Consider the following 230686-nt stretch of genomic DNA (forward strand, 5'->3'; position numbering starts at 1 on the left):
GTCCCCGGTTTAGACCACGCGGTATGCGCTTCAATACTCCGCCGAACCACCCAGGGAATCGGTGCGAAGAACCTTCCTCCCGGATCAGTCTTAAGATAAGTTCTTATCCCTAAATAAATTTCCTAAATAATTAACAAACAAATCTATGAAAACAATCATTTTTCGATTTCTTGCCGTCGTGGTAGCTTTTGCTGGTGCAGCAGCTACTGTCAGTGCCGTCGCCCCGGGACAAGCTCACATTAGATATATAGCTCCTGGCGAAACAGAAACAACTTGCTCAACAGTAAACTTCCAATGTACACCCGCAGGACAATTTGCTTGTCAGGTAAGCGTTGTCGTTGGGTCAAATCCGCCTGTCAACGTCCCCGGTTTAGACCACGCGGTATGCGCTTCAATACTCCGCCGAACCACCCAGGGAATCGGTGCGAAGAACCTTCCTCCCGGATCAGTCTTAAGATAGGTTACTGATAAATTAGTGGATCTTTGATTATAGGGGTAGTAAAACTAATATCACTACCCCTATACATACTCATCCTAGAAAACTCCCTGAACCTCATACTACGTATAATCTAATTCATAATGATATCATCCGAACTAAGAGAAAAAATTATCGGTTCACTCAGATTCAATCGCTGTACGATCCTCACTATGTCCGACTGAGTTATCGAATCAATTATTAACGGGTAAGATAAAACTGTTCGTAAATCTCTTCCATCAAGACTCATTTCGGATAAGTAATCAACCCAAAACGTCGGATCTTTCATCCGACTAACAACTTCAGAAAGAATTTGACTTTTCGACGAAATAAATATACCATTCTGTGTATCAACAGATTGCAACTTAACGAGTTCATTCTTGACAGCATTAATCGCCTGATTAGCATACCCAGACACACAATCGAACGACACACCCAACAAATAGTTGTAGTTCGGAATATACCTATGCCTAACTGTAAAAGCATTTACGGTGTATGATAAGGCATCAACTGACCGTAATCTGTCCGACGCTACCCGCAGCAATACGCGCTCTAAAATTTCCATAGCAAAGTCACTTACAATTGTCGGTTCGCTAACTGATGGAAACCCGACCATTATTTTGGAGACACCACCAAATTTCCCTTTAAATATAAAACTATTTAATTCCTGCCGTTGATTGGCTCTGTTTTCGCTAGGACCACTATTGTGAATATTATTCTCTTCGAACCGAGGTATAGTCCCAACATATTTCAATATGATAGGAACAATAGAAACCGAATCAAATTTTCCACATATAATGACTGTGAGTTTTCCACTATTTTGAAAATTCCTTTTGAATAAAACTAACATTCTCTTCATATCAGCCATTTCTAACATTCGCTCAGTCGTTACAAAATCGCCAGAGAATTGAAATGCTTTAAGTATGGAATTCTGAAAAATTTGAAGAGTATCAGACTCATTCCTTACTTTCTCAATTTCCCGCCTCTTCCTCTCCTTCCAATCTTCGAACGCATTGGGATCAATCTTCGGTGAATTAAAGGTTAAGTTAACCCCTTGCAACATTGTTTCAAGTTCCTCGTAATCAGACCTTCCCGAAATCACAAATCTATCGGGCTCAACTGAATGTCCAAATCTGATGTCCTTTTTCTTAAGGAATGCTCTCCAGTTTGAACTATTATATGGGCCCAAACCACTATTCGAAACAACATCATCACCAAAAAAGAACGATACCGAATCCATTTCACTCCCCTGATTAAACTGTATCGGCCCAATCACCTTAATGAATACCTTATCCGTCTCCCGCAACATAGGTTTCAATATCACATTAACTCCATTGGACAATTTCAATGTTGATACGCGAGTAGAATCATCATATGACTTACGTAAAACGCGAACACCAGCAGTATCAATGCTGGATACATACTTGCCGTTCATCAGCGGAATAGAAGCGTGGTTACTTGTATCTTTAGGCATCACAAAAGGCGTTTTTTTTGCCGATTTAGACGCAATAATCCACCTCTTCGCCTCCGACCTTTGCACCATCTTCGGATATTTCTTGTCATCAACAAAAAAACCTACCACTCTATTGTTATTTAAATCAATACTGCTAAAATAGATATTAACATCGTCGACAGTCGTTGATTCGAAAATACGGCTATAAAACCTACGTTTCACCGCCGGTGAAACCATCTCGCTTCCAGTTTCAAAATTATCCTCATAGTCACGGACAAATGATTCTATCGACCCTATATCACTCAAAAAGTCATTCTTTATCTTATTTTTTGCCGCAACCAATTCGCTCTCAGAAAATCCGTCACGCTGAGCGCGATGCATTTCTCCTAAACAGCTAACAAACTTCTCCTTCAGATCCCTGCTACCTTGAGACCTGATATCCACCATTAGTCCAGCCAAAGGACGTCCATAATTAAACAAACGGTTCCTAAAACCAAAAATAAAATCAAGGCTACTCCGTTTCGTTAAATCATTTTTCATTCTAGTTTGAAGCAAATCAGCGATTAGCTGATTTAATACTAAATACTCAAAATCATCATATCGTCTTATGGAGCGCGAGCGCATTTTAAATAAAATCGTACAATGCCCCGCTTCCTTTTCCTCATCAGAGGGAAATATTTCAATGCTGTTACCACCAGAAAGAATAGCTGCCTTTTGGGGGCCAGAATCCCTCACTTTCTCACGGCCTGGGATTGTACCAAAAACATCTTTAACTTTACTACTAATAATCCCGGGGTCCAGATCACCAACGATAATTATAGCTTCCAAATCTGGACGATACCACGTATCACGAAATTTGATTAACGCACCTCTCTCAATTTTATCGCCGTTAGCCTGCTTATCCTGCAAAATCCTGCCACTATGATTACCGTCCCCGATGGCGTTAGCGATGAAATCTAATGAACTCCCGAGCGACATTCTCCCCATTCCCCGCTCCTGAGATACAATCCTCTTTTCGCGTTCGACATTGATAGAATCCAAATTGATCACGCCGCTGGCCCACTCTTGAATGAGTTCTAAACAGAAATCTACTAAACCAGGATCACTGCCGGGAATCGTGAAAATATATTCGGTCTTACCATAATCGGTGACTGCATTATAATCTACCCCCAGCAAAAGGCCACGACCTTCAAGCTCTTTTCTAAGTTGTGGATATCTACTTGTTGATCTTGCTGCCAAATGCTCCAATATATGAGCTGCCTCAAGTTGATTGGGTTCTTCTTGCTCAAATCCAGCTCTAACGATAAATCGAATCTCAATTTTCTTCTGCAGGCTATCAACCTTTCGAACATAGTAGCAGAAACCGTTATCAAGTTTACCGTACTCTAGTAACGAATCTCTAGGTAACAGCACATCACTCGAGGGAACAAACCCCTGGGACCTACACGGCAGCAAACCTAAGTTGAAGAACAAACATATTACAACAAAAACGAAACCACATATTTTTTCCGACATACAAATTCAATCTGTTTTCAATCATATAAAAGAAGCTCACCAAAGCGCCATCACCACCGGTCAATACCCAGGGTTTTGCCGGACTAACCTAGGATTCCTCAAAAATTCGCTATCCGGAATTGGATACAGTTTATCGTCCTTCGTAAACAATTCCTTTTCTTGAGATAAAACTTCCTCGGCCTTATTTCGTCTTTTTAAATCAAACCACCGATGTCCCCACTCAGTGACTAGCTCTATCCTGCGTTCGTTATCGATGTAACTCAAAACCTCCAATTTTGACACCGAATGTACATCCAACAGACCAGCGCGGCGCCGAATTGCATTAATATCAGACAATGCCCCTGCATCACCTTCGAGCTTATCCTGCATAGCTCTTGCTTCAGCTCGAATAAGATATTGTTCTGCCAATCTCAACACCATCGAATACTCAGCTAGGGGTTCCGACGATTTGTCTTGCTTATACTTACAAGGGTAGAAAATTGTATCGCCCTCGACAACTAGGGTATCAATCCATCTATTGATACGCATGTCTCCCGGTTCGGTGGACGACATAAACCCGTCGTTTATTACATTATAGTATGCTACATTATCAGGCGAAAATACACTAGCCTCATTTGTTGATCCATTATTCCCGTCAGAAATGGGCCTCAACTGCCATATCGACTCCGAGCTATTTTTTAAAAAGACCTCATCCACCGCAACTTCAAGATTATACATCTCACTGTTTTGTATGACGTTAGTGGACATCTCCTCCGCCATAGACCAATTATTCAAATACAAATAGACACGCGCAGAAAGTGCAAATGCAGAAAATCTATTCGGTCTTATTCGTTCATTCGATAGGGCTGCATATTCTGAAGAAAGTAACTCTCCTGCTTTAGCTAAATCGGACAAAATCTGATCATAAACTTCCGAGACATCAGTTCTGCCAATAGCTGAGTTGACTTTGTAATCCGTTGAGAGAGTCAATGGAATATCTCCAAACAGATTAATCAAATAAAAGTTACAAAATGCTCGAATAAAAAACACCTCTCCCAGTAACTGACTTTTGACTGACTCCGATAACTCGTCTGAATGCTGAATTCCTTCAATCACAGTATTCGCTTGGTAAATTGCTTTATACAGAGAGACCCAAAGATATTTCACATAAACATTATTGGGCTTTACCTCTGTCTCCTCGAATTCCACGCTATACATATCATACTTAGGATTATTCACCAGTTCATCCGAAGATAGCCCCGATAAACTAGATATGCTATATTCACTACCGCTTGAGAAAGCCAGTACCGATAGCATATCACTGTATATACCAAGAACTACCGCAGTTGCCGTTACATCGTCTGCGAAAACGACCGAGCTCTCTATTTTCGATTTTGGAGGATCAACATCCAAAAAGCCAGAACAAGAAGTAATCAAAAAAAAGGCAAATGGAAATAAAACTTTCATAAGTTAATTATCTATAGGATGTATTCATTTATTTACTTTGAAAATCAAAAGCTGGCCTGAAGCCCATAAGTAATCATTCTCAGTTGGGGAAGAGATCTCGCGCCAGTTTCGGGATCTAAGCCTATAAAATTCGTAATTGTCCATAGGTTCTGTCCTTGAACAAATACGTTAAGCTGTTTCATATTTAACTTATCAAGTAGCGTACTAGGTAACTTATAGGTAACAGACATTGTCTTAAGCCTAATAAAGGAAGCGTCTACGGTATTGTAGTTACTGGACCGAACTTGGGTATATTCATTATACAAAGTAAAGTCTGTTGAGAACTTTGCAATATCTGTTATATCGCCATCATTTTCCCAACGATTCATGACCTCAATCGGTTGATTTCCGATAAACATACCAGGGTAATCATTATATATGCTTGTACCATTTCGTTTGCAATACTGAAACAAAAGAGACAATTCAAACTGGCCATACCGAATAGTATTTACAACACCACCGTAATATTTATCCACAAGCGCACTTCCAAATCGGCCGTCATCAACGTAGTTAATTGCACCGTCTCCACTTAAGTCATCAATAACGTGTTGCCCGGTCTGAGGATTGACTCCACTCCATACATACTGATACTGGATTGCAAGCGGCTCCCCAACCTTATAAGTTTTAGAATAAGGAGAATCTTCTATACCGGGAAAAGAGATGAGTTCATTTTTGGGAACCGTAAGATTAATAGATGTAGTCCAATCAAACCTCTTCGATCTTATATTTTGGCTTTGCAAAACAAATTCCAAACCGCGATTCTCAACTGTCGCATTAAAATTAGTCAATATAAAATCAAACCCTGTTGTCGTCGGCAACTGATAATTCACAAGTTGATTCGAAGACCTGTTTTTGTAGTAGGTCGCCAGAACAGAAAATCTATCATCTAACAATCGAATTTCTAAAGAGCTCTCTAGTTTGGCGGTAACTTCCCACTTAAAGTCCCTATTGAAGAGGCCGTTTGGTGTTAAAGTGGTAGAATTTTGATATCTTGAGTCGCCGATCCGAAATAGGTTGTAATATTGGTAATCCCCTATCTGATCATTGCCAGTTTTTCCATAGCTAATTCGGAGTTTACCTAGACTCAGAAATTTGAGTTTATCTCTCAAAAACGATTCATTTGAAAATATCCAGGCTGCGCCTACTGCACCAAAATTACCAAATTGGTTACCTGGACCAAATCGTGAAGAACCGTCTCTTCTACCTGTAAAATTTACAAAATATTTATCATCATAATTATATCCAAGTCGCGCAAATGATGCCATATATCTATATTGGTTATTATCATCCGCCGAATACGTATATGATCGCGCACCTCTCAGTGTATTTAGTAAGACATCTGAGGCGTAGCCCGTGGCATTTACAGCTACCCACCTCGTATCATTTCCTTGAAAAGTACCGCCCACCAGCGCATCAAAAGAGTGATACCCCAGTCGCTTAGAATAATTTAACTGTGGCTCGATTATCCAAGACGTCCTTCTATTATCGCTAAACATAGCTGATCCCGTGGAGTTGGCCCCTCTGTTAATCGGCGGTATAGTAACTATTGGCGTTCTTATAATTTCATCACCATTTGTATCTGTATATCCAAGGCTTGCACTTAAATCTAATCCATTCACAATCCTGTATTTAAGGTTTGCGTTGGCAACTAGTGTGCTAAGCTTAGATTCATTTACTTTCAATAGCTCAACCATTGGATTTGTAAATGAAGCGAGCTTAAATGTGCCATAGTCAATAATTTCCCAGTTTAAGCTACCGTCATCGTTGTATAGTCTGGGTGCCACAGGCGACAGTGATAACGCGCTTTCTACAATTCTTGAAAGATTGGCAATCGTATTATTATTAACTCCATAGTTTACAGCGAAATCAACCGAAAGTCGACCTTCAGTTGGACGGTAGTTAAAATTAAAGCTTGCACTTGCTCGGCTAAAGCGAAGGTCGTCTGACATAAATGATGTTTCGTCATGATATGCGCCACCAATCCGAAAAGAAGCTATCCCACCTAATCCAGAGGAGATGCTCCCTTGAAAATCACTTATCTTCGCTGATCCTGATAACAACTCATCCTGCCAGTCAGTATATCTTGTGGTATCCCACTGCGTCATATCATAATCAAATTGGCCTGGCGTTGCATTTGCATTTCGAAAGGCTTCACGACGCATTTCTAGATATTGCTGATGATTTAGAAGATCAACTTTATTTGAAATCCTCCCAACACCTCCGTAAGCGCCGATATCGACACTCAAGTGATCCGAGCTTCTTCCTTTTTTTGTAGTGACCAATATAACACCATTCGCTCCCCTAGACCCGTAAATAGCCGTCGCGTCTGCATCTTTTAAAACTTCTATACTTTCAATGTTATCGGGATTCAAATTAGACAGTGGATCTATACCCATTGCATAAAGGCCCGATTGCGATTGCAAGGGACTTGAATCAACTATAACCCCATCAATCACATACAAGGGATATCCTCCATCAGACCGAAGGCTATTCTCACCCCTGATTCGAATCCTTGGAGCAGCTCCCGGAGCTCCATTCTGTGGGTTTACCTCTAGACCCGCTACCCGCCCCTGCAAAGAAAGCAAAGGGCTAGTAACAGGCTGTCTCTCTATATCTTTAGATAATATCTTGACGATGTTGGACGTTGTTGTCCTTTCTTGTGTTTTATAGTACCCGCCAACTTCGACCATGTCTAGTGTCCTGGCGTCTTCTTCGAGAATTTGATCTATTGTTGTCCTGTTGCCAATCAATATTTCAACTGTTTTATACCCAATAAATGAAAAAATAAGCCAATCATTAGAACCTGCGTCTATAGTATAGATACCATCCACATCAGTCGTTGTCCCGTTTGTTGTGCCGCGAATTACCACGTTCACACCGGCCATCGGATTTCCCAAAATATCTTTCACGACGCCAGTAACTGTTGATATGCCTTTATTGGATTTTCCTTTTAGCTTAAAAACTGATATCGTTCTATTTGATCTCAAATATCCTAAATCGCTTTCACCTATTGCAACATCAAGAACTTCTCGTACGCTTTTAGTTCCTGGTGATATGCTAATGTCATTAAATCGATCCACCACGTCGGGAGAAAAGACAAATAAAAAACTTGTCTGTCTTTCGATCTGCGCGAAAATCAACCGCAATGAAATATGTTGAGCCTCGATGCTCACGTAGGTATTTTCGATCGTTTGGCTATGTACTGACTCAGCCTTCAGCAGATGAAGAGCCAGGGTAACGATTAACATCAGGCATGCCGTTGATACGCGCATAATTTTTCTTAAGTGTGGGATTCGAGCAAAAGCGTTGACAAGCCTTATGCCATCTTCCCAAGTTCGGGTAAAGTTTCTCATAGAGTAGTTGGATAGATTATTAGGTAGGTCTTTGGTTATGATCGCTGGATACAAGCTGCAACTTGTATCCAGCTAAGGGTTAACCCGAAGGGACGTAAGAAGTGTTTCGATTGTAAGCCATAGTGATAGTTAGGTTTAAGTCTAAAGGCTACGCCTTGCTGCTGGAAGCGATCAATCCTTCAACCCTCTGCAGGCGCTCTCCGAGCACTGCAGTACCGTTTAGAATTCGCACTAGATCGTTTGCAAAGGATGCGTCCATGTTTTAGCAGAGAAATAAGGTTGGACAATTGAACACAGTAGACGCATAAGTTTCTAAGCACGACGCGACCGGTATATCTACTGGCAACAGAGTGCTGGAGTTGGTTTCACAGGTTTTTTCGATTGGGTACAGAAGTGTTTAAAATTCTGCAGTCCACCTGCTTGTATACAAGAGACGCGGAGACGTATAAAGTATAAGAAAAGTTTCCCGATCCGACTTAAAAAAGAAAGATTCTATGGCAGGGCTATGTATCTGGCTTTTATTGGGTTAGGTGTTTATCCATGTTAAATGTCTCCTTTGTCGTAACACAACGACAACATTAACGGGGCGATTCTTAACAAATAGGATAAACACCATTAGCCCCGTCATCACCTTATCGAACGTATATAACAGTTTATATATCTAAACATGCCCAAAGTTAAGGGCATGCGGTCCGATAGGCACAAGGGTCCGCTTCGCCTGCACAATAAAAAATCTCCACCTTCCGCGCACATCCGCCCGCCAGCCTCCAGGTAGTATTTTTTAATGGCAGCCCTTGCACCTATCTCCCCGATCCCTTTAAGCATGGCCATGTTTAAATATATATTTCGTGTCCGCGTCGGTGGCTGGTGGCTGTCGGCGGGCGTCTTGCTTCTTTGGCGTGTTGCGCCGTTTAAAGTGGTCATCGTTCGTTCTTCCTTCCGGGAGGTTTCCATTCGGGTCCTTTGGCTCCGTTTCGCAGTTTCAGAGCTACCTTTTTAGCAGGCTTTCTAGCGCTCTTAGCTCCGTCTCGGGGCTAAGAGCCAGTGCCGATCTTACGATAGTCCCGATCCCCATCGGGGGTTGGGTCCCTCAGAATCTGACACGAACACTCCGCAAGAATCGGGTGGTGATCCGAGACCTTATCATAGACCTTTACAAAAAAAATCATCCACATGGGAAAGTTAACCAATAAAACAGCATTCATCACCGGCGGCACCAGCGGCATCGGACTCGCTACCGCACAAGATTTCATCAACGAAGGCGCACGCGTCATCATCACCGGCAGGCACTCCGAAACACTAAACCAAACCGTAGCGTCGCTCGGTCCTAACGCCTTTAGCATTGCCTGCGACAATGGTAAGATGTCCGACATACTGCAACTCCCGGAACGCATCAAAGCTATAACGCCCGCGCTGGATATCGTCTTCGCCAACGCCGGCTACGGCCGGTTTGCTCCGGTCGGCGGGGTCACCGAAGCCATGTTCGACGAGCTTTTCAACGTGCTGGTAAAAGGCACCTTCTTCACCGTACAACAACTGTTACCGCTACTACGCGAAGGCAGCTCGATCATCTTCAACACGTCTGTCGTAACCGCATACGGCAGCCAAAACGCGAGCATCTACTCCGCTGCAAAAGCCGCTGTACAATCACTCACAAAAAACCTGGCCGCAGACCTGACGGCACAAAAGATTCGCGTGAATTCCGTTAGCCCGGGGTATACAGAAACAGATATATTTAACAAAACGGGCTTTACGGCGGAACAGATCACGGGGGCGAAAGACTATATAACGCCGCTCCTACCGTACAAACGTTTTGGAACAGCAATGGAAGTTGCCAAGGCAGTCTCGTTTTTAGCCAGCGATGATGCGTCGTATATACACGGTGCCGAGATCGTCGTAGACGGTGGCTACTCTGTTATTCGTTAAACAATTTCAATACAGTGTCCCGAGGGTGGCGTCAAGATGCCAGTTTCACCTGGGCTCCTGCCTTCCTGGTTTCAGGCTTGAACCAGGGATGTTCTACTCCTATTAAAGCGTAGATCATCCGTGGTTCATCCGTGGAACATCTATGGAGGAACCCTGTGGCAGACTCGAAGGATCCCCGGCGAAGCATGCCCTTTTTTCGTCCTGGCTTCGACCCGCCTCGCAACTCCTCACCCCTCCTGGGGACACCCAAATTCCATTTTTTCAAACAAACGAAATTTGATTCAAAACCACCTGTCAAAACTGATCCAACAGGTGATTAACACGTGATTACCAAAAACCGCCACCGGCCGTTTCCCAATTGTTCGTATCTTTAACCCTGGCGATAATCTAACCTATGCAACGTTATGCAACCCGCTACTCCGTTATGCGGATCGTGGCACTCTTGTCATTGATTTCATTCCACGCTTTCTCTCAGGGCGACCAGGACCTTCGATTTATTGAAAACAAGGGCCAATGGGATAAAAAACATGATTTTCAAGCCCGGGTGCCGGGCGGACGCCTCGGCGTCTCGGCTACAGGCTTTTCCATTCTCCTCCTCGATATGGAAGAGCTGGAACACCGCCACCTGGAAAGCCATGGCAAAATCGAGGAATCCAGCGGGCATGGAACCGATGCCCCCATCGACGGCCATTATTTTCAAATCAACCTCCTGGGCTCCAACCCGAACACGAAACCCATTGCCGAAACCCCGCTCGAGGGCTACGACAACTACTTCCTGGGCGCCGATTCCCGCCAGTGGGTCCGCAAAGCGATGGCCTACGCCACTGTGCTGTACCCCGACGTCTACCCGGGCATCGATTTTCGCGTGTCGTCCCTGGGTACAAACCTCAAATACGACTTTATCGTCAGACCGGGCGCCGATCCGTCGCAGATCAGGCTGCAGTACGACGGCACCTTCGGCGTGGAGCAAGAAGAAGATGCCCTGGTGATCAAAACGGCCGTAGGATCACTCACCGAAGAGAAACCCTATTGTTACCAGGCCAACGGTAAGGCCAATGAAACCGTACCCAGCGCCTACACGCTGAACAACGACATCGTTTCCTTCCGTTTCCCGGCCGACTACGACGCATCTCGCACCCTGGTGATCGACCCGCTGCTGATTTTCTCCACGTACTCCGGCTCCACCGCCGACAACTGGGGCAGCACCGCCACCCCCGGCGAGCATGGTACGCTCTATTCCGCCGGCATTACGCGTGTACTCAATGGAGTAGGATTCTTTCCGGCCACGACCGGAGCCTACCAGACCACCAACAAGGGTGGGTTCGACATGGCCATCATTAAGTATGATTCGGCCGGGACGAAGTTTCTGTATGCCACCCACCTGGGCGGCTCCGGCAACGACTCGCCGCAAAGCCTCGTCGTCGACGAAGTCTCCGGTGATTTGCTGGTGCTGGGCATCTCCAGCTCGGACAACTTCCCCACCAGCGCCGGCGGCTACGACAAAACATTCAACTTCGGCACCGAGGTGCTCAACGGCGTCCTCAATACACGCGATAAGTGGGACATCGTCATCACCCGCTTCTCCCCCGACGGAACCCAGCTGATCGGGTCGACGTTCCTGGGCGGCACCGACAACGACGGACTGAACATCTCCAAAGCCCGTGGCGGCCCGCTGGTGGTAAACTATGGCGACGAAATGCGCGGCGACATCATGACCGATGCGGCCGGAAATGTATACATCGCCTCCGTGACCAGCTCCAGCGACTTTCCCGTCCCCGGCGGCTTCGACCAATCGTACAACGGCGGCCTCAGCGACGGCGTGGTGACCAAGCTGGCGCCCGACCTGTCGTCCATCCTCTGGTCCACGTACATCGGTGGCGCCGGCACCGACGCCGCCTATTCCCTCAAATTCGACAAAGCCAAAAACATCGTACTCGGCGGCGGCACGAGCAGTGCCGACTTCCCCGCCACGCCCGGCGCCTATCAAGCCACCTTCAACGGTATCGTCGACGGCTGGATCGCCCGGCTGTCAGCCGATGGCAGCAATCTGATGCAGGCCACCTTTACCGGCACGACGTCCTTCGACCAGGTATATTTCGTCGACCTCAACGAAGAGGGCGACGTTTTTTGCTACGGCCAGACCGCCGGCCACATGCCGGTAACCGCCAACGTGTTTAACAACCCCAACAGCGGCCAGTTCTTACAGCGGTTTTCACCGGACCTCAGTACACGCAAGTTCTCGACGATATTCGGATCGGCATCGCCCAGCGGGCTCGTGATCCCGAACATCTCGCCGACCGCGTTCCTGGTAAACGCCTGCGACAACATCTACATGGCCGGTTGGGGCGGTGATATTAATTCCACCGCGGGCTATTGGCAAAGTAATACCAACGGTATGACCGTCACACCGGATGCGCAGCAACCGGCCACCACCGGCTCGGATTTCTATTTCATCGTGCTGAACGGCGACGCCACGGAGCTGGTATACTCCACATACCTCGGTGGCACATCGTCAAAAACACACGTCGACGGAGGCACCTCCCGCTTCGACAAACACGGCATCGTCTACCATGCCGTGTGCTCGGGATGTACTTCCGGCAACAGTGCCGGACCCCGGCCCACCTCCGACTTCCCCACGACGCTGAATGCCAAGTCGCGGGTAAACCGCAGTAATAACTGTAACAACGCCGCCTTCAAATTCGACCTGTCCACGCTGCGCGCGAACTTCGACACCAACAACCTGGACCTGACCATGCCCGGGTATAACAACGTCTGCTTCCCGGAACAGATCCTGTTCCAGAACCTCAGCACGGGCGGTAAAACCTTCATCTGGGATTTTGACGACGGCACCATCGTGACCCGACAAAAAAACGAGCCCCGGAATGTCATACACCAGTTCAACGAAGAAGGCGACTACCATGTCAAGCTGAAGATCAACGACCTCAGCACCTGCGCCCAGTCGGACTCGATCACTAAAGTCATCCATTATTTCAAACCCAACATCTTCGTAGGCGACGACGGCAAGGTGTGTACCGGGCAGAGCTTTCAGCTCACGGCCAGCGGCGGCGAGACCTATACCTGGACGAGTGAGGACGGAACGTTCACCTCCGACGCCCCCTCCCCCGTGGTCACACCGGCCAATGCCATGACATACTACGTCACGGTAGTCGACGACGACGGCTGTACAAAAAGCGATACGGTATACGTCAACCTGATCCCGTATGTATACGCCCGCTTCGAAACGTATGACGTGAACCTCGATCATCCCGGCTACAACGAGATTTGCGCTCCGGATGTCATACAGCTAAAAAACCTGAGCGAGAACGGCAAGCACTTTGTGTGGACCTTTAACGACGGCACCGTGCCCCTCGCGACCGATGACATGGCTCCGTTCGTGCACGGGTTCGAGCGGCCCGGCACCTACAACATCAAACTGAAAGCGGTCAACGAGAACACCTGTAACAAAGCCGATTCCATCATAAAAACCATCCGCTACTACCGCGAGCAGATCGAGGTCGGCCCCGGCGGGGAAATCTGCGAAGGCACAACGTTCCGACTCACGGCATCCGGCGGCAATGTATATACCTGGACTGCCGCCGACGGCACGTTTACTTCGCCCGGCGCCTCCCCCACCGTGCAACCGAAACAGAGCACGCGATATTACCTTACCGCGACCGACCCCCACGGCTGCGTGGGGAAAGATACCGTGGACGTATTCGTGGAAGACCGCGTGACCTTACACTGGGAGCATCAGCTCCTGGCCAACTGCGTGGGACGCCCCTCACTGTCCGTCGAGAACCTGACACCACCGGCCGAGGATGTGGCGTTTCTCTTCGACTTTGGCGACGGCTTCCAATCGGCCGACACGAAGATCAATCACGTATACGAAAACGACGGCGTGTATACCATCAAACTGAGTGCCCGGAAGAAAATCTGCTATGCCGAAGAGACAGTGCAGTTCCCGTTCTACTCCCTCCGCATCCCCAACATGTTTACGCCCGAAGGCTCGCCCGGCTACAACGACCGGTTCGAGATCGGCTTTGGCGGCGACATGCTCGATCCCGCCGGCATCGGCCTCCCGGTACACCTCTCCGTATTCGACCGATGGGGTCGGAAAGTATTTGAGTCGTCGGACTATAAAAACGATTGGGACGGACACAACGTGGTCGGCGGCGTGTATTTCATCCACGTCCAGGTCGGTGATATGGCGTCGTGTAAAAACTGGTTGCACATAATGAAATAAGCACATGCGCAGACGAATCCTCTTACTCGTAGTCTTGAGCATTTCCCTGGCAGGACACAGCCAGGCGCAACGCAATGCACGCACCGTGACCACGGCCATCGGCACACCGGATACAGGCGCCGACAACCTCTATTATACCAACCCGCAGGAGCCACCCCGCGCCATCGAATTTAAGAAAGGCACCGTGACCGCGGCGCAGTTCCTGGCCGGCATCCACCGGTACCTGGGCGTTCCCGCCGACTTCACATTCGCGGAAGCAGAATCCAACACCGACAAGCTCGGCATGCGGCACCACCTGCTGCAACAATACTACAAAGGCATGGCTGTCGAAGGCATGGACTACCGCGTGCATGAAAGGGATGGCTTCGCCGTCTCCGCTAACGGTAAGGCCGTACGGAACATGGCCCTGAATACACACACGACACTCAGCGAAGAGCAGGCCTACCGGCTCGCGGTACAACAGCTGCAGGCCGGCGCCCCCACGCCGCAGCCTGGACGAAAGCTGATTGTATCCAAAGGCTTCACGTTCGCCCCGGAAAGCTTTGCCGTCGCCTTTCAATTCGACCTCGACGTATCGCTCGTGGAACGGTGGCGCGTTTCGATCGACGCCCGCACCGGCGAGATCATCAACAGGGTAAGCCTGGTCAACACCTGTGGACACGAAGAGCCGCCGGCGCCGCCGTATCTCCTCGGCACCGGCCTGACGAACTATAACGGCAACCAGACCATTCGCATCGAACAAACGGCCAGTGGCACACGGCTGGTGGGACAGACCGCGCACGGCGGCCTGCTCGGTACCTACGACCACCGCAATCAGTCCGTCACGCCCCTCCTATACGGCTTTCCCGCCTCAGTCTCTGATGTCACGTCTACCAGCACCAATTATACGGGCTCGACCCGGTTGAAGGCCGCCGTGTCCGTACAGTGGGCCGCCGAGCAAGCGTTTGAATATTACTTTCAACGGCATGGCCGCAACAGCTTCGACAACCGCGGCGGCAAGATCACCTCTTACGTGCACGTGGACGTGGGGTTGGACAACGCCTTTTGGAACGGCAAGCTCCTGGCCTTTGGCGACGGCAGCCGCTACAACACCCTGGTGGAGCTGGACGTCGTGAGCCACGAGCTGACCCACGGTGTAACGCAGTATGAAGCGGCCCTTCAATACGCTAACGAGCCCGGCGCCCTCAACGAATCGTTCTCCGACATCATGGCCAAGGCGGTAGAGTTCCACAGCCTCGGTGCAACCGCCACCTGGCAAATGGGCGCGCACCTGACCGGCGGTGGCCTGCGCGATTTCAGCAATCCCAACATCAAAAACCAACCCGACACCTACCAGGGCGATTTGTGGTATACCGGTACCGGCGACAACGGCGGTGTACACTATAACTCCGGTGTACAAAACTTTTGGTTTTACCTGTTATGCAACGGCGGCAGCGGCGTAAACGATCACGACTCCGCGTACGCCGTAAACGCCATCGGCATGGACGCCGCCGTCAACATCAGCTACCGGAACCTGACCGAATACCTGGGCCCCTTGTCCGATTACCTCGACAGCCGCCTCGGCTCCATGCTGGCAACGGCTGATCTATACGGTAAAAATTCCGCCACGTACCGGGAAGTAGACAAGGCCTGGGACGCCGTGGGCGTCATCGACGAGCCCACCGTCACCAGCCTCGAGCCCTACGACATCACCGCCACCACCGCGAAGATTCGGGGCGCCCTGATTCCCCGCGGCGACACCGTCCGCTATTATTTTGAGTACGGCAAAACCCCGGCGCTCGGCGGCACATCGTCGGAGTATACTTATACCGACAAGGTGCAAGGCATTGTCACCGGCCTGCAGCCCTCGACCAAATACTATGTCCGGATGGTTGTCACCAACGAGCATGGAAGGTCGTATTCTACCGTCACCAATTTTACGACGATCGCGCCGGCACCGCTGGTAAAGATTCTCGAGACGTTGGACGTCACCGAAACAACGGCCACGCTGTACGGTCAGGTAAACCCCAACAGCCTGCCCACGTCGTTTTATTTTGAATACGGACCCACAACGGCCCTGGGCATGACCACACCGGTATACCCCGCCGGAGACACAACGGAGTTCATCAACGTTTCCGCCGGTGTCACCGGACTGACATCCCGCACAACCTATTATTACCGGATGGTTGCCGTCAATGGGTATTCCACCGCCACAACGGGGTCGGTACGCTTTTTCACCGCGGCAAAACCGGTTGTCAGCGCATTCACGCCCGTCACCGCGCCCATCGGCGCTACCGTAACAATCACCGGCCGCAACTTTAACACAACACCCGGAAACACCCAGGTGAGCTTTGGCGCCACCCGCGCCGAGATCCTGACAGCCGGCGCTACGCAACTGGAAGTGAAGGTTCCCGCCGGGGCATCCCTCGGGCCCATCGCCGTCCTGGATCTCCAGTCCGGCCTGGCCACCGAATCGGTACGCGAATTTGTCCCGACGTTCACCGGCAGCTTTTCTACGGGCAATCTGCAACTGGCCGTCGGCTTTAATGACTTAAGCATGTATCGCCCCATCGTACAGGACCTGGACGGCGACCACCGTCCCGACATCATCGGCGGCACCAGCCAGGGCTTCAGAATATTTCAAAATGTACACCAGGGAGGTGACATCACCCCCGCATCCTTTTTGCGCACCACGACAACCGTATCCGATTTCACCAGCATCTACCTCTACGTAGCGGACCTGGACGGCAACGGTCTGGCGGATGTCGTGGGCGAGTATCAAAACGGTCTGCGCATCTACCCCAACCGATCCGTGCCGGGCTATATATTTCTGGGGGAGCCCCTCGACGTACCCATCGGAAATTTTTACCACCTGGCGCTGCGTGACTTCGACGGCGACGGACGCATCGACATCACCTACACGCACTACGCGGCGGGAAGCTATCGGTTAACGGTCCTACGCAATCAGAATCCCACCGGATCGCTCGTGGCGGAAAACTTCCGCCCCCTCTACAGCATGCCCCTCCCCTATGAGCCGTACACGATCGCCACGCCGGACCTCAACAACGACGGCGCCCCCGAGCTGCTGATCGGGTCAACCGACCAAAGCGTGCTGTGGATGCTCCGCAATGACAGCCGTCCGGGAACATTTGCCTTCAGCCAAATCATCACGACAGACCCGGCCCGCGGCAGGTTTGCCCGGTATACCGCCAGCGACCTGAATGCCGACGGCTGGAAAGATGTGGTACTCTATACCTCCAATCTGGAGGGCAAGGTGGCCGTGTGGGAGAACAAAGGCACCACGCCCCCGATCACCCTCGCGCCCCCGGTACCCCTACTGGATAACTATGCCGAAGATGACCTCCAACCGGGTGACCTCGACGGCGACGGCAAGCCGGACCTCCTGGTCGGCACCGACAAACGCGAGCTCCGGTTACTGCGAAACAAAAGCGCAGCCGGCAGTCCCTTTTCAGATACGTCCTTTGAACAACTGGGCCCCTGGGGCACGGTGATCCGCGAGTCCGAAACCGTCGAGCAAAGACTCGCCATCAACGACCTCAACGGCGACGGCCGGCCGGAAGTCATTAATTCCCTGGCCTACTATTACGGTCCGCACGACGGCTACATCTTCGAGATCTGGCAGAACGACACGGATCCCTGCCTGGATCCCACGCTGGTAAAGATGGAGGTAACAAACACCACCGCGAAGATCCTGCTGCCCGCCAATACCACCTTCGATCAGTACGAAATAGAGTACAGCCCCCGCGCCAACGATTGGTACGAGGTATACTCCACCACGATCAATAATCTGTCCCCCGGGTACCCGTACCGGTTCCGCTTCCGGGCCACCTGCGGCGTCGGCTATACCGCCTATCACTATATAGATTTTACCACGGACTGCCTCGACCCGAACAACGTTAGCCTGGCCACCATCGGCGTCAACCAGGTCACGCTGCAAGCGCCGGATCTCAGGCAGTATGAAGTGGAGTACTCGCTCGCCGGCAAAAACGCATGGATAACGCTTCCCGATTATTACAATACCATCTATTCGCTGAAAGCCGGCACACACTACGACCTGCGTGTCCGGGGACGCTGCACTGTGCCCGGCCCATACCGCACCCTGCAATTCACCACCCTTTGTCCTTCGCTCACGGCCCTTGCCGTCACCGACATCACCTTCAACAGCGCGACGATCACCGGCCTCAGCAATTACGCGAGCGAAGCCACGGTAGAATACAGCGCCGACAATCTCCGCTGGACACCCGTCGGCGGGAACTTGTTTCTGTACCCGCTCGTTCCCGGGACACACTACTCCGTGCGGGCCAAACTGAACTGCACCGACATGGCCTCTGACTTTATTACCAAAGAATTCACCACCCCCTGTCCCGAAGTATTCTCCCTCTCCGCCAACGCCATTACACCCTTTGGCGCCGGGATCAGTTGGTACGATCCCTCTAACGCGGACCACTACACTGTACGGTATACCCTTTCAACAGGCGCGACAACCACCACAGAAACACGCGAGCCATACATCTACCTGGAAGGCTTCGCCCCGGGCACCCGCGTGACCGTAGATGTGGCGCCGCCTTGTATTGCCACGCCCACCTACACTACAATAACGTTTAACACACTCTGTTATACCCCCGACCGCATAACCGCCAACGACGTCACCCACACCTCTGTCGAGCTCTCGTGGACAGCTGATTTCTCCACCGTCCCGTACATCGTCGATTATGCTATTGTCGGAACCAACGCCTGGCAGACCATCCACACCGAAGAAGCGCACATCACACTCCCCGACCTGCGCCCCGGCGGCAACTATGAAGTCCGCGTTCGCATCCACTGCCTGGATCAACCGGCAAACTATGCGCATACCTACATCCAAACACCGCTCTACGAAAAAACAGTATACTTCCCGAACCCGACCGATGGCAACGTCACGATCCACCCCGCTAAAAATCTGATCGGCAACCATTTCATTCTTTGCGATAATCTGGGCAGAATCATCGCCAGCGGCGCATTGCCGGACTACACGATCGATTTGTCAACCTTCTCGCCGGGCATGTACCTGTTAAAGATCGAAGGCGAAGAGCCGATGAAGATCAATAAACTTTAATAGCCCTTTCTGGTTCGAGTCTTCCGACCGAAGGGAGGGCGACTCGGACCCAGTATGGTGACAGTCTGCAGACTGTCGGCATCCAGCGCAGCGCCGATGCCACCCCCGGTCACCACAAAGCCACACTACCATCGCTTAAACCAAAATAATGTTTCCCCAAAATTTATACTTCTCCGCCAAAGTAGGCTCTTAGTTATAGACCCATTTATAGTTCTTTTAAACAAATAGCACATCTTTTATTATACCTTACTACAGCAACCGTCTCTTAAGTAAAGAGAGACGCCTGGGTAGAAAGCTTATTGTTCAGCAGGTATATCACGCGATTCTCCATTTCATCGACAAGTCTAATCTACTTAACCATGAGAAGCGGAAACGGGGATGTGCCGGGCATCGGTAAAAGCTGGCGTGTGAAGGGATGGGTAAAACGAGTTATCGCAACAATACTTTTAGTTACAAACCTGTTGACCAATTCGGTCTTTTTTCTTCCGTCGGTCAGCGACCGCACGGTCATGCATGGCTATTCACTTTTTACATTGCCTGATGGAACGGACGGCGTCGTACTCGCCGGAAGCACCGTAAGCTTCACACCCGACTTCGACAAATTATACCGCGAAGCGACAATGACCGGCGACGGTTTTTTTCGTGTGCACTCCACGGATAAGATGTTCGTACTGCATTGTGAAGGCGGCCTGGTCATTCGCACACACGCCAGTACGTTTCAGGTGAGGTCTGTGCCGGGCGATCAGGGAAAGATGCGCGTGCTCGTGGGAAGCGAGAGCGTGGAGATTACGGATCTTTCCGGAAGATCCCTCGGCTATTTCGGCGCGGCGGAAGAAGCGATTATCGATTTGGAAACAAAAGATATCACGCGAAAACAATACGACGAGATCTTCATAAGCGACCTCAACATACGGCCCATCTTGCGCGTTGAGCGCATGACGCTGGCCGACGCCGCAACCAAGCTCGAAGACCACTTCAATGTCGACATCCAGGTAGACCGCGCAATTCGCGGCTATCTGATCGACGCTACCTTTGCCGCCGACATCACCATTTCCGAAGCCCTCGAGGCCATCAGGCTCTCCAACCGCGACAAAAAAGTAGTGTACAAAATCACCTCCGATGGCGACGGTAAGATCCGGCGGGTGACCATCAGTCGTTAGTCATCAACTATTTTTTTCGTATGCCACCGGCATCGTCTTTTCACTTTGGGCCAACACGCGCGTTACATCGGTAACATTGCCGGTAAACGGCCCCGACGCCTCCATCTTTAAGCTGGCCATCGCCGCGGCAAACTCGCCCGCATCCTGTAACGACGCGCCACGAATACGCTGACACAAGTATCCCGCCATGTAGGTATCTCCGCAACCCGTGGCATCCACCACGGCCCGCGGGACGTAGGCCGGTACATCATAGAATGTGTTATCGTGATACAGAATAGAGCCCTGGCTGCCGAGCGTGATAATAACTTCCGAGACACCCCAGTCGGCCAACATCCGTGCGCCGACCCGCGGATCGGACTGCCCGGTCAGTACTTCCATTTCATGCTCGTTGGCTTTCAACATACTGATATACGGCAAGGCTTCAATTTTGTCCTCCCAGTCAATGGGAATCACCTGCTGATCTTCCACCTTCCGCAGAAACCCCTGCACATCCAGCGACACCTTGCCCTGCTTCGACAACGCGCGAATCAGCTCGGTCGACATATCGTGTGCCAGCAGCGGGCCGAGATGATACACGCGCGCAGGTATGGCGAGCACCGGTTCGACCGCAAACGGATCCGCTACCCGCAACACGCGCTGCGTGCGATGATCCATGTTGCCGGTATATTTATTCTCAAAATAAACGGTATGCGCGCTGGGCAACACCGTCACCGCGATCCCCTGCACCCGCAGCGTGTCTACATACGACAGTTCGGACTTGCCCACGGCCGTTATCAGCTGAAACGTTGCCTCCAGCGTGCGGATAGCATTGGCAAAATAAAAGGCCGTGCCCCCCGCCATGTGTAGCTCGGTTTGCGGTGTAATGACCTTATCGAGCGTTATGTGCCCGATGCAGCAGATATCGTACATAGTCCTGAAAGATGATAAACGCTGCAAAAGTAAAAGAAAGGTTGTCGCCCGCAATACCGGCAACAACCTTCCAGATACGAGTGCACGGAACCTGGCCGCTGTATCGTTTGCGAGCGTTACTTCACACCCGCGGCGAGCATAATATGCGGGCTCAACGCCAGCAGATCCGGGTCAGCCTCCGTGCGCCGCACCAGCTCCAGCAACCGTTGCCGCTTCTCCGGATGCGCCCAGCTCTCAAAGTACCGCTGGTCCAGCCAGGCAATGCCCTCGACCGCCACAACCTCCTCCACCGTAAACCCCGCCATCTCAAACTCTTCCCGTAACCCGGCTGGCCGGTGAAAGAACGACCGCGGCAGCACTCCCGGCATGCCGGGGGGCGGATAATGCTCGCCGTTTGCCAGCGACTGCAAACACATCCGAAAAACATCCGGATCATGGATCATCCCGGTCTGCAAGGCAGCCAGCACCGAGGCCGCATGGGTAATAGCAAACCCCAACACGACTCCCCCAACGCGAAGCACCCGCTGGGCTTCATATAAAGCCCGCTGGCGGTCTTCCGCATCCTGGAGATGGTAGAGTGGCCCATGCAGCATGACGACGTCCACAGCGCCTTTGGGCAGCGGCAGCCGCCGGGCCTCGCCCAGTACACAAGCGAAGGTACGCCTGGCGTGGGCGGCCTTCCGGCGGGCGAGGTCAACGTGGCGTGGTACGGGGTCGATCAACGTGACGGCATGCCCCAGGGACGACAGCCAGCGGGCATAGTGGCCGGTCCCCCCGCCCACATCGGCAATGCGACAGGGATAATCAGGCAGGTGCCGGGCGATGAGGGCTTTATTGCGTTCAAGCTCCAGCGGACCCAGGCCTACCTGGAGGCGGGTGTCTTCGGAGCTTTGAGTATAAAAATCGAGAATAGCGTTGTCGATGAGCGACATGTTCGTTCAGTAAAAATATACATAGATTTTTAAGGCTCGCAGCGGAAAGGCCGCGAGAAAAAGGGCCGTTGCTGAGATGCCGCAACGACCTGCCTACGCCGAAGCTATGGCAGGCACAGGTATATTTTTACTAAGCTCTGTTGATGGAACCAAGGTAGGGAAAATTTGACAGACTTCTAGCCACCTGAAGGCACACAAAATAATAAAGACAACAAAACTAAAACATCATACTATATCCTCTCCCAAGGGATATTTTAGAACTACTGACACCCTCTTCCATAAAACTCCAGCACACCATTTTTCTGCTGCCGATGCTCCAGCTGCGGAAGCAGCTTCTCCAGCGTATTCACAACGTGCTCCAGCTTCACCTGGTCATCCTGGAACATCGCCGTTACATCACAGTTGTTCACACTTGCGGCGACCGCAATTTTTGTCTGAAAGCGTGCTTCCATCAACTGCGCAGCGCTGTCAAGGGTAATCCCGTCAAACACCAGCATATCGTCCGTCCAACGCAGGGCATAGGCGGGATCGATCGTGGTCACCATCGCACGATGCGTGCGCGTGTCGACAATGAGCTGCTGCCCCGCCGTGATCTCACCATGTACATATTGATCGCTGCTCACGCGCACGCGGCCGCGCGTAACGGTCACGACAACAACGGGCTGCCCGGTAAAGGCCTCCACGTTAAAGGCTGTGCCGAGCACCTGGAGGGTCACCCCTTGTGTGTATATGACGAACGGATGCGCTGCATCGTGCGCGATATCGAAATATGCCTCCCCTTCCAGGACCACCTCGCGTGCATACCCTTGCGTAAAGCTCGGGCTGTAGCACAGGCGGCTTTGATTGTTGAGGGTGACCGCGCTGTGGTCGGGCAATCGTAAAAATTGTTTGTCTTCAAAGACTTCGGCGCCAACGGCGCATTGCCGGCTGATCGGTGCCGGCGCGGTACCCAAAGGCCAGAGATTGAACAGCCACGAAGCCAGCATCAATAAGCCGGCCACCGCCGCAGCGATCATAAGACCCTGCGCGCGGTTGATCGGCAATGGTTGGGGCTCCATAATATTGTTCCAGACACGTTCGCGGCGTTTGGCCGCACGGCGTGCTTCCAGCGGTGTCAAAGGTTGAATGTGGGGATCGTCCAGCCTGGCCATGATCTCGCGGTAAAAGGCCTCGCCGATAATCTCGTCGTCCGGGCGGATCTCGTCCGGGTCGCCAACCGACAGGATGCTATAAAGTTGGTCGCGTTCGGCGGCGGTACTGTTTTCGGGAAAACGATCGACAATTTCCTCGGTCAGCGTGCGCGCTTCCTTCATGCGGTCCCACACGCGCTCACGCGCAAGAATAGCCTGGCGCTCTTCTGCGCGGGGTATAGCGCCTTGCGGATTTTCGATGCGGTGCCGCGCCTCACGGTATAGCTCCGCGCCCATGGCCTGGTCGGCCGAGCCGGAGGCCAGCAAGATATATACCCGATCGCGCTCGGCGGGCGTGGCAGTGTCGTCCAGGAAACGACGCACCAGGTCTTCCATCGATATATTTTCCATAAACGCAGGACTTCTCCAGGTGCCCTGTAAACCTCGTTTTTTGCTTACAATGCGGTCGTTATAAATTTCTGATGCAGATCAGAAACACCTCTACACCCAACGATCAGGGATATGATCCTGTAGTGCACACCGTTCGGCCTCAGCCTGTTCTTCATCAATAACCCAGGCAAAATGTAACTATTTTCCGACATTTCAAACGTAGTATATATATAAATATCCGGGAAATGTAGCGGCATTCCCTGTTAACGGATAGGATACCGGATCGCGCGTATGCGCAACATTAATATTGACGGCAACCGCTGTGCAATACCACCACTTTGCGGGCAGCATCGTACGTATAACCTTTTTTCTGCACGTTGGTGGTATACAATTTCATGACCGCCGTCAATACCGCATCCAGATCATCGGACGGGTAAAATGCCGCCGTAAACGGTTCACATTGTTTCAACGACTCCTGCTCAAATTGAACATCCACCGAAAACCGCTCCTCGAGCATGCGTGCCGCAGCTTCCATCTTCATATTCTTAAACACTACCAGGTGCTGCCGCCAGATGGCCGAGTTATGGTCGATCGCCTGTTTACGGGCCTTCTTGGTCTCCATGTTAATGATCAGCGCCTCGCCCGGCGCCACCTTGCCATACGATTTCCCCTCCGCAACATGGCGTACTTCCACCAGTCCGCGTGTCACCGCAACTTCCGCCTCGCGATGGTCGCGGAACGTGCGCACGTTAAACGACGTGCCCAGCACGTGCGTGGAAATGGTCGCAGTCTGTACGACAAAGGGATGCGCCGGATCGTGCTGAACATCAAAGAACGCTTCGCCGTCGAGCTTCACCACACGCTCTTTTTTACCAAAGTCGGCCGCATTGAATTGCAGCTCGCTTCCCGGTTTGAGCACCACAATGCTGCCGTCGGGCAGGAAGATCGGCTGCTTACCCTGGTAAACCTTCAGGGCGGTAAGGACCGAGCCGGGAAGGACATCGGTATGACTCGATTTGCGGAAGGCCCAGCTGCCGACCACCAGCAGGGTAACGATACAGGCCGCGGCCACCTGCAGGTGCCACGGCTCGATCCAACGCCGTTTGGCCCGGGGCTGAATGATCTTTTTATAGACGCGCCTGCGGACGCTGTCACCGCGGCGGCGTTCGGCGGCCGGAATATAGTGGGATGTCGGGTCGTCGAAATAGCCCATAAAGCGGCGATCGAGCTCGATGCGCAAAAGCTCCTCGACGTTTCCGGTGTTGGTACGCAGCATGGTCAAAATCTCTTCACGCTCTTCGCGCCTGAGGTTATTGTCCAAAAAGCGACGTACCAGGTCTAATGTTGCTGCCTCCTCTGTTTCCATTGCTTACAGGGCGTTGCGGGGGAGCCCTGCCCCAGGTTTTACGATCAGATAACTCCTTTCAGTATGCGAATCCCTCGAAAAAGCGCACGATCAACACAACCGAACCCACCAATCCATTATGGTTCTTTGATAGAGACACTCGTACGAAGGGCTGGTATAAGAAGAATAGGGTGGTATTTTGGGGGACTTCCGGCCAACGGCTGGTTTTGCCCTATCAATGCCCAAACCCTATAAGTATAGTAACCTAAATCTATACTTTCCGCCGGCCATTTTCAAGTCTTATACTATTTTCCGAAAGGCACCTGCTCATGGATGCCTGAACAAAGCCTGGCCTTTTCGCATTCTCAAATGGCCTTTTGTTGTGCGGAAATACCCCGGTTTTAGCAAAATGCTCCCGCGAACGTAAACTTTCGTCAACATTCAGGAAACAATACACTGTATCTTCACCGTATGGTTAGCCCTGCCGCAGGCGGCGGCAGCAAAGCGAAGCCTACCGGTGATACTCGTACAACCGGATGAAAATAGTTGGTTAGAAGTCCCTTATGATTGATCGTAACTACAATGTGGCTTTACTTCCTAACCAACCAGCAGGCAAACGCAGGGGTCCGTACGACAGGAGCGATGTGCTCTGAATGTACTCGTTGAAATTTAGAATAACTGCTTCACGAATACGGATCCCCTTTTGCTTGCTTCAGCCGTTACGGGTCATTGGGCTAAATAGACAACCAAAACGCCATCCTACTATGAAGAAGAACGCCATGCTCCCGACCGTCGCGTTTGCGATCGCCATCGCCGGTAGCCTTTATGCCTCGACTTTACCCAACATCACAGGCTATGCGCGCAAGCCCGACGGCTCGATCCTGGAAGTCTCGATCACCGACGAATGTCGCTTAAACGAACCAGTCTGGTGTGTGGCGTTCGTAGGAGGCAATGCATATCAGTACATCTATCGCACCTATTCCGCTGCCGTGGCGCAAGACGCTACCCAGCAACTGAAGCACCATTGAATTCATTAACCCCTACCCTTTAGATATATCCCTTAACCTAAACTAACCCCTGCTCGGCCGTCCTTCCCGTAATCGGGAGGGGCGGCTTGCAGGCCGGGGTTACCGGCCGACTCGTCCCGGCATGTGTTGCAGGGTATTGCCACAGCTTCGTCCGGCGATCTTTACTTTTTTAATATTGCCCTGTTCATTAAGAGCGTGAAAACATGCGATAGTATAAGTCATCAACACCCGGTCACAGAGTCCGTCGCAAAAACAATACGCGCACCATTCCGGGCATCGATAATTCCCACACAGCCGTCTACCTCCTCTCTGATAAATCGCTCGCCGCCATCGCCAAACCGCGATTTAAGGCGTTCGAAAAAATAGTCTGTAAAGACGCCCAGCGGCACCGGACAAACCGCACCTGTCGTCCAGGTGAGCTCAACGATCCGCGCGCCGTTTTCCTCCTGGTCTGTATCGTGCCCGGTCTCCATGTTTACCAACGCCACGCCGATATTCAGCCCATCCTCCTCCAGCACATCCGCAAAGTCATGAATAGCCTCTTCCGACGAGGCCATCGCCTTAATTTGATAGGATTCCATATGTGAAAAGATTACAGGAACAGACGTCTTCAACTACCGAAGACAGTCCCGGGGAACTACAAGCCAGACAGAGCCTGCAGCGCTGCTACTCTCCTATAAGAGCGTAAGGCGATGCGTTGGTACAAGTAAAATAATACATTTCTCGACGAATGTATACCCGCACCGCAAAATGCTCCCGCAAACGTAAAATTTTGTTGGTTTTGGGGAAGGATACAGCGGTATATTTCCTTCATATATAAACCTAAACCCCGTTTCCTATGAAAAATCTTATGCTCGTGACCACCGCATTTCTGTTTTCCATCCTTTTGATCGCACACCAGATGCAATCCGCACCCGTTCCGCCTCCCCGCTATGCGCATAATCCCACAACAGGAGCATGCCAGGAAGTATCCGCACCAGGTTGCAACCCGTCAGGCGCGGTGCGCTGCACGGTACTCCTGGACGGAGTCTCAGCACTCGTTTATAGTCCTCTGACGGAAACGCGGTGCGCATTAGCCTTGTACAAGAATTAATTCGCAGGTATCGCCTGCAACGACTTATCAGGTAACCCTTTCACTATGAAAAATCTCATGTTAGTAATGCTCGCCCTTGTCATTTCAGTTGCCTCGGTGCTGTATACACAGTCGCATCCGCTTCCTCCGCCGCATTTTTATGGATATGATCCTGACACGCTTAAATGCACCAAGGGTGACATCGAAGGCACGTGTGGCGATGGAACAGCGGTGCGGTGTACCGTCACGATCGATGAATACTTCGGAATCCCAGCATTCGACCATAAGGTTGGTAGTAATGTCTGTATGTACCCTTCCTTCCGGGCCTCAAATTAATAGTAAAAAGCCTGACCTTCCGATCAGGCTTTTTTTTGCCCTCTCCTATATTAATTTCCCCAATCCTAAATAGGTTTTCACTGAATTTTCCACAAAATACATTCGATTTTGTCCGTTTAAAGGAAAAAATGCTCCCGATAAGCTAAAAGATTGTCAACATTGGGGAAACTCTTATAACCAACTTTGTTTACCCTTGGAGCCCGAACCAGGGTATGTTTAAATAAACCTGTTACACATTAAACCCCCTGATAATTATGAAACTATCTAATCTCCTGATTGTCTCATCGGCCTTTTCACTGGCTATCGCCGGAACGGCCATGAATTATGCGCAAAAAGACGAAGTCCTTCTTCGCATTGTAGCGACAGATCCCGACAGCATATGCCGGGTCTTCCCGGAAACGATCGAAGACAACTGCGCCCTGTTGAACACCGGCCCTCAGTGCTCGGTGTGGTACGAAGAAGACGGAACAGCCGACGTCTTGCTGGCATATATTACTCCGTTGGCATTGCCACTTTGTGCGCTGCCGTTACGAACACGGAATTAAAAATTTGCTATCTTCACCAGGCCTATGAATCGTTACAAATTAATAGACCTCGCGGTTTTTCTGTTGATCATTCTATTTACCTATGCAGCGCTCAGTAAGCTGCTGGAGTACGACAAGTTTACCGTCCAACTGTCGCAATCTCCGCTGCTGACGGCGTTTGCCGGTACCGTGGCCTGGGCCATTCCGGCGTTAGAGATCGTACTGGCGGTGCTGGTATCTATACCACGCATGCGTCTGTACGGTCTTTATGGCTCGTATACCCTCATGGTTATTTTTACGGCCTATATTGTTGCCATTACCCGGTTCAGCGACTATGTACCCTGCTCGTGCGGGGGCGTATTACAAAAGCTCGGCTGGACTGAACACCTCATCTTTAACCTGTTCTTTGTTGCACTCTGTGGCATCGCCATTGTGTTACAGGTGCACAAAGAGCACAATCCTTCACCCGTCGCAACCTAAGGCCACAGGCCCTTTGTACGTTATCAAAACAGACCCGACGGACAAGCCGAAAACCGTAAACAGAGTAGGCGATTATTTACCTAACTTCTTACCTGTATGAAAAAGTCATCCTTTTTATTGCCTGCCGCCGGCTTTACGATCGCCGTCGGTTGTGCACTCGCACCGCGGCCCATGCCTGCTCCTTTTTATGGCATCGATCCCGATACGAAAGCCTGCACGCTCGGTGCCATCGAAGGCACGTGTAATACCGGAACAGCGGTGCGGTGTACGGTGACAATCGGTTCAAATTTTGGCATTCCGGCATTTGACAACAAGAGTGGTACCATGTGTACCACCCCGGTGTTCCGACCCGGCTCCGTGCCCCCACCACCCGACACGCTTACCCTAAAATAACGCATGGGATATAGTTTTTCTGCTCCGCCCCTGAGGCGGGTGTACCGTACCCTGGTAGTCCTGACGCTGGGCGGCATGTTCAGCGTCTGGATTCTCTACCTCATTGCAAACCAGGTGAACCACCGTGACAACGGTTTTGTCCGCTTGTTTCCACCGCACCCGGTTTTGCCGACTTCGCATGTACTTCCATTGCAGTATAACTCCTATTACCTGGCGGGACACGCCGGCGATACCCTATACCTGGGCAACATCACCGCCCCCTTTCACGTGGTGGCGGTGCACCAGAACCTGGTCGACACCCAATACGTGCGCATCCGCTTACGCTATCCCCTGGAACGGCTCAAACGCTTAACACTCTCAATCGACTCTCCTTATTTTTATCTCATGGATGGCATTGCCCCCTCGCTGTTTCGCGGATACATAGGTCAATGGGAAGCAACCAAGTTTATGTATGACAGTACATACTTCACCGAAGCAGTACCCGTCGGCCCTTCCTCCTTGATTGTACGGGCGGTGATGGCCAATCGCGAGTATGCGTTGGGGCGGCAGAGTGCCACCCTGCCCCACATTCGCTTCGACACCACTATTTTGCAAAAGCAAATCGATGGACTGTTCTGTACCGATGGCATACTTCAGTATGATCGCCGCCAACACGGTTTGTTATACCTCTACCATTACCGGAACGAATACATTCGCTTTGACACCAACCTGCATGTATTGGAGCGCGGACGCACCATCGATACCACGTCACGCGCACAGATCAAGGTTGGTTCCTACTCAAAAGGATCTACCATTACCATGGCAGCACCACCGGTAATGGTCAACTACGAGAGCTCCGTCGCAGGAAAGTATTTATTCGTACGCTCAGGGCTGCGGGCCAGCAATGAAACCGAAGAGATGTTTCGGGATGCGTTCGTGATCGACGTATACGATCTCACGCTGGAACCCCGTGAACGCTACAAGTTCAGTTTCTACCTGTATAACCATGGCACGGAAAAACTCAAGTCGTTTCGGGTATATGGCCGCACGCTGTATGCGCTGTATGACCACTATCTGACATCGTATACTTTTAACGACCGGTATTTTCCGCCCGGTCATTAATGACCAGCACGTCTACAATTCGGTCGGCCAATTGTAGCGACAGGCCGTGCGGCGCCAGCGCGTGCCGTAAGGCGTCGATGTCATACACATTGACCGTGAGGTTAATCCCACCGATACGTCGGCGATAATTCGTCTCGTCTACAAAGGGATACGACAGGATTCCATAACGCGTCATCTCTTCTAAATATTCGATTACGTCGGTAACGGTCACTCTGTTCACCTGAAAGTCAGCATCGGTTATATTCAGCGTATGTCCACCCTCGGTATAGCGCAACCGGGTGGTGTCGGTCACGGTCAGCACCAGGCAACTCCTCACCCGTTTTTCCCAGTGTGTCTGCCAGGGAAACTGCCCCTGCAAGTCATGCCGCATGCGGGCCTGCAATTCGGCCAACGTGGTCGGACGGCCCGAGACCAGCTCATAACAATGATAGGACGCTGTATCTCCATGCGGAAAAGGTCCCCCCTGAATATATACTGAATCACGGCTAGCGAGCTTTACCCGGCTTGCCGGTATAAACCGGAGATGGCCATACCGGCCGTACACCTGGCTATACGCGTAACGGTATAATTCACGCGGAGGAAAATTTACCACGCGCATAAAATATCCCATCTCCGGTATCGCAAAAGCATCCATAGAGGATTGGGTGCCACGGCGATACGCGGAAAACGTGCTTTGCCAAAGCACCCGGTCATCCGGCGCCTCGACGATAGCATCGGTTTGGCGCTCGTATATCTCTTTTTGAGGCATGTTGTTTTTACCAGCCAGCATCGCTTCAATATTGGAGGCGTTGAGTTGACTACCTTCTGTAATCGATCGGACGACGCCGGCGGCATCTACCCACACAATGTGCGGTACTGTCGACACATCAAACAGCTTCAATAGTGCCCGGTCTTGACATACGGTCGGAATGGTGAGATCGACAATGCCCGCGCTTCGTCTCTTCTCTATCAACGGTCGCACGACCGATTCGTTCTGCCAGGGGTTCACCAGCAGGATCTGTATTTTTCCGGCAAACTGCTCTTGCAGATGCTCGAGCTTGGGCCAGGATTCCACACAGGATGTGCAACCAATACTCCAGAAATCCAGCAGCAATAGCTTACCCCGGAAGTCTGACGCACGGGCTGTCGTGGTAGGGTGATTGATTACGTGAATGAATGTATACTCGGGGAGTTTATCGCCGACCTTCACGGGTATACCAGCCCGCACCGGCGTCAAAATGCAAGCGATCATGCAAAGGGTACACAGCAGATACGCGCCTCGCTGTCTCATAATCAGTTAGTATATCCTTCATTCTGCGGCTCCAGCTTACGGTTTTTTCGAATCTCCCCTTCCGGCACCGGATAGAGGACGTCTGTTGCATCCCACGTCTTGCCTTCGATGCCGCTGAGGACAGCGCCCGCCGCTCCGGTGCGAATCAGGTCGAACCAACGATGCCCTTCGGTAAATAGCTCGACACGACGCTCCTGCGCGACACGCTCCAGCACCAGGTCTTGCGTCCACGCAATGCCCAGATCTGCCAGGCGTGGTAATCCGGCGCGTACACGGATCACGTCCAGATCGGCGATGGCCCCGTCGAAGTCACCCAGATGTGCCCGCGCTTCCGCGCGGATCAGGTATTGCTCCGCCAGTCGGAATTCGATGTGATATTCAAGTCCTCCCCCCTCTTCCACTTTCGTATACAGATACCGGTATTTATAAGGGTAATAAATCATATCCGTGCCATCGAGTGTTGTTATGCCGATCCATTGCGTACGGACATCATCGGGTTCCATCGCTTCTAACACGGTGGGCCGGAGGTAAACGTCGTTCAGTGTCTGGAACACCTGCGCTTCCCAGGTGCCGGCGAACGTACTGATTAAAATCTGTTTTACCTGCCAGATCGCTTCGCGACTGTCGTAGTTAAAGACCGCGTCGGGCGCGGGTAGCTCGAATAACTCCGCACGCGCGATTACGCTGTCGGCTTCCCTTGCCGCCTGACTCCACCGGTTGCGGTATAAGGCCATCCGTGCGCACAGCGCATGCGCCGCCGAGGTTGTGGGCAGAGTACGTTCTTCTTCGTAAGACGTCTCAAAATCTCGCGGTAACAATCTTGACGCCTGCTCCAGATCCCATTCAATCAACGCATAGATGGAATCGACCGGTTCCCGTTGTAGCGTGAGATTCACACGATAGTCTGTGCTGGTTACTTTCGGCAAGTCTCCAAAGAGGTTGACCAGGTAAAAGTAGCACAGGGCGCGTACAAAGTGGGCCTGTCCCTGCAACGAGCGACGTACGGGAGCACTCACCCCTTCGCTGTTCGCCAGGCCTTCCAACACATCATTGGCCTGGTAAATAAACTTATATCCCGGCTGCCATAGATAGTTCAACAGGTAAAATTCCCCGGCAGATAGCTGATTTTCTTCAAACCCGCCATAAGAATAAAGGGCCGAATTCGTAAACTCATCGGCCGAGAGTCCCGTCAGCATCTGTATACCGGCGCTGTTAAAGTAGGGAAGCTCGGTCATCTTGGCATAGATGCCGACCACAGACGCGGTAGCCGTGGCGTCGTCCCGGTAGACCGAAGGGCCGGTAACTTCTGTCTTAGGTGTATCTACATCCACAAAGTCGGCACATGCCGTAGCCAACAGGACCGGCAACACCAGAACCAGCAGATTATATCCGGTGCGGCGAAAGGATAACGATGTATCTGTATTCATAGCGTTGTATTAAAAAGTAACCTGTATACCCGCAGCGACCGATCGCAACGGCGGCAATGATAGGGGCTGTGCATTTTCCGGATCGTACCCGATATAGTCGGTAAAGGTTAGTAAGTTCTGACCCTGTACATACAACCGCAGCTTTTGCAGGTGCAGCCGGTGCAAGAACGCATCGGTAAAATTATAGGACAGCGAGGCCGTCTTTAATCGGATAAACGAGCCGTCTACCACGATGCCATCCGACCCTGTACGATAGGTGATCCATGGGTTTCCACCGGAAGCATTTTGAGAAAATCGTTGGACGTCGGTAACATCGCCATCCTGACGCCAGCGCCCCATGACCTCTGTAGGCTGGTTGGATGAACGACCTCCCGCCAGACCAGGCCAGGACCGCATATACGAAAACGCGGTCTGATCGACAAACTGCACTAGAAAATCAAGGCGGAAGGCACCGTATGTAATCGTATTCTGTATACCTCCAAAACAGCGTACGCCAAGATCGCGGGTTAACTGCAGGTCTTCGGAATCATACGATCCGCTGTCATCCCTGTCGTCAAATGTATACAAGCCTGTTGCCGGATCGACACCTGTCGAATGGAAACGTTTTATGAGTCCCATGGACTTTCCGGTCACGTAGGTGTCGGCATATTCTGAGTTTGCCAGGTCATCGTACTGCACCAGCCGCGATCGTGGGAAGGATACATTCACCGATGCAGACCAGTTGAGCTTGTCGTTCGCCACGGGAACGGCATTGACCAATAACTCCAAACCCGAGTTTTGTACGACTGCCGGCTGATTGTCCACAATAGAGGAGAACCCGGTATAATCCGGAAGGTTCCTGCCCACCAGCTGCTCAGACGTGCGGTTTCGATACACGGCAGCATCGACCATCAGCCGGTTATTCCAAACCCCGACGTTCAGCCCTACTTCAAGCTTGACGGTCTTTGGCCACGAATACCGCGGATTATACAGACGTACGGGATAGATCGAGGCTTGACTCGGATATTGGTAGTCGGTAGGTTTGGACGTAGACAAAAACTGATAATCTCCAATCTGATCACTTCCCGATGTGCCCGCGCTGGCACGAATCTTTCCAAACGACAGCCAGGGCAAGCTGTTGCCAATGAAGGACTCTTGTGTGAAGATCCAGCCAGCCCCTACCGCGGCGAACGTCGAAAGCTGATTGTCGGGCCCGAACCGGCTGGAAGCATCGCGCCGGGCGGTCAGGTTGATAATATACCGCTTGTCCCAGTTCACATTTAACCGCCCAAACAGGGCGTTGTATTTATACTGTGCGTACACGGGTTCCTGCACGGTCACCTCCCCCGCGAGGTTAAGATTTTCCAGCCAGGCATCGCTCTCGAAACCCTCCGCGACCAGCGTGGTGCTCTCCTTGAGAGATCGTAGGAACGTGGTACCCACAAATGCCTTCACTTCGGCTTTACGCCAATGCGTCAAATACTCCACCTGCGGCTCGGCCAGCCACGTCGTGACTTGCGGCCGCGCCGTAGCGGTGGAACCCGTGCGAAATTGTAGGGACGTATTTTGGCTTGCAATGGGTATGACCGAAACCTGGCGCATGTCCACGTAAGTATACCCAACATCGGTCTTGATCGACAATCCTTTCACTACCTCATACCCCACGCCTACGCGGGTGACAAGGGTGTTGGCATCGCTCTCAAAAGACTGTAATAACTGCGCGTAGGGATTGCCCCAGGTGGCCCCCGGCTGCCAGTTCAGGTCACCTTCGGCGGTATAAATTGGCGGCGCAATCGGTACGAGTGAGATAGCATCGAGCGTCAGATCACTGGCCGGTTGCTTATTGTTGTCACGGGTATAATTCGCCGACAACTCCAACCGTAACTTGTCATTGTTGGATTTATGCGTGAGGGTAAACAAGGCAGCACCCCGCGTGTAACCCAGATCAAAACCTTTCGGAAATACGCTGCCTTCGCGGTAGTACGTACCACCGAAGAGGAAACGCGTGCGCTTTTCACCGCCGCTAATCGTCAGGCTGGCATTGGTGACACGGGCCCGGCCGCCGATGAGCTCTTTCTGCCAGTCTGTATACCGTGTTGTATCCCACCGCATCAAGTCGCGGGCATTCGTGGGCGTCATGGTCACGCCATCGTTTTTAAAGGCTTCCCGCCGCATGGTTAAATACTGCTGCGTGTTAAGCAGGTCCATCTTATGCGGCACTTCGTTAAACCCGGTATACACGTTCATATCTACCCGCGTATCCCCGGTCGCTCCCCGCCGCGTGGTAATCAGCACCACGCCATTCGCCCCAAGGGCACCGTATATTGCAGTGGCATCGGCATCCTTCAACACGTCGATGCGCTCGATGGCATTGGGATTAATCGTGGCCAACGGGCTGGCATCCACTCCCAGAATGTTCCCGCTTACCCAAGCTGACGAATATGATGTCGAAGGAAAAGGCACGCCATCAATAATATACAACGGCGTATTGTATTCATCGCGTAAATTATTCCTTCCCCGCACGGCGATATTATATCCTGAGCCAGGAATACCCGACACCTGCTGTATGTATACGCCGGCCATACGGCCCTGCATCGCCTGCAAAGGATTGTAAATCGTTTGTCCCTGAATATCTTTTTCCGTCATGCTGGAAATATTCCCCACCGACTCCTTTTTATCCACTTTATAATATCCGGCGTTGATGGATACGGCCTCGAGCTGCGTCGGCTCGAGCTCCACATCAAACTTCGTCGTATTGTCTACTTTGATCTCCCGCGGCAACAGCGATGTAAACGAGAATACCAACACGTCGTCACTCAGGGCGTCAAGCTCGAACTGCCCGTTTTTATCCGTTTGGGTCACGCGGTCTGTACCTTTTACCAGCACATTCACCATCTCCAACGGCTCATGGGTTCCCCGCTCCGTAACACGTCCCCGCACCTTCAACAGCACCGGCTTCTTAAACACAATAATATTCCGGTTACTCTCCGTAAAATCCAGGTACGTTCCCACCAACACACTATCCAACGCCTGCGCCACGGTAAACCGCCCCTCCGGCACCTGTACATCCTTATATACATCCACCAACCCGGGTTGGTACACAAACAGCAAGCCCGTCTTCTGCTGGATCTGCCGGAAGGCCTGGGCCAGTGGCATCTTGCGTGCTGTCAGTGTAACATAGGTGGTTTGAAGTGCATCCTGCCCGTGTACGGTGACCGTGGCGGTCATCAGCGTACACCAGGTAAGGGCTGTAACAACAGTAAAGAAGCGCATAGGGGTAATAGCGTTTTTTACCACCTGGCGATACGCCAGGTGCAGGTACCGTAACTCAGGAAAAAATTGCAGTGGCTGGATGGATTACGGCTGCAACCGCAAAAAAAACACTAAAAAAGTAGAACAGGCTAACGGCAACTGCCATCTTCCAGCGTTACTTTCCGGCCGTCATCACTGACCTGATAACGCATGCCATACGCTTGCGCTACCGCGCCAATGACATCTTCCAGCGGCGCCGCGTCCGAGAAGGTGGCAGTAAGCGGACAGTCTTTCAACGACTGCCGCTGCAACACGACTTCGACACCGTAAACATCATGGATATCGCGCAACACTTCTTCGAGACGGGTGTCTTCAAAGGTCAAAAACCGCTTGCGCCAATCTTCGGTCTGGTCGAGGTTGGCTTCCTGCACGAGAAATTCGTGGGTATCGAGCGCGATGGAGATCTGCTCGTGCGGGCGCACCAGACTGTATACTTCTTCTTCACTGCCGACCTGCACCAGGCCGCGCATGACCGTAACCTTCACGTTGTTTGCACCGGGATACGCGCGTACATTAAAGGCGGTGCCCAGCACTTTCACGGTAATGCCGTTCGCATGAATGATAAACGGCTTCTTGGGGTCGTGGTGTACATCGAAATAGGCCTCCCCGCGCAGGGTCACTTCGCGGTGGTCATCACCAAAAGTATGGGCCACCTGCAGCTCCGTGCCTTTGTTTAAGGTCACGGCGGTCTTGTCGGACAGCCGTACAAAATGTTTACCGGTATACAACGTAAAGTCGGCTGCGGGCTTCTCCGTCTCCGAAGGTGCCGGCCCGGTGGTACGCCCGGCGATCCGATCGCTGTCGCTGTGCTGGGTCAGCCACCAAAAGGCGACCACGGCGATCAGCGCCGCGACGGTGGCCGCGACCAGGTAAATACGTTTAAATTCGGGTTGGGGCCGGAAGTGGATGATCTCTTCGATAATATCATTGTCACCCTGGGGGGTCGGTTGGGCATGCATCACCGGCATACGTCCCTCCAGGATCTCCTCGGGACCGCGGCGGGCACGGGCTTCTGTCACTTCGCCGGGGGCGACGCCGCTCGTGCTATAGAGACCAAAAGGGTTATCCAGATTCTTGCGCTGCAAGCGATAGAGCTCCTTCTGCATGATCTCATCGATCACATCGGTTTCCAATAACCGGTTAACTTCATCGCGCTCCCGGGCAGTGGCGGTACCTTCCAGAAAGCGTTTAACCAACTCGTGTAATCTCTTCTGCATAAGACGCAGACTTATATTGCGGGAGTCTGCAGCCGTGTTTTATATCATACAATTCCAATCACCTGTCACCTAATCATATCACGCACGCGCACATTCCTGACAGTCAAATGAACCGATACATCGATCCATAGATAAGACCCCGGCGGGGTATACTGGTATAAGAAATTTAAGAAAAAATTCGGTCTTTTTGCAAACGTCTGTTAAATCTCGGGAAAACCATGATAAAAAATCACTTCGATAGTATATTTTACCAACTTTATACAGCAAATTAGTTACAGAAAACGTAACAATCTTGAGTTTTAAGGAAATATATCTTTACTCAAGATCACATTATGACGGCATAACGACCGGTTTCTGCTTCTTTGCCGTTTTCTTCGAAAAAAGCGCTTTAAACCAATTCCGCTTGGGTGCCGGCGGCGGGGTCTCCTTGTGCAGCGTGCGCCACCCGCTCAATTCAAACAATACCGCCGCATCGCGCGACGCCCACACCGGGGTCTCGAGATTGCGGTAGAAAGTATAGATAAAGTTGTGGCCTTTGCGCTGCACGGTATCCTGCCCCTTGCGGGTATATAAAATCACGTGGTCGTTCTGCTTTACATCGCACGGTTGAAACCAATGGGTTTGCATCACCTGGTTGGAAATATATTTCTCGTGGCGGTAATTCGAATCGGATACCAGGAAATACATCAGGTTGCAATCCTCCAGCACGGTAAACTCGATCCGCTCGGTTTCCAGCCCGGAGTCTGCGATATAATCCATCTTCATTTTCATAAGCAAAGCCCGTTATACAGTCCTATAGATTTTATGATTCCAATGCTTCCCGCAGCGACTCCACGTAGCCGATGTCCAGTCGTTGAAAGGCTGCCGCCGGATGATCCCGGAAAAGTGCCTCCTTGCCCAGCCCGGCCGCCGTCCGGAACGCCGCGTACACAGGCAACAGCTTGCGGTGGCGCGTCACGCCATACGTCAACATGGTTGCCTTCCACGTCAAAAAATACCATTCCATCGAAGGCTGGTGGTAGACCATCAGCTTGCGTTTGTCAAAAACGACGGTGGTCACTTGCCCTTCCCGGACCTGGTCCATCTCGACCACTTTCTGGAAGATTATCTGAAACACCATCAGGGGAATATACGTCGACATCGCCCGCACCACCACCGTGTCGGGATGCCCGGCGACCGTGCAGATGTCGGCCTGCGGGTAACGGCGTACAATCGTCAATGAATATCCGTCTACTTGCTCGTACATGACTCTAAAACCTTCTAAAGTTAACGTTTTTTTCCTTCGATGTTGGGTAACAGCCCGGTCACGATACCGATCAACGGCAGAAAGGCACAGAGCTGAAACACATAACCAATGCTGGTCAGGTCGGCCAGCCGGCCCAGCACCGCCGAGCCCAGTCCGCCCATGCCGAACGCAAAGCCAAAGAACAGCCCCGCAATCATGCCCACCTTGCCCGGCATTAGCTCCTGCGCATACACCAGGATGGCCGAAAAAGCCGAGGCAATGATAAACCCGATGATCACCGACAGCACCACCGTCCAGACCAGCGGCACATACGGCAACGCCAGCGTAAAAGGCGCCGCCCCCAGGATCGAGATCCAGATGATATACTTCCGCCCGAAGCGGTCGCCCAGCGGGCCGCCCAGCAACGTTCCCGCCGCCACGGCCGCCAGGAATATAAACAGGTACACCTGCGACTGTTGCACCGGGAGCTTGAACTTATCGATCAGAAAGAACGTGAAATAGTTGGTCATGCTGGCCATGTAGAAATACTTCGAAAAGATCAGCACCAGCAAAATGCCGATGGCGAAGAACACCTGGCGCCGCGTGAATCCCGGACGCAAATCGCCCACCGCGGCCGCCGCCTTCTTGGCCCGCAGGAAGAGGTGCCCCTTGTACCAGTCCCCTATTTTCCAGAGGATCACCATCGCCAGCAATGCCGCCACCGAAAACCACAACACGTGCACCTGCCCGTGCGGCACCACGATCAGCGCCGCCAGCAGAGGCCCCAGGGCACTGCCGGCATTGCCACCCAGCTGAAACACCGACTGCGCCAGTCCACGCCGTCCACCGGACGCCAAATGCGCCACCCGCGAAGATTCGGGGTGAAACACCGACGACCCCATGCCGATCAGCGCCACCGACACCAGCACCCAGCCAAAACTGGACGCAAATGCCAGGGCTACCAACCCGATCAGGGTAAAGCCCATACCGACCGACAGCGAATAAGGTCGCGGCGTGCGATCCGTATAAAAGCCCACAAACGGCTGCAACAGCGACGCCGTAAGCTGGAACGTAAGCGTAATCAAACCGATTTGAGTAAACGACAGGTGGAAGCTGTCCTTGATCAGCGGGTACACCGCCGGAATCACGGCCTGCATCATGTCGTTGAGCAGGTGTGAAAAGCTAATCGTAAAAAGAATCGAAAAAACCGTCTTTTGGGCCGCCTCCGCACTACCTGTCGGATTCGCCGCTGTAGAAATCTCTGCCATCCGTTCCATACCGGGGGCAAAAATACACGTTTCGGCGGGTTAGCCCTCCATTTCCGATTCTTCCTTTTTTACCAGAATCCGCTCTTTTTTCAGGTCAATCCGGATTATGGCGTACAGGCTCATATAGATGTTGGCGATCCAGACCAGGGCAAAGCCGGCCAGGATATAGCCGCGCCAGTCGGGCAGCAACAGGTGGAAGCGGGTGAAGAACAGGGCGCCGATAGTCACATAGTGGCTAAAGCAGTACTCGCAGGTGAAAAGGTAGAAGAACTTCCGGGTTACGAGCATCCGGCTTTCCTTGCTGCGCCGCACGCAATATTCGTGCGGTTCGTGAAAGATCTCCTCGTGGGTAACGGTCCAGGCCACACAGGCGATGGGCAGTGGGAGGACAAAAAGCCAGATGAGCTGGGTGTATAGATCCATGGAGCCAGGTTTTTCAAGCTGTGTGGGGTAAAAAACTCTGCCTGGCCATCCTAAAAAATAAAGGCTGTCTGTTTCCAGGCAGCCTTTATTAGATCGACATCAAGTTCTTATGTCAACGTTTCAGGACACGTTATTTAATATAACCGTCGTTTTGATCGAGGTTCGGGTTCAGTGTTCGCTGGCGTTGCGGCACGGCAAAGAGTTCACGCGTGATGGCCGTCGGCGCGTGATCCCACCAGGATGCAGTGGTGAATTTACCAAAACGGATCAGGTCCTGACGGCGGAAGCCTTCGAAGATAAACTCGCGGCCTCTTTCGGCCAGAAGCTCGTCCAGGGTCAGCGTGGCGATGGTATACGCATGGGTCGGCCAGGTATCATCGGTGAACGCACGTTTCTTACACGTGTTGATCAGATCGACAGCGTCCTGGTTGGCGATGTTTCCGTTCTTACGCATCAACGCCTCTGCTTTTGCAAAATAGATCCAGGTAAGGCGGTATACATTCCAATCTGTACTGTTATAGAATGGATTACCATTAGCAGCACTGACTGTTGGCGCCACGCCCAGTTTGTATTTATTGAAACGAACGCCACTATTCTCTTCACCGTTCAGCATGTTAGAGACCAAATTTTCAGGATCTGTTCCATTCGCCTCGGCCTCTTTGTTTTTGCGAATGTTATCGACGAAAACAAGCGGTTGGTTGGCATACTCGTAACGGCCCTGTACAGGCGTATCGGTGGTACCATACTTGTATTGAGGACCTTCCAGCAACCATTCGGTTTTACGAAGGTCGTCATCATTGTATGTAGTATATACTCCCGGAACGAGCACTACGCCGTCGTTACCATCGCGGGTTCCACCATAAATGGCTTTTTGATCAAAATAAAAGAAGTCGGCGGGGAATGGCGGCGCATTATTGGACGTTTGCGTGTTGTATGTAATGGCAAACAACACTTCCTTCGACTTATGATTGTCGGGCTTGAATTGATCCGTGATGTTGGGATCAAGCTCCATCGCACCGTTCTGACCACCGGCGGCACTGCTGATAAGCTTATCGGCCGCCGCGATACAATCGTCCCAACGCGGGGTACCCGTCCATTTTTCTGCATTGAGATACAATTCTACTAACATAGCATAGCCCCCGGCTTGCGACATCCGGCCTGCCATGGCCGCGGACAGCGGTGGAACGTTATTGATGTTATCCAGGATCTCCTTTTCGATGTAAGCGAAAACCTCGGCGCGTGAACGCGTTTTAGGGCTGACTTCGCCTATGCTGGCAGGAATCGGCACATTACCCCACAAGTCCATGATCTTGAGATAGTGAAGCGCACGCAGCAGTTTAAGCTCGCCGATAAAGGCGGCTTTTTCCGCTTCGGTGATGCCCATCTGCTCGATGCTTCTCTTCTCGAGATTGTCAATGGGGTCGGTGCATAGACCCAGGCCCCACCACATTAAACGCCAGGGCCCCCAAACCACGTCATCATCTTCCGTCCACGTGTGGTAGTGCAGGCGAACCCATTGAAAACCATCCTGACCGTGAATACCTTTTACGGGCCAGGCCAACTGATCCGCCGAAAGCTCGGATACACGCCACCAGCCTACCTGCCCGGAGGAGGTAATCCACGCGGAGGCATGGGTATAGGGGCGCAACACGGCAGACAACACTTCATTTTTATTGCCATAGAATTCGTCTGTGACAATCGTATCGTACATGTTCTCTTCGAGATCGGTGCAGGCATTGGCACTTATTACGAGCAGCGCCAATACATAGTATTTGAAATATTTCTTCATTGCGTTTGTCCTTTTAGAATCCGACATTAAGACCTACCATAAACGAGCGTGTGCTGGGGTACGGGCCGCGGCCGTCAACGCCCGGGGCAACACCGGTGTCTTGCACAAAGTCAGGATCATTGCCTTTGTATTTGGTCATGATGGCCAGGTTCTGGCCTGCTACATATACACGCAGGCTACGGATGTAGTTGGACGACTGGAGATCAAATTTATAGCCGAGGGCTACTTCATCCAGTTTGAAGAAGTTACCGTTTTCAAGATAATAGTCAGAATACTGGTAGGTATCATTCAGCTGAGCATGCTCTTCAAATGCGCTATTCAACAAATTACCCCCTGTGAACGCTTTTGTACCATAGCTCATTTCCATGGTATTGAGGATTTGATAGTCGAAGCGGCCACGCATGAACACGCGCAGGTCGAATCGCTTGTAGATAAAGGTGTTCGTCCACGACAGGTAATATTTCGGAATGCCATTACCGATAATAGCGTAGTCAGATTGATTCGGATCAGCTGAATTGGCAATGTCTGCTGCACGCGCTACGCTGCCGTCGCGTTTATAGAACAACCACTTACCATCTTCTGTAAAGCCGGCGAAGCGCTTGCCGTAGAACGCACCGATGGCACCGCCCTCGAATGTACGGATGGCGTCGCCCAACGCACCGGCACCGCCAATCGGAGCAAAGGTTCGGAAGTTAACTTTATAGATATCATCGGAGAATTTCTGCATTTTATTTGACGCATGGCTGGCCGCAAGATCCATTTTCCACTGGAAATTCGCCTTACTCATCACCGTACCGCTTAAGGTCAACTCGATACCATTCGTGGCAATGGTACCCACGTTGGCATTGATCACGTCCGTAATATAGGCTGGCAGCTGGGAGTTATAGCTCCCGATCAGGTCTACTGTGCGACGGTTGTACACATCGATCATACCGGTTAACCTGTTGTTGAACAGGGCGAAATCCAGACCAAAGTTCCATTCTTGTTTCTTCTCCCAGCGCAAGTTGGGGTTGGGATTGCGACTGGGTCCATAGGTTTGTCTCCACACGCCGTCCGGATATCCATAGTTATTACCGGTAGAGAGCGTAACCTTCGAAGCATAGTTCGCAAAGCCGGCATTACCGGTTACACCATACCCTACGCGCAATTTCAAGTCATCCAAGAATCCAAAATCCTGCATGAATTCTTCGCGGCTGATGTTCCAGCCTACCGAGGCAGCGGGGAAGTTACCCCATTTGTTATTCGCGCCGAAACGTGACGAACCCTCGCGGCGCAGGATAAATTGCGCCATGTATTTATCATTAAACGCGTAGTTTACGCGGCCGAAGAATGCAATGAGCGTGTTATCGTTTTTTAAGCTGCTCATCAAAGCCTTGCCCAGGGCGTTCGCGCTACCATTGACGAGGGAGTTGTCTTCCCAACGGTCATTGATGAATCCGGCGTTCTCGGCCTTAAAACCCTCATTGACTTCGTAACGCCAGCTGTACCCGCCTAACAGCGTAACGTTGTGATGCGTAGCAAACTTACGCGTATAATCGATCGTAGGTTCGAATGCATACTTAATAGACTGCTCGGTGTTTTTCTGAGCATAACCACCATTCCGCCATTCTGCCGTGCCGTTCTCTACTGAGTATTCAGAAGCGCGCAATCTGTAAATACCGTCAATCCAATAATTGCGTTGTACCGCGCCAAACAAAGATCCTTTTAATCCAGGGATGGGCTCGATGCTGATTTTACCATCGATTGACGTGGTTTGCTGTTGACGATCAGAAGTTTCCTGCTCCAGACGGGCAAGCTCATTGGTATTGGTGGGTTCGAAATACCACGTGCCATCGTCATTTTTATACCGGCTTGTCGGGTTGCGTACCAACACACTTTCCCAACCACCGCCGGTAATCTGGGTATCCACATTACCACCGCCGAGCAGGTTGGCTTCGTTAAAATTTGTAGCCAGGTTGATGGACGCTAACAGTTTACCGTCAAACGCCTTTTGGTTGAGATTGAATCGCAAGCCATATTGTTCGCGGCTGTTTTCGCGGGCAATACCTTGAAGATCCTGATACGTAAGACTCGCGCGATAGTTTGTATTTTCGGTACCACCCGAAAGTGCCAGGTTGTGATATTGCGACAGGTTATCCTGATTGACAATCTCGTCAAAGCCATCCACCGAAAATCCAAAATCGGTGGGTGTTCCGGGAAGCTCGTTGGCCGCCAATCTTGCGCGGTACTGACCGGCCGTCATAAAATCAGGCCTGCGTTGAACATATTCTCTTCGGAAGTAAGTAGCATAGTCGATGGTCGCCGCCCCTGCTTTTCCTTTTTTAGTCGTTACTAATATTACACCGCCGTTGGCTTGCGTGCCATAGATCGCGGCGGCCGAACCGTCTTTTAAAACATCGATCGACTCGATATCGTCCTGCTGTAACAGATCGAGGTTGCCACCGGGTATACCATCGATGATGACGAGGGGTGCTCTGGATCCGTCGATGGACGTTACACCACGAATGGAAAGCGATACGGAACTGTTGGGATTCGAGCCCTGCACACGGGTTACCGTAAGGCCCGCTACTTTACCTTGTACAAGATCCATCGCGTTACGGGCGCCGGTCTGGCGAAATTGATCTGCCTTTACCGTGGCAACAGACGAGGTTATCTCAGCGCGCTTTTGCGTGCCATACCCTACCACCACGATTTCACTCAGCGACGTGATATCGGGCTGCATTTGTACTTCAATCGTCGTACGGTTCATGATCGGCACTTCCTGGGTGGAATAGCCGATGAATGAAAACACCAGCGTACCATTGCCATCGGGCGCCTCGAGGGTATACCGCCCGGCCGCGTCGGTCACCACGCCGATGGTGGTGCCTTTGACAACCACGTTCACACCCGGCATGTCTTCGCCGAGCTCGGAAAAAACGCGGCCTGTAATGCTAAATACGTTTGATGTCACCGTCGCGCCGTCGGCCTGCCGCAGGTCGGCTGCATGATCGGCATGGCGGGAATGATCTTGAGATGCTGCCTGGTTACGCGAGAGGCGATCCTGAACTTCCGGTGTGATGTTCGAGTTCGCTTTTTCGAGAATAACATAGATGTTATCTACTTTCTTGTAAGTCAGTCCAACAGGCGTAAGAATGCTTTCCAGAATTTCTTCGATGGTGGCGCCTTCCGTGACAGAGGCGTTCACCACAACGAGTTGGATATCCTTACTGTTGAACATGAAGTAAATGCCACGCTTGTCGCGTAATTCCTGCATTACCTTCTTAAGCGGTTTGTAGACCGCCTTCTTCGCTTTCTCTCCGTGCAGGGTCTGCGACGCAGAGGCATAAACTTCTTGTGCTTGCACCAGGCTGAAACAGCCCGTAGCGACAAACGCAAGGAGCAAACTTAAAAGTAGAGCTCTTTTCATTTAGGTTTAGGGGGGTTAAAGGTTTATTTACTCAATCAAAATCCGGTCTCGTCGTCGGATAAACTTCCGGTCGAATACGGTCGATAAGGCGCTCAACAGCGTCTCCAGATTGTTCGTGGGAACAACGCCGGTGATCTCCACGTCCGCCAGCGGTTGATTTTTGATCTCAACCTGCAGGCCATACGTTTCCCGTATGCGAACGGCAATCTCCTCGAGTGTGAGTCCGTCCAGTATCCATACATGATCTTTCCACGCGCTATATACCTTGGGGTTTACGGTTTCGTGCCGAAGCTCCTTGCTTCCGGAAACTTCCACCTTATCACCAGGTTTCATCGCGATATATTGATCATCTACAGCTAATTCGATTCTTCCTTCGTTGAGCACGACGGTTGTTTTATCCCGTTGCGACACGGTAAACTCAGTACCGACTACGTTAACATCCAGGGAACTGGTGTGTACGGTAAATTTGTACCGGCGCGATACGTCGGCCGGATTCGTTTTTTTACGAACCTCAAAATAGGCCTCGCCGCGGAGCCACACTTCGCGGTCGCTGTCCCAATCGTCGCTAAGCTCGAGTCTGGAATTGGCGTTCAGCACCACGAGCGATCCGTCGGGCAATTCGATTTGGCTAGTCTCACCATACTGCGTTTCGTACACCACCGGACCGTGTAAGAAGATATAGGCAGGTATCGCGATGACCAGTACCAGCGCCGACACGATGCCGGCTCTGCGCAACCAACGAACAGAGGAGTACGTACGCCGGGGCAATTCTCTGGCGGGCGCCGGTACAGGAGGTCTGTCAACGGTTTGAGCATTGCTGGCCTTGATACGCTCCCATACATCCTGGGCCATGGCGTGCGCTTCCGGTGCCATGTTGAAATCGATTTCTTGCACCAGGGCGCGTGCTTCTTCTACGACCTGTCGTTTATGGGGATGGTCGTTGAGCCATGTTGCCCAATGCTGTGCCTGTTGCGGGCTGGAATTCTTTACCCACTGCACAAAATCCTTATCGGCAGCAAAATCTTCCACCGAATAGTTTTCGTAATTCATGTCAGGCGTAGGACGGTTCTCGTTCATGGTTTCATGTTGTTAAAGGGTGATGGATTAGTTTTTTACCAGGCGCTTTAAAGAAATTTTTAAAATAGTTATCCTGCCCGGGCCTATAGCGGTCAGGATAAGCGCTTTAAACTCGACAATAATGGAGCACGTCGCCAGGATGGGAATAGATTTATTTCCCAGATTGGTCTAAAAATCTCAGAAAAGAAAAAAGTTTTATGAAAGTGGAGTCTATTCGAGAAAAATCGGCAAACGGTGTGTTTCCGTACTGCCCAGTTCCCTGCGCAGGGTCTGTATGGCGGTATGGATCTGATTATAGACCGTGCGTATACTTAACGACATGATGGCGGCTATCTCCTCATACTCTAACTTACTGAAATACAACAAATAGATTGCTTCCTTTTGCCTGGGCGGGAGATTTTCAATAGCCTCTGCCAACCGGCGGTTTTTCGCGATGCTGGTTTCGGCTTCGATCATATTGACTTCCTGGGAGGCGGTCGCAAGCTCATCATGATGGTAACTATCCGCCACCGCGCGCGATTCCTGGGCAGCCTTGCTTTGCTTCTCCAGCACCTCGATGACACGCCTGCGCAATGACTTGAACAAGTAATACTTAATAGCATTGGTGTCACCCAGCGTTGCGCGATGCTGGAATACGTAAACAAAAAGATCGTGAACACAGTCTTCTACCAGCTGGCGGTTTCGCACGATGTGAAGACCGTAGCTGAATAGCTCGCGTGCATGGCGATTATAGATGAATTCGTAAGCATGGTCGTCCCCTCCTTTAAAGGCTCTCCATATTTCACGATCCGTGCTCGACGAGTAAATATTCATAGAATAATGAAAGCCGGGCTTACTTTCTGTGTGTCAAAAACAACACTTATTCTAGCAATATATACAAAACAATGAATCTGTCAAGTAATCGTCCGCATCAACTTGTTATTTCAGGCTCACCTGCACAACAAGTTTCTCAACCCTGAAATCTTTCGGCGAACAATTCATCTCTTCGGCCAGCATCCAACATGAATCAACCAAAAAAAGTGTGAGCACGACGAAAAAGAATACCCGTATCGCGCTCACACGGTGCACGATATTATGCGGGTATACAACAAAGTTGCTCGAGCGCCCGTACCGCCTGATCGATGTCTTCCACGGTGTTGAAGCGGCTAAACGAAAACCGTACGGAAGCACCTTTACAGGAAGGATACAACGCCTTTAACACGTGCGACCCTCCTGGCTCTCCGCTCGAGCACGCGCTGCCCCCGGATGCCGAGATTCCCTGTTGATCGAGATTAAACAGCAGTTGCCCGCTCTCATCACACTCCGGCAAACAAACATTCAGAATAGTATATAAGCTCCGCTTCAAATCTTCCGAGTCTCCATGAAAGCTCACACCCGGAATCGCTTCGCGTAGTTGCGCGGTCATACGCAACTTCAATGCGCGGATATGGCGTGCATGTGCATCCATGTCGCGGTACGCCAGCTCCAGCGCTTTGGCCATGCCTACGACGCCATATACATTCTCCGTACCCCCACGCATGTTGCGTTCCTGGGCGCCGCCGTGAATGAACGGCTCGATACGTTTCTTCTTCCGCACAAACATAAAGCCCACGCCTTTCGGCCCATGAAACTTATGCGCGCCGGCGGTCATGCCGTCTACTTTTAAGCGGCTCAGGTCGTGGCGAAGGTGACCAACCGTCTGGACAGTATCCGAATGAAACCATGCGTTATAGTAATGACAAAGCTCCCCTGCCCGCTCGATGTCCAGCAGGTTACCGATCTCGTTATTTGCATGCATCAGCGACACCACGGCATGCGGATTTTCTTTCAGCAACGTTTCGAGATCGTCCAGATTGATATGCCCTTTCTCGTCGAGCGTAACATGATGCAGCTTAAACCAGCCCTGACGCGCCAGCACTTCCAACGTATGGCTTACTGCATGATGCTCGATCGGCGAGGTGATAACATGCTGCACGCCGTGCACCTGGATCGCACCGCGCAGCAAAGCATTGTCGGCCTCGGTACCACCGGAGGTAAAGACGATCTCGCCGGGCTCGGCGTTAAGCAGCGATGCGATCTGCTGACGCGCGGACTCCAGCGCGGCACGCGTTTTACGGCCATGGCTGTGGGTAGACGAAGGGTTGCCGAAGTCATTCAGCATATAGGGCTTCATGGCCTCGAATACCTCGGGGTCGAGCGGCGTGGTGGCCGCGTTATCCAAATAGATCATAGACAGTTTTTTGGGTTAATGAGCAGGTTAAATTTACACGCGGCACAGCAACGCAACCGGCGTCGTCAGAAACTTTATTTTATCGCGCTATATAGTTTGGTATTAAACCGGGTAAAGAAATTTTCGTCTCTCGCATAGTATTAGATCAAATTTTATGCGGCAATTTTTTGCGACGTTAGCATACCGGATTAATCGTGTATCCAACACGTTTGCGGCCACAGGTGTTGCCGCTTAATAACTGTACCCCGCCATTCAATAATCGCTTTTCACATTTTTCTGCGGGATACCGACCATTGCGCCGTAGCTGGCCTTTGATCGAATTGTGTTCTCTTTTCTCAACCAAAAAAACACACTATGAAGTTTTCTTTTACAAAATTGACCTGCGCAGCATTTCTCCTGCTCGCGGGAATTACAGCTGGAGCCCAGGATAAAGTATCGCTGGGCACGGTATCCGCATTGAAGAAATCGTTGGTGCCTGGCGCCGGCCAGCGGGGCGCGGCTTCGCTGCAGGCGGCCCTGCCTGGCCGTGCAGGGGTGCAGCTCAACATCAACCACCGCAGCCAGCAGACCAGCGACGACATCATGCTCATCGGAAGCATTCAGGATCAACAGAACAGCACGTTTTTCCTGCACATCCAAAACAACACCTTGCGCGGGAACATCATCCTGAAAGATCAGCGTGTAGCCTACGAGTACATTTCCGATGCCGCCGGCAATGCTTACCTGCAAGCCAAGGACATCGACAAAGTATTGTGCCTCGACTATACGCGTCCCACAAAACCGGAAGCCCGTGCCGCAGCCAGTGAGCCCGGTCCGGTAGCAATGGCGTTGAACAACTTACAAAGCCTGCCCGGCGCCAACGCCGTGGTATTCCTCGACTTCGATGGTTACAACATGCCGGCCGGCACCGGCTGGAACAACGGTAATCCCATCAACGCCGCTGCGTCGGGCATGTCCGATGCGGCTGTACAAGAAACCTGGGAAGTGATCAGCGAAGATTTCCGTCCTTACAACATCAACATTACCACCAGCGAAACGGTCTACAACTCGTACGCGGTAAACCGTCGCCAGCGTTGCGTCTTCACACCGACAAACACCGCCGCTCCCGGCGCCGGTGGCGTGGCCTTCGTGGGTGGCTTCGGCTACCAGGACTGGCCATGCTGGGTATTTGTGCTCAGCGGCAAAGGTGGCGGTGAAGCCGGTGCACACGAGATCGGCCACACCGTAGGCCTCGGCCACGACGGCCGCACCAACCCCAGCGAGGGCTACTTCGCCGGCCACGGCGACTGGGCTCCGATCATGGGCGTAGGCTACTACGAGCCGATCACCCAATGGAGCAAAGGCGAATACAACGCTGCCAACAACAAGGAAGACGACCTGACCGTCATGACGCGCTTCATCCAATTCCGCAACGATGACCACGGCAACGCCTCCAATGCGGCTACCGCATTGGCCGCCGACGCAGCCGGCACCCTGTCCGCACGCACCGGCCTGATCGAGCGCACCGCCGACGTCGACTTCTTCTCGTTCAACACCGGCACAGGCTCCATATCCCTGGACATCAACACCGTATCACGTCACGGCGACCTGGACGTACTCGTACGCCTCTACGAAGGTGCCTCGGGTGCACAGATCGGCACCTTCAACGGCACGGGGCTGAACACACACCTCGACGCTAACCTCACGGCGGGCGTATACTATATTTCCGTAGACGGCACCGGCGCGGGCGACCCCGCCACCAACGGCTACTCCGACTACGCCTCCCTGGGCAGCTATACCATCACCGGTCGCATTGTACCATCTACCGGTACCAACGGTGTGGCCACCTTCTATAAAGATTGTAACTACGGCGGCTATGCGGTATCCCTGCCCGAAGGCAACTACCTCGTAACAGACCTCCAAGCCCGCGGCATTGTGAACGACGACATCTCGTCGCTGCGTGTACAAGCCGGCTACCAGGTAACCTTGTATCTGGATAACAACTACACCGGCACGACGGTCGTGAAGACAGCCGATGACGCCTGTCTCGTAGACGACAACTTCAACGACCTGGCCAGCTCCGTTCGCATTGCACGCACCGCCGGTGCCAGCACCGTGATCGAAGCCGAAAGCTTTACGTCTATGTCGGGCGTTACCAACGAGGCTTGCTCGGAAGGCGGCCAGAGCGTAGGGTACATCGAAACGGGTGACTGGATGGCCTACAGCGGCGTCTCCTTCCCTACCGCCGGCACCTATACCATCGAGTATCGTGTCGCCAGCGAGTCGACCGGAGGACAACTTTCCGTGGATATCAATGCGGGCGCCACGGTATTGGGCTACCGCGACATCCCCGCCACCGGCGGCTGGCAGAACTGGACTACCGTATCACACACGGTAACCGCACCGGCAGGCACCTATAGCCTGGGTCTCTACGCACAAAGCGGCGGCTGGAACATCAACTGGATCCGTATCACGCGCACGGGTGCCGCGGCGACAACCTTTGCCACCACCACCCCGTCGGGCACCTCCGCTGCCCGGGAGCTATCCTCCGTGCAGGTATACCCCAACCCGGTACGCAACGTCCTGACCGTAACGGCATGGGACGGTGGTGACCAGGGCAAGGCCCGCATCGTAGACCAAAACGGTAAAACGACTGAGCTGCAGCTCCAGAACAATTCCGCCGACGTATCGGCGCTGAAGCCGGGCCTGTACATCCTCCAGCTCCAAAACGGCGCAAAACGCGAAGTGAAGAAGTTCATCAAAGAATAACCCTGCCTGCCGGCAGGCCCAAACCCTAACACACAGTGTGAGTGTGAGCGCGAGAGCGAAGAAAACCAGTGTGCTCGTGTTCGCTCTCACGCTCACACTGGTTTAGCCGCCCTTCTTGTATCCTGGCTCCCTTCGATTGCTCCCTCATTCGACGCCAGGACGCAAGAGGGCGTTCGCTCTCACTCCACACTCACACTGATTTGTGCAATCCGTCATTCTGCCAGGAAAACATACCTCATCCCTACGCCCGACCGGAAAACGCCTGTTTTCAGCCCTATCTTTCCCGGCATGAACCAACCGTCTAAAATTGCTTTCTTCTGGGTGCTTATTGGCATGTGTTACGTGCTGCACGGATATTATGAACTAACCGCCATCCGCTATGGTGTCCCGATCCTGTTGCCTGGCCATACTGCCGGGGGCATACCGCTCAATCTGCATGTCATGCGCATCGTGCTGGAAATTGGGTCGCTGTTGATTGGTACGCTTACGGTGCTGAGCTTCAACCGGCCGTTTCAGTGGTTTTCGTTTGTGTGGGCAATGTTCCTGTGCCTGTTAAACGGCGCCCACCTGGCGATGACCGTGGCCCGCAACTACACCGACTACACCCAGCTTGCCCTCCTGACCTTCATCTTCTTCGTCAACGTGCTGCTTGTGCTGGAGCTACGTGTCTCGAAAGGTCAACCGTAGGCCGTAGGGTCAGGCGTTTACCACAAATCCTCCCACCGGTAAAACTGAAACGTTTTATCATCACTCATCGCCACAAACATGCCCCGCGGAAATCCCGGCAACCCCACGCTGGTCACATCACTGCCATCGCTTTCCACGGTAGACGTGTTTACGATCCGCAGCAATGGATGCTCGTGTGGACTGGAGGCTGTGCCTTCGCGTGGAAAAATCTGAAACCGACGTGCTTGCTGATCCGACACGAGAATATATCCCTTGCCATCGGCTTGCTTATAGATCGAGATACCTTCGTGATTGTCGGCAAAGCCGGTGGTTGCAAAGAGCGCCAGCTCGCGCGTGGTACTGTCGGGATGCGCGTAATACTTGCGTATTCCGACGCCTTCGTCCGAACAGTATAGATAGCCCAATTCATTGTCGACGGCGATAGACTCAATCTCATTCTTCCCGCTATAAACCCCAACCTTTCGCACCAGCGTACCGGTTACTACACCCTGCCCGTTGTCTCCCAACCGGTATTGCCAAAGATACGTACCATTGGTCGGGCCGGTCTTGCGGCCTACGATCGCGTAGATCGCGCCCGTGGTGGGGTCGGTATAGAGCGCAATGCCCATTGGCGCGCGCAGGGAATCGCCGTCAAAGACCGGAATGCCGCCACCATCGATGGCCTGCATGGCGGGTACGCTGAAGACGCGAATCGAGTTGGTGTTGCGCTCCGTGCAAACGGCGATGTCCGTCTTTTGGCCCGCCACGGTTAAGCCGTAGGCTACGTCGACATTGTTCGGCCTGCGGATGTCGTGAACAGTCTTGCCCGGCACCTCGTGGCCTTGCAGGTCAAATACATACAGGGCACCGTCGCCCGTGTCGCCGCCTTTGTCCGTGCCGATGACCAGGCTTTGTGCAGGGTCGGCGGGATTGATCCAAATGGCCGGGTCGTCGCTGTCGTGCCGCACGGAGTCCGAGGCAAAGACGGGCTTTACCACGGCCAGGGTATCGGCTCCAGCGGGAGTGAATGCCTTCCTGGGCTGGCACGCCAGCCCAAGAAAACAGATGTATAGGATTAGGTATGGTGTATTATGGCGCATACAGGCTTAGTCTTTCTCAAACATAAAAGTTACGCCGTTAGCATCGCGGAAGAGTTCTTCACCCTCGGCAAAGTTATCTTCATCCACCAGCGTAAAGAAACGGATCGAGAGTGTCTCGCCTTCGTCATCGAGCGCGTATTCGGCTTCTGCCAGGAAGTCCAGCTCATCCGCTACCAAACCGTTATCACCGAGGATGGGATGGCTGCCTTCAAATTCCAGCGCACCGTCTTCAGCATCATACTCGGCTTCGATCTCGATCACGTTGTTTTCAGTCTCGGTCTCCGATTCGCCGTCTTCACAGGTAGTAACCTCTTCAGTCTCTGCCAGCTCCAGCACAAACTTCATTTCTTCAAACTCAAATTCGGCGGTGACCTTACCCGTGATGTCCTCAAACGAAAGCGCTTCCAGGTCCGGATTTACCGGACCGAACATGGCCTTAAACTGCTCAAACGCTTCTTCCGAGCTGATCTCCAGTTCCCATTCACCTGCAACGTCGTTGTCCAGCACCTCATATTCGAATGCACGCGGCGAACCAAGCAATACCGCCTCCGTGGTCTTCAAATTCGAAAACACCACCGTAAAACCACCTTCGGTATCCTCCGCGCCCGGCAAGGTCAACACCACCTCAAACGACTCGGGCACAGTGCCCAGATCAGCGTCCGGTGCGATCGTGATCGTACCGCTCAGGCCATCGGCCGAGGCCGTAAACGCCAGCTCCCGCGCATAGGTGCAGTCGTCGAGCGCTACTTCGTATACCACTTTGTCTATCGCTACGACACCTTCCATCGTACCCGCCAGGTCTTCGATGGTGTAGTCCAAGGTTATCGTGGTGGACGGCAGCGTTGTGCCGGGCAGGTAGTCGGCGAACTTGATCTCGATGTCGTAGTCTTCGGCATCGGCCAGGTCGGCGCCTTCTTCGGCGTCGAGCACGAGCTGCAGCGGGAAGTTGTCATCGTGTGGAGTTTCTTCGAGCGAGTTGTCTACACACCCAGGAATCAGGGTGAGTGTGAGTGCGAAGAGCGAAGCGTGGATAGTATGTTTTTTCATAGTCAATGGCATTGTGGGGTTAAAGGTCGAATTTCACACCGGCGCGTGTCCACCACGAGTAAAACTCACGTTGGATGTAGTGCGATTCGTTGCCCTGGTATACTTCGAACGGTTGATTCGTCAGGTTGAGGAACTCCGCAAAGAAGCGGATGCGCGGAGTGATGGTCACTGTCGCCGTCGCATCGAGCTGCAGGCGATCTTTTACATACAGGTCTTCGCTGGCATCGCCGCCGATCTCACTAATATACTCACCATTGAAGTTCCCCGACAGGCGCACGTTCACGCGGCCCAGCGCATACGCCAGCGACAGGTTGCCCATGTGACGCGCCTGTCCCGGCAAACGGATTTCCTCTTTGTCCTCCGGATTCTCACGCGACTGAATCCGGGCGTTCGACGAGGTCATGGTATAATTCGCGTATACGCTCAACCCTTTCAAAACGCCCGGCAGGAACGTGAGGTTCTGCTGGTACGCCACTTCAAAGCCGAAGAGATCAGCGCTTTCGCCATTCTGCGCTTGCGTCAGGCGGATCATTTCCCCTTGCGAGCCCGGGTATACATTCGAGTCAAAGTTACGGCTGAAGATAAAGTCGCCGAGCTTCTTATAGAACACGCCACCCGACAGGATCCCCACCGTACCGAAGTATTTCTCCGCCAACACGTCTACGTTTGTCGCCGACACCGGCTTCAGTTTCGAATTGCCGATGGTGCCTTCCCCCTCATTGATATTGATCTCTTGCGCCGGAACGATGTCACTGAAATTCGGACGCGCATAGCTGCGCGTAATCGCGGCACGCAGGTTCAGGTCTTCGTTCAGCTTATACTTCACGTGCAGCTGCGGCAGCAGGAAGCCATAATTACGACCGCCCTTTTCCGGAAGGATCTCTTCTTCGTTTATGACATTGAACGACGTATACGACACATCCGTATACTCATACCGCACACCACCCAACAACATCAGCTTGTCGCGTTGAATACGCGTCATCACATACCCGGCATATACATCTTCGCTGGCCGTATACGCTTCGGCAGCTTCCGTCGCCAGCTTGTCGTCTACCGACAGCTCGAAGTCCTGGCGGTTGTTGTTAAAGAAACGCACAAACTTTTCGGAATCCGCGTGCGGATTCATGTTATAGCGACCATCCAGAAACTTCTTATTATAGTCGCCACCCGAATATTGATCGAGCGTCAGATCGTTCGCCCCCGTGTAGCCAAAGACATTTTCCGTGATCTCATACGACTTCTCTTTCAAACGCACCTTCCCGCCAAACTTGAGCAAACCATCGCTCTCGCCAGCCTTGTAGGGCACACCGACGTTAAACTTCGCCGTCTTATTGCGATCCTTCGCATAGGTATTGCCCATCGTTACTTCGTCAAACGCGTAACGCGTGTTGTCGAGGTAAGCGTTGGTGCGCTGTGCGTTCGGTTGATCGTTGAGCGTGATCGTCGGAAAATCGGGGTCGCTGTCAAAGTCGATCGACAGTTGATCGACCTCGCTCACACTGCCCACTTCAATGTCGAACGGAGTGTCCTGAATGGCTTCGGAGAACGACGCTTCGTAGTCGAGGTTAAAGCCGGTAAAGGTATGTTTGGCGCCCAGGTTGTAACTGACGACGTATTGCTTTTCAAGGCGATCTTTCGTCAGGCGCTCGATGGCGTTGTCTTCAAACGGCGAATCATCCGCGTTCGGCACAAAGATATAGCGGCCGCGGACCTCGCGATCGGTAAACCGGTTGTACAACGTGCGGAAGTACAGGCTGTGTTGTTCGTTCACGTTGTAATCGATCGTGCTGCTCAGACCCGTACGCGTGCGTGACAAAGCATAGTCCCGCAGCTCGAGGTCGTTGCCGTCGCGCTCCCAGTCCTCCGAGCCCCGCTCGGTGGCGTAATAACTGCCGTTGAGCATGACGCCCAGCTTGTTGCCCAGGAAGCGGCGGCTCAGCTCCAGCGAACCCTGAAAATTCGTCTTCCCGCTGATGTTGTTATACCCCGCCAGCGCCGACGAACTGATATTCAATTCCTCCGACTGCGCCGTACGCGTCACCAGGTTTACCGAACCACCGATGGCGTCGCCGTCCATGTCGGGCGTGATCGCTTTGCTGACTTCAATCGACGCCAGCTGATCGGCCGGCACGGCATCCAGCGCTACATACCGCACACCCGCTTCCGGCGAGGGAATCTGCTCACCGTTAATACTGATGTTGGTAAACTGCGGGGCCAGGCCCCGCACGAGCACGTAGCGCCCTTCGCCCTGGTCGCGTTCGATGTTCACGGCGGGAACACGCTGCAACGCTTCGGCTACGTTCGGGTCTGGAAAACGGCCGATCTGGTCGGCGCTCACGACGTTGCGAATGTTGTCGGCGGTTTTCTGCTGGTTCAACGCACGTTGCTGACCTTGCAATACACCCGTGATGGTCACAAACTGCAGTTGCGTAATATCGCTCACCATCTTAAAGTTTAGCTCGATGGCGCCATCCTCTGGTACCGTGACCATCTCCGAATACGTGCGATAACCAATGTAGGTCACTTCCACTTCTGCCTCGCCCGCCGGCACACGCAACATAAACTCGCCATTCACATCGGTGGTCGTACCGTTGCTGGTACCCTTTTGATATACAGTCGCGCCGGGCAGCACCGTTTTCAACTGGTCATCGAGCACGCGGCCACGCACCACACCCACGCGGGCAGCACGGGGTAACGCGATCGGCGCGGCCTTCACCAGCAATTGCTCGTCGAGCTGTTTGATCTGAAGGTTTGCCTGCGCCGCGACTACCTCGAGCAACACGCCGAGGTTTTGATACGGCCCGTGCAACGTCAGCCGTCGCGCCAGGTCGATTCGGCGGCTGCTATAGGTGAAGGTAAAATCGGTACGGTCCTCGATGATTGTAAAAAGCTCCTTCAACGAAGTGTTCTGGACGTCCACCTGGATCCGAACCTGGTAAATGTCCTGCGCCGCAGCCGCGCCGGCGGGCAGCGCATGCAGCGTAAGCCACGACAACAGAAGCCCGGCCAATACCGGTCGCCACCCGCGGGAAGCCGCGTGTCGTAGTGCTTGTAAATGTGTAGCCATTGTTTTTTTGGTTAGGTATATAAGATTATTCACAGCCTTTTCCGGTTAAGGTTACTATATTGTTACGCAGGGTATATTGAATGCCGATCGAGTAGGCCATAGCCTTCAGTACTTTTTCCAGCGGTTGATTCGTGTAGCGTCCTGTGATGACACAGCGCCGCAGCGCGACATTTTCCAATACCACACGCACGCCATAGGCCGCCTGCAATTTCTTCGCGGCCTCTTCCAGCGACAAGTCTTCAAAGACCAGCACCCGCTGCATCCACGCGAGCTCAGCCACAAGATCTGCTTTGCCTTCGCGGGCGGTATGGTGGCGTATATCATAGACGAGCTGATCGTCTGGCAACAGGATATGCCCCTCATTACCATGGCGCACGTGTACCTTTCCCGTTGCCACACTCACGGTAATGGCATCTGCCCGGCTGCGCACATTGAACGACGTGCCCAGTACTTGCGTGGTGAGCGCGCCGGTGTGGATCATAAAGGGATGCGCCTCGTCGCGGGCGACCGAAAAGAATGCTTCTCCTTCCAGGTATACTTCACGTGTGGCGCTGGTAAAGGTAGCGGGATAGCGCAGGAGCGAGTTTGCGTTTAAGGTCACGACCGTGCCGTCGGCCAATGTAACGGCCTGCTGCCCGCCCGTCGTGCTGCTAACACGATAAGCAACTTCCCCGGGCTGTGGCGCGGAACGGAATGTATAGAAATAGATGCCTAAACCGGCGGCAATGAACAGCGCCAGCGACGCCGCGAGCTTCCACCACGTGAGCGATACGGTGCGCGCTTCGGCAGGCTCGGTCCGTGCCTGGTCGTAGGCATCAATGCGCCGATTGAGCTTCTCCAGCGCCGGAGAAAGATGGAAGGCTTTATTATACGGAAGCTTCTGCTCCCACGCCGTCACCCATTCGTGAAACAACTGTTGGTGCCGTTCGTCGGCAGCGACCCAATCAAACAGAGCTTCCTGTTCGGCGGGTGTGGCCTCGCGCGACAGGTATCGGATAATAAGGTGTTCGGGTACTGAACTTTCCATAGGCATAGTGGGTCGATACTATACTCTGGAAGAGTGGGTTTTACGGGCCACCCCACTATGTCGGGATATTATGAAAACATTAAGGGTTTGTTACCAACAATGGCATCTGGCGCAAGTCTTCCGACCGAAGGGAGGGCGTTCCGATAGCTATCGGAATGTGCCTGCACCTGGTGCCAGTCTTCAGACTGGCGTGGAGGGAACGTCGTGACCTGGGCGACCATACTACAACAGCGAAAACGCAGTAACAAAATCCATCGCTACAAAGAAGAGTGCCAACCCATATTGCCGGATAGCCGTGCGCAGCAAGCTCAGCGCTTTAACCAACTGGTTCTCCACCGTTTTTTCGGATATGCTCAGGATCTCGCCGATCTCGCGATAGGTCAGGGCTTCCATGCGGCTCATGAGAAAGATCTGGCGGCAACGGGGGGGCAGCGTATCCACGGCGGCATCGATGTGCTGGCGCAGCTCGTGGTAGGCCAGTGTGGTTTCGGGATCGCGGACGTCGGGCAAGGTTTCGGCCAGGCGCGCGTCGTCGACATCTTCGAATTCCGGTGTGCGGGCGCGCAGGGTCGCAAGGGCCGCATGGCGCACGGATGTATAGAGGTACGCCTTCAGATTTTTTTCAATGGAGAGCTGGTGACGGCTGCGCCACAGGGTAAAGAATACGTCGGAGACGGCTTCTTCCGCTTCGTCGGTGCGACGCAGGTAGGTAAAGGCAAAACCACAAAGCTTCTGGTAATATTGCGCAAAAAGCGCGTTTAACGCTACACGATCATCGGCTCGGATGCGTTGAAAAAGCGCAATATCGTGATCGGGGGATTGCACAGGCGGGTGAGCGCAAAGGTCACATCCCATCGTACCGTCAACAAGCTCAGCGTATTATGAAATCATCAATTTTTTTCGGGCGTGCTAGCCCTATCTTGTTATTTTTGTGTCATGTCGCTTTTTACCGCTTCCCTCAACTCCGGCAGTAACGGAAACTGCTACTACGTAGGCAATGCGGAGGAAGCTGTGCTGATCGACGCCGGCATCTCCTGCCGCGAAGTGGAGCGCCGCATGACACGCCTGGGCCTGACGATGCGCAGCGTAAAAGCGATCTTTATCTCACACGAGCATTCCGACCACATCAACGGCGTACACAAACTGTCGGCCCGCTATCGCCTGCCCGTGTACGTCACGCCGCGCACGTGCCGGGAAGGCCGCCTCACGCTGTCCGAAGATTGTGTTCAAACTTTCCAGGCCTTCACCCCCATCACCATCGGCAACCTTTCCATCACGGCCTTTCCGAAGCTGCACGATGCCTGTGATCCGCATAGCTTTATCGTGCGGTGCGGCGAAGTGACCGTCGGCGTCTTTACCGACCTGGGATTGCCCTGCGAACACCTCATTCATTATTTCCAGCAATGCCACGCCGCATTCCTGGAAGCCAACTACGACGAAGAAATGCTGGAGCGCGGACGGTATCCGTTTTTTCTAAAGAACCGCATCCGCGGCGGCCTCGGCCACCTCTCCAATACACAAGCACTGAAGTTGTTTACGGAATACCGGCCACCGTTTATGAGCCACTTGTTTTTATCGCACTTATCCAAAGACAATAACCGCCCCGAGCTCGTACACGACCTCTTTCGCCGCGAAGCAGGGGCTACGGAAATTGTCGTGGCTTCGCGTTACGTCGAGACGCCGGTATATCACATTACCAGTACCGCGACACATGCGGCAACCCTGGCAGGCCCGCCCCGGGCAGGTTCAAACTATACTGTAAACAATTCACCGTTCGTGGCGCGGATACCAGCGCCGCCCGCTAAACCGAATCAGCTGTCGCTTTTCTGACATTTTTCCTTCAAACGATGCGAGGACATGGTGAGCGCATTCTCTTGCTAAGACGTTTTGCGATAGTTTACGATGGCCCACACGTTTAGTATCAGGGCGAAGGTGGCCACGATGGCGGCGGCAGGAAGTACATCCTGTGCCGTGCTGCCTTTGAGGATGATCATGCGCATGACGGCAATGAGGTGTGTCACGGGGCTGGCATACGCCACGGCCCGGGCCCACGTGGGCATGCTGTCGAGCGGGGTGAAAAGGCCACCCAGGAGAATAAAGATCATCATGAAAAAGAATGTGATGAGCATGGCTTGTTGCTGTGTCTCGCAATAGGTGGAGATGAGCAGGCCCAAGCCGAGGATGGCCAGGAGGTATAGCGTTACGAATCCGTAAAGCAGCGGTATGCTGCCCATCGGCACAATGCCGTATACCACGCGCGCGACCAGTAGGCCCAGCGTAAAAACCACGTTGCCCAGCACCCAGAAGGGTAACAGCTTGCCCAGGATAAAATAATGCTTTTTGATCGGTGACACGTTGATCTGCTCGATGGTGCCTACCTCCTTCTCCTGGACGATGTTCAGCGCGGATAAAAAGCCGCCGATCATGGTCACCAGCACGGCCAGTATGCCCGGCACCATAAATACGCGGTAGTTGAGAAAGGGGTTATACCAATACACGGGTGCCACTTTCACGATGGGGGCTGCCGGAAAACGCCCCGGCTGGATCCATTGTACACGGATGGCGTTGTTATAGGTTTGCAGAATCGTCGTGATATAGGCAGCGCCCAGGCCCGCTTTGACGCCATTGATGGCGTTAACGGCGAGCGACAGGGTTTGCTGCCCGTCGCGCACCAACGCCCGCCCGAAGTGCGGCGGAATCGTCAACACCACATCCGCACGATCGGCTTCCAGGAGCGCCTGCGCGTCGCGATACGACGCGGTATACCCCGTGAGCCGAAAATACCCGGAAGCCGTCAGCTGCTGCGCGAGGCGTTGTGCCTCCGGGGATCGGTCGTTGTCGACTATACAGAGGTTTATATTCTTCACCTCATAGTCTGCCGCCAGCGGCAGCACGATTAACTGAATGAGGGGCATGACAAGGACCACCGCCAGGATGGTACGATTGCGGAAGATCTGTTTAAACTCCTTCTGGAGTAAGAAAAATAACATACTCATGCTAAGCGAATGTTAAAGCGTTTGACACTGATGATCAACCAGCCGGCGGTCATGCCGGCCAGGATAAGCGTTTCTTTCCACACAGCGGCAAATCCGAGGCCTTTGATCATGATCGACTTCACGATGATATAATACCATTTTGCGGGTACGAGGTTCGAGATCACCTGCAGTGGCACCGGCATATTCTCGATCGGAAACATAAACCCGCTAAACAGAATGGTCGGCAGCAACATGCCCATCAGCGAGATCAACATGGCTACCTGCTGCGAGCTCGTCTGCACCGATATAAATATACCAAGCGACAAACACGTCGTGATAAACAAAACACTCTCTGCCAGGAGCAAGAACAAATTGCCCTGTACCGGCACGCCGAGCGCCCACGTACTCAGCATCAGAATAGATCCCACGTTGACCAGTGACAACAACAAGTATGGTACCGCCTTCGCCACGATCACCAGCACCGGCCGGAACGGCGATACCAACAGCACTTCCAGCGTACCCGTTTCTTTCTCCCGCACAATCGAGACCGCCGTCATCATGACGCAAACCAGCATCAGCACCAGTGCCATGACACCCGGCACGTAATTCGGCGCACCTTCCAGCTGCGGGTTATACAACATGCGCGTTTCGACGCGAATACCGTACGGAGGCGCCTGGACCCCGCGTTGCTCCGAGGCGTGGTCGTAGACGATGGCCGACACATATTGCGTCAGCGTGTTGGCGGTATTAGGATCGGACGCATCGGCTATGATTTGTACGGTCGCCTCCTGTCCGTGTTGCCACCGCTCGTAAAACCTGGCAGGAAAGACCACAGCCACCTTGACGTCGCCGCGCCGGAAAGCAGCTTCCAGTGCTTTCGGCGACAACGCCACCTGGTCTACCTCGAAATACCGGCTGGCGTCTAACCGCGCGATCAGCGCCGTCGTGGCGACATCGCGACCGTGGTCGACGACCACCAGCCGGGCATTCTTTACTTCATTGCTCAGCGCAAAACCAAAAATCAGGATCTGCATGACAGGCATGCCAAACAGGATCAACAACGTGCGGCGGTCGCGCAGCACGTGTATAAATTCTTTCCGGATAAAAAGTGCCAGTTGTTGCATGACAATAGTAGGTTGTGTTATTCCCCCCGTTGCGCACCGCGCGCCAGGGTATAAAAGACGTCGTCCATCGAGGCCGCCCCGTACAGTTCCTTGAGTCGGCGGGGCGTATCGAGCGCGGCGAGCCGCCCATCCACCATGATCGAAACACGGTTACAATACTCCGCTTCGTCCATGTAGTGGGTCGTGACAAACACTGTGATGCCCTGGGCGGCCGCGTGGTACAACAAGTCCCAGAACTGCCGCCGGGTAAACGGATCGACGCCCCCGGTAGGCTCGTCCAGGAATACGATCTTCGGATCGTGTAAGATCGCCACCGAAAAGGCCAGCTTCTGTTTCCATCCCAACGGCAGCGACCCGACATGTTTACCCGCCACATCGTGCAATCCCAGCCGTGTGAGCAACTGCTCCCGCTTCTCGCGCAACACAGGATTGCGCAGCCCATAGATGCCGCCAAAGAACGTGATGTTCTCTGCCACCGTCAGGTTTTCGTACAGCGAAAACTTCTGACTCATATACCCGATGTTTTGTTTGACGTCCTCCGGATGTGTGGCCACGTCAAATCCTGCTACCTGTGCATGCCCCGACGAAGGTGTGGACAACCCACAGAGCATCCGCATGGCCGTCGTCTTGCCCGCCCCATTCGCCCCGAGAAAACCAAAGATCTCTCCGCGCGCCACGTCGAACGTAATCGCGTCGGTCGCCACAAAGTCGCCAAAACGTTTCGTCAGCTTATCGGCTTGTATGATCGGTTGCGCCATATTAGTTTCGCTTCATCAGGTCCATAAAACAATCTTCGATGGTTGCGTCCGTCGCTTGCACTATAGCCTCCGGTAAGCCTGCGTCGCGGAGATACGCTTGTAACACGCCTTCCCCCAGCGTAGTCGTACCCGCGGCATGAGCCCATTCGCCAAAAGCATAACTACTGACAACGTCCGGGTGACCGGCAAGCCTTTGTAGCAACGCCGGCATCGGCGCGCCGCCGACGGCGTAGAGCGGGTGCGGATAGCCCGCACGTAAACCCTGCGGTGTGTCGACCGACAGGATGTGCCCTTGTTGGATCAGGGCGATCCGGTCGCAACGGGCCGCTTCGTCCATATAGGGCGTCGACACCAGGATGGTAATTCCCTCCGATCGCAACCGTCCCAGCATATCCCAAAACTCCTTGCGCGATACCGGGTCGACCCCTGTCGTCGGCTCGTCCAGGAAAAGCACCGTGGGCCGGTGGATCAACGCGCAGCACAACGCGAGCTTCTGTTTCATCCCCCCCGACAGTTTACCGGCACGCCGGTCCTTAAAGGGCTTGATCTGTTCGTACAGATCGCGGATCAACGAATAATTATCCGACACCCGGGCATTAAACACGCTTGCAAAGAAATGCAGGTTCTCTTCGACGGTCAGGTCTGTATACAACGAGAACTTCCCGGGCATATACCCCACCGTACTGCGTATCTTTTGGTACTCCCGCACAATGTCTAACCCGCCGACAGTGGCATGCCCCGCATCCGGCAACAGGAGTGTGATCAGAATGCGGAACAGTGTCGTCTTCCCCGCACCGTCGGGGCCAATCAACCCGAACAGCTCCCCGGCGCCTACCGAGAATGAAATCCCGTCTACCGCAGGCGACTGTCCTTTGCCATAGGCTTTGGTAATATTCTCTACGCAGATCGCGTCCATGACTACAAGGTTACTTCACCGTACATGCCGATCTTGAGATACCCGTCGTTCTTCACACGGATCTTCACCGCGTAGACCAGGTTGGCGCGTTCCGTTTTGGTCTGGATCGTCTTGGGGGTAAACTCTGCCTGATCGCTGATCCACGTCACCACGCCCGGGTACGTGCGCGTCGCGCCATCCGCCGCATCGACCGCGACGGTTACCGGCTGCTGCAGGCGAAGGGCCGTCAGTTGGTCGCCCGTAATATAGGCACGCAGCGTAAGCGTCGAGAGATCGGCAATCTTGTACAACGGCTTTCCGGCCGCCGCCATTTCGTGTGGCTCGGCATACGTTGTCAATACAGTACCTTTCACGGCGTTTACAATCCGGCAGCGCGCCAGCTGCTCTTCCACCTGCTGTACCTGCACGATCAGCGGCGCGGTCTGTGCGGCCAGGCTGGCATTCGTGATCCCCAGCGTGGACTGCTGCGCCTCCAACTGCCGGCGCAATACTTCGGCTTGCGCAGCCGCATCGTCGTATTGTTTCGGCGTCGCCGCGCCGGCCTGCACGAGTGATGCCAGCCGCTGCTGCTCGCGCTCGGCGTGCCGCAGCTGTTCCCGCGCGGCCGCCAGCTGGCGGGCTACATCGGGGCGATTGGCCAACACCGATTGTACCTGCGCCTCGAGCTGTCGCTTCTTCAGGTATACTTGCACGCTGTCGATAACACCGACCAGCTCACCGGCCTGCAACGTATCCCCCTCGTCAGGTTTAAATAGTAGTAGCGTACCCGTTGCTTCGGCCGAAACAATAGTCTCCACAGCCTCGAATGTTCCCGAGGCATCGTACGACGGTCCGCTACGCCGGCAAGCGCCCAATGCGACGAGGACAAGTAAACAATAAGCAAAGTGTTTCATGACAGTAGTTGTAATTATGGTCTTCCGGTAGTGGTTTGTAATACATAGTGCGCCATCAACCCCTGCATGGCATGAAGGTTACGGGCCTGACGCGCCTGATCTTCGGCGTGTACCTCGCGCAGGTAGTCGTGTGCGTCCATCACGCCGTTGGCCAATTGCGCGGCGGCGGTTTCTTTCACCGACGTACGCAGGGCGATGATCGCATCGTCGGTTTCCAACAACGCCGCATATTTTTGCACATCCGCACGTTGTCGAGCCTGCGTAACGCGCGTTTGTAACAAAAAGGTCTCTTCTTGTACGGTCAACTGCTTTCGTGCTATACCGAGTAAGGCAGCATCGTTACGGGCGGTATACCAGCCGCTGAGCTGCCATTGCAGGCGTACCCCGCCGAGATAATAGCCGCGAACCTCGTTGCTCAGCATGTTTAACGCCGGGCGGCCCAGTCCGCCTTGAAAGAATAGACTTACTCTTGGCCGGTTCCGTACGGCCAATGACTTTTCCTGTACGTCGAATACGGCAGTTTGCAACCGAAACTGTTGTAGCTCGGGACGGTATAGATCACCTCCCGAAGCGGTTGGCACCGGCGGTTCGACGAATACAGTCTGGGCTGCGATCGGCTGGCCGATGAACAAGGCGAGCATGGCAATGTAGCCATCACGCGTAGCGCGCAGCTCCACGGATTGCTGGCCGGCTTGTAGCAGCTCGGATCGTAGCACATCTACCTGGCTGCGTAACGCAGTGCCCAGGCGGACGGCGGCTTCCAGCTTGTCGAGTGCGGCCTGAATATCTTGTTGCCGCAACGCGTTTTGTACCTGTTGACGGTCGACGATCAGGATGCCGAAAAATAGTGGATTGATCCGCTCTTCGAGGGCATAGAGGGAAACTTCTACGCCTTGCTGGTCGACGCGGGTTTGTGTTTGGGTTAATGTACGTTGTTGGTGGATGGTGCCGCCGTCGTAGAGTGTTTGTTGGACTTCGCCGTAAAGTTTGTACTGATCTTTTGATAATACGGGAACGTCCTGGCCGGGGACGTTGATGGGTACTTGCGTGACTTCGGATTGGTACGTGGCCTGGCCGTAAAGCGCGAATTGAGGTAAGTAGCCGCGGGCGGCGTTTTCCAATGTATAGGTGGCGCTTTGTTGAAGTAATGCCTGCTGTTGCGCCTGGGGGGCGTGCCGGCGGGCGAGGGTGTAGCATTGTTGTAACGTGAGGCTGTCACCACTCGCGCCAGGTTTCGCCAGTAGCGGGACGCTTGTGAAAGTCAGCATCCATAGAGACAAATACAAAGTAAAACGCATAATAGTATTTGTTTTAAATATTCGATTTAATCATTTGATTAACTGTAGGGTAAAAAATTTTAGCGTATGGATAAGATCGCTTCTGCCCATTTGGGAATTAGCTTTCTCCGTTCTTCCATCAGGGCTTCGAACTCTTTCTGGCTCAGGCCGGCGCCGTGTTGGAAGACAGGGCGTCCGATGAAGGGAAAGAGGGTCATGCCCAGTATATTCATTATAAAATGAATCGGATGTATGTTCTTTTTTCGTTCGCGTAGTTGTTGCACCAGCGCCGACTCACGCAACAGCTTGGCCACTCCCAGTTTGCGCGCAAACTCCTCCGGCTGGTATCGCAGTTCACCCAGCACAAACAAAGGAAGGTCCGGGTTGTTCGTCAGCATGTCCAGATAGGTATGTACGATGCGTTCCATTTTCTCTTGCAGTGTCGTGTCCGGGTCGTTTATGACCGGAGCGATGATGCCGAATAACGCCTGTACTTTCTCCATCATCACGATCTCGAAAAGCTTCTCTTTGCTACGGAAGTAGTAATTCAGCAACGCCAGGTTCAGGCCGGCGGCTTCAGCGATGTCGCGCGTACGCGTGGCGGCATACCCCTTCTTTGTAAAAACCTCCCGGGCTGCTTCTTTTATCTTTTCTTCGGTCGATAGGTCTTTGGCTTCCGGATTCTCCTGCTTCTTTTTTGCCATCATGCACGTATGAGTACGGGGCAAAGATGGTGGATGTTTCAGATTTAGTCAAGTTTTTTAATCATTTGATTAAAATCACCGGATTCGCACGCCTGTTCGCCCCGCAATCACACTCACACTGTTTCCTGGAGCCATGCCTGGGCTTCCGCCAAAGAATCGAAGATGCGGATTTGGACACTGGTTTGTTGGACGCGATACGATATGGACTCGACCGCCAAGGCATTGAAGTAGCTGCTGGGGCGCACCAGGGCAATGGCGCGAAAGCCGCGTTCGATGGCGCGGGGAAGGAAGTTGAACTTGACGTAGTTTTGGTCTTCCTGGCCAATCAGCGTCATGCTTTTTATATCGGCTAATACTTTATGGGCGCGGTGCTCCACCAGTAGTTTCAGCATGTATTCGGTGCCTTCGCGGAACTGGGCGCTGGTGGCGTAGCCATTCCAATCCATACGGATGTGCCTTTGTTCGGCATCGTAGTATATGTTATAAACAGGAGTCGGAGCGGTGGCAGCCATGATGAGCGGGTTAACATCGCGAAGTTCCGAAAAAGAAGGCATGATACAACCGTCCGCATAAAAAAAGTGAGCCGGCATTGGACCGGCTCACTTCGTATTGATTACAGGTGTAAGGGTTGCTTACGGCTGTACTTTGATGTCGATTTGGATGTAGCCGTCGCTGCCATTGGTGCCGCTTACTTCATCCACGTGGATCAGTCCTTTTTTACCGTACTGGGTCATGAAGGCAACTACATCGCCAGCCTCCAGGAACGATATGCTCTGGCTTGAGCCGGTGGTAACCGAGAGGCCCGCCAGATCAGAAGACGCATCCACCGCCGCAAATGCAGCAGCGTCCATGTCAGTTTCAGCGAAGTAAGCTTTGTTAAGCTCGTCGGCAGTTGTGCCCGCTTTTTCTGGAATGTTTACCACGTTTGTGAGATAAGCAGACGTCGATGTGAGCGTAGCGTGCTTGTCCTCACCCATGAGGTATACATAACCAAAATCCCAGTAAGAAACGAATTCTACACCCTGGCTGATCTTGTAGATTTTGCCATCCAGCGCCGACACGAATGTGTTAGACGTACCGTCCAACAGCGGGGCGGCCAGTTTCAAATTGCTATAGCTCTTTACTTCAGCTGCTTCATTTTGGCCGCCGTATACCAGTGTAATGGTAGAAGGGCCAACAGCCTTACGTTGCTCTACGTCGCGGAAGTCACCGTTGCCGGTAGTTGTCCAGAACTTGTATACTACGGTACCCGCTGTGATCCCGGAAGGTACAGGAAGCTCAAACTGGAATTCGAAATCCTTGTCGTTCTTGCCGGTAAGGTCAATCGAACCGTCTGCTTTGGTATCAACCTTCTCCTTCGTTACATATATTTCCTCACCTTGACCGCCCACGTTTTCTGTGATGTACAAACGCTTCATGCTTTTGTCTGTAGAGGTAAAATGTACTTTTGCCAAAATAGATCCCTGGCTGGAAGTCACATTAACATTCTCATTTGTTTCAGCAGGAGCATCCAGCACTACATCGAAGTCTGCGTTAGGGTCTACCGTAATCTCATCATTGTCATCGCAAGCAGTGGCTAACATTCCAACCACTGTCAGGGAGAGCAGCACTCTCCGGTAACTGTCGAATCTTCTCATACCTTTTCGTCTATTGTGTTTAAAAAAAAATATTCAACCGGGCGATATAGCCCGGCCGTGGAAAATTACAAAAACCACGCCACACCACACAAGCCTGGAATGGCACATGAGGTGAGGATAAAGCACTACGGATTGCTGATTTTCAGAACCATTTAATTTTCGTTACACCATCTTTTTAAAAAGTACATTCTAACACGAGTCAGGTTGGATATTTTCGATTTGCATATTGATGGATTTGCTACAACACTCACGCCCAACAACTTGCAGCATCCACGCACCATTTGTTTTTATACAAGGCATTACAGGTACTGGTTTCCCCGGAGGGCCTGACGGAAAATGGCTGTATGATTCAGCCGTTTAACGATTTTTCCGTCGGAACTTGCCACAAAAAAGTACACCCGGGTGCAGCCCGGGTGTACTATGATAAAATATAAAAATATTTTATGGGGTTACCTTCGAAAACTGTAGCACAACGCTTGCCCTGTCTGTTGTGAGCTGTGGATTGATGCCTACCTTCATCAGGAAGTCGCCCGTGTACACGGCATCAGGGTTTACGGGGGACGTTGTACCCGGCAGCAGGTTGATCTCCCGTACGGTGTACCGCGCGGCCGGATCCAGTCCCCTCAGCTTCACAGGCAAGGGGCTTCCTTCACCGTATCGGTTGTTTACCAGGTAGTTAAACATAACACCGGTGGCGCGTGTAGCGTCCACGTACACCAGGGAAGCAAAGCTCCCCTGACGCGGGTCTGCCAGGCGATACAAGTCACCCTGCCAAATGACTTGCTTCAGATCATGGTAGTGGCGCAAGGCCTGCTGACAGAAGGTCAGCTCCTGCTCCTTCAACTCGCCGACAACAATGTCAAAGCCGAGCTTGCCCATCATGGCGACATCGACTTTAAACTTCAGCGGCTGTTTCCCCCACGCCGTCACGTGGTTTGACGTTGCCATCGCCGGGTAGAAATGTGAATACTCCCATTGCATAAAGATCCGCTCCAGCGGGTCCGTATTGTCGCTCGGCCAAAACTCTGTAAAGTATTGGAGCGCAGCATAGTCGACACGACCACCACCACCCGAGCACAACATCATCGGTACCTTCGGATACTTCTGGCGGATCTTCGCCAGCACATTATAGAGCCCGCGCACATACTCGATGTACAGGTGTGACTGTTGATTCTTCAGGTGCGCTGAATAAGCATTGAATATGACCGCATTGCAATCCCATTTAATATAAGCCAGCGACGGGTTTTCGGTAAACAGGTTGTCGACCACCTGGAAGACAAATTGTTGCACCGCAGGATTGCTCAGGTCCAGTACCAACTGATTACGGAAGTAATGTTCCTCCCGCGCGGGTTGACGAATGACCCATTCCGGGTGCTTCTCATAGAGCTCACTTTTGGGGTTCACCATTTCGGGCTCGATCCAGATGCCAAACTTCACATCGTTGTTCGCGGCTTCTTTCACGAGTGAGCTGATGCCGTTGGGCAGCTTGGTGCGGTTCACGCCCCAGTCACCAAGACCTGCCGTGTCACCATTGCGGGGATATTTGTTCGCGAACCAGCCATCGTCGAGCAGGAACAGGTCCACGCCCAAACGCTTGGTATCTTTCAGCAGCCCAAACAGTTTCTGCTCGTTAAAATCAAAATAGGTGGCCTCCCAGTTGTTGAGCAACGTAAGGCGTGTGCCATGTCCATCGAGCAGCTTATAATTCCGCGCCCAGGTATGCAGCTTGCGGCTGGCGTCCCCTTTACCATGATGCGACAGCAGAAAGACAAATGCCGGCGTGGCAAATGTCTCCCGGGGCTTCAAAGTATAGGCCGACGCAAAGTTGTTCATCCCGGCCACGATGCGCAGGTTATCCTGGTAGTCCAGCTCGAGATCGATGCGGAAATTTCCGCTCCACTCCATCGCACCGTACAATACTGTACCTTCTTCTTCCGTCGCCGGCTTGCCCGGATATATCATAAACACCGACGGCTGGAACAGGTTGGCGCGCGTGCCGAGCTTGGAGTCGAGTGTTTTGATACCATGCGTGATGCGGGACGTCTCCGGCTGCATTTCCTTGGCCCAGTCGCCGTGGTAATGTGTCAGCCAGAACTCGGATGCTTTCAGGTGCAGGTTCGCGGACGCAAACTTGTTCAGTACGACCGGGCCTTTTTCCTGGTGACTGATCTCGCTCCACTGTTCGATGACATCTTCCTGGGTATATACTTTGTAAAACAGCTTCACCGTAAACGGATATACCGGGTCTTGCAAAGTGACCGTGTACAACGCCACCTGGGGCGCTACTTCCTGTTTTGTATGCGTGACGTAGCGCAGGTCGAGCGACGTGTTGCCGTCGGCATGAGTAACGGCAATGGCAGGCTCGGCGAGATTACGCGATCCCGCAGGTGTATAGGCCGAAGCCAGGACACCGGTATACTCGGCGGTCTGGCGATAGGCCTGCGGCACTTGCGCATAGCCTGCCGCGTCGGCGAGCTTCTCGCCGTAGTACAGGATCTGCAGGTTCTTCTTGTCGTCGGCCTGCAACACCAACGCGGTATTGCGGGTCTCCATTGGAATGGTTTGGCCGGTGGCCTGCATACCGGGGTATGCCGTGCAGGCCCAGGCAGCCATGAGCCAGGCAGCGAGGGTCTTGCGTGTACAGGTTGTTATCATGCGAACTAGTTATAAGTAAATCTACCGGTCAGTGCTTTTTTACGGGCACCTCGCGTATGACCCCGTTTACGCGCGCGCGGGTCATCCCTCCCATCGGCGCGCGGACGGTAAACGCCGTTACTTTCCCGTCTTTCCAGGTGATGTCGACGGTATAATTACCGCGTGCCTTCAACCCTTTGACCGTACCGCCTTGCTTCCATACGTCCGGCAGCGCGGGCAGTAAGTCAATAAAGCCATCGTGGCTTTGGATCAGCATCTCGGCGATGCCGGCGGTGGCCCCGAAGTTACCATCGATCTGGAACGGTGGGCCGGCCGACAACAGGTTGGGATACACGCCCCCACCCGCGCCGTAGTTGATATGGGTTTGTACCGTAGGCTTGAGTATCTCCGACAATAATTTATACGAGCGGTTGCCATCTTGCAGGCGCGCCCAGAATAAGAGCTTATAGGCGATCGTCCAGCTGGGTCCGTCGTCACCACGCACGTCTAGCGTTTTACGGGCGGCGTCTGCGAGCGCGGGAGTAGCCGTCGGCGTGATCAGCGATGCCGGATACAGGCCATAGAGGTGTGATATGTGGCGGTGGGTCGGCTCGGTCTCTTTATATTCTTGTAACCACTCCATGATGCGCCCATCGGACGCAATACGCCCGGCGGGCGGCACGTTGGCGAGCTTCTCTTCCAGCTGCTTCCGAAATTCGGCATCGACGTTTAGCGTCTTTGTCGCCGTGATCACATTTGTAAAGAGCTCGCGCACGATCTGGTTATCGATGGTCGGGCCCATGCAAATGCTGGCATGCTTACCATTGGGCAGGTAGAATGTATTTTCCGGCGACACCGACGGCGCCGTCACCAGCCAACCCGTTGTCGGGTCGTGCATCAGCACGCTGCTGTAGAACTGCGCCGATCCTTTTAAGATCGGATAGATACTTTGGAGGTATTGGCGGTCACCCGTAAAGGCGTAGTGCTCCCACAGGTTATTACACAGCCAGCCGGAACCGGCGTTGGCCGCACCCCACGAAGCGCTTTCGCCCGGCTCGGTAAAGCCCCACACGTTAGTGATGACGTGTGCCACCCAACCCTCGGCCTGGTAGTATGCTTTCGCGGTGCGTTGTCCCGGTTCCACCAGTCCCCGCACCAGCTCCGCCAGCGGCAAGTTCAGTTCGGACAGGTTTACTACCTCTACCGGCCAGTGGTTCATTTGTACGTTCACATCGAGGTGATAGTCGCCGTTCCAGGGCGTGCGGATATCTTTCGCCCAGAGGCCTTGCAGGTTCGGTGGCAGCAGGCCCACGCGCGTGCTGCAAATCGTGAGGTAACGACCGAACTGGAAAAACAATACCGGCAGCCCGTTGTCAGCCGTACGATCCTTTAAGAAATTCTCCAGGCGAACGTCGGTGGTCGCCGTGCTTTGCGGACCATCGAGGGCAAACGTGACACGGTTATAAAGCGCCTGATAGGCCACAATATGTTTTTTCTTTTGCTGTATATACGGACGCTTGGCCGCGGTCTCCAACTGTTGCTGTACACGCCATTCAAAGCCCGTATCGTGAAAATCCGTACCCGCAGAGATAAACAGTGTGATTTCCGAAGCTCCTTCGATGCTCAAACCATTTCCCACTGCGCGTTGCTTCCCGCCTTTCGCCACGGCCTTTACCAGCGCTTTATAGCGCATGCCTTTGCCGTCGGTGCCATTGTCGAGCTGACCGGTCATCTGCAGTGTAGAAGCGTCCAGCGTCGTTGTTGCAGACCGTTCCGCACGGTTCAGACCAATCGTACACGACAACTGTCCAGGCTTACTCGCCGTCAGGTGTACCACGGCGACGTCGTCGCCAAAGCTGGTGAAATATTCGCGGGTATAGGTCACACCGTTGACCTGGAACGAGCAGTTGGCCACAGCATCTTGCAGCGACAACTGGCGGGTATAGGCCTGCGGTTGCGCCGAGGCCCCGGCCGTTGTACCATACTGGAACTTCAGCACCAGGTCACCCAACGTCTGAAAACAACCGAAGGGCTCGGCGCCCGAGCCTTTGCCGGTACACACGAAGTCGCTGTTGACGAGTGCTTGCGCTTCGTCATTGCGTCCGGCGAGAATGAGGCGCCGGATCTCGGGCAGCTGTTTATGCGCCTGGTAGTTGTTGGCATCCTGGGGTGCGCCGGACCACAGGGTGATGTCGTTCAATACGATCTTCTCTTCGGCCACGCCGCCGTCGGGCGTCATGCCCAGCCGCCCGTTGCCGAGGGGCAGAGTTTCCTCCCACTGGCGGGCCGGTTTGTCAAACCACAGGCGCAGGGGCGCTTGTTGCCCGAACGTTGTGATGTGGAGTGTCAATGCCAACAGGGTCGGCAAGAAAAGTCGCAAGAACATGGACAGGACAGTTTGTTTTGTACGAATAATAGGCGCTGGAATGATAATTCTACTCATTTCGGTTATGCAAATGTTTGCGGAAATCTGGAACATACAGAAAGACAACGTTTTACGTTATTTACGCCAGAAGGTCAACTCACTCATATTGCTGTAGTAGCTGTCGTTGGTCGTAACATGGAGCACCCGGATGCGGATATACCGTACCGGAGGAGCTCCCTCCAGCAAATCGACCTTGAAAGGAGCCTTGCCATCATCGTTACGGGTCACCTCTCTCAATAAGGTCCATCCTTTGGCTATTGCTTCATCCTTCCACCCCGGATCGTTCCCCGGCAGGGTTGTTTCGGCATCGGTCAGATCGTCAATTCCCCACACTTCGAAACGGTCGGGATTATTGCAGCAATCACGACCGGTTTCTTCCAGTTGCGCGAGGTTTTCAAAAACCTGTCCAAGGTCGAATGTGAAGTGATGTGGAATGGCGGAATTGCCATCGCTATGGTAGATGTTGGGGTAACCCTGCGGTCCCACGCTACCATCCCACAGCTTGCTCACACTCGTGCCACTTTCATAGACATTCACATCGTTGGGCAAATGTACCTCGCTAAACAACGCCTTGTTCAACGGCGTGAGAATGGGCGGGAATGTATCGTAACGCGTGACGTAAAAGGTGTCGATGGCATTGCTTACGGGAATGTATGACGATCGGTAGCGAACGACCGTGCCCGGTTGGTAACCGTCTAACGTCACGGCGGTACCTTCACCCTGCAGCGACTGTTCGACGCGTACACCCGCCTGGTTGGTATACTCTACCACCGTTGCGACGTGAATTGTATCGCCTTGTACAAAATGCAATGTTGGGATATTGTTTCCGTCCATGGTATAGGCTTGGCCATCCGGCCGCCGGTTAAACAGGCTGGCCGCATACACCGGCCCGTAGGCACGGGCGTTCTCTACTTCCAGGGGAACGGACTTGTGTCCCTTCGCATCATACGCGTGAACGGTAAAGTTGTATACATACTCCTGAAGTCCTGGAATGGATACGGTCATGGTATCTGCCGGATCGTGGCTGCTGGCCTCTACTTCGAGTGAGTCGCGGTGATTATTCCAATAAACCATATACTTCACAATACTGGGATCGGGGCTCGGCTGCCACGCCAGCGCCAGGCGCTGATTACCGGGGCGGTAAAAGACGTTGATCGGCACCCCGGGGTATACAATTTCGCCGTCGTGCAGGAAGGACTCATAGTCCGTATCGAGCGACTCACAGGCCGCCAGACCGGCTACCAGCACTATGATAAAGATTTTTATACGTGTCGTCATAATAGTAGTCTTCTAATCTTCAGGTATTATTCAGGTTTACCAAAGAGGGTAATTTCCATGGCGTGCGCAAAGTCACCGTTTGACCACGTTTCCGAAACGGCGAGGCGTACGAATTTCACGGGCTGACTGTTAATGGGCACGTTGAAGTTTATACCCGCCAGCACAAAGGCGGCATCCTGTGCATTTGTCGCGCCGGGTGGCAGGCCTGACGGCGGCTCGGGAAACTTATAATTCGCGAGGTTCACCCAGTCCCCCACAACTGTCCCTATTTCAGAGGTAAGCGGTAACACAGCGTCTTGCGGCGAGCTCACCGATGATCCCCACAGCGTAAACGTACGGGGGTTGCCGTGACTATACGTAAACTCCGCGGTACGTTCGTAGAGGACAAAGCGGCTTAACTGAAAATTACCGCCCAATCCAAATGTGCAGACGATGGGCAGCGGCCCGCCAGGCGCAGTGTGCCATCCAGCGGAGTATGCGTCCACCTTGTTGTCCCATAAATACGGAAGATCCCAGCCGTAGGCAATCTCGTTATCGCTGGGCAGTTTGTACGCAAAAAACTGTTGTTTGTCAAGTACCTGCTCGAACAGCGGTGTGAGCTCCTGCCGCAATGTATCGGACACGTTACCAAACTCATCTGTTATATAGACACCGAAGGAACGTGGTATATCGCGAAAGCCGCGGACGGAATGATTAATCGAGTCGGTAGCGGTATACAGTTGGTCCACGATCTCCTGTTGTTGTGTGACCGAGTCATAGGTAATGACCACAATGCCGACCGTTTCCTCCAATGGATTCCTGGCGATAATGTTCAAACCACCGAAATCGGGCGAGATCTCGAGTGTAGGACGTATCATGAGATAGGGTGGCGTATCCGGATGCACTTTTACGACGACAGGGTCGGACTTTACATTGGCGCGGCTTACGGCCCACAGGGTCACGTCGTAGTCCTGACTTTGCGCAAAGCCACGTACAGTGACCGTGTCGGAGTAATAGCTCGACTTGACCTGGCGTGTTTTTACGTCGTTGATCTTATACTCCGCCTGCACGTAGAGCAGGTTTTCAGAGGTTGGCAATGTATAGGTGATGTGTGCGCCGCCGTGGAAGTTATGCACTTCCACGTTCGAGACCGGCAGCGGTTTTGACGTGTCGGTCGATACCGGGTCTACGTAACGGCCGCCTTCCTCGCAGGCTGTCAGCAGCGCCAGGAACAGGACCGGCAGCAAGAATATAAAATAAACATTCTGTTTCATAAGCATGATGTTACCAGTAAGGATTTTGAACCAGGTTGGGGTTAACCACCAGGGCGTTTTGTTTGATCGGCCATAAGTAGTCACGCAGGCCAAAGTTGGGAATGATCACGGTGGTCGGCTGATAATACCGTGACGGTTCTTCTTCGTACACGCTCCATCCCTGCATGGGCCGGCTCAGCACTTGTTGCAGCTCTTTCCAGCGCCGGAGATCCCACCCGCTCTGGGCTTCAAAACACAGCTCGATGCGTCGTTCCTGGTGAATGATCTGACGCAAGCCATCCTGATTTTGATATTTGTTGGGATGGGTGGAATGCGCTGACCACGCAGCCTCCACAGTCGGCAGTCCGGCCCGCAGGCGTACGGCATTGAGATAGGTATATACTTCTTCGCCCGGGCCGTTGACCTCATTCAGGGCTTCTGCATACAATAAATACAATCCGGCGAGCCGCATCATAGGCAACCGGAAATGCACGGGCTGAAAGCCGTCATCGTATACCGACAGATAGTGCACCAGTTTCTTCGGCCAGTAGCCTGTGATGTTAATGGTATTGCGATCTTTCGGTCCGGCGAGGCCCGATACACCCCGCGCCTGCACGTAGAACGATTTATCCGGATCCAACTGGCCGTTGCCATACCAGATGCCACCGTCAAACGCCAGGCTGGCATAGAAGCGTGGCTCCCGTCCAAAGTGTCCCCGGATTGTTTGATATCCTTGCTGGATGTAGTAACGTGTGTCGGGACCACCACTCTGTATGTCGTACCGGTTGGCGTAATCCCAATTCTTATCTTCCTGAATGGGCACACCATGTTCGGTATAAAACAGGTCGGTTGTCGACAGCGGCACGGCAAAGGTCGAGGGGTTCGAGAATATGTTGACGGCAGCCAATTTGGTCATCCGTGGAGTAGCATAGCCCTGGTGGTCAAACGTGGGGTTAAGTGCCCAGATGAGCTCCGAATTCAAATCCCAACGCTCGGTCACAGCATTCTGGATGGTCAGCACCTGGCGCAAGGCCTCGGGCAGGTTGGAAATGTTGGCTGGCTGAATAAAGGTATATAACCGTAGGCCCTGTTCTTCACACGCCTGAATCGCCTCGCGGCAGGCGTCTGCCGCCCGCGCCCATTTACCGGCATCGTACGCTTGCGGGAATAGTACCACGCCATCCTTGTCTTTATAGTCGGCGTAGTCAGGGTTGCCATTAAACAACGGGCTGGCCGCTGTCATCAATACTTCCGCCTTCACCGAGAGCGCGATGAGGCGTGTGGCACGCCCCAGTTCACGTGCCTGGTTTGTAATGACCGGTGGCAGATCTACCGCAGCCTCGTCTAACAACCGCACGATATAGTGGAAGACCGAGTCCAGGGGCTCACGCTTCACGCGCACGTCTTCCACTTCTGCCGAGATAGGAATATTTTTATCGACAATCGGCACGGGACCATACTTGCGCACCAGCAAATAATGATAGTATGCTTTCAGGAACTTTACCTCGGCAATCCACCGCGTCTTTTCGGCGGGCGACAGATCGATCGGCTGATCGATTCCTTCCAGCATGGTATTGCAGATGCGGATGGAGCGGAACATACTATAATTTCCGTTCTCGCCGTCCCAGCTGTTTAGCCCGGGTGATCCTGCATTCTGCGTACCGCGGATCAGGTTAAACCCGGTCTCGTTGATGGGATGCTGCGACAAGTTGTTGGGATAGATAATCTCTGACGACGTCGTAAAGCCTGCGTTGGTCACGTTGTCCGCGCCGCGTTGCAGGTACGCATAACACGAGAAGAGATAGTTCTCGGCTTCGTTCCGGTTGTGAAAAGCATATTCCAGTGTTCCGACGTTCTCAGGCGTCACGTCGAGGTAATCGGAGCACGACACACCCAACAGCAGCGCTGCGAGCGTACAAATAAAGGCTGTTAATCGTTTCATAGGGATGATGCGATCAGATATTGATGTTAATACCCGCGTTGTATACTTTTTGGATCGGGTAGTTGAAGCCCTGACCTGCTTGCTCCGGATCCCACATTTTGAACTTGCTAAAGGTGAGCAGATTCAGGCCACTGAAGTAGATGCGACAGTTGGAGAGCTTATAGCGATTGACAAGCTGGCGGGGAAGCGTATAGCCCACTTCGACTGATTTTAATCGCATGAAGCTACCATCACGCATCCACCACGTACTGTTCTGCAAATTGTTCTCGATCTCTTGTGTCGTCGTACCCAGGCGCGGATATAGTGCGTACAGATCCTGATTTTCTTCCGACCAATGGCTGTCGGCCCACGCCGTCAGCAATTGGGTGTTGCCGCCAATGTAGGGATCTGGGCTTGGAATGAACGGGCTCGTGCGTCTGGGATCAACAAAGAACGAAACACGGGCCTGGCCCTGAAAGAAGGCTGATAAATCGAAGTTGTGATACCCCGCAGAAAAACCAAAACCATATACCACCTGGGGTGTCGTCGGGAAACCGATGAAGGTTTGGTCTGCACCGTCGATGATCCCGTCGTTGTTGAGGTCGCGGTATTTAATATCACCTCCTTTTGGTGCAATACCATTGGTGGAGAAGATCTGCGACGGCGAGTTGGCCGCCTCCTTATCATCGACAAAAAGACGCTCGGCAATGTACCCGTACTCGCGGTTGATCGGCTGCCCCTTGCGGTAGCGGTAGGCCTCTTCATATTGAGGCTCCTCGTAGTTTACGTACTTATTTTGCGCATATGTGAGGTTGGCGCGCGCACTCAGGAATCCGTTGCCGGCAAAGTTTTTCTTGTAATCGAGCGACAGGTCCAGTCCGCGTGAACGCGCGGTACCGATGTTGGCGCTGGGCCAGGCATCATCCAGTACTTCCAGGCCCATGGTGCTGGGAATATCCGAACGCCGCATCAGGATGTTATACCGGTATTGATTATATACCTCGGCGATGACGGTCAGGTTTTGCAGAAATGTCGCTTCGAGCGCTACGTTTACCTGGCGGGAAGTCTCCCACGTTACATCGGGATTCTCGTAGTTGCGAATAAAGACACCGTCGCGTTGATAGCCATTGTTGAGACCAAACTGCGCGTAGTTACCACCCCCGTTCAGGTTGACGTCTGACAGGTAAAAGAACCGTTGGTTACCAATCGCATCGTTCCCCACCAGGCCATAGCTGGCGCGCAACTTGAGGTAGCTGACGATGTTCGTGGCGTCTTGAAAAAATTCTTCTCCCGAGATCACCCAACCCGCCCCGATAGTCGGGAAAAAGCCAAACCGATGATCGGACGAGAAGCGCTCAGACCCGTTGTAGCCAAAGTTAAATTCCGCGAAGTAGCGGGTCTTATACGAATAGGTGGCACGTCCCGCCAACGTCAGGTTGCGATACGGCAACGAATATTGCAGGCTGGGCTGCTTCGTCTTCGGATCGATGGCATTGGAGTTGAGGTTCTGCTGCCGCGTGCCAATCAGCAAGCCGTTGAGGGTGTGGTCACCCAGCGTTTTGGTGTAGTCCAACGCACCCTGGAAATAGATATAGGTGCTGAGGTCCGGACGGCCGGGACTGTAATTCAGGTATTCGGTGGCAACGTTGTTGCCGGTAGGGTTCGGGTTCAACCACAACAGGTTGTAGTCTCCGGAAGCTTTATCATACGTCGCGATATTATAATAAAATGGCGAATAGGCCATCTGCGAATCGAAGTACGAATAGCGGTTGGTGCTGAACATGCCGCGGAAAGACAGCCCCTCTGTTATAAAATCAAAGTCCTGATGGACCTCCAGCTGTGCCGACATGCGCGACTCGGACGAGTTCTTGTGCCCGCGCAACATGGCCGCGTACGGATTATTATAGTCGATGTTGTTGTTATTCCCCGAGCGCGAAATGTTTCCAAACAAAATGTGTTTCGCATTGCGATTGGCTTCATCCGGCTCGTAGTATGCCGGGAACAATACCGGGCTGGTGTGCACGGCATAATTATACAAGTCCGTTGAGAATGAGCCGTCGGCGGAAAGCGGTCCGTTGTATTCGTTAAAGTTTCCGGACAGGCGCACAATCAGCTCCGTCGTCTTGGTTACATCGATGTTGATGTTGGAGCGTAATTGAAAATTCTGGAATTTGATATTGTTGTCGGCATTGTTGCGGGTGTCCTGCTGTAGAATGCCGTGGTCGACGTTATACGACGTACCGATATAATACCGGGCTACACCACCACCACCGCTGACGCTGAGGTTGGCGCGTTGTGTCGACGTGCGTTTTTTAAACAGCAGGTTGAGCCAGTCTACGGCGGGGTATACATACGGATTGCTGCCGGGAGCACCGCGCAGGGTCGCCTGGGTATTGATAATCTTGTTGTGATCGAACTCCGGGCTTTGCAGCGGGTTGCGCGTGGTCACTCCTTCGTTATACAAATTCATATAGGTGATCGGGTCGGCCAGTGCCAGCGTGCGGGCTGACTGCGAGAATGAATTCTCCAACCGGAAATTGATCTTGGCGGTGCCTTCTTTCCCTTGCTTGGTCGTGACGAGGATCACACCGTTCGCACCGCGTGCACCATACAAGGCCGTGGCGCTGGCGTCTTTTAGTATAGAGAAGCTCGCGATGTCATCTACCTGCAAGCGCGCCAGGTCGGAGGACGTGAGCTCTACGTTGTCAATCAGAATAAGCGGATTCTGGCGATAGCCGAAAGTGGTTACGCCGCGAATAAAGAAGGTGGCGTTGTCCTGGCCCGGTTGGCCGCTACGCTGATAGGCAATAACACCCGCAATCTGTCCCGCCATGGCGGTGGTCAGGTTGCTGGACGGAATCTTGAGCTCCGACGGCTGCACGCTCGTCACCGAGCCTACTACGGCTTCCTTTCGTTGCTTTTCACCGTAGGCGACAACAACCACTTCCGTGAGACTCGAGATGTCGGGCTCGATAACGACGTTCAGTGACTGGCGTGTGCCCACTACTTCTTCCCGTACTTTGTAGCCTACAAACGAGAACACCAGCACACTGTTGGCATCCGGCACCGCAAGGGTGAAGGCACCGTCAGCGTTCGTGGTAGTTCCTTCCGTCGTGCCTTTGATGACGACGTTCACACCGGGCATCGTCTCGCCCGATTCATCGCGCACGACCCCTTTGACCGTTAGGGTCTGCCCCACCCCCGGCAGGCTCGTCAGCAGCCACAACGCCGCTAAAAAGCCCAGTTTACAGTAGAATCTATTCATATGGTATTAGGTTAAGATTTGATCGGATTACCGTTCCCGCAACCGATTTCTTAACAATAATAACACGATTAGGGCTTATGTCCTAATTGTAGGACGGACTTTATTAATCAATGCTTTTCGGTTTTAGGACGACAATCCTACCGGTTAAAAAAAGAGCGGATGAATGGATCAATGAATTTTCTCTATTTTGCGTCATCCTCACGTTAGGGACACGTACTATTCAGTTATGACAACCAAAGAAAAGATAATCTCCAAAGCGATCGACCTCTATAACGAGCAGGGTTTTGCGAACATCACCAGCCGCGATATCGCCAAGGAATTGAAGATCAGTCACGGCAACCTCGAATATCATTATCAGAATAAAGAAACGTTGCTTGCGGCCATATATATGTGTATGAAGGACGAAGTGTCTTCTTACTTTGCCGAAATTGACCAGTCACAGGACCCCTTTGTACAATTCGATACGTACCTGCGCCGGCTGGAGCCCTTTCAGACGAAGTATCTGTTTTTTAACCTGGACGTGTTGGAGATCTCGCGTAAGTATCCGGCGATTAAAGAAAAATTGGATGCGACTATTCTTTTGCGGAAGGAGCAGATGACTCACTTCTTTAATCTCTTTGACGAAAGTGGATATTTGCAGCCAGAGCCGAGTAAGGAGTATTATACCCGACTGCAGCACAAGATCCGGGTGTTGATTACATTTTGGGTATCACAGGAAGCGGTGCTGCAGAATTTTCACCCGGGGCAACATATTTCAATGACGATATCGATTTGGGATTTGCTGCTGCCTCACCTTACCGAAAAAGGCAAGCGACAATATAAAAATGTATCGCAGGCGTTGACGCCTGTTTTGAAATAGAAACGGCTGAGCGGCACCAGTTCTACACCACGCTGGCATACCCGCGGTACACTGTTACGCTCAATGGTCCGACGGTAATAGACTCCGTCGACAACGCTGCCACAGGCGCCCGCACGCTCTCCTCGGCTGCATCCTGCCACTCCGGGTCGTTTGAGTCCAGGAGCTTTCGCCATGCGCTTCCTTCGCCGGGCATGTATATCGTGGCCGGCTGGGGTGAAAAGTTAAGCATGCATAGCCACGACATATTCTGCCCCACTCCCCCTATATATAAGGCGATACCGGCTTTGCCGAAGGTTATTACTTGCATGTTGCCGCGTATGAAACTGCGGGCGGTGATGCACTGACGCCGTAAGGCAAGCAACGCTTTATGCCAGCCGAGCATGATGGCATGTAGGCCTTCGTTGCGTTGATGCCACTGTAATACCGAATGGCGGAAGGTATCTTCCGCGGCAGGGTCTTCGGGTTCTCCACCTGCTAAAAAACGGCCGAGCTCTTCTTTTCGTCCGCGTCGGACGGCCTGTATCAGTGCGGGGTCGCTAAAGCTTACAAAATAGTGGAACGGTGTTTCGTCGGCATACTCTTCGCCCATAAACAACATCGGGATATAAGGCGCGAGCAGGATGGCCGCCGCCGCGAGCTTCAGGCGGCTAAAGTCCAGCAGTACGCTCAGGCGCTCGCCGTGCACGCGATTACCTACCTGGTCGTGGTTCATCGTAAACACGACAAAACGATTGCCCGGTATACCCGCAGACGACGCACCATACCGCCGCTTGCGAAAGGCTACGTAATCGCCCGTCAGGACAAATCCCTCGGCATATGCTTTTGCCAGCGGTGCGATGCCACCGCTATAATCTTCGTAGCGTATTTTGCCTTCGTCGTGTAATAGTGCATAGAGCGCGTGGTGAAAGTCGTCTAGCCACTGGCCGTCAAAGCCATACCCACCGGCGGCCGGTGACGTTACTACCTTAGGATTGTTCAGGTCACTTTCGGCCACGAGGTGCAACGGCCTACCGATCTGTTGTGACAGGTTCTTCACCTCACGGTGCAACGCTTGCCATAGATGATCAGCATTCGTATCAAATACCATATGAATAGCATCAAGCCGCAGGCCGTCGAGATGAAAGTGCCGGAACCAATACGCGGCATTGTTGATAAAAAAGTCGCGGACGCCGTCGGACCATGCCTGATCGAAATTGACTGCGGCCCCCCAGGGCACCTGGTGTGCGTTGGTAAAATACGGCGCGTACGCACGGAAGTAATTACCTTCGGGCCCCACGTGATTATATACTACATCGAGAAAGACCGCGATGCCGCGCTGGTGACAAGCATTCACCAGACGTTTTAATCCTTCGGGCCCTCCATACGAATGTTGTACGGCATACGGAAATACACCGTCATATCCCCAGTTTCGTGCCCCAGGAAACTGTGCCAGGGGCATCAGCTGCAACGCATTGATCCCCACTTCAGCCAACGCCTCAAGTCGTGGAATGATGGCATCGAATGTTCCCTCGGGCGTAAAAGTACCGACGTGCAGCTCATACAACACCAATGCTTCCAGGGGCCACCCGCGCCAGTCTTTATCGTCCCACACAAACGCATCGTGATCCACTACCGCCGATGCGCCATGAACGTCGTCCGGCTGGTGGTGCGACGCAACGTCCGGTACATCCGCCCCGCCATCGGGCCGAAAGAAATAACGCGTGCCGGGCATAACATCGGGTACCGTAATGTGAAAGTATCCGGTTATATCCCGCTCCATTTCCACTTCCCGTTCCCCGGGTGCCACGAGGTGCAGCACCATGCGTTTCTTTTCGGGTGCCCAAACAGTGAACCGGCAACGGCCTTGTGCGTACTCCGCGCCCGGTAGAGGTGTCATCATAACAGCATTACGAGTCTAATTTTACTACAATGCCCTCGTCACCTTCCAGCGGCATTAACGCTTCAAGGTCGCGATCGTCGGCCCCCACGACCGTGGATAAGACCACGGTGCCTTTTAGCCCACGCTCGCCGGCGCGGAAGAGCGCCGTGCGGTGTGTCAGGTTTAACACGATCAGGAACCGCTTGCCGCCGATCTCTTCGCGGATATACGATATCAGCTGATGGTCCCCATACACAGGGGTATAATTTCCTATGGTAAAGGCCCGCTCCGCATGGCGTAATTGCAATAACCGGCGATATAAAGAAAGCATCGACCCTGGGTCGTTGCGCTGCAGGGCAACATTGCGTTGCCCGGCGTGGCGCTCAAGGGGTAACCAGGGGCGCACCGCGGAGAATCCGGCATGGACCATCGCGTCCCACTGCATGGGTGTGCGCGCCGGGTCGCGGCTTAGATTTTTGTCGGGCATGTTTAATCCCTGTGGATCCTGGATCTGATTCCACGGTATGGGTACATCGCGCATACCGATCTCGTCGCCATAGTACAACGTTGGCGTGCCCCGTAGCGTCAACAGTAACATCGCCGCGACGCGGGCCTGGTCGGAGCCGATACGGCTGGCGATGCGCGGTTGGTCGTGGTTGCTCAACACCCAGTTCGGCCACCCCTCCAGGGGCAATGCCCCCTCGTATTCGTTTATCGCGGCCGCTATCGTGGCCGCATTCCAGGGTAGCGTGATCAGTTGAAAATTGAACGGCAGGTGCGCACCGGTGTTATCTACGCCATAATAGGTCACCAGTTTGTGAATCGGCAGGTATATCTCGCCGATCATCACCCGCTCGGTATACCGATCCAACAGCGCCCGCATGCGCCGCACGAGGTCGTGCACTTCTGGTTGATCCGTAGAGTACACCGGCAACAATTGATCGTAGGTACCCATATGAGGCTTGTAGTCCGGATTGGGTGGATTGTCTCGCCATTGTCCGTCTTTGATCATGTGCCACATGACATCCACCCGGAAACCATCCACACCGCGGTCGAGCCAGAACTGCATAACTTTTAGCATTGCCTCCTGCACCTCGGGATTGCGCCAATTCAAATCCGGCTGCTCCTTCAGAAATGCATGATAATAATATTGCTGTGTGACTTCATCCCACTCCCATGCCGGACCACCAAAGGCCGCCAGCCAATTGTTCGGTACGCTGCCGTCTTCTTTCGCATCGCGCCACAAATACCAGTTGCGTTTTGGATTATCCTTTGACGAACGTGATTCGAGAAACCACGGATGTTTATCGGAGGTATGGTTGGGCACCAGGTCGAGGATGAGCTTCAGGCCGCGCGCGTGTATGTCTGCCAGCAAGGCATCAAAGTCTGCCAGGGTGCCGAAGAGTGGATGGATATCGGTGTAATCAGAAATGTCGTAGCCGAAGTCTGCCATCGGCGAGGGATAGATCGGCGAAATCCATACGGCTTTCACGCCGAGCCATTGCAGATAATCCAGGCGCTGTTGTATGCCGCGGAGGTCGCCAACGCCGTCGCCGTTGGCATCTTGAAAGGAACGGGGGTATAGTTGGTAGATTACACCGCTTTTCCACCAGAGTGGTGTTTGTGTGGGAGCTTCTTTCATGGTTTTCCAGTGGGGAAAAAAGTATGCCGCTGGCGATGTTTCTCTACAGGTGGCTGCGGTGCAGTTTTTGTATCCATCTTTCTACAACCCGACCTGTATGAAAGAAATCATTTCCCGCATTAATCAATACCTTTTGCTCGCTATTTTAACGACCATCGTACTGTTCTATGGCAAAGTAGTGCTGGTTCCCGTACTGTTTGCGGCGTTGCTCGCCATGTTAATGGCGCCTGTCTGTCGCTGGCTCGATTCCAAAGGGCTGTCGCGTCCACTCTCTACCGCGGTGTGCATTCTGATCCTGCTCGTGTCGCTGCTGGCGGTTCTGGGTGTTGTGGCCGCGGAGATCTCGACGTTTGTGGGCGAGTCGGAGGCAATTGAGAAAAAAGCAAATGAGCTGTTGGCAAACCTGCAGGGCTTTATCGAGGAGACTTTTGGTGTCGCGCCGGAAAAGCAAATGACAGTGGTGAAGGAGCAGGTAAAGAATATGGGCAAGTCGGCAGGATCTTTTGCCGGGGCATTTATCGGCGGTATTACCGGTACCATTGCCGGGTTGCTGATCACGCTGGTGTTCACCTTTCTTTTTCTGTTCAACAAAGAACGGTACGAGTCCTTTTTCCTGAAGCTATATAAAGACGAAGAGCCGGCTAAAGTAAAGACGATCGTTAACAAGATTACAACCGTCGCACAGAAATATCTTACGGGGCGCGTGATGTCCATCCTGACACTGGCTACACTTTACTCCATCGGCCTGTTGATCGTCGGTATTAAAAATGCGATACTGTTAGCCGGTATCGCAGCGTTGCTGACCGTGGTACCATATGTAGGCTCGGTGCTTGGCGGGCTGTTTCCGTTTATGATAGCGCTGGTAACGGAAGATTCTGTGCAGCCTGCTCTGATGGTAGTCGTCGTGATTGTAGCGATCCAGACCATTGATAACTATTTTATCGAGCCGAACATGGTAGGTGGTGAGGTGAACCTGAGTGCATTTGCGTCCATTCTGGCGATTCTGGTAGGTGGTCTTGTCTGGGGTGTGGCGGGAATGGTGCTGTTTATTCCGATGGTTGGGATTATTAAGATTGTGTGTGATCATGTGGAACCGTTGAAACCCGTCGGCTATGTGCTGGGAGATCCGGATGGGAATAAACCTTCAAAAGTGAAGGAGTGGGTACGGGAGAAGCTGCATTTGACGAAAAAGAAGCGTGGGTAGTCAAAACAGTGTGAGTGTGAGCGTGAGAGCGAAGAAAAACAGCGCGAGTATGTTCGCTCCCGCTCTCACACTCACGCTGTTTTACAGGTAGGTACCCGACACCTGAATACTGAATTATCTCTATTTTCGCCCGTTCACCTAAGTCAACCGACTATGTTAAATGCTGTTTTCTCACGTCGCGCCATCGCGGCTGTATGGTTATTGCTGACAAGCCTTTCGTCTGCCGGGGCTCAGCAGATTTTTTATGCTACGGCGCTTAAAACTGAGCATCTTCAAAATCCTATTGGGCTGGATGCAGCGGCGCCGCGGTTTTCGTGGCGGTTGGAGGATGCGCGGCCGGGTGCACGGCAAACGGCGTATCGCATCCTGGTCGACACGGACTCGGTGGCCGTGGCCAGTGGGCGGGGTACTGTGTGGAATTCTGATTGGACGGCTTCGGACGAAACGCTCGTGACCTTCGGTGGATCTGCGTTGAAACCCTTTACCCGGTATTACTGGCGTGTAGACCTGGCGGATTACCGCAAGAAGCGTACTGTTACCGGTAGCATCGCGCACTTTGAGACGGGGATGATGCGCCAGCAGAACTGGAAGGGAACATGGATCACCGATGTCGACGACATCGCATTGAAACCGGCGCCTTATTTCCGGCGGGTGTTTCAGGCCTCTAAGAAAATTGTATCCGCCAGGGTATACGTTGCGGCGGCGGGGCTTTTTGAGGTCTACGTCAACGGGCAAAAGGTGGGCAATCACCGGCTCGACCCAATGTATACACGCTTCGATAAACGCAACCTGTATGTGACGCATGATGTGACAGCCCTGTTGCAGTCCGGTGCAAATGCCGTCGGCGTGCTGCTGGGGAACGGTTGGTATAATCACCAGTCGACTGCCGTGTGGGATTTTCATAAGGCACACTGGCGCGCGCGTCCTGCTTTTTGTCTCGACCTGCGCGTTACTTATGCCGACGGTACGACGGACACCATCAGCTCGGACACTACCTGGAAAACGTCGCTTAGCCCGGTCGTTTTCAACAGCATCTATACAGCCGAGCATTACGACGCACGCCGCGAGCAACCCGGCTGGAGCACGGTCCGCTTTGACGATGCGGCCTGGGCCAACGCGATTGCACGCAAGGCTCCGTCGAACAACGTTGTCGCACAGGTGCTCCACCCTATCCGGAACGTGGAGGAGCTTGCGGCAGCGTATATGCGCAAGCTGAATGACACCACTTATGTGTTCGACCTGGGGCGCAACATTGCCGGTGTCAGCAAACTTACCGTAACGGGGCCGGCGGGTACAGTGGTGCGGCTCAAGCACGGTGAACGTCTCTATGCCAACGGGCATGTCGATCTTTCCAACATCGATGTGCATTATCGCCCAAAAGATAATTCCGATCCGTTTCAGACGGACATCGTCATTCTGAGCGGCAAACCGGATGAAACATTTATGCCCCACTTCAACTACAAAGGTTTTCAATATGTGGAGGTGACAAGCTCCGTACCGCTGACGCTGAACGTGAAAAGCCTGGTGGGTTATTTTATGCACAGCGACGTACCCAGCGTCGGCAGCCTGACAACCTCGGAGCCGCTGGTGAACACGATGCTGCAAGCTACCAACAACTCTTATCTGTCGAACCTCTTCGGCTATCCCACGGACTGCCCGCAACGGGAAAAGAACGGCTGGACAGGTGACGCCCAGATCGCTATCGAAACGGGCCTGTATAGCTTCGACGGCTTTACCGTATACGAGAAGTGGCTCGCAGATCACCGCGACGAGCAACGGGCTAACGGGGTACTCCCGTCGATCATTCCCACGGACGGCTGGGGATATGAATGGGGCAACGGTCCCGACTGGACCAGTACGATTGCGATCATTCCCTGGAATTTATACCTGTTCTACGGCGACAGCAAGCCGCTGGCCGATTGTTACCCCAACATCAAGCGCTATGTCGATCACATCGACAGCATCAGCCCTACGGGACTGACAACATGGGGACTCGGCGACTGGGTGCCGGTAAAATCGAAGGCTCCGGTCGAGCTGACGTCTACCTGCTATTATTATGCAGACGCGGTGATCCTGGCGAAGGCTGCCCGGTTGTTCGGGCACGCGGATGATCATGCAAAGTATACTGCGCTGGCGGGAAAGATCCGCGATGCGTTCAACGCAAAATATCTGAATCGCCAAACAGGTATTTATGGCAGTGGCTTGCAAACCGAGCTGAGTGCTCCTCTTTTCTGGGGCTTAGTGCCCGACGCTATAAAGCCTATGGTGGCGGCGAAGCTGGCCAAACGCGTCGAGGCGGATGGCTTTCACCTGGACGTGGGGCTGCTCGGACAAAAGGCTATTCTGAATGCCTTAAGTGAAAACGGCTACCCCGAAGTTGCCTATAAAGTTGCCGCGCAAAGGACGTATCCTTCGTGGGGCTGGTGGGTCGTCAACGGTGCCACTACGCTGTACGAGAATTGGAATATTCAGGCAGCCAATGACATTTCGCTCAATCATATCATGTTTGGGGAGATTGGTGCGTGGTTGTATAAATCGCTGGGCGGTATAAAACCAGACCCCGCGAAACCGGGGTTCAGGCATGTATTGTTACAGCCGCATCCAGTGCCAGAGCTTACGCAGGCAGATGTGACGCATACAGGGCCGCAGGGCATGATCCGGTCGCATTGGTGGCGTGAAGCGGGGACACTGCATTATACTGTTGTTGTGCCGGCGAATGCCACGGCGACGATTACACTGCCGGTGGTGGCGGGGTTGCGGGTCTACCGGGGGAAGAAGGTGGTTGCCACAAAAGAGGTGACAGTTGAGGCGGGAACACATTTGTTTGAGTGGCGGTAAAATGCGATACGCGTATTTGTGACGCGATTCGTATATTTAACGTATGCTACGGTCCCCCCTCGCCCGATGCGCTTCGCTGTGTTTGTTCTTCGTGCTTACGGGCATGGGGGGCTCTACGACGTACGGGCAGTTGCCGGCGATTACGTTTGAGACAATCTCGTCGAAGGACGGATTGCCGGGGAATACAGTGCTGTCGGCAGTACGGGATAAGGCGGGGTTTATGTGGTTTGGGACGCGGCAGCATGTGGTACGATATGATGGCGCGTCGTTCAAAAGCCTTACCGATCCGGAGACCAGTTTTGTGACCGGGCTTGCCGCCGATGCCAACAATGACGTTTGGCTGTCGTCTGACCGGAATGGCCTTTGCGTGATTCGCCACGATACACAGGCACTGGAGTGTTTTCCGCAAACACCGCAGCCTACTGACCTGGAGACTACCGGTTACTTTTTTCTCGATCGTCACCGCCAGGGTTGGTATAGCGACCGCGATGGGGTAAACCGCATCGACCTGGCTACGGGTAAACGCTTTCATTATCCCTTGCGCAAAACCACCTATGTGTGGATGAAGGCGGTGTTTACCGAGGACACCGATGGTAATCTCTGGGTGGTAGGCCGTGACAACGGCTTGTTCCGTTTTGACCGCGAGCGTGATACACTGCAATGCGTGCTGGGTGCCGATTGCACCCAGGGCCCGGGGGAAGAGCCGATGCTGTTCGCCACCGCCTGTGCCGGCGCGGACGCAACCGTGTGGCTCGGCTCCTACAATTATGGCCTGATACGCTACGACACCCGTCGCCATACCTGGCATCAATACGCTACCGGCCGCCGCAGCAACCAGGTGAATAGCCTCGCCCTCGGCAATGACGAGAACGGCCACCCCATCGTGTGGGTCGGCGATAACCAGGGACTGGGTGTCTTCCGTCCCGAGCAAGAGAAATTTTATTTCTTTCCGGATCTGCTACCCAATGTATATGAGGTGAACTTCATCTACCGCGACCCTGAAAACGGCATCGTGTGGACATGTACGTCAGAAGGTATTATCAAATACAACCCCGAGAGCAACCTCATCCGCACCCTCCTGCTGCCAACGGGACTGGTCTCTTTTCCCGTGATGGTGAACACGGTTGTGACCGATTTGCAAGACAGTACCCTCGTATACCTGGGGCTTTCACACACGGGCATGGTCCGCTGGAACCGGCGACGAAACGAGTTCACCCTGATTCGCTATCCGAATGAGTCTGCCGACACCCGCTGGATGATCGCCCGGGAAGATGGCACGCTCTGGATCGGCACCAATTGCTGGAATTATGTACGGCCGGGCATCCTGGTCTACGATACGCACCGCGAAAAATTTGTCACCCCCCCACTGAGCCAGCAGGCCAACCGTTATTACTCCGTGCCGTTTTTTATGTATGGGCAATTTGATGCCCGGGACCGCCTGTGGGTTGGCAACTCAGACGAAGGTGTGCACGGTGTCGACGACGGTACGCTTCGGGAGATCACGCCCTGGGATACCGCCCGGCAGCGTGCGTTGCTGCACAATAACAACCTCATCAACGACATGCGTGTTGGCCCCGACGGCCGCCTCTGGTTGGGCACTATGCGCGGTGTATACTATGGCGACACGGCGACCCAGACCTTTGTACACGCCGATCCCGTGGGTACGGCGACACGCATACACGACCTTTCCGTCAACACCCTGTTGCACGACCGGCAAGGCAACCTGTGGGCTGCGCGCTGGGGCAGCCTGACCTGTATGAACCCCGCGGGGGAACTGATGATGGTGCTGACGACCCGCGATGGATTTGTCGACCGTCAAATCCAGGGTCTTGCGGAAGATGATGCTGGCAATATCTGGGCTGGCAACTATGAAGGTTTATACTGCTATCACGCGGCGTCGGGGAATCTCAAACGCTTCACCCTGAACGATGGATTGATCAACAACAACACGCTGGGACGCATATTCACAAACCTCCGCGGTAACGAGCTCTATATCGGTCAGCAGAATGGCATAAACGTGATCGACGTCGACCGTTTGTTCCGCCCAACGGCGGAAGCCACCGTCGGCATCAGCAGTTTCAAGGTCCACGAGCAGGAACGTACGATCGATCCTCGAAAGGTCATTCAGCTCTCGCCCGAAGACAATGCCTTCAGCATCGATTTCATTGCCCTGAACTATCGCAAAAAACACGACAACGTTTACGCGTACTACCTGGAGGGGTTTGAAAAAGACTGGAACCACAGCGGTTCGCAGCACCGGGCCTACTATACCAACCTCAGCCCTGGACGCTATACCTTACACCTCAAGGCCGGCGACGCCCTGGGGCATTGGAGTACGGAGGCGGCGATCGTTCAGCTCGAAGTGCTGCCCGCCTACTACGAAACAGCCTGGTTTCGCACGTTGGTATTCCTGGCGATCTGTGGTTTGCTGTATGCGTTGTACCGGTATCGGATCAACCAGCTGCTCCGCCTGCAGCATGTACGCAACCGCATCTCGGCCGACTTGCACGATGAACTCGGCTCGTCGCTCAGCGGTATCAGCATCATGGGTGCGCTCGCGAAAAAAGACCTGCCGGAGACACATCCTTCGGCCTCCTTTGTCGACCGTATGGTGGAAGAAGTACAGCAGATCAGCAGCTCACTGGACGACATCGTCTGGAACATCAGTCCCCGCAACGACGCGCTGTCCAGCCTGGTGGCGCGTATGACGCGCTATGCCTCCGAGCTGTTCGAGGCGCGGCAAATACACTACACCATCACCGTGCCGGAGCATTTTGAGCACCTTCGCCTGTCAATGGAGCAGCGGCGCAATTTCTACCTGATCTTCAAAGAGTCGGTCAACAACCTGATCAAGTACGCGCAATGCCAGCATGCCACCGTGCACATCGCCGTGGAGCGAAGAAAGCTCTGCCTGACCATTGCCGATGATGGCGTGGGTTTTGATCCGGGTGCTCCGCACGGCCGGAATGGCTTGCTCAACCTGCGCCAACGGGCGAATAGTCTAAAAGGTACACTTCAAATCTTCTCCACCCGCGGAAAGGGCACTTCGTTACAGCTGGAGTTTCCGATCGGCTGATCTAAACCAGTGCGAGGGTAAAGAAGAAGAACTACCCAAAGGGGTTATTGTAAACCTGGCGCCAACGTTTTTGCTTTGTTCTATAAAAGGTGTGACAACCTTCTGCTATTTCCCTGAACGCCACGACTAAACCGGTATATGCAATTGATCCGCGTTTCTATTTACGAAGACAATGCCAAGCTGCGCGACCTGCTCGAGCTGCTCATTACGAATGCCGAAGGGTTTGTGCTGGTGGGCTCTCATCCCGATTGCCGGTCGGTCGAAAGCGAGATTCGCCCGGATGCGCCCGATGTCGTGATCATGGATATCGACATGCCCGGCCGCAGTGGTTTGGAAGGTGTGCGCATTGTCAAGGAATCCAATGTCAACATTCGCGTCATCATGCACACCGTCTTCGACGACGACGACAAGCTGTTTACCTGTCTTAGTAACGGTGCCGACGGATACCTGCTGAAGAAAGATTCGTCGGCGCAGCTCGTCCGGGCGATCAAGGAGGTGTATGATGGGGGCGCGCCGATGTCGCCGGGGATTGCGCACCGGGTGTTACAGGCATTCCGTCAGCCAAAGGCTACGGCGAAAAAAGAGTATAATATTACGGATCGCGAGCAGCAGGTGCTGGAATTGCTGTCGCGGGGGTTTTCCTATCGGATGATCGGGCTGGAGATCAGCATTTCGCCGGAGACAGTGAAGAAACATCTTAAGAATATCTATCAGAAACTGCATGTGCAGTGTGGGCCGGAGGCGGTGGCAAAGGCTATTCGTGAGCGGATTATTTGAGCACTGCACGGTTACAGTTCAATCCTTAGATACTCGTATAGTGCAGAGCTGGCGCAAGTTTAAGCGCCAAATTTCACTCCCGCTCTCACACGCACACTGTTTCCTACCCAAAGGGGTTATTGTCTGATGCCTGCCAAACGTTTTGTTTTGTGTTACCAAAACAACATTCCGAAGATTGAAACTGTGTATGAAAAAATTCCCTCGTAAAAAGATTCTCTCTCTTTTAGGACATGCTTGCACCCTGGCCGTCTTGTTGACGGTCGTCGGCTGCGGCAGTGATGATGACACCGACAACGGTGGTGACAACAACGATGACCCGAAGGCAACGTTTTATGTCGATGGTACGACACTGAAAGATCCCTGTGGCGACGCGGTGATCTTGCGGGGCGTGAACAAAATGAGCGTGTTCGATGAAGCGGATCCGAACGGAGACACGTACTTGCCGGAAATTGCTAAGTCGAACAGCAACTGTGTCCGCATTGTTTGGCAGGCTACCTATAGCAATGGGCAGGCGGCGCAGATCTCCCAGCTCGAGACGTTGATCCAAAAGTGCATGGCGTTGAAGATGATCCCGATGGTTGAAATGCACGACGCTACGTGCAATCTGGGCGGCCTGTCCGCCGTAGTCGATTATTGGACGCGTGCCGAGATGGTCACGCTGGTACAAAAATATGAGCATGCCCTGCTGGTCAATATCGCCAACGAAGCGGGCGACTACGCGGTGACCACCGCGCCGTTTGTGGCCGCCTATAAAACAGCGATTACGCGTCTGCGCGACGCGGGCATCCGCACACCGCTCTTTATCGACGCGCCGGATTGCGGCAAGAACCTGGAAGTGCTGATACCCGCGGCGGCAACGCTGCAAGCCCATGACCCCGACCACAACCTGATGTTCTCGGTGCACACGTATTGGTCAAAACTCGCGGTGTCCAACGTACAGCCTACCTTCATTAAGGACCAGCTGGATGCGGCCGCGGCGGCCAACGTGCCGCTCATCATCGGCGAGCTTTGTGCCTTCGGTGGCTGGGCGGGCAACGACTCGCCCGACTATGCTGCCTGCGGCGACGAAGGCGCCGTGGACTATAAGACTGTATTGCAAGAGGCATCCCGTCACAACATGGGCTACCTCGTGTGGGAATGGGGACCCGGTAACGGTTACTATAATTATGATCCGCCGGTGCTTTGTCCGGGGATGGACATGACCACGAATGGTACGTATCAATCCATTGTCAACATCGCGGCCGGCGATGCCACAAAGGGATGGATCCGCGACGTCGTCATCGACCATGCGAATGGGCTTCGCAAGAGCGCCACCAAGACGGCGTATATCGAAGGCGGTTTCTCCTGCGATTAACACGCTCTTCAAAAAGACTCAACCTCTCCCCCATGCTGTTTGTATCAATATTATCCGGCCACCGGCCGGACAGGGTATGGCTTTGCCTTTTCGCGCTGCTGATGGCTGCCCAGTCAGGTCAGACACAGGATCTCGCCCAGCTCGACCAGGTCAAGCCGTTCGACATCCAGGGCAACATCGAGGCCCGCGCTGTATTCTACGATGCTAACGGCATCCCTGCGCGCTACTTACCCTTCAACTATTTAATTTCCGGCACGCCGGTGCTGTCGGTATATTCTGTACAGATACCGGTATACTTCAGCTTTAGTCGTCAGCAAAGCTCGTTTACGCAACCCTTCAACCAATTTGGTCTCAGCCCCCAGTATAAATGGATTACGGTGCACGGTGGCTATCGCAACCTGCACTACTCGCCGTTTACCCTCGCGGGCCACACCTTCCTGGGCGGTGGTGTGGACTTGCGTCCGGGAAAGTGGCGGTTCAGCGGTATGTACGGCCGCTTTAACAAGGCCACGGTGCTGGATACGCTGCAAGGAGTATACATCGAAAACTTTTCTTACAAACGCACCGGTTATGCAGCGCGCGTCGGCTATGGTACGGATGCCAGTTATTTCGACCTGATCGCGTTGCATGCGCAGGATGAACCCGGCAGCGCCCCGGTGGAGCGCACGGCCCTGTTCGACTCGCTCAAGATCACGCCCGCCGAAAACTGGGTGACGGGCTACCAGACACGCCTGACTTTCCTGCAAGGGAAGCTCATCTTCGAGAGCGACGGAGCGGTCAGCATCTACACGGCAGACCAGCGCCTGCCGGCGATCGAAGACAGTACGCTGCGGGACGATCTTTCGTTCGTTGAGCGTTTTGTCCATGTGAACTATAGCACCGAAATCTATAGTGCCTTCCAGGCGAGCCTGGCCTACCGCGTCAAGCGTATGGGGGTTAAACTTCAATATCGCCGCATCGACCCGGGCTATCGCTCGATGGGCGCATACTTTCTCAACAACGATCTTGAAAACTGGACGGTCAACCCTACTCTTACGCTCTGGCAAGGCAGGATCCGGTTTGTCGGTAGCCTGGGCTTTCAGCGGGACAACCTACAGGACAAAAAACGGGCAACGTCGCACCGCGTGATCGGCGCGGCGAACCTTACGGCCGACCTGACCGAACGGTGGGGTATCGACCTCTCGTATACCAATTTCAGTAACACCCAACGCGCCGGCACCGTACGTTTCGCCGACTCCCTGCGAGTAGCCCAGTCTACGCAGAACCTGTCGATATCACCGCGTTATATGAAGCTTACGGCGCTGCATAGCCATTCGGTCTTGCTGTCGTTTAACCTCAATACATTTCGTGAGCTGAACGACCAGCGTACCCTGGAAGGCACCGGTAACGACATTACCACGCAGACCTACTTTGCCACATATCAGCTGGGCTTCACGGCCGCGCGTGCATCGCTCTTTCTCACCGCCAACTATGCCCGCCTGGGCAACGATCAGCTACAAGACCGCAACAGCGGGCTGACCCTTGGCGCATCAAAGCCCTTTGCGGCGGGCAAGGTCGTCCTGACCGGTTCCACGGGGTATATACTCAGTGACCGCAACGGCGAGCAGGGTTACATGCTGAACGAGTCCTTGCAAGTGCGGTATACTCTCCATCCCAAACACAGCGTGCAGGCCATGGTCGTTTTCCTCGGCAATTATCCCGACCAGGTCTCGGAGATCCAACGGCGGTTCACCGAGCTGCGCGCAGAAATAGGCTACAACTTTAACTTCTGATCATGAAATCGCTCCCTGTTCTTATGCTCTCGTGCTTTCTCGCCCTGTTCGCCACGCTGCCGGGGCGGGCACAAAGTCCCCTGCGTATTCAGGTACAGGTAGCCAAACCGTACCCCAACAAGATCAACGACTTTCAAAGCAACCCTAACCAGGTGGTGATCGTCATTACCAACGCGTCGCGTGTGTCGTATGACATTCAGTTATTGGGCTCGGTGACGGGCGACAATAATATTGCGGTGCGCACAGCGGCCGGCTATCGCAGTGCCCGCCCCATTACAGTGGCGCCGATGGGCATGACGCGTGTTACCGCGGAGGAAGTCGGCGAGCTCTTCAACCCCAACCACCTGGTCTTTGCGGGCATCACCCGCGAGGCGGCCATCCGCATGAATGGATTGCCCGAAGGTATATACCAGGTATGCGCCCACGCCATCGACTATACCACACGCACACCCCTGTCGGAAGAAGAGCCCCTGGGTTGCAGCAATTTGTTTATGGTTTCCAACCTGGAGCCACCGGTAATTATCCGGCCGTTCGCCGACGACTCACTGCGCGCGTATAGCCCGCAGAACATGGTCTTTAGCTGGTCGTTGCCACCGGGGGCACCCCCGACCACGCAGTATACCGTGCGACTGGTCGAAGTTCCCGACATGCACCGGAATCCCTTCGACGTCATGCGGTCGTCGCGTCAGCCCTATTATGAAACTACGGTGACGGGTGCGCCGACATTACTCTACGGACCTGCCGAGCCGCCACTTACGCCCGGCAGGCGCTATGCTTTGATGGTCACGGCGATCGATCCCTTTACAAATGTTGTATTTCGAAACGGCGGACGCAGCGAGGTCGTCGCCTTTACATACGGCACGCCTGCACGCCGTAATACCACCGGTAGCACGCTGGTCCGGGCCACGACCACGATTCCCCTGGCGATCCCCCGCACGACAATCAAGGGCAAGATCAACTGGTACTTTAAAGCAACGGAGGAAAAACAGTCACCCCTGGTAAGCGCCGTGGTCGTCAATCACTTTGTGGAAACATCGTTGATCAACGCCATGCTCGACCCTTCCGCCGGCACAAGCAGTACAACCCAGTTAAACCAGGTTATGCATATGACGGCTATTACCAACGCGCCGGTGACGCCCACGACGCCGGCCAACACACCGCAACAAAATACAACCTACCGTCCGACCCAACCCCTGGTTGCCACGCCGCGCAGCACCATCAGCAACGCGCAGGCGGCCGCCGTCGGCATCTATGGCGGCGGTACGGTCAACACGGTTACATCCACCCCCTTAAGCGCCGCGGCCAGCCTGGTGGATCGTGTCGCCGATCTGGTGGAAATAGGAAATAACCCCTACCCGCTCCAACGTGTACCTGTCAAAGTCTATGCCGTCCATCCCTCTGGCGGAGAGTCACTGCTGACATCGACCGTAACGGACGGGGAAGGGGTTTTTAACGTCTCGTTTATCAATACTGCCTTTTACAATCCCGCCCTGGGCGACAAAATAAAGGTATATATCAACCACCCCGATTTCCTGCTGCAGCGAAACGTACTGTCGTTGCCGCGGCCCGACTCGGTGGGCCACTTCGACCTCGGCACGCTGTCGGCCCTCGCGCGCACATTTCGGTTTAAGCCTCATGTGGTCGACGAAGAAGGGCAACCGGTGTCCGCCGCCGTCGTGGAAGTATACCGCCCCTCGTCGTATTATTGGCAGGAGCCTAACCACCGTAAAGAAGGCAACGGTGGCGGCGATGGCGCCCTCGTCAACGGACAGCTGTGTACAAAGGTGGCGTCTATTCGCTCAGGCAGCGCCGGCCCCCGATTATTTTATAGCGACGATCCCCTGGACCGCTATATAGTCAAGGTGGTGCATTCGAAGCTATACCCCCTCGTCACCACACTACAAGTCACTGCCGACGGCAGCGCACGCGAGTCCATTCTCACGATTGAGAAAACATTCACGGCCAATACACGCATGCCCACGCTGAAAGGACAAGTGGCCAAACGTCTGCAGCCCGTGGTCGATGTGAAAGGTGCCATTGTTACCGTATACTTTAACGACGACGCGGTGTTTGGCAAGAACCCCGGCAATACAGTAGAAAGCCTCGGTAATCACCTACTCCAGGGTACAGTCATGAGCGCCTTGCCAAAACCCGCTTCAAACCTCCAAACGACCCAGCCTGTAAACAGCGTGAGTGCAAAGAGTGAAAGCGGAATTAAAGTGGCTGGCAATGCGAATCTCCTGGCACCGGCGTCCACCACGAGTAGTACGATAGCATTGCAAAGTTATGTGGGCAGCACCGCGACTAGTGTAGCAGCGGCCACACAGCTTGGCAAAAGCAGGTCCACCACCACGGATTCCTCCGGCAATTTCCTGTTTACCGAGCTGCCCATCAGCCAAACGCCCACCCGCATCACGATCCGCATACCTGGATCGGAGCGCGTATACGAGTACACCGCACTCATCAATGTGAAAGGACAGGAAATCGACATGGGCAAAATCCTGTTAGACATGAAAGTATTGACACTGGCCGGTGTGGTGAAAGATGAGCAGCAACAACCGGTCGCGCGACCGGTCCTGCGGTGGGCGTCCGGCGGTTCGCCGTTCGAGGGCGATGCGCAGGGGCGCTTTGTCACGACCAATACAGAAGGCACCGACACACTCGTCATTACCAAACTTGGATTTGAGACAAAACGTGTTCCGGTGAAGTTAACGGAAACAACGGCCTCCACTGGAAATAGTAGTCAACCGTCCGCTTCCGCGGTGATTCAATCGGTCGGTCAATGGCCGCGCGTGGTAACACAGCTACCTTCGCTGGTTCCCGTGACGGCGCAGGCACCGGCCTTCACGTCCCAGGGGCTCGGACTGTATGCGGTACACACGGCCAACCTCCCGCTGACCAGCCCGACAGAGAAAAAGGGCTCGTCGAAAAAGAAAGTCAACGCCGCCAACGCGATGATACAAGCGGATCTGGCATTCGCTCCCTTATATTCTTCGCTGTTTACCGCCGAGCAGATTCCGTCCAATGCTGTCGACCTGGGGACCATCATTGTACGAAAAAAAATCGGCCGCCTGCGGGTAAAGGTTGTTAAAGATGCTGACAAGACACCGGTATTGGGTGCGCGCATCACCATCGTCGACACACCCCTGACCGGACAAACCGATGCCCAGGGAACGTGGTATTCGGAAGTACCGGGCGGTGACATTGTGGTCGAGGTCAGCGGCCCGGCGGGTAGCGCGCTCGTTACGACGCAGAAACAAGTAACACCCCATGACACCGAAGTGACGGTATTGGAAGTCGCCTTAAAAAGCGGCGTCACCATTCGGGGTACCGTGACGGCGGCGGGGCAACCCGTGGGGGAAGCCGCGGTGCGCGTCGATGGATTCGATTATTTGCACGCTACGACGGCTACCAATGGCCACTATACCCTGGTTGTTCCGGCGGGTGATTATACTTTACAGGTTACCAAAACCGGATATGTCGGTGCAGAAAAGCAGCAAACGTTCAGCGGTACGCAGGCTACCGTAGACTTCGTGCTAACCAGGCCCTCGTTTGATATCAGTACGCTCCTCGGCTTCCCGGTAGAAATCGAACGACTCGAAGGTACGGGTAACACCCGCACGTTGTCGGGTGCTTTTATCAACCTGCCGGGCAACGCGCTGTTCCAGGTAAAACCCGGCATGCGCATTCCGTTCGACGACGTTGTCATGTCTATTGCCGGCGGTGTCGCCGTGCCCCAGGGGGGACAGGTGAACCTGTCGGTTACCAGCCTGGAGGCAAAAGCTTTCGGTTATCTCCCCGTTCGGATCAAGAATGGCGAGGCCGCCCTGGCGATTCGCCAGGTTCCGGGTCAACCTACACAAGGTCAACTGGTCGGTATACCGGAGATCGACTACGGTAAGTTTATGCCGATCCCCCTGGGGCTCACGCTGCCAGCGGGCGCTAAACATACTTTGGGTACAACGCCGACTGTAATCTTACAGTCGGGCAATGCACTGCCCGTACCGGATGCGTTGGACATCTCGTTCGCGAGTGGCCAGTCCGTCGAGCTCTATGCCTTTGCCTGCACGTTGGGGACCCCCGGATGCCAGGTAAAAGCCGACGGTTTGCATTTGCAAGGCGAGCTTAGTTTATCCGGTGTGCCGTTGCTCAACAACAGCAAGTTCAAGATCCGGGAGCTCCTGATCGGTACAGATGGCTCGGTACGCACCGTCACGGCGGATATAGGGGATGGTCTCAACTTCAGCCTCGCCGGATGGGCTGCGGGTATACAAGCTTTGTCGATCAATGAAAATGGACTCAAGCTTACCGGTGATCTTACCGTGCGTGTGCCGGCATCGACACCGTCGAAGATCGGGTTTAACAATCTTACCATCAGCAAAACGGCGCTCTATGGTGGCGACTTCTCGCTGCCTGCAGCGGGGCTTGACATCTTCGGCATCGTGCAGATGAAGCCCGGGAGCCGGCCGTTGTCCTTTGGACGCATCGGCAACACCAGCGTGCACTTCATCGGTGGCTCGGGCGAGTTCCGGCTGCCGAAGTTTATCGACAAGACGCTTTCCGTCGAGTTCTTCCAGATCCAAACCGATGGCAACTTCCAGGCCGTTGTGCCGACGAACTTCAATGTGCCCCTGCTGGGCGTGGCGGACATCTCGGTGCGCAGCATCGGTTTTAATACCAAAGGCAGTATCGGTATTGACGTGATGGGTGATTTTAACCTGCATGCCATTCCGTTCTTCCAGGCTTCGGTGGGAGGTGTACATTTTGGTCCCAACGGATCGGTATCAATCGATGAGCTGGGGGTGGGCTTTGATTTAGTAGGTATTGCCCGGCTCAATGCCCGCGCGCGTTTTATCGACCAGCCGGAACGCAAAGGCTTTGAAGGCAGCGGCAATATTAAGCTCACCGGTCTGCCGCTCGAGCTCGGCCTCGGGTTTAAGTACTACAAATTGCCCAACGGCATTGAAGTAGGTGGATTGCTTCGCGCGGGTGTGATGATCCCGGTGGGGGCTGTTACCATTACTCAGGTCGAGGGTGAGTTCTCGCTCAATACCCAGGATAAAAAGTGGATGGGCCGGCTCGGCGGCGCTGTTAGTATTGGCGGTATGAACGCTGTGCTGGCGATCAAGCCGCTCTCCATTACAGTCGAGAACGGCCCGGTGTTTAAGCTCGACGGTGGTTTGGCGGTGCTCGATCAAACCATCGCCACGGCCCACGGCATTCTCGACTTTCCACGGTCGTACTTCAGCTTTACGTTTGAGCAGAATCTGGATTTCCTGCCGGAGCTCTTTACCGTGGGCGGCGGCGGCGCGTTTGTTGTCTCCACAGCGCAGAACAACACGTACTGGCTAATGGGCGTACACTATCACGCCAGCATGCTGGGCGGCCTGGTACGCGGCAATGCCAACATTACCGCCGGCTGGGGAATGAATGTCGACGCCCACCCCGAGCACCGCGACTATACCAGCTTTATCGATCGGAATTACCTCGACAACGGTGCCCTGAAAGGCATCCATGTAGCCACGTATGCGGGCATCAACTTCGACACCGGTGAACGTGGCTTTGCCGGCGTGGCTTCAGGCCGCGCCTGGTATAACAACTACGGCGCTGTGAACCTGGACATGGGCTTTGGTCGCGGACGCTATGGCTTCCGCGTGGCGGCCGGGTGGGAAGCCGGTGCGTACCTGAAGATCGCCGACATCAACATCGCAGGTCTCGAGGCGGGTATAAACGGTGAGCTGAAGGGCTTCTACGACTACCCCGCCCGTTACCTGTCGTTCGAAGGCTCGCTGCGGGCCAAGCTCATTGCGTGGATCGGTGCATGCGACCAGCAGTGCTCGAACAAGATCTGCTGGGGTGGCTGCTTCAACGCGTGCATCTTCGGATGTGAGCTCTGCCCGATCCCCGTCGGCGGCAAGCTCTGTCTTCGGCCGGGCGTAAACGCACGCTATAATTCTGCAGACGGGTTCGGATTGTCCATTGACTTCTAATGCTTACGCTCATGAAACGCATGTATTGTTTATCACTTTTATTGATGCTGGTTGTCGTTGGCGCGTCGGCCCAGGAGGCTACCCTGCCTGTGCGATACTCCTTCCGCGACGGCACCTATCTATACTTTGCCGACCGTGCGCTCGGACCCGATGCGCCGTATGAAAAGATCACCGCGGTACGCATCAGCCGCAACAGCGGCAAAGGCCCTGCGCGGCTCGTGACGGTAGGCCGCCCCACTTCGGCCAGCGCCTTCCGGCAGATATGCGGCGAATCGGCCTGGTCGCAGCTGAAGCTGATCAAAACCCTGCGCGACGACAACGCCGCCTGGGAGTATATACGTGCCCATGTCCTATTGAGCGATTATGGCACACTGTCGTTCGACATGGCCTTCCGTCAGGCGATGGGCAGCGCATACCTGGATAAGGAAGCGGCGGGTCTTGCCGCCGGGAAATCGTGGACTTACCAGGCCGAGCTGCTCGACGCGACAGGACTCGTAGTCAAAACCGTTACGGGCACGATTGCCGGTGGACAAACGCCGCTTGCTATAGGCCGCGCACACCGGCACCGTACGTTTGCCACAGACTCGGCGGTTTCAGCCCAGTGGTATATTTTGCCCGGCAAGCCTTACACCGGATTGCTGATGGCCGATGTATACCGGCAAGACGCCGGCAAGGGTCCCTATAAAAAACTGGCGTCTCCCCTGTTTGCCGTCGCGAAGGGCGACTCCATGCTATTTTACGTGCATGAATCGGTACGACCCGGTGCGCTGTACCGGTATTACATTCGGCCTACGGACGACCTGGGCAATGCCGCGCAGCCCTCCGATACCATCAGCTTGCTGGCCGTGGACTTTGCCAGCCTGCCTTTACTGCGCAACGTGCAGGCGCGTGACACGGCAAACGGCATTGCCTTGCAATGGGCTCCGATCGGCGACCTGCCCTACGTGGTCGGCGTGGAGATCCAACGATCGCGCGATGCACGGGGTGACTACGTCGTGATCGACACCGTGGAAGCGTCCCGTCATACATACTTCGACAAACAGGTGTTTCCGGATATTCCTTATTACTATCGCTTCCGCACGTTGGCGCTCAAAGGCCGCGAACGCAACGCGGGCTATACCGGCTACGCTACGGCCTCCGTGAAAAACACCAATCGAAATCCTGATCCCCCGTACGGCTTGCGTGGCACGCTGGTCAAAGGTAAGGTACACTTGCGTTGGCAGCCCGTGCCCGATACCGATGTCTACGGCTACTATGTTTACCGCAGCGTTTCGGGGAGTGACCGGCTCGAAGTCCTCTCGAACGGATTACAAACAACCGAATATACAGACACGTCGTCCATTGGAGGACGCACCCAATACGTCTATGGCGTGAAGGCCGTGAACCGGAACAGTCTCGAAAGCGACTTCTCCAACCTGGTCACGATGCGCCAAAGTGTGCTGCAGCTGCCGCAGGAACCTGCCGGGGTCAACGCGTGGTTGAACAACCGCACGGTGGTACTGGACTGGCCTTCGGCGGCCCGCGCAGATTATGCCGTTGCCGGCTATACGGTATACCGCCGCGAAGCACAGCCTGCCAACACGTTTGATAGGCGTCAGTCGGCCGCTGCACAGGCGGTTGCGCTCAAGTTTGTGTTGCTGAACCGCGCATTGCTGACCACCACACATTTTGAAGATGCCGGCGTACAGCCCGCCAAGACCTATGAGTATGCGATCGCTTCGGTCGACGCATTTGGCGCGGAAAGTACCTTCTCCCCTTTTGCACGCATTGCAACTACGGTACCGGTACGCGTCGTATCGACGTGTACCGTACGCAAAGTGACCGCGGGCGTCGAGGTCGCCTGGGAGCCATCGTTCACCACCGGTGCGGCGACGGTCACGATCTATCGAAAAAAGGCGGGCGAGGTCTCGTATCAAAAGACCGCGAGCGTGGCCCGACAGGTCACCTCCTATGTCGACAAGACCACCCGGAAAGGCACCTTATACAGCTATGTTATCAGCGCCGAAGTCGGCGTACAAACACTTGCCCGCAGTGAAGAAAAAAACATCCGCTACTAACATGCAACGTTTACACCGAGCTCCGCTCGTGGCGATCGCCACCGTCTTGCGCACACTTCCGTTTCTCGCCTTGTATGCGCTGGCGGGCTGTGCCGAAGATTATACCGGCCGCGATGGCAATGGGATCGTGATCGATAGCATCCGGCCCACCGAGGGATATCCGGGCACGGTCTTCCGGCTCTATGGCCGTGGCTTCTCCCCCATTGCCGACAGCAACCATGTGTTTATCAACGGCACAGCGGCATCAGTAGGCGATCCCGCTTCGCTGTCGACGCTGTTGGTAACCGTGCCGTATGAGGCTACAACGGGTACTGTAATGATCAAGGCCGCGGGCCTGCGCGGCAGCGGTCCGGCCTTTACCGTATTGGATATACCGCGCATCGATCTGGCGGATACCTATACGGAAGGAAAAACATTAACCATAATCGGTGACCATTTTGCTACCGACATACGTCTGCTCGAAGTATACTTCAACGGCGAAAAGATGAGCATCTACAACGCGGGCAAGACCAACGACGGCAGGCAGTACCTGGAGACACCATACCCGCCCTCTGGTGGTGACAATCCTATTTCCATTGTCGTTGTCTCGGAAGGGATCAAGAGCTTGCCATATACATACACTGTCAAGCCTCAGCTAAACGAACTGGAGTATTTTAACAATATCGACGGTAACACATATGTATCCACAACCATCTCGCTGTACGGTCAATATTTCGGTCTCGATGCGCCGGGCAACGAGATTCAGTTAGCCGACGGCTCCGGGCCGTTTACCGGCGACATGAAGATTGTCAGGTGGTCGCCGTACAGAATCGATCTTGAAGCGGTCGCGACGAATAGCGCCTTTTCCACGATTGCGGTGGTTGTTCACGGCGTTACCTCGGATACGCTATTCTTCCGTTATTAAAACGCGTGAATGCTATAGATCTGCAGGAAGCCTTCGGCATCGTAACGATTATATACGAGGCGGTCGCCGCGGTGATTCCACAGGGCACCCCCTACGGGAGCCTGAGCGTCGTGGGTGCGTGCGGTGAGGCGGCGGGGGGTGCCACCGGTGGCATCGGTTACCCAGACGCTGTTGTCGGCCAGAAACGAGACCCAACGGCCATCGGGGCTTATGTTGCATTGTCCCTGGATGGAATACGCTAACCAGGTCAGCGGAACGATGTTCCCGCCAGCGGTCGGGACGCGGTATAGTTGTACGAGGTCGGCATCGTCCTTCATAAGGAAATAGATCTCTGCGCCATCGGGGGACGTACGCAGCCGGAAGCGAGGCCCCTGTAGCCCGGGATGTTTCCGTTGGCCGGTGTATGTTACGCGGCGCTGACGCACGCCACGCGGCACCTGGGGGCGTACCTGCCCGGTGCCGGCCAGTGGCAGACCATTTTCCTGCAGGGTGACGTCGTCCGGGAGATCGGCTACAAAGACTTCCGTTACAACTGTCCCCTCTTCGCTACGCACATTACCCTGAAAAGCGATTGCGCGTGTGTGATGTTGACCGGCATCATCCAGGTATCCATCCTGTCCGATCCAGCATTCGTCAAACGCTTTCCCAATGTCGTCGCTTCCCGGACGTTGATGCTCGGTTACGGTAGCCACGACCACAGTAAAATATTCGCCGGCAAAGCTCTCACAGTCCGTCACCGGCACCGCTACGTGCTGTCCGGGCGCCATGACGCCGACGGTACGAAGGTCTTGCCCCACCAATACGTCGTTATAGGTAAAGCTGATCCAGGCGCCGTCGCCACTCCACGTATGGGCATGGGTACCGCCACGCAAGGCACCCGCGACAAAAGGTTCCTGTACAACACGCGCCTCGGCGTGACGGATCACACGGTCAGTATGGGGGTTTAACAGCGCGCCAAAGCGACGGGTCATGCTATAGGGCCTGGACGCATCGGCATTCTCCAGGCCATGAATAAAGATGATCTCGTCGCGGCGCGGATTCCAGGCCACGGCGCCCACACCGGGTCCATGCAACGTTTGCTGTGCGGTGGTATAAAGACGTACTACTTCGCCGGTGGTGACGTTTACCATTTCGATGCCTTCCGTCCGGCCGATGTGGGTATCATCGTTGCGGGTATCGTATACAACCCGCTGGTCGTCGGGAGAAAAAACCTGGGTCGCGTTTAACGTATGACCGTATTTACCGGACGTTAGCTGTTGTTCGGGCATAGGAGTATTCGGCCGCAAGCTATCAAAATTTAATAAAACGATTCAGCGCAAGGTAGCTTAGCGCCGTTCGTCGACCGGTGGTATTTTGTTTATCAATGTATTAAGTTTTCCGGCGGATTTTTGAAGGTCGAAGGCATCGTACAATGTACCGGTCGCCGTAAAGGCCTCGTACGAAAGCACATCGCCTTCGATGTGAATAACCTGGAACAACTGCGTGTTGGCGGCGCGTCGTTCCATCCAGGGGTTGTCGGAGAGGCCGTACATCTTGGGGCCACTGACCGACACGACATACATCGTACCCGACGAGCGGTCATTATAGGTCGTGCCCGTCGGTACATTGCCTACCCGGCCGCGTCCATAGGAATGATCGTGTCCCTGCAACACCAGGTCGACGTGGTGTTTGTCCAGCAGTGGCTTGAGGCGTTCGCGGAGCTTTTCATGGTCGCGGCCTTCTGCCGTCGAGAACACGGGATAGTGCAAGGTCACCACAGTCCACTTGCGCGGGTCGTTTGTCAATACCGAGTCCAACCACTCCAACTGACGCTTGTGGCGGCCCAGTGGGTGCTCGATCTGTATGGCGTCCAGCGAAATCACTTTCAGGTCGGAATAGTTGACGGCATAGCATGTCTCCTGTACCCCTCGCGGACCGTTTTGCGGCAGGTTGAACTGCGGCCGCCACTGCGGCGACAACTTGCCGTGGTTATATTCATGATTGCCCGGTGTGGCCAGGCTGGGCACCATGGCGTGCAGAAAGTTACCGGCATAAAACCATTCGCCCCATTCTGCATCGTTGTCATAATTGTGAATGAGGTCCCCGGCGTGCAACATAAAATCTACCTGGGGTGCGGTTTTGAAGGCCTCCCGAATCACGCGCGACCACATGGACTTGATCTCGTTCTGCGCGTCGCCGAAGTATAGGAACGACAACTTTTTGTGCTGCATGTCGGGGAGCCGCAGCTGGTACCATTCACTCCACGCATCCATGTTGCCCACGCGGTATACATATTGCTGCCCGGGAGTCAGCCCTTCGACCTGCCCAGAGAAATAGTGGGCGATCACTTTTAGTCCGTCGTCTTGCCTGACTTTTAGGAACTCGCGTTGGGCGGCGACGCGGTTCACTTGTTTGGTGTACTCGGGGCCATCGGTCGCCACCGTCCATTCGAGGGTGCCGGCGGTCATGGTGGTGTCGGTGCGCCAATTGACGGCGAAGGAGGTTTCAGGGGAGTCCGTGATGTTTAGTATGACGCGGTCGGGTGTACGCGTGGGCAGCTGGGGTTTGGCGGGTTGGGATAGCACCAGGGGCGAGCTTGCGACCAGGCTTAGGAATAGAAAAAATCGTAGGGTGGCGATCATGTTACAATATAGTGTTTTGGAGGTTTGTGGCAATTTCGCAAGTGCGGGGACGTTTTAGGCGCCGGCAACGGTACCGGGCGGTAGGAACTGCATGTAATATTTAGGGATAAATCGCGCCGTCATACACCGGCGATTTGCCTTACCTTTCCGACGTTTTTTATTCAACCTGCATGAAGACCGTTAAATTTTTGGGTTTGCTGATGGTGTTGTCTGTTGTCAGCGTTTCGCTGTCGGCACAGGATACATTGAAGCACAGACGCCGTAGTTTTCAGAACCTTTTTACCGACGCGGATAAGCCCACGTCGGGTGAGTATATGTTGCGCATCGGCGAGGTTCACCAGGCGCTGCATGGCCTGGAGAACGAAATTCCCCTACGACCCGACGTGCTGATGTTGGAAGGCAAACTGCGGGAGTGCGACACGGCGCTCGTGCTGGTGGAGCATAACCTGGAGAAATACAGCGCGGCGCTAAACCTGCGCAACCTGCAGATGTTCAGCGTGCTGCTGCAAAATGTGCAGCACGACCTCGCACGCTACAGTACGCGCATCCAGGCAGCGGATACGACCCTGCAAGGGTTGCGCAAAGAATTGCGAACCCTGCGCCGCGATTCGCTGCTGCGCCAGTTATACAAAGACTCTGTCAACCGCAAGCTGTTGCTGCCCCACCTGCGTGAGCTACGCACTGCCTGGCGCGCAACGGACAGCCTGCTGCAATACAACCTCAACATCGTCAACACGCTCAAGACCAGTGTATCCGAAAAGTCGATCCGGGCGGACGATCTTTTTAACCAGATCGAAGAGCGGCTCACCCGCTCGGGTATACAGGCCTTTAGCAAAGAGTATAATTTTTTGTGGGAGCCCGCGCCCACCGTCACCACCGAGTTCAAGGAAGAGCTCGACAATTCGTACCGGTCCGGCCGGAAGGCATTGGATTTTTACTTCCGGGATTCGTCGGGGCAGCGCGCCCTCATGTGGCTGCTGGGCATCGCTTTCTATCTCTGGGTGTTGGCAAACCTGCGCACGCTTAAGCGCAATAACAAACGCGAGACCCTGGCGGCCTACGGCGTAACCTATCTTACCACGCAACCCCTGGCGGCCTCACTGGCAGTGATGCTCAGCCTCGCGCCGCTGTTCGATCTGAATGCACCGGCGGCGTATGTCGAGGGCGTCCAGTTCCTGTTAATGGTCGTCGTTACCCTCGTACTACGCAAGCACTGGCCGCGTTCCTTGTTTCACTACTGGCTGGCAGCCATCGTGCTCTTCTTGCTATTCTCGTTTACAAACCTCATCCTGTCGCCCGGCACGCTGCAGCGTTGCTGGATGATCGGCCTCAACATCGCAGCCATTGCCTTCGGGGTCCTGTTCCGTTCACGGGTGCCGGAGCACATCCAGCTGCGCCGCTTTATACGCGTCGTGATCGTTCTCTTTATCGTGCTCAACGCACTGGCCATCGTTTTCAACGTCTTTGGCCGATTCTCGCTGGCGCGCATCCTGGGTACGGCCGGAATCTTTGCCCTCACACAGGTGATGGGACTCTCTGTGTTGGTGAAGACGATCATCGAATCCATTCTGCTGCAAATCCAGACGATCCGGGTGAAAGAGAATATCGAGCAGCCGTTCGAGCCGCAGGGTATCATCAGCGACTTCCGGAAACCGATGATCGTTGTTGCGCTCTTAATGTGGCTAACGGTGTTGAGCATCAACCTCAACATCTTTGATCCGCTCTTCAATGCGTTCCACGGTGTCGTGAATGAACCGCATAAAATCGGCAGCACATCGTTTACACTGAGCAGCGTCGGATTGTTCTTTGCTATCATCTGGCTGGCGCACCTCATACAACGTTACCTGGGCTACTTCTTTGGCGACACTGGCGACCACGACTTTGGCGATAGCCCCGCGAACCGGTCTAAGCTGGTGGTGACGCGATTGGTGTTGTTGGGCGCGGGCTACTTGCTGGCGATCGCTGCTTCCGGCCTTCCGATTGATAAGATCACGATTGTGCTCGGTGCTTTGGGTGTTGGTATTGGTTTAGGCTTGCAGAATATTGTTAACAACTTTGTGTCGGGCATCATTCTTATCTTTGACCGGCCATTGAAGATTGGTGACTCGATCGAGGTTGGGAGTAAGTCCGGGCGGGTGAAAGAGATTGGGTTGCGGTCGAGTACGTTGTTTACGGCGGATGGCGCCGAGGTGATCATTCCCAATGGAGATATGCTGTCGCAGCAGATCACGAACTGGACGCTCAGTAACAACCATAGACGGATCGAGTTAAAGGCAACCGTGGAGACGACGGAGAGCAAGGATGCGGTTATAGCGGAGGTAGCCGCGATTGTCAAGTCGGGTGCGTATATACTGAAGAAGCGCGAACCGGTGGTATTGGTGGAAGGAATTTCGGACAAGGAGATTAAGCTACTTATTCGATTCTGGTGTGATGACGTGTTTAAAGCGGATCTCGCGGAGAGTGAAGTAAAGTATCTGCTTTATAGTAAGTTTAAGGAGAGGGGGATTGTTGTGAAGTAGTGGCAGAAAAGCGGTTTAGGCCCCGACCGGCGTCTGGCGCAAGAGTTAGCACCGAGCGTTAGCGGAGGTGCGGCTCTTGTGCCTTAAACTGTTGCCAGTCTTCAGACTGGCGGGCAGTCCCCGATTACCATTCTGCTCGCATCACCTTCATAAAAAGCCTGTACACAAAACACGAATGTTTCGCGCACAGGCAGGATGCATCGACGAGGGCTCCGTCGCGCTATTGGTAAATTATAAATCTCTTATAGAATATTATTGTCGTTGTTTGGACGCGGAGGATGGCTATGCCTTGCGGGCTCGTGGGGATATCGATGCGTATGGCGTCTACGTCAGTGGCCCAGCGGCTGTCGATTCGGCGGCCGGTTAAATCGTATACTTGTACAGATGCTATTTCTTGTGATCGTATGCCCGAAAGGTATATGCGGTTCTGGTGTGTGGGGTTGGGGTATACGGTGAATTGATTGCCTGGGTCTTCGGAAAGGCCGGTTATGACTGCGCTATTCCAGCGGGTGGGAAGCATTGCAATTTCTTCGGGGTCCAGGGCGGCGTGGTAAAGGCGTACTTCGTCGAGCGTGCCTTGTAGAAAGTACTCACGTTCTTCTGTGGACTTCTGGCCGAATGTCAGAGCTTTGCCGGTGGTTTGGATCAGGCCGGTGTGTGCCAGGAACGTATCGAGTGTGCCGTCGGTGTAGAGCTCCAGGGAATAGCCGGTGTACAGGGCAGTGACATGATAGAACTTGTTTAGGCTGATGGGAAATGAGCTATCGAGGTCGCGGGTGCCGGCGGCTGTGCGGACGGTCCAGCGAATGCGGCGGTCGGGGGTGATGGAGAGTTTCCAGCGTTCTTCCCAGCTTCCGTGTGAGAGAATGAAGGATTCCTGCCCTACTGCGTCGATCTTTATCCAGCATGCAATCGAAATAACATCCTGTACGTTTAGGGACGCGCGGTTTGATACGGAGATGATGTCGTCACCGGAGGCAAAGTGGTAGGCGCTGGCGGCGCTGCCGCGGGCATCCGCAGTGGGTGTTGTGCCGGATGCTTCTCCGTGGTAGGCATTGCCGCTATAGTCTTGTGCGTCGTCGTCCAGCGGGTAATAGGCAAGAGGGGTTGTCGGACCATTGCGGATGACTTTGACCAACACGGGATAAGTAGCGGATTTTGTCAGGTCGTAGCGATTGGATACAGTGCACGTGAGGGTATAAATGCCTTCGGTCGGTGGCAGGCTCCACACCAACAGGGAGTCGTTGGGCTGGGCCGTGCCCGCGGGTATGTCCCAGGTGTAGTGTAATTTTTCGGTACCCGCTTGTGTTACCCGGCAAATGATGCGGGCATCCTCACCCCCTTCGTAATATCGTTTGTCTGCGACAAATGCTTCGATGACGGGTATAGTAGGTACATGTTCGTATACCTGTACGATCACGCTATCCTTTACAGTCTTCCCGTCTTGCGTAATCGATAATACGATCTTATAACTACCTTCTTCGTCGGGCGATGTCCAGGTAAAAGTTCCTGCGGAAGTACTTACCTGCTCGTCGTTTACAAACCACTGCCACGATGCACCATTTCCGATGGGATTTTCTAACGTAACGTATACCGGAACCGCCTTATTAAAGCCTACTTTATCTTCGGCAACGGCCAATGACTTAATTTGCAGTGAGGGTGTGTAGTCATAACCATAGTGATAATCCACCACGACCTCGCCGGCAAATAATTTGCCGGCGCGCGCGGCCGTTACGGTGCCGGCCGGAAGGTAGGTGAGTAACACCGCCTCATTGGCCGGTATTGATATCGTTGTATTCCCGGTTGCGTCGTGAACGACGACTGCTTCACGGATCGCGTCGTATACGTCGTAGTGACCGCTGCCGAGTGCCAGTGTTACGGCGCGGGAATTCTGGTGTGGATTAAAAAGCAGGTAGGACGAAAATGGGTGGCTATGGGTAAAGTCAGTCTTGTTCAAGTCGAGTGCCAGGATGCCTTCGACGTCCGTGAGGGCCACCACCGATGCCAGATAGCCTACGTGTGAAGAACCGTAGAGCCCCAGGTTGGTCTGTGCCCAGCCATTGCGTTTGGCATCGCCGGTGCCGTACAGGGCAGTGCCCTGCCAGTTCTCTTTAAGCGCCTCGTAGGCAATGACCGACTGTGGGTCATGGGTATTGCTCCAGGTATAATCGTCTTGTTGATTGGCGGGAAGGTAGGCGGGATACAGCAGCCGGCTGGCGTTGGCCAGGTTCAGAACCCATTTGCCAATGGCCCGGGCGTAGCGTTTATCGTAACGCGTGAGCGGCACCAGGGCTGCAGCCTGCTGATAGCCGTTCATGAGAAAGGCATAGTCGTTGCCCTGGTCGTTGGCTTCGCCGATCAGGCCCGAGACGTCCTGTCCATTCCATTTGCCCACGATCGTGCCCCACCCCCGCAGCGGGCCGCGGTCAAAACACCAGGTCAACATTTTGCCGAGATCGTATGAAGCGCCCTCGCTGGCGTTGATCTCCGCGGCCGCCTGTACGCCATACGGCAGTTGCAGCTCGTAGGAAGGATTTGACGAAAGGTTTGCCAGAAAGTCCAGTGCCTGGCGGGCGCCGTGTAGATATCGCTTGTCCTGCGTGGTTTGATACGCATGGTATAAAAGCCAGGCGATGGCACCTGCGGCTTCCGGTTCTTTTACACCCTCGGTGTTACCACGGCCTTCCGCCAGGTACCAGCCGCGGTAGTTCATGTGTGGTACCGTCCACGGCGCAGCCTTGCCGCCCATCTGTTGTACGGCCTCCAGCCAGCGGTCGGCGATGCGGGTATACTGCTCGGCAAAGCCGGGTGTGTTGGGATATAGCGTATAGAGCTGGTAAAAGAATACGTTGGGCATCAGGTCGTACCACCAGTCGTTGCCGCTCAGGCCGGAGTAACTATTGAGGTATACATCCTGGCCATTCCGCGTATTGTAAAAATCTTTGATCTTTTCTACCCAGTTGATGCCATCCTGGTGCGCCTTGTCGATACCGACGAGTGATGCGCCGACCACGGCGGGCAGGATGTTGATGGCTTCCGCCTGTCCATTGTTGTTCGTACCAACATAAGTATCCAGCAAGATCGGTTGGAGCGCGGGATAGTTCACACCGGCGGGCGCAAAGCCAACCAGGGGCAAATGTGTACCGGTTTTGGTTTGTGAGAATACGAAGGCGTCATACTGACGGGCAACATCTTTCCAGTCGCGCATGACATAGGGCGCAGGCAGGTTGGGCATTTGCTCTACCCGGGATACAGCTAGCTGTCCCGTTTGGCCGGCTGCGCCGCGGGCCAGTAACGCGAAAGCGAAAAGAAAAAAGAGACTGCGGATCAGGACAGTATGCATACGCGGTATCGGTCTATAGATTCAAAAAAAGGCGTGCAGCCTTCCGGCTGCACGCTGCACACCAAACTTACCTTACCTATGGTTTCTCGCGATTGTAAATGCTTTCGATCTGCGGACCTGACAGTGCGGTTTTGTAGATGCGCACCTCATCGAGGTAGCCACGGAAATAACCACCCCACTCCACCGGAATGATGTGATCTTCGTCATAGTTTTCGTCCGTCGCGGCATACTTGTCGGTCGGGAAGTCTTGTCCGATGACCAGGTTGTACGGTTCACCGGCAATTGATTTGGCATCACCGGGCGTGTTGTTCCATTCTTTGATCTTTACACCGTCTACGTAAAAGATCATGTTACCGTCGCCGAAGGTGGCGGCCACGTGGTGCCACTCGTTAATCGGCAGGTTTTGCTCGGAGTCACGATCGTATATATCGGTGGCGGTTGACACGGTCATGAACGGACGGTTAGCCTCTTGCAATTGGAATTTATACCCGAGCCATGAGTGAAGGCCCAGAAAGCGGTTGCCTGCGTTGATCTCGTCGGCGTTAAGCCACAAGGCAATGGTCAATTTCTTGGGATTCAAGGCTGTGTTATAGGGTACCTCGATGTTAGCCCCCTCGTTGAAATGGACGGCTTTTTTTGCATTACCATACCGGTCTTCCGCCCACTCCGGGAAACCTGCGCCTTTCGTGACGGGCCCCGTCTTAAAGGTGCCGTTAAAGTTGTGGCCGCTTTCATCGCCTGCGGTTGTACCGGTGCCCTCGTCAAACGACCAGTGCCCTACCAGGTCCTCGGCGGCTACCGGCAGAATCACTTTGCCGCGATACGTGTCCATTGCCTGGTGCAACGACACAGTAGCGTTGGCCACTTGTGTGGCTGTAGACGCCGTGTTATCATATACGCCTTGCGCGGCGTCAATCGCATCTTGCAGCGCATCTTTTGAGCCATTGGTATATTGGCCGTCTTGTACACCTTCTTCGGTGCTGCTCAGGAGGTCTTCGGCGATGTTAATGGAGTCGGCCAGAATAGCCTTCTTTGCCATTACATCCGCATTGTTTCCGTCGCCGCTGTCATCGTCCGAGCACGAGCTGACGGCAAATCCTGCAACGACCGCTGCAGCGATAAGAAACGCAAAGGGTTTTCTTAATAGTGTCCTCATAGTTGTTCTGTAATTTATTTTGTATTAGGAATATATTTTAGTCATAAGGCCGTATTGGTGTCCCGTTCCGACTGGGGGATCGGGAAGTACCGGTGTGTCGCGTAGGAGAAGCCGGTGCCGTCCAGCGCGGCTTCCGCGACAAACCTGCCGTAGCGCATGAGGTCGAAGTAGCGGTGGAATTCAAAGCCCAGCTCTACCCGGCGCTCGTGCTGAATGGCTTCGCGCACGGCCTGCTGGCCGGTGGCCGTTACGTCAGGCAACAGCCCGTCGGGAATGGCGCCATAGCCAGGCAGGCCCACATCATACAGGTAGCTTTCGCGTGCGCGCTTGCGCACGGCGTTCAGCGGATCCAAGGCCTCGGTCGGACGCGAAAGCTCGTTAAGCGCTTCGGCCTTCATCAGAAGAATGTCTGCATAGCGCAGGTATACATAGTTCAGCCCGGCATCCCCCACGAGGTTCTGCGCAATGGACTGGCGGTGTTTGCGCACCAGGTACCCGGTGGCGGACCATTCCGGGTCAAAGGTTTCACCCAATACCCACGGATGCCCCTCCCGCCCCACCGTATAGTCCAGCCGTGGATCGGCCACATCGGCTTCGGTGCGCTCAAACGCGTTGACAAATCCCGGCATGGGAACATTAAAGCCGTAACCATTACCGGGCAACTCGGCAAACCATTGGTTGAGGTGGCTGCCCAGCTTGGGCGTTTGCAGGCTGAGGTGTTGCAGCTCGAACAGCGACTCGCTGTTGTTTTGCGTGGAATCGAGAAAATTGTTCTTATAGACCGGCTGCAGGCTGTACAGTCCCAATGCATCTACCTGATCAATAGCATCCAGTGTTGCCTGCCATTCCCCGCGGTACAGGTGTACTTTCGCCAGCATGCCATAGGCGGCACCCTTTGTGGCACGGCCTACATTGGCACCGATATACTTATCGTCCAGTACCGGCACGGCCTCTTCCAGGTCTTTGACGATCTGCGTATATACCACATCGACGGAAGACAACGGTTTGTTGATCTCGTCGCTGTTGATCGGCGGCATGAGCTTGAGGGGAATCTCACCAAAGACATTGACCAGGTTGAAATAGAAATAAGCGCGTAGGAATTTTGCCTCCCCCAGTACACGGTTTCGCAGGTCAACGTCCATGTCGATGTTGTTGCCGTAGTATAACAGGTAGTTCGCCCGGGAGATGCCTTCGTAATAATGTTTCCAAAACTTCTCGAGGTAGCTGTTGTTGCGCTGGTAGGTGAAGTCGTCGACGTATTGAATGTCAGTCTGGTCGCCTGCCTGTCCGCCTTTGGCGGCATCGTCGGAGGCAACGTCACCAAACACCCAAAGGTCGTTGTTGGTGGAGACAAATGAGGCGACGTTGTAGATGGCGTTCACGGCCAGCAACGCGTGCGCTTCTGTTTTGTAGAAGGTTGCATTGGAGTATGTGCCCTGCAGCTGTTCGTCCAGAAAATCAGAGCAGGCAGTCGGCAGCAGCGCTGCCACGGTGAGGAAAATGATATATACTCGTTTCATAGGATACAGCGGTTAGAATGAAAGTTTGACACCGAGGTTATAGGAACGTGCCGAGGGATAGGTGCCCCAGTCCATACCGGCCGAGCTGTCGCCCTGGCCTTTGGCGTTGTCGCTCGTGGTCATTTCAGGATCGAGCCCCTGGTAGCCGGTAAAGGTGAGCAGGTTCGTACCCGAGACATAGATGCGCACGGACGATAAGCCAATCTTGCCCGCCACGGCGGCCGGCACCGTATAGCCCAGCTGCAGATTCTTCAACCGTGTATACGAGCCGTCTTCCAGGAATCGGTCGGAGAAAACCGACGCGTTGTTTCCGGACGCATCCCACGACGCCCGCGGGTATTCATTCGTAGAGCCGGGCCCCGTCCAGCGATGATCGACGTACCGCTGTGTCACATTGAAGGCGCGATAGAACCCTTCGATATCGCGATTCAATACCGAATAGATCTTTTGGCCGTAGGCGCCCTGGAAGAACAGCGAGAAATCCCATTGTTTGTAGTTAAGCGCTACGTTGAGGCCCGCTGTTACTTGGGGGATCGCGCTGCCGGCATGACGACGATCATCCGGATCAATGGTATTGCTGCCATCCTGGTCCTTATACATGACGTCGCCTGGCTGGATGGTTGCTCCCTGGTAGGCGTGAGTAAAGATCTGGGTCTTGTCCTGGAAGATGCCTTCCGTTTGGTAGAGATAGAAAGACCCCACGGAGTGCCCCACTTCGTTGTAGATCAAATAGTCAGACCCGATCTGTCCGCGGCGGATGGGCGGATCCATGGCCAGGATCTCATTGTATAACGTGGCCGCATTGGCCGAGATACTATAGTGCAGGCCGCCCACAGAATTACGATAGCTCACCGCCAATTCGAAGCCGCGATTCAAAATCTTACCATTGTTGACGACCGGCGCCGACGCCGTGCCGGCAGAAGAGGCAATGGGCTGTGACACCAGCAGGTCAGATGTGATTTTGCGGAAGTAGTCCAGCGACACCGCCAGTTCACCTTCCCAGATCTCTACATCTACCCCGGCGTTGAGCTGCTCGCTCGCCTCCCACTTCACGCCACTGTTGCCCAGTACGGATGTGGCATAGCCATTTTGGTATACATTGCCAAAGGGATAATTATAGCCCGACGTAATCATGTCGGTAAAGGGATAGTCGTTGATCTCCTGGTTGCCTACTTTGCCATAGCTCACGCGCCACAGCAAGCGATCGATCAGGTCGCTGTTTTCCAGAAAAGACTCTTTGTCCATACGCCAGCCAAGCGAGCCTGCATAGAAATTGCCCCAGCGGTTATCGGGACCGAAGCGCGAGGAGCCGTCACGACGGAGCGTCACACTCGCGAGGTACTTGTCTGCATAGTCATAGTTTACCTTGCCAAAAAATGATTGCAGCGCGCTGCCGGTTTGCCCTTCACTGTTCACCCGTTGGCCGAGACCGTTGCCCAGGTATACCAGGTTAGAATTCTGGTCGGGAAAGTCTTTCTCGCTGGCATTGAGGTAATAGTTATCGCGCTTGATCGACTCGGCGCCCAACAGAATGCTGAGGTTATGTATACCGAGGGTGCGTGAATACGTCAGGAAGTTGCTATAGGTCATCGTCTGATTGCGCTGATCGGATACCGACAGCTGGTTGATCCCGTTGATGCGGTCGCCGGTGCCCCACGTACGGTCGAAGCGCCGTTGGTTCTGCTTGCTATAGTCGACGCCGACGTTCGAGGTAAACTTCAGATCTTTCAGCAGGTCGATCTCTACAAAGAACTTTCCGAAGAGGCGATTGATGAGGCGCTCGTTATTGTTATAGGCCACCATGCCCACGGGGTTGTAGCCGTCGCCAAAGAACTGAAAGTCGTCAGGCTTGTCGACAAAGTCGCCGTTTGCATCATAGATCGAAATGGCCGGTGTGCGGAAGAAGGCATAGCGGATGACGCTACCACCATTACCGCCGGCACCATCGCCCGAGCTGCCAATGATATCAGTCTTCTCTTTAGACAGATTTATGTTCACCCCTGTACGCAGCCAGGACTTCACCTCGGTATTCAGGTTGATGCGGCCGGAAATGCGGTCATAGTCGCTTCCTTTAATGATGCCCTCCTGGCCGAAGTAGTTGCCGGATAGGAAGTAGCTTGTCTTTCCATCTTTGCCCGAAGCGGAAATGCTGTGCGACTGGATTACGCCTTTGCGCATGATGGCATCGACCTGGTCTACATCCGGCAAGGTCGCGACCATTTCCTCCGGTATCAGCTTCCGGAAGAAGAGCGGGTTTGTTTTGGTGGCGTTGTCGTTGGTAGCCGCCTCGTTGTACAGGGTGACGTAATCACGTGTGTTGGCCATGTCGATCAGGCGGCTGGGCTCCTGGAAGCCCACCTGGCTACTGACCTGGATGCGGGCATCTTTAGACGTTCCGGCTTTGGTGGTAATGATCACCACCCCGTTGGTGGCACGCGACCCATATACGGACGCAGCGCCGGCATCTTTCAGTACCGAGATGTTTTCGACATCTTGAGACGACAACGCACTGATGTCCATTGTCGGTACACCGTCTACGATATACAGCGGCGAATTGCTGCTATTGATCGAGCCGGTACCCCGAATGCGTACAGACACGCCTTCGCCGGGCGCGCCGGTATTCTGCGAAACCACAACGCCGGGCGCACGTCCCTGCAAGGCTTGGTCTATCCCGGGTACCGGCAGCCTGCCGATCAGATCGCCGGCAACTGTATTTACGGCGCCGGTGATCTTCTGGCGTTCTTCGACCATATAGCCCGTCACGACCACTTCCGAAAGCGTCCTCGTGTCGTCGGCCAGGACCACCTCGAATTGTGTGCGGCTGCCGATAACCACTTCGTTGGTGGCATATCCCACGAGTGAGAACACCAGTGTAGAATCTTGCAGCCCTGCCGGTAACGCTATTACAAACGCGCCCGTGGCGTCGGTAAAGGTGCCGGTGCTGGTACCGCGTATATAGACACTGACACCGGCCAGTGACTCATTTTGTTCGCTCCGCACTGTTCCGCGAAGGGTCGTCTGCGCGTAGCTACAGACTATACCCGTAAACGTTGCCAGAAAAAGTAACCAATATTTATTCCGCATAAAAGTAAAGAGTAAGCATGGGTTAAGGTTGTTGAAGATCGGGGGCCGCGTACGCGACAGGCTGTTTGCCCACCGAGTATACACTTCCCTCCTGCTGTACTTTGCTACCCGCTGGCAGGACCACAATGAGCCGGGCGGCTTTCGGTGGTATAGCAAAGGTTTGGTCTGCCTGTATATTGGCCGCCAGCACCTGTTGTGTCAGCGCGTCATACAGGTCTACCGCTTCGCGTTTGTCGTAATAAAACACGACGTCTTTTGCCGAGTCGTACGGATTGTAGTACAGGTATGTGGGATAGCCCTCTTGTTGGTAAAAATCCGTAGCGTTGCAATCCAATTGTAAAATACCATCCACGTTCGTTTTGCGGATGATGGCGCCGTAGATGCCCACCTGCGCGGAGCTATACAGGCTCAGCATCGATACCTCAGGCTGTCCTTTTATCCACTTGGGACCGTCGCCGAGTGCTACGGGCTGTACACCTTTGAGGCGCTCGTTGCCATAGTCGTCGGCTTTGCGAATGCCTTCGTAGGCAATGACATTTTTTGATATATCTTTTTGGCCGGGCAGCCACTGGTGGGCGTCGTCGATCTCGTACGGATAGCACAGGCGCGCGGCGTTGGCGGTGTTGAGCATCCATTTGCCGATGGCGGTGGCATAGCGGCTGTCATACTTTGTCAGCGGCACCAACGGCCAGGCCATGGCAAAGGAGTTCATCAGGAACGCATAACCGCCGCCATCGATGATATTTCCTTGCAATCCGTGCACATCATAGTTCCCCCAACGTTCGGCCACGACACCCCAGCCTTTTCGACCGTTGTCGGCTGTACAACCGTCGAAAGTCCAGTCGAGTATTTTGCCGACGTCATACTGCGTGCCGTGCTCGGCATTGAGCCTGGCCGCAACGTAGGCCCCAAACGGCATAAAAATTTCGTAGAAGCGGCTCTCGGGCAGCTTCACCAGCGCGTCCATGGCCGACTTCGCGCCTGCCAGGTAGCGCGGGTCTCCGAACTTTTGATAGGCACAGTATAGTACATAGGCATGGCCCGCGGCAGCGTCCTGCTGGTACGGTATATGATTGCGCATGCCCGTCATCTTTGCATAGTCGAAGTACGAGTAGTCATAGTTGCCATGCAGGACAGAGTCGGCCTTGTAAAATTGTTCGGCAATGATGTGTTGCAGGCTGTCCGCGCGGGGTACGTTGGGAAACTGGTCACACACGGCATAGTACAGCACGTTGGGAAATACATCGTACCACCAATCGCGGCCGTATCCCCCACCCAGCATGGCCACGGCGGGGTTGGTATTGTTCATCATGATGTTCCAGCCGTTGTCGTTGTTAAAGTAGGCCTGCAACATTCGCACATAGTTCGTACCGTCTTGCTTTGTCTTATCGATCCCCACCAGGCCGGCGCCGAGAATGGCGCCCATAGTGTTGAGGGCCTCGTGAAACTCGGCGTTACCACGGGGGCCCTGGCGTACGTCGCCGATCACGGTAAACATGCCAAAGGCCGTCTGATGCAGGTTGTGGCGCGCGCTGTCGATCCAGATAAAGGGCAGATGCGGGCCTTGCAGCGTACGGTTAAAAACGTACTGGTCGAAGTTATGAGCCTTCTCGTACCAGTTCAGCATTTTATAGGGCTCCGGGCGGTCGGGCATGGCGGCAATGCGCGCCACGGACTGTTGCGGAACAGGTGTATGCCTGGGGCCGCACGCAGCCAGAAGCAGGGTAATAGCAAAAAGCAGGGTATAACGGATCATTTGTCTAAACGATTACATTCACGAATTATATGGCGCGCCACCGGTATGGAGGCCAGCTGCATGACGGCGATGACGATGAGCGAGTATTTCAGTGCAAATTCTTCGGAGACGTACGCCGCCAGCACGATGAACAGCCCCAGGCCGAAGAGACGCCCCAGGAAAAGACCGAACTCATGATTAAAAATGTAGGCAAACTCGTTGCGCCCTTCGATCTTCGACACGACGTCGATGACGCGCATCTGGATGGGGAAATAGGCGATGTCGTGCAACGGCTGAAACAATACCTTGCACAGCACAAAGACGATCACACCCAGGGCGGAGAAGAGCAGGCCGTTGGTCAGTGTACCCACGAAAAATATGGCCAGCCCGATGGTCAGTATCAGGATGCGATGTTTTGGACTGGTAAAGCGACCGAGGAAATACAGCATAAACGCTGTCACCACACCGCTGACAGCCTGCACAGTGCCGAGCGAGCCTTCGTTGCCGACGAGCCGCATGACCAGGATAGCGGGTGCTGTGACCAGGTACCCTTGTACCAGGCCCTTCAGGCTCGCGAGGCCCAGCATCTTCTTCCAAAGCAGGTGAAAGCGAAAGTATAAAAAGCGCGGCTGCGTCGGGGTGCGAAATTTCTCCCGCTGAATGACGGCGCTGGAAAGGATCGTGAGCATAAATACCACGATCGTTACAACCTGGTAGGCGCGGGTCATGTCACCATGGAACCAGGCTGCACTTTCGGCGTGAGCAATGTATGCGCCGACAGCAAGGGGTACCAGGATGAAAGTGAGCGTGTAAAAGAACGTCTCCAGTCCATAGTAATAATTACGGTTGCCATCATTCGTCGTGGCGAGCGCGAGGTAGTCGCGGTTGGCCCAGAAGAAACCGAAGGAGCAGCCCATCAGGATTCCGGCCACGCCTACGCCGGCGGGCGACAGGTTTTCCAGCGTCATCATGACAAGCATCGACAATCCGCTTAGCAACATGCCGAAGCTGTACAGGTAGGCGATCTTTACGCGGCTCAACAGAAAGCCGTTGACGAGAAAGGTGAGCGGGATGCCGGCGTATACCGTGAGCTGGTACAACGCCACGATAGTGGGGTCGTTGGAGCTCCGCATGATATAGGCGCCGACAAAGATCTCGATGACCGGCAGCACAAAGGCATAGATCATGTTGGTCACCAGCAGCACGCGCATGTCACGGGGCATGCTGAGGAAGAACCGATATTCGTTGCCGGGGTGCCGGATCAGCTCTATCAGGCTTACGCGGCGTTGTACCGGCGCCGCGACGCCGGGCAGCGCTATCTCAGAGGATATTTTTTCCATGATAAGTCGTTTGTTTTAGCGTGTCCAGAATCTCGCTTATCGACAGCGTGGCACCGCAGATCACTTCATCGCTGGCGCCATAGTATAAATAGAGGGTATCGCCTTCCACGTGGTGGCCATTGGTAAATACCACATTGCCAAAGAAGCCTGTGCGCTCATAGGGGGCCGTCGGCTCCACCAGCGGCTGTTCACTTCGGGCCAGCACGCGCGAGGGATCTTCCAGGTCCAGCAGCAGTGCCCCCAGGCAATAGCGATGCTCGCTGTTGGCACCATGGTATATTTCCAGCCAACCATCTTCGGTTTTGATCGGCGCGGCGCCCGCGCCTACCCGCGCACTATCCCACAGGCTCGGACGAGTTGTGGCAATACACCGGTGGTTGCCCCAGTGAATGAGATCGGGCGACTCTGCCAGCCAGATATAATTGCCGCCAAGTTGCGGACTGCTGGGGCGGTGCAGGGCGTAATACTTGTCGCCGATCTTGTCTTCGAAAATGGCGCAGTCTTTATTGTGCGGCGGGAAGATCATACCCCGCCGGTCGAAGTGTTTCCAGTCCTGTGTCTGCATCAGACCAACCCCTACGCCCACCGAAGAGACTTCGGTATAGGTAAGATGATAGGTCTGGCCGATGCGCGTTACACGACAGTCTTCAATGCCATACGCTTCCAGGGGGCCTTCGCCGAAGATCGGCGCATAGCCTTCGGGCTCGTAGAACCGCACGCCGTCGTCGCTGCACATCAGGCGCAGATGTGACAGTGTAGTGAGATAGTCCTTGCCCTGGTAGTGAATGACACGGGGGTCTGAAAAATCCAGCGCCGGGTCAGCCTTGTCGAACGTGCGGATTTCGATACGCCCTTCTGCATTGTACACCGGGAAGCTCACTTTGCCCAATTCTTGTACAGGCATTTCCGCCACCCGCAACAACAGCCATAATTTGCCTTCGTACGTAAATACGCCGGGATTAAGCAGGCATTCTATCTTCATTCCCGCCATGCTGGGTTTCAGGTCCTGGGGGCGGAGCAACGGATTTTGTGAAAGTCTCTTCGCGATGTCCATCTTCTGCACGTGTTATGGTTGGTCGCTCCCGATCCGCGGATGCAGGAAACGTTTGCAAATGTTCCCAGAAATCGTGTGCAGGGCGTCCACTATCTTTTTTATTCCGTACGTCAGGTTGGAAAAAAAGCGTGTTCCGAGAACCGGGTGGACAAAAAAGTACCGGGTGGACAACTTTGTCCGGTTTGTGATCGCGGGATTGCTTAGGTTTGTTTGCAAACGATTGATCGACGAGGGATCGCGGATTATGATCAAGTACCTGGCTTTTGCATTTCTCTCGCTGGCCGCGGCGACCGGCTATGCCAACCCCTGGCCCTACCAGCACATCGATAAGCGCGATGGTCTTTCCAACAGCGCCATCACCTCTATTTATATGGACCGGAACGATTACGTCTGGTTCGGCACCTGGGATGGCCTAAACCGCTACGACGGCACCACCATTAAGATCTACAAGCCCGATTCCTTTAATAAGGGCACGATCAGTAACAATATTGTCCGGGATTTCCTGGAGGACAAGGACGGAAACCTGTGGGTGGTTACGCACAAGGGCATTAATAAGTACAACGCTGATACCGATACCTTCGAATCCTATCAAACCAGCCTGAACGGGTTGCCCTTTCAGGAATACAGCCTGCGCGCGTGCTTGGGTCCCGATTCGGCAGTGTGGACGACTTTTATCGGCCAGGGCATCAGCCGGTATAACGCCGCGCAAAATACCTTTGTGCCGGTAGCCTTCCGTGATATCGACACCGCGTGGTTGAAAAATGTTGCGGGCATGGGCAGCCATCAGGGGCTACTGTATTTACTGGGTACCGATGGGAAACTCATCTGTACGCTTAACAACAAACCTGTCTTTACGAAAACGCTGGCGGCTTCCGGCGCGATTCGCTTGCACCGCTTCTTCCGTCTGCACAATACATTTTACCTCGGGTTGTCTACACGCGAAGGTGGCGTATTCCTGATCAATCTGTCTGACCTGGCGAGCGAACCGCGCGCGCTGCCACTTTCGGCTTTTCCTGTTTCGTCCATTTCCGAAAACAAAGACCATACGGCAGTGTGGATCGGCACAGAGGCAGGTGATGTTTACCGCGTCACGGCCTCTCCTACCGGTGACTTTACCACCGAGAATATGGCGGCCTACTTTTCGCAGTTTGCACAAGCCCAGCGCAAGATCCTGACGATTACAGAAACGCGCCAGGATCTTCTCTGGATCGGGACGGACGGCGACGGTCTGTTCAAGTTTCTGACGCGCAACAATCCCTTCCGGTCTATTGTAGCCGGCCCCGCCGGTAGTGGCAATCTTTCCAACAGTATTGTGCGCTCGGTATTTCACGATACCGACGGCACGTTGTATGTCGGCACACGCAGTGGTGGGCTCAACATCCTTCGTCCCGACCAAAAAGAAACGACCGTGTTGAACACGGCACGCGGGCTCAGCAACAACACGGTATTGTCGTTGCGCAAGGATCGCACTGGTAACCTATGGATTGGCACGGACGGCGAGGGCATCGACATGCTGGAAAAACGCACCGGCCGCATTCGCCATTTTCCGCGGGACTTCGAGAACAACACCGGGCTGACCTTTGGCAACGTCTACGCTATCTGCATCGACGCGTACGGTGCGCTTTGGCTCGGCACCAGTGGCCACGGCGTCATCCAACTCGTCGTTACTGCCACCGCACGGGGCACCTACCGGCTGGAGTCGCACCGCCAGATCACCTATGGCAACGCCGCGAACGACGAGGCTACCATCAATAGCAATGTCGTGTATACCGTCGTGGAGGAAACGCCCAATATTCTGTGGTTTGGTACGCGGGGGGCCGGTGTATACCGGTATAATTCCCTGGCGGATAAAATCGAGGAGCATATTCATACCGGTTCGGGTACCCCCAATCGCCTGAGCAACGACGACGTGCTGAGCCTCTTCCTGGGCAGCAAAGAAGAGCTGTGGATTGGCACCAGCGGTGGCCTGAACCGCATTTCGTTACACCGCCGCCCGTATCACAACCTGCACTACACACAGCACGACGGCTTGCCGAGCAATACCATCCACGGCATCCAGGAAGATTATAGTGGTGCGATCTGGCTGTCGACCAATAATGGCCTGGTGTTATTCGACCCTGTGCGGGGCTCGTTCAAAAGCTTCGATGCCAACGACGGACTGCAAAACCATGAGTATACGGACGGCGCTTCCTTCCACGCTCCGGGCGCGGATGCGCTTTACTTCGGAGGCATCAACGGACTGGACATCATCCAACCCGCGCGCCTGGATACGATCCGGTATTTCCCCCGCCTGACGTTGGCCGAGTTCCTGCTCCGCAACGTACCGGTTATGCCCGGTGACAGCAATGCCGTGCTGCGCAAACACATTGACCACACTGCCGCCATCGACCTCGATTACGACCAAAACTTTCTGAGCTTTCATTTCACCACGTTGGACTACTGGAACAAACAACGCACCCAGTATAAATACCGGCTGGAAAACTTCGACAAGGACTGGAACCTCATTCACCAACAGTCTGTCATCAACCTGACCAACATTCCGCCCGGACAGTATACCCTCGTGATCAATTACACCAACGAGAACGGTGTGTGGAGTCCAGCGCCCAGGAGCATCGCCATTACCATTGCGCCACCGTTCTGGAAAACCAACTGGGCATATGCAGTATATTTCCTGCTGCTCGTCGGCGTACAGGCGGGCATTGTATTGTATATCCGCCGGCGTGCCCGGGAGAAACGCGCCGCCGCCATGCACCATTTCCGCCTGCAGCAGGAGAAGGAGCTTAACGACTACAAGCTTCGGTTCTTTACGAACATTGCGCACGAGTTCCGCACGCCGCTTACGCTGATATTCGGGCCGGTGATTACGCTGATTAAAAAGGCATCGTCCGTCCAGGAGAAGAACCAGCTGAATACGATCTACAACAACTCCCTGCGGTTACAAAAGCTCATCGACGAGCTGATTCAATTCCGGAAGATCGAAAGCGGTAAGGAAAAAGTTAATGTCGCCCCGGTAGAGCTGGTGGCGTTCACGCAGGAGATCGTGGCTTCATTTGACCAGCACGCGCTAGACCACGATGTGAACCTGGAATTTATACCGGCAGCCGAAGCGATTCATGGTTGGATCGATGCGCGCAAGCTGGAGAAGATCCTGATCAACCTGGTCTCAAACGCTATTAAATACAACGTTAAGGGTGGCGCGGTGACGGTTCGCCTACGCGAACATGACGGGCAGGCTCAGTTTGTTGTGGAGGATTCCGGCATCGGCATTGCACGGGATACACAAGAGAAAATATTTGATGCGTTTTATCAGAATCCGGACGCCGTGAACGTCGATCCGGGCATCTCCAAGAGTACAGGCATTGGCCTGTCGCTCACCCGCAGCCTGGTGCAGATTCACCAGGGACAGCTCTTGCTTCGCTCTCAACCCGGCAAGGGCTCTGTGTTTACGATCACGCTGCCCATTGCACGGGAGGCCTACCAGGTGCCCGACGACAACAACATTTTCCTGCCGGTAACGAACCTGGCCGAGACGGTGTCGCAGGAGTTTGGCTATCGCCCCGTAGAAGCAACACGGGAGCCACAGGAGCCTGACACCGAAGCTCGCCCCTACTCTATCCTGGTCGTGGACGACAACCCGCAGATCGTGATCCTGCTGCAAAACATTCTCGCAGATAAATATCATGTGCTGACGGCGACGCAAGGCCGCGAGGCATTGCATTTACTGGAGGAAGAGAAAGTGGACCTCGTCATAAGCGATGTGCTGATGTCGGAGATGGATGGACTGGCACTTTGCCGCAACATCAAGGATAATATTCAAACGTCGCACATTCCGGTTATACTCTTAACAGCGAAGGGTGAGATCGAGGACCGCATTGAAGGGTTGCAGGTAGGTGCCGACTCATATATACCGAAACCGTTCCATCCGGAGCATTTGTTTATTCGGATTGAGAAATTGATCAAGACACGCGAGCAGGCGCGGAAGCGGTTTGCGAATTTAGCAGAAGTAGAATTAGGGCAGTTGTCAACGGGGATCAGTGAGAAGGATGATGAGTTCTTTGGAAAGATTACCGCATGTATTCAGCGGCATTTGAATGATCCGGAGCTTACGGCAGATGTTATGTCGGAAGAGATTGGGATGAGTAAGGCTTCGCTTTATAAGAAAGTAAAAGCACTGACGAGTCAGACGCCGCATGGGCTGATTAAACAGTATCGGTTGCGAAGGGCGGCAGATCTATTGAAAGACGGAACGATGAGTGTTTCAGAGGTTATTTATGAGACGGGGTTTAATAGCCGGTCTTATTTCTATAAGTCGTTTAACGAGATGTTTCATTGTCATCCGAAGGATTTTGGGAGGACGCGCGAATCAGGGTGAATGTGAACCCGATAGCCATCGGGTGTGAGAGCGAAGATAAAAACAGTGTGAGTGTGTTCGCTTTCGCTCTCACACTGTTTTAAGACCTGCTCCTGTGCGGGTCAATGCACGAGGAGCAGGAATGCACTTAATCCTCAACCTAACGTGTTCGAGGTTCTTAGTTTGTCAGAATGCCGGAGAAGGAGAACTCGGGGTGCTCCTGGCTGAAGAAGCCGCCAGTGAGGGCCTCCGTGCCGCCGACAAATTCTGCTTTAAAACTATCACCATTGATATATACAAAGATGTTGCTCATGGTCGCTGCAAGCGCCTTTGCGTTGTCGTCGACGGCCGTGCCGGGGCCAAACGTGTAAACGCCTTCGCCCGACAAAGTATAATGGTAGTTATACTGGGCCGTAAACAAGGTGTTGCTTTGGACGACGCGCACGACCAGGTACATGGTATTGGTATTTATATCGAACGCTACGAACATATCGTAGAGCTCGATGGGAACCTCCCAGGTTTGCAGCTCGGCCGCAGCCGCCTGATACAATTCCGTAAAGAGTGGCGACTGCCCCTTTATCGGTTTGTTGACGGATCCATAGGGCACCAGCACAGCGAAAAAGTCAGCACCCAGTACGTCCTGGATCGGAATGGCGGGACGGAAGAAATAGAGGTCAGGGTTTTGAATGATGGGGACGGACGTGCCTCCAATCGTTACGTAGTATCGTTTGCCGGAGGCATCCCATAACAGCTCCTGAATCGTTTGACCATAGGCATGGATCGGCGTGTTTAATAATATGCCCTGCATGGATACGGAGTACGATAGCGGTGTTACTTCTACCTTCGTGCCGTCGTCGGAGATATATTGCGCGGTGAGCTTTTTCTCGTCGGCGTTCAGGGCAAAAGTGATGGTGCGTCCACCGGAGAGTGTCAGTTGCAAGCCGTCGCCGCTGAGGCCGTACGCCAGGATGTCTTTGATCCGGCCTCCGAGTACCAGGTCCTGCTCTTCGGCGGTGGCTTGTACCAGGGTCATGTGCGAGCCGCGTTGAAGGCCTTCCAGCAGGATGCTGTCGGCGGTGGCGCGGGCAAAGGCAAACTCGAAGTCTGACAGACGTCCTTCGCCGTCGAACCCGCCGTTTACTTCACCTTTCGGGTCCGCAGGCAGGTGAATGTAGGAATATGTCGGAAAGCTCAGGGTGGCCGTTTGCAGGGCCTTCAGCTCCCACGTGGCGGACTGTATGGTGCCGGCCGTGTTGGCGTTGAAGTCGGACAGCATGTTTACCCGGCCATCGGCGGCGAAGTCGAGGTAATAGAAGTATTCAATGCCCGAGCCCGTGATCAGCGACGCCTTCCAGCCATAGGGTGCATCCTGCAGCTGGGTGTTGTATTCGTCGAGTACTTTCTGCAAGCGTGTTTCGGCGGTCTCGCTAAAGACACGGTCGTAGTCCTTCTCGCAGGAGAAGAGCGTTACTGCCGATACCAGCAACACCAGCGTATATTTTTTTAATGTTTTCATGTTCATACGTTTCGGCTACAGGTTAAGGTTTTAATACACCGAGGCAATAGCTGTTCGGCGCGTAGACCGGATACAACGCTGCGTAGCGATAACCGGAGCAGGTCGTCGCCCAATCGAAGAAGAAAGGGCCGATAAAGTAACCCGGTATATAGACGGCGCCATATTTCTCCACCAGCTCACGGGCGGCATCGTCCATGGCGGGCATGCCCAGTCCATATTCGCCGACGGCATCGTCCACAGGATCCTCGTGCAGCTCGTATACAAAGTTGGCGGTCTTGTATTCGCGTACTTCCGAGTCGGTGGTGTAGTAATACAACGTCAACATAATTTGATTGGCTTCCAGGAAGGTCAGGCGGAAGTTGTAGTCCAGCGCCAGGTCGTAGCGATGTAAAATGTCGTTATCAGCCGCATAACGGTTGGTGATCTCGGCCGACTCGATCATAGTCATCAGGTCCACGGTAAATGTTCCATACTGCTTGCCATAACCCCATACGTCCAATAAGGCGGGCGGCTGTTCGCCTCCAGGGTTACCGTTTTCGGGTGCAATGGCGGTGATGGCGGCCTGCACTTTTGTTTGCAGCTCGTAGAAGTCGATCTTAAACGCTTTCTGGAAGTACTCTACCACCAGCTTCTCCTTGCGGCGAAGCGCTTCGTATGATGCAGCGGTGGTTTCGCAGCTGAGGATGTTCTCGTAGGCGTCGCGGCCCTCGATGAGCATCATAGAGGTCATCTCGGCGAAGTCCTCGTCGGGCGAAGCCATGGCGTAACTGGTAATAAACCCTGCTGCACGGGCGTCTGCCAGTGGCACAGTGTTCCAGGCCGCCGTGTAGGCACCGGGTGTTACTACCTTAAACTCAGGCTGGAAGGAGACGTTCTGGTTCAGGATGTGTGTAAACTCGTGCTCGATGGTGTGCATCATCTGCTTTACTTCGAAGGCGTCGGTCTTCACAAAGTCGTTGATGACGTAGAGCACTACTTTGCGGCCACCTTCGGCCGTACCCAGTGTAATGGTACCGTCGAAGTTATACCGGGCGCTGCCCACCAATACAAATTGCTTGGGGCAAAGTTTCTTGATGAAGTTGGCCCCGGCAATATCCACGAAGGGTTCGATCCACACCTGGTCGACTACGTCCATTACCTCCTGCACTTTGTTTTCGCGCGGGGGCACCAGCGTTTTATAGATGTCGGATTCGGAGGCATCCCATTTGTATTTTACTTCAATGTTGTACGGCCCCGTGAAGGTGTCGAACAGCCAGTTGTCGAGGGCGGTCTTATCGGACGGGTCGCCGTCCACCAGCTCAGGCTCGCGGAGCTCGTCGTTGTAGGGATCGTTACAGGACACTGCTGTGAGCAGGGCCACGATCATCGGAAGCATAAATTTTGTATAGCGCATATACATAAAGTCTGTCATGAATAATGATTAGCGGGCATTGGGGCTGAGGCCTCCGGTTGTTACCGCCTCGCGCGGCAACTGCAGCACACGGCGTGGGTCGTTGGCTTTCAGCTCCAGGACTTTCCCATCGTTGGTTCTATGTGTTACCGGCAGGTTGTGGCGCACGATGTCAAACCAGCGCATGCCTTCGTGCAGGAATTCTACCCGGCGGAATGCGAGGATTGCCATGATGACGGCCTCCTGATTGCTTTTGGCATAGCCATAGTAATAGTCGGCGATCCACTCCGGCAACATCTGGTAGCGCGGGCTGTAGTCCACAATGCGGGTGCTGGCCCATATGTCGAGCTCCTGAACAGCGGTGCCCAGGTTCTTTTGCATGGCATACGCCTCCGCCCGGTTGAACAGTACTTCTTCGGCCGTAAACAACGGCATGATGGTATACACATAACCGGTATTCGCATTGACACCGACCTGCACAAAATGCTCGCGGAATTTATTGACAAAGTATACACCGAATGAGCGATAGAACACAGAGTACGAATACTCACCGCCGGCGGGGTTTTCATTGAAGATCTCCTGGTAGCGCGGCGCGCCCGTGGCATAGCGTAGTGTAGAGAACGAGCGTGTCCAGTCCGACAGCGTCTCGCACAGCAAGATGTTGGAGGTCTCGGTGGCTTTTGTATAATTGATCAACAGCTCGGTAGCCGAATAGCTTTTATAAACGGTATTCCACGGACGCAGGTAGTTGCGGATCTCCGCCGCCGGGATGGCCGCATCGGCGTGCTCAATCACCTTTGCATAGTTGCGTTTGAAGAGGTAAAAACGCGAAGCAAATGCGTGCGCTGCCATTTGTGTGAAATGGTACTTCACGACACCGGTCGCGCTCTCACCTTTGGTGTACGCTTTGTCGTCGATCAGCGGCAGACCTTCGGTCAGGTCTTGCTCAATCATGTCGTATACATACTGGACGGTCTTGCGCTCGTAGTTTTTAAACGATTGCTTTTCCGGATCGGTGACATACGGAATACCGGGATCAGCCGCGGCGGTGTTCGGGTTATACGTTTTGGCAAACAGCGTCACGATCATAAAGTGCGAGTATGCACGGGCAACGAGCGCTTCGCCTCTTTGTGCCGCGTATAACTCGGGGGTACCGCTGTTGTTGATAAATTCCAATGCGTGGTTGGCAGCAGCAATAGCTTTGTAGCAGCCGTTCCAGTAGTCTTCCGGCGTGTCTTGATCCGTAGAGGTACCGTCGCGCCAGAAGTATGGATCGGCGTTGCGCGGATCTTGCGGTGCCGCCGGATTGTCTTCGACGTTGTCGGACATGGCTTCGCAGAACATGGCGTAGTTTGTTTCGGGATAGGCTGTTACCAGCAGCTCGGCCAGTTTCTCCTGCGAATCGAGCGTGGCCCGGTTGTCGGGCGACTCGGACAGAAAGTCACCACAGCCGCCCAGCGAGAACAGAGTGAGTGTGAGAGCGAGAGCGCTAGCAGGATTCGCAACCCGCGATGTGGCCCACCTGGTGCGGATCATCTCTCCTATTGATCTATATTTCATGATGTTCATGGCAAGGATTTAAAAACTCAATTTGACAGAGGCTGTAATCTGTTTGGCTACCGGCATGGCTACACCGCCCGAGCCAAAGAACTCGGGGTCTTGTCCATACAGGTCGCGGTCGGCATAAAGCAACCAGAGGTTGGTGCCGGTGAGCGTCAGCGACGCCGTCTCAAAGCCGGTGCCGTTCAGCATGCGCGACGGCAGGTTGTAGCCCAGCGATACAGTGCGCAGGCGTACGAATGAGCCGTCGGCAACGCGGGCTGTAGAGTAGTTGTAGCTGTTGTAGGGATAGATCGAACCGAGCGAACCGAGTGTGATCCCATCGGGTATAGACGGGATATCGGTGTAACGCTCGTCGCCGCGCATCACCCAACGGTCAAGGAACTCGCGAGGCATGGCATCCAGGTCGCTGTATGAGCTCTGGAAGGCCGGATTCAGGCGGATCTTGTTTCCTGCCTGGTAGGTCAGGAAGACATTCAGCGTAAAGTTTTTGTATCGTACGGTATTCGACCAGCCACCGGTTATCGTTGGATCTACCGATCCTTCATACTTCAGGTATTGGGTCGCGAGGCTCTGCATGTATACATCCGGACTCACCTGGCCGTCGTGGTTGATAAACAACGGAACGCCGGTTTTGGGATCCAGCCCCTGGAAGTCGATGGAGAAAAGGCCCCGTACCGGGTAACCCTCCACGGCACCGCCGTCGGGGAATACCATGTCGATGATGCGTGGCTGGTTTTTTAGATTGGTAATCTCGCTCTTGTTGTGGCTGAAGATAAACGACGTGGACCAGTTTACATTGCCGCGTACATATACCGGTGCCCCGATCGAGAGGTCTATCCCATGTGACTTCATGTCGGCATAGTTCACGGCCTTATAGGCTTCACCACCCACACCCGGCGTCTTGATGATGTCGATCAGGTCGAAGTGATTACGGCGGTAGTAGTCAAGCGTGACAGTGTATTTGTTCAGGAAGCCGGTGTTAACGCCAACGTTCAGCTCGTATTGTTTCTCCCACGTCAGGTCGGAGTTTTCGAGTCCTTCGATGATGATCTGTGACTCGTTCTCGTCGAGCGACGGACGCGGTGTTGTGCCACTCCGGTATACCACCGACGAGTTGGTGGCGTTGCCCGCGTTGGCGGTCAGGCCGTAGCCGGCACGCAACGTAAGGAAGTCTACATACCGGATGTTCTCCATGAAGCGCTCGCTGTCGATGTTCCAGGCGCCGCTCACGTTCCAGGTCGGCAGCCAGCGTGCCGTGGTCGATTCACCCAGGCGGTTCGAGCCGTCCATCCGGCCCGTGGCATTGAGGATGTATTTGCCTTTATAGGCGTAGTTGCCCGAAGCATAGAAGCTGGCGTACCGGTCGTGCGTGTTGTTCATACCGAAGTAACTGAAGTTGCCCTCCAGCAGCTGCTTGATGATACGGTAGTCTGTGAAGGCTACGCCGCCTTTGCTGAACTGATAGCCATAGCCGTTGTTAAAGGCGTTCTGGCGATCTACCTGGCGTACTTCCTGGCCGGCCACGGCGTGGATGACGTGGTCGGTGTTAAGGGTATAATTCCAGCTAAGCTGGTTCTTGAAGTAATAGCTTACCATCTGGTCGTCGGTGCGGTTGTAGAAACCACCTTCGGGCAGTACGATGACTGGGTCGGCATTGGGGAAGTCGGGATTATAGTACAAGAACTTGTTTCCCTGTTTTACGACCTGTGAGTTGGCCGCGCGGTACGCTTCCGCCATGTTCGATCCTTCGGATACGTTGTGCTCGGTGCTGGTGCGCACCTGGCGGTAGGCGCCGATGAAGTCGTACTTGAGGTTGGACAGGATGGCATAGCTGGCTTCGCCCTGCAGCTTGAGGTCAAGCTGGTTGAGATTGATGTAGTTGTTGTCGATCTCGTTCAGGATGTTAAAGGGCGCGTAATTGCGGGTGAAGTACTCGCGTTTGCCCGTTTCATCAAAGGCGGTCAGCGTACGGCTGGTGTTAAGCGCATAGCTGAAGGGGTTGATGTCAAAGTCGCGGTTAAAGCTGCCTTGCACGGCGTTGGTCTGGCGCGCGATCGTGCCGGGCACACGCTGATCGCGTACGGCGCCGGCGGCCAGGATGCCGAGGCTGAGCTTGTCCGAAATCTTGAAAGTACCGCGGGCGTTGATGGTATAACGCTTCACGTTGTCGGCCACCGTCCAGCCATTGTCGTTGTAAAAGCTGGAGGAAACATACAGCTGCGACGTCTCTGTACCGGAGGATACCCCCACGGAGTGCTCTTGTACAAACGAGTTCTTAAACAGCAGGTCGAACCAATCAGTGTTGGCCATGGCATACCGGCGCAGGAATGCGTTACGTGCCTCCGGTGTGTTGGGCAGCGCCCACGTGCCATCATCTTCGTTGAAGTCGGTATTGATCAGGTCGTACATCTTGCGGAACACCCCACCGTTCGCACCACGCGATGCGTCGGAGTGGTTGAGCAGACCCTTGCGGTCGAGCTCGCGGTATACCGCCATCTGGTCGGACGAGTTCAGGATGTTGTAGGAATCGTACGTAGGCTTGAGGTAGGTCGAGAAGTTGCCGGTATAGGTTACCACGGGTTTGCCGACACGGCCTTTCTTTGTTTTGATAACAATGACACCATCTTTTGCCCGTGCGCCGTACAACGCTGTGGCCGATGCATCTTTCAGAATGGTAAAGCTTTCGATGTCGTCGCTGTTGAGGCCGGCAACAGATGAACCTATGAGTGTATTGGGGTCACCGGTCGTTAACTGATCGGCAGAGACATTCACCACGTCTTCCAGCACAACGCCATCGACTACCCACAGGGGTTTGTTGTCGCCGGTAATGGAGGTTGCTCCCCGCACGCGAATCTTCGGCGCGGCACCAAAGGTACCCGACACGTTTTGTACGGATACACCCGCTGCCTTTCCCTGCAGCATGCGGCTCACGTCGGTGGCACCATCGGTCTTCACGTCGTTCGCGGACAAATTCACCACCGAGCCTGTGAACAACCGCTTATCTACTTCCTGATAGCCGGTAGAGACGACCGTTACTTCGTTCAGGTGCGTGATATCCTCCTCTAACGTAATGTCGATCGCGGAGCGGTTTGACGCGGGTACTTCCATGGGCTTATAGCCAATGAACGAGAACACCAGGATAGCGTCGGGCGCAGCCTGGAGCTGATACTTGCCATCGACGTCGGTGATGGTGCCCACCGTTGTTCCTTTGACGGAAACGCTCACGCCGGGCAGTCCTTGTTTGTCGGCGCCGATGACACGGCCTTTGATGGGCGTGCCTTGTACGAGCGGGTGACTATATACGGCTGCCTGTGTGCCTTGGGGCAGTGCGATGGACAATAGCCCAAACACAAATGTTCCCCGCACGGCACCCCGGGCCAGACGCAATAAAGCCTGCCCACATGCTGTTTTTTTCATGTTGTAAAAAGATTTGATACTGGCGTAATGGGTACTTCCCCTGCTCGTGGCAGGGGAAGCGGTTAATGTTTACAGAATAAGATATGACGATCAGTCAGCCTTCAGTACAAAGATCCAGGGACCTTCAGCCGAACCCTTCTTCGCATTGTCTTCGTCGCACGTGGCGCAGGTAAACGTCAGCGTCAGCGTGCTGCCATCGAGCGTGTAGGCTACGTTGACACCGTCGTCGCGTACGAGTGTTTTAGACGCATCGCTGCCGAAGGTCCAGGTACCGCTGGTGGCCCAGGGCCTCAGGGCCGGCTGAGTTCCCGCCACGGTATAGGTATACGGTCCTTTCGGGTTGTCGGCACGGAACTCGCCGCCAAGGGTAATCGTAAAGTCGGGGTTCTGGAACTCCACCGTGCGGTTGTCGCTTTGTGTGACGCTCTCGACCGTCCACGTGTGCGTGAGCAGCGCGAGTTTTTCCTTTTCGACCGAGCCGGCATCGCCGGAGTCATCGCTGCCGCAGGCACCCAGGACGATGGCCGCAGCGAGTAGGATTAGAAAATATAGACTATGAAAAGACTTCATGTTGTTTCGTTTGAGGTTAGGAATTATTGACGTGCTACACGGGTCTTCACCGAGCTGCCATCTTTGAGCTTTACGTCAATGATGTATACACCAGCCGGGCTGGATGTCAGGTCAAGCAAACCGTCTGTCGGCAATGAAGCCGCTTGCTGTACGACAATACCTTGTGCGTTGTAGACCTTGATCTGTGCTACTGCCTGCGGGTGTACGCCGTGTAAACTTATTCGCCCGGTGGTCGGGTTCGGGTATACACGGACGCTGCCGGCCAGCTCACCCGGTTCGATGCCCGTGATGGCGGTCGAGTATGGATCGGATGTGCGTGTACATTCGGTCGGGTTGGTGATCTCCACCCTGAGTGTATGATTGCCCGGCACCAGCGCATTTTTATAGATGAAAGCCTGCTGACCTTCCGGGATCTCGTATTGCTCGTCGTCTACAAACCAGTGGATGTCATAGATCTCGCCGGCAAAACCTTCGACGCCGGGCAGGTAGGCCGTGTCCGTTTCGATCACAAAGGGACTCGGCATCATGCGGATGCGTGCCGGGGTGCCGGAGTTATAGCCGACGGTCGGACACTCTTCCGGGAAACCGGTGACATTGTATCCACCCGGTTCTTTTACCCAGATGGTGTCATTATCGGAATTGGGTATCAGCTCGCCATCTTTAAACCATTCGTAGTGTACCCAGTTATCGCCCGGAAATGCGTTGGCCAGCCATACGGAGTCGCCTTCGGCGCAAAACTCGCCGTTGCCCTGCTCAGCCACGGCGGGTGAGCTGTGGACATAGGTATCTATCAGCAGCGGCACGGAATAGCCCACGCAGCCGTTCTCCCCCACGACACGGGCGGTGAGCCAGTTCAGCTCGGGCAGAAAGGTATAGTTGTTTGTGCTTTCCCCTTCTACCTCTTCACCCAAAGCATAATTACCGCCGCCATCATAGCGACCTTTGAACCACTTATAGCCGCTGTAACCTTCGGGAGCGCTGACGGTTATATCCGAAATTCCGCAGAACACCACATCCGCGATGGAGTCGTACGGTGCGAGCACCCAGCGACTAGGCCTGACAGCGGGCTCTATTGTCAGCACGGGGTTGACGGTGGGCTTGATCTGCAGCGGCTCGCTGGTGGCCTTTGCACCCGAGGGACAAGACTCGTGGTTGGCCTTCACCTGGTAGGTCGTGAATTTGCCCACCTGCGTGGTCATGCCCGAACCCGATCCCGACAAAGGTATATATACCACGTGCTGGCCGGTCGGTCCCGAGTTCACGACTGTCTTTTCAAACCATTGAATGTTCTTCCAGCCGCTGCCGGAAATCGACAGGGTTGCTTTTTCGCCTTCGCAGAGGGTGCTGTGGTCGGTCTCAATATAGAGCGGGCGTGAAGCGTTGTCGCGGATTTCCATCGGGAACGACTCGACGATCAGATCGTCGGCGCAGGCAATGGGGTGTGCACGCAATACATAGTTGCCGGCAGTGTTAACGGTGATACGCTGGCTCGTCCGGCCACTCAACGCACGGTATACACCGTTGGTCAGCGTGTACCACTGAAAGCGGTCGTGGGTCTCGCTCATATCTTCCGTAGGGAAGATGTCCTGGGTCTGCGCGCCGCAGAGATATTCCAGGGCGTCGTTGCTTACCGACAGTGAAAACTGCTGACCGGCGTACGACTGCAGGTATACTTGTGTCTGCGACTCGCAGCCCTGGATCTCGTCTTCAGCCTTTACTGTAATTTGCATTTCGCCTTCGAACACAAAGCTGTAGGTAAAGCTTTCGTCGGGCGCAACGATCTCAGGCTCGTGACCAAACACCTGCGTGGTCCAGGTATATTTGTAGCCATTATCCGACAGTGTCAGCGACAGCTCCTCGCCGGGGCAATGTGAAGAAAAGTTGGATACACCAAACAATTCGGGGCGTTGAGGCTCGTAGAAGAATATATCCACCGGGTCGGCCGCGCGCCAGATCTCTGGCCACTCGGGTACCGATGCCTCCACGCCATATAGGTTGGTCTCGCTCACATGGTTCTCAGCCGTTCCTTCAAACCACACCTCGCCGTCGCGCAACCATCTGTAGCCGGCATACTTATCTTCTACCGACAGTTTAACGACGTTGCCCTTGCAGACAACGCCATGCTCATTCTCTTGTTCATCGGCATTGCTTGTGAGTACAGGTTTTGCAAAGATCGCTGTACTTGCAGCGCGCGCGGAAGACTGCACAGCACAGCCCGCCTGTACGGCGCGCACGGCATAGTATGTTTTTGTAGTATTGACCGTCACCTGGTGGGTGCGGTTTGTGGCCGCCCCAATGGGGGTCAGCGCTGCCTCACTGGCGCCGCTCAGCCACTGGTATGACGTCAGGCCTTCGGTGGCCGACATGGTGAGCTTGTTGGCGGAGCCCAGCACGCCCGTGAGGGCCACACCGGCTTCGCGCACGCGCAAAGTGTTGGAGAAAACGAGGTTGCCGTTCTTCGGCACTTCTACTTTGTATTGTCCGGGTTCGGCAGCATCGTATGTTGCGCCGGTGGCCCCTGGAATGGCTTCGCCGTCAAGATACCATTGGTAGCTGGTGTACGATCCTGTGATCTGCAATCGTTCTCTGTTGGCCGCTTCAGGACATACCCAACCGTCGGTCGAGGTAATGGTCACACCGGAAGCGATGTCGAAACGGTAGACCGGCGTGTATTGCCAGTAGATAAAACCACTGCCACCACCGGTGCTCATGCCGGCCCATACATAAACAGGCCCGTTGATCTGGATCTTAAAATTGTAGGTTCCGTCGCCGTTGGAGGTGAAGTTGTAATGTGACTGCCAGGCAGGATTGGGGCCGGGCGTCCATCCCCCGGCTTCGGGATCTTCGGCAAACGTGAAAAATCTGTGCGGCGCTGAGCCCTCGTGCTCCGACCATCGCAAGGTCACCTCGGTACCGGCGGCTACCTCGTAGGGCTCGTCCAGGCCGGTCGGCGACACAATGGAAAGGTTCGGCTGGGCCTGTAGCAACGATAAGCACGAGATGCTTACCAGGACCATCAGTAGAAGTTTCTTCATTAGGTTTTCGGTTAAAGTGATAAACTGATTTGACTTAGGCTCTTGGCCAAATGTACCCCATGATCCCCCAAACCGGTGGAAAACGACCGTGACAAAGAGTGACACGCACGATAAAAAACAATAAATGGGAGGTATTTGCGGGGGTTTTGTGAAGAAAAAGCGGTTTGGGGCGTGACGGGGGTAATTTTCTACCGTGTCTGTTTGAAAAACGAAATTGGCTTGGCGTTACGCTGCGGGAGTGGCGCAAACGTTGTATGTTATTTCTCGATCGAGGCTAAAGGATGTGTTGTGGGGTGGCTGGAACGGCAAATTTTCGTTGGTGGGATTGTTCGCTCTCAGACCCCGATGGCTATCGGGTCACACTCGCTCTGTCTTTTTGTAGCGGCTGAGGAGCGTTTTGATGTCTTCTTCTTTTTCGAGGTTTAGCTTTTCGCGCAGGCGTTGTTTCTTTTTTCTGACCGATTCCGGTGAGATGTTAAAAATCTGGGCGATCTCCTTGGAGTTCAGGTCTATTAATAGATAGGCGCTGAGGCGGAGGTCGTTGGCGGACAGATCCGGGTAGGCCTCCTGAAGCTGGTGGAAGAATTGGGGGTGGACTTCCTGGAAATGAAGCTTGAAGGCCTCCCATTCCTGGTCGCTGTTGTCATTGCCGCGGATGATCTTTTTGGCCTTGTCGAGCTGGCTTTTTGCGGTGGGGTTGTCTTTTAACTCGATCGTGGCCAGCAGTTTGTGGATGGACGCAAAGGTTTCGTTCTTATTAACAAGGTGTAGTGCTTTGGAGGCAAGCTCGCGGTCCTTGAAGGTTAATTCCTGACGCAGGCGTTCTTGTTCAAGGGCGTTGAGGCGCTCGGTGGCGATCATGTCGCGTTCCAGTTGATCGCGCTCTACGCGGTTCTTTTCGAGGGTGAGGCGGTCTACCTCCTGTTCCTTTTGTAGAATTACATTGCGTTGCTGGAGGTTGACGTACTTTGTGCGTAAAACGGAAATGACAAGCAGGCCGATGACAATGCCGATGAGCGTTACGCCGATCCAGAACTGACGCTGCCGGCTGGCTTCCTCTTGTAACAATTCTACCGCAGTCTCCATTTTGCCATACTCATATTTCATCTGAGCCTCGGATGTCCACTTGACTGTCTTCTCTTCCGACAAGGTGTCTTTCCAGGCAAGGGTGAGGTTGGAGAAGTAAAGCGCGCGTTCCATGTTACCCCGCACTGTGTAAATTTTTGAGAGCCACCGATAGCTGTCGATGATGTTCTCGGTGTCTTTCATGCGCTCGAAGCCTTCGATGCTTCTGGCTACATAGTCGGCGGCGGAGTCGTATTGGCCAAAGTGGTAAAATGTTCTGCCGAGTGACAGCAGGTAGCCCGCCTGGTAGTATTGATTGCGAATGCCCACGGACATTTCGTGTGCCTGGCGGTATCGCAGCAGGGCGCTGTCATAGTTTTTGGCGGAGTAGGCAATATCGCCGATGTTGTTGACAGTAACCGCTACGTTGGCCGTGTCACGGTCCTCGCGGAATAAACGCTCGGCCTTATGCAGGTTCTGCAGGGCACCGCGGTCGTCGCCCAGCTTGTGCATTTCGGTGCCGAGGTTGAGCATGTTCAGGGCGATGCGGTGGCGGTTGCCCTGCTTTTCGCTGATGGCCAGTGCTATCTTATAATAGTTAATGGCTTGCTGGGTGGCGTCGTTCGTAGAATATACAACGCCGATGTTGTTGTAGATGGTGTTGAGAATTTCCTCGCGCTTGTATTGCTGGGCAAGCTCCAACGATTGAAAGAGGTAACGAAGCGCTTCGTCGTGTTCGTTGTACTTCAGGTACAGAATGCCCATGTTAATGAGGGCCTGGATTTGTTTGAGCTCATCGCGGCGTTCGCGCGCGAGGATTTCCAGTTCCACCAGTTCGGCGTGAGCGGTTTCGAACTTGAGTTCTTCTGTTTTTCGTATGGCATCGATCAGCAGCGAGTCGAGGTTCACGTCCGCAGAAGCCTGGTCGGCCGAAGGCGTACAACGAACCAGGGAAACGCACAGCCCGAGCACGGCCAGTACACGTCCGAGGTACAAACGGTTGCAGTTCATTCCTGTCATGTGATGATACGCATCACAAACGTTTTATATCAGTACGTAGGGTGGCTCCGGGAATGTGTAGAGGGCAACAGTGCCGCAAGTTAATCAGTTTTTTGCCGATCATATCAAAGATTTCAGAGAACTACGCATCTTTGCGCCCGATTTAAACGTACCACTTTGGCAAGACCCCTCGCGCCCTGTGGCGATAACAAATTAAACGCCGCGAAAAACGGCAAGAAAGAGAACTGTGTATGCGATATTTTTATGCTGGGGCCTTGGCACTCCTGTTTGCCGGGTGCGACCTCTTTGAGTACCATCCCTACGAAGTCAGAATCCCTGACAGTGACACGAATCTGAATGCCAAAGCCATCGCACGGATTCAGCAAACAACCCCTGCTACGGATACGCTCACCCTTATTTTAATGGGCGACACGCAACGTTTTTACGACGAGGTTGAAGACTTCGTGTCGAGCGCAAACAAACAGAAGGCCGACTTCGTGATGCTCGATGGCGACATTACCGACTTCGGCGTACGCGATGAGTTCGAGTGGATACACGACATCATGCGCAAGCTCAACAAACCGTACCTGGCGGTAATCGGCAACCACGACCTGTCGGGCAACGGTGAGAAAGTGTATAAGAAAATGTACGGCCCACTCAACGACTCGTTCTTGTACCGCGACTTCAAGTTTATTCTATTAAATACCAACTCGCGCGAGTACGCCTTTGACGGCAACGTTCCCGACCTGGACTGGTTGCAAAAGCAGTTGGCGGGCGACGACTTCCAACGCGCCGTGGTAATTTCACACGTGCCACCCTTTGATAGCGACTTTGATAAAACGCTGGCGGCCAAATACAACGAAACACTCTACAGCTCGGGCAAGGTGAACTTATCGCTGCACGGTCATCTGCACGCCTTCCGCGACACGACGTACAACGAGGGAAATATTCGCTATTTGGTCTCGACCAGCATGAACGAGCGGATGTACCTGATGGTAAAACTTTGGGATGATCAGGTGGAGTTTAAAAAGATATTCTATTAATGATGCGCCACCTATCTATAGTTCTTTTTGCCGCGTTCGTCCTGGCGGCCGGGGCGTCAGCTTCTGCGCAAGACAGCACGCAGCAGTCTACACGTAAATGGTATGCACCCGATGTGGCCGTAGCCCAGTATGCAGGTAGTATCGGGTTTGTTTCGGTGGGTGCGGGGTATTCCGTCTTTCACGATAAAGCATATGTCGACCTGCTCTTTGGGTATGTGCTGCCTTCACAGGCTGGTGGCGAAAGCCTGCAAACGCTGACGCTGAAATTTACAGCGGCGCCGTGGAAGGTTCGCCTTGACGAGCGAACGGAATTGCGACCGTTGACCATCGGTACGTTCTTTAATTACACTATGGGGCGGCAGTACTCGTCGGATTTGCCGGGCTGGTATCCGAGTGGATATTACTGGTGGAGCGAGGCCGTGCGGGTGAATATTTTTATTGGTGGAAATATTAGTCGCACAACGCCGCGGTGGAAGAATGTGAAAAGGGCGGCGCTATACTATGAGCTGGGAACGAACGAGATCAAGTTTGTGAGCTATGTGCAGAATACGGAGCATCTCAACATTTGGCAGATTTTGCATGCCGGCATTGGAGTCCGGGCGCACTTTTGAACGGGAGTGTGACAGCGAATACGAATGATTCTCTTCGCTCTCACACCCGTTAGCTATCGGGTTCACACTCACGCTGTTTTCCGCATGGCCATGTAGTAGACCGGGATTCCCAGAAGGATTACGATTAGGCCGGGTAGCGTATATTGGCTTTCGAATATCAGGAGTAGTATGGCCAATGCGGAAGCTACAAGGATGTATAGTGCCGGTAAGACCGGGTAGCCAAAGGCTTTGTAGGGACGGGGCATGTCAGGACGACGTTTGCGCAGGATGTAGATGCCCAGGATAGTCAATACGTAAAAGATCAATACGCCGAAGATTACCAGTGCCAATAAATCGTTGTATTTGCCGGTGAGGCAGAGTAGCGAGGCCCACGTGCACTGCATCCAGAGGCTATTGGCGGGTACACTGGCTTTGTTAAGGACGCCGGCTTTCTTGAAGAAGAGCTGGTCGGTGGCCATGGTATAAAATACACGGGCCCCCGACAGGATCAGGCCGTTGTTACATCCAAAGGTTGAGATCATGATCATGATGGCGATAACGGTCGTGCCGCTTGCGCCGAAGATATATTCGGCGGCGACCACCCCTACCCGATCGCTCTTGGCAAAGGCTATTTCCGGTAACGGAATCACAGCCAGGTACATAAGGTTAGTAAGAACATAAATAACGGTCACGATAAGCGTGCCCAGCAGCAGGCTAAGGCCGATGTTGCGTTGAGGATTTTTGACTTCACCGGCGATCGACGTGATGGAGTGCCACGAGTCGCTGGAGAACAGGGCACCTTTCATGGCCACAGCCATGGCGCCAAAGAAAGCAAGGCCGGTAAGGGCAGTCGTGACAATCTCGTCCGTGTTACCGATCGACAAAGAATGCAGCGACCAGGCATTTTGCCAGTTCGCATTCCACACGGCGCTGTCCGCTCCCCATACAAAGCCACACACAATTAACCCCGCCAGCGACAGAATCTTGACAATGGTCAGAAATGTCTGCAGAAAAGCGCCTTCTTTTACACCCCGGCTATTAATCCAGGTCAATAATACAATGACCCCGATCGCCACCAACTGAGAGGCTTTTAACTGAAAGTCGCCGGCGGTGAAGAGTATGTTCTCCTCCCCTACGGCGGGCAGCAGGTAGGCGGTGAACTTGGCGAAGGCTACGCCAACGGCTGCGATAGTGCCTGTATGGATAATGGTAAAGAATGTCCATCCGTATAAGAAGCCAATGAGGGGTCCGTAGGCTTCGCGCAGGTATACATACATGCCGCCGGCGCGGGGAAACATGGCCGACAGCTCGCCATAGCTCACGGCGGCAATCACGGTAATCACACCCGTGAGCACCCACATGCCGATCAGGTAGCCGGCGCCGCCGACACTGCGTGCAATCTCTGAGCTAACAATAAAAATACCTGAGCCGATCATCGACCCGGCCACAATCATCGTGGCATCCAACAACCCCAGGCGGGGCTTGAACTCCTGTTTTGTTTCTTCCATACGGTTAGGTTCGGTAAACCAGATACACCAATACGCGCCCACGGCGGAGGTACCGGCATTTCCATCCCTAATAATAAGCATGGTTCATGGCTCAACCAAATACCGGCTCGGAAAACGCCGTATTCGGTACTTTTACTATATTAACCCCATGATCAGACTGTATTATATCCTTGGCCTGCTGTTGCTGTTTTCATGCGGCAAAAAAGAGGGCGAAGTCATTACGTCCGCCAACGTGCGGGACGTGTTAACCCGCTATGGAAAAGAACACCCCGAGACGGAAGTTCTTATCGAAACCAAGTATGGCAACATGCGCCTGCGGCTGTATGAGGATACGCCCCTGCACCGTGCCAACTTCATCAAGCTGATCAAAGAAGGATATTACGAGGATGCCGATTTTTATCGCATTGTCTACGAATTTATGATCCAGGGCGGCGACCTGAAGAAGAACCTGGGCTACCGCATTCCGTCGGAATTCAACCCGAAGTATATCCACAAGAAGGGTGCATTGTCGATGGCGCGGGTGGACGAAAACAACCCCAACCTGGAGTCGTCGGCGGCCGAATTTTTTATCGTGCACGGAGGCCGTTACTTGCCCGAGGATGTTGACATGGAGGCCCGCAACCTGGGGCTTACCCTCACACCGCAGCAGAAAGAAACCTATGCCGCCAACGGCGGTTACATGACGCTGGACATGAAGTACACGGTGTTTGGGGAGCTGATCGAAGGCATCGAAGTGGTGGACAAGATTGCGACCGAAAAAGTGTACAGCACGGATAAGCCGCTGCGCGAGATTCCTTTCAAGATTAGCGTGGTCCGTTAGACAATGCAAAGATTCTAAGAGAAAAACAATAATCGGGTGAGTGTGTCGTTGGCACATGCGCCCAATGACCGGATTTCGGTTTTATCGACCCTGTGTAGCGTTAAACGACTGAATTTACGGCTTAAAAAAAATGTGCTAGTAAAAAAAACGTGAGTGTCGTAAGTTGCACCACGATCACGACAACTGAAAAGACCACTTATGAAAAATTTTGTAGCCCTGGTAGTGTGCCTGCTGGCCTTGCAGTATGCTTTCGCGCAGGACACCCCTGCCACCACCGAACAAACGACGCCGGCCACCACACCGGCTCAAACCACGCCACCACCTGCCACCACGGCCACCCCCACGGTTACCAAACCCCGCCAGGCCCCCGTGGCCGAACCGACCATCGATGAAGACGGCCCCATTACGCTGCGCGAGCGCTTCGCGATCATGAAAACCAAATCGCAAAACTACCGCGAGTATAAGGTGATCAAAGAAAGTGTTCTGGATGGTGTGTGGAAGATCATTCGCGACTCGATCTCCGCAAAAGATGCCGCGATCCGCAAAGCGAAACAAGACATTGCTGCCCTGAACGGGCAATTGGGGGGCGTGCAGGATAACCTGAAGCAAAAAGAGGCTTCCATGACAGAGATCCTGTATGACAGCACACACATCAGCGTGTTGGGAATCGATATGGAGAAAGGTACCTTCCTGACATTGATTGCGGTGCTCCTCGGCGCGCTGGCCGTTGTCGTGGGAACTGTCATTGGTCGTATGAAGCTGATGACTAAGACATTGCAAGAGAAAAAGCTGGCGGTGAACATGGTCACCAACGAGTACGAAGACTATAAGCGTAAGGCGATGGATAAGCAGACAAAGCTTTCGCGGGAGCTCCAGGATGAGCGGAATAAGCTTGCTGCGATTAATCGTTCCTGATTAGATATTACTTATTCACGAGAAAGAGCCAGGTTTCCCTGGCTCTTTGCATTTGGGAAATCACCAGCTTATCGCCTGCACATCTTAAATTACGGAGTGGCTACTGTACATTTCTTCCCGTCAACGTTAACTTGTCGGAAAGACAAGTGCATACATATTTATACCGACAGTCTATAATCGCGAAAAAAACGAAAGCACTTACAGTCATAGAAAATTTGTTACTTTTCGAGTAACTTATTACCCTAACGAAATTCCCGCCGGACATGTGCCTGGAGCAAATCTTCCCACAATTTGACACCGACCTCATTAAACACTTGGAGTCTATTGGAAACGTGGTAGTGTTTGAAGAAGGCGCCATGATGATGCGGCCGGGTCAATATTTTAAATATTCCTTGCTTATCCTGGACGGCCGGGTAAAACTCTATCGCGAAGGAGAAGACGGCGAGGAATTTTTCCTGTATTACCTCGAAAAAGGAAACGCGTGTGCGCTGTCCATGATCTGCGCCACCAAAAATGAAACCAGCGCCGTCAAGGCCAAAGCGGTAACGCCTGTAAAAGCGCTTACGATTCCCATTCAATATATGGACGGTCTTATGAAAGACCACCGGCAGTGGTATTATTTTGTGCTGGAAACATACCGGGCGCGTTTCAATGAATTGTTGGAGGTCATTGACCAGGTGGCATTCCACTCCATGGATCAGAAGCTGGAGTTCTATCTCAAGCGACAATTCGATTCCGTCGGTGGAAAGAATATTGTCGTCACCCACCAGGAAATAGCGGACGACCTGAACTCGTCCCGCGAGGTCATTTCCCGGTTGCTCAAAAAACTGGAAACACAGAAACGGATCTCCATTTCACGAAATGAGATTGTCCGCCTGAGTTTATAACGGGTTGTGTGAGTCCAGTCACGGACTGCCCTCTTTCTATCTCCGTACTTTACGGATAATTACAAAGAGGATGGAAAATTTTGCAGGATACATGGCTTCGGCATTGATCGGCGTTTCACTGGGCCTCATCGGGGGCGGAGGCTCTATCATCACCATTCCGGTGCTAGTTTATCTCTTCCACATCGAGCCCACGCTGGCCACAGCTTACTCGCTTTTTATTGTCGGTACCACTTCCATGGTCGGCGGCATACGCAGCACGTTGCTTAAAACCGTGGATTATAAAAGTGCGCTGCTCTTTTCGCTGCCATCGACCTTGGCTGTTTATCTGACAAGACACTTTCTACTTCCTCACATACCTGGCAACTTATTCTCGCTCGGAACCTTTACACTCACGCGGGACATTACGCTTATGCTCTTCTTCTCGGTCATCATGGTGTTGGCCGCAATCCGTATGATCCGCGACAAACAGCGTGAAGAGAAAGAGATAGTTCTGAGCGCAAGGCGGTTCGCCATCATCCTGTTTCAGGGGGGCATCGTCGGGATCATCACCGGTATTGTCGGTGCGGGCGGAGGTTTCCTGATCATTCCCGCACTTGTCCTGCTGGTGGGCCTGCCTATGAAAAAGGCCATTGGCACGTCACTGATCGTTATAGCCGTGAACTCTCTTGTCGGCTTTATAGGCGACATGCACTTGGTGCACGAGATCGATTTCCGGCTGATGATCATACTCTCCGTACTGGCGATCATGGGCGTCTTTGCGGGCATGTTCCTATCCAGGTTTATCGACGGCAAGAATCTCAAATCTGGGTTCGGCTGGTTTGCGCTGGCCATGGCTGTCTTTATTATCGTAAAAGAATTGGCGATATAAAGTTGTGAGCCATGTGACTTTTGTCACGGAAAGCGGGCTGCCCGGGTTCGTAACTTTGTGTCAGGATACAACAACGGGAATAAAACCATCAATCATGAAAATAGAACAGATTTATACCGGGTGCCTGGCACAAGGTGCCTATTACATCCGTTCCGGAAAAGAAGCGGTGATTATCGATCCGCTTCGTGAGGTCCAACCTTATATAGAAAAAGCGGAAGCCGAACAAGTGCAAATCAAGTATGTGCTGGAAACTCATTTTCATGCGGACTTTGTATCGGGGCATCTCGATTTGGCGGCCAGCACGGGTGCTACCATTGTTTACGGACCAACGGCTCAGCCCAAATTCAAGGCGCATATCGCCCGCGATGGTGAGGAATTGAAAGTGGGAAACATCACCATCAAGGTGCTGCATACCCCAGGACATACGATGGAGTCTACCTGTTATTTGCTCAAAGACGAGAACGGTGTGGATCACGCCCTCTTCAGCGGCGACACCTTGTTTCTCGGCGACGTGGGGCGGCCCGACCTCGCGCAAAAAGCCGCGCACCTGACCCAGGAAGAACTCGCCGGCTTGCTCTTTGACTCTCTGCGAAACAAGATCATGCCTTTGGCTGACCAGGTCATCGTCTACCCTGCTCATGGTGCAGGATCAGCGTGCGGCAAGAATATGATGAAAGAAACCGTGGATACACTGGGCAACCAAAAAAAGGTAAACTATGCGCTGCGCGCCAGTATGACCCGCGACGAGTTTATCAAAGAAGTGACTGCCGGTCTGCTGCCGCCGCCGTCATACTTTCCTGAAAACGTAAAGATGAATAAGGAAGGTTACGAAAGCATAGACACTGTTTTGAACAAAGGCATGCGTGCCCTTTCGGCCGAAGCTTTTGAACTGACGGCCAACGAAACCGGTGCGCTGGTGCTGGACACGCGCGATGCTCAGGTCTTTGCGAGTGGGTTCATTCCCAGGTCGATTAATATCGGCATTGACGGAAGTTTTGCGCCGTGGGTAGGTGCCATCATCCCGGGTACGCAGCAGCCGCTGCTGATCGTGGCTGACAAAGGCCGCGAAGAAGAAGTGATTACCCGCTTGGCCCGCGTGGGTTTTGATCATGCGATCGGCTACCTGAACGGCGGATTCCAAACCTGGCGCGATGCCGGCAAGGAAATCGACCTGGTCGACACAATCTCCGCCGCCGAGTTTGCCGGGCGGTTTAAGGAGCAAAAACTATACGTCATCGACGTGCGTAAGCCCGGAGAGTATCAAGCCGAGCACATCGAAGGAGCCGCAAATGTGCCGCTCGACTACATCAACCAGCACCTCGCCGAGATCCCGAAGACCGGCGACGTCTACCTGCATTGCGCCGGAGGGTATCGCTCGATGATCGCCGCTTCCATCCTCAAAGCACGTGGCTGGAACAACCTCACAGACGTACAGGGCGGATTAAAAGCCATCGCCGCAACGGCCGTGCCGCGTACCGATTTCGCCTGCACAAAATCAACTAAGTAAAGACTGAATACCGATATGAAAACAATCAACACATACGAAGATCTGGGCAGCATTGCGTTTCAACAGAGACTAAAGGAAACCCCGGGAGCCGTACTGCTGGATGTGCGTACACCGGAAGAATTTCAGGAAGGCCGCATTCCGGGCTCGGTCAACATAGATGTGACCGACATTACCTTTCCTGAACGCGTAAATTCGTTGGATAAAAGTAAAACTTACTTTGTGTATTGCAGGAGCGGCGGCAGAAGCCAACACGCGTGCTCGAGCATGAACAGGCTTGGGCTCACTGTCGTCAACCTGGCCGGCGGCATCCTGAGATGGACCGGAGAAGTGATCTGAAAGACAAAACTATAAATAATACGATGATGAAGCATTGGATCATCCTGGCTACAGGTATAGTGATCGGGGGACTGGGCGGCTTCCTGTACTGGTATTATATAGGCTGCCTCAGCGGCACCTGCGCTATCACCTCTTCACCCATCAACAGTACGATTTACGGAGGTGTAATGGGTGCGCTGTTGGTTAATATGTTCAAGCCCTCCGATAAAAAGAAAACACAAAACGATCATCCATAGCGAAGCCCATCGACGTGGTATCCAAGACAGGGCGGCCGTTGTGCCGCCCTTTTTTTTGCATTGCGCGGATGCCATTACACAGAAAAAGTTTAAAAAAAATCCGAGCGTGACCCAAGTCACAGTGTGTCACCGAATGGCAGCATGGCCATCGGCACCTTCTCCCCTAATGGACCCACCAAATGCAGTGGCCTCGAAATCAAACAATGCACGGAAGAAACGCTGTACCAGACACTACGCCAGCACTTCCAAAAAATCCGCTGTATAACCGAAGATCATACTACGCCCTTCAATACAATCCAAAACTTTCTCTTTTGCAGCTTTCGGAAAGTGGCATCTTTCACCTCATTTCATGACAAAAGAGGCTTTTAACTATCTTTGATATAAGAAGTTGTTTTTAAAAGACGGTAAATGAGATCAATCCGAAGGTAAGCCAATTCGGTTACATGGTCGGGCCGTCGAAGATGAACGGAATAAGCTTGCGGCGATCAATCGCTCATAGTTCAATAGTGCGTATTAACGAGAAAGAGCCAGGTTTCCCTGGCTCTTTGCATTTGGGTATTGATTGGACGGTTAATTTATATTGGATTCGCCCCCTACGGGGGCACCCGTAAAGGCCACTCTCGCTCGCCACACGCACACTGTTCTACTGGTAAATGCGGACGTAGTCAACTTCCATGCGTTGCGGCCAAATAGTGGTGTCGATGCCTTCTTTGCCGCCCCAGTTACCGCCGACGGCGAGGTTCATCAGCAGATGGAACCGCTCGTCAAAGGGCCAGCCTTTGTAGTCGTCTTTTGGTTCGCGTACGACGGTGTGGTACAACGTATCGTCTACGTAGAAGTCGATCTTGTCTTTGGCCCAGTCAATGGCATAGCGGTGGAAAGTATCCTGCGCGTCGGCGATGGTGATCTTGCCCTCCTTTTGCGTTTGTTTGCCATGATTGTATAATTCGCAATGGATGGTGCCGTGGATCACGGCAGGGTCATAGCCTACGTGCTCCATGATGTCGATCTCGCCGCTGGCAGGCCAACCGCCATATTTCCAGTCGGTAGGCAGCATCCAGATGGCAGGCCATGTGCCCCGCCCGCGCGGCAGACGTGCACTGACTTCAACGCGACCATGAGTCCAGTCGCCTTTCGTTTTGGAGACCAACCGTGCGGACGAGTATGGCACACCTTCGATGGAGTCCTGGTGCGCCTCGATGATGAGCTTGCCGTTCTCCACGCGAGCGTTACGCGCGTCGCGGGTATAGTACTGTTTTTCGTTATTCCCCCAACCGTTGGCGTTGCCCAGGTCATAGCCCCACCGGGTAGTGTCGGGCACCCCCGTGGTGTCGAATTCGTCCGACCACACCAGTGCACGGGTTGTTTTCTCCCTGCACGCGCCTGTTAACAACAGGGCGCAGAGCATTATCCTCCAGGTAAAATACATAGTCTTTTTTTACGTTATGCCGACGCGCGGCGTCAGGGTTTTTGTTGAAATACACGCACGTAGTCTACGATCATGCGTTGAGGAAAGAGGGTCGTACCGTCCGGGCTACCCGGCCAGCGACCGCCTACAGCCACGTTGAAAATGAAGAAGAACTCTTTTTGGAATTCGCTCAGCCCCTCGGGCGTGGTATCAATGACGTTGAATTGCTTATCGTCTACATACCAGGTAATGGTCTGCGGAGTCCATACCATGGAGTACACATGGAATTCATCGGCATAAGTGCCACTTGCCAGGGTGGTGTGTTTGGTATAACTGGCGTATTCACCGGCGGCATCCCAGTGCACAGTGCCGTGTACAGTGTTCTCCCGGCCTGCGCCACCGACCATTTCCATGATGTCGATCTCGCCACATTTCGGCCAGGTGTCGGTTTGATAGTTTGCGCCCAGCATCCACAACGCCGGCCACAGCCCCTGCCCTTTCGGCAACACGGCGCGTATGTCGACACGCCCGTAGCGGAACTCCTGCTTGCCGGCAGTAACAATTCGCGACGAAGTATACTGGCTGCCCTGGAAGGTTTCCTTTTTTGCGGTGATGATAAGTTTGCCCTCGGTCAACGAAGTGTTTTCAGAACGATAGTATTGCAACTCGTTGTTTCCCCAGCCGTCCTGACCGGTACCGGTCTCAAAGGTCCAGTCCGCTGTGTTCAGCGCGGTGCCGCTAAACTCGTCCTGCCACACCAGGTCCATGCCTGCATAAGTGGCCGGCGTTTCATACCCCTTGGTCGGTATGACCAGGTCGCCGCTAAGGGTGACGGAAACATCTCTGCTTTCGGTTGTAAATGCTTGGTCGGTTGTGTGTGCTTGTACCTTGATGGTATAGTTACCTGACTTGGAGTAAGTATGCGTCGCTTTTCCATCCGTGCTTCTCACCGGCGTTTCATTTGCCGCCTCGCCAAAGTAAATGTTATAAAAGTTAACGGCAGTGGCTTTTGCCTGCACGGTAACCTCTGCCGGATTGGTGACGCTGATGGTTACGTCTATCGACTGAATCTCCGGATACAGGACGACGCCATCGTCACTATCTTTGCTGCAGCCGATCATGCCGAGCAGAGCCAGGTATATAAATGCAAAGGACATAGTGTGCTTCTTCATACAATACAGGTTAAGAAATCAAAACTACTCCGGAGGATGCTCATTCCAAACACCCTCCGGGAAGTATACGCCCTGGCCTATTCGGCTGCGGGCAACAGCACAAAATCGTCGATAAAGAAGATGCCGCCGGTATAGATGCCTTCGCCGCCCATTTGGATAACGATGGTATTATAGGTCGTATTGGCTGACGCGCTGCTGAAGTCGAACGTAAGCTCCACCCACTCGTTCAGCGGCAGATCTTTGTGCAGCACCTCGGTTTGGGTCCTGAACGCCTCGGCTTCGTCGCGGTTCTGCAGTTTTACAGATGCATAACGTTGCAGTGTCTTATACGTCTGCCAGGACTCGCCACCTTCCGTCGTATAGTCGTTATAGCTCGGGATAAACACTTTCATTTTGAACACATGGCGCTCGCGCAAATCCATTTTGTACGGCAATTGGATCTGTACATTCGAGAACGCGCCACCTCCACCGGGAGCTTTCACATACTTACCCACCTTAGCCGATGTATTGATCGGTACTGGCGCGGGATTGTCATAGGTGGCTATCGAGCCGTTTGAGTTCGGCGTAAAGGTAATATTGCCGCTGCCGTCGAAGTCGGTAAAGATATCTTCAATCTTGTACGGTGGCGGGGGCGGCGGGTTGCGCACGAAACCTTTGCGGATGAACCGCTGGTACCAGGCGTTGCCTGCCTCGCCTTCTTGTATGGAGCGTATGTATAGCTCGTCTGGTGTGATGGAAAGAATCTCGTATACAGGCGCTCTTCCGGAATAGTAACCGATAAAGCCGCCACCGCCGATGGTGAGGTACCACTTGCCATTGCTTTCCGAGAGTGACCAGGTTTGGGGACCTGGATTATAGGGTGCTATAAAGTCGTTGCCGTTCGGCTCTTTAACCGCCCCTGCAAAGGCGCCACCAAAGCCTGCGTTGACATAGACGTCGCCATTGGTATGGTAAAGCAGCTCCGAGCCTTTCAGCTTAAAGTTGATCGAGTCGTCGTACATGCCAAGTCCGTCCTTGGCATTAGGAGGTGCTGCATACCATTCCGGCCAGGTACCCGCGGCGGGACCGATGCCCATGTGGCCGGCAGTACCTTTGTCCATCACCCAGGTTTTACCGTTGATCGCCGTCAGGCCGCCGGTCAGGAAATTATATTCATCTACGTCGAGCAGTGTCGGATCGTCTTGTGCGATTTCGATAGACTGCGTCGTCGTAACACTTCCGCCCGAGGTATAGGCTGTCATCGTTACCTGGTAGGTGCCTTTGAACGGATAGCTGGCCGTTACGGCATCTCCTTCGCCAGCGCTGCCATTGCCAAAGCTCCAGCGTTTGAGGAAGGGCGACGAGGTGCTCGAGAAGTTGACGACGTTGGGCTGGTCTGCCTTCGGCGTGACGCTGAATGTAGCGTCGGCCACGGTGGGCGCTTCGCCCAGTTCCGGATCGTCATCTTCACACGCGGTCAGGATCGACACCAGGCTACAGCACAGCAGGGCGAAGTATAAAAATCTCTTTTTCATATCCATGGTTATTCGGATGTAGGTGAATTAATACTTAGGGTTTTGCAGCCAACCGGCGCCGGCCAGGTCGATCTCGCTTTGCGGGATGGGGAACACTTCGTGTTTACCTACCTCAAAGCCATCGATCACGTCTGCGGCTCTGCCGGTGCGAACCAGGTCAAAGAAACGCAGGCCTTCGCCGGCCAGCTCGACGCGACGCTCGCGGTAGATCGCTTCGGTCAATGCGGTGCTGCTGAGATTCAACGCGGGCATGTTCACGCTGGGGCGTGTGCGTACGCGGTTGAGGTACTGCAACGCCAGTCCATCGTTAGGTGACGGCTTGCGGTTGTGCGCTTCGGCGGCCATGAGCAGCACGTCGGCAAAGCGTATAACCTTATGGTTGACGGGGCTCGTCAGGTCATTGTCACCGAGACCCAATTCATCCTGACGCTTCAGGTATTTTTTATTGTAGTAGCCTGTGTGGCCACCCGCCCCCTTAACATATTTAATCGCAGTGGGGTCTTCTTGTGCGGCGATAAAGGCGTCAACATCCAGGATAGAGGCATCCCGGCGCGGATCGTCTGATTCGAAGGCATTATAGAGGTCCTCGGTGGGCAGGTTGTAGCTATTGCCATCGGCGTATACGGGGCCGTCATAGCCGCGGATGCCATGAAATCCTACCGCTGCAAAACCTTCGAGGCATACAAAACATCCATAGCTCCCGCCTTCGTTGCCAACATACTCGATGTCAAACACGGTCTCTTTGCTGCCTTCGTTGGCCACACGGAACATGGTTTCGAAATTATTGAACAGGTCATACCCGCCATCGTTGATGACCTGATCGAGCGTAGCAGCGGCTTCGGTAAACTTGTTCTGGTAGAGGTATACTTTTCCCAGCAGGGCCAGTGCGGCGCCTTTGGTGATACGGCCTTTTACGGGCGAGGTCCATTCGAGCGCGTCGGCAGCAGCTTGCAGGTCTTTTTCAATCTGGGCGTATACTTCTGTGACCGGAGTGCGTACCTGGGATGATACGTCACCGGGCGGCAGTTGACGGTCTACAATGAGCGGCACGGCGCCAAAGAATTTTACCAGCTCGAAGTAGTAGTAGCCCCGCAGAAACGAAGCTTCGCCCATGATGCGGGCTTTGTCATCGAACTCCAGTTTGTTGCGATTCTCGAAGATATAGTTGGTGCGTGTCACCCCGGCGTACATCCAACGCCATAGGCTGCGCAACTCGTTGTTAACGCCGCCATGGGTCATGGCATCAATTTGATGCAGGCCTTCTGTGTCGGTTACGCCTTCGCCCCCGGCGATGGAGTTGTCCGACGCGATCTCGCCGATCCATAAGTCAAGGTACGAAGTCTGCATGAGATCATAAGCACCTGTCAATGCCTGCTGGTAGTCACCCGGTGTGCGGAAAAAATTGTCGGCACTCCTGGTATATTGTGGGTCTACGTTTACGAAGTTGTCGCAGCTTACGGCTGCCAGCAACCCACAGACGAATAGTGTCCCTATTTTCAATGTCTTCTTCATACTGTTTAAAAGGTTAGGTTCAAGCCGCCCATGATACTCTTCGCCTGCGGATAAAATCCAAGGTCAATGCCAGTCTCGTTGGGATTGTAGGCCGAGAAGTCTGGGTCGAAGCCTTTGTACTTCGTGAACGTCAATAAATTATTTGCTGCTACGTATACCCGCAGGCGGGTGGCGCCGATGCGCTCTACAATGGACCGGGGCAACGTGTAGCCCAGTTGCACATTTTTGAGGCGTACAAACGACCCATCTTCTACGTAAAAATCAGAGATGACGTTGTTACGTGTTGCTTCGGTTGTGAGACGCGGGTATTCGTTTGTGCTGCCGGGGCCCGTCCAGCGGCCGCGGTTGTAAGCCAGCATGTTTGCCATCGGCAGTTGACGCTCGTAGTTCCGTAAGATCTCATTGCCCACGGAGGCATAGAGGGTTGCGGCGAAGTCAATGCCTTTGAAGTTCAGGCCGACGTTAAGTCCCATGATAGCATCGGGTATCGGTGAGCCGATGCGAGTCTTGTCGCTGTTGTCGCTGAAGTTAATGGCCGTTGAACCGTCGCGGTCTACAAACCGCAGGTCGCCGGGCGACGCGCCGGGCTGGGAGACACCACGTTCATCGATCTCCGCCTGCGTCTGATAAATGCCATCGGTCTCATAGCCGAAGAAATAGCCCATGGGATATCCTACCTGCATGCGTGTAGCACTCGATCCCCCTACGCTAAACGAGCCAAACGAGAAGAAGTCGACGCCGGGAGGCAGCGCTGTCACTTCGTTGTGAATGGTGGTGATGTTATACCCAATATTGAAACGCAGGCCTTGCGCCAGCTCGGTGTGGTAGTCGATGCGGAACTCGAGGCCACGGTTGCGTACCTCACCACCGTTGATGATGGGCGGCGAGCTGCCGGCGCCATAGGCACCGACAAGGGCGGAGATATCGGGCTGGAAGAGCAGGTCTTTGGTGGTCTTGACGTAGTAGTCGGCGGTGATGCTGACTTTGTCTTGTAAGATGTTCAGGTCAACACCGAAGTTTGCCTGACGGGTTGTCTCCCATTTCAGATCGCGGTTACCGATTTTACCCAGGGCCACGCCGTTGGTCAACACGTTGTCAAACGGATATACTCCCTCACCATCGAGCAATGGCAGGAAGCCGTTGGCGAGGATCTTATCGTTACCGGATACGCCGTAGCTGGCGCGTAGCTTCATGAACTGGATGGCATTGGTTTGGAAGAAAGATTCTTCTGACATCACCCAGGCACCGGACACGGCAGGGAAATAACCAAAGCGGTTGTTGGCGCCAAAGGCTGTTGAACCGTCGCGACGAATAGAGGCCGACAATAAATACTTGCTGCCATAGCCATACTCGGCGCGCGCGAATTGCGACAACAAGCGATTACGTCCTTGCCAGGAAGATGTATTGTTGAGATAGTTCGCGCTTTCCGTGGCCGAGATATCGGCAAAGTCGTTAGAATTATACGGTACGTTATACCCCGTGCCGGTCAGGCTGCGATTATCATAGCCCAACATGGACGTACCCAGTGTGGCCTTGACCTTGTGTACACCGCCAAAAGTACGATCGTAGTTGAGAAATGCTTCGAAGTTATAGTTGAAGTACGTGGTGCGTGTTTCGCGTACGTTGTTGTATACGGGAATGGAAAGGTCGTCTGAGATCTTTGTCAGGTTGGGTTCAAGCGCCGCGTTGGCGGCGGTGTTCTGCGCCTTGTTGAGCCCGTAGAATACCAACGGGTTGAATTGCTTTTCGTCTACCAGCGCATAGTTATACCCGGCGCGGCCTGTCACCTGGAAGTTGTCGTTGATCTTGTAGTTTATCTCTTGTTTACCGACCACCTTGTTGGTTGTACTCCGGTTAAACGTGTTCGCCATTTGCGCCAGCGGGTTGATCACTTCCGAAACATCTTCCAGGAATGCATAGCTCCCATCTTCTCTGTAGGGACTGGCCGCGGGGTTGGCGTTGATGGTGTTGAAAAGCACCGAACCGATGCCCATTTCCGGCAGCATGTCACGGCGTTCGTTCGTGAATAATAATACATTTTCCCAGGTGACCTTAGGCAGGATGTCTACTGCAAAGTTCACGCGTGCATTGTAGCGGCGGTAGCCGGATTTCTGGCCACCGACAATGCCTTGCTGGTCGAGGTATGAACCACCGATGGCGTAGCGGCTTTTATCTGAACCGCCGGAGATGGTGAGGTTATAGTTCTGAATGGGTGCGTCCTCAAAGACCTCTTTCTGCCAGTCTGTGCCTTTGCCGAGGTTAGGGTTAGCGAATGGCGGGGTGCCGCCACCGGACGCGTAGGTTTCGTTTTTCAATACGGCATATTCGTGGGCGTCGAGCAGGTCGAGCTTTTTGGTGGTTTGCTGCACGCCGTAGTACCCTGAAAAATCTATGGTGGGTTTGGCGTTCTTCTTGCCTTTCTTGGTGGTGATGAGAATAACCCCGTTGGCAGCACGGACGCCATAGATGCCGGCGGTACCGTCTTTCAACACGTTGATGGATTCGACATCCGACGGGTTGAGTGAGGCCAGGCCTTCCTCATCGAAGGGTACGTCGTCTACGAGGATCAGAGGCGTGTTATCGCCGTTGGTCGTAAATCCGCGGACGCGGATGTTGAGGCCTGCACCGGGTGATCCCGACGCCGCGGAGATTTGTACGCCGGCTGCCTGCCCTTGCAGGGCTTGTTCGATCCTTACGGGATTGAGAGCGGTAAGCTCATCTCCTTTTACTACCGCCACGGAACCAGTCAGCTCCTTTACGGTGGACGTGCCGTAGCCGATCACCACCACTTCGTCGAGGCTGGTAACATCGGGCAGGAGCTTCACCGTCACGTTCGACTGACCGTTCAGCGTGAGCTCCTGGGACGTGTACCCGATAAAGCTGATCTGTAGTGTTGCATCCACGGGGGCGTTGTCGATGCGGAATTCGCCGGTTGCGTCGGTCACCGTACCCAGGGTAGTTCCTTTTAGCAGGATGTTTACCCCTGGCAGCGGCTGGTCATTTTCGTCTGTCACACGGCCTCGTACGGGGCTCTGCCCGTACCCGACCAGCGACAGCATCAGTAAGAGCGCCAGTAAATTTGCTTTCATGCGTTAATTGTTGTTTGGTTTAGTATTCGGTGCACCGCTGCCGGATTGGGACCGGAAACGTTTGAATGCGTGCTACAAACATTGGGAAACAACCGTTTGCATTCAACTTAACTACCCCAACATAACTACATCACCCCGCATTTTTGACTACATCAAAACTACATCAGATCGGTACAAACATTAATTTTCGATGGATTTCAAACGTTTTTGGAGGTAGATTTGACTACTACTTCCATGAGACCTAACCTCATCAGCGCCCAAAAAAGCACCGCAATACGCGGATGGAGAGCCATTGCCGGGCTTCTCTTTATATTATTGGCACACACGGCACACCCACAGGCGCAGTCACCCTTCTCCGGTCTGCCCTTCACCCGCAACTTTCAGCCGGGGGATTACCGCGGCGGGATCCAGAACTGGGCGATTGCCCAAAACCGGTTGGGTCTGATCTACATCGCCAACAACTTCGGCCTGCTGGAGTTTGACGGCGACCAATGGCAGACGTACGGGGTGCGTAACGGCACGAAAGTGCGGAGCGTGGCCATCGATGCGCGCGGACGGATCTATGTGGGGGGACAAGGTGACTTCGGCTTTTTCTTTCCCAACCAGCAAGGTCAGTTGGTGTACACCTCGTTGGCCGACAGCCTGGCGCCCGAGCATCGCAACTTTGACGAAGCCTGGAGCGTGTACCTGGACAAAGAGAAGGTTTACTTCTGCACGTTCTCCAACATCTACTGCTACGACCAAAAGACATTTCAGGTCATACGCCCCGCGACCCCGGCGGGGATAGACCATTCTTATCTCCTCAACCGGCAACTCTATGTCAACCAGCCGGACATCGGCCTGGGCGTTCTGGAAAACACCCGCATCCGGGTGATCAAGGGCGGTGAGTTCTTCCGCGACAAAAGCGTGGCCGCGGTCCTGCCCCTGCATGACAACCAGGTGCTGGTCACAACCTTTCAACATGGCATTTACCGCCTGGCGGACGGCATCGTCACAGCCTGGAACGCGCCGTTGCAGGCATTTCTGAAAGAGTCGATTGTCAACTGCATGATCCGGCTGCGCAACGGCAACTTCGCCGTAGGCACCCAGAATAACGGCTTGCTGGTGTTGGACGCGAACGGCGACCTGCTCATGCAGCTCACGACGGGGCGCGGCATTGAAAACCCAACGGTGCTGAGCATTTATGAAGACGACCTGAGCAACCTTTGGATTGGCCAGAACAATGGGCTGGCGTATGTCGAGCTGGGATCACCCTTCACCCTGATCAACAATCAAACCGGCCTGCCCGGCTCGGGCTACGCGGCATACCTGCACGACAACACACTGTATGCCGGCACGAGCACAGGCGTTTACCAACGCGAGTCCCAAAAGGGAGGCAGCTTCCGGCTGGTAAAAAACTCCCGCGGCCAGGTATATCACCTGGGGGAATATGGCGGAGCGCTGCTCGCAGGCCACCACAATGGGGCTATGCGCATTGACGGCGATGGCTGTACGCGGCTTTCGTATGAACCGGGATCGTGGGTATTTCTGGGAATGAAAGATCACCCCACGATGTTGGTCGAAGGGGTATATTCGGGCCTGCAGGTGTACGACCGTAAGAATGGACAATGGTCGTGGCGAAAGAAGCTCGCGGGCTTTGGTGAGTCGTCGCGGATCATGGCCGAAGACCCTTCCGGCGACTTGTGGGTGACGCACGGCTACAAGGGTGCTTATCGCATTACCTTCTCTCCTACCCTGGACAGCATTCGCCGCGTGGCCTTTTACGGCGCGGACAAAGGCTTTCCTTCAAACCTGCTCATCAACGTATACAACGTACGCAACGAGCTGCTGTTTACGAGCACCAGCGGCGTGTACCGCTACGATGCAGGCACGGACCGCTTTGTACCCGATGACTTCTTTTCCAAACGGCTGGGCAGCACTGACCAGCTGTGGTTTGTACGCGAGGATGCGCTCGGCAATATGTATTTTGTAAGCCGCGATCACATTGGCGTCTTCCGCAAGAATTCGCTGGGTGAGTATACGCTGGAGGAGAATCTCTTTCGTAAGATCCGCAAGTATCTTAACGATGACCTGGTGAACATTGCCATTCTTCGCAACAACGAAGTATTGTTTGGCGCCAAGGACGGCTTTATTCATTACGACCCGACGATGAAGCCGGTGAAGGCGCCGGTCTTTCAGACACTGATCCGCCAGGTCTCGACCACGACCACGCATGGCGACTCGGTTCTTTTTTACGGCAACCACAGTGTGCGCGATTCGATCTCTGATCAGCAACAGACCTGGTGGCCAGAGCTGCCATACCGTAGTAATGCGCTGCACTTTACGTATGCGGCTACATCGTACGAAGGCAACGCGAACCTGGTCTTCCAATATTACCTGGAGAACTTCGAAAAAGACTGGTCGGAATGGAGTACCAAAACGCAGAAGGAATATACCAATCTGAAAGAAGGCAGCTATACTTTTCACGTGCGGGCGCGCAACGTGAGCGGGGAGGTAAGCCGGGAGGCCCGGTATACATTTGTGATCCTTCCGCCGTGGTACCGGTCAGTATGGGCGTATTCAATCTATGGACTGTCGGTGCTCGCGTTGCTGTTCGCGGCCTTTAACGTGCTCGATCGCAAATATCAACGCGCGCAACAACGCATGGTGGTGGAACAGGAGAAGGAATTGAGCGCCCGTGATAACGAGCTGGTGAAGCTTTCGCGCCAGTCGCAGGAGGAGATCAACCGCCTGCAGCACGAGAAGCTGGAATCGGAGCTGCAGCATATGAACAATGAGCTGGGAACGGCGACGATGCACCTCCTGAATAAGAACGAGTTTATTACTTCGATTAAGAGCAACCTGACGTCTATTATTAAAAAGAATCCGCAGGACGATGTAAAGAAAGAGCTCGCGCAGATCACACGTGACATCGAGCAGAACATTTCGGCAGACGCAGACTGGGAGCATTTTCAATTTCACTTCGACCGCGTGCACGGCGATTTTACGACGCGATTTAAAGGAGCGTTTCCGGGCCTGAGTCCGCAGGAGATTAAGTTGAGTGCTTATTTACGGATGAACCTTTCTACGAAGGAGATTGCGCAGTTGCTCAATATTTCTGTGCGGGGAGTGGAAATCAGTCGGTATAGGTTAAGGAAGAAGTTGTTATTAGATCGGAATCAGAACCTACAAGACTTCATTTTGAATTTTTAGGGGGACTCATTCGATCTGTGCGTTGGTGTAGGCGGGCTTCCCGCCTTTAGACATTACGACAATACGGTGTCTGTGGGGTGGCCTCATGGTGCCAATTTGACCTGTGCTCCCCACTACCTGATTTCGGGCCTGCCCCAGGGATGTTCTACTCTACTATAGCGTAGATCATCCGTGGTTCATCCGTGGAACATCTATGGAGCAACCCTGTGGCAGACTCGAAGGATCCCCGGCGAAGAATGCCTTTTTTTCGTCCCGGCTCCGCCTCATCGCGCAACTCCTTCCGACCTCTTTGGACCTCCAAATTCGATATTTTCAAACCAACGAAATTTATTTCAAAACAACCTGTTAAACCTGATCCAACAGGTAACTAACACGTGATTATCAAAAAAACACTCCATGGCACGAGCCTCCGCCCCGAGACGGGGCTACGACTCGCCAGGTGCCGTGTTTTTTTTGGCCATACGTCTTTTATCGCCAGATACCTTCTACTTCGTCATTTCGGTGTTTTTTGTGGAATTTTAAGAAACTTCACCCTGACTGCGTAACCATTGGGGTGAGAGTAAGTTCTCCTCATTAGAAAACGCTTTATCCGGATTTGAATGCTTTAACCGACAATGCCCTGATGCTTAAGGTCAGGGACGGCGATCTTGACAAGATGAGCCTGCTATTCGAGCGGTATAAGAGGCCTTTGTTTGGTTTCTTTTATCATCTCAACAAGGACCAGGATCTCAGTGAGGACCTGGTGCAGACCGTGTTTTACCGGATCCTGAAGTATCGCACACGCTTTCGCGGCGACGGCGACTTTCGCAGCTGGATGTTTCACATCGCGCGCAATGTGAGCCATGACCACTACCGGAAAAACAAGCTGAAGAAGGACGATCCGCTGGAGGCCTGGCAGGATCGTTTGGAAGACGGCGACAACCGGTCTGTCGAGTGGCAACAGCGCGAGGAAAAGGAGCTGCTTTCCAGGGCCCTGGAACGGCTGTCCGAAGACAAGCGCGAGGTGCTGCTGTTGAGCAAATTTCAGGAAAAGAAGTATAAAGAGATCGGCGACATCCTGGGTTGTACGGAAGGAGCCGTAAAGGTTAAAGTGTTTCGCGCGCTGCAAGAGCTGAAGGAAGTATATCAGAAACTGGAAGCGCGTTACTGATTAAGTATTGACGAGTATGACACGAGCGGAAATAGACGAATTGCTTTTGCGGTATAATGCCGGCACGGCGACACCTGCGGAAGAGCGGCAGCTGGAAGGGTTGCTGGAAAGTGGTGCCATTGGTTTGGAGGACCTCGAGACCCTGCGCCCGTGGCAGGAGGCCCTGGACCAACTACCTGCACCGACACCTTCCCTGAACCTGGACGACACGTTCTACCACATGCTGGCGGATGAAAAGCGTAGTCAACGGCCCGCCGCCGCTTCCGGCACCCTTACCTGGGCCTGGTTATGGCCACGTCTGGCATTTACGGTGGCGGTACTGGTCGCCGGCATGGCGGCGGGGTACTTCTTGCGGACACCGCCTGCGGGGCCGGTTCCGTCTGACCAGCTTGCGGCGCTTAGCCAGGAGGTGACAACCCTGCGCGAAACGATGATGCTGACGCTGCTGCAGAAAGAGTCGGCAGCCGAACGGCTGAAAGCGGTCAGCCTGACCCAGGACATGGACCAGGCCAGCCAAAAGGTAACGCAGGCATTACTGCAAACGCTCAACACCGACAGCAATGTAAACGTACGCCTGGCGGCGCTCGACGCTTTGCGGAATTATGCCGTGCAGCCCACGGTACGCGAAGCGCTGATCCATGCGATCGCTCAACAAGAGTCACCGCTGGTGCAGGTGGCGCTGGCTGAGCTGATGCAGTCTATTCAGGCAAAGTCGTCGGTGAAGGAGCTGCAAAAGCTTCTCGACAGCGACAAAACTCCGGGCGATGTCAAAAAGAAAATTGAAGAGACCATCCAGGTATTGATCTGATCGATACCCTTACTCAAACGAAAACCATTATGAAAAAAATATTGATGGGCTCGCTCCTGCTGCTGGTCGGCATGACGCTCCGGGCCCAATCCTTTACAGAGAAGATTACGCGTGAGCTGGCGTTCGAAAAGAAAAGCGCCGCCAATACCGTAGTGATCGACAACATCAATGGATCGATACACGTCGAGGCATACGCGGGCGACAAGGTGCTCGTGACGGTGACCAAATCCATCCGTGCCAAGACGGCAGAACGGCTGGAAGAAGGTAAGAAAAAGATTCAGTTGGGGATTATCAACGATGTGGATACGCTCGTGCTGTATACAGAAGGTACGTGTAGCGGCTACGGACGCAACACAGGCAACCACCGACCTACGTCGGGTCAGTGGGGCTACAGCCAATGCCGCGAGTGCCACGAACACTACGAGTACCAGCTTGACTTTTCACTGCAGGTGCCGGCAGATGTGCACGTGTCCGTGAGCACGATCAACAACGGCGATATTGTTATTGAAAACATGCAGGCTGCCTCGGCCGCCAATAACATCAACGGCGGTATAAAATTACTGAACCTGACGAGCGAAGCGCGTGCCCACACGATCAACGGCAATGTGGACATTACTTACGCCCGCAACCCCAATCGCGAGTGTCATTTTTATACACTCAATGGCGACATCCGGGCGAACTTTCAGAAAGGACTGGCCGCCAACATGAGCTTTGAAAGCTTTAACGGCGAGCTGTTTACCAACATCGATAAGATCGAGGCCATGCCGGCTGCGGTGCAGCAAGTGGCACGCAAGGACGGTATGAAGTTCAAAGTCGGTGACAACTTTTATAAGATCGGCGCCGGCGGCTCCCTGCTCGCCTTTGAAACCTTTAACGGCAACGTTTATATTAAAGAACAATAACACACCCCACACCATACAACATTATTCTCTTTTGATTTGACAACTATGAAAAAGTATATCCAGATTTTCGCACTCACCCTCTTTACGCTTACCGTCAGCCTGCTGGCGCAGGCTCAAAACGAGTTCACGATACCGCTGAGCGATCCCGGCAAACGCAGCAAGCTGAAGGTACACATCAACTACGGCTCGATTACGGTCAAGGGCACCGCCCGGAAAGATGTGCTGGTGAAATATAGCAGTGAAAGCGAAGAAGGCGACGGTCGCAAGAACGCCGACGGTATGCGCCGCATTGGCGGCGGCGGCACGAGCATCGAGGCCACCGAAACAAACAACCAGGTAAAAGTCCAGTCCGACTCGTGGAGTCACAAACAAAACATCACGATCGAAGTACCCAGCGGCTGCGACCTGGACCTGCACACGTACAACGACGGCGACCTGATTGTTAACAATATTCAGGGTGAGCTGGAGCTTACTAATTATAACGGACCGATTACAGCGCTAAACATTGCCGGCTCCGCCATTGCTACGACATATAACGGCGAGATCAAAGTAACCTTCGACAAGATCAGCGACGGCGCGCCGATGTCGTTTACCACCTACAACGGCGATATAGACATCACGTTTCCGGCGACACTGAAAGGGAGTATGAAGGTTAAGACAGACCAGGGCGAGATCCTGACAAACTTTGATGTAGAGTTTAAGAGCAGTGGACCGGTGCAGAAGAAAGATAACCAGTCGGGGGTATATAAGGTAATTGTGGACGAGTGGAAACGTTGCGACATTAACGGCGGAGGACCGGAGTTTACAATGCGTAACTATAATGGCGACATTTACATCCGTAAGAAATAGTCATTCACCACTAAATACCCTGAATTGAGCAATCCAGCGTGAGTGTGAAGCGAAAGAACAGAATCCCCGTATTCGCTCTCACACTCACGCTCACACTGTTTTCCCGGGGGTGAGATCCGTTTTACAGGCTATTTTCGTATGTTGTAGTAACGATCAATACGAACTATTATGCCACTCGCCATCGGCCAAAAGGCCCCTGACTTTATGCTCCCTTCCACGTCTGGCCGGGACTTTTCCCTTTACCAGGCTATGAAAGGCAAACCTTGCATTCTGTACTTCTACCCGAAGGATTTCTCTATGGGGTGTACGAACGAGGCGTGCAGCTTTCGCGATACGTTTGAGGTTTTTCTGGAATTAAAGATTGCTTTGTACGGCATCAGCCGCGACTCGATTGAGAGCCATGAGCGGTTTAAGAAAACATTGGGATTGCCATTCGACCTGCTGTCGGACGATGGCGGAAAGGTCTGTGCGTTGTATCAGACGCAGCTGCCGTTTGTGCCTTTGTTTACGAAGCGCACGACATATCTGCTGGATAAAAACCAGACTGTCATGGCAGTGTATGAGAATATTTTCTCATCAAAGAAACATATCAAGGCGATGGTAGAGGAAGTTACAGCAAAGGGGAAAACTGCATTGTACTGACACGCTTACCACACTGGCTGCAAACACCTTTGTTTCGCTCTCACTCTCCACACTCACACTGTTTCCTTATCCGCCGCTATCCTCGATCTCCAGTGTACGTAGGGCGGCGCTGTCGCGGGCTTGGCTGGCTTGACGCATTTTGAGCTTGCGCTTGTAGAGCTTCTCCATGTAGCTTTCTTTGGGGACCTGGTTGAGCGTATCGGCTGCGCGTAGGGAGTCTTGCTTAAAACTCATCTGTTCTAGCTGTCCCCAGAGCGTTTCGTCTAGCTCGTAGAGGTCGCAGGATAGTTTTTGCTGGGCTGCGCGCGATGGGGTCGGGAAAGTGGCTTTAGATATAGTCTTAAAGTTGGGGTCTTCGTTTATCTGTTGTAAGAAGTAGCCTACCATCGGTAGGGCGGTGTTTCCGCCCTGGCCCAGTTCAGTACTGCGAAAGTGGATGCGCGGGTCGTCTGCCCCTACCCACGTGCCCATGACCAGCTCGGGTGTCATGCCCATAAACCAGCCGTCGGCGTTGGCCTGGGTGGTGCCTGTTTTGCCGGCAACGTCGTTGTTATGCGCCGCGTATTTCCAGCGCAGTCGTGAGGCAGTGCCTTCGTGCACGACGGTGCGTAGCAGGCCTACGATCAGCTCGGCTGTCTCGGGTTTTAGCACACGCTTGCTTTTTTCTGCGGGTTTGAACTCCGTGTATGTGTTGCCGCTCCTGTCGCGCACGCCAGTGATATAGTATGGATGTACCGCCATGCCGGTGTTAACGAAGCAGGAATAGGCGGTGACCATTTCCATGAGCGAGATAGAGGAAGAGCCCAGTGCAATGGAAGGCACGTCAGGCAGCTCGCTGGTGATGCCCATGTTGCGGGCGGTCTCCATGGTATTTAGCACGCCAGCTTGCTGGATCATCTTTACCGCTACGGTGTTGATAGAGTAGGCCAGTGCACCACGCATGGTATATTTCACCTGGTAGTCGTTCTGCATATTGCGGGGCGTCCACTTATCCCCTTCTTTGTCGATATATGTTTCCTGTGCGGCGGAGATCAGGTCGCACGGCTGTGCGCCGCGCTCGATGGCCGTAGCATATACAATCGGTTTAAAGATCGACCCCACTTGCCGTTTGGTCGATACTTTGACGTGGTCGTACTGAAAGAAATCGTGTTCGATGCCGCCGACCCAGGCGCGTACGCGGCCTGTCTTTGGCTCAATGGCCAGGAAGCCTGCGTTGAGGAACTGGATGTGGTGTTTGATCGAATCGATGGGACTCATCTTCACTACCTTTTCGCCATCCCACGAAAACATGCGCATGGGCATCGGCTTCTGCATCTCGTCGAGGATCTCTTCTTCCGACAGGCCTTTTTCTGCCAGCGCTTTGTAACGCGAGCAGCGGCGGATGGCATCCTGAATTACTTCTTCATGACCCTGCCACGGGTTCTCTTTGCGCCAGTGGTCGGCGAATTGCTTTTGCACCTCTTTCATCTGCCGCGCTACGGCATTCTCCGCATACTCTTGCAAGCGCGAGTCGAGCGTGGTATAGATTTTCAGGCCGTCGGTATATAAATTGTAAGGTGAGCCATCGGGGCGTGTGTTGTTGCGGCACCACTCCAGCAGCTCGCCTTTGAGGTATTCGCGGAAGTACGGCGCCAGGCCCTGGTGGTGCGACACCATGTTGTATTTCAATTCCAGCGGCAAGGCTTGCAATGAATCCAGTGTCCCTTCGGGAAAGCGTTTATATTTCTGCATTTGCGCCAGCACGACATTGCGCCGGGTGCGCGACCGCTCAGGAAACAAGCGCGGGTTGTAGTTGTGCGTTGCCTTGAGCATGCCGATGAGCACGGCGGCCTGGTCGGCGGTCAGGTCTTTCGCGCGTACAGAGAAGAATCGTTTGGCTGCGGCTTCGATACCAAAGCATTGGTCACCGAAGGGAATGGTATTGAGGTACAGCCGGATCAATTCCTTTTTAGGATACAGATCTTCCAGGCGCTGGGCGGTGATCGACTCGCGCATTTTGTTGATCAACATGGACAATACCCAATAACGCTTGCGCGGATATAAATTCTTGGAGAGCTGTTGCGACAGCGTACTCCCACCACCGGCGGACTCCTCTTGTAAGAGGATTGATTTGACGAACACGCGGCCCAGGCTTTCGTAGTCCACGCCACCGTGCTCATAAAAGCGCACGTCTTCCGTGGCAATCAGCGCATCTACCACGACGGGGGCAATATCGTCAAAGCGTATCTCTGTGCGGTCTTGCAGATAGTAGCGGCCCAGCAGTACGCTATCGGCGCTGTAGATCTCGGAGGCGACCTGGTTTTGAATGTTGCGCAGGGCGCGTTTACCGGGCACTTCAATCCACACCACGAGCAAGAGCAACAGCGGCGGCCCCCCGATGACCAGGCCGGCAATGGTCCATTTGCGGGCTTTGGGATGCGTGCGGTAATATTCCCGCACCTGGGCATAGCGCAGGGCCAGGTACTGCAGCAGAGGGCGGGCTTTGCGATACACCCAAACACAACCGAAACGAACCTGCCGTTTAATTCTCTTCAAAAATTCTTGCATAGTACAATAGTAGACCCCTCACACGCGGTAAGTTAACACCCTGAAAATTATGGAACAAAAGCCCCAAAAACGGGATCATGTAATAAAATCGGGCCAATCAGGGCCGCCTTGCCGGACAGTTACCCCGCGGTGGGACGCACCCCTAAACCATTGGGCGAAACATTCCGCGTATAAACGCCGGGTTGTGAACTTTACGCGCACGAATGTGCCGCATCACATACCAACATCACCATGTAGGGAAGATGTATACTATCATCTTTGCACACGTACACGAGACACCTATAACATGATTTTTTTCCCTTCCTTCCGGCAAAAAGATAACATGAAAGAAAAAACGCGGATGCGCTAGGTAAGCCCCTGGGAAAAAGCTATTTTTAGAATGAAAAACGGAAATAGTCCAAAAGAGCAATGCCCCCCACAACGCAAACGAAAGATGAGCAGATTCGTGCAGAGGTAGTCACTGCTGCGCGTGGTCTATTCCAGCGTTTTGGTCTTTTTAAGACCACGATGGAAGACATCGCGAAAGCGACCGGGAAAGGCAAAAGTACGTTATACTATTATTACGCCAGCAAGGACGAGATCTTTGACGCGGTGATCAAGGAAGATATGGAAGACGTGATGAGCCAGGTGCAAATCGCTGTCAACAAAGCCGGCACCGCCGAAGAGAAGCTCAAAACGTTCAGTCTCACCAAGCTCAAGGTCCTGGCGCAAAAGGCCACCTTGAATAGCGTGGTTTTTGGTGAGATTTCCGAGAACCCCCAGTTGATTAAAAAGCTCAAAAAGGATTATGAAGCACAGGAGCTTGAGCTGCTGAAAAACATCCTCGCTTTTGGCGTGGCCGAGGGCGAGTTTAAGAAGGTTAGCGATGAAGATCTGGACAGCATGAGCTATATTATGTTGAGTGCCTCCCGGGGGATTGAGCTGGCAACACTGGAAGACTGCCGCATCAAAAAAATGGGTGATCGCCTCGATTTTATTCTGAATTTGTTGTGCCACGGAATTAAGAATTAATTCCCTCCTCCTGCCCTTCTACATTCCTCTTTTTTAATTTTACTACTCTATACGAAGACCCCAAAAGCAGGGATTGGGCTTGATACTGGCCGGTAAGAGCCCTGAAAGGGCACAACACAATAGCCCAGGCTGAAGCGCAGCAGAGGCCTGGGATAGGCAACACAGACGACACCCAAGCCCTGAAGGGGCGTAACAATTCGAGGCAGTGTCGCTCAGCAAAAGTATCAATTATAGTCCGACGCTCGCTTTAATGACAGTACCTCATGCCAGGCGCTACATCTATATATTATACCTTATGAGATTAGCTGTGTATACCGGTCGACAAAGCGGCGGAAGCCCGATTGTTTTTTCATGAGGAATCCGAACAGCGTGATCCCTGCGGCGGCTGTTGCGATGCCGGCGAGGACGTCTAGTATATAATGATGGCTGGTGTAGACGGCGGCGAACCAGATGCCGACGGTAATGATGCCAAAGGCCAGGGTACCCCAGCGTAGGCGTGCTTTCCAGGCGGTATACCACACGATCAGCGGATAGGCGGAGTGTAACGAGGGCATAGCAGCGAAAACGTTAGAGCCTTTTTGATACAGGGACTGGAAGATCGTTACGCCAAAGAACTGATCGAACCGGATCAAGCCGGCCGTGTTGCCCGGTGTGCCCGCAATGAAATCAAAGCCGTGAAGCGCTACGTACCACGGCGGCGCTGCCGGATAGAGATAATACACGACGAAGCCCAATAGGTTTACCAGCAGGAATGTGAGCAGGAATTGCAGGAAGCGGCTGCGGTCTTTAAAGAACAGGTAGGCGGCAAAGCCCAGTGGTACGGGAATCCAGCACAGGTAAAAGAACCCCGTGAGCACGTCTACCCAGGCGGCGCTATGAACCTGAAAATATTCGTTGGGTGTTACGAGCTTGCCGTCTTGCACCATACCGAAGATGGCGCGTTCGGTCTCGTACAGGTCTTGTATGTGTACCGCGTTATAAACATAGTTGGGAAACGCCTTCATGTAGTCGTACAGAATCCAGAAGACAATAAAGACCGAGAAACCCAGGATAAATTTGCGGGTGATGCGCGATGCCAGGTACAATGTGTCGAATATCAACACGAGGAACAGCTGGTCGGTTTTAAAGCCGATGAGCAATGCCGATAGCCCCAGGTATGACACAGACACCACGGCGGCCACGAGCACGTCGCGCCACGAGATCCAGCGGGTTACCGGAAGGATGGGCAAGTCCAAACTATTTTTCAAAGTCGGAACGGAATATTTTGTCCCACAAGGCTGAGCTTACGCCATAACCTTTTGTGGGGTCGGCGTAGTGATGCTGCATGTGGTGGTGTTTCAGCTTCTTCCAGAAGCGGTTGTTAAACTTGCTGTGGTGAAGTGCATAGTGCGATATGTCATACACCAGATAGCCAGCCAGAAAGGTTGCAAAGAACCCATCCATGTAGGCCACGGGAAGCAGCGCATGAAACAGGAAATAAAAACCGGTGGCCAGTGGAATGCTCATGGAAGGCGGCAATACCAGGCGCATGGCGTCGTTCGGATAATCGTGGTGCACACCGTGGAACAGGAAGTGCAGTCTTTTTCCGACGGCCGATTTGGGCTCAAAGTGAAATACGAACCGGTGCATAATATACTCCGTCAGCGTCCATGCCAGTAGCCCCAGGATACAGCTGGCAATAAACGTGAGCACGTTTGTGTACGTGACAGCCAATGCCCTATACATAAAATAGGTTATGATGGGAATGAAGAGGATCAGCGGCACGCTATAGTGTACCTTTGAAAGGCTCTCCAGGAATCCACTTCTGAAGATTCGGATCGATTCTGTACTGTTTGAAATAAAGTTCTTCTTCATAACACTACGGTTTAAAATTCTGGATCACCTCCTGCCCCGTCACGGGGTCCGTTCCCTTCACTTCGGCACACACGATATTCGGAAGCCAGAAGCTGCCACCTTCGATCTGTAAGAATACTCGCGACACGTGGATGTTGCGACCGTTGATGGTCGCCAGCACGTGGAACTGGTTGTCGGCTGCCTTTACCAGGTAGAACGGCAGCTTTTTATAGGACACAAACCGTAACTCGTATTTGTCTGCCGAAAGCTTTTTGCTCTTCAGTCCATAGGCGTAGTTGCGCTGAATGAACGACAGGTCTTCTTGTTGTCCTTCTTCCTGATAGCGGATCCAGTAGGCACGCACCGGGTCTTCTTCATCGGGTACACCCTTCTCCAACTTTACATCATACAGGATGGTGTTGGTATTGGGCGTGCGCTGAATATAAAACAGGGTAGCCTTATTTGCCGGCGGTACGGGGAATGTCTCCTGCCCTTTGCATACACAGGGTTGCTCCGCGCCCGCGTGGCCGGTGGAGAAACCGGTCATCAGCCAAACGAGAAAGTGCAGCATGAACGTCATAGTTCGTTAATCAGGGTTGTTTTTCCAGTTCTTTTTTTGATTCGCGCAGACGGTTGACGGCGGTAATGTTGGTTAACACGGCCATGACCGTAAGCGGTATGGTAAAGACGGAGATTGTCTCAAATACCTGGAACGGGATGCCTGGTATAAAGAGCTTGTAATCGCCGCCGAGGTAGTGCGCGGTAATGCCACAGGCCAGGGCCGACACACCGATGGTCACCACACGTTCCGGTCGTTGCATCAGGCCACCTTTGCAATCGATGCCCAGGCCTTCTGCCCGTGCGCGTACATAACTTACCATCATAGAACCGATCAACGCAATAAACGCGAATAAGGAACTGAGGAAATAATGATGCCCGATCAGGTAATAACAAATGCCCAGGAACATGACCAGCTCGCTGTAGCGGTCGAGAACCGAGTCGTACAATGCACCGAATTTGGAGCTCATGTTGCCCAGGCGCGCCACCTGTCCGTCGAGCATGTCAAACAGCCCCGCGAATAACACGAGCGCGCCTGCCCAGCCGACATAGGTCAGGTCGCCACGATTGCCTTCTTCCACCCCTATTACAAAGATCACGGCCACCCCAATGTTTAAGAGGAGCCCCGTAGTGGTCACGGCATTGGGTGTAAACCCAATCTTGATCAGGAGCTTTACAAAGGGATTGATGACTTTGTAAATGAGCTGCTGCAATACGATGCGCAGGGGCGTTTTCTCCATTGCCCGGTTGTTTAAGGGTTTTTCTATAACACTGTTCATAGGTCAGAAATCAAATTTAAAGCGTGCACGTATGCCCCATTGCGATACTTCGGGGTGATCCAGGTACGAAAGACGCTTCACTACGTCAACCCGGATCAGCTTAAAAATGTTCGCGATACCGACGCTGGCTTCCATGTACGGCTCGGGCTGCAGAGAATACGTCGTCTCCACACCCTGGTCGTTTACCGGAAAGGCGAAAGCGTCCGCATTATGACGCGGGTCGTTCTCACGGCGAATGCTGCCGTACAGAACTTTAAAGGTCGCCACCTCGCGCCACTTCAGCTTTTTCAGCAGCGGGATCTTATTGAAGATAAACCCGTTGAAGTAGTGATCGAAGCTCAGGCTCACGTATTTGTCACTGACAAACTCCAGGAAGTTCATCAGGTTGTACGATTGTAATTGATACGAGTACGTTTGGTTGGCACGGTGGATGGCCAGCAGCGGGAACGGCACTTTGCCGAAGATATAGCCGCCTTCCAGCACCATGTCGGTATAGCCAAACTGCGACAGGTATACACGTTTGTATACGTTCAACGCCACGTTTTGATAGTTGTACTGGCTGTTGAATAAGTTCTTTATACCACCTACAAAACGGGCGGTCAGGATGGGGTAGCGGTTGGGGATCGGAATGCGATAGAGCTTGCCCTGGTAGAACTGTTCCCCGGGCGCCCAGCGAAATTCCAGGTTGATCTCGGACGTGATGACATTGGGCACGGGCTGCAATAGGTCTTCGGTGTTACGCTCATACCGCAAACCGCCGGCCGGGATCTGTTTCCAGTTCTTAAAGCCCACGCGGTATGAAATATGGTTATCAAACTCGTGCAGGTAGTCGACGACCCAGATGTCGTTGTACAGCCACTTGTCGTTTACACCACGTTTGAATGAAAGGAGGAAGTTATCTTCCTGAATAAACTGCAGCTCCTGTCCGGGGATCTTCATGTCGTGCTGGTAGCTGACCCGGAGTGTTCGCACGGGGAACTGCCAAATGGACTTGCCCGTAAACGAATACGTGGCGCTGAGGAAGTACTTCCACTTTTCGTCTTTAAAACCATAGGCGCCATAGGTCTCAAAATAAAGGCGCTCGTTAAACTTGGGCGTAGTCCGCCCTCCTACCCGCAGGCGGAAACCTTCTACGGGGTTGAAGCTATAGAAAGTATTGACAGGACCGAGCTCCCACCAGCCAAAGCTTTTGTAGCCGGCGAGCAATAGCGTGGCGATGTCCATCGTACGACGGAACGACGGTACTTTTTGCAGGCTGTCGATGTTCTGGTATACCTTCGACTCGGCGTGGCTGAGCGAGTCATGCCGGTTGGCGAGCCAATATTCATCGGTATGTTCTTCGGCTTCTTTCTCCTGCTGCTGTTTCTCCCCCTCGAAGAAGTCGGGCGGACGCGGCTGGTTGATGACGAAGTTTTTATAGGACACGACGCGTTCGCCGTATAGGCCGCCACGCCCCTGCGTGATACCAAAGTCGGCGCGCATGCGGCTCTTGACCACCTGGAACTTGCCGTCTTCCATTTGCTGAAATTCCTGGTTGATAAACAGCTCGCGGACCCAGTTGAGGTTGATGTTTTTGTTTACGGTCATGTCTACCCGTTGCACGGCGTAGTTGCTGTCGAGGGTAACATAAAGCCGGCCCTGAAACAGGAAGCCCCCTGCGTCGCGCGGTGCGAACGACAGCTCAACGAGCTTGGGTGTGACGTCTTTGAGGGTGTCGGTGATGTAGAATTTATAGAATGTGGGCGCGCTGTTGGCAATGGGACTAAGGAACTGGTTTGTCAGCAGCGTAATGTTGTTCTCGTAAATGTCGATGTCGTTGTACAGGTAGTTGAGGTACGTGCTCATGCCCGCGTTATCGACATAGTCGTCGAAGCTTACTTTCTGGTGCGCTTTGACGACCGACTTGTTGTGTTCGGGTGAGCGTTGGTAGTATTTATCGATCAGGTTTTCCTGCAGGTAGATCGGCAATAAAGCTTTGCCTTTTATGGTGGTGGTGTCGACGTTTTCGAACATCCACTTATACTTGCGAAACAGTTTGCGTTCCTTGAATTTGTCAGACAGGTTGCTGAGCGACATCTGCAGTTTTTCGTACTGTTCGTACTCGACATTGTCGTAGTGCGTCATGCGGTTCTGCTCTTTGTGCTCGATCATTTCGCGTACGAGGTCTACCGCGGGATTGTTTTTATTGCGGTAGCGCTCCCGGCCCTGGGTGGTGACGGTCACTTCATCCAGCACCTGCGCGTCGGCGGTAAGTCGCACGTTTATGTCCTGGGTCTCCCCGACCTTTACCTTTCGGATAACGGTTTTATATCCCAGGAATGAAAAATGAAGCTCTTCGTTGGCGGTGTTTGTCGTAATGGTGTAACGCCCCTCGATGTCGGTAGTGCTGCCAATGGTCGTTCCTTTAAAAACTATATTGACAAACGGCAAGGGCTCTTTTGTGTCGGCGTCGGTGACGACACCGCGCACAATGGTCTGCCCGGACGCCTGCCAGGCGCCAACCCATAACCCTATGAATACCCATATTCCGTAAACAGCCGCTCTCACGCAAACATCTATTTAAATACAAATCTTTTCTGCAGCACGTAGTTATAGCTGACACTCAACACGATCGCTACCCCCATCTTGGCCACAACATAATTCATCTCCACATAGTGCGTTACACCCAATAGCAACGCAAAACTAAGTCCGATATAGCCCAGCCACACGACACCATAGCGCCACAGCTGGTCGCCATGCGGCACGTGCGTGGCGGCAAAGACCCAGTGGCGGCTCACCGTAAAATGCACAACTGCGCCCACGACGTTGCCCGACACGCTGCCGAAGCCGTACCACGCGCCAAACACCTGCACGAGCAGAATGGTGGCGCCGAAGTCGGCACAGGTGGCGATGAGCGAAGCAGCTTGTGACTTGACGAAGGTGAACATAGTCGTCAGAGGGGAAAAAGCTGTACAGCAACCTGCAGTATAACGTTGGCATACAGACCGGCGAGCAAGTCGTCGGCCATTACTCCCCAGCCCCCCGGAATGCCCTCCGCCCGACGTATGTAGAGCGGCTTGGCAATGTCGAAGAACCGAAACAATACAAACCCCGCAAACACCGTTGCCCAGGTGACCGGCAGGAACAATAAACTGATGCACATGCCGGCAATCTCGTCTATCACAACCCGCGGACTATCTTCTCCCCACAGGGGCTCGACCCGGTCGGCAGCCCACACGCCCAGGTCCGTAATAATGACCGTGACCAGCACGGCCACAAGGGGATCTACGCCGCCGGAAAATGCCAGGTACCAGCCCAGGCAGCAGGCAGCGGCGGCCACTGTGCCGCCGCCCCTGCCGATATAGCCTATGCTGAGTCCTGTAGCAATGATCCGATGCATGGTGTTACAGTACCTCCACCAGATCCTGGTAGTAATCCAGGCCCAGGTGTGTGATCAGGTCTTCGCCCATCATGTGACGCAGTGTGTTCTGCAACTTGATGAGCTGTTTGAAGATATCATGCTCCGGACGCAGGCCGGGCGCTGTCTGCGGTGATTTGAAGTAGAACGACAGCCACTCCTGAATACCGCTCATGTTTGCGCGCTTCGCGAGGTCCATGAACAGCGCCAGGTCGAGTACGATCGGCGCAGCGAGGATGGAGTCGCGGCACAGGAAGTTGATCTTGATCTGCATCGGGTAGCCCAGCCAACCGAAGATGTCGATGTTATCCCAGCTCTCTTTGTTATCGCCGTGCGGCGGGTAGTAGTTGATCCGAATCTTATGGTATAGATCGCCGTAGAGCTCAGGATTCTTTTCCGGTTGCAGAATATCTTCCAGTACACCCAGCTTGGATACTTCTTTGGTTTTGAAGTTCTCCGGATCATCGAGTACCCAACCATCGCGGTTACCCAGGATATTGGTCGAGAACCATCCGCGGATGCCCAGGGAGCGTGCGTGCAGACCGGGTGCCAGGATCGTCTTCATGAGTGTCTGGCCGGTCTTGAAGTCTTTGCCGCCGATCGGTACGCCGTTCTCACGGGCCAGCTCTACGATTGCCGGGATGTCGCATGTCAGGTTCGGTGCGCCGTTGGCGTACGGGACACCTTTCTTGATCGCTGCATAGGCGTAGATCATGCTGGGCGAAATCATCGGGTCGTTGTTACGCAGACCATCTTCGAAGGCATAGATGTTTTTGTGAACGTCTGTCTCTTCGATATACTTCTCGGTCGAACCGCACCACACCATGACCAGGCGCTCGCAGTCGTTCGCTGCTTTGAAGTTGTCGATGTCTTCCATGACGGCCAGGGCCAGGTCGTATTTCGTGGCAGCCTGTTTTACGTTGGTGCCGTCGAGGTTTTTGATATAGCTCTTGTCGAACACAGCCTTCATGGGCTTGATCTTCTCCAGCTCGGCGCGGATGGGCTCAAGCAGCGACGTTTCCAGCACTTTGGCATGGAGAGCCGCCTGATACACGTTGTCTTCGTATACATCCCAACCGCCAAATACGATATCTTCCAGTGTCGCCAGGGGCACGAAATCTTTAACCTTCGGGAAACGATTTTCGGTGCGTTTACCCAGGCGTATATTACCCGTCTGTGTAAGCGAACCTACCGGCTGTGCCAACCCTTTCTTCACTGCTTCCACACCCGCAATCATGGTCGTCGCCACAGCACCTAACCCGGGGATGAGGATCCCCAGCTTGCCATTGGCTCTTTCAATTTGTTCTTTCATAAAAGGTTATAATTATATATGTACAGGTTCATTTTTTATAGCCACCGGTTGTCCTTGTACCATTGTATGGTTTCGGCCAGGCCAGTCTCCAAAGTATATTTCGGTGTAAAGCCCAGCTCGCGCTGCAGCCGCGCAACATTGCAGGTCCAGTTGGCAGCGGTCAGTTCGGCGAGCTTGGCACGGTTGAGTGCCGGCGCCTGCCCCCGGATGTTGCCCAGGGTTTCCTGGACAAATGCCAGTCCTTTAACCACGCCTAACGGCAGGTGTACACGTACGGTTTTTCGGTTTAGGATACGCTTGGTTATATCGGCCAGCGCATAGCGGCCGTACCCGCTGCCGTCGGCCACCAGGTAAGTACCCGTGACACCGTCGGCCAGTGCGGCAATCGTGGCTGCCGCCAGGTCCTTGACGTATATAAAGCTCAGTTGCTGGTCCATGCGACCGATGTATGGCTCCAGGCCCTGGGCAAAGGTCTTCAACAAAATAAAGATGTCGCGGTCGCGCGGCCCGTATACTGCGGTAGGTCGTAACATGACCGTTGGCAGTCCGGGGATCGCCCGCAGATAGTGCTCGGCCAGCAATTTACTTTTGCCATAGGGCGAAATCGGGCGCGCGGCATCGTCTTCGCGGATGGCCTCGGCGGTGGCACTGGGCCCTTGCGCCGCCAGGCTGCTGAGGAAGACAAACTTCTTAACGGGCAGTTGGGCCAGGACAATCGCCTCAGCGATGTTACGCGTCACGTCTGCATTCGCAGCGTTATACGCGGGTTCGTCCTTGGCTTTTACCGTGCCCGCGGCGTGAATCACGTATTGGTACTGCCCTGCTTCCAGTGCCGTGCGCAGCGACGCGACGCTGGTAAAATCGGGGGTTATGAACTTTACCGGCAACGCACGCAAGTGGTCGATCTTGCTGGAGGACCGCACGGCGGCGGTTACTTCCAGGCCTTTCGCCAGTGCAGCCTCGATGAGGTGAAACCCTACAAAGCCGCTCGCCCCCGTGATCAGTATTCGTTCTTTCATAACGCTTTCTCGAATATTCTGTACTTTTTGTACGGAACACCCTTGATATTCAGCAGCGCGTTATTCATCGGGGCGTTGTCTTCCAGCACCCACGACGCTTCTGCCCGTGTCAATTTCTTTTTGCGATACGCCTCGATAATGCTGGCATAGAAGCACGCCTCGATGCCAAGCTTGCGGAAGCCTTCTTCCACCCCGAGTGTGATGACCCGGATACCTTTCACTTTCTTTAACCCAAACAGCAGCTTGAAAAGCCCGAAAGGCAACAGCCGGCCACGTTTTATATTAATCAACACTTCGTTGATGTCGGGTATGGCCAGTGCAAAACCGATGGCACGTCCATCTTTCTCGGCTACCAGGCAGAAGTCTGTGTCGAGGATCATTTTCATGTCCTTGGCCATGTAGTCGAACTCGGGCTCGGTCATGGGCACAAACCCGAGGTTTTTGTCCCACGCATTGTTATATACACCCCGGATCTGTCGTACTTCTTCTTTGAAGTTTTTGATGTTTACCGGACGGATGGTAATGCCTTTTAGTTTCAGACGATTGAGCATCGTCTCTTTTACCCGCACAGAGCGGTCGTCGTAGCCGTCGGCGCCAAAGCGGTATGCAAGGATGTCGACCTTCTTGCCGAATCCGGCCGCTTCCACAAGCGCGTTGTAGTACGGTTTGTTATAGGTCATCATCGCGGCGGGCGGCGAGTCAAAGCCTTCCACCAGCAAGCCACACGTTTCGTTGGTGGAGAAGTTGACCGGCCCAATGGAGGTGGTGGCACCTTGCTGGCGCAGCCATGCATCCGCCTGCTCAAAAAGCAGCCGGACTACTTCGGTGTCGTTCACCACGTCGAAGAAGCCAAAGAAGCCGTCGCGGGTATTGTTAAAGGTATTGTGATTTTTATTGAGGATGGCGGCGATGCGCCCTACAATCTTGTCGCCGTCGTACGCCAGGAAAAGCTGTATGGAAGAATGTTCGTGAAAAGGATGTTTCCCAGGGGTAAGCAAATCGCGTTGGGCGATAAACAGCTCGGGCACATAACACGGATCATTTTTATACAGATCGTGCGGAAAATCAATGAACGCCTTCAGCTGGTCTTTGCCACTGACGGAAACAATACGCTTCATTTAATACGTTCTTTTAGTTCAAGCACGCCTACCTGACGGAATACACGTGCTATTTTCTCCACTGCTTCTTCGATCTGACCGAACGTATGCGTTGCCATCAGCGAAAAGCGCAGCAGGGAAGCGTCCGATGGAACGGCCGGCGATACGACCGGGTTCACAAAGACGCCTTGTTGTTGCAGCAGGCTGGTGACGGCAAATGTTTTTGCGTTATCACGCACGTAGATGGGCAGGATCGGGCTTTCGGTAGCGCCGATGTCAAACCCTTCTTCTTGTAAAAGGTTCATGGCATACCGCGTGTTCCGCCACAGATTTTCCATATGTTCGGGCTCGGTCTCGATGATATCCAGTGCCGCCAGGGTGCTGGCCGCCGAGGCGGGCGTCATGCTGGCGCTGAAGATCAGTGAACGCGCGTGGTGTTTCAGATAGTCGATGGTATCGGCGTCACTCGCAACAAAGCCGCCGAGTGAGGCGAGCGATTTGCTAAAGGTGCCCGTAATAATGTCAACCTTGTCGTCGAGGCCAAAGTGTGAGGCTGTACCTGCACCTTTCACACCAATCACGCCCAGGCTGTGCGCATCGTCGACCACGACGGTGGCGCCGAACTGATCGGCAATGGCAATGATCTCGGGCAGCTTGGCAATGTCACCCTCCATACTGAAGATGCCGTCGACAGCTATGACCTTAATGGACTCTTCGGGCAGCACGCTGAGGCGACGGGCGAGATCGGCCATGTCGTTGTGAGCATATTTAATGACCCGTGAGAACGACAGGCGCGTGCCGTCGTAGATCGATGCGTGGTCGTATTCGTCGAGAATGAGGTAGTCGTTGCGGCCGGTGAAGCTCGACATCACCCCCAGGTTCACCTGGAAGCCTGTGCTAAAGATGAGGGCTGCCTGCTTGCCGGTGAAGGCTGCGATGCGGTCTTCAAGCTCTACGTGTATGTCAAGTGTGCCGTTAAGGAAACGCGAGCCGGCACAACCGGTACCATATTTTTCGACAGCTTTATGAGCAGCTTCTTTAATCTTGGGATGGTTGGTCAGGCCGAGGTAGGAGTTCGACCCGAACATCAGTACACGCTTGCCTTGGATCATCACCTCTGTATCCTGGGCCGATTCAATGGGCCTGAAATAGGGATAGATGCCCTGCGCCCGCGCTTCTTTCGCCGCAGTATAGGCAGCAATTCGTGCTTGTAGTGGTTTACTCATAGTCTCGCAATCAAAGATTGTTCCTGCATGGGAGGAGTTGGTTGATGCCTATTGGATGATAGTCGAAATAATATCACGTTTAGTGTAAACTTCTTCGAATAAATTTATGTTCTATACGCTGGTCGACCCCACAAGCACACCCGGATTTATCTGGTTCTCTCGAACAAAATCGTTTTTTAGTCCAACCCCTTTAGAACGATTTCGTTTTTCGGTCTAAAAGTAGCGTATCTTTTCATAATTTTAATTTAAAGCAGTTAAAAAAAAATTAATCCCGAAAAGGCCACTGAAGACGTTTATCAATACGAAAAGCACGGACTTTTGGTTCTCCATAATGTTTATTTAATGTTATTTAAAACACAAACAATCGTTTGATCTCCCACGAATAACATTGTTTTCATCTATTCTTTTTTTCCTGTTTAAAAAGCCACGTGCCGTTTGTCTCCTTCCATGTGACGTTCGCGGGCCATGTATACCGCTCATGGCCGACGTATAGCACGATGATATATACATCGCCCATGTACAATCATACAATCATCTATACCACCGCACGTGGTACCGGCCTGCGCTTAGGCATGCTGGCCCTCGCCTACCCTATCCCAATACCAGGATATGTAAGGAAGTTGCCGTATGACGCTCCTACAGGGCTTTTTCCTGCACGTGAGGCTAGGACAACTTAAAGACTCTTTACCCTTGCTTTTCCCCCGATTTTTTTTTAAACTTTGTATAAATCAAACATTTATTGTATGAGTGTTATCACTGATGTAGAAAGTTGGGGTAACAATCACCGCCCTGGCTTTCTGGATGTGTTTCGCATCCTACTGGGACTATTTTTGACCTATAAGGGTCTCTATTTTATTACGCACATGCAAGAGCTCCAGCTCACTGCGGCCGGTATCAATGTCTATTTCGCTGGTATGGCCGTAGCGCACTACGTTGCCTTTGCTCACATCCTGGGAGGGCCGCTGATCGCTTTCGGTTTGTTTACGCGTATCGTCAGCGTTATTCAAATGCCCATACTGCTGGGAGCCGTATTCCTTGTTAACTATCCGAAAGGCTTCCTGTCCGTGGCACAACACATGGAGCTCTGGGCTTCCCTCGTCGTATTGGTTGGCTTGGTTGTGTTTATGGTATTTGGTGCAGGGCGTTATTCGATCGATGCCAAACGTAGAAAAGAAATGATGGCAGCAAATCCTTAAATCTACCGGTATTTTTTTCTTTCTACCTCCACCTGAACCTGGGGCATTCGTTACAACGAATGCCCTTTTTTTATATCCGTATCCCCGCAGGATTGTGTACTTTGGTGATCGATTCCTTTAGCGCATGACCTATATCCTTGGCATTGACATCGGCACCGGCAGCACCAAGGCCGTGGCCATCGACCCCGCCGGCAGCGTACTGCACGCCGAGCAGGTGGCCTACCCCACGCATCATCCACAACCCGACGCCAGCGAGCAAGATCCCGAAGTCATCTGGCAGGCCTGTGTGCAAAGCATTCGGCAAACCCTCGCGCATCTGAAGCAAGCCCCGGCAGGCCTGAGCTTCAGCAGCGCCATGCACAGTGTGCTGCCTGTAAATGCCGAAGGCAAACCCCTGCGGCCGCTCATGACCTGGGCCGACAACCGCAGTGCCGCCATCGCCACAAGCATACACCACAGCGCTGCCGCACAAGATTTATACCGCCACACGGGCACGCCAATACATGCCATGTCGCCCCTGGCCAAGATCGCCTGGCTGCAAGCAAACGAGCCCGCCGTCTTTGCACAGGCGGCCCGCTTTATTTCTATAAAAGAATATATTTGGTTTAACCTCTTTGGTGTATGGGAAATCGACTATTCCCTGGCCTCGGCGTGTGGCCTGTTCGACATACTGGCACACACGTGGTACACGCCGGCCCTCGCATTGGCCGGTATCACCGCTGACCGGCTGTCGGTGCCCGTATCAACGCAACATATACGCACCGGACTACTACCGGCAACTGCCAGGCTCACGGGCCTGCCCGCCACAACACCCTGTTGTATCGGCGCCAGCGACGGCTGTTCGGCCAACCTCGGTAGCTCGGCCATTACCCCCGGTGTTGCTGCGCTGACGATCGGCACCAGCGGCGCGATTCGCGTAGCCAGCAGCCAGCCGGTGTACAACTTTGAGGCGATGACGTTTAACTACATCCTCACCAGTGATATCTTCATTTCCGGCGGGCCGGTTAACAACGGGGGCGCGGCATTGAAGTGGTATGCGCAAGAGCTGTTAAAGATCGATTTGTCGTCGCCTGAACGTTATGCGGCGTTGCTCGCCGAGATCGGGCGCATTCCCGCGGGAGCCGATGGCCTGGTGTTCCTCCCCTACTTAGCCGGCGAGCGGGCACCCCTGTGGAACAGCGATGCCTGCGGTGTTTTCTTCGGGTTGACCGGCCGGCATACGCAGGCGCACTTTACCCGTGCCGTGCTGGAAGGTATCTCGATGGCACTATACCACATTGCCACCAAACTGGAAGAATCGGGATTATCGATTGGGCAAGTCAATGTAAGCGGCGGCTTTGTGCGGTCGGAGGAATGGGTGCAGCTCATGGCCGATATCTTCGGTAAACCCATCGGTCTGGTGAATGTAGAAGATGCATCCGCCATCGGCGCGGGCTACCTGGCATTACACGCACTCGGCATGATCCCGGCACTCGATGCCCTACACCCGAAAACACTACGCACCTATTTACCACGCCCCGAGTACCACGCCGTATACCGCGACCGCGCCTTTCCGCTTTTCCGCAGCCTGACCCGGAATCTCACACTCGACATGGCGGTGCACGCCGAGGTCCTGGCACCGGTACCCACTAAGCCTGTGGTGGATAGCCGGCCCGGAGCGTCAGCACCGTAAGCTCGGGTGCCATGCCGAGCCGGCCCGGGTAGCCGATGCAACCAAAGCCGCGGTTAACGTAGATGTGTTGCTGCCCCTCCTGGTATAGGTCCGCCCACTGGCGATAGTGATACTGTGCGGGACTCCACCGGAAGCCGCCCACTTCCACGCCGCACTGGTATCCGTGCGTATGCCCCGAGAACGTTATGTCGATCATGGGATATTGCTTCCGCACAACGGTATCCCAATACGTGGGGTCGTGGGACAGTAATAAACGTAGATCTGTGTCCCCCGCACCCTGTAAGGCCTTGGCAACATCGCCGTATTTTTGTCTGCGGCGCAGGCTCCAATTCTCAGTGCCCAGAATGGCCAGTGGTTCGGTGCCCACCTGTATCATTTGATTTTCATTTAGCAGCAGGCGGTAGCCCATTTCGCGATGGGCTGCTTGCAGTAACTGAAAATTCTCTTGCTTGGCTTCGTCACTGGGCCACCAAACGTAATCACCATAGTCATGATTACCGGTAATGGAAAATACACCCAACGGCGCCCGTAGCCGACCAAAGAGCGATATATAGGGCTGTATTTCACGCGAATAGTAGTTCACCAGGTCACCGGTAAAAAAGATCAGGTCGGGCTTCTCTGCCATGAGCAGGTCAACGCCACCTTGCACAGCCGTGCGATGGAAGAGCGTGCCCGCATGGATGTCTGAGATCTGGCCGATGCGCAGGCCGTCAAAGGCTTTGGGTAGATTAGGCAGATATATATTTCGCCGTACGATGCGGTAGTCGTGCGCCCCGGAGATAATGCCCATGGTCAGCGCCGTGAGTGGTACGGACGCCGCGATGATGGCCGTCTTATTCAGAAACTCGGAACGCGGCATTGGTACGCCGGATGACGCAACACGGGCAGGCAGTAGTTTTTTACGGATGCGGAGTACAAACCGACGTACATCGTCGAGGAGTAACACGCCTAACGCCGTAATCTTTGACAGATATACCGTGGCAAAGATGCCGACCAGCCACTCGCGGGTAATGGAGTAGAAGTTCAGGGGATCGGCTACATAGTACCAGGCAGCGGCGGCAATGGCAGCCGCCATGATGGTCCAGTGTACCGTGTGGCCCGTGATTCGTACTGGGCGCGATGTGTGTTGCAGTACACCCCGCAAGGCACCGAAAATGTATACATCGACGGCGACGATTATGAGGGCCGCGATCAGCGCCGTATCTAACCTGAAAAGTGCCAGTCCATCCATCGCTTACAAATCCATGTACGCGGGGAAGGTACTACTTTCTTTGGTTTATGCGCGCTTCAATTCCACGATCGTGAGTTCCGGCGGCATGCCGATACGGCCTGGATAACCCAGGTAGCCAAAGCCGCGGTTTACATACAAGTACTGCGACCCTTCCTGGTATAACCCACCCCACTGCTTATAGATATACTGCGAAGGGCTCCAGCGAATGTTGCCAATCTCTACGCCCATCTGGAAGCCGTGCGTGTGGCCGGCGAAGGCCACGTTGATATCCGGATACAACGGCCGCACTTGCGCATCCCAGTGGCTGGGGTCGTGCGATAGCAGCAACTTCACGGCGGCATCTTCGGTGCCGTGATAGGCTTTGTCCAACTTGCCATAGCGTGTAAAGCGGCCGGCGCCCCAGTTCTCGATACCCAGCACGGCGATACGCTCGCCGTCCACCTCGATGAATCGGTGTTCATTCATAAGCAAGTCGAAGCCCATGAGCCGGTGTGCTTCGATCAGGTGCTGAAAGTTCTGTTGTTTGTCTTTCGCTGACGCCCATGCTTTGTAATCGCCATAGTCATGGTTGCCGGTAACGGAGTATACGCCTAGTGGTGCTTTGAGCTTGTCGAAAATATGGATGTAGTCCTTTACTTCTGAGGATTCGTTGTTGACCAGATCACCTGTGAAAAAGATGACATCCGGTTTTTCACCAAGCATCATGTCAACACCACCTTGCACAGCCGTTTTGTTGAAAAAGCTCCCCGAATGGATGTCTGATACTTGCCCGATCTTAATGCCGTCAAAAGCTTTAGGCAGGTTGGGCAGGTACACCGTTGTGCGCTTGACGCGGTAGTCATGTGCACCCGAAATAATGCCATACGCCATGCCGACAAAGGGCAACGTGCCGGCAACCAGGGCCGTTTTGGCCAGGAACTCCGAACGTGTAATGCCTTCGCCCGGTGCGGCGCTTGGCTGATCACTTTTTTGAAAATACGCTATCGCCCAGCGCACGCCGCGTTGAAGGTCGTCGATGAACAACACCAGTACGGCAAAGAGCTTGGAGAGGTACGCGCCGGCCAGTGTCGTGAAGATGAGCGTGCGCACCGTAGCGCTGTATTTATAGGGGTCTGCGAACAGCCACCACACCAATGCGACGCCAGCCAATACTGTCGGCACCCAGAATCCATAGCGAATACCGTTTTTCCAGAACGGTGTCCAGTCACGGCTTACCGTTATCACCGCCTGAAAGACGTAATAGTCGATCAGAAGGAAAAGCGTGAAGAATAATACCAGCGTCATAATCCGTTGCCTCAGTTGCTTCATAAATGCAAAAGTCGTCCCACGTTATGTAAGACGACTTTTGCGTAAAATTAGTTTATTCGGTTGCGCTTATATGGTCGGCAGCGGTTCGGTGCCGTGGCCTTCTTCGTGCGCGTGTTTGTGATGCGCATCGGCTACATGCACTTTCTTGGGTGCGGTGAGCAGATAGAGCACAGGCACAAAGATCAGTGTCAGGAATGTACCGAAAATAAGACCGAAGATCATCGTCCATGACAGCGGGCCCCAGAACGCTACGTTATCACCACCAAAGAAAATGTGGGGATTGAGCTCGGTAAACATCGTTACGAAGTCGATGTTAAAACCAACCGCCAGCGGAATCAGACCGAGTGTAGCGGCCATGGCCGTCAGCAACACAGGCGTCATACGGGTCTGGGCAGCTTCGATGACCGCAGCCTTCGTTTCCATACCTTGTGCAATGAGCAGGTCGGTAAACTCTACGAGGAGGATACCGTTACGCACCACGATACCGGCCAGCGCAAGAACACCTACCCCCGTCATAACAATGGAGATTTCCATTCGGAAAATGGAGAAGCCGAGCAATACACCGATGATACTGAGGAAGATCTCCGACATAATGATCAGCGGTTTGCCTGCCGAGTTGAATTGAAGCACAAGGATCATGAAGATCAAGCCCAATGCTACACACAAGGCAATTACCAGGAAGGTACCTGTCTCAGCCTGGTCCTCCTGCTCGCCAGTCATGCGGATTTCCACACCATCGGCCTTGGGAAAATCGGCCAGTGCTGTCTGGATCTGCGCCACAATCTCGTTGGCGTTGTAGCCGCTAAGCACGTTGGACGAAATTGATATAACACGTTTCTGATCGATGCGCTTAATACCGGCATAGCTGTTAGTGTATTCAGCCGTGGCAACTGCCGACAGCGGAATCTCACGCACCACGCCACCGCGCGCCATGTCGCGAAAGGTAATGGGCAGGTTCATGAGCGCATTCACATCGTTGCGCTGACTGCGGCGCACACGCAGCTCAATGGGGTAGTCGTCGTTCTCGTCGCGAAATTTGGAAACCTCTAAACCGTGAATCGCTGTATACAAGGCCTGGCCGATAACAGCGCTGGAAATCCCCTCGCGGTTGGCCTTCTCGCGGTCGATCTTTATCGTAATCTCAGGCTTGTCTGCCTGAAAGTCTGACTTCAGTTCTTCGACACCGGGAATTTGTAACTCCTCCAGGTAACGCTTGGCTTTCGTAGATGTCTCGATCAGCGCGTCGAAGTCATCGGCCGAAAACTCGATGTTGACAGGCTTACCGGTAGGCGGTCCGCCAGACTCCTGATCGACCGAAATCTCCGCTCCTTTTATACCTTTTACCGCGTCGCGGATTTTCTGCAGATAATCGCGCGTGCTACGGCTGTCGCGTTTGGCAAATTCCACGAAAGCAACGGTTACCTTGCCCAGGTGCGGTACGGCGGCGCTGCCGTTTGCAAAAGGATCTTCGGCGGCGCCTACGGCTACGTTAGAGATAATGGATTTCACGAGTGCTGTATCTGCCGCTACCACTTTGGTAATACGCTCTTCAACGACGCGGGTAACAGAGTCTGTCACTACCTGGTGTGTACCGATGGGCATGCGCACGTAGGCGTATATAAAGTTCGGGTCGCCTTTCGGGAAAAATACCACGGGCGGGTTGCGTACTCCGGTAAACCAGAACGAGAAGAAGAACAAGAAGATCACAAATCCAACGACCCACCAGGGGCGCTTGCCGTGTAGGAGCCACGTGATGCGGGCCTTGTACCACGATTGTACTCCCGGCCATGCGTTGGTTTGGAATGAGCTGATGACGCGCACCAGCAGGAAGTGGTACAGGCAATACACCAGGTACATAAAAACCGTGAAGTTACCCAGGCCGATAATACCTGTGATGTACGATACAAGTGCAATCGCGCCCATGACGATCGAAGTGATCTTGAAACCACGGGTGAACTTCGAGCCGCTGTGGTCGTGCTCGTGCTCGCCCATAAAGTCGACGGCAAACACCGGGTTCATGATATAGGCCACCAGCAGTGATGCTACCAGGGCAATGATGAGCGTAACAGGCAGGTAAAACATAAAGCTGCCGATGACGCCGGGCCAGAACATGAGTGGCACGAACGGCGCAAGTACCACCATGGTACCTGTAAACACAGGCAGGAACACTTCGCCGGCAGCGATCTTGGCGGCCTTCTTGATTGGTACTTTTCCGTTATCAAAAATACGGTGTGTGTTTTCAATCACCACAATGGCGTCGTCCACCACAATACCGAGCGCTAGCAGGAACGAGAAGAGCGTCATCATATTGAGTGTAAAGCCCAGGGTCGGCATGACCAGGAAGGCGATAAAGCTCGAGATCGGCACGGACAAGCCCACGAAGATGGCGTTGGTGACGCCCATGAAGAACATCAAAATGAGCGTTACCAGTACAAACCCAATGATGATGGTGTTGATCAAATCGTGCAGTGTCATCCGCGTAGTCTCCGATTGGTCGGCAGTGATGGTCACGTCCGTGCCGGGAGGCAGAATGTTTGTCTCGAAGTCTTTTACAATCTCGGTAATCTGATCGGAAGCCGCGATAAGGTTCTCACCACCACGCTTGATCACGTTGAGCGTGATTACATTCTTACCCGCCAACCGGGCAAAGCTCTCCTGCTCCTTATTCGTATCAACTACTTCGGCTATATCTTTAAGATAAATCTGACCACCCCGGATCGAGGTGATAACCGTGTTGGCAATCCCGTCGGCTGACGCGTACTCGCCGTTCACCGTCAGGGAACGCTTGACACCGTCCATCGACAATTCCCCACCCGCCAGGATCACGTTTTCGCCTGCGATTGCATTTCTGATGTCGTCGAACGTGACACCGGCCAAAGCCAATCTATACATATCGACGTTGATCTGGATCTCACGCTCCGGCGCACCAATGATGTCAACCCGGCGAATCTGGCCTACCGATTCGATCCGGTCCTGCATATCTTCGGCATATTCGCGTAGCGTCTCCAGGTCGAAGTCGCCTGCAATATTCACGTTCATGATCGGCACCTCGGAAATGTCGATGTCGATCACCTCCGGATCATCCTCCAGATTCGGAAGATCCCTTTCGGCGCGGTCAACCGCGTCTTTTACATCCTGTTTAGCTTTATCCAGTGATACATCCGTCTCAAATTCGACGATGATGTTGGAAAAGTTCTGTAACGAGTTGCTGGTCATCTTCTTCACCCCAGAGATGGATTTCATCTGCTTCTCCAGCTGCTTGGTGACGAGGTTTTCGATATCCGACGGTGCGCCCGGGTGTACCGTTGCCACATAGATCTGCGGAAATACCACTTCCGGAAATTGCTCTTTAGGAAGGAATAAATATGTTACAATCCCGCCAAGGCAGATGAACACGGTGGCAATATAAATGCTCACCTTGTTGTCGATCGACCAACTCGTGGGTTTAAATTCTTTTTCTAAATCTTGCATATCTGCTTCAGGTTGAGAAAGGTGTTCAAGATTAAAGTTTTACTACCTCGCCGTCGTTGAGACCCTGGTAGCCCGTCGTGATAATTTTATCGCCGCTCTTCAAGCCTTCAATCTGGGCGAGGTTGTCGAATACGCCGGATACTTTTACCACCTTGCGGCGTGCTACAGTATCTTTTCCATTGGACTCGGCAATATATACTACCTTCTCATTATTGATAGACTGGATTATGTTGGCGGGGATCACCAGTGTAGAAGCTTCGCTGTGATAGATAACCTTGATCACGGCGGTCATGTTCGGACGAAGATCGGCCTGCGACTTCAGCTTTACTTCTACCGGGAAGGTACGCGACAGCGGGTCGATATTTTTACCGACAAAGGTTAGTGTCGCTTCGATCTCTTTGTTCTCGAGATCCGGCAGTACGACGCGTACACGGTTGCCTTTCTTCACACGGGTAACAAACACTTCCGATACGTTAGCCTTCACTTTGAGATCGCCGGTATTGACAACGCGAACAGCCGGCATGCCCGGGGCAATGTTCTCGCCGACCTTTACGGCCACCTCATCAATAGTACCACTGATGGGCGACTTGATGCGGGCCATGTCTTGCTGTTCCTGCATTGCGGCAATCTGACGCTCGAGGCTTTCCTTGTTGGTCTTGGCTTGCAGGTATTGCACTTCTGTGCCGATCTTCTGATCCCACAGGTTCTTCTGACGCTCGTATACCGTGGTCGCGAGAGCGAGTTGCGAGCGTTGCGCATCAATGTCACGTTGGATAACGGAATTGTCGATCTGCGCCAGCACCTGTCCTTTCGATACCTGCTGTCCTTCCTTCACATATACCTGGGTAACCACCCCTGCCGACCTGGCGCTGACCAGGATGTTGTCTTCGGCATCAACCGAACCCTGTGTTTGCACATAGTGGTCGAACGCGCGCGGCGAAACTTCCTTTACCTCAATCTCTTTGGCCTTCAGCTTCGTCGAGTCAGGGCTCAGCTTGGCCAGCTCAACTTCGAGTTTCTTGATCTCCGCAGTCAAAGCAGCTTGCTCTTTTTTCTTTTCTGCCAACTCGTCTTTCTTTTTATCGACTTCGTTGCCACCACCACACGCCACCAGCAAGGCCACCAGCGTCAGGGCTCCAATAGAAGTATATACATTCGGTTTCATAGTACGGATATTTTTCATAAGGATTGGTTCTTACTTTTGATTGGTGGTGGAAGGGCTATAATTAGCCGGGTTGATTTTAGCGTACGCTTTATCCAGATCTACTTTCGACACAATCGCGTCGTACAAGGCATTATAGTAATTTACCTGTGCCTCGCGCAAGGCGCTTTCAGCGTCGGTCACTTCGATGCTCGACCCCACGCCTTGCTCATACTTGATCTTGGTTACCCGGGCTACCTTGCTGGCTAGGGTCATATTTTCCTGCTGCGACTTGAGCGTCTCCACCGCATTCTTATACAGCGTTGTATTTTGCTGAATGCTCAGGTCGATACTTTGCTTCAGCGAGTTATAGTTGTTCTGGATTTTGATTAGCGAAAGCCTGGACTGTTGCAGCTGGTAGTTGCGCTGCAGCCCGCTGAAGAGGGGAATATTCAACGTAAGACCTATCATGGAATACGGGTACCATTTGTCCGGACCAAATTCATCGGTTGACGGGATGCCGGATTCAGTCTTAAACAATCCACCGATAGTAGGCGACTGTGTCGAATACCCCAGGTTGGCAAACGCCGACAATGTGGGTAGGGACGTGGAGTATTTGTTTTTGATATCCAGCTCCTGCAGGCGACGCTGCGTGTCCAGTACCTTGTATTCAATGCGATTCTTATGATCCCAGCCCTGCTGGTATTCGTTGAACAGGGCATCATCTACCGTCAGTGTCTGTAATGTACCCGATATTTGTAAAGGTTGATCCATCGGGTAATTCATCTGGAACTTCAGCAGCAACAGGCCCAGGGCCTGTGAGTTGACGAACTTCAGGCGCTCGGTCTTGAGATTATTCAGCTGTACTTGAACGCGGTCCACGTCTATCTCTTCGGAAAAACCGTTTTTGTTTAAGGCGCTGGTGGAACGCAGCAATGAATCTACCCTGCCGATATTGTTGTCGAACAGCGCAATCCGTTCGTTGTTGACCAGCACGGCATAGTATGCTTTTGTGACCTTCTCGATCACGTCGATCTGTGTCTGCTCTTCGGTTTTATAGGCTAGCTCCTTGTAGGTGCTGGCAGCCTTCAGGCCCACCAGGTACGAGCTGCTGAATAACAATTGATTGATCTTGATACCCGCATCGCCAGAGCTCGGCAATTGAAACACGTTCTGAAACGCTACCACGTCCCCACTTTCAATACCAGGAACGGTACTGAGATCGACAATGCCAGGCTGGCCCTCGACGTACTGTGAATAGAAACGCGGCAGCTTCGGGTTGTGTGTGAGCTGTACGGTTCCGTCTACCTGAGGTAAACCCAAGCCTACCGTTTCCTTTACTCTCGCTTCGGAGATCTGGGCGTCGATCCGTGCGTTCCGGACCTCCACGGTGTTCTCCAACGCATACCGTATGCAGTCGTCCAGCGAGCGTATCGCCGACGTGTCGGTTTGCGCACGCACGCACAACGGTATGACTAGAGTGAGTAGTAATGTTTGATACAAGCGTTTCATAGCGGTTATTAAGGGTTTGATAGTTCTACGGTTTTTTCTTTGTATTGCTGGTATAGCGCCCGGCCTTTATCGGTCAATACTCCTTGCACAAAGTGCTCGAAGAGCTGCACCTGTACATCGGGTAGGCTATACTTGTCGCGGGGAAAAATATTCTGGTCGAAGCCCATCTGCACGGTCTCCAATCGCATGTTAGCGATGATGTCCAGGTGCATGTCGGCGCGGAAGTATCCGTCGGCCATGCCGGCCCTGAGGTTGCGGACAATGCTTTCGCGAATTACTTTATTCTTAAAGGACAGCCACTCGCCCCACGCACGCGGGTGGTACTTCTGCATGTCGTACAGCACTGTCGGATTTGTATCGCGCATGCTCTCTTTTAAACGGTATGACAACCGGACCATCTCGTCCACAGCATCTTTCGATACACGGGTAATCTCCTCGAACTGCTCCTGCTCTCGCTCCATGTGCGACTTCACGACGGTGGCCACCATGTCATCCTTATCGGTGAAATATTGGTAGATCGTCTTTTTCGATACCCCCAACTGCCGGGCAATGTCGTCCATGGAGACGCTCCGCAGGCCATAGCGCATAAAAAGCTCCGTGGCCCCTTTTAGCAGTTTTTCCCGTTGTTCAGATTCTTCCATGCGACAAAACTATGGAAACGTTATTACTAAAAAAAGTTTCCATTGTTTCCTTGAACGCCCGAAAGGTCACTAGGTTTAAGTTTTCGGGATATTTTTTCATGAATTCCGGATGAAGCGCCTATTATGTCGTCCGGGGCGCCCGTTCATACCCTTTGAGTCGGTATGGATGCCGGATTATTGCCCTGACCAGGGCATTTTTCTTTGTTTATTCGTCTGTTTGAACATCTTTTGAGCCATAACACGGCATTTTTTCAACGGAAAGCCTTTAAACAAAACCGGCCCGGACTTACGTCCGAGCCGGCACCCCTCCCCTGCAAATCAACTTCTCTAAAGATTTTAGCCAGGTACGTCCCCGTAACGGATGTAAAGGTAGGAAACTTTTAAATCATTCGGGGTTTCCTTGGTTTTCATACATAAACAAAAAGCCGGCGGGACAGTTCCCTTGTCTCTAAATCTTTTCCTGAAAAATTCCGGGAATGCCTGTCTAATCGTTTGAACGGGTCCGTTCACCCTCCGCCGGATTCTGTTCCCAGCGGCACAGCTTCTCCTTCATTTTTTGTTTAAAGGCTTCGCGGTCTTCCGGCTTCATGCTCGAAAACTTCTCCTGGAAACGCTGCTTCCAATACGGTGCATCGTTTGTGGTCTTGCAATTATCGGCGCAGCGTTTACCGGCGCCAATGCCGGAAAACAAAATCTTGCTGAGCACCAGCATGCCCAGGGCCTGGGCGTAGGTAATAAACGGCCCGTGGAAAAGCACCGGCACCAGCCAGTTCCAAAGTGTCTGTACCACCCACCCTACTACCAATACCAGTAGTAGCATGCCCACTGCACATTTCAAAAAATAAGCTCCCTTGTTCATAGCGTCAATCCCTTATATATCGTCATACAATCGCTGCAGTTTTTTTCGCAGCGCTAAGATCGCATAGCGTTTGCGTGATAGCAACGTGTTGATAGAGACACCGGTTCGCTCGGCTATCTCACGAAAGCTTTGCTCTTCGATCTCGTTTTGAATAAATATCTCCCGCTGCTCGCGAGGTAACTCGTCGAGGGCGTCCATGATGGCCTCCCAGAGGGCTTCACGCAGGTACGAATCTTCAGGGGTGTTACCCAGATCGGGCAGGATTTCCTGTAACGTAAGGGGCGCATCCTCCTCGACGCCAGCCTGGCCCCGGAGGTCGGCACGTTTCGGTCGGGCCGCGTCGCGCCGGTAGCGGTCTATGATCTTGTTCCGGGCAACCGAAAACAGCCAGGAGGTGACACGGTCGATCGACTCGATAGTCTCATAGCCTGCCACAAACTGGTAGAACACGTCCTGCAGAATATCCTCGGCTTCCTCCAGGGAAGAAACCCGATTCCGGATAAAACTCAATAGCCGGTCCTTTTCCTTGAGAAAGGTCTGTTCTTTTACTTGTTCCATCGCCAGGTCCATCGCGCTTCCCTAATTTGGATTTCTTACTGGGAGAGACGCGGCATCAATAGTAATTATTTTATAAAAATAGAAATAAAGCCTGGGGCAGACAGCGTATATCTGTGGTCGGAGGTTGCCATTTAGGTGTCTAACAGCGTTTTTGGGGCGGAAAACAATGTTTGCAGCCACCGACTTCTTCTATCTTTGCCTCTTAACACCCTGGCCGGTCACCATGTTCATTCCCTACAAAGGTTCTGCTCTTTTCTACACCCGGCTCGGGCACGGCCCGGAAAACATGCTGTTATTCCACGGTTTCGGCCAGGACCACCGCGCCTTCGATACCTGGGCTACCGCGCTCGCCAATACCCACACACTTTATGTAATAGATTTGTATTATCACGGTCAAAGCACCTGGCCTTCACCCGACACACCCATTCAAAAAGCCGATTGGCGCGCCATTTTGGAGTTGTTCTTTACCCAACATCCCCTGGAGCATTTTGCCGTCGCAGGCTACAGCATCGGGGCTCGCTTTGCGCTGGCCACAGCCGAAGCCTTTCCGGAACGCACGACGACGGTGTTTCTCGTTGCCCCCGACGGCATTACCGGCAACACATGGTATTCTCTGGCCACTGGCACCGCCCCTGCCCGCCGACTCTTTCATAGTATGATCGCCCACCACGGCCGTTTTCTGTCCGCCACGCTAGCGCTACGGTCGATGCGGCTGGTGCCTGCCAACCTGGTCAAATTTGCCAGCTACCACATGAGTACAGAAGAACGCCGCGGCCGTGTGTATGCCGCGTGGGTCGTGTTTCGCAGGCTTACGTTTTCGCTTCGTGCGCTGGCAGCTGGGTTAAACGCCCACCACGTCGGCGTGGTGATGATCGTGGGTAAGCACGACCCGGTGATACGCGCCGAGGGCATGCCCCGCTTTTTACGGCTGATACGACGCCATTATCTCGCCACGCTTGACGCGGGCCATTCCGGGCTCATTGCTCGCAGCCTGTCCCTGGTGCAACAGCCGCCTATCGGGTCTCGACCAACTTCTTGATCTCCATCAGGATCGGGTTCCAGCCTTCGCCGCCATTGAACGCTTCCTGGTAGCGGCGCTCGCCTTCCGCCACGATGGCATAGTCACCTTGCTCGACGTGCAACACGGTGTACCCGTTATCAGGCTTCAGGTCGTAGGTTACGCGCAGGTAGTTCTCGGAAACGTCGTCGATAGTGGAATTTGGATCGATGGTGGTGTATACCAGGCGTTTACCGGGCTGTATTTCCAGAATCTCGCCCTTGACGGCAACCAGCTCCTTGCCATCAAACACACCCGTCCACAACAGTTGACTTCCTACTTTCCAGTCTGAAACAGTCTCACAACCAAACATATACTGTTTCGTTTTGACAGGGTTGACCAGCGCATCCCAGACTTCTGAAGGAGATGCCTGAATGGAGATCGTATTTTTAATTACTAGCGGTGCTTTCATGAGCGTATGATTATAAAGGGTTTAAGAATGACGCAAAGGAAAACAGGGGTACTGACAGGAGTATGTCAACAGTGATAAAAAATTGCAATTACGTAATTCAGCTTCCAACCCGTAGTCGGGCGAACGACGGCTTTGAGAGCAATTAAAATAAGTAGGGCTTTGGTACGGCTTTGGTACGGCTTTGATAGGGCTTTAGTAGGGAGTAAGCCGGATTATCATCCTCGTCTTACGACCCCAACAGGATGGGGATTTAGCTTGCTCCGGAAGACAGGGTTCTGTAATTTTGCGGCTCAAAATCTCAAACATCCGCAATGATCTTATTCTTCCGTACGAAGGCCGACACGCGTTACGCGGTGGGCACGGCACAGCCTTTGCAAAAAACTGATGTTCAGAAACTTACTTGGCTTTTTGGCGGTGCCGAACCCCTGACGGAACAAGTTCTGGAAGGACGTTTCCTGGGCCCTCGCAAGGAAATGATCACTCCCTGGAGCACCAACGCCGTGGAGATCACCCAAACCATGGGCATTGCCGGCATTCTGCGGATTGAAGAGTTCAAGGTCGTAACCGAAGTCACACCGGCCTACGACCGTATGCTGCAGGTGCTCTACACACGCCTCGACCAGGACCTGTTTACCATTCACCATACACCGGAAGCCGTCCAGGAAGTACGCGACATCCGGGAGTATAGCCAACGCGAAGGCCTGGCCCTGAGCCCGGAAGAAATTGAATATCTGGAAGGCGTCAGCCGCGAGCTTGGACGCCCGTTGACCGACAGCGAGGTCTTCGGATTTTCGCAAGTGAACTCCGAACACTGCCGTCACAAGATCTTCAACGGTACCTTTATCATTGATGGTCAGGAAAAGACTTCGACGCTTTTCCAACTTATCAAAAAGACATCGAAAGCCCATCCGAACTACATTGTATCGGCGTACAAAGACAACGTAGCCTTTATCCAGGGCCCTACTATTGAACAGTTCGCGCCCGTACGTCACGATGTGGCCGACTTCTTTGCTGTAGAAGATATCAAGTCTGTTATCTCGCTGAAGGCCGAGACACACAACTTCCCCACTACTGTCGAGCCGTTCAACGGTGCTGCTACAGGAGCGGGCGGAGAGATCCGCGACCGTCTCGCGGGCGGTAAAGGTGCCCTGCCGCTGGCGGGTACCGCCGTCTATATAACCTCCTACCCCCGCCTGGAAAATGGCCGGTCATGGGAGAAAAAATTCGAAGCTCGTCCCTGGTTATACCAAACACCTGAGGAGATTCTCATCAAAGCATCTGACGGTGCTTCCGACTTCGGTAACAAGTTCGGTCAGCCTCTTATCGTCGGCAGCGTGTTGACGTTCGAGCACTTTGAGGGCAACAAAAAATTCGGCTTCGACAAAGTGATTATGCTCGCCGGCGGTGTCGGCTTTGGCAAAGAGCAAGATAGCCAGAAAGAGCACCTTGCCCCTGGTGATAAGATTGTGCTGTTGGGTGGCGACAACTACCGCATCGGCATGGGGGGGAGCGCCGTTTCGTCGGTGGCTACCGGCGAGTATGGCAACGCTATCGAGCTCAACGCCATTCAGCGCTCAAACCCTGAGATGCAAAAGCGTGTGATGAATGCCATCCGCGCCATGGTGGAGTCGAATATCAACCCTGTGGTATCTATTCACGATCACGGCGCGGGGGGCCACTTCAACTGCTTGTCCGAGCTGCTGGAAGAAACCGGTGGTACCATCCATATCGACAAGTTGCCGATCGGCGACCCGACTCTTTCCGACAAGGAGATCATTAGCAACGAATCGCAGGAACGTATGGGCCTCGCCATGAAGGCCGCCGACATCGACCTGCTGCAACGCATCGCTGAGCGCGAGCGCTCGCCCATGTATGTTATCGGAGAAGCTACGGGCGACAACCGCCTGCACTTCGAGAAGAATGGTCAGACACAGAAGCCGATCGACTTTGCCGTGAAGCATCTGCTGGGCTCATCGCCGAAAACGATCCTCCGCGACGAAACACAAACGACGCAATATGCGCCGGTGCAATACGACGTGACCCGTGTACGCGAATACCTGGACCAGGTACTGCAACTGGAAGCCGTTGCCTGCAAGGATTGGTTGACAAACAAGGTAGACCGCTCCGTGACCGGCAAGGTGGCGACGCAACAAACGTGCGGCCCGATTCAGCTGCCGCTGAACAACCTTGGCGTTATGGCCCTCGACTATCAAAACAACAAGGGTATTGCCACGGCCATCGGCCATGCCCCGGGCGCCGCCCTGGTGGACGCTGCTGCGGGCAGTAAATTGGCCATTGCCGAATCATTGACGAACATTGTGTGGGCACCGCTCACCCATGGTCTGAAGGGTGTATCCCTCAGCGCCAACTGGATGTGGCCAGCGAAACAAGCTGGCGAAAATGCACGTCTCTACCAGGCTGTAGAAGCTGTCAGCGCGTTTGCCATCAACCTCGGCATCAACATCCCGACAGGCAAAGACTCCCTGTCGATGACACAAAAATATCCGAATGGAGATGTAGTATATTCACCAGGCACCGTGATCATCTCTGCCACGGCCGAGGTATCCGACGTTACACGCACCGTCACGCCTGCCCTGCAGCCATTGGCGGGTACGTCACTCCTTCATATCGACTTCTCGTCCAGCGCGCGCGCCCTCGGTGGCAGCAGCCTGGCACAGGTGTTGAACCTGCTGGGCAGCGAAGCCCCTACTGTCGGTGACGACGCCTACTTCGCCCGCGCCTTCGAAGCCGTGCAACAACTGATCGCACAAGGCCTCATCCTCGCCGGACACGATATTTCCGAAGGTGGTTTGATTACCGCCGTCCTGGAAATGTGCTTTCCTGTACCGCAGACAGGCCTTGCGCTTACCCTGAACACCGGCGACGACCTGGTTAAAACACTGTTTGCAGAAAACCCCGGTATAGTGGTGCAAGTGGCAAATAACGTTCAGGCAACGGCCGCGCTCGACAAGCTGAACATTCGGTACACCGTATTGGGTCAGATCACACACGAGCGCACCGTGAAACTGACACACGGCGCCACAACGCTGGAGCTGCCGGTAGACGCTCTGCGCGACACCTGGTTTAAGACTTCGTACCTGCTCGACAGTAAACAACGCCCCGCTAATTTTGCTGAGCAGCGCTTCACCCGCTATAAAGATCAACCGCTGCATTATACTTTCCCCGGGCAGTTCGATGGCTTGTATAAAACGTATGGCATTGATCCGAAACGCCGTAAGCCCACCGGCCTGAAAGCCGCGATCATGCGCGAGAAAGGTGGCAACGGCGACCGCGAAATGGCCTATGCGCTTTACCTCGCGGGATTTGATGTGAAGGACATTCACATGACCGACCTCATCTCGGGCCGCGAAGACCTGACGGACGTAAACATGATCGCCTTTATCGGCGGCTTCTCCAACTCTGACGTACTGGGCTCTGCCAAAGGCTGGGCCGGCGCCTTCCTGTATAACCCGAAGGCCAAACAAGTACTCGATAACTACTTTGCGCGGCCCGACACGCTCAGCCTGGGCGTCTGCAACGGCTGCCAGCTGGTGATGGAACTGGGCTTGCTATACCCTTCGCTCGGCGCAGAACACCCCAAAATGCACCACAATGCCTCTGGTCGATTTGAGTCGACGTTTGTGAACGTCACCATTCCCGAGAACAATTCCGTGATGCTGAAATCGTTTGCTGGCCACCGGTTGGGCATCTGGGTAGCACACGGTGAAGGACGCTTTATATTACCCGGCGACCGTTCATCCTACCATGTTGCCGCTGCTTACTCGTACGCCGAGTATCCGGGCAACCCCAATGGTTCTGACAACGCAGTGGCCGCCCTCAGCTCGGCCGACGGACGTCACCTGGCTATCATGCCCCACCTGGAGCGTTCGCTGTTCCCGTGGAATTGGGCGCATTACCCGGCGGAACGCAAAGCGGACCAAATATCTCCATGGATCGAGGCATTTACCAACGCCCGTGCGTGGGTGGAAAAAAATAACCGATAGTGAACCTAAAAGGTTAAAGCCATCTGTTGTTCTGACGCTTGTTTAGCCTTATATTCAACGTCACGAATAATGGATGGCTTTATGAAGAAAAATTTCGCTCCGCTACTGTTGGTGCTGTTTCTTTCATCCTGTCTGGGATACAAAGAACTTCCCGTAGAGTACGATTACAGTTACAAAGGTAATTTCAAACGCTATCGCACGTTTGACATTATGAAACCCGCTGGTCCGGCTGACTCGACAATGATGAACGAGGTCATTGAGAAGTCGATTGTAGCCCGAATGAAATTCCTGGGCTATCGGCAATCTTCCAGCAAGCCCCATCTCATTATCGGTTTCAAAATGTTCAACGACAGCCTGCGCTTCAACGGGTATAATCAACCCGACATCGAAGAGTGGGTGAAATCGCAGAACGATAATATCGACTATAATCCACAAAAGTTCACCCTCAATACCGGTACTCTGCTGATCCAGTTTTACGACCGTCGGCAGAACCGCTCCATCTGGCAGGGCTATGCTACAACCATGTATGGAAGCATCGACTTTAACAACAGCCGCCACCTACGAAACGCCGTCATTTCCATCCTGGATAAATACCGTTTCTGGGCAGAAGGTTTTATTGAAGGTACGACCGCCGCGAATCAGGAAAATGATCTCTAATTTTTTTACCCAGGAGTTACATTTTTCAAAAATAATTCTACCTTTGCAATCCCAAATTCAAGGGGCTGAGGCCGTGAAAGCGGTTTTTAGCAAGGATTGTCCGATGGTGTAACTGGCAACACGCCTGATTTTGATTCAGGAAAGTCCAGGTTCGAGCCCTGGTCGGACAACGATAAATAAAGGATCCCGCTCAAGCGGGATTCTTTATTTAAGTATAAGTGTTGCCAATTTTCTTGTGGCAACCTGAAGGTGGAACGGTTAACGAAAAATGGCATAGCCCATGGCAGTCAAAATTTTCAGTGGAAGAGCCACAACCTACCTGGCAGAGAAAATCGCCAGCGCCTATGGCGAACGCCTGGGTGAAGTCAACTACCAGCAGTTTAGCGATGGTGAAATGTCCCCGTTCATTACCGAGTCGGTACGCGGACATGAAGTCTTCCTGATCCAATCTACCTTTCCCCCGTCGGACAACCTCATGGAGCTTCTCCTGATGGTCGACGCAGCCAAACGCGCAAGCGCTTCCAGCGTAAACGTGGTGATCCCCTACTTTGGCTACGCACGCCAGGACCGGAAGGATAAACCCCGGGTTGCCATTGCCGCCAAGCTAATTGCAAACCTGATCTCTGCCGCCGGCGCCACCCGCATCATGACATGCGATTTGCACGCCGACCAAATCCAGGGATTCTTTGACATTCCCGTAGATCACCTGGATGGCTCCTATATCTTCGTGCCTTACCTCAAGTCGCTGAACTTGCCGAACATCATGTTCGCATCACCCGACGTAGGAGGTATTAAACGTGCCCGTAGCTTCGCCAAGTTCTTTGATGCCGACCTGGCCGTCTGCGATAAACACCGGAAAGAGGCTAACAAGGTAGATTCCATGCGCCTCATCGGTGAAGTGGAAGGCAAAGACGTGATCCTCGTAGACGACCTGGTAGACACTGCCGGTACCATCTGCAAGGCCGCTACACTGCTAAAAGAAAAAGGCGCCAGCTCAGTACGCGCAGTATGTACACACGGCGTATTGTCCGGCAACGCATACCAAAACATCGATAACTCGTTGCTCGAAGAGTTGGTGGTGACCGATACCATCCCGCTGAAGCAAGACAGCAAGAAGATCAAAGTATTGTCGGTGTCGACCCTGTTTGCCAAGGCGATCCGCAAGATCCACGATAACGAGTCGATCAGCTCCCTCTTTATCAAACTATAAAAACGAATTTTTAATTAAACTATATAACTATTATGAAAACTGTTGAGATTATAGGGTATCGAAGAGCAAATCTCGGCAAGACGGACTCTCAGCGTCTACGCGACGAGGGTAACGTGCCGTGTGTACTGTACGGAGGTGACAACCAGGTTCACTTTCATTCACCGATGATCCTGTTCCGTGACCTTGTGTACACACAGGAAGCGAAGTTTGTACACGTGAACATTGAAGGCGAAGAATGTCAGGCTATCCTCCAGGAGGTTCAATTCCACCCGGTAAGCGAAGTGATCCTGCACGCTGACTTCCTGCGTGTTTCTGAAGATCGTAAGATCAAAATGAGCATTCCGGTTCGTCTGGTTGGCCAGGCTCCCGGCGTAGCAAAAGGTGGTACTTTGGTTCGCAAGCGTGCTTCCCTGAAAGTATACGGCTTCCCGAAAGATATGCCCGATCACATCGACGTAGAAGTATCCGGTCTGGATTTCCACCACGCTGTGAAAATTGGTGACATGAACATTGAAGGTCTCGAGTTCCTCGATCCGCACCAGGCTACTATTGCTGCTGTAGAAGTACCGCGCGCTGCTAAATTGGCCGCTGACGAAGCTGCTGCCGCTCCTGCTGCTGGCGCCGCCGATGCAAAGAAAGCTGAAGCTCCTAAGAAAGAGGCTCCTAAGAAAGAAGAAGGCAAGAAGTAATTCACTTCCAACCATTTATACAAAATCCCTCCGACGCTGTCGGGGGGATTTTTGTTTATCGGGGAATTGTAAACGATATTGATTACACGATATGAAATACCTCATCGCCGGCCTCGGCAACCCCGGGCCAGAATATGAGCTGACACGCCACAATATTGGTTTTCTGGTGCTCGACCAACTCGCCGACGCGCACCAGACTAATTTCACCGTGGGCCGTCTGGCCGAGAAAGCCGAGTTCAGACACAAAGGCAAGACGATACACCTCATCAAGCCTAACACATTCATGAACCTGAGCGGCAAGGCCATTGCGTATTGGCTGCAAGAGCTGAAGATCCCGAAAGAAAACCTGCTGGTCATTGTCGATGATCTTGCGCTGCCGTTTGGTAGTCTGCGCATGCGTACGCAAGGCAGCGCGGCAGGACACAACGGCCTCAAGAACATCGAGCTGGTATTAAATGGTCAGGACTATTCCCGTCTGCGGTTTGGTATCGGCAATGACTTTGGCAAAGGGCAGCAGGTAGACTTTGTACTCAGCAACTTTGCCGCGGAAGAAATGGCACAGTTACCCGAGGTGATGAAAAAGGCGAATGATATGGTTCTTTCATTCTGCCTGATCGGCGCGGCCAAAACCATGAGTCAATTCAACAATTAACGCTTCCCCATGAAACACCAGGTACACGTAGCTATACAGATCGTCCCCATCGGCGGTGGTCACCCCTATCCCATTATCGACACGGCGCTGGAGGTCATTGCACAGTCCGGCGTAGACCATCGCGTGGGCGCGATGGAGACCGTCATGCAAGGGCCGTACGACGTGCTGATGGATGTAGCCAGGCGCGCACAGGAGGCCTGCCTGGCGGCGGGTGCCGATGACGTTGTCGTGACCATGAAGGTGCATGCACGCCGCCAGGGCGATATTACCTGGGAAGAAAAAGAATAAGAGCCCTAGCTCACAGTGGAGCCTGGCGCCACATCCTCGGTAGGGCGTATCAAGCGCAGCTTGCCGTCATTGTCTTCTGCCATCAGGATCATGCCCTGCGACTCGATGCCCATCATTTTACGCGGGGCAAGGTTGGCAATGAAGGTCACTTGCCTGCCGACCATCTCGTCGGCGCTATAGTGTTTGGCGATGCCGCTGAGGATAGTACGACGACCGAGGCCATCGTCTACAGTCAGCTTAAGCAGTTTGTCAGACTTCTCCATTTTCTCCGCAGCCACCACTTCGCCTATACGAATGTCGAGCTTCGAAAAATCGTCAAAGGCAATTTCGGGCTTGAGGGCCTTCGTGGCTGCCACGGCATGGGCTGCTTCGGGTACAGCAGTGAGCGGCGTCTTGCGCAGGCGCTCCATTTGCTTTTCAATGTCGGCATCCTCCACCTTCTTATACATCAATTCCGGCGTGCCCAGGGCAGCGCCTTGCGCCACAACATGTACCAACTCTTCCTTTTGCCAGAATTGCTTGCGCGCGACTTCAAACAAATCGCTGTTGAGCTGGCGACGAATCGACGCAGCGCCATCTGGCAGGAATGGCTCGCATGCCAAACCAATGTTGCCGACAATCGTCAATGAATAGTTCAGGATGGCTGCAACGGCCTCCATATCCTCTTTCGCCAACTTCCAGGGCTCTGTATCAGCCAGGAATTTATTGCCGATCCGCGCGAGGTTCATCATCTGGAACTGCGCCTCGCGGAAGCGGAAGTTTTTCAAACAGGCCGTCATTTCTTTTACAGCCTGGTTCAGATCGTTATGTGCTTGTTGGTACAGGGTCAGTATTTTTTTACGGCGATCGTCGGTACCCGGCAGCTCTTGCTCGGCGGGTACTTTACCATCAAAGTATTTACCTGTCAGCACCATCACGCGGTTTACGAAATTACCCAAAATGGACACCATCTCGCTGTCGACCTTTTGTTGGTAATCCTTCCAGGTGAAGTCTGCGTCCTTCGCTTCGGGCGAAATCGACGTGAGTACATACCGCAGCTCGTCGCGACGGCCCGGGAAATCGTGCAAATATTCGTGCAGCCACACCGCATGGTTACGCGATGTAGACAGCTTGTCCCCCTCCAGGTTCAGAAACTCATTAGCCGGTACGTTGTCGGGCAGAATAAAGTCGCCCGCAGCCTTGAGCATCGAGGGAAAGATGATACAGTGAAATACGATATTGTCTTTCCCTATAAAGTGGATCAACCGTGTTTCCGGATCCTTCCAGTATTTTTCCCAATCGTTGGGCTTCAACTCTTTGGTAGCCGAGATGTAACCAATGGGCGCATCGAACCACACATACAACACTTTGCCTTCTGCATCCGGCAGTGGCACCGGAATACCCCAATCGAGGTCGCGTGTAATCGACCGCGGCTGCAACCCCTGGTCGAGCCACGACTTGCACTGGCCGTACACATTGGTCTTCCAGTCTTTATGGCCTTCGATGAGCCACTCGCGCAGCCAGTTTTCAAACTTATCGAGCGGGAAGTACCAGTGCCGCGTCGGCCGCAGCACCGGCGTATTACCCGACACCGTGGAGCGCGGGTTGATCAATTGGCGTGGACTGAGGCTCGTACCGCATTTCTCGCACTGATCGCCGTAGGCATTCGGGTTGCCGCAGTTGGGACACGTGCCGATGATATAACGGTCTGCCAGAAAGATGCCTTCCTGCTCGTCGTAGTATTGGTCTGACGTCTCTTCGATGAAGAGGTTCTGGTCGTAGATTTTTTTGAAGAACTCCTGGGCGGTTTCGTAGTGCACCGGGTTGGAGGTGCGGGAATATATGTCAAAGCCGATACCAAAATCCTCAAACGCTTTCTTCATCATGTGATGATACTTGTCGACGAAGACACGCGGCGACACCCCCTCTTTCTTGGCGCCGAGGGTAATGGCTACGCCGTGCTCGTCAGAACCACAGATAAAGACCACATCTTCGCCCCGCAGGCGCAGGAAGCGCACGTAGGTGTCCGCCGGCAGATAGGCGCCGGCAATGTGACCGATGTGAAGGGGACCGTTTGCATACGGCAATGCGGCCGTGATGGTATGACGTTTAAATTGACTCATGGTGCTTTCTAAAACCGTTGACTGAACAACGTGCAAAGATGATAATAGTAAAGGACGTAAAAAAATTCCCGAAGGTCGTCAGATGGACGGCTTTTCGGCGCCTTCATCGAGATTGGGCGGATAGGCCGGGAAGATCACGTAGAACTCGGTGTATCCCTCCGGAGTCGTTTGCAGTCCTACCCTACCCCCAAGTTTAGCGGTAGCGGTTTTTACAATGTACAAGCCAATACCCCCGGTCTCCGAACGCTCCGACGCCCGGAAGAACATCCGAAACAGCTTGCCCGGATTTTCTTCGCTGATGCCGATGCCATTGTCCACCACGCGCATCTTTACGTACCCCTTGTCCATCGGCAGAATGTATATCTCCACAAACGACTCGACAGTGGCCGCCTCGTTGTAAAACTTGATGGCATTGTCGATAAGATTTTCCAGTACAATACGAATCAGCTCGCGGTCGGAACGGATCATGGCCCGCTCGTCGATCTGCTTGCGAATCACCAACTTTTGGGGCAGGCCCTTTTTCTTTTCAAGCATGAGCACGTCGTTGACGATAGACTCGAAGTCGACCTGGCTAATGGACAACTTTGAGTTGTTGATCTGGTTAATGATCAACAATCGCGTGAGAATGGTGTTCAGTCGCTCTGCCGTGGTGTCGAGCTTGCGCAGGTAGTCGAGCGCCACGGGGTCTTTCACATCCAGCAACGCCACGTTGCACATGCCTTTAAGACTGGCCAGCGGCCCGCGAATGTCGTGCGAGGTCTTGTAGATAAAATTATCAAGCTCGTCGTTCACCTGTTTCAGTGACTGGTTGGCGCGCTCCAGGTCGACGGTCTTGGCCTCCACCTCTTTGTCGAGGTATTTATTTTTGCTCTCTAACAATTCATTCTGTGCCTGGATAGTTTCCTTCGCTTCTGAAAGTTGGGCGTTGACACGCTTGATGGTCCGGTTGCTTCGCTGAAGTACCAGCACCAGCATACCGGCTAACATCGCAATGATGGCAATGGCAAAGTTGAGATCGCTTTGTTGTTTGATGACCTGCTCCTTGGCGGCAATGATGCTGATGTTCTCCCGCTCTTCATAGTCCGTCTGGATGTTGGCTACGTTCCTAACAAGCTCTTCGCTGATAACGCTGTCCTTTAGCTGAATGTACTTGTTTTGGTAGAGAGACGCATTTTGGAAATCGTCTCTGCGGGTATACAGCACGGCAAATTGCTTATACGTATCCAGCAATAGCTGATCGTATCCCAATTCGGAGGAAAGCGCTTCGGCCCGTCGAAGGCTCAGCTCGGAGGCTTTGAGATCGTTCTCCTCCCGCGCCACCTGGGCCAGGTATACCATATTCTCAATTTGAAAGCGCTTGTCGTTATCCTGCCGGGCGATCTCCAGGGAGCGTTCAAAATGCCGGCGTGCTTCCTTGAACTCTCCGAGTAGAAAGTTGGACACCCCCAAACCGAAATGTGCTTCGATAAGAATGCTGAGGCTGCAGTTATCGGCGCAGATCTTCAACGCTTCGCTGATATACTTCTGCGCCTGGTGAAATTCTTCGGCGCCTGCCCCGCCGATCTGGTTATAACACAAGCCCAGGTTGATGAGAAGCCTGTCGAGGTCGTACGTATCGTTTGCTTCGCGTTTGATATCCAGTGCCTTGGTGTAGAACTCGATCGCTTTCCCATAGTGTTTCATCTTGAAGTACACCAGGCCGATGTTGTTCAGCGCAATACTGATCTCGCTTTTTACCCCATCCCGCTCTCGGGCGATCAGCGTCTCGAAATTATACTCCAGTGCTTTTCCATAATCCGCGCGCAGGGTATATATCAGCGCAATGGAGTTCAGCAGGATTTTATTCTCGGCAGCATAGCCGTTCCTGCGGGCGATCCCCAACCCTTGTTCGGATTTTCTCAACGCCTCGTCAAGACGCTCCAGGCGTCGCAGCGCTGACGCCTCGAGCATGATGCCTTTCACGATTCGAAGGCTATCGCCCTGGTCCCATCCAATGCGTGCGGCCTCCGTTGCGTATGACAGCGCTTCACGTTGACGCGAGTCCAGGATCAGCGCACGCGCCAGGTCATATAGTATATCAAATTTCTCGCTATCGCTCTTACCGGGCAACAAGCTCTTCAACGAGTCGATCCGCGCCGATCGTTGTTCTTGTCCACTCACATTTCCCGCTACAATCAGAAGAAGAACAATGGCGGCTAGCTTACGAAAGTTTAAAAAATTTAGGTACACGGGTGAGGTTACAAATTTTAATACGGGAAAAGATTCAACTAAACCTGCCAATTTTGAGGTATCAATTTAATTCTAATAAACCTATTACAAAAACATAAACCCGACAAACTCATGAAAAAGTGGCCCACCTCACATGGCTTTCTTTCATGGTTGGCGACCCGACCACACCGACAACACGGTCTCGCAAGCGACCGCCACACAAATTGGGGTCTCCCGGGCTAACACAAACGGAAACTATTATCGAACATATCTAACTACTACCTACTATGAGAAAAGCCATTTATATACTGTTGTTTGCCTTCATTTCGAGCATAACAATTTCGGCCTGTACCGAAGAGGAGATTACGCCGGCCTGCGATGACAACGGTGGCGGTCGTGGATCGACAGATGGCCCCTTCTAATCCCCATAAAAAAAACCTATTGACCTACTATTAAACGAATTACCACATGAAAAAAATCATCTACATCATCCTTTTTGCCCTGGTTTCAAGCGTAGCCATCACAGCCTGCACCGAAGAAGAAGTAGCCCCTACGTCTTCCAACGGCGGCGGACGCGGATCGGCAGATGGCCCTTTCTAATCCCTTAAACAAAGCTTATTCACCTATACCAAACGACATACTCCCATGAAAAAAATCATCTACATCATCCTTTTTGCCCTGGTTTCAAGCGTAGCCATCACAGCCTGCACCGAAGAAGAAGTGACACCTCAGCAGACCTTTAACGGCGGTGGACGCGGATCTGCAGACGACGCTTTCTAACCCAACCCTATCCTTATAACCATTTCCCAATATTTTGATTATCAAGACTATGAAAACTAAAGTTATAATCCTCCTCGCTGCTTCGGCCCTGGTTACGTTATCGTTCACCTTTGTGACTGTACGCGGTAAAGAAGCCCCCCAGGCCGTTAAGACCGAGATCACCAACACAAGCGCTGCCGAAGCTTCAGCCCCTGCCGGCGGCTTTACCATGGCAGACCAGGCATTCTAATGGACGTTCACTCAGACACATCCGTTATGCCATCCTGTATTCCAACAACCCCCATGCTACGCTATCATCTCAGCCCGCATTCACTTCCTTGCTGAGCCTCCTGAAGGCCCACAAAGAGGTGAATGCCCGCTGATCCGTTGGTCCGCTACCCAACCGCTGTTTCCACTGCCTCCCGCAGTTTTTGCCGATATCCGGCCTCTACATTCCATGTTCATCCCCCTTTATCAGAGCCTGTCCGGGCACTCGAATTCTTATTTTCTGTTTTTTCGGCAACCCACCGGGCCAATCGTCCGTGTAATAGGAAGTAGTTAAACTAATACTTTAACACCGTCTTTTGTAAAAATCAGACCATTTATTACATGACTAAATCGTAATATTACAATGGTTTTAGTGTCTTTCTGACGTCCAATAATCCCTGTTTTTGCGCTATTCTGCACGGTTGCTTTGGTAACCGGAAATTTTGCACGGAAACAACACATCCCCAGATTTTAAGTGTAAAACGGTGCATTCGACGAGTGTAATGGGGATTTTTTGCCACAGTTAACGGCAAATCAACAGAATTAGCGGCAGGCGTAAACCCTATAGAAAAAGCCCTTGCAAGAGAAGGGCTGGTGCCCATAGCGTTGTAAAAGAAAAACGCGGGAGGCCCGTTCCGAAAAACGTGCCTCCCGCGTTATCATGGCGGGTAGACCAACCGGTTTGTTTATACTAGCTGCTCCTTGTACGCCTGACGCGGACGTAGTTGAAGCGTCTGGAACATCTCTTGATCCTTGACGTAACCGGGGTTCGGCGTCGTGAGCAATTTGTCGCCAGCAAAGATACTGTTGGCGCCGGCCATAAAGCATAGCGCCTGTTCTTCCAGGTTCATGCGAACACGGCCTGCCGACAACCGCACCATGGCATGCGGCATGATGATGCGTGCCGTCGCAATCATGCGCACCATCTCCCATACAGACACCTTCGGCTGATCTTCCAGCGGCGTGCCCTCTACAGGCACCAGTGCATTGACAGGCACCGACTCTGGGTGCTGCGGCAACGTAGCCAATGTATACAGCATACCGATGCGGTCCGCTTCGCCTTCGCCCATCCCAATGATACCCCCCGAACAAACCGAGATGTTCGCATTGCGGACGTGCTCGAGCGTGTCGAGACGATCCTGGTATGTGCGCGTCGTGATAATATCGTCGTAAAAATTCTCGCTTGTGTCGAGGTTGTGATTGTAGGCATACAACCCGGCATCCTTCAGCTTCTGTGCCTGCTCGGGTGTGAGCATACCCAGTGTGCAGCACACTTCCAGGCCCAGAGTATTAACACCCTTTACCATTTCGATCACTTTGTCGAAGTCGCGGTTGTCACGCACCTCGCGCCAGGCAGCGCCCATACAAAAGCGTGTGCTGCCAGACTCCTTGGCTTCTACCGCCTTCTGCAATACCTCCCCTACTTCCATCATCTTGTGCGCCTTCACACTGGTATTATACCGGGCTGCCTGCGGGCAGTAAGCACAATCTTCAGGACAGCCGCCGGTCTTTACCGACAGCAGCGTACACACTTGTACCTCGCCGGCCTGGTGATACTGCCGGTGCACGGTCGCCGCTTCGTACATCAGGTCGAGTACGGGCTTGTTGTAAATGGCGGCGATCTCTTCCCGCGTCCAGTTATTGCGTATCGTCATATTTTCTCAGTTAGAGGATAAATGAATAGACAAAAATAGGTTAGTGAAGGCGAAGTTCAAACGGCATGCGCGCCTGGACGCCTTGATAGCTTTTAAGGTTGTGTACCTGTTGATACCAGCCATACAGGTCACCCAGCTCGGCTTGCAGGGCTTCCGTGCGGGCATCTTCTTCCCATTGCGACATCAGTTGTTCGAAGAAGCTCAGCTCCTGCTCCGGATAAAAGCGCAGTTTATAATCGGCAGCAACACCAGCCTTGGCGGCGGCAATATTGACAGCGTCGTCAAAGCCGCCCAGTACATCCACCAGTTTGTGGTCAAGGGCCTGTGCGCCCGACCACACCCGGCCGGAAGCTACTTTCTCAATTTCCTCCACCGGTATATGTCTCCCCTCGGCTGCCTTGCGTGTAAACGAGGCGTAGTGATCATCTAAGTTCTTTTGCCAGTAGTTGCGTTCAGCTTCCGAAAGCGGGCGCGACAAGGTATACATGTCGCCAAACTCGCCCGTGCGCACTTCGTCGAAGGTAATGCCAACCTTGTTCGATAAGAATTCGCTCATATCGAACATCATTCCAAAGATACCGATCGAGCCTGTAATCGTATGGGGTTGCGCCACAATGGTATCACAAGCCATCGCCAGATAATAACCACCCGATGCTGCGTAATCCGACATCGAAGCAATGACGGGCTTCTGCGCACGCGCCAGTGTAATCTCGCGCCACATCATATCCGACGCACGAAACTCACCACCGGGAGAATTGATACGCAATACAATTGCCTTAATATTATCGTCCTCACGGGCACGACGAATAGCCTCGACAAACGTATCAGCACCGATGATGCGTTGCTCCGCCTCGGCTTTACCCGGCATGATAGAACCATCGGCCACGATCACGGCAATCTCGTTCGAAGCGCTTTTATAATCAGAAACACCACGGCGATATTGATCATACTTCACGAATGTTACCGTATCGGCCCCGCTCAGCCTCAAACGTGTTTTGAGATGGTCGCGGAACTCGTCGCGGTATAGCAAGCTATCCACCAGGCCAAGCTCGCGGGCCAGGGCAGCGTTGCGAACCAACATCTTATCGGAGATTTCTTTCAGACGTTCTACCTGCATATGCCGTGCGTCGGCGATGCGGTTTAACATATGACCGTATACCGAGTTCATGAGCTCCGTCAGTTGCAACTTGTTCTCGGGGCTCATCTTTTCCAGAAGGAAAGGCTCGACGGCGCTTTTGAAGGCTCCCACGCGGAAGATCTCCGGGCGTATTTCAAGCTTGTCAAACAGCTTCTTGAAGAACATGATCTCCACGCTCAAACCATTGAACTCGACCTCGCCTTCCGGATTAAGATATATTTTATTTGCAGCAGAAGCCAGGTAGTAAGCTCCCTCCGTCATCGTCTCCGTATAGGCAACTACCCACTTACCGCTTTCGCGGAATTCAAGAAGCGACTGCCGTACCTCTTCCAGCGATGAGAACCCCGCGCGCGGATGGCTGATGTCAAGATAAATACCTTGTATATTATCATCCTCCTGCGCGTGGCGGATGGTTTCTTTTAATTCAATCAGACCGATGCGTGGTACATCGGCTTGCCCCACGATCGGTAGGCCGGCCAATGGGTTGCTATACTCTCTTTCCGTAATCTCCGCATCGAGCTTCAGGTGAAGCACCGTATTGGGATGAATGACGACTGCATCATCACCCGATAAGCCCGCCGCCAGCACGGCGACGAAGAGAATTAACGACAAGGTCGAGAAGATCACCAGCGCCAGAAAGGCAGCCAGAAGGCTTTTCCAAAAATTCATATCATTCCTTTAAGCCCCGAAATTAAGCAATACCCCTTCGAATAAAAAAGTATGTTTGTGGGGGCTTTCGGCCGCATTCCTCCATGACGCACGACATCTTTCTCCTGCTGGGTACAAACCTGGGCGACCGCGCCGGCCACCTGGCAGCAGCCCGCGCCGCGCTGGCGGCCCGGGCAGGTCACCTGGTCAACACGTCCGCCCTGTACGAAACCGCAGCATGGGGTCGCGCCGACCAGCCCGGCTTTCTAAACCAGGCCTTGGCATTATCGTCATCGCTGAACGCCCACGCGCTGCTCGAAGTAATGTTGGACATTGAAAAATCCCTGGGGCGGGAACGCCGGGAACATTGGGGACCGCGTGTAATCGACATCGACCTGCTATTGTATAGCGACCAAATCATCGATACCCCTACCCTACAGGTACCGCACCCGCGCATCCCCCTGCGACGGTTTGCACTGATGCCGCTGGCAGAGATTGCCGGCGATGTGATCCACCCGGTACTCCATAAAAAAATCAGCGAGCTGCTCGCGGAATGTCCCGACCAGCTCGCTGTCAAAAAATTATAAATAGTATAGCGTGAAGTAACGGGGGCTTAAAGGCTCCGTGCTTCGACGCTGGGGTTGATCTTTTTCACCAACCCTTGCAGTACCTTCTTGGGGCCGCACTCAATAAAGCTTGCCGCGCCGTCTTTTATCATGTTCTGCACCGATTGATTCCAGCGCACAGGCGCCGTTAACTGGGCAATAAGATTCTTTTTGATCGCTGCAATCTCGATGGCCGGAGCTGCTGTGGCATTCTGGTACACCGGGCAGATAGGTTTGCTAAAAGTCGTCGCTTCAATAGCCGCGGCCAACTCTTCGCGCGCAGGTTCCATCAGCGGCGAGTGAAACGCTCCGCCTACTTGCAAGTGCATCGCGTGCTTTGCGCCGGCGGCGCGAAGTTTTTCACACGCCAGGTCGATACCCTTTGCCGAACCGGAAATTACCAGCTGTCCGGGGCAGTTATAGTTTGCAGCAACGACGATCTCTCCTTCGATGGAAGCACAGATGTCCTCCACCACTTTATCCTCCAGACCGAGAATGGCGGCCATCGTAGAGGGGTTCAGCTCACAAGCGCTTTGCATAGCCGCCGCGCGTTTGGATACCAGTCTCAAACCATCTTCGAACGACAGGGTTTTGTTAGCGACCAGGGCTGAAAATTCACCCAGCGAATGGCCCGCCACCATGTCGGGGTGGAATGCGTCGCTTGTTAACGCGATCGCTACTGAATGCAGGAAGATCGCGGGTTGCGTTACCTTCGTTTGCTTTTGCTCGTCGGCGGTTCCTTCGAACATCACCTGCGAAAGCTTGAAGCCGAGAATTTCGTCGGCGCGGTCAAACAGGGCCTTGGCCGCCGGGGTAGCCTCATATAAATCCTTGCCCATACCGGTAAACTGCGCGCCCTGTCCGGGAAATACGTATGCCTTCATGTTGTGTTTTTTAGCGGGAAACCAGCACAATCGTGTCAAAAGAACGATTGCAATGGACGCCCCTGGTTAAATCAGCCGCCAAAAATAGTGAAAAAGTAAACAGAAGAAAGCGGGGCCGTTCCAGCCGGCCCCCGCCGGCATATAATTGGTGGCTGCAGTACGCCTCACGACAGGCCTATTGCCCGTCGCCAAGCAGGTGTACCCAGCCCTTAAATTTCTTCACAGCGTCGTCGGGCTTCAGTACATCGAAGGTCACCTCAGCAACATAATAATAGACAGCAGACGGCAGCAAGGAACCGTTCTTGTCCTTTCCGTCCCAATCGATATAAATCGATTCGTCATTGGCAACGTCAGCCTCATACGTATATACCTGACGCCCCCAGCGGTTGTACACGTTAAACCGCACGCTCTTTACAAATCGCGCACAACCTTCGATCACATATTCCGGACATGGCCCGGTCTCGCCGTTGCAATCCTTGTAGTTGTAGGCACGGAACACCGGATTAAATTCGTCGCCGTTCGGGCTAAACACGTTCGGTAACGTATAGGCCGGACAATTATCATTACAAACAGCGTCGCTCATCTCGCTTTCGTTACCCGAGAAGTCGACCGCCGACACCCGGTAACACCACGCAAGCGACGACAGACCGTTATCTTGAAATGTGGTCGTCGTTGCATCCAGCGAATCGATTCGGATGTACTCACCATTATAAGATCCTCTATATACATAGTAGCGTACAATATCCGATTGACATTCGTCCGCCTCGCTACGCGACCAACTAATGATGTTGGAGAAGCTGCCTGTCGCGGGCAAACACAGGCTTAGCGGATCGCGGCCTTCGCAACCTTGCGTCTCAAGCGCCAGCAAGGGCTTGCACGGCGGAATGCTGTCTCCAGGCTGTACGCAGATACGCTGCGAGAAGTTTTCCAACGGTTCCGGTATCTTTTTCGGATTACCATAGCCACCATTGGTCAGGATACGATAACAATACGTTCTCCCGCTCTCCAACTCGGTATCGACAAACTGAAATCCGCTTTCCGTTGCGTTGACCGAATCCACCAGCACAAACTGGGCATCCGTGTCATTTTCGCCACCGCGAAAAATATAGTGGTAAGGGTGCGCTTCAATCTGGTTCGACCAGGGAACCTCGGCGCGCCAGTCCAGTGTAATCTGATCTTTCTGAGACGACGATCCCAGGCGTACGGATGACGCGACTTCTGATGCGCCAATCATCTCTGCGTCTGGCCCGTGGCCGTTATAGGCAACAACACTATAATTGAAAACACTCACTTCGGTATTCAAACCTCCGTCCAGATAAGTCGTGTCTCCCAACAAAGTAGCAACGAGTGTCGAGTCACCAACCCGGTTAAAACCAGTCGCGCGGTACAGTTCATACTTCAATGTTTCCTTGGGGTACGCAACCGGGTCGAGATCGAACGGCCGCTTCCAGCTTACTCGCACCAGGCCATCTTGCGCACTGGTACTTTCCACCGACACGTTTGTTATAATTGGCACATCCGCCGGTATCGGCCCGACGCATGTATCTCTCGTTACATAACTCTCGCCGCCTTGTGGCAATGGATATACCGCCACCAGGCGGTAACAATACATCGCACCTGGAGCCAGCCCCTTCCCGTCATTATTATCAACATATTGCCCCGTTAGCTGCGAAGGCGGAATCCGGGCCGGCACCGTGGCGATTCGCTCATACCCCAGTCCGGAAGGCATACCGGTTTCACAGTTGTCGGGTCGGTAAGTCGTACTGTCGACCTTTCGCCAGACTTCTATTAATTCAGCATTTTGACATAGGTAACGGTCCCACTTAATCGTGGCCGTTTGCGTGGCCGTGTTCAGTTTAGCGTCGTTCCATATCGGGGCAGGCCCGACCACAGTAATCCGCCATGTCTTATAGTTCACGAGACCTTTCTCGTCCTCCACTTTAAAGTTTACGGTATACGGCTGCTGGCGAACGTGCTCACAGTCTGTCGCCCAACGATATACAACCTGACCGGGCGAAGGCTGAAACACATTCTCTGGCGTAAGCGTAGCCGGCGACTGCTGCGCCGGAAAATCCAAGGTCTCTGAAAATGCCGTGATCTTGATTCTGTCGCCATCCGGATCGGTACCTTTGATGGTCTCCTCGATCGTAGTACCCGCCGTCACACAAATATCTTCGGGGATAATAAGCTCGGGGCGTTTATTGTCACACTCCTCGACCAGAATCTGCATATCGCGCCGCACGAATCCCATCTGCCGCCACTGTCCGTTGATCAAACGCCAGTCAATGACGATAAACGCAATATTGTATTCACCCGCCGTGCCGGGTGCGTTCCACGTGACAGTGCCATCAACCGCATCGATTCCAAATTGCGGGGCGCCCCAGGGCGGGTTGCCACCTGGGCGAGGTTCCTGTCCGTTGTTGAAGTCTGGATAAAATTTTGCAGCATTAGGGTCTTGATAGTTTAATACTGTCGTAGCCCGGTCGCGGAAGGGAACCACCATCTGGTAGCTGAGGCGGTCACCGTCAAGGTCCTTGGCGCCGGGGTTATGAAACCAGGCCACCGTCGTACACGCCCGGTCAACAGGCGGCACTTCCAGGATGGCCGGCGAGCTACAGCCGAAAAAAGGGTCTATAACAACTTGTGTTTCAAGATAAAACGTGGTGTTCACCGATTGATCCATGTTTACCACGCCGGCATTCCGGTTCGGTTCAACATAGCTGACGGTATAGGTGCCGGGGCCGGCAAAAATGTGATCTATTTCGAAGTACGCGCGGGCGGTGCCAGCAGGCAGACCATCGGTCGAGTAACCCCAGCTGATTCCCGCGGGGGGCGTGCCGGGATTCGGGCCGATCTCCGGCACCAGCATGCGCCCCGTACGATCGCCAAAGTCCAGGTAGTCTTGTTCCCCACCAAACAGCACATTCGTGTTCGTGGTGTTAGTATAGACCTCCACACGTATTCTGTAACGGCGCGTTTCACAGTCTAGCAATGTCATTAAGATATTGCCGGCACGCAGGTGGGTAGCCTGCACAACCTCCGGCAGGAGAAAGACCAACGCGAGCAGGTAGCGCAGGGATCTAATCCGGGAACGTAGAAGAGCCTTCATGGGCGTAAATGTATATCCTCGCAGCGTTTAATTACTTGAATACAATAATTTAAATATAAAATGCCAGTGAATGTTATAAAACGGTAACTATGTTAACGGTAATTAGCGTTTTTTTATTTTACAGAAACGATTTTTAACTAAAAAAATATGCCGGCGGCCAATTACTACAATGCGCACCCGTGCGCCGGTAAAAAAAACGCTCGCAGACTTTTACACTAACACATTTTATGTGATCTTCGCCGGACCGACCTAACCTGTCTCGCTAAAGACCCATGAACCCCGACCCCAAGGCCTTGCGGGCCTCCCTGCTTAAGCGCGAATTGGAGCTTCAACGACTTATCCGTCAGATGAAACTTGACCAGCTACACCAAAGCCCCGTTTATAAAAATCTGGGACAAGAACTGACGACGCTCAAAAAACAGATCCTCGCATTGGAAGAGGCCTTATACTGACAAAAGTCGGGTACGGCGGGGGCGTTAAACTGTATGCTGTGAACAAAAAGAAAATCATAAACGACCCCATATACGGGTTCGTTCAGCTTCCTTCAGACCTCATTTTCGACGTCATCTCCCACCCCGCCTTTCAGCGGCTTCGCCACATCCGCCAGCTTGGACTCTCCGACCTGGTTTACCCCGCTGCCCTGCATTCGCGTTTTCAACATGCGCTCGGCGCCCAGCACCTGATGGGACGCGTGCTCGGCACGCTTCGCCAAAAAGGAACTGACATTTCACCGGAGGAAGAAGAGGCTGCACGACTGGCCGTGCTCCTGCACGACATGGGCCATGGGCCGTTCTCCCATGCGCTGGAACACGTTTTACTGCCGGGCATCAAACACGAGAGCCTCTCTTATCTGTTCATGGAGCAGCTCAACAAAGAATTTAACGGCGCCCTGAGCCTGGCCCTTCAGATCTTCCGGAATAGCTATTCACGAAAATTCTTTCATCAACTGGTCTCCAGCCAGCTGGACGTCGATCGCCTCGACTACCTCAAGCGCGACTGCTTTTTCACCGGCGTGCAAGAGGGCGCCATTGGCGTAGACCGCATTGTCGCGATGCTGAATGTATACCAGGAGCATCTGGTCGTGGAAGAAAAAGGCATTCTCAACATCGAGAACTTCCTCAACTCCCGGCGTTTTATGTACTGGCAGGTGTATTTGCATAAAACGGCGGTGAGTGCTGAGCGCATGCTGGTCAACGTCGTACGGCGGGCACAAGCCCTCGTCCGCGCAGGCCATAACGTCACCGCCAGCGACAGCCTGCGCCTGTTCCTGGCGAATGACTATTCGCTCTCCGACTTCACCGAAAACTCCGCCCTGCTGACAGCCTTCGGCCGGCTCGACGACCACGATCTGTGGGGTGCCATGAAATTCTGGCGTACCCATCCCGACCCCATCCTGTCGATGCTCACGGACATGCTCCTGACGCGAAACTTGTTCCAGATCCGTCTTAGCCGGGAACCGATCGGCCGGACAACGGTAGACAGTATCCGCGAGGCCATCGCGCGCGAGTATAAGACCCTGCGCGCCGAGACGTCCTACCTGTACTCCTATGGCACCGTCACCAACGAAGCCTATGCCGAGGGACAGCACATCAACATCCTCATGCGCAATGGCGAACTGCTCGACATTGCCGATGCCTCTGATCTTCCTAACATTAAGGCTATTAGCAAAATCGTCAAAAAAAACTATCTCTGCTGGCCTAAAAATGTATCTTTGTGAGATTTTTTAACTGTTAGAATGACGGACTGCTACGGAAGACTTTTTATCACGATCCGTTAACAAACAAGCGCCTATGGAATTTACGATCAATCAAATAGCCGCCATGCTAAGCGGTGAAGTGCGGGGAGATGGTCAGGAGAAGATCAACATGTTGGCTAAGATACAGGATGCCAAAAAAGGCCAGCTTGCTTTTTTATCAAATCCCAAGTACGAACAATATATCTATACTACCCAGGCGACCGCGGTCATCGTCAAGAAAGACTTTGTTCCGCGCAAGGAAGTAACCAGCTCGCTCATCCTGGTAGACGATCCCTATAGCAGCTTTACCGCATTGCTGGAAGAGTACCACAAAATGGTGAGCTTTCAGAAGACCGGCATCGAGCAGCCCAGCTATGTTGGCGAAGGAACAACCATCGGCCAGAATATATACCGCGGCGCGTTCTCCTACATCGGCAGTGGTGTCAAAATTGGCGACAACGTCAAGATCCACCCACACGCATACATTGGCGACAACGCCGTGATCGGCAACGATACCATCATTCACCCGGGAGTAAAAATCTATGCCGATACGCGCATTGGCAACAACTGCGTGATCCATGCTGGTACCGTAATTGGCAGCGACGGCTTCGGCTTCGCGCCACAGGAAAATGGCACCTATAAGACCATTCCCCAACTGGGCAACGTCATTATTGAAGACAACGTGTCCATCGGTGCCAACACGGTCATTGATTGTGCGACCATGTTTGGCGACGCCACCCTCATACGCCAGGGTGTGAAGCTCGACAACCTCATCCAGATCGCCCACAACGTCGAGATCGGCAAGAACACCGTCATTGCCGCGCAGGCTGGCATTTCAGGATCGACCAGGATTGGCGAGAACTGTATTTTCGCAGGACAAGTCGGTATCGCAGGGCACCTGGTCATCGCCAACAACACCGGCATCGGTGCACAGGCGGGCATCCCGAAATCGATCACCGAAGAAGGTCAGCGGCTGATCGGCTACCCCGCCATCGACCTCAAGGAGTACTTTCGGTCGTACGCTGTCTTTAAAAGGCTGCCAGACCTCAACAACCGCCTGCGCGAGCTGGAAAAAAAGGTGGCGGGTCAGGACCTTCCGGCAGGTGCCTGATACCCGTAAAACACTGACATACAGTACCTATTCGCAAGAAAAACGCAGAATTGCATAATCTGGATAATGGGTTTAACTTTGCCCACTTTTCCAGAACATGCTTAATATAAAACAGCAAACCATCCAGAAGTCTGTGACCCTTTCCGGGGTCGGCCTGCACACGGGGGTTCAAACCAATATGACCTTCTTGCCGGCGAAGCCGAACCATGGCATTAAGTTCCAACGTATTGATCTTCCTGGGTCTCCCATCATCGACGCCGACTGTGATAACGTAACCGATGTTTCACGCGGTACAACCATTGAACAAAGCGGTGCCAAGGTCAGCACCATCGAACATACCCTGGCGGCACTGACCGGCCTGGAGATCGACAATGTTCTGATCCAACTCGACGGTCCCGAGTGTGCCATCATGGACGGAAGCTCCATTCAGTTTGTGGAAATCCTGAAGGAAGCCGGCATGGAAGAGCAAAATGCGCTGCGCGATTTCTTTGAAGTACAAGCTCCCCTCTTCTACCGCGAGACTGCCCGCAATGTAGAGATCGCGGCTTTGCCGCTTGACGACTACCGTGTAACGGTCATGGTAGACTATAACTCTCCTGTACTGGGCAGCCAGCATGCGTCGATCACCGACATTCGTCAGTTCGAGAAGGAAATTGCTTCCTGCCGCACATTCTGCTTCCTGCATGAGCTGGAAATGCTATATAAAAACAACCTGATCCGCGGCGGTGACCTCAACAACGCCATTGTGATCGTGGACCGCGTCGTACAAGACGACGAGCTCGACAACATCGCCAAAATGTTGGGCAAGCCCAAAGTGGCTGTGAAGCAGGAAGGCATACTGAATAACATTGAATTGCGCTATAAAAACGAGCCCGCCCGCCACAAGCTGCTGGACATCGTCGGCGACCTGACACTGGCGGGCCGCCCGTTGAAAGCGCAGATCCTGGCAGCACGCCCGGGCCACGCTGCCAACGTAGCGTTCGCCAAGAAGCTCAAGAAAGCCATGGAGCAGGCCGATAAGTCCGGCCGCCCGAAATACAACCCGTCACTACCGCCCGTGATGGACATCAACAAGATCGCCAGCATTCTACCGCACCGCTATCCGTTCCTGATGATCGATAAGGTCATCTACCTCGACAACGAAAGCGTCGCCTGCGTGAAGAATGTGACCATGAACGAGCCCCACTTCCAGGGACACTTTCCCGGCAACCCGGTAATGCCCGGCGTAATGCAGGTAGAAGCCATGGTACAAACCGGTGGCATCCTGGTACTGAACACGGTACCCGACCCCGAAAACTATTGGACCTATTTTATGGGAATCGAAAACTTCAGATTCCGTAAAATGGTATTGCCAGGCGACACATTGGTCATCCAGTGTGACCTGCTGGCCCCCATCAAAAGAGGTATCGCCAAGATGACCGGCCGCGCCTATGTCGGCAACACACTCGTCTGCGAAGGAACAATGACCGCCAGTATAGTCCGTAAAGATTCATGAGCCGCTTCCCCCTAGCCAACGTACACCCTGAGGCACAGATTGGTAATAATGTTACCATCGAGCCCTTTGCCACCGTACTGCAAGATGTCGTCATCGGCGACAACTGCTGGATCGGCCCGAACGCCGTGATCATGGATGGCGCGCGCATCGGTAAAGATTGTAAGATCTTTCCAGGTGCCGTAATCTCCGGCATTCCACAAGATCTGAAATTTAAAGGCGAAAAAACCACGACAGAAATTGGTGACCGTAGCACCATTCGCGAATGTGTAACCATCAACCGTGGTACGGTCGACAAGTATAAAACGGTAGTCGGCACCGACTGCCTCATCATGGCATATGCCCACTTGGGCCACGACTGCATCGTAGGCAACCACTGCATCTTGGGCAACTCGGTGCAGCTGGCGGGCCACGTACTCATCGACGACTACGCCATTTTCGGCGGAGCCTGCGCCGTACAGCAGTTCTCCAAGATCGGTTCACACGCCTACATCGGCGGCGGATCGCTGGTGCGCAAAGACGTGCCGCCTTTTACCAAGGCTGCACGCGAGCCGCTCGCTTATGCCGGTATTAATACCGTGGGCCTTCGTCGCCGCGGCTTTACGTCCGAGAAGATTAACGAGATCCAGGAAATATACCGCTTTATCTTTTTGAAGGGACTCAACAACTCTAAAGCCATTGATCTGATCGAAAAGGAAATTGCGGGCAGCGAGGAGCGCGACTATATCCTCGACTTCATCCGTAATTCCGAACGCGGTATCATGAAAGGCTACGGCGGAATCGACTGATCACACCGGTGAGCACTCCCTCCTCCACCGGCATTACGATCACCACGGAAGGACTCGGCAAGCGCTTTAATCGCGAGTGGATCTTTCGCAACCTGGACATTACCCTCATACCGGGGGCCATCTACGCCGTCACGGGACCCAACGGTTCGGGTAAGTCTACCCTGCTGCAGGTGCTCTGGGGCCAGATGCCGCCCAGCAAAGGCGTTGTGACCTATACCCGCGCCGGCAAGCCCTTGCCCGGCGAAGATGTCTATAGCCATGTGTCGATAGCCACTCCGTATATGGACCTCATCGAAGAGTTTACACTCGAAGAGCAGCTACAATTCCATTTTTCCCTCAAAAAAGCCCGTTACGACCTTACCCTGGCCGACATGCTCGAACGCATGTACCTGGCCGATGCCCGTGACAAGATCATTGGCAACTTCTCGTCTGGCATGCGCCAGCGCGTGAAGCTGGCCCTGGCATTCTATACACAGGCCGATCTCGTATTCCTGGACGAACCGGGCACCAACCTGGACAACCGTGCTTTTACCTGGTACCTGGACGGGTTACGCCAGCTGCTCACGACCGGCTGCACCGTGTTGGTGGCCAGCAATGAACCGTCAGAATATCCGGCCGAAGCCCATAAAGTTGATATAATGCGCTATAAATAGGGGTTACTTGACCTCGTAACACCGTAATTAACAGAACGATAATTGCTGCCGCGGGTGGCAGGAATTTGATTTTTGAATATTTACGTTCATATTCGTATCCTATAATTTTAGTTTAAACATGAAACATTCAGCAAGATTTTTATCCCTCCTGTTGCTCGTAGGTGCGGGGTTTGTGGCGTCTAACTGTGGAAGCGATGACGGCGGAGGCACGTCTCAACAACAAACGCAGTTTACAAAACTTCAAGCCGACTGGACTGTATCCAGCGTAAGCGGTACATCTGGCGGTCCCGATTGGAATGATGAATTTGAGGGTGGGGTATTAAGCCTTGCAAAATCTCAAACCTTCTCCGAAAACGGCGAGTTCACCTACACATTCTCTGTACCCGATGGCGTCGTGACCAGCCCGTGGCCGGCCGAAGGCCTCTGGAAATTTGGCTCAAACGCAGCCAGCAATATAACGCGCCTGGATTCAAAACTGAATGGCGGCGTGGGTGCATTTGCTGACGTGCCGATGACCTACAAGCTCGAAAACGGTGACAAGACCCTGACGCTTGAATTTACTATACCCGAGGGTACCAGTTATAGCATCGGCGGCAAAACAGCTTCCGTAACCGGCAACTGGACCTTTATCTTCACACGCCCGTAATCGAATAATCGATATTGTAAAAACGGCTGTCCCGATATCGGGACAGCCGTTTTTTTGTTACCGCCGGATCAAGCGTTGTACAAAGACTGTATTACTTTAAAACAACAACAGTAATACCGTCGCCCCCGCGTTCAACGTGCTCGTCATTCATTGACGCCACCTCTTTATACCGTTTCAGGTGATCACGTACCACTTTGCGCAGCACGCCTTCGCCTTTGCCATGCAGGATCTTCAGCTCGCCCTGCCCCAGCAAAATAGCCGTATCGATAAACTGATCCAGCAAAGGCATCACCTCCTCCACACGCTTACCGCGTATGTCGAGTGTATCGTTAAACGTGGAACGCTTCTGAAATACATCCAGCCCGACAGAACGCAGGCGTGTGACAATCTCTTTCTCCACGGCAGCCGTGATCTTCTCCAGCTTGTCTATTTTCGTGACCGACTTCAGCTCACCAAATTGCACCGTCGCATTCTTGCCTTGAATGGATAGCACCCGGCCGCTGCCGTCCTGGCCTATGATGCGCACACGATCGCCTTCCTTCAATTCCTCGGGCGCACGTTTTTGTGGCTGTTTTACCTCCGGCTCAACACGCTGTGTGATGTCTTGCAGATTCTTGCGTACCTTCTGTGTCTCGCGTTTGTGTGCCTGGTTCTCTCGTATATGACGGATTGTCTTTTCAATCTCGCGGTTCGTATCACGCAGTAAGCCCGACGCCTCCTCCTTCGCTTTGTTGATAATCTCCTTGCGCCGGCTTTCGAGCTCGCCCGATAATGTCTGATACTTGGCCAGCGATTGCCTGAGGTCGCTCTCCTGGCGCTCCGTTTTCTTCAACCGCTCGCTCAGCTCCTGGCGCTCACGCTCCAGCGAGCGCACCAGTTTTTCAAACCCCGCCAGATCCTTACCCACTAGTTTTTCCGCCTCTTGCAACGTCTCTTGCGGCAAGCCAATCTTGCGCGCTATCTCCAGTGCAAACGAGCTCCCCGGCTTGCCGATGTCAAGCACATAGAGCGGCATCAGGTGCTGATCGTCAAAACGCATCGCCGCATTGCGTATACCCTGCCGTTGCCCTGCAAAAAGTTTCAGGTTGTAATAGTGCGTTGTCGCAACACCCCATACACGCTTCTTAAGCAGCGCTTCCAGGATCGCTTGCGCGATTGCCCCGCCAAAGTCCGGGTCAGTGCCCGAACCTAACTCATCCATCAGCATCAGCGACTTATCGGATGCCGAACGAATAAAAACATCCATGTTGCGCAGGTGGCTGCTATACGTACTCAAGTCGTTCTCGATCGACTGCTGGTCGCCAATGTCCAGCAGGATGTCGTGGAAGATGCCTACCCGCGACCGGTCCGATACCGGTATCAACAGGCCACATTGTAGCATGTACTGCAATAGTCCCACCGTCTTCAGACAAACCGATTTGCCACCGGCGTTGGGACCTGACACGAGCAACATCCGGTCCTGCCGGTCGAGCTCGATGTTCAGCGGTACAATGTCACGCTTCCCTTTCAAGCTGAGATATAATAGTGGGTGGCGGGCGTTATACCACACCAGTTCCGGTTGCTTTTCCAGCAAGGGCAGGTCGGCGCCAATCTCTACAGAAAAACGAGCCTTGGCCCGTATAAAGTCTATTTGTGAAAGGAACTGATAGGCTACGCGCAATACTGGCAGTTGCTGTCGAAACTCGTCGGTAAGCTCGCGCAGAACGCGTACCACCTCGCGTTTCTCGGCGTGTTCCAGGTCACGTATCTCGTTGTTCGCGTCGAGCATCTCCGTCGGCTCCAGGAACACCGTATGCCCCGTGGCCGACTCGTCGAGGATAAAGCCCTTTAGCTTGCGTTTATGTTCGGCCTGAATGGGAATCACCACCCGCCCTTCGCGGATCGTGGGCAACGCTCCTTCAGGCACCCACTTCTGCTCTACCGCCGTACGGTATATTTGGTCCGCTAGCTTGCGCAGGCGTCCCTGTTCCTCGCGTAGGCGCTTACGCAAGCGACCCAATTCGGGGCTGGCACTATCGCGCACCAGGGCTTTGTCGTCAATGCGGCTGGTGACGGCCTGCACCAGGGTGCCCGTCACCATCACGGGTTGTGCCAGGCGGTATAGCTCGCGGTAAATATCCTGCGCTTTACTTAAGAACTGGCGGGCGGCCATGACCGTCTCCAGCGAGTACGCCAGATTCAGGAACTCATCAGCTTCCAGCCAGTTGCCCTCGAGGGCGATCTTCTGCAGCCAGTCGGTCGGATCAAAAAAATAGCGGGACGGAAACGCCTCGCTTTTCTCGAGTATCTGGCGGAACTCCAGGTTCTGTTGCAGCTGCGTGCGGATTTCCTCCACCTCGCGACTAAAGCGCATGTCGTCCACCCAGGCGGCCCCGGCGGCTGACAGGCAGTAGCCCTTTAGCTTCTGACGTATCTGTCCAAATCCAAGTTTATCTTCAAATGTCTCCGGGTAAATCATTTCTTTTCAGCGGCCACCGAGGCACGCTGCTCACGTAAATTCAGGGAGTCAACCAGGGTCGTATAGATCTGTTGCATCTCCTTGGGATGTTCAATATAATAATTCATGGACCGCCGGAAGAGCGAGTCCGTCATGCCTGCTTTTTCAAATATTCGTGCCCGAAACAGGTCCGACACCTCATAGGCCGAGTCACTGGCGATGCCCAGCTTACTGACTTTGTCTTCCGCTACCAGTATTTCGGTGAGCATCTTCACCATTTCATCCCGGTTTAGCACACCGGGTGGCACCTCCTGCCGGTTAGCACAAGAGAGCAACACCAACACGGCTACCACCGGGCACCATTTCCGCATCATTTCATTCATATCCACCCGCAAAATAATCATAATTGTTCTATTTTTGGCGTTGACCCAGGCAAACCACCCAGGCTCAAGCAAACCGCAGGCCTGGTTTTTCAGTGCCTGTGCAGGCCGGCCCCGGCTGGGCATGAACGGCAATTTTTAACGAACGGCTACCGTATATATGAAGGAACTTCTAAAAAAGTTACGGAGGTACGAGATACAGATACGCAAGGCGATCAACAGCCAGATGAAAGGAGACTTTCACTCGGTCTTTAAAGGATCGGGGCTGGAGTTTGACGATGTGCGTCCTTACCAGTATGGCGACGATATTCGAACCATCGACTGGAGCGTATCCGCCAAAGGCCACGGCACGTTCGTGAAAACCTTCAAGGAAGAAAAAGAGCAAACCGTCTTCTTTATTCTCGACGTATCGGCCTCCGAAGACATCGGCTCCCCCGGACGTACAAAGGTTGACATTGGCAAAGAGATCTGCGGGGTACTGGCGCTGTCGGCTGTAAAAGAGTCGGGCCACGTCGGGCTGATCTGCTACTCCGACATCAAAGAGCGTTTCATCAAGCCTACCAAAGGCCAGTCGCAGGCATACGAAATCATTTCGGCCCTGTCCAACCTCAAGCCGCTGTCGACCGGCACCAACTTGTCGAAAGCCATCTCGTTTGCACTGAATGCCATTCGTCGCCGCAGCGTGGTCATACTCATCTCCGACTTTATCGACGAAGGGTATGAAGACAACCTCAAGGCACTGGCACGCCGGCACGACCTGGTCGTAGTTCACATCAGCGACAAACGCGAAACGGCCCTCCCCAGGCTTGGTATCATACCCGTGCTCGACAAAGAGACACAACGTACCGTGTGGATCAATACATCCTTCGGCGACTTCCGCGAAAAGATCATCCGTCACCACAACGAGCGGAAAGACATGCTGCAGAAATTTAGTCGCAAACACGAGATCAACTTCATAACGCTCGATACGGACGAAGACTACGTACCCAAGTTGTTGCGTTTATTCAAGGTGCGGAACAAATCGATGAAGACGACATGAGGATGAAAACGATCGGTTTAGCCGCCTGTATACTATTGTTCTTTCAGCTCGCTGTCCAGGCACAGGACACAAACATCACCGTGCGGGCCGGGTTCATAGAAGACAGCCTGCGTGTAGGCGACCCCGTACGCTTTTACCTGACCGCACGTTACGCACAAGGTCAACAAGTGCTGTTCCCCGACTCGACCTTTGCCTATGCGCCGTTCGAGCTCGACCACCGCAGCTATACCCCCACCGACACACGCGACGGCATGAGCTACGACAGCGTGGTGTATCACGTCACCACCTTTGAGCTGGATGAACGGCCATCTCTCAGCCTGCCTGTGTACTTGCTTACACCACAGGATTGTACAGCCTTCGAGTCGCCTCGCGACACCATTCGGTTGGCATTGTCGCCCATGCCGGGCCTTGACAGCATAACCATCGACAAGCTTCCCTTGCGCGAGAACGTCGCCTACCACGATGTACCCCAGGCATTCAATTATATCATCGCCCTGATTGTCGGCGGTGCCTTCCTGCTGATCGCCATCCTGGTGTGGGTCTTCTTTGGTCGCCGCATTCGCAGATACTTCCGCATCCGCCGCATGTTAAAGATGCACGAACAATTTATGATCGCATATGGTGGCTCGCTGGCAGGCATACACAGCAACTTCTCGGCAGCCAACGCAGAACACGTTTTGGCCCAGTGGAAACGTTATATGGAACAACTGGAGATCCGCCCCTATACAAAAATGACAACGCGCGAAATACAAGCTGCGCTGAAAGACGATGCCGTCACGCGCACCCTGAAGGCCATCGACGGGGCGATCTATGGACACAGCACACAGGCAGCAACCGAATCGCTCGCGAACCTGCGCGACCTGGCCAACCAACGCTTTGCCGTAAAACTACAGGAGGTGAAAAATGGATAAAGACCTCACACCGTGGTACTCGCCGGAGTGGTTCTTTCCCTCCACCCTTCGTTCCTTCACATGGGAAAACAGTTGGATGCTCTGGTTCCTGCTGGCCGTGCCCGTCGTATTTTTAGTGCGCTGGTTCATTCGCCAGAACACCAACCAAAAGCTCTCCGTCGCAATAACGCGGCAAGACCTGCATGCCTCCCCGCTCGCGCTGCTACGCCTGATTCCCGACGTATTAATGTTCCTGACACTCGCCTTGCTCATAACCGGCCTGGCACGTCCGCAGAAAAGCAACGAGAAGGTCGAGCAATGGACCGAAGGCATCGATATCATGATCGCCCTCGACATTTCTCAATCCATGCTGATCGAAGACTTTGTACCCAATCGGCTCGAAGCCGCGAAAGAGGTAGCAAAGAACTTCATTGACGGCCGTGTGCAAGACCGTATCGGCCTGGTCGTATTCGCTGGCGACGCATTTTCCATGGCACCCCTCACAACTGACTACGATCTTTTACGCGCCTACCTTAAGGACATTACCTATGAAATGATCGAAAGTAAAGGCACCGCCATTGGTAGCGCTATGGCCGTCGTGACAAACCGCATGGGCGAGTCCGACGCCAAATCGAAAGTATGTATTCTCTTGAGTGACGGTGACAACACCGCCGGCAATATCGATCCGATCACAGCCGCTGAATTGGCGACAGCCTACGGCATTAAGATCTATACCATCGTCGTGGGAAAAGAAGGGATGGTGCCGTATGGCAAAGATTTCTTTGGCCGTCCCAACATGGTCGAGAACACCATCGACGAAAGCACGATGCGCAAAATGGCAAGCATCGGCGGTGGCGAATTCTTCCGTGCAACCGACAACCGCGCACTGGAACAAGTCTTTGCCCGCATCAATCAATACGAAAAGGCCGAGATCAAAGAAACCCGCTTCAAAGACACGTCTGATTATTACTACATCTACGTGAGCTGGGCAGTGGCCTTCTTCCTGCTGTGGTTGTTGTTGAAATCAACCTTCATCAGCAACATCTTGCAAGACTAGTGCGGTAAGTTATCGGGAAAGAAAATCAAGCGACCGGCAAAGATTACCAGCACAACACCGAGGACCATGTTCATGACCTGAATAACGCGTGGTGTCATCAGCAAACGCAGTCTGTCGGCCAGTTTCGCCTTGACGACATCCGTCAGAAATACAGTACCTACAATGGAGGCAAAGAAAACAAACACCTGCTGATTGGAATGATAGGCCAATTGCGTTGTGGCTACCCCCACCGTGGCAATCCAGAAGAACAATACCATAGGGCTCAGGCCATTGATGATAAAACCCTTCGCGACCAGGCTCAGCCACCCGCGCGAACGTATATGGCCGGCTTCGGAACGAACCAGCTTACGGCTTTTGACCAGCAGGTAATACAACCCAAAGAGTAGTAACACACCACCACCAGCGTACGAAAGATAGTGCCGGAATTTTTCCGCTTCCATAAACTGCACCAGCCCCAGGTACGAAAAGAAAATATAGCAAGCGTCACTAAACGATACTCCCACCGCGACCAGCACGCCGCTGGTAAACCCCCGTTCGATACTCGTCTG

The 230686-nt window shown here is 53.5% G+C and carries 160 protein-coding genes and 1 tRNA gene (1 of these 161 cut by a window edge); 66 read left to right on the plus strand and 95 right to left on the minus strand.

The annotated features are described in order from the left end of the window. Positions 1 to 569: 569 nt before the first annotated feature. Genes K7P01_RS25395 through K7P01_RS25405 form a run of 3 tightly spaced genes read right to left on the minus strand, consistent with a single transcriptional unit; the run spans position 570 to position 8281 of the window. A complete protein-coding gene (locus K7P01_RS25395; RefSeq protein WP_267297402.1) occupies positions 570 to 3443 on the minus strand; it encodes a M16 family metallopeptidase in 2874 nt (957 codons plus the stop codon). A gap of 60 nt (positions 3444 to 3503) precedes the next feature. Further along, positions 3504 to 4889, minus strand: a complete 1386-nt coding sequence (locus tag K7P01_RS25400) for a RagB/SusD family nutrient uptake outer membrane protein (protein ID WP_267297403.1) — start codon at positions 4887 to 4889, stop codon at positions 3504 to 3506. A 44-nt stretch (positions 4890 to 4933) separates the two neighbouring features. Then, the gene (locus K7P01_RS25405) at positions 4934 to 8281 is read right to left on the minus strand and encodes a SusC/RagA family TonB-linked outer membrane protein (RefSeq protein WP_267297404.1); all 3348 of its coding nucleotides are present in this window, start codon (positions 8279 to 8281) and stop codon (positions 4934 to 4936) included. 1173 nt (positions 8282 to 9454) lie between these two features. Between K7P01_RS25405 and K7P01_RS25410 the strand changes: the two genes are divergently transcribed. The 4 genes from K7P01_RS25410 to K7P01_RS25425 all read left to right on the plus strand — a co-directional run bounded on the left by K7P01_RS25410 (position 9455) and on the right by K7P01_RS25425 (position 20705). After that, positions 9455 to 10207 carry an SDR family oxidoreductase gene (locus K7P01_RS25410; RefSeq protein WP_267297405.1) on the plus strand — a complete coding sequence of 251 codons (753 nt, stop codon included), beginning with the start codon at positions 9455 to 9457 and terminating at the stop codon, positions 10205 to 10207. 394 nt (positions 10208 to 10601) lie between these two features. Then, complete coding sequence (locus K7P01_RS25415) at positions 10602 to 14450, plus strand: DUF7948 domain-containing protein (protein WP_267297406.1); 3849 nt, start codon at positions 10602 to 10604, stop codon at positions 14448 to 14450. A 4-nt stretch (positions 14451 to 14454) separates the two neighbouring features. Further along, a complete protein-coding gene (locus K7P01_RS25420) occupies positions 14455 to 19545 on the plus strand; it encodes a M4 family metallopeptidase (RefSeq protein WP_267297407.1) in 5091 nt (1696 codons plus the stop codon). A gap of 359 nt (positions 19546 to 19904) precedes the next feature. Next, entirely contained in the window at positions 19905 to 20705 is an 801-nt protein-coding gene (locus K7P01_RS25425) for a DUF4974 domain-containing protein (protein WP_267297408.1), read from the plus strand. Positions 20706 to 20708: 3 nt separating this feature from the next. Here K7P01_RS25425 and K7P01_RS25430 read toward each other — a convergent pair whose 3' ends face one another. From K7P01_RS25430 to K7P01_RS25445, 4 genes are all read right to left on the minus strand, one after another. Next, complete coding sequence (locus tag K7P01_RS25430) at positions 20709 to 21614, minus strand: PfkB family carbohydrate kinase (protein ID WP_267297409.1); 906 nt, start codon at positions 21612 to 21614, stop codon at positions 20709 to 20711. A 116-nt stretch (positions 21615 to 21730) separates the two neighbouring features. Further along, positions 21731 to 22546, minus strand: coding sequence for a class I SAM-dependent methyltransferase (locus tag K7P01_RS25435; RefSeq protein ID WP_267297410.1), 816 nt, complete (start codon positions 22544 to 22546; stop codon positions 21731 to 21733). Between the two features lie 260 nt (positions 22547 to 22806). Then, positions 22807 to 24087, minus strand: coding sequence for a FecR family protein (locus tag K7P01_RS25440; RefSeq protein WP_267297411.1), 1281 nt, complete (start codon positions 24085 to 24087; stop codon positions 22807 to 22809). A gap of 280 nt (positions 24088 to 24367) precedes the next feature. Then, complete coding sequence (locus K7P01_RS25445) at positions 24368 to 25432, minus strand: FecR family protein (RefSeq protein WP_267297412.1); 1065 nt, start codon at positions 25430 to 25432, stop codon at positions 24368 to 24370. Between the two features lie 743 nt (positions 25433 to 26175). On the opposite strand from K7P01_RS25445, the gene K7P01_RS25450 reads away from it, so the two are divergent. Then, a complete protein-coding gene (locus tag K7P01_RS25450; protein WP_267297413.1) occupies positions 26176 to 26439 on the plus strand; it encodes a hypothetical protein in 264 nt (87 codons plus the stop codon). 221 nt (positions 26440 to 26660) lie between these two features. On the opposite strand, the gene K7P01_RS25455 is transcribed toward K7P01_RS25450, so the two are convergent. Then, positions 26661 to 27020 carry a hypothetical protein gene (locus tag K7P01_RS25455; RefSeq protein ID WP_267297414.1) on the minus strand — a complete coding sequence of 120 codons (360 nt, stop codon included), beginning with the start codon at positions 27018 to 27020 and terminating at the stop codon, positions 26661 to 26663. A 557-nt stretch (positions 27021 to 27577) separates the two neighbouring features. Between K7P01_RS25455 and K7P01_RS25460 the strand changes: the two genes are divergently transcribed. The 5 genes from K7P01_RS25460 to K7P01_RS25480 all read left to right on the plus strand — a co-directional run bounded on the left by K7P01_RS25460 (position 27578) and on the right by K7P01_RS25480 (position 30345). Beyond that, complete coding sequence (locus K7P01_RS25460) at positions 27578 to 27847, plus strand: hypothetical protein (protein ID WP_267297415.1); 270 nt, start codon at positions 27578 to 27580, stop codon at positions 27845 to 27847. Between the two features lie 254 nt (positions 27848 to 28101). After that, positions 28102 to 28392, plus strand: a complete 291-nt coding sequence (locus tag K7P01_RS25465) for a hypothetical protein (protein WP_267297416.1) — start codon at positions 28102 to 28104, stop codon at positions 28390 to 28392. A gap of 24 nt (positions 28393 to 28416) precedes the next feature. After that, positions 28417 to 28851 carry a MauE/DoxX family redox-associated membrane protein gene (locus tag K7P01_RS25470; RefSeq protein WP_267297417.1) on the plus strand — a complete coding sequence of 145 codons (435 nt, stop codon included), beginning with the start codon at positions 28417 to 28419 and terminating at the stop codon, positions 28849 to 28851. A 96-nt stretch (positions 28852 to 28947) separates the two neighbouring features. After that, the gene (locus tag K7P01_RS25475; protein WP_267297418.1) at positions 28948 to 29244 is read left to right on the plus strand and encodes a DUF6520 family protein; all 297 of its coding nucleotides are present in this window, start codon (positions 28948 to 28950) and stop codon (positions 29242 to 29244) included. Between the two features lie 3 nt (positions 29245 to 29247). Next, a complete protein-coding gene (locus K7P01_RS25480) occupies positions 29248 to 30345 on the plus strand; it encodes a hypothetical protein (protein WP_267297419.1) in 1098 nt (365 codons plus the stop codon). Here K7P01_RS25480 and K7P01_RS25485 read toward each other — a convergent pair. The 13 genes from K7P01_RS25485 to K7P01_RS25545 all read right to left on the minus strand — a co-directional run bounded on the left by K7P01_RS25485 (position 30314) and on the right by K7P01_RS25545 (position 48947). Continuing rightward, complete coding sequence (locus K7P01_RS25485) at positions 30314 to 31615, minus strand: TlpA family protein disulfide reductase (protein ID WP_267297420.1); 1302 nt, start codon at positions 31613 to 31615, stop codon at positions 30314 to 30316. The two genes, K7P01_RS25480 and K7P01_RS25485, sit on opposite strands and share 32 nt — an antisense overlap. Positions 31616 to 31617: 2 nt before the next feature. Next, a complete protein-coding gene (locus tag K7P01_RS25490; protein ID WP_267297421.1) occupies positions 31618 to 33042 on the minus strand; it encodes a RagB/SusD family nutrient uptake outer membrane protein in 1425 nt (474 codons plus the stop codon). 9 nt (positions 33043 to 33051) lie between these two features. After that, positions 33052 to 36294: a SusC/RagA family TonB-linked outer membrane protein gene (locus K7P01_RS25495; protein WP_267297422.1), complete on the minus strand. Its 3243-nt coding sequence runs from the start codon at positions 36292 to 36294 to the stop codon at positions 33052 to 33054. 128 nt (positions 36295 to 36422) lie between these two features. Next, positions 36423 to 37550 (minus strand): FecR family protein, encoded by a 1128-nt coding sequence (locus tag K7P01_RS25500; protein WP_267297423.1) that lies wholly within the window; start codon positions 37548 to 37550, stop codon positions 36423 to 36425. Between the two features lie 330 nt (positions 37551 to 37880). Further along, positions 37881 to 38321, minus strand: a complete 441-nt coding sequence (locus K7P01_RS25505; protein ID WP_267297424.1) for a hypothetical protein — start codon at positions 38319 to 38321, stop codon at positions 37881 to 37883. A gap of 31 nt (positions 38322 to 38352) precedes the next feature. Then, positions 38353 to 38796, minus strand: a complete 444-nt coding sequence (locus tag K7P01_RS25510) for a hypothetical protein (RefSeq protein ID WP_267297425.1) — start codon at positions 38794 to 38796, stop codon at positions 38353 to 38355. Positions 38797 to 38816: 20 nt separating this feature from the next. Next, on the minus strand, positions 38817 to 40052 hold the full coding sequence (locus K7P01_RS25515; RefSeq protein WP_397311141.1) for an MFS transporter: 1236 nt from the start codon (positions 40050 to 40052) through the stop codon (positions 38817 to 38819). Positions 40053 to 40082: 30 nt separating this feature from the next. Beyond that, complete coding sequence (locus K7P01_RS25520) at positions 40083 to 40466, minus strand: hypothetical protein (protein WP_267297427.1); 384 nt, start codon at positions 40464 to 40466, stop codon at positions 40083 to 40085. 130 nt (positions 40467 to 40596) lie between these two features. Next, positions 40597 to 42255 carry a RagB/SusD family nutrient uptake outer membrane protein gene (locus K7P01_RS25525; protein ID WP_267297428.1) on the minus strand — a complete coding sequence of 553 codons (1659 nt, stop codon included), beginning with the start codon at positions 42253 to 42255 and terminating at the stop codon, positions 40597 to 40599. 13 nt (positions 42256 to 42268) lie between these two features. Further along, on the minus strand, positions 42269 to 45661 hold the full coding sequence (locus K7P01_RS25530; protein WP_267297429.1) for a SusC/RagA family TonB-linked outer membrane protein: 3393 nt from the start codon (positions 45659 to 45661) through the stop codon (positions 42269 to 42271). A 27-nt stretch (positions 45662 to 45688) separates the two neighbouring features. After that, positions 45689 to 46738, minus strand: a complete 1050-nt coding sequence (locus tag K7P01_RS25535; RefSeq protein ID WP_267297430.1) for a FecR domain-containing protein — start codon at positions 46736 to 46738, stop codon at positions 45689 to 45691. 210 nt (positions 46739 to 46948) lie between these two features. After that, a complete protein-coding gene (locus K7P01_RS25540) occupies positions 46949 to 47551 on the minus strand; it encodes an RNA polymerase sigma factor (RefSeq protein WP_267297431.1) in 603 nt (200 codons plus the stop codon). A gap of 259 nt (positions 47552 to 47810) precedes the next feature. Continuing rightward, positions 47811 to 48947, minus strand: coding sequence for a cysteine desulfurase family protein (locus K7P01_RS25545; protein WP_267297432.1), 1137 nt, complete (start codon positions 48945 to 48947; stop codon positions 47811 to 47813). 354 nt (positions 48948 to 49301) lie between these two features. Here K7P01_RS25545 and K7P01_RS25550 point away from each other — a divergent pair, with 354 nt between their 5' ends. After that, positions 49302 to 51695: a carbohydrate-binding protein gene (locus K7P01_RS25550; protein WP_267297433.1), complete on the plus strand. Its 2394-nt coding sequence runs from the start codon at positions 49302 to 49304 to the stop codon at positions 51693 to 51695. A 288-nt stretch (positions 51696 to 51983) separates the two neighbouring features. After that, entirely contained in the window at positions 51984 to 52382 is a 399-nt protein-coding gene (locus K7P01_RS25555) for a hypothetical protein (RefSeq protein WP_267297434.1), read from the plus strand. 17 nt (positions 52383 to 52399) lie between these two features. Here K7P01_RS25555 and K7P01_RS25560 read toward each other — a convergent pair whose 3' ends face one another. The 5 genes from K7P01_RS25560 to K7P01_RS25580 all read right to left on the minus strand — a co-directional run bounded on the left by K7P01_RS25560 (position 52400) and on the right by K7P01_RS25580 (position 59427). Further along, positions 52400 to 53461, minus strand: coding sequence for a phytase (locus tag K7P01_RS25560; protein WP_267297435.1), 1062 nt, complete (start codon positions 53459 to 53461; stop codon positions 52400 to 52402). Between the two features lie 6 nt (positions 53462 to 53467). Next, positions 53468 to 54508: a hypothetical protein gene (locus K7P01_RS25565; RefSeq protein WP_267297436.1), complete on the minus strand. Its 1041-nt coding sequence runs from the start codon at positions 54506 to 54508 to the stop codon at positions 53468 to 53470. 19 nt (positions 54509 to 54527) lie between these two features. Next, positions 54528 to 57575, minus strand: coding sequence for a TonB-dependent receptor (locus tag K7P01_RS25570; protein ID WP_267297437.1), 3048 nt, complete (start codon positions 57573 to 57575; stop codon positions 54528 to 54530). Positions 57576 to 57600: 25 nt separating this feature from the next. After that, positions 57601 to 58602 carry a FecR family protein gene (locus tag K7P01_RS25575; RefSeq protein ID WP_267297438.1) on the minus strand — a complete coding sequence of 334 codons (1002 nt, stop codon included), beginning with the start codon at positions 58600 to 58602 and terminating at the stop codon, positions 57601 to 57603. A gap of 222 nt (positions 58603 to 58824) precedes the next feature. Further along, positions 58825 to 59427: an RNA polymerase sigma-70 factor gene (locus K7P01_RS25580; protein WP_267297439.1), complete on the minus strand. Its 603-nt coding sequence runs from the start codon at positions 59425 to 59427 to the stop codon at positions 58825 to 58827. A 111-nt stretch (positions 59428 to 59538) separates the two neighbouring features. Here K7P01_RS25580 and K7P01_RS25585 point away from each other — a divergent pair, with 111 nt between their 5' ends. Then, on the plus strand, positions 59539 to 60432 hold the full coding sequence (locus K7P01_RS25585; RefSeq protein ID WP_267297440.1) for an MBL fold metallo-hydrolase: 894 nt from the start codon (positions 59539 to 59541) through the stop codon (positions 60430 to 60432). A gap of 47 nt (positions 60433 to 60479) precedes the next feature. Here the strand turns inward: K7P01_RS25585 and K7P01_RS25590 are convergent, their stop codons facing one another. The 15 genes from K7P01_RS25590 to K7P01_RS25660 form a co-directional block, all read right to left on the minus strand. Continuing rightward, complete coding sequence (locus K7P01_RS25590) at positions 60480 to 61598, minus strand: ABC transporter permease (protein ID WP_267297441.1); 1119 nt, start codon at positions 61596 to 61598, stop codon at positions 60480 to 60482. Next, positions 61595 to 62701: an ABC transporter permease gene (locus tag K7P01_RS25595; RefSeq protein ID WP_267297442.1), complete on the minus strand. Its 1107-nt coding sequence runs from the start codon at positions 62699 to 62701 to the stop codon at positions 61595 to 61597. Before K7P01_RS25595 ends, K7P01_RS25590 begins: the two co-directional genes overlap by 4 nt. A gap of 17 nt (positions 62702 to 62718) precedes the next feature. Further along, positions 62719 to 63459, minus strand: coding sequence for an ABC transporter ATP-binding protein (locus K7P01_RS25600; protein WP_267297443.1), 741 nt, complete (start codon positions 63457 to 63459; stop codon positions 62719 to 62721). A gap of 1 nt (position 63460) precedes the next feature. After that, positions 63461 to 64375, minus strand: coding sequence for an ABC transporter ATP-binding protein (locus tag K7P01_RS25605; RefSeq protein ID WP_267297444.1), 915 nt, complete (start codon positions 64373 to 64375; stop codon positions 63461 to 63463). A 2-nt stretch (positions 64376 to 64377) separates the two neighbouring features. Further along, positions 64378 to 65268: an HlyD family secretion protein gene (locus tag K7P01_RS25610; RefSeq protein ID WP_267297445.1), complete on the minus strand. Its 891-nt coding sequence runs from the start codon at positions 65266 to 65268 to the stop codon at positions 64378 to 64380. A gap of 14 nt (positions 65269 to 65282) precedes the next feature. Beyond that, positions 65283 to 66566 carry a TolC family protein gene (locus K7P01_RS25615; RefSeq protein WP_267297446.1) on the minus strand — a complete coding sequence of 428 codons (1284 nt, stop codon included), beginning with the start codon at positions 66564 to 66566 and terminating at the stop codon, positions 65283 to 65285. A gap of 59 nt (positions 66567 to 66625) precedes the next feature. Continuing rightward, the gene (locus K7P01_RS25620; protein WP_267297447.1) at positions 66626 to 67252 is read right to left on the minus strand and encodes a TetR/AcrR family transcriptional regulator; all 627 of its coding nucleotides are present in this window, start codon (positions 67250 to 67252) and stop codon (positions 66626 to 66628) included. 110 nt (positions 67253 to 67362) lie between these two features. Then, complete coding sequence (locus K7P01_RS25625; protein ID WP_267297448.1) at positions 67363 to 67761, minus strand: STAS/SEC14 domain-containing protein; 399 nt, start codon at positions 67759 to 67761, stop codon at positions 67363 to 67365. A gap of 120 nt (positions 67762 to 67881) precedes the next feature. Then, positions 67882 to 68886, minus strand: a complete 1005-nt coding sequence (locus K7P01_RS25630) for a hypothetical protein (protein WP_267297449.1) — start codon at positions 68884 to 68886, stop codon at positions 67882 to 67884. A 441-nt stretch (positions 68887 to 69327) separates the two neighbouring features. Further along, positions 69328 to 71541: an alpha-galactosidase gene (locus K7P01_RS25635; protein WP_267297450.1), complete on the minus strand. Its 2214-nt coding sequence runs from the start codon at positions 71539 to 71541 to the stop codon at positions 69328 to 69330. Between the two features lie 28 nt (positions 71542 to 71569). Beyond that, positions 71570 to 73963, minus strand: coding sequence for a glycoside hydrolase family 95 protein (locus K7P01_RS25640; protein ID WP_267297451.1), 2394 nt, complete (start codon positions 73961 to 73963; stop codon positions 71570 to 71572). A 57-nt stretch (positions 73964 to 74020) separates the two neighbouring features. Beyond that, a complete protein-coding gene (locus K7P01_RS25645) occupies positions 74021 to 75223 on the minus strand; it encodes a DUF4998 domain-containing protein (RefSeq protein ID WP_267297452.1) in 1203 nt (400 codons plus the stop codon). 26 nt (positions 75224 to 75249) lie between these two features. Then, positions 75250 to 76476: a DUF5000 domain-containing lipoprotein gene (locus K7P01_RS25650; protein ID WP_267297453.1), complete on the minus strand. Its 1227-nt coding sequence runs from the start codon at positions 76474 to 76476 to the stop codon at positions 75250 to 75252. Positions 76477 to 76486: 10 nt separating this feature from the next. Continuing rightward, entirely contained in the window at positions 76487 to 78397 is a 1911-nt protein-coding gene (locus K7P01_RS25655) for a RagB/SusD family nutrient uptake outer membrane protein (RefSeq protein WP_267297454.1), read from the minus strand. A gap of 13 nt (positions 78398 to 78410) precedes the next feature. Beyond that, entirely contained in the window at positions 78411 to 81641 is a 3231-nt protein-coding gene (locus K7P01_RS25660; protein WP_267297455.1) for a SusC/RagA family TonB-linked outer membrane protein, read from the minus strand. Between the two features lie 226 nt (positions 81642 to 81867). Between K7P01_RS25660 and K7P01_RS25665 the strand changes: the two genes are divergently transcribed. Continuing rightward, positions 81868 to 82500 (plus strand): TetR/AcrR family transcriptional regulator, encoded by a 633-nt coding sequence (locus tag K7P01_RS25665; RefSeq protein WP_267297456.1) that lies wholly within the window; start codon positions 81868 to 81870, stop codon positions 82498 to 82500. Between the two features lie 22 nt (positions 82501 to 82522). Here the strand turns inward: K7P01_RS25665 and treZ are convergent, their stop codons facing one another. Both treZ and K7P01_RS25675 read right to left on the minus strand, forming a co-directional pair. Continuing rightward, a complete protein-coding gene (treZ, locus tag K7P01_RS25670) occupies positions 82523 to 84379 on the minus strand; it encodes a malto-oligosyltrehalose trehalohydrolase (RefSeq protein ID WP_267297457.1) in 1857 nt (618 codons plus the stop codon). 7 nt (positions 84380 to 84386) lie between these two features. Continuing rightward, complete coding sequence (locus K7P01_RS25675) at positions 84387 to 86000, minus strand: alpha-amylase family glycosyl hydrolase (RefSeq protein ID WP_267297458.1); 1614 nt, start codon at positions 85998 to 86000, stop codon at positions 84387 to 84389. Between the two features lie 97 nt (positions 86001 to 86097). On the opposite strand from K7P01_RS25675, the gene K7P01_RS25680 reads away from it, so the two are divergent. The 9 genes from K7P01_RS25680 to K7P01_RS25720 all read left to right on the plus strand — a co-directional run bounded on the left by K7P01_RS25680 (position 86098) and on the right by K7P01_RS25720 (position 105972). Further along, on the plus strand, positions 86098 to 87204 hold the full coding sequence (locus tag K7P01_RS25680) for an AI-2E family transporter (protein WP_267297459.1): 1107 nt from the start codon (positions 86098 to 86100) through the stop codon (positions 87202 to 87204). Positions 87205 to 87357: 153 nt separating this feature from the next. Beyond that, the gene (locus tag K7P01_RS25685; protein ID WP_267297460.1) at positions 87358 to 90042 is read left to right on the plus strand and encodes an alpha-L-rhamnosidase; all 2685 of its coding nucleotides are present in this window, start codon (positions 87358 to 87360) and stop codon (positions 90040 to 90042) included. Positions 90043 to 90085: 43 nt separating this feature from the next. Then, positions 90086 to 93118 carry a sensor histidine kinase gene (locus K7P01_RS25690; RefSeq protein WP_267297461.1) on the plus strand — a complete coding sequence of 1011 codons (3033 nt, stop codon included), beginning with the start codon at positions 90086 to 90088 and terminating at the stop codon, positions 93116 to 93118. 138 nt (positions 93119 to 93256) lie between these two features. After that, positions 93257 to 93895, plus strand: coding sequence for a response regulator (locus K7P01_RS25695; RefSeq protein WP_267297462.1), 639 nt, complete (start codon positions 93257 to 93259; stop codon positions 93893 to 93895). A gap of 187 nt (positions 93896 to 94082) precedes the next feature. Then, on the plus strand, positions 94083 to 95249 hold the full coding sequence (locus K7P01_RS25700) for a glycoside hydrolase family 5 protein (RefSeq protein ID WP_267297463.1): 1167 nt from the start codon (positions 94083 to 94085) through the stop codon (positions 95247 to 95249). A 32-nt stretch (positions 95250 to 95281) separates the two neighbouring features. Next, a complete protein-coding gene (locus K7P01_RS25705) occupies positions 95282 to 97021 on the plus strand; it encodes a TonB-dependent receptor (RefSeq protein WP_267297464.1) in 1740 nt (579 codons plus the stop codon). A 2-nt stretch (positions 97022 to 97023) separates the two neighbouring features. Then, the gene (locus K7P01_RS25710) at positions 97024 to 103011 is read left to right on the plus strand and encodes a carboxypeptidase-like regulatory domain-containing protein (protein ID WP_267297465.1); all 5988 of its coding nucleotides are present in this window, start codon (positions 97024 to 97026) and stop codon (positions 103009 to 103011) included. Positions 103012 to 103022: 11 nt separating this feature from the next. Next, the gene (locus tag K7P01_RS25715) at positions 103023 to 105068 is read left to right on the plus strand and encodes a fibronectin type III domain-containing protein (protein ID WP_267297466.1); all 2046 of its coding nucleotides are present in this window, start codon (positions 103023 to 103025) and stop codon (positions 105066 to 105068) included. A gap of 1 nt (position 105069) precedes the next feature. Further along, positions 105070 to 105972: an IPT/TIG domain-containing protein gene (locus K7P01_RS25720; RefSeq protein ID WP_267297467.1), complete on the plus strand. Its 903-nt coding sequence runs from the start codon at positions 105070 to 105072 to the stop codon at positions 105970 to 105972. Here K7P01_RS25720 and K7P01_RS25725 read toward each other — a convergent pair. After that, the gene (locus K7P01_RS25725) at positions 105969 to 107240 is read right to left on the minus strand and encodes a DUF3748 domain-containing protein (protein ID WP_267297468.1); all 1272 of its coding nucleotides are present in this window, start codon (positions 107238 to 107240) and stop codon (positions 105969 to 105971) included. The two genes, K7P01_RS25720 and K7P01_RS25725, sit on opposite strands and share 4 nt — an antisense overlap. 57 nt (positions 107241 to 107297) lie before the next feature. Continuing rightward, positions 107298 to 108593 (minus strand): purple acid phosphatase family protein, encoded by a 1296-nt coding sequence (locus K7P01_RS25730; RefSeq protein WP_267297469.1) that lies wholly within the window; start codon positions 108591 to 108593, stop codon positions 107298 to 107300. A 170-nt stretch (positions 108594 to 108763) separates the two neighbouring features. Here K7P01_RS25730 and K7P01_RS25735 point away from each other — a divergent pair, with 170 nt between their 5' ends. Next, on the plus strand, positions 108764 to 111112 hold the full coding sequence (locus K7P01_RS25735) for a mechanosensitive ion channel domain-containing protein (protein ID WP_267297470.1): 2349 nt from the start codon (positions 108764 to 108766) through the stop codon (positions 111110 to 111112). A 220-nt stretch (positions 111113 to 111332) separates the two neighbouring features. Here the strand turns inward: K7P01_RS25735 and K7P01_RS25740 are convergent, their stop codons facing one another. The 7 genes from K7P01_RS25740 to K7P01_RS25770 form a co-directional block, all read right to left on the minus strand. Then, complete coding sequence (locus tag K7P01_RS25740) at positions 111333 to 114455, minus strand: LamG-like jellyroll fold domain-containing protein (protein WP_267297471.1); 3123 nt, start codon at positions 114453 to 114455, stop codon at positions 111333 to 111335. Positions 114456 to 114531: 76 nt separating this feature from the next. Then, a complete protein-coding gene (locus tag K7P01_RS25745) occupies positions 114532 to 115611 on the minus strand; it encodes a LamG-like jellyroll fold domain-containing protein (protein ID WP_267297472.1) in 1080 nt (359 codons plus the stop codon). 41 nt (positions 115612 to 115652) lie between these two features. Next, the gene (locus K7P01_RS25750; protein ID WP_267297473.1) at positions 115653 to 117131 is read right to left on the minus strand and encodes a RagB/SusD family nutrient uptake outer membrane protein; all 1479 of its coding nucleotides are present in this window, start codon (positions 117129 to 117131) and stop codon (positions 115653 to 115655) included. 12 nt (positions 117132 to 117143) lie between these two features. Next, positions 117144 to 120215 (minus strand): SusC/RagA family TonB-linked outer membrane protein, encoded by a 3072-nt coding sequence (locus tag K7P01_RS25755; protein WP_267297474.1) that lies wholly within the window; start codon positions 120213 to 120215, stop codon positions 117144 to 117146. 22 nt (positions 120216 to 120237) lie between these two features. Continuing rightward, positions 120238 to 121971, minus strand: coding sequence for a hypothetical protein (locus K7P01_RS25760; protein ID WP_267297475.1), 1734 nt, complete (start codon positions 121969 to 121971; stop codon positions 120238 to 120240). Beyond that, positions 121968 to 123290 (minus strand): MFS transporter, encoded by a 1323-nt coding sequence (locus K7P01_RS25765; protein WP_267297476.1) that lies wholly within the window; start codon positions 123288 to 123290, stop codon positions 121968 to 121970. The genes K7P01_RS25760 and K7P01_RS25765 overlap by 4 nt, the downstream gene beginning before the upstream one ends. Then, a complete protein-coding gene (locus tag K7P01_RS25770; RefSeq protein ID WP_267297477.1) occupies positions 123271 to 124344 on the minus strand; it encodes a glycoside hydrolase family 130 protein in 1074 nt (357 codons plus the stop codon). The genes K7P01_RS25765 and K7P01_RS25770 overlap by 20 nt, the downstream gene beginning before the upstream one ends. A gap of 163 nt (positions 124345 to 124507) precedes the next feature. Between K7P01_RS25770 and K7P01_RS25775 the strand changes: the two genes are divergently transcribed. After that, positions 124508 to 128716, plus strand: coding sequence for a hybrid sensor histidine kinase/response regulator transcription factor (locus K7P01_RS25775; RefSeq protein ID WP_267297478.1), 4209 nt, complete (start codon positions 124508 to 124510; stop codon positions 128714 to 128716). A gap of 157 nt (positions 128717 to 128873) precedes the next feature. Here K7P01_RS25775 and K7P01_RS25780 read toward each other — a convergent pair whose 3' ends face one another. The 7 genes from K7P01_RS25780 to K7P01_RS25810 form a co-directional block, all read right to left on the minus strand. Beyond that, positions 128874 to 130211 carry a DUF4302 domain-containing protein gene (locus K7P01_RS25780; RefSeq protein ID WP_267297479.1) on the minus strand — a complete coding sequence of 446 codons (1338 nt, stop codon included), beginning with the start codon at positions 130209 to 130211 and terminating at the stop codon, positions 128874 to 128876. Positions 130212 to 130233: 22 nt separating this feature from the next. Next, entirely contained in the window at positions 130234 to 131622 is a 1389-nt protein-coding gene (locus K7P01_RS25785) for a zinc-binding metallopeptidase (protein WP_267297480.1), read from the minus strand. Positions 131623 to 131631: 9 nt separating this feature from the next. Then, positions 131632 to 133161 (minus strand): RagB/SusD family nutrient uptake outer membrane protein, encoded by a 1530-nt coding sequence (locus K7P01_RS25790; RefSeq protein WP_267297481.1) that lies wholly within the window; start codon positions 133159 to 133161, stop codon positions 131632 to 131634. 18 nt (positions 133162 to 133179) lie between these two features. Continuing rightward, a complete protein-coding gene (locus tag K7P01_RS25795) occupies positions 133180 to 136581 on the minus strand; it encodes a SusC/RagA family TonB-linked outer membrane protein (RefSeq protein WP_267297482.1) in 3402 nt (1133 codons plus the stop codon). Between the two features lie 90 nt (positions 136582 to 136671). Then, positions 136672 to 137151: a hypothetical protein gene (locus K7P01_RS25800; RefSeq protein ID WP_267297483.1), complete on the minus strand. Its 480-nt coding sequence runs from the start codon at positions 137149 to 137151 to the stop codon at positions 136672 to 136674. Between the two features lie 23 nt (positions 137152 to 137174). Continuing rightward, the gene (locus K7P01_RS25805; RefSeq protein ID WP_267297484.1) at positions 137175 to 140186 is read right to left on the minus strand and encodes a T9SS type A sorting domain-containing protein; all 3012 of its coding nucleotides are present in this window, start codon (positions 140184 to 140186) and stop codon (positions 137175 to 137177) included. A 357-nt stretch (positions 140187 to 140543) separates the two neighbouring features. Continuing rightward, positions 140544 to 142262: a tetratricopeptide repeat protein gene (locus K7P01_RS25810; RefSeq protein WP_267297485.1), complete on the minus strand. Its 1719-nt coding sequence runs from the start codon at positions 142260 to 142262 to the stop codon at positions 140544 to 140546. Between the two features lie 239 nt (positions 142263 to 142501). On the opposite strand from K7P01_RS25810, the gene K7P01_RS25815 reads away from it, so the two are divergent. Next, positions 142502 to 143293, plus strand: a complete 792-nt coding sequence (locus tag K7P01_RS25815) for a metallophosphoesterase family protein (RefSeq protein ID WP_267297486.1) — start codon at positions 142502 to 142504, stop codon at positions 143291 to 143293. Beyond that, a complete protein-coding gene (locus K7P01_RS25820) occupies positions 143293 to 143904 on the plus strand; it encodes a hypothetical protein (RefSeq protein ID WP_267297487.1) in 612 nt (203 codons plus the stop codon). The genes K7P01_RS25815 and K7P01_RS25820 overlap by 1 nt, the downstream gene beginning before the upstream one ends. Positions 143905 to 143972: 68 nt before the next feature. Here K7P01_RS25820 and K7P01_RS25825 read toward each other — a convergent pair whose 3' ends face one another. Then, positions 143973 to 145472, minus strand: coding sequence for an APC family permease (locus K7P01_RS25825; protein ID WP_317987635.1), 1500 nt, complete (start codon positions 145470 to 145472; stop codon positions 143973 to 143975). A gap of 67 nt (positions 145473 to 145539) precedes the next feature. On the opposite strand from K7P01_RS25825, the gene K7P01_RS25830 reads away from it, so the two are divergent. From K7P01_RS25830 to K7P01_RS25860, 7 genes are all read left to right on the plus strand, one after another. Then, the gene (locus tag K7P01_RS25830; protein ID WP_267297488.1) at positions 145540 to 146211 is read left to right on the plus strand and encodes a peptidylprolyl isomerase; all 672 of its coding nucleotides are present in this window, start codon (positions 145540 to 145542) and stop codon (positions 146209 to 146211) included. A gap of 198 nt (positions 146212 to 146409) precedes the next feature. Further along, the gene (locus tag K7P01_RS25835) at positions 146410 to 147126 is read left to right on the plus strand and encodes a hypothetical protein (protein WP_267297489.1); all 717 of its coding nucleotides are present in this window, start codon (positions 146410 to 146412) and stop codon (positions 147124 to 147126) included. Positions 147127 to 147389: 263 nt separating this feature from the next. Continuing rightward, positions 147390 to 148013 carry a Crp/Fnr family transcriptional regulator gene (locus K7P01_RS25840; protein ID WP_267297490.1) on the plus strand — a complete coding sequence of 208 codons (624 nt, stop codon included), beginning with the start codon at positions 147390 to 147392 and terminating at the stop codon, positions 148011 to 148013. Positions 148014 to 148083: 70 nt separating this feature from the next. After that, entirely contained in the window at positions 148084 to 148881 is a 798-nt protein-coding gene (locus K7P01_RS25845) for a sulfite exporter TauE/SafE family protein (RefSeq protein WP_267297491.1), read from the plus strand. A gap of 94 nt (positions 148882 to 148975) precedes the next feature. Next, complete coding sequence (locus K7P01_RS25850) at positions 148976 to 150388, plus strand: MBL fold metallo-hydrolase (protein WP_267297492.1); 1413 nt, start codon at positions 148976 to 148978, stop codon at positions 150386 to 150388. Between the two features lie 15 nt (positions 150389 to 150403). Next, positions 150404 to 150724 (plus strand): rhodanese-like domain-containing protein, encoded by a 321-nt coding sequence (locus tag K7P01_RS25855; RefSeq protein ID WP_267297493.1) that lies wholly within the window; start codon positions 150404 to 150406, stop codon positions 150722 to 150724. Positions 150725 to 150747: 23 nt separating this feature from the next. Then, positions 150748 to 150960, plus strand: coding sequence for a DUF6132 family protein (locus tag K7P01_RS25860; protein WP_267297494.1), 213 nt, complete (start codon positions 150748 to 150750; stop codon positions 150958 to 150960). A 643-nt stretch (positions 150961 to 151603) separates the two neighbouring features. Here K7P01_RS25860 and K7P01_RS25865 read toward each other — a convergent pair. From K7P01_RS25865 to K7P01_RS25885, 5 genes are all read right to left on the minus strand, one after another. Then, positions 151604 to 152389 (minus strand): glycoside hydrolase family 16 protein, encoded by a 786-nt coding sequence (locus K7P01_RS25865; protein ID WP_267297495.1) that lies wholly within the window; start codon positions 152387 to 152389, stop codon positions 151604 to 151606. A gap of 32 nt (positions 152390 to 152421) precedes the next feature. Further along, positions 152422 to 153540 carry a glycoside hydrolase family 16 protein gene (locus K7P01_RS25870; RefSeq protein WP_267297496.1) on the minus strand — a complete coding sequence of 373 codons (1119 nt, stop codon included), beginning with the start codon at positions 153538 to 153540 and terminating at the stop codon, positions 152422 to 152424. A gap of 77 nt (positions 153541 to 153617) precedes the next feature. After that, positions 153618 to 155054, minus strand: a complete 1437-nt coding sequence (locus tag K7P01_RS25875) for a PKD domain-containing protein (RefSeq protein WP_267297497.1) — start codon at positions 155052 to 155054, stop codon at positions 153618 to 153620. Positions 155055 to 155081: 27 nt separating this feature from the next. Continuing rightward, entirely contained in the window at positions 155082 to 156566 is a 1485-nt protein-coding gene (locus K7P01_RS25880; RefSeq protein ID WP_267297498.1) for a RagB/SusD family nutrient uptake outer membrane protein, read from the minus strand. A 5-nt stretch (positions 156567 to 156571) separates the two neighbouring features. After that, complete coding sequence (locus K7P01_RS25885) at positions 156572 to 159655, minus strand: SusC/RagA family TonB-linked outer membrane protein (protein ID WP_267297499.1); 3084 nt, start codon at positions 159653 to 159655, stop codon at positions 156572 to 156574. Positions 159656 to 159889: 234 nt separating this feature from the next. On the opposite strand from K7P01_RS25885, the gene K7P01_RS25890 reads away from it, so the two are divergent. From K7P01_RS25890 to K7P01_RS25915, 6 genes are all read left to right on the plus strand, one after another. Next, positions 159890 to 162847 carry a triple tyrosine motif-containing protein gene (locus K7P01_RS25890; protein ID WP_267297500.1) on the plus strand — a complete coding sequence of 986 codons (2958 nt, stop codon included), beginning with the start codon at positions 159890 to 159892 and terminating at the stop codon, positions 162845 to 162847. Positions 162848 to 163469: 622 nt separating this feature from the next. Next, positions 163470 to 163997, plus strand: coding sequence for an RNA polymerase sigma factor (locus K7P01_RS25895; protein ID WP_267297501.1), 528 nt, complete (start codon positions 163470 to 163472; stop codon positions 163995 to 163997). Positions 163998 to 164013: 16 nt separating this feature from the next. Next, positions 164014 to 164805, plus strand: coding sequence for a HEAT repeat domain-containing protein (locus K7P01_RS25900; protein WP_267297502.1), 792 nt, complete (start codon positions 164014 to 164016; stop codon positions 164803 to 164805). A gap of 29 nt (positions 164806 to 164834) precedes the next feature. After that, positions 164835 to 165707, plus strand: coding sequence for a DUF4097 family beta strand repeat-containing protein (locus tag K7P01_RS25905; RefSeq protein ID WP_267297503.1), 873 nt, complete (start codon positions 164835 to 164837; stop codon positions 165705 to 165707). 45 nt (positions 165708 to 165752) lie between these two features. Then, positions 165753 to 166556: a DUF4097 domain-containing protein gene (locus K7P01_RS25910; protein ID WP_267297504.1), complete on the plus strand. Its 804-nt coding sequence runs from the start codon at positions 165753 to 165755 to the stop codon at positions 166554 to 166556. Between the two features lie 168 nt (positions 166557 to 166724). Continuing rightward, complete coding sequence (locus tag K7P01_RS25915; protein WP_267297505.1) at positions 166725 to 167198, plus strand: peroxiredoxin; 474 nt, start codon at positions 166725 to 166727, stop codon at positions 167196 to 167198. Positions 167199 to 167264: 66 nt separating this feature from the next. Here K7P01_RS25915 and K7P01_RS25920 read toward each other — a convergent pair whose 3' ends face one another. After that, the gene (locus K7P01_RS25920; RefSeq protein ID WP_267297506.1) at positions 167265 to 169733 is read right to left on the minus strand and encodes a transglycosylase domain-containing protein; all 2469 of its coding nucleotides are present in this window, start codon (positions 169731 to 169733) and stop codon (positions 167265 to 167267) included. Between the two features lie 420 nt (positions 169734 to 170153). Between K7P01_RS25920 and K7P01_RS25925 the strand changes: the two genes are divergently transcribed. Beyond that, complete coding sequence (locus K7P01_RS25925; RefSeq protein ID WP_267297507.1) at positions 170154 to 170756, plus strand: TetR/AcrR family transcriptional regulator; 603 nt, start codon at positions 170154 to 170156, stop codon at positions 170754 to 170756. A gap of 293 nt (positions 170757 to 171049) precedes the next feature. Here K7P01_RS25925 and K7P01_RS25930 read toward each other — a convergent pair whose 3' ends face one another. Genes K7P01_RS25930 through spt form a run of 11 tightly spaced genes read right to left on the minus strand, consistent with a single transcriptional unit; the run spans position 171050 to position 181977 of the window. Beyond that, positions 171050 to 172003 (minus strand): phosphatase PAP2 family protein, encoded by a 954-nt coding sequence (locus tag K7P01_RS25930; protein WP_267297508.1) that lies wholly within the window; start codon positions 172001 to 172003, stop codon positions 171050 to 171052. Continuing rightward, positions 171993 to 172610, minus strand: coding sequence for a sterol desaturase family protein (locus tag K7P01_RS25935; protein ID WP_267297509.1), 618 nt, complete (start codon positions 172608 to 172610; stop codon positions 171993 to 171995). The genes K7P01_RS25930 and K7P01_RS25935 overlap by 11 nt, the downstream gene beginning before the upstream one ends. A gap of 4 nt (positions 172611 to 172614) precedes the next feature. Continuing rightward, positions 172615 to 173160: a DUF4833 domain-containing protein gene (locus K7P01_RS25940; protein WP_267297510.1), complete on the minus strand. Its 546-nt coding sequence runs from the start codon at positions 173158 to 173160 to the stop codon at positions 172615 to 172617. Positions 173161 to 173179: 19 nt separating this feature from the next. After that, on the minus strand, positions 173180 to 173887 hold the full coding sequence (locus K7P01_RS25945; protein WP_267297511.1) for a CDP-alcohol phosphatidyltransferase family protein: 708 nt from the start codon (positions 173885 to 173887) through the stop codon (positions 173180 to 173182). Positions 173888 to 173929: 42 nt separating this feature from the next. Continuing rightward, positions 173930 to 176473, minus strand: coding sequence for a DUF5686 and carboxypeptidase-like regulatory domain-containing protein (locus tag K7P01_RS25950; RefSeq protein ID WP_267297512.1), 2544 nt, complete (start codon positions 176471 to 176473; stop codon positions 173930 to 173932). An 8-nt stretch (positions 176474 to 176481) separates the two neighbouring features. Beyond that, on the minus strand, positions 176482 to 176853 hold the full coding sequence (locus K7P01_RS25955) for a GtrA family protein (RefSeq protein WP_267297513.1): 372 nt from the start codon (positions 176851 to 176853) through the stop codon (positions 176482 to 176484). Positions 176854 to 176858: 5 nt separating this feature from the next. Then, positions 176859 to 177305, minus strand: a complete 447-nt coding sequence (locus tag K7P01_RS25960; protein ID WP_267297514.1) for a phosphatidylglycerophosphatase A family protein — start codon at positions 177303 to 177305, stop codon at positions 176859 to 176861. Between the two features lie 4 nt (positions 177306 to 177309). Continuing rightward, on the minus strand, positions 177310 to 178635 hold the full coding sequence (locus K7P01_RS25965) for an inositol-3-phosphate synthase (RefSeq protein WP_267297515.1): 1326 nt from the start codon (positions 178633 to 178635) through the stop codon (positions 177310 to 177312). 35 nt (positions 178636 to 178670) lie between these two features. After that, positions 178671 to 179654 (minus strand): NAD-dependent epimerase/dehydratase family protein, encoded by a 984-nt coding sequence (locus tag K7P01_RS25970; RefSeq protein ID WP_267297516.1) that lies wholly within the window; start codon positions 179652 to 179654, stop codon positions 178671 to 178673. Continuing rightward, positions 179651 to 180772 (minus strand): GNAT family N-acetyltransferase, encoded by a 1122-nt coding sequence (locus tag K7P01_RS25975; protein WP_267297517.1) that lies wholly within the window; start codon positions 180770 to 180772, stop codon positions 179651 to 179653. Before K7P01_RS25975 ends, K7P01_RS25970 begins: the two co-directional genes overlap by 4 nt. Further along, positions 180769 to 181977 carry a serine palmitoyltransferase gene (gene spt, locus K7P01_RS25980; RefSeq protein ID WP_267297518.1) on the minus strand — a complete coding sequence of 403 codons (1209 nt, stop codon included), beginning with the start codon at positions 181975 to 181977 and terminating at the stop codon, positions 180769 to 180771. The genes K7P01_RS25975 and spt overlap by 4 nt, the downstream gene beginning before the upstream one ends. Positions 181978 to 182720: 743 nt before the next feature. Between spt and K7P01_RS25985 the strand changes: the two genes are divergently transcribed. Together K7P01_RS25985 and K7P01_RS25990 are read left to right on the plus strand one after the other, a co-directional pair. Then, the gene (locus K7P01_RS25985) at positions 182721 to 183173 is read left to right on the plus strand and encodes a DoxX family protein (protein WP_267297519.1); all 453 of its coding nucleotides are present in this window, start codon (positions 182721 to 182723) and stop codon (positions 183171 to 183173) included. A gap of 124 nt (positions 183174 to 183297) precedes the next feature. Continuing rightward, positions 183298 to 184845, plus strand: a complete 1548-nt coding sequence (locus K7P01_RS25990; RefSeq protein ID WP_267297520.1) for a gluconokinase — start codon at positions 183298 to 183300, stop codon at positions 184843 to 184845. On the opposite strand, the gene K7P01_RS25995 is transcribed toward K7P01_RS25990, so the two are convergent. The 8 genes from K7P01_RS25995 to K7P01_RS26030 form a co-directional block, all read right to left on the minus strand. Beyond that, positions 184802 to 186076, minus strand: a complete 1275-nt coding sequence (locus K7P01_RS25995; protein ID WP_267297521.1) for a metallophosphoesterase — start codon at positions 186074 to 186076, stop codon at positions 184802 to 184804. The two genes, K7P01_RS25990 and K7P01_RS25995, sit on opposite strands and share 44 nt — an antisense overlap. 45 nt (positions 186077 to 186121) lie before the next feature. Next, on the minus strand, positions 186122 to 187384 hold the full coding sequence (locus tag K7P01_RS26000; RefSeq protein WP_267297522.1) for a metallophosphoesterase: 1263 nt from the start codon (positions 187382 to 187384) through the stop codon (positions 186122 to 186124). A gap of 66 nt (positions 187385 to 187450) precedes the next feature. Next, positions 187451 to 190855 (minus strand): efflux RND transporter permease subunit, encoded by a 3405-nt coding sequence (locus tag K7P01_RS26005; RefSeq protein WP_267297523.1) that lies wholly within the window; start codon positions 190853 to 190855, stop codon positions 187451 to 187453. Positions 190856 to 190886: 31 nt separating this feature from the next. After that, positions 190887 to 192020, minus strand: coding sequence for an efflux RND transporter periplasmic adaptor subunit (locus K7P01_RS26010; RefSeq protein WP_267297524.1), 1134 nt, complete (start codon positions 192018 to 192020; stop codon positions 190887 to 190889). Between the two features lie 30 nt (positions 192021 to 192050). Continuing rightward, entirely contained in the window at positions 192051 to 193508 is a 1458-nt protein-coding gene (locus K7P01_RS26015; RefSeq protein WP_267297525.1) for a TolC family protein, read from the minus strand. An 8-nt stretch (positions 193509 to 193516) separates the two neighbouring features. Beyond that, positions 193517 to 194149, minus strand: coding sequence for a TetR/AcrR family transcriptional regulator (locus K7P01_RS26020; protein WP_267297526.1), 633 nt, complete (start codon positions 194147 to 194149; stop codon positions 193517 to 193519). A 484-nt stretch (positions 194150 to 194633) separates the two neighbouring features. Continuing rightward, complete coding sequence (locus K7P01_RS26025) at positions 194634 to 194969, minus strand: hypothetical protein (protein ID WP_267297527.1); 336 nt, start codon at positions 194967 to 194969, stop codon at positions 194634 to 194636. A 51-nt stretch (positions 194970 to 195020) separates the two neighbouring features. Then, positions 195021 to 195578 (minus strand): RNA polymerase sigma factor, encoded by a 558-nt coding sequence (locus K7P01_RS26030; RefSeq protein WP_267297528.1) that lies wholly within the window; start codon positions 195576 to 195578, stop codon positions 195021 to 195023. A gap of 154 nt (positions 195579 to 195732) precedes the next feature. Between K7P01_RS26030 and K7P01_RS26035 the strand changes: the two genes are divergently transcribed. After that, positions 195733 to 196605 (plus strand): alpha/beta fold hydrolase, encoded by an 873-nt coding sequence (locus tag K7P01_RS26035; RefSeq protein WP_267297529.1) that lies wholly within the window; start codon positions 195733 to 195735, stop codon positions 196603 to 196605. Here the strand turns inward: K7P01_RS26035 and K7P01_RS26040 are convergent. After that, positions 196580 to 197035 carry an SRPBCC domain-containing protein gene (locus K7P01_RS26040; RefSeq protein WP_267297530.1) on the minus strand — a complete coding sequence of 152 codons (456 nt, stop codon included), beginning with the start codon at positions 197033 to 197035 and terminating at the stop codon, positions 196580 to 196582. The genes K7P01_RS26035 and K7P01_RS26040 overlap by 26 nt on opposite strands. A 311-nt stretch (positions 197036 to 197346) precedes the next feature. On the opposite strand from K7P01_RS26040, the gene purL reads away from it, so the two are divergent. The 7 genes from purL (at position 197347) to K7P01_RS26075 (ending at position 204535) form a co-directional block, all read left to right on the plus strand. Continuing rightward, the gene (purL, locus tag K7P01_RS26045) at positions 197347 to 201039 is read left to right on the plus strand and encodes a phosphoribosylformylglycinamidine synthase (protein ID WP_267297531.1); all 3693 of its coding nucleotides are present in this window, start codon (positions 197347 to 197349) and stop codon (positions 201037 to 201039) included. 81 nt (positions 201040 to 201120) lie between these two features. Further along, entirely contained in the window at positions 201121 to 201696 is a 576-nt protein-coding gene (locus tag K7P01_RS26050; protein WP_267297532.1) for a DUF4136 domain-containing protein, read from the plus strand. Between the two features lie 97 nt (positions 201697 to 201793). Further along, positions 201794 to 201866: transfer RNA gene (locus K7P01_RS26055), tRNA-Gln, on the plus strand. A gap of 110 nt (positions 201867 to 201976) precedes the next feature. Further along, positions 201977 to 202906 carry a ribose-phosphate pyrophosphokinase gene (locus K7P01_RS26060; RefSeq protein ID WP_267297533.1) on the plus strand — a complete coding sequence of 310 codons (930 nt, stop codon included), beginning with the start codon at positions 201977 to 201979 and terminating at the stop codon, positions 202904 to 202906. A gap of 32 nt (positions 202907 to 202938) precedes the next feature. Beyond that, the gene (locus K7P01_RS26065; protein WP_254087177.1) at positions 202939 to 203595 is read left to right on the plus strand and encodes a 50S ribosomal protein L25/general stress protein Ctc; all 657 of its coding nucleotides are present in this window, start codon (positions 202939 to 202941) and stop codon (positions 203593 to 203595) included. Positions 203596 to 203686: 91 nt separating this feature from the next. Continuing rightward, positions 203687 to 204247, plus strand: coding sequence for an aminoacyl-tRNA hydrolase (gene pth / locus K7P01_RS26070; protein WP_267297534.1), 561 nt, complete (start codon positions 203687 to 203689; stop codon positions 204245 to 204247). 9 nt (positions 204248 to 204256) lie between these two features. Further along, complete coding sequence (locus K7P01_RS26075; RefSeq protein WP_267297535.1) at positions 204257 to 204535, plus strand: thiamine-binding protein; 279 nt, start codon at positions 204257 to 204259, stop codon at positions 204533 to 204535. Between the two features lie 5 nt (positions 204536 to 204540). On the opposite strand, the gene metG is transcribed toward K7P01_RS26075, so the two are convergent. Both metG and K7P01_RS26085 read right to left on the minus strand, forming a co-directional pair. After that, positions 204541 to 206637, minus strand: coding sequence for a methionine--tRNA ligase (gene metG, locus K7P01_RS26080; protein WP_267297536.1), 2097 nt, complete (start codon positions 206635 to 206637; stop codon positions 204541 to 204543). Positions 206638 to 206715: 78 nt separating this feature from the next. Then, the gene (locus tag K7P01_RS26085; protein WP_267297537.1) at positions 206716 to 208866 is read right to left on the minus strand and encodes a tetratricopeptide repeat protein; all 2151 of its coding nucleotides are present in this window, start codon (positions 208864 to 208866) and stop codon (positions 206716 to 206718) included. Between the two features lie 266 nt (positions 208867 to 209132). Between K7P01_RS26085 and K7P01_RS26090 the strand changes: the two genes are divergently transcribed. From K7P01_RS26090 to K7P01_RS26105, 4 genes are read left to right on the plus strand one after another with little or no spacing between them, the layout of a single operon-like run. Beyond that, positions 209133 to 209267: a hypothetical protein gene (locus K7P01_RS26090; RefSeq protein ID WP_267297538.1), complete on the plus strand. Its 135-nt coding sequence runs from the start codon at positions 209133 to 209135 to the stop codon at positions 209265 to 209267. Positions 209268 to 209313: 46 nt separating this feature from the next. Beyond that, complete coding sequence (locus K7P01_RS26095) at positions 209314 to 209445, plus strand: hypothetical protein (protein ID WP_267297539.1); 132 nt, start codon at positions 209314 to 209316, stop codon at positions 209443 to 209445. A gap of 45 nt (positions 209446 to 209490) precedes the next feature. Then, entirely contained in the window at positions 209491 to 209625 is a 135-nt protein-coding gene (locus K7P01_RS26100; protein ID WP_262899314.1) for a hypothetical protein, read from the plus strand. A 49-nt stretch (positions 209626 to 209674) separates the two neighbouring features. Then, positions 209675 to 209854, plus strand: coding sequence for a hypothetical protein (locus tag K7P01_RS26105; protein ID WP_267297540.1), 180 nt, complete (start codon positions 209675 to 209677; stop codon positions 209852 to 209854). A 703-nt stretch (positions 209855 to 210557) separates the two neighbouring features. Here K7P01_RS26105 and bioB read toward each other — a convergent pair. Both bioB and sppA read right to left on the minus strand, forming a co-directional pair. Further along, positions 210558 to 211526 (minus strand): biotin synthase BioB, encoded by a 969-nt coding sequence (gene bioB / locus K7P01_RS26110; RefSeq protein WP_267297541.1) that lies wholly within the window; start codon positions 211524 to 211526, stop codon positions 210558 to 210560. Positions 211527 to 211566: 40 nt separating this feature from the next. Beyond that, a complete protein-coding gene (gene sppA / locus K7P01_RS26115; protein ID WP_267297542.1) occupies positions 211567 to 213333 on the minus strand; it encodes a signal peptide peptidase SppA in 1767 nt (588 codons plus the stop codon). An 83-nt stretch (positions 213334 to 213416) separates the two neighbouring features. Here sppA and folK point away from each other — a divergent pair, with 83 nt between their 5' ends. After that, positions 213417 to 213899: a 2-amino-4-hydroxy-6-hydroxymethyldihydropteridine diphosphokinase gene (folK, locus tag K7P01_RS26120; RefSeq protein WP_267297543.1), complete on the plus strand. Its 483-nt coding sequence runs from the start codon at positions 213417 to 213419 to the stop codon at positions 213897 to 213899. Positions 213900 to 213925: 26 nt separating this feature from the next. Here folK and fabD read toward each other — a convergent pair whose 3' ends face one another. After that, positions 213926 to 214801, minus strand: a complete 876-nt coding sequence (gene fabD, locus K7P01_RS26125; RefSeq protein ID WP_267297544.1) for an ACP S-malonyltransferase — start codon at positions 214799 to 214801, stop codon at positions 213926 to 213928. 175 nt (positions 214802 to 214976) lie between these two features. After that, on the minus strand, positions 214977 to 217910 hold the full coding sequence (locus K7P01_RS26130) for a gliding motility-associated C-terminal domain-containing protein (RefSeq protein WP_267297545.1): 2934 nt from the start codon (positions 217908 to 217910) through the stop codon (positions 214977 to 214979). A gap of 272 nt (positions 217911 to 218182) precedes the next feature. Between K7P01_RS26130 and K7P01_RS26135 the strand changes: the two genes are divergently transcribed. The 7 genes from K7P01_RS26135 (at position 218183) to K7P01_RS26165 (ending at position 224335) form a co-directional block, all read left to right on the plus strand. Next, positions 218183 to 218362 carry a hypothetical protein gene (locus tag K7P01_RS26135; protein ID WP_267297546.1) on the plus strand — a complete coding sequence of 60 codons (180 nt, stop codon included), beginning with the start codon at positions 218183 to 218185 and terminating at the stop codon, positions 218360 to 218362. 38 nt (positions 218363 to 218400) lie between these two features. Then, positions 218401 to 219627, plus strand: a complete 1227-nt coding sequence (locus K7P01_RS26140; RefSeq protein WP_267297547.1) for an HD domain-containing protein — start codon at positions 218401 to 218403, stop codon at positions 219625 to 219627. 73 nt (positions 219628 to 219700) lie between these two features. After that, on the plus strand, positions 219701 to 220756 hold the full coding sequence (gene lpxD, locus K7P01_RS26145; RefSeq protein WP_267297548.1) for a UDP-3-O-(3-hydroxymyristoyl)glucosamine N-acyltransferase: 1056 nt from the start codon (positions 219701 to 219703) through the stop codon (positions 220754 to 220756). A gap of 97 nt (positions 220757 to 220853) precedes the next feature. Then, positions 220854 to 222251 carry a bifunctional UDP-3-O-[3-hydroxymyristoyl] N-acetylglucosamine deacetylase/3-hydroxyacyl-ACP dehydratase gene (locus K7P01_RS26150; protein ID WP_267297549.1) on the plus strand — a complete coding sequence of 466 codons (1398 nt, stop codon included), beginning with the start codon at positions 220854 to 220856 and terminating at the stop codon, positions 222249 to 222251. After that, positions 222248 to 223036 carry an acyl-ACP--UDP-N-acetylglucosamine O-acyltransferase gene (lpxA, locus tag K7P01_RS26155; protein WP_267297550.1) on the plus strand — a complete coding sequence of 263 codons (789 nt, stop codon included), beginning with the start codon at positions 222248 to 222250 and terminating at the stop codon, positions 223034 to 223036. The genes K7P01_RS26150 and lpxA overlap by 4 nt, the downstream gene beginning before the upstream one ends. 8 nt (positions 223037 to 223044) lie before the next feature. Continuing rightward, positions 223045 to 223689, plus strand: coding sequence for an ABC transporter ATP-binding protein (locus K7P01_RS26160; RefSeq protein WP_267297551.1), 645 nt, complete (start codon positions 223045 to 223047; stop codon positions 223687 to 223689). A 118-nt stretch (positions 223690 to 223807) separates the two neighbouring features. Then, the gene (locus K7P01_RS26165) at positions 223808 to 224335 is read left to right on the plus strand and encodes a hypothetical protein (protein WP_267297552.1); all 528 of its coding nucleotides are present in this window, start codon (positions 223808 to 223810) and stop codon (positions 224333 to 224335) included. A gap of 91 nt (positions 224336 to 224426) precedes the next feature. Here the strand turns inward: K7P01_RS26165 and K7P01_RS26170 are convergent, their stop codons facing one another. Together K7P01_RS26170 and K7P01_RS26175 are read right to left on the minus strand one after the other, a co-directional pair. Further along, positions 224427 to 226793, minus strand: coding sequence for an endonuclease MutS2 (locus K7P01_RS26170; RefSeq protein WP_267297553.1), 2367 nt, complete (start codon positions 226791 to 226793; stop codon positions 224427 to 224429). After that, the gene (locus K7P01_RS26175; protein ID WP_267297554.1) at positions 226790 to 227176 is read right to left on the minus strand and encodes a DUF4296 domain-containing protein; all 387 of its coding nucleotides are present in this window, start codon (positions 227174 to 227176) and stop codon (positions 226790 to 226792) included. Before K7P01_RS26175 ends, K7P01_RS26170 begins: the two co-directional genes overlap by 4 nt. A gap of 136 nt (positions 227177 to 227312) precedes the next feature. On the opposite strand from K7P01_RS26175, the gene K7P01_RS26180 reads away from it, so the two are divergent. The 3 genes from K7P01_RS26180 to K7P01_RS26190 are packed head-to-tail and all read left to right on the plus strand — an operon-like array spanning position 227313 to position 230138. Beyond that, complete coding sequence (locus K7P01_RS26180) at positions 227313 to 228191, plus strand: DUF58 domain-containing protein (RefSeq protein ID WP_267297555.1); 879 nt, start codon at positions 227313 to 227315, stop codon at positions 228189 to 228191. After that, complete coding sequence (locus tag K7P01_RS26185; protein WP_267297556.1) at positions 228188 to 229102, plus strand: hypothetical protein; 915 nt, start codon at positions 228188 to 228190, stop codon at positions 229100 to 229102. The genes K7P01_RS26180 and K7P01_RS26185 overlap by 4 nt, the downstream gene beginning before the upstream one ends. Next, entirely contained in the window at positions 229095 to 230138 is a 1044-nt protein-coding gene (locus tag K7P01_RS26190) for a vWA domain-containing protein (protein ID WP_267297557.1), read from the plus strand. Before K7P01_RS26185 ends, K7P01_RS26190 begins: the two co-directional genes overlap by 8 nt. Here K7P01_RS26190 and K7P01_RS26195 read toward each other — a convergent pair. Continuing rightward, a protein-coding gene (locus K7P01_RS26195) for a LysE family translocator (RefSeq protein WP_267297558.1) crosses the window boundary here: on the minus strand, positions 230135 to 230686 show its 3' portion. 78 nt of this gene lie beyond the right edge of the window; 552 of the gene's 630 nt are visible here — the last part of the coding sequence; the start codon falls outside the window, past its right edge — the gene reads right to left on this strand; it ends in the stop codon at positions 230135 to 230137. The two genes, K7P01_RS26190 and K7P01_RS26195, sit on opposite strands and share 4 nt — an antisense overlap.

It is taken from the genome of Parachryseolinea silvisoli, assembly GCF_021190955.1.
GTDB classification, from domain to species: domain Bacteria; phylum Bacteroidota; class Bacteroidia; order Cytophagales; family Cyclobacteriaceae; genus Ohtaekwangia; species Ohtaekwangia silvisoli.

Excerpts from the sequence above, each read along its gene's own strand:
- K7P01_RS25395 (WP_267297402.1), bottom strand. The coding sequence starts at position 3,443 with ATGTCGGAAAAAATATGTGGTTTCGTTTTTGTTGTAATATGTTTGTTC.
- K7P01_RS25400 (WP_267297403.1), bottom strand. The coding sequence starts at position 4,889 with ATGAAAGTTTTATTTCCATTTGCCTTTTTTTTGATTACTTCTTGTTCT.
- K7P01_RS25405 (WP_267297404.1), bottom strand. The coding sequence starts at position 8,281 with ATGAGAAACTTTACCCGAACTTGGGAAGATGGCATAAGGCTTGTCAAC.
- K7P01_RS25410 (WP_267297405.1), top strand. The coding sequence starts at position 9,455 with ATGGGAAAGTTAACCAATAAAACAGCATTCATCACCGGCGGCACCAGC.
- K7P01_RS25415 (WP_267297406.1), top strand. The coding sequence starts at position 10,602 with ATGCAACGTTATGCAACCCGCTACTCCGTTATGCGGATCGTGGCACTC.
- K7P01_RS25420 (WP_267297407.1), top strand. The coding sequence starts at position 14,455 with ATGCGCAGACGAATCCTCTTACTCGTAGTCTTGAGCATTTCCCTGGCA.
- K7P01_RS25425 (WP_267297408.1), top strand. The coding sequence starts at position 19,905 with ATGAGAAGCGGAAACGGGGATGTGCCGGGCATCGGTAAAAGCTGGCGT.
- K7P01_RS25430 (WP_267297409.1), bottom strand. The coding sequence starts at position 21,614 with ATGTACGATATCTGCTGCATCGGGCACATAACGCTCGATAAGGTCATT.
- K7P01_RS25435 (WP_267297410.1), bottom strand. The coding sequence starts at position 22,546 with ATGTCGCTCATCGACAACGCTATTCTCGATTTTTATACTCAAAGCTCC.
- K7P01_RS25440 (WP_267297411.1), bottom strand. The coding sequence starts at position 24,087 with ATGGAAAATATATCGATGGAAGACCTGGTGCGTCGTTTCCTGGACGAC.
- K7P01_RS25445 (WP_267297412.1), bottom strand. The coding sequence starts at position 25,432 with ATGGAAACAGAGGAGGCAGCAACATTAGACCTGGTACGTCGCTTTTTG.
- K7P01_RS25450 (WP_267297413.1), top strand. The coding sequence starts at position 26,176 with ATGAAGAAGAACGCCATGCTCCCGACCGTCGCGTTTGCGATCGCCATC.
- K7P01_RS25455 (WP_267297414.1), bottom strand. The coding sequence starts at position 27,020 with ATGGAATCCTATCAAATTAAGGCGATGGCCTCGTCGGAAGAGGCTATT.
- K7P01_RS25460 (WP_267297415.1), top strand. The coding sequence starts at position 27,578 with ATGAAAAATCTCATGTTAGTAATGCTCGCCCTTGTCATTTCAGTTGCC.
- K7P01_RS25465 (WP_267297416.1), top strand. The coding sequence starts at position 28,102 with ATGAAACTATCTAATCTCCTGATTGTCTCATCGGCCTTTTCACTGGCT.
- K7P01_RS25470 (WP_267297417.1), top strand. The coding sequence starts at position 28,417 with ATGAATCGTTACAAATTAATAGACCTCGCGGTTTTTCTGTTGATCATT.
- K7P01_RS25475 (WP_267297418.1), top strand. The coding sequence starts at position 28,948 with ATGAAAAAGTCATCCTTTTTATTGCCTGCCGCCGGCTTTACGATCGCC.
- K7P01_RS25480 (WP_267297419.1), top strand. The coding sequence starts at position 29,248 with ATGGGATATAGTTTTTCTGCTCCGCCCCTGAGGCGGGTGTACCGTACC.
- K7P01_RS25485 (WP_267297420.1), bottom strand. The coding sequence starts at position 31,615 with ATGAGACAGCGAGGCGCGTATCTGCTGTGTACCCTTTGCATGATCGCT.
- K7P01_RS25490 (WP_267297421.1), bottom strand. The coding sequence starts at position 33,042 with ATGAATACAGATACATCGTTATCCTTTCGCCGCACCGGATATAATCTG.
- K7P01_RS25495 (WP_267297422.1), bottom strand. The coding sequence starts at position 36,294 with ATGCGCTTCTTTACTGTTGTTACAGCCCTTACCTGGTGTACGCTGATG.
- K7P01_RS25500 (WP_267297423.1), bottom strand. The coding sequence starts at position 37,550 with ATGCAGAAGAGATTACACGAGTTGGTTAAACGCTTTCTGGAAGGTACC.
- K7P01_RS25505 (WP_267297424.1), bottom strand. The coding sequence starts at position 38,321 with ATGAAAATGAAGATGGATTATATCGCAGACTCCGGGCTGGAAACCGAG.
- K7P01_RS25510 (WP_267297425.1), bottom strand. The coding sequence starts at position 38,796 with ATGTACGAGCAAGTAGACGGATATTCATTGACGATTGTACGCCGTTAC.
- K7P01_RS25515 (WP_397311141.1), bottom strand. The coding sequence starts at position 40,052 with ATGGAACGGATGGCAGAGATTTCTACAGCGGCGAATCCGACAGGTAGT.
- K7P01_RS25520 (WP_267297427.1), bottom strand. The coding sequence starts at position 40,466 with ATGGATCTATACACCCAGCTCATCTGGCTTTTTGTCCTCCCACTGCCC.
- K7P01_RS25525 (WP_267297428.1), bottom strand. The coding sequence starts at position 42,255 with ATGAAGAAATATTTCAAATACTATGTATTGGCGCTGCTCGTAATAAGT.
- K7P01_RS25530 (WP_267297429.1), bottom strand. The coding sequence starts at position 45,661 with ATGAAAAGAGCTCTACTTTTAAGTTTGCTCCTTGCGTTTGTCGCTACG.
- K7P01_RS25535 (WP_267297430.1), bottom strand. The coding sequence starts at position 46,738 with ATGAACGAGAACCGTCCTACGCCTGACATGAATTACGAAAACTATTCG.
- K7P01_RS25540 (WP_267297431.1), bottom strand. The coding sequence starts at position 47,551 with ATGAATATTTACTCGTCGAGCACGGATCGTGAAATATGGAGAGCCTTT.
- K7P01_RS25545 (WP_267297432.1), bottom strand. The coding sequence starts at position 48,947 with ATGATCTATTTGGATAACGCGGCCACCACGCCGCTCGACCCCGAGGTA.
- K7P01_RS25550 (WP_267297433.1), top strand. The coding sequence starts at position 49,302 with ATGAAGTTTTCTTTTACAAAATTGACCTGCGCAGCATTTCTCCTGCTC.
- K7P01_RS25555 (WP_267297434.1), top strand. The coding sequence starts at position 51,984 with ATGAACCAACCGTCTAAAATTGCTTTCTTCTGGGTGCTTATTGGCATG.
- K7P01_RS25560 (WP_267297435.1), bottom strand. The coding sequence starts at position 53,461 with ATGCGCCATAATACACCATACCTAATCCTATACATCTGTTTTCTTGGG.
- K7P01_RS25565 (WP_267297436.1), bottom strand. The coding sequence starts at position 54,508 with ATGAAAAAACATACTATCCACGCTTCGCTCTTCGCACTCACACTCACC.
- K7P01_RS25570 (WP_267297437.1), bottom strand. The coding sequence starts at position 57,575 with ATGGCTACACATTTACAAGCACTACGACACGCGGCTTCCCGCGGGTGG.
- K7P01_RS25575 (WP_267297438.1), bottom strand. The coding sequence starts at position 58,602 with ATGGAAAGTTCAGTACCCGAACACCTTATTATCCGATACCTGTCGCGC.
- K7P01_RS25585 (WP_267297440.1), top strand. The coding sequence starts at position 59,539 with ATGTCGCTTTTTACCGCTTCCCTCAACTCCGGCAGTAACGGAAACTGC.
- K7P01_RS25590 (WP_267297441.1), bottom strand. The coding sequence starts at position 61,598 with ATGAGTATGTTATTTTTCTTACTCCAGAAGGAGTTTAAACAGATCTTC.
- K7P01_RS25595 (WP_267297442.1), bottom strand. The coding sequence starts at position 62,701 with ATGCAACAACTGGCACTTTTTATCCGGAAAGAATTTATACACGTGCTG.
- K7P01_RS25600 (WP_267297443.1), bottom strand. The coding sequence starts at position 63,459 with ATGGCGCAACCGATCATACAAGCCGATAAGCTGACGAAACGTTTTGGC.
- K7P01_RS25605 (WP_267297444.1), bottom strand. The coding sequence starts at position 64,375 with ATGGACGCGATCTGCGTAGAGAATATTACCAAAGCCTATGGCAAAGGA.
- K7P01_RS25610 (WP_267297445.1), bottom strand. The coding sequence starts at position 65,268 with ATGAAACACTTTGCTTATTGTTTACTTGTCCTCGTCGCATTGGGCGCT.
- K7P01_RS25615 (WP_267297446.1), bottom strand. The coding sequence starts at position 66,566 with ATGCGTTTTACTTTGTATTTGTCTCTATGGATGCTGACTTTCACAAGC.
- K7P01_RS25620 (WP_267297447.1), bottom strand. The coding sequence starts at position 67,252 with ATGATGGCAAAAAAGAAGCAGGAGAATCCGGAAGCCAAAGACCTATCG.
- K7P01_RS25625 (WP_267297448.1), bottom strand. The coding sequence starts at position 67,761 with ATGGCTGCCACCGCTCCGACTCCTGTTTATAACATATACTACGATGCC.
- K7P01_RS25630 (WP_267297449.1), bottom strand. The coding sequence starts at position 68,886 with ATGAGAAGATTCGACAGTTACCGGAGAGTGCTGCTCTCCCTGACAGTG.
- K7P01_RS25635 (WP_267297450.1), bottom strand. The coding sequence starts at position 71,541 with ATGATAACAACCTGTACACGCAAGACCCTCGCTGCCTGGCTCATGGCT.
- K7P01_RS25640 (WP_267297451.1), bottom strand. The coding sequence starts at position 73,963 with ATGAGTAGAATTATCATTCCAGCGCCTATTATTCGTACAAAACAAACT.
- K7P01_RS25645 (WP_267297452.1), bottom strand. The coding sequence starts at position 75,223 with ATGACGACACGTATAAAAATCTTTATCATAGTGCTGGTAGCCGGTCTG.
- K7P01_RS25650 (WP_267297453.1), bottom strand. The coding sequence starts at position 76,476 with ATGAAACAGAATGTTTATTTTATATTCTTGCTGCCGGTCCTGTTCCTG.
- K7P01_RS25655 (WP_267297454.1), bottom strand. The coding sequence starts at position 78,397 with ATGAAACGATTAACAGCCTTTATTTGTACGCTCGCAGCGCTGCTGTTG.
- K7P01_RS25660 (WP_267297455.1), bottom strand. The coding sequence starts at position 81,641 with ATGAATAGATTCTACTGTAAACTGGGCTTTTTAGCGGCGTTGTGGCTG.
- K7P01_RS25665 (WP_267297456.1), top strand. The coding sequence starts at position 81,868 with ATGACAACCAAAGAAAAGATAATCTCCAAAGCGATCGACCTCTATAAC.
- treZ (WP_267297457.1), bottom strand. The coding sequence starts at position 84,379 with ATGATGACACCTCTACCGGGCGCGGAGTACGCACAAGGCCGTTGCCGG.
- K7P01_RS25675 (WP_267297458.1), bottom strand. The coding sequence starts at position 86,000 with ATGAAAGAAGCTCCCACACAAACACCACTCTGGTGGAAAAGCGGTGTA.
- K7P01_RS25680 (WP_267297459.1), top strand. The coding sequence starts at position 86,098 with ATGAAAGAAATCATTTCCCGCATTAATCAATACCTTTTGCTCGCTATT.
- K7P01_RS25685 (WP_267297460.1), top strand. The coding sequence starts at position 87,358 with ATGTTAAATGCTGTTTTCTCACGTCGCGCCATCGCGGCTGTATGGTTA.
- K7P01_RS25690 (WP_267297461.1), top strand. The coding sequence starts at position 90,086 with ATGCTACGGTCCCCCCTCGCCCGATGCGCTTCGCTGTGTTTGTTCTTC.
- K7P01_RS25695 (WP_267297462.1), top strand. The coding sequence starts at position 93,257 with ATGCAATTGATCCGCGTTTCTATTTACGAAGACAATGCCAAGCTGCGC.
- K7P01_RS25700 (WP_267297463.1), top strand. The coding sequence starts at position 94,083 with ATGAAAAAATTCCCTCGTAAAAAGATTCTCTCTCTTTTAGGACATGCT.
- K7P01_RS25705 (WP_267297464.1), top strand. The coding sequence starts at position 95,282 with ATGCTGTTTGTATCAATATTATCCGGCCACCGGCCGGACAGGGTATGG.
- K7P01_RS25710 (WP_267297465.1), top strand. The coding sequence starts at position 97,024 with ATGAAATCGCTCCCTGTTCTTATGCTCTCGTGCTTTCTCGCCCTGTTC.
- K7P01_RS25715 (WP_267297466.1), top strand. The coding sequence starts at position 103,023 with ATGAAACGCATGTATTGTTTATCACTTTTATTGATGCTGGTTGTCGTT.
- K7P01_RS25720 (WP_267297467.1), top strand. The coding sequence starts at position 105,070 with ATGCAACGTTTACACCGAGCTCCGCTCGTGGCGATCGCCACCGTCTTG.
- K7P01_RS25725 (WP_267297468.1), bottom strand. The coding sequence starts at position 107,240 with ATGCCCGAACAACAGCTAACGTCCGGTAAATACGGTCATACGTTAAAC.
- K7P01_RS25730 (WP_267297469.1), bottom strand. The coding sequence starts at position 108,593 with ATGATCGCCACCCTACGATTTTTTCTATTCCTAAGCCTGGTCGCAAGC.
- K7P01_RS25735 (WP_267297470.1), top strand. The coding sequence starts at position 108,764 with ATGAAGACCGTTAAATTTTTGGGTTTGCTGATGGTGTTGTCTGTTGTC.
- K7P01_RS25740 (WP_267297471.1), bottom strand. The coding sequence starts at position 114,455 with ATGCATACTGTCCTGATCCGCAGTCTCTTTTTTCTTTTCGCTTTCGCG.
- K7P01_RS25745 (WP_267297472.1), bottom strand. The coding sequence starts at position 115,611 with ATGAGGACACTATTAAGAAAACCCTTTGCGTTTCTTATCGCTGCAGCG.
- K7P01_RS25750 (WP_267297473.1), bottom strand. The coding sequence starts at position 117,131 with ATGAAACGAGTATATATCATTTTCCTCACCGTGGCAGCGCTGCTGCCG.
- K7P01_RS25755 (WP_267297474.1), bottom strand. The coding sequence starts at position 120,215 with ATGCGGAATAAATATTGGTTACTTTTTCTGGCAACGTTTACGGGTATA.
- K7P01_RS25760 (WP_267297475.1), bottom strand. The coding sequence starts at position 121,971 with ATGATCCGTTATACCCTGCTTTTTGCTATTACCCTGCTTCTGGCTGCG.
- K7P01_RS25765 (WP_267297476.1), bottom strand. The coding sequence starts at position 123,290 with ATGGAAAAAATATCCTCTGAGATAGCGCTGCCCGGCGTCGCGGCGCCG.
- K7P01_RS25770 (WP_267297477.1), bottom strand. The coding sequence starts at position 124,344 with ATGGACATCGCGAAGAGACTTTCACAAAATCCGTTGCTCCGCCCCCAG.
- K7P01_RS25780 (WP_267297479.1), bottom strand. The coding sequence starts at position 130,211 with ATGAAAACATTAAAAAAATATACGCTGGTGTTGCTGGTATCGGCAGTA.
- K7P01_RS25785 (WP_267297480.1), bottom strand. The coding sequence starts at position 131,622 with ATGACAGACTTTATGTATATGCGCTATACAAAATTTATGCTTCCGATG.
- K7P01_RS25790 (WP_267297481.1), bottom strand. The coding sequence starts at position 133,161 with ATGAAATATAGATCAATAGGAGAGATGATCCGCACCAGGTGGGCCACA.
- K7P01_RS25795 (WP_267297482.1), bottom strand. The coding sequence starts at position 136,581 with ATGAAAAAAACAGCATGTGGGCAGGCTTTATTGCGTCTGGCCCGGGGT.
- K7P01_RS25800 (WP_267297483.1), bottom strand. The coding sequence starts at position 137,151 with ATGAAGTCTTTTCATAGTCTATATTTTCTAATCCTACTCGCTGCGGCC.
- K7P01_RS25805 (WP_267297484.1), bottom strand. The coding sequence starts at position 140,186 with ATGAAGAAACTTCTACTGATGGTCCTGGTAAGCATCTCGTGCTTATCG.
- K7P01_RS25810 (WP_267297485.1), bottom strand. The coding sequence starts at position 142,262 with ATGAACTGCAACCGTTTGTACCTCGGACGTGTACTGGCCGTGCTCGGG.
- K7P01_RS25815 (WP_267297486.1), top strand. The coding sequence starts at position 142,502 with ATGCGATATTTTTATGCTGGGGCCTTGGCACTCCTGTTTGCCGGGTGC.
- K7P01_RS25820 (WP_267297487.1), top strand. The coding sequence starts at position 143,293 with ATGATGCGCCACCTATCTATAGTTCTTTTTGCCGCGTTCGTCCTGGCG.
- K7P01_RS25825 (WP_317987635.1), bottom strand. The coding sequence starts at position 145,472 with ATGCTTATTATTAGGGATGGAAATGCCGGTACCTCCGCCGTGGGCGCG.
- K7P01_RS25830 (WP_267297488.1), top strand. The coding sequence starts at position 145,540 with ATGATCAGACTGTATTATATCCTTGGCCTGCTGTTGCTGTTTTCATGC.
- K7P01_RS25835 (WP_267297489.1), top strand. The coding sequence starts at position 146,410 with ATGAAAAATTTTGTAGCCCTGGTAGTGTGCCTGCTGGCCTTGCAGTAT.
- K7P01_RS25840 (WP_267297490.1), top strand. The coding sequence starts at position 147,390 with ATGTGCCTGGAGCAAATCTTCCCACAATTTGACACCGACCTCATTAAA.
- K7P01_RS25845 (WP_267297491.1), top strand. The coding sequence starts at position 148,084 with ATGGAAAATTTTGCAGGATACATGGCTTCGGCATTGATCGGCGTTTCA.
- K7P01_RS25850 (WP_267297492.1), top strand. The coding sequence starts at position 148,976 with ATGAAAATAGAACAGATTTATACCGGGTGCCTGGCACAAGGTGCCTAT.
- K7P01_RS25855 (WP_267297493.1), top strand. The coding sequence starts at position 150,404 with ATGAAAACAATCAACACATACGAAGATCTGGGCAGCATTGCGTTTCAA.
- K7P01_RS25860 (WP_267297494.1), top strand. The coding sequence starts at position 150,748 with ATGATGAAGCATTGGATCATCCTGGCTACAGGTATAGTGATCGGGGGA.
- K7P01_RS25865 (WP_267297495.1), bottom strand. The coding sequence starts at position 152,389 with ATGTATTTTACCTGGAGGATAATGCTCTGCGCCCTGTTGTTAACAGGC.
- K7P01_RS25870 (WP_267297496.1), bottom strand. The coding sequence starts at position 153,540 with ATGAAGAAGCACACTATGTCCTTTGCATTTATATACCTGGCTCTGCTC.
- K7P01_RS25875 (WP_267297497.1), bottom strand. The coding sequence starts at position 155,054 with ATGAAAAAGAGATTTTTATACTTCGCCCTGCTGTGCTGTAGCCTGGTG.
- K7P01_RS25880 (WP_267297498.1), bottom strand. The coding sequence starts at position 156,566 with ATGAAGAAGACATTGAAAATAGGGACACTATTCGTCTGTGGGTTGCTG.
- K7P01_RS25885 (WP_267297499.1), bottom strand. The coding sequence starts at position 159,655 with ATGAAAGCAAATTTACTGGCGCTCTTACTGATGCTGTCGCTGGTCGGG.
- K7P01_RS25890 (WP_267297500.1), top strand. The coding sequence starts at position 159,890 with ATGAGACCTAACCTCATCAGCGCCCAAAAAAGCACCGCAATACGCGGA.
- K7P01_RS25895 (WP_267297501.1), top strand. The coding sequence starts at position 163,470 with ATGCTTAAGGTCAGGGACGGCGATCTTGACAAGATGAGCCTGCTATTC.
- K7P01_RS25900 (WP_267297502.1), top strand. The coding sequence starts at position 164,014 with ATGACACGAGCGGAAATAGACGAATTGCTTTTGCGGTATAATGCCGGC.
- K7P01_RS25905 (WP_267297503.1), top strand. The coding sequence starts at position 164,835 with ATGAAAAAAATATTGATGGGCTCGCTCCTGCTGCTGGTCGGCATGACG.
- K7P01_RS25910 (WP_267297504.1), top strand. The coding sequence starts at position 165,753 with ATGAAAAAGTATATCCAGATTTTCGCACTCACCCTCTTTACGCTTACC.
- K7P01_RS25915 (WP_267297505.1), top strand. The coding sequence starts at position 166,725 with ATGCCACTCGCCATCGGCCAAAAGGCCCCTGACTTTATGCTCCCTTCC.
- K7P01_RS25925 (WP_267297507.1), top strand. The coding sequence starts at position 170,154 with ATGCCCCCCACAACGCAAACGAAAGATGAGCAGATTCGTGCAGAGGTA.
- K7P01_RS25935 (WP_267297509.1), bottom strand. The coding sequence starts at position 172,610 with ATGAAGAAGAACTTTATTTCAAACAGTACAGAATCGATCCGAATCTTC.
- K7P01_RS25940 (WP_267297510.1), bottom strand. The coding sequence starts at position 173,160 with ATGCTGCACTTTCTCGTTTGGCTGATGACCGGTTTCTCCACCGGCCAC.
- K7P01_RS25945 (WP_267297511.1), bottom strand. The coding sequence starts at position 173,887 with ATGGAGAAAACGCCCCTGCGCATCGTATTGCAGCAGCTCATTTACAAA.
- K7P01_RS25955 (WP_267297513.1), bottom strand. The coding sequence starts at position 176,853 with ATGTTCACCTTCGTCAAGTCACAAGCTGCTTCGCTCATCGCCACCTGT.
- K7P01_RS25960 (WP_267297514.1), bottom strand. The coding sequence starts at position 177,305 with ATGCATCGGATCATTGCTACAGGACTCAGCATAGGCTATATCGGCAGG.
- K7P01_RS25965 (WP_267297515.1), bottom strand. The coding sequence starts at position 178,635 with ATGAAAGAACAAATTGAAAGAGCCAATGGCAAGCTGGGGATCCTCATC.
- K7P01_RS25970 (WP_267297516.1), bottom strand. The coding sequence starts at position 179,654 with ATGAAAGAACGAATACTGATCACGGGGGCGAGCGGCTTTGTAGGGTTT.
- K7P01_RS25975 (WP_267297517.1), bottom strand. The coding sequence starts at position 180,772 with ATGAAGCGTATTGTTTCCGTCAGTGGCAAAGACCAGCTGAAGGCGTTC.
- spt (WP_267297518.1), bottom strand. The coding sequence starts at position 181,977 with ATGAGTAAACCACTACAAGCACGAATTGCTGCCTATACTGCGGCGAAA.
- K7P01_RS25985 (WP_267297519.1), top strand. The coding sequence starts at position 182,721 with ATGAGTGTTATCACTGATGTAGAAAGTTGGGGTAACAATCACCGCCCT.
- K7P01_RS25990 (WP_267297520.1), top strand. The coding sequence starts at position 183,298 with ATGACCTATATCCTTGGCATTGACATCGGCACCGGCAGCACCAAGGCC.
- K7P01_RS25995 (WP_267297521.1), bottom strand. The coding sequence starts at position 186,076 with ATGGATGGACTGGCACTTTTCAGGTTAGATACGGCGCTGATCGCGGCC.
- K7P01_RS26000 (WP_267297522.1), bottom strand. The coding sequence starts at position 187,384 with ATGAAGCAACTGAGGCAACGGATTATGACGCTGGTATTATTCTTCACG.
- K7P01_RS26005 (WP_267297523.1), bottom strand. The coding sequence starts at position 190,855 with ATGCAAGATTTAGAAAAAGAATTTAAACCCACGAGTTGGTCGATCGAC.
- K7P01_RS26010 (WP_267297524.1), bottom strand. The coding sequence starts at position 192,020 with ATGAAACCGAATGTATATACTTCTATTGGAGCCCTGACGCTGGTGGCC.
- K7P01_RS26015 (WP_267297525.1), bottom strand. The coding sequence starts at position 193,508 with ATGAAACGCTTGTATCAAACATTACTACTCACTCTAGTCATACCGTTG.
- K7P01_RS26020 (WP_267297526.1), bottom strand. The coding sequence starts at position 194,149 with ATGGAAGAATCTGAACAACGGGAAAAACTGCTAAAAGGGGCCACGGAG.
- K7P01_RS26025 (WP_267297527.1), bottom strand. The coding sequence starts at position 194,969 with ATGCTACTACTGGTATTGGTAGTAGGGTGGGTGGTACAGACACTTTGG.
- K7P01_RS26030 (WP_267297528.1), bottom strand. The coding sequence starts at position 195,578 with ATGGACCTGGCGATGGAACAAGTAAAAGAACAGACCTTTCTCAAGGAA.
- K7P01_RS26035 (WP_267297529.1), top strand. The coding sequence starts at position 195,733 with ATGTTTGCAGCCACCGACTTCTTCTATCTTTGCCTCTTAACACCCTGG.
- K7P01_RS26040 (WP_267297530.1), bottom strand. The coding sequence starts at position 197,035 with ATGAAAGCACCGCTAGTAATTAAAAATACGATCTCCATTCAGGCATCT.
- purL (WP_267297531.1), top strand. The coding sequence starts at position 197,347 with ATGATCTTATTCTTCCGTACGAAGGCCGACACGCGTTACGCGGTGGGC.
- K7P01_RS26050 (WP_267297532.1), top strand. The coding sequence starts at position 201,121 with ATGAAGAAAAATTTCGCTCCGCTACTGTTGGTGCTGTTTCTTTCATCC.
- K7P01_RS26060 (WP_267297533.1), top strand. The coding sequence starts at position 201,977 with ATGGCAGTCAAAATTTTCAGTGGAAGAGCCACAACCTACCTGGCAGAG.
- K7P01_RS26065 (WP_254087177.1), top strand. The coding sequence starts at position 202,939 with ATGAAAACTGTTGAGATTATAGGGTATCGAAGAGCAAATCTCGGCAAG.
- pth (WP_267297534.1), top strand. The coding sequence starts at position 203,687 with ATGAAATACCTCATCGCCGGCCTCGGCAACCCCGGGCCAGAATATGAG.
- K7P01_RS26075 (WP_267297535.1), top strand. The coding sequence starts at position 204,257 with ATGAAACACCAGGTACACGTAGCTATACAGATCGTCCCCATCGGCGGT.
- metG (WP_267297536.1), bottom strand. The coding sequence starts at position 206,637 with ATGAGTCAATTTAAACGTCATACCATCACGGCCGCATTGCCGTATGCA.
- K7P01_RS26090 (WP_267297538.1), top strand. The coding sequence starts at position 209,133 with ATGAGAAAAGCCATTTATATACTGTTGTTTGCCTTCATTTCGAGCATA.
- K7P01_RS26095 (WP_267297539.1), top strand. The coding sequence starts at position 209,314 with ATGAAAAAAATCATCTACATCATCCTTTTTGCCCTGGTTTCAAGCGTA.
- K7P01_RS26100 (WP_262899314.1), top strand. The coding sequence starts at position 209,491 with ATGAAAAAAATCATCTACATCATCCTTTTTGCCCTGGTTTCAAGCGTA.
- K7P01_RS26105 (WP_267297540.1), top strand. The coding sequence starts at position 209,675 with ATGAAAACTAAAGTTATAATCCTCCTCGCTGCTTCGGCCCTGGTTACG.
- bioB (WP_267297541.1), bottom strand. The coding sequence starts at position 211,526 with ATGACGATACGCAATAACTGGACGCGGGAAGAGATCGCCGCCATTTAC.
- sppA (WP_267297542.1), bottom strand. The coding sequence starts at position 213,333 with ATGAATTTTTGGAAAAGCCTTCTGGCTGCCTTTCTGGCGCTGGTGATC.
- folK (WP_267297543.1), top strand. The coding sequence starts at position 213,417 with ATGACGCACGACATCTTTCTCCTGCTGGGTACAAACCTGGGCGACCGC.
- fabD (WP_267297544.1), bottom strand. The coding sequence starts at position 214,801 with ATGAAGGCATACGTATTTCCCGGACAGGGCGCGCAGTTTACCGGTATG.
- K7P01_RS26130 (WP_267297545.1), bottom strand. The coding sequence starts at position 217,910 with ATGAAGGCTCTTCTACGTTCCCGGATTAGATCCCTGCGCTACCTGCTC.
- K7P01_RS26135 (WP_267297546.1), top strand. The coding sequence starts at position 218,183 with ATGAACCCCGACCCCAAGGCCTTGCGGGCCTCCCTGCTTAAGCGCGAA.
- lpxD (WP_267297548.1), top strand. The coding sequence starts at position 219,701 with ATGGAATTTACGATCAATCAAATAGCCGCCATGCTAAGCGGTGAAGTG.
- K7P01_RS26150 (WP_267297549.1), top strand. The coding sequence starts at position 220,854 with ATGCTTAATATAAAACAGCAAACCATCCAGAAGTCTGTGACCCTTTCC.
- lpxA (WP_267297550.1), top strand. The coding sequence starts at position 222,248 with ATGAGCCGCTTCCCCCTAGCCAACGTACACCCTGAGGCACAGATTGGT.
- K7P01_RS26165 (WP_267297552.1), top strand. The coding sequence starts at position 223,808 with ATGAAACATTCAGCAAGATTTTTATCCCTCCTGTTGCTCGTAGGTGCG.
- K7P01_RS26170 (WP_267297553.1), bottom strand. The coding sequence starts at position 226,793 with ATGATTTACCCGGAGACATTTGAAGATAAACTTGGATTTGGACAGATA.
- K7P01_RS26175 (WP_267297554.1), bottom strand. The coding sequence starts at position 227,176 with ATGATTATTTTGCGGGTGGATATGAATGAAATGATGCGGAAATGGTGC.
- K7P01_RS26180 (WP_267297555.1), top strand. The coding sequence starts at position 227,313 with ATGAAGGAACTTCTAAAAAAGTTACGGAGGTACGAGATACAGATACGC.
- K7P01_RS26185 (WP_267297556.1), top strand. The coding sequence starts at position 228,188 with ATGAGGATGAAAACGATCGGTTTAGCCGCCTGTATACTATTGTTCTTT.
- K7P01_RS26190 (WP_267297557.1), top strand. The coding sequence starts at position 229,095 with ATGGATAAAGACCTCACACCGTGGTACTCGCCGGAGTGGTTCTTTCCC.